General features: G+C 38.0%; 225 protein-coding genes, 4 tRNA genes, 2 other RNA genes, 1 pseudogene and 4 other annotated features (2 of these 236 running past the window's edge). Of the genes and pseudogenes, 44 read left to right on the forward strand and 188 right to left on the reverse strand.

Translation table 11 applies throughout. The annotated features are described in order from the left end of the window. The 32 genes from ADU73_RS02785 to ezrA form a co-directional block, all read right to left on the reverse strand. Positions 1-390, reverse strand: partial view of a DHH family phosphoesterase gene (locus ADU73_RS02785; protein WP_046872062.1) — the start only. The gene continues 573 nt to the left of window position 1, outside the view; only the first 390 of its 963 coding nucleotides appear in the window; the start codon lies at positions 388-390; its stop codon lies off the left edge, out of view. Between the two features lie 364 nt (positions 391-754). After that, positions 755-2,110, reverse strand: coding sequence for an ISLre2 family transposase (locus ADU73_RS02790; RefSeq protein WP_062913156.1), 1,356 nt, complete (start codon positions 2,108-2,110; stop codon positions 755-757). A 113-nt stretch (positions 2,111-2,223) separates the two neighbouring features. Further along, positions 2,224-3,282, reverse strand: coding sequence for a DNA polymerase IV (gene dinB, locus ADU73_RS02795; protein ID WP_237028906.1), 1,059 nt, complete (start codon positions 3,280-3,282; stop codon positions 2,224-2,226). Between the two features lie 255 nt (positions 3,283-3,537). Continuing rightward, positions 3,538-5,031, reverse strand: a complete 1,494-nt coding sequence (zwf, locus tag ADU73_RS02800; RefSeq protein ID WP_062913158.1) for a glucose-6-phosphate dehydrogenase — start codon at positions 5,029-5,031, stop codon at positions 3,538-3,540. Between the two features lie 129 nt (positions 5,032-5,160). Then, the gene (gene yajC / locus ADU73_RS02805; protein ID WP_046870914.1) at positions 5,161-5,583 is read right to left on the reverse strand and encodes a preprotein translocase subunit YajC; all 423 of its coding nucleotides are present in this window, start codon (positions 5,581-5,583) and stop codon (positions 5,161-5,163) included. A gap of 125 nt (positions 5,584-5,708) precedes the next feature. Further along, positions 5,709-7,076 (reverse strand): ISLre2 family transposase, encoded by a 1,368-nt coding sequence (locus ADU73_RS02810; protein WP_046872291.1) that lies wholly within the window; start codon positions 7,074-7,076, stop codon positions 5,709-5,711. A 124-nt stretch (positions 7,077-7,200) separates the two neighbouring features. After that, positions 7,201-8,343 carry a tRNA guanosine(34) transglycosylase Tgt gene (gene tgt / locus ADU73_RS02815; RefSeq protein ID WP_046870911.1) on the reverse strand — a complete coding sequence of 381 codons (1,143 nt, stop codon included), beginning with the start codon at positions 8,341-8,343 and terminating at the stop codon, positions 7,201-7,203. A 75-nt stretch (positions 8,344-8,418) separates the two neighbouring features. Further along, positions 8,419-9,438 carry a Holliday junction branch migration DNA helicase RuvB gene (gene ruvB / locus ADU73_RS02820; RefSeq protein ID WP_062913159.1) on the reverse strand — a complete coding sequence of 340 codons (1,020 nt, stop codon included), beginning with the start codon at positions 9,436-9,438 and terminating at the stop codon, positions 8,419-8,421. A gap of 17 nt (positions 9,439-9,455) precedes the next feature. Continuing rightward, a complete protein-coding gene (gene ruvA, locus ADU73_RS02825) occupies positions 9,456-10,049 on the reverse strand; it encodes a Holliday junction branch migration protein RuvA (protein WP_062913160.1) in 594 nt (197 codons plus the stop codon). Between the two features lie 67 nt (positions 10,050-10,116). Further along, positions 10,117-12,072: a DNA mismatch repair endonuclease MutL gene (gene mutL, locus ADU73_RS02830; protein WP_062913161.1), complete on the reverse strand. Its 1,956-nt coding sequence runs from the start codon at positions 12,070-12,072 to the stop codon at positions 10,117-10,119. Positions 12,073-12,086: 14 nt separating this feature from the next. Then, positions 12,087-14,726 (reverse strand): DNA mismatch repair protein MutS, encoded by a 2,640-nt coding sequence (gene mutS, locus ADU73_RS02835; RefSeq protein WP_046870907.1) that lies wholly within the window; start codon positions 14,724-14,726, stop codon positions 12,087-12,089. Between the two features lie 157 nt (positions 14,727-14,883). Continuing rightward, positions 14,884-16,443, reverse strand: a complete 1,560-nt coding sequence (gene rny, locus ADU73_RS02840) for a ribonuclease Y (RefSeq protein WP_046870906.1) — start codon at positions 16,441-16,443, stop codon at positions 14,884-14,886. A gap of 184 nt (positions 16,444-16,627) precedes the next feature. After that, positions 16,628-17,995 carry an ISLre2 family transposase gene (locus tag ADU73_RS02845; protein ID WP_046872291.1) on the reverse strand — a complete coding sequence of 456 codons (1,368 nt, stop codon included), beginning with the start codon at positions 17,993-17,995 and terminating at the stop codon, positions 16,628-16,630. A gap of 227 nt (positions 17,996-18,222) precedes the next feature. Beyond that, entirely contained in the window at positions 18,223-19,347 is a 1,125-nt protein-coding gene (gene recA / locus ADU73_RS02850; protein ID WP_062913162.1) for a recombinase RecA, read from the reverse strand. An 89-nt stretch (positions 19,348-19,436) separates the two neighbouring features. Continuing rightward, positions 19,437-20,660 (reverse strand): competence/damage-inducible protein A, encoded by a 1,224-nt coding sequence (locus tag ADU73_RS02855; RefSeq protein ID WP_046870904.1) that lies wholly within the window; start codon positions 20,658-20,660, stop codon positions 19,437-19,439. 106 nt (positions 20,661-20,766) lie between these two features. Beyond that, positions 20,767-21,351 (reverse strand): CDP-diacylglycerol--glycerol-3-phosphate 3-phosphatidyltransferase, encoded by a 585-nt coding sequence (gene pgsA / locus ADU73_RS02860; protein WP_046870903.1) that lies wholly within the window; start codon positions 21,349-21,351, stop codon positions 20,767-20,769. Between the two features lie 14 nt (positions 21,352-21,365). Continuing rightward, a complete protein-coding gene (locus ADU73_RS02865; protein WP_046870902.1) occupies positions 21,366-22,244 on the reverse strand; it encodes a helix-turn-helix domain-containing protein in 879 nt (292 codons plus the stop codon). A 69-nt stretch (positions 22,245-22,313) separates the two neighbouring features. After that, positions 22,314-23,039: an elongation factor P 5-aminopentanone reductase gene (gene ymfI / locus ADU73_RS02870; protein ID WP_046870901.1), complete on the reverse strand. Its 726-nt coding sequence runs from the start codon at positions 23,037-23,039 to the stop codon at positions 22,314-22,316. Next, positions 23,036-24,340 carry an EF-P 5-aminopentanol modification-associated protein YfmH gene (gene yfmH, locus ADU73_RS02875; protein WP_062913163.1) on the reverse strand — a complete coding sequence of 435 codons (1,305 nt, stop codon included), beginning with the start codon at positions 24,338-24,340 and terminating at the stop codon, positions 23,036-23,038. The genes ymfI and yfmH overlap by 4 nt, the downstream gene beginning before the upstream one ends. Further along, on the reverse strand, positions 24,333-25,604 hold the full coding sequence (gene yfmF, locus ADU73_RS02880) for an EF-P 5-aminopentanol modification-associated protein YfmF (protein ID WP_046870899.1): 1,272 nt from the start codon (positions 25,602-25,604) through the stop codon (positions 24,333-24,335). Before yfmF ends, yfmH begins: the two co-directional genes overlap by 8 nt. A 172-nt stretch (positions 25,605-25,776) precedes the next feature. Continuing rightward, positions 25,777-26,628 carry an amino acid ABC transporter substrate-binding protein gene (locus ADU73_RS02885; protein WP_056986081.1) on the reverse strand — a complete coding sequence of 284 codons (852 nt, stop codon included), beginning with the start codon at positions 26,626-26,628 and terminating at the stop codon, positions 25,777-25,779. Positions 26,629-26,646: 18 nt separating this feature from the next. Continuing rightward, positions 26,647-27,282 (reverse strand): amino acid ABC transporter ATP-binding protein, encoded by a 636-nt coding sequence (locus ADU73_RS02890; RefSeq protein ID WP_046870897.1) that lies wholly within the window; start codon positions 27,280-27,282, stop codon positions 26,647-26,649. A 12-nt stretch (positions 27,283-27,294) separates the two neighbouring features. Continuing rightward, positions 27,295-27,945 (reverse strand): amino acid ABC transporter permease, encoded by a 651-nt coding sequence (locus ADU73_RS02895; protein ID WP_046870896.1) that lies wholly within the window; start codon positions 27,943-27,945, stop codon positions 27,295-27,297. A gap of 158 nt (positions 27,946-28,103) precedes the next feature. Next, positions 28,104-28,331 (reverse strand) — a binding site (T-box leader). A gap of 67 nt (positions 28,332-28,398) precedes the next feature. Then, positions 28,399-28,944, reverse strand: coding sequence for a rod shape-determining protein MreD (mreD, locus tag ADU73_RS02900; protein ID WP_046871370.1), 546 nt, complete (start codon positions 28,942-28,944; stop codon positions 28,399-28,401). Between the two features lie 24 nt (positions 28,945-28,968). Next, positions 28,969-29,814 carry a rod shape-determining protein MreC gene (gene mreC, locus ADU73_RS02905; protein WP_056986083.1) on the reverse strand — a complete coding sequence of 282 codons (846 nt, stop codon included), beginning with the start codon at positions 29,812-29,814 and terminating at the stop codon, positions 28,969-28,971. Between the two features lie 153 nt (positions 29,815-29,967). After that, positions 29,968-30,630, reverse strand: a complete 663-nt coding sequence (gene radC / locus ADU73_RS02910; RefSeq protein ID WP_052694493.1) for a RadC family protein — start codon at positions 30,628-30,630, stop codon at positions 29,968-29,970. A 41-nt stretch (positions 30,631-30,671) separates the two neighbouring features. Next, the gene (locus ADU73_RS02915) at positions 30,672-31,991 is read right to left on the reverse strand and encodes a bifunctional folylpolyglutamate synthase/dihydrofolate synthase (RefSeq protein ID WP_226996043.1); all 1,320 of its coding nucleotides are present in this window, start codon (positions 31,989-31,991) and stop codon (positions 30,672-30,674) included. 105 nt (positions 31,992-32,096) lie between these two features. Beyond that, positions 32,097-34,760 carry a valine--tRNA ligase gene (locus ADU73_RS02920; RefSeq protein ID WP_056986084.1) on the reverse strand — a complete coding sequence of 888 codons (2,664 nt, stop codon included), beginning with the start codon at positions 34,758-34,760 and terminating at the stop codon, positions 32,097-32,099. A 39-nt stretch (positions 34,761-34,799) separates the two neighbouring features. Further along, positions 34,800-35,007, reverse strand: a binding site (T-box leader). A gap of 26 nt (positions 35,008-35,033) precedes the next feature. Beyond that, entirely contained in the window at positions 35,034-35,540 is a 507-nt protein-coding gene (locus ADU73_RS02925) for a peroxiredoxin (RefSeq protein ID WP_062913164.1), read from the reverse strand. Positions 35,541-35,634: 94 nt separating this feature from the next. Then, positions 35,635-36,852, reverse strand: coding sequence for a tRNA uracil 4-sulfurtransferase ThiI (gene thiI, locus ADU73_RS02930; RefSeq protein WP_046871374.1), 1,218 nt, complete (start codon positions 36,850-36,852; stop codon positions 35,635-35,637). Between the two features lie 30 nt (positions 36,853-36,882). Then, on the reverse strand, positions 36,883-38,028 hold the full coding sequence (locus tag ADU73_RS02935; RefSeq protein ID WP_056986085.1) for a cysteine desulfurase family protein: 1,146 nt from the start codon (positions 38,026-38,028) through the stop codon (positions 36,883-36,885). 225 nt (positions 38,029-38,253) lie between these two features. After that, complete coding sequence (gene ezrA / locus ADU73_RS02940; RefSeq protein WP_046871376.1) at positions 38,254-39,963, reverse strand: septation ring formation regulator EzrA; 1,710 nt, start codon at positions 39,961-39,963, stop codon at positions 38,254-38,256. A 163-nt stretch (positions 39,964-40,126) separates the two neighbouring features. Between ezrA and ADU73_RS02945 the strand changes: the two genes are divergently transcribed. After that, the gene (locus ADU73_RS02945) at positions 40,127-40,597 is read left to right on the forward strand and encodes a GAF domain-containing protein (protein ID WP_046871377.1); all 471 of its coding nucleotides are present in this window, start codon (positions 40,127-40,129) and stop codon (positions 40,595-40,597) included. A 193-nt stretch (positions 40,598-40,790) separates the two neighbouring features. Further along, entirely contained in the window at positions 40,791-41,399 is a 609-nt protein-coding gene (gene rpsD, locus ADU73_RS02950) for a 30S ribosomal protein S4 (protein ID WP_046871378.1), read from the forward strand. A gap of 55 nt (positions 41,400-41,454) precedes the next feature. On the opposite strand, the gene ADU73_RS02955 is transcribed toward rpsD, so the two are convergent. Then, complete coding sequence (locus tag ADU73_RS02955; RefSeq protein ID WP_052694494.1) at positions 41,455-42,045, reverse strand: DUF1054 family protein; 591 nt, start codon at positions 42,043-42,045, stop codon at positions 41,455-41,457. Between the two features lie 103 nt (positions 42,046-42,148). On the opposite strand from ADU73_RS02955, the gene ADU73_RS02960 reads away from it, so the two are divergent. The 5 genes from ADU73_RS02960 to ADU73_RS02980 all read left to right on the forward strand — a co-directional run bounded on the left by ADU73_RS02960 (position 42,149) and on the right by ADU73_RS02980 (position 46,620). Further along, positions 42,149-42,613, forward strand: coding sequence for a YueI family protein (locus ADU73_RS02960; protein ID WP_046871379.1), 465 nt, complete (start codon positions 42,149-42,151; stop codon positions 42,611-42,613). Between the two features lie 9 nt (positions 42,614-42,622). Further along, complete coding sequence (locus tag ADU73_RS02965; RefSeq protein ID WP_046871380.1) at positions 42,623-43,897, forward strand: replication-associated recombination protein A; 1,275 nt, start codon at positions 42,623-42,625, stop codon at positions 43,895-43,897. Between the two features lie 135 nt (positions 43,898-44,032). Continuing rightward, positions 44,033-45,400 carry an ISLre2 family transposase gene (locus ADU73_RS02970; protein WP_062913107.1) on the forward strand — a complete coding sequence of 456 codons (1,368 nt, stop codon included), beginning with the start codon at positions 44,033-44,035 and terminating at the stop codon, positions 45,398-45,400. Between the two features lie 382 nt (positions 45,401-45,782). Continuing rightward, positions 45,783-46,064 (forward strand): hypothetical protein, encoded by a 282-nt coding sequence (locus tag ADU73_RS02975; protein ID WP_046871381.1) that lies wholly within the window; start codon positions 45,783-45,785, stop codon positions 46,062-46,064. An 82-nt stretch (positions 46,065-46,146) separates the two neighbouring features. After that, positions 46,147-46,620 carry a universal stress protein gene (locus ADU73_RS02980; RefSeq protein ID WP_062913165.1) on the forward strand — a complete coding sequence of 158 codons (474 nt, stop codon included), beginning with the start codon at positions 46,147-46,149 and terminating at the stop codon, positions 46,618-46,620. Positions 46,621-46,682: 62 nt separating this feature from the next. On the opposite strand, the gene ADU73_RS02985 is transcribed toward ADU73_RS02980, so the two are convergent. From ADU73_RS02985 to ADU73_RS03005, 5 genes are all read right to left on the reverse strand, one after another. After that, positions 46,683-47,240, reverse strand: coding sequence for a DNA-3-methyladenine glycosylase I (locus ADU73_RS02985; RefSeq protein ID WP_056986087.1), 558 nt, complete (start codon positions 47,238-47,240; stop codon positions 46,683-46,685). 39 nt (positions 47,241-47,279) lie between these two features. Then, positions 47,280-49,046, reverse strand: coding sequence for a glycerophosphodiester phosphodiesterase (locus ADU73_RS02990; protein ID WP_052694495.1), 1,767 nt, complete (start codon positions 49,044-49,046; stop codon positions 47,280-47,282). 108 nt (positions 49,047-49,154) lie between these two features. Then, positions 49,155-50,267, reverse strand: coding sequence for a D-alanine--D-alanine ligase family protein (locus tag ADU73_RS02995; protein WP_046871384.1), 1,113 nt, complete (start codon positions 50,265-50,267; stop codon positions 49,155-49,157). Between the two features lie 83 nt (positions 50,268-50,350). Then, positions 50,351-51,391, reverse strand: a complete 1,041-nt coding sequence (locus ADU73_RS03000) for a zinc-binding alcohol dehydrogenase family protein (protein ID WP_046871385.1) — start codon at positions 51,389-51,391, stop codon at positions 50,351-50,353. Positions 51,392-51,405: 14 nt separating this feature from the next. Then, a complete protein-coding gene (locus tag ADU73_RS03005) occupies positions 51,406-52,377 on the reverse strand; it encodes a DUF2785 domain-containing protein (protein ID WP_062913166.1) in 972 nt (323 codons plus the stop codon). A gap of 133 nt (positions 52,378-52,510) precedes the next feature. Here ADU73_RS03005 and ADU73_RS03010 point away from each other — a divergent pair, with 133 nt between their 5' ends. Beyond that, on the forward strand, positions 52,511-53,272 hold the full coding sequence (locus ADU73_RS03010) for a DUF975 family protein (RefSeq protein WP_062913167.1): 762 nt from the start codon (positions 52,511-52,513) through the stop codon (positions 53,270-53,272). Positions 53,273-53,343: 71 nt separating this feature from the next. Here the strand turns inward: ADU73_RS03010 and ADU73_RS03015 are convergent, their stop codons facing one another. The 28 genes from ADU73_RS03015 to ADU73_RS03150 form a co-directional block, all read right to left on the reverse strand. Then, the gene (locus ADU73_RS03015) at positions 53,344-54,117 is read right to left on the reverse strand and encodes a hypothetical protein (RefSeq protein ID WP_046871388.1); all 774 of its coding nucleotides are present in this window, start codon (positions 54,115-54,117) and stop codon (positions 53,344-53,346) included. Then, positions 54,114-54,980, reverse strand: a complete 867-nt coding sequence (locus ADU73_RS03020) for an ATP-binding cassette domain-containing protein (RefSeq protein WP_046871389.1) — start codon at positions 54,978-54,980, stop codon at positions 54,114-54,116. Before ADU73_RS03020 ends, ADU73_RS03015 begins: the two co-directional genes overlap by 4 nt. Continuing rightward, entirely contained in the window at positions 54,970-55,347 is a 378-nt protein-coding gene (locus ADU73_RS03025; protein WP_046871390.1) for a GntR family transcriptional regulator, read from the reverse strand. Before ADU73_RS03025 ends, ADU73_RS03020 begins: the two co-directional genes overlap by 11 nt. A gap of 13 nt (positions 55,348-55,360) precedes the next feature. Then, entirely contained in the window at positions 55,361-57,166 is a 1,806-nt protein-coding gene (locus ADU73_RS03030; RefSeq protein ID WP_046871391.1) for an FtsX-like permease family protein, read from the reverse strand. Next, positions 57,156-57,938 (reverse strand): ABC transporter ATP-binding protein, encoded by a 783-nt coding sequence (locus ADU73_RS03035; protein WP_062913168.1) that lies wholly within the window; start codon positions 57,936-57,938, stop codon positions 57,156-57,158. Before ADU73_RS03035 ends, ADU73_RS03030 begins: the two co-directional genes overlap by 11 nt. A 153-nt stretch (positions 57,939-58,091) precedes the next feature. Beyond that, positions 58,092-59,006 (reverse strand): L-lactate dehydrogenase, encoded by a 915-nt coding sequence (locus ADU73_RS03040; RefSeq protein ID WP_046871393.1) that lies wholly within the window; start codon positions 59,004-59,006, stop codon positions 58,092-58,094. A gap of 127 nt (positions 59,007-59,133) precedes the next feature. Further along, positions 59,134-59,964, reverse strand: coding sequence for a MetQ/NlpA family ABC transporter substrate-binding protein (locus ADU73_RS03045; protein WP_046871394.1), 831 nt, complete (start codon positions 59,962-59,964; stop codon positions 59,134-59,136). 272 nt (positions 59,965-60,236) lie between these two features. After that, positions 60,237-60,923, reverse strand: coding sequence for a methionine ABC transporter permease (locus ADU73_RS03050; protein WP_046871395.1), 687 nt, complete (start codon positions 60,921-60,923; stop codon positions 60,237-60,239). Further along, positions 60,913-61,950: a methionine ABC transporter ATP-binding protein gene (locus ADU73_RS03055; RefSeq protein WP_046871396.1), complete on the reverse strand. Its 1,038-nt coding sequence runs from the start codon at positions 61,948-61,950 to the stop codon at positions 60,913-60,915. The genes ADU73_RS03050 and ADU73_RS03055 overlap by 11 nt, the downstream gene beginning before the upstream one ends. A gap of 362 nt (positions 61,951-62,312) precedes the next feature. Continuing rightward, positions 62,313-63,515: an FtsW/RodA/SpoVE family cell cycle protein gene (locus tag ADU73_RS03060; protein WP_062913169.1), complete on the reverse strand. Its 1,203-nt coding sequence runs from the start codon at positions 63,513-63,515 to the stop codon at positions 62,313-62,315. 31 nt (positions 63,516-63,546) lie between these two features. Continuing rightward, positions 63,547-63,765 carry a DUF2969 domain-containing protein gene (locus ADU73_RS03065; RefSeq protein ID WP_046871398.1) on the reverse strand — a complete coding sequence of 73 codons (219 nt, stop codon included), beginning with the start codon at positions 63,763-63,765 and terminating at the stop codon, positions 63,547-63,549. A gap of 17 nt (positions 63,766-63,782) precedes the next feature. Further along, the gene (yidD, locus tag ADU73_RS03070) at positions 63,783-64,043 is read right to left on the reverse strand and encodes a membrane protein insertion efficiency factor YidD (RefSeq protein ID WP_046871399.1); all 261 of its coding nucleotides are present in this window, start codon (positions 64,041-64,043) and stop codon (positions 63,783-63,785) included. Between the two features lie 165 nt (positions 64,044-64,208). Next, complete coding sequence (murA, locus tag ADU73_RS03075; RefSeq protein WP_046871400.1) at positions 64,209-65,498, reverse strand: UDP-N-acetylglucosamine 1-carboxyvinyltransferase; 1,290 nt, start codon at positions 65,496-65,498, stop codon at positions 64,209-64,211. 14 nt (positions 65,499-65,512) lie between these two features. Then, positions 65,513-65,746: a DUF1146 family protein gene (locus ADU73_RS03080; protein WP_046871401.1), complete on the reverse strand. Its 234-nt coding sequence runs from the start codon at positions 65,744-65,746 to the stop codon at positions 65,513-65,515. Positions 65,747-65,880: 134 nt separating this feature from the next. Beyond that, complete coding sequence (locus tag ADU73_RS03085) at positions 65,881-66,303, reverse strand: F0F1 ATP synthase subunit epsilon (RefSeq protein ID WP_062913170.1); 423 nt, start codon at positions 66,301-66,303, stop codon at positions 65,881-65,883. Between the two features lie 13 nt (positions 66,304-66,316). Beyond that, positions 66,317-67,729, reverse strand: a complete 1,413-nt coding sequence (gene atpD, locus ADU73_RS03090) for a F0F1 ATP synthase subunit beta (RefSeq protein WP_046872494.1) — start codon at positions 67,727-67,729, stop codon at positions 66,317-66,319. Positions 67,730-67,755: 26 nt separating this feature from the next. Further along, positions 67,756-68,703, reverse strand: coding sequence for a F0F1 ATP synthase subunit gamma (locus ADU73_RS03095; RefSeq protein ID WP_046872493.1), 948 nt, complete (start codon positions 68,701-68,703; stop codon positions 67,756-67,758). Positions 68,704-68,741: 38 nt separating this feature from the next. Next, positions 68,742-70,274: a F0F1 ATP synthase subunit alpha gene (gene atpA / locus ADU73_RS03100; RefSeq protein WP_046872492.1), complete on the reverse strand. Its 1,533-nt coding sequence runs from the start codon at positions 70,272-70,274 to the stop codon at positions 68,742-68,744. A gap of 29 nt (positions 70,275-70,303) precedes the next feature. Then, complete coding sequence (gene atpH / locus ADU73_RS03105; RefSeq protein ID WP_046872491.1) at positions 70,304-70,846, reverse strand: ATP synthase F1 subunit delta; 543 nt, start codon at positions 70,844-70,846, stop codon at positions 70,304-70,306. Next, positions 70,833-71,357, reverse strand: a complete 525-nt coding sequence (gene atpF / locus ADU73_RS03110; RefSeq protein ID WP_062913171.1) for a F0F1 ATP synthase subunit B — start codon at positions 71,355-71,357, stop codon at positions 70,833-70,835. Before atpF ends, atpH begins: the two co-directional genes overlap by 14 nt. Before the next feature lie 50 nt (positions 71,358-71,407). Then, positions 71,408-71,620 carry a F0F1 ATP synthase subunit C gene (atpE, locus tag ADU73_RS03115; RefSeq protein ID WP_046872489.1) on the reverse strand — a complete coding sequence of 71 codons (213 nt, stop codon included), beginning with the start codon at positions 71,618-71,620 and terminating at the stop codon, positions 71,408-71,410. A gap of 26 nt (positions 71,621-71,646) precedes the next feature. Continuing rightward, a complete protein-coding gene (gene atpB / locus ADU73_RS03120) occupies positions 71,647-72,366 on the reverse strand; it encodes a F0F1 ATP synthase subunit A (protein WP_046872488.1) in 720 nt (239 codons plus the stop codon). Positions 72,367-72,743: 377 nt separating this feature from the next. After that, positions 72,744-73,373 carry a uracil phosphoribosyltransferase gene (gene upp / locus ADU73_RS03125; protein ID WP_062913172.1) on the reverse strand — a complete coding sequence of 210 codons (630 nt, stop codon included), beginning with the start codon at positions 73,371-73,373 and terminating at the stop codon, positions 72,744-72,746. A 72-nt stretch (positions 73,374-73,445) separates the two neighbouring features. Beyond that, positions 73,446-74,684: a serine hydroxymethyltransferase gene (gene glyA, locus ADU73_RS03130; RefSeq protein ID WP_046872234.1), complete on the reverse strand. Its 1,239-nt coding sequence runs from the start codon at positions 74,682-74,684 to the stop codon at positions 73,446-73,448. Between the two features lie 12 nt (positions 74,685-74,696). Continuing rightward, entirely contained in the window at positions 74,697-75,719 is a 1,023-nt protein-coding gene (locus ADU73_RS03135; RefSeq protein WP_062913173.1) for an L-threonylcarbamoyladenylate synthase, read from the reverse strand. Continuing rightward, a complete protein-coding gene (prmC, locus tag ADU73_RS03140) occupies positions 75,709-76,587 on the reverse strand; it encodes a peptide chain release factor N(5)-glutamine methyltransferase (RefSeq protein WP_046872232.1) in 879 nt (292 codons plus the stop codon). The genes ADU73_RS03135 and prmC overlap by 11 nt, the downstream gene beginning before the upstream one ends. After that, positions 76,580-77,662 (reverse strand): peptide chain release factor 1, encoded by a 1,083-nt coding sequence (prfA, locus tag ADU73_RS03145; protein ID WP_046872231.1) that lies wholly within the window; start codon positions 77,660-77,662, stop codon positions 76,580-76,582. Before prfA ends, prmC begins: the two co-directional genes overlap by 8 nt. Next, positions 77,662-78,252: a thymidine kinase gene (locus ADU73_RS03150; protein WP_046872230.1), complete on the reverse strand. Its 591-nt coding sequence runs from the start codon at positions 78,250-78,252 to the stop codon at positions 77,662-77,664. Before ADU73_RS03150 ends, prfA begins: the two co-directional genes overlap by 1 nt. Positions 78,253-78,468: 216 nt before the next feature. Between ADU73_RS03150 and ADU73_RS03155 the strand changes: the two genes are divergently transcribed. Continuing rightward, positions 78,469-79,815 carry a Mur ligase family protein gene (locus ADU73_RS03155; RefSeq protein WP_046872229.1) on the forward strand — a complete coding sequence of 449 codons (1,347 nt, stop codon included), beginning with the start codon at positions 78,469-78,471 and terminating at the stop codon, positions 79,813-79,815. Then, positions 79,816-80,520, forward strand: coding sequence for a type 1 glutamine amidotransferase (locus ADU73_RS03160; protein ID WP_046872228.1), 705 nt, complete (start codon positions 79,816-79,818; stop codon positions 80,518-80,520). It abuts the gene before it with no gap. A 60-nt stretch (positions 80,521-80,580) separates the two neighbouring features. On the opposite strand, the gene manA is transcribed toward ADU73_RS03160, so the two are convergent. The 11 genes from manA to ADU73_RS03215 all read right to left on the reverse strand — a co-directional run bounded on the left by manA (position 80,581) and on the right by ADU73_RS03215 (position 91,953). Then, positions 80,581-81,552 (reverse strand): mannose-6-phosphate isomerase, class I, encoded by a 972-nt coding sequence (manA, locus tag ADU73_RS03165; protein WP_046872227.1) that lies wholly within the window; start codon positions 81,550-81,552, stop codon positions 80,581-80,583. A 105-nt stretch (positions 81,553-81,657) separates the two neighbouring features. Continuing rightward, a complete protein-coding gene (locus ADU73_RS03170) occupies positions 81,658-82,671 on the reverse strand; it encodes a serine hydrolase domain-containing protein (protein WP_046872226.1) in 1,014 nt (337 codons plus the stop codon). 118 nt (positions 82,672-82,789) lie between these two features. Next, entirely contained in the window at positions 82,790-84,673 is a 1,884-nt protein-coding gene (locus ADU73_RS03175) for an ABC transporter ATP-binding protein (RefSeq protein WP_046872225.1), read from the reverse strand. Next, a complete protein-coding gene (locus tag ADU73_RS03180) occupies positions 84,666-86,408 on the reverse strand; it encodes an ABC transporter ATP-binding protein (RefSeq protein ID WP_062903792.1) in 1,743 nt (580 codons plus the stop codon). Before ADU73_RS03180 ends, ADU73_RS03175 begins: the two co-directional genes overlap by 8 nt. After that, on the reverse strand, positions 86,409-87,071 hold the full coding sequence (locus tag ADU73_RS03185; protein WP_046870796.1) for a TetR/AcrR family transcriptional regulator: 663 nt from the start codon (positions 87,069-87,071) through the stop codon (positions 86,409-86,411). Positions 87,072-87,262: 191 nt separating this feature from the next. Further along, positions 87,263-87,916 carry an ATP-binding cassette domain-containing protein gene (locus tag ADU73_RS03190; RefSeq protein WP_046870797.1) on the reverse strand — a complete coding sequence of 218 codons (654 nt, stop codon included), beginning with the start codon at positions 87,914-87,916 and terminating at the stop codon, positions 87,263-87,265. A gap of 413 nt (positions 87,917-88,329) precedes the next feature. Further along, a complete protein-coding gene (locus tag ADU73_RS03195) occupies positions 88,330-89,502 on the reverse strand; it encodes an IS256 family transposase (RefSeq protein WP_010620873.1) in 1,173 nt (390 codons plus the stop codon). A gap of 84 nt (positions 89,503-89,586) precedes the next feature. Continuing rightward, the gene (locus tag ADU73_RS03200; protein ID WP_062913174.1) at positions 89,587-89,955 is read right to left on the reverse strand and encodes a hypothetical protein; all 369 of its coding nucleotides are present in this window, start codon (positions 89,953-89,955) and stop codon (positions 89,587-89,589) included. Next, positions 89,939-90,589 (reverse strand): hypothetical protein, encoded by a 651-nt coding sequence (locus ADU73_RS03205; RefSeq protein WP_062903793.1) that lies wholly within the window; start codon positions 90,587-90,589, stop codon positions 89,939-89,941. The genes ADU73_RS03200 and ADU73_RS03205 overlap by 17 nt, the downstream gene beginning before the upstream one ends. 61 nt (positions 90,590-90,650) lie before the next feature. After that, positions 90,651-91,451 carry a hypothetical protein gene (locus ADU73_RS03210; RefSeq protein ID WP_046870800.1) on the reverse strand — a complete coding sequence of 267 codons (801 nt, stop codon included), beginning with the start codon at positions 91,449-91,451 and terminating at the stop codon, positions 90,651-90,653. A gap of 73 nt (positions 91,452-91,524) precedes the next feature. Next, entirely contained in the window at positions 91,525-91,953 is a 429-nt protein-coding gene (locus ADU73_RS03215) for a DUF2712 domain-containing protein (RefSeq protein WP_062913175.1), read from the reverse strand. 437 nt (positions 91,954-92,390) lie between these two features. On the opposite strand from ADU73_RS03215, the gene ADU73_RS03220 reads away from it, so the two are divergent. After that, the gene (locus ADU73_RS03220; protein ID WP_046870802.1) at positions 92,391-92,726 is read left to right on the forward strand and encodes a bacteriocin immunity family protein; all 336 of its coding nucleotides are present in this window, start codon (positions 92,391-92,393) and stop codon (positions 92,724-92,726) included. Between the two features lie 60 nt (positions 92,727-92,786). Here ADU73_RS03220 and ADU73_RS03225 read toward each other — a convergent pair. Further along, positions 92,787-92,858 (reverse strand) — tRNA-Gln (locus ADU73_RS03225). A 147-nt stretch (positions 92,859-93,005) separates the two neighbouring features. Here ADU73_RS03225 and ADU73_RS03230 point away from each other — a divergent pair. From ADU73_RS03230 to ADU73_RS03240, 3 genes are all read left to right on the forward strand, one after another. Further along, positions 93,006-93,335 (forward strand): hypothetical protein, encoded by a 330-nt coding sequence (locus ADU73_RS03230; RefSeq protein ID WP_046870803.1) that lies wholly within the window; start codon positions 93,006-93,008, stop codon positions 93,333-93,335. Next, complete coding sequence (locus ADU73_RS03235; RefSeq protein ID WP_046870804.1) at positions 93,328-93,537, forward strand: hypothetical protein; 210 nt, start codon at positions 93,328-93,330, stop codon at positions 93,535-93,537. Before ADU73_RS03230 ends, ADU73_RS03235 begins: the two co-directional genes overlap by 8 nt. Positions 93,538-93,600: 63 nt before the next feature. Continuing rightward, positions 93,601-93,673, forward strand: a tRNA-Glu gene (locus ADU73_RS03240). A gap of 149 nt (positions 93,674-93,822) precedes the next feature. Here ADU73_RS03240 and ADU73_RS03245 read toward each other — a convergent pair. The 5 genes from ADU73_RS03245 to ADU73_RS03265 all read right to left on the reverse strand — a co-directional run bounded on the left by ADU73_RS03245 (position 93,823) and on the right by ADU73_RS03265 (position 98,810). After that, the gene (locus ADU73_RS03245) at positions 93,823-94,656 is read right to left on the reverse strand and encodes an SPFH domain-containing protein (RefSeq protein WP_046870833.1); all 834 of its coding nucleotides are present in this window, start codon (positions 94,654-94,656) and stop codon (positions 93,823-93,825) included. Positions 94,657-94,914: 258 nt separating this feature from the next. After that, complete coding sequence (locus tag ADU73_RS03250) at positions 94,915-95,247, reverse strand: toxin-antitoxin system HicB family antitoxin (RefSeq protein ID WP_046870805.1); 333 nt, start codon at positions 95,245-95,247, stop codon at positions 94,915-94,917. A 135-nt stretch (positions 95,248-95,382) separates the two neighbouring features. Next, positions 95,383-96,225 (reverse strand): hypothetical protein, encoded by an 843-nt coding sequence (locus ADU73_RS03255; RefSeq protein ID WP_046870806.1) that lies wholly within the window; start codon positions 96,223-96,225, stop codon positions 95,383-95,385. 199 nt (positions 96,226-96,424) lie between these two features. Then, entirely contained in the window at positions 96,425-97,780 is a 1,356-nt protein-coding gene (locus ADU73_RS03260) for a glucose-6-phosphate isomerase (RefSeq protein WP_046870807.1), read from the reverse strand. Positions 97,781-97,940: 160 nt separating this feature from the next. Then, complete coding sequence (locus ADU73_RS03265) at positions 97,941-98,810, reverse strand: GRP family sugar transporter (RefSeq protein ID WP_046870808.1); 870 nt, start codon at positions 98,808-98,810, stop codon at positions 97,941-97,943. 380 nt (positions 98,811-99,190) lie between these two features. On the opposite strand from ADU73_RS03265, the gene ADU73_RS03270 reads away from it, so the two are divergent. Continuing rightward, positions 99,191-100,558 (forward strand): ISLre2 family transposase, encoded by a 1,368-nt coding sequence (locus ADU73_RS03270; protein WP_046872291.1) that lies wholly within the window; start codon positions 99,191-99,193, stop codon positions 100,556-100,558. Positions 100,559-100,722: 164 nt separating this feature from the next. Next, positions 100,723-101,589, forward strand: a complete 867-nt coding sequence (locus ADU73_RS03275; RefSeq protein WP_046870809.1) for a class II fructose-bisphosphate aldolase — start codon at positions 100,723-100,725, stop codon at positions 101,587-101,589. A 59-nt stretch (positions 101,590-101,648) separates the two neighbouring features. On the opposite strand, the gene ADU73_RS03280 is transcribed toward ADU73_RS03275, so the two are convergent. After that, the gene (locus ADU73_RS03280) at positions 101,649-103,094 is read right to left on the reverse strand and encodes a sensor histidine kinase (protein ID WP_062913451.1); all 1,446 of its coding nucleotides are present in this window, start codon (positions 103,092-103,094) and stop codon (positions 101,649-101,651) included. A gap of 8 nt (positions 103,095-103,102) precedes the next feature. Next, positions 103,103-103,828 (reverse strand): response regulator transcription factor, encoded by a 726-nt coding sequence (locus tag ADU73_RS03285; RefSeq protein ID WP_046870810.1) that lies wholly within the window; start codon positions 103,826-103,828, stop codon positions 103,103-103,105. 216 nt (positions 103,829-104,044) lie between these two features. Here ADU73_RS03285 and ADU73_RS03290 point away from each other — a divergent pair, with 216 nt between their 5' ends. Both ADU73_RS03290 and ADU73_RS10475 read left to right on the forward strand, forming a co-directional pair. Further along, on the forward strand, positions 104,045-104,233 hold the full coding sequence (locus ADU73_RS03290; protein WP_046870811.1) for a hypothetical protein: 189 nt from the start codon (positions 104,045-104,047) through the stop codon (positions 104,231-104,233). Positions 104,234-104,271: 38 nt separating this feature from the next. Continuing rightward, positions 104,272-104,439 (forward strand): hypothetical protein, encoded by a 168-nt coding sequence (locus tag ADU73_RS10475; protein WP_155386934.1) that lies wholly within the window; start codon positions 104,272-104,274, stop codon positions 104,437-104,439. A 252-nt stretch (positions 104,440-104,691) separates the two neighbouring features. Here the strand turns inward: ADU73_RS10475 and ADU73_RS03295 are convergent, their stop codons facing one another. Together ADU73_RS03295 and ADU73_RS03300 are read right to left on the reverse strand one after the other, a co-directional pair. After that, positions 104,692-106,386, reverse strand: coding sequence for an oleate hydratase (locus ADU73_RS03295; RefSeq protein ID WP_046870812.1), 1,695 nt, complete (start codon positions 106,384-106,386; stop codon positions 104,692-104,694). A gap of 148 nt (positions 106,387-106,534) precedes the next feature. After that, the gene (locus tag ADU73_RS03300; protein WP_062903809.1) at positions 106,535-106,663 is read right to left on the reverse strand and encodes a hypothetical protein; all 129 of its coding nucleotides are present in this window, start codon (positions 106,661-106,663) and stop codon (positions 106,535-106,537) included. 335 nt (positions 106,664-106,998) lie between these two features. On the opposite strand from ADU73_RS03300, the gene ADU73_RS03305 reads away from it, so the two are divergent. The 3 genes from ADU73_RS03305 to ADU73_RS03315 all read left to right on the forward strand — a co-directional run bounded on the left by ADU73_RS03305 (position 106,999) and on the right by ADU73_RS03315 (position 108,260). Next, positions 106,999-107,271 carry a hypothetical protein gene (locus ADU73_RS03305; protein WP_046870814.1) on the forward strand — a complete coding sequence of 91 codons (273 nt, stop codon included), beginning with the start codon at positions 106,999-107,001 and terminating at the stop codon, positions 107,269-107,271. A 47-nt stretch (positions 107,272-107,318) separates the two neighbouring features. After that, positions 107,319-107,681 (forward strand): hypothetical protein, encoded by a 363-nt coding sequence (locus ADU73_RS03310; RefSeq protein ID WP_046870815.1) that lies wholly within the window; start codon positions 107,319-107,321, stop codon positions 107,679-107,681. Positions 107,682-107,993: 312 nt separating this feature from the next. After that, positions 107,994-108,260: a SemiSWEET family transporter gene (locus ADU73_RS03315; protein ID WP_046870816.1), complete on the forward strand. Its 267-nt coding sequence runs from the start codon at positions 107,994-107,996 to the stop codon at positions 108,258-108,260. Between the two features lie 129 nt (positions 108,261-108,389). On the opposite strand, the gene ssrA is transcribed toward ADU73_RS03315, so the two are convergent. Both ssrA and ADU73_RS10565 read right to left on the reverse strand, forming a co-directional pair. Next, positions 108,390-108,760: a transfer-messenger RNA gene (gene ssrA / locus ADU73_RS03320) on the reverse strand. A 41-nt stretch (positions 108,761-108,801) separates the two neighbouring features. Continuing rightward, the gene (locus ADU73_RS10565) at positions 108,802-108,951 is read right to left on the reverse strand and encodes a hypothetical protein (protein WP_162841290.1); all 150 of its coding nucleotides are present in this window, start codon (positions 108,949-108,951) and stop codon (positions 108,802-108,804) included. A gap of 212 nt (positions 108,952-109,163) precedes the next feature. On the opposite strand from ADU73_RS10565, the gene ADU73_RS10570 reads away from it, so the two are divergent. After that, positions 109,164-109,328: a hypothetical protein gene (locus tag ADU73_RS10570; protein WP_100078369.1), complete on the forward strand. Its 165-nt coding sequence runs from the start codon at positions 109,164-109,166 to the stop codon at positions 109,326-109,328. 67 nt (positions 109,329-109,395) lie between these two features. Beyond that, on the forward strand, positions 109,396-110,208 hold the full coding sequence (locus ADU73_RS03325; RefSeq protein ID WP_046870817.1) for a LicD family protein: 813 nt from the start codon (positions 109,396-109,398) through the stop codon (positions 110,206-110,208). Between the two features lie 53 nt (positions 110,209-110,261). On the opposite strand, the gene ADU73_RS03330 is transcribed toward ADU73_RS03325, so the two are convergent. The 4 genes from ADU73_RS03330 to ADU73_RS03345 form a co-directional block, all read right to left on the reverse strand. Continuing rightward, positions 110,262-111,938, reverse strand: a complete 1,677-nt coding sequence (locus ADU73_RS03330; RefSeq protein ID WP_046870818.1) for an oleate hydratase — start codon at positions 111,936-111,938, stop codon at positions 110,262-110,264. Between the two features lie 77 nt (positions 111,939-112,015). Further along, on the reverse strand, positions 112,016-112,333 hold the full coding sequence (locus ADU73_RS03335; RefSeq protein WP_100078164.1) for an ArsR/SmtB family transcription factor: 318 nt from the start codon (positions 112,331-112,333) through the stop codon (positions 112,016-112,018). A 153-nt stretch (positions 112,334-112,486) separates the two neighbouring features. Then, entirely contained in the window at positions 112,487-113,386 is a 900-nt protein-coding gene (locus tag ADU73_RS03340) for a DUF368 domain-containing protein (protein WP_062913176.1), read from the reverse strand. 43 nt (positions 113,387-113,429) lie between these two features. Further along, the gene (locus tag ADU73_RS03345; protein WP_062913177.1) at positions 113,430-114,047 is read right to left on the reverse strand and encodes a sugar O-acetyltransferase; all 618 of its coding nucleotides are present in this window, start codon (positions 114,045-114,047) and stop codon (positions 113,430-113,432) included. A gap of 237 nt (positions 114,048-114,284) precedes the next feature. Between ADU73_RS03345 and ADU73_RS03350 the strand changes: the two genes are divergently transcribed. Together ADU73_RS03350 and ADU73_RS03355 are read left to right on the forward strand one after the other, a co-directional pair. Continuing rightward, complete coding sequence (locus ADU73_RS03350) at positions 114,285-115,097, forward strand: Cof-type HAD-IIB family hydrolase (protein ID WP_046870822.1); 813 nt, start codon at positions 114,285-114,287, stop codon at positions 115,095-115,097. Between the two features lie 202 nt (positions 115,098-115,299). Beyond that, a complete protein-coding gene (locus tag ADU73_RS03355; protein ID WP_046870823.1) occupies positions 115,300-115,980 on the forward strand; it encodes a YxeA family protein in 681 nt (226 codons plus the stop codon). Positions 115,981-115,992: 12 nt separating this feature from the next. Here the strand turns inward: ADU73_RS03355 and ADU73_RS03360 are convergent, their stop codons facing one another. The 10 genes from ADU73_RS03360 to cdaA form a co-directional block, all read right to left on the reverse strand. Further along, positions 115,993-116,694, reverse strand: coding sequence for a matrixin family metalloprotease (locus ADU73_RS03360; protein WP_046870824.1), 702 nt, complete (start codon positions 116,692-116,694; stop codon positions 115,993-115,995). Between the two features lie 274 nt (positions 116,695-116,968). After that, on the reverse strand, positions 116,969-118,345 hold the full coding sequence (locus ADU73_RS03365; RefSeq protein WP_056986073.1) for an FAD-dependent oxidoreductase: 1,377 nt from the start codon (positions 118,343-118,345) through the stop codon (positions 116,969-116,971). Positions 118,346-118,579: 234 nt separating this feature from the next. Then, positions 118,580-118,651: transfer RNA gene (locus tag ADU73_RS03370), tRNA-Asn, on the reverse strand. A gap of 83 nt (positions 118,652-118,734) precedes the next feature. Next, entirely contained in the window at positions 118,735-119,040 is a 306-nt protein-coding gene (locus ADU73_RS03375; RefSeq protein WP_062913178.1) for a hypothetical protein, read from the reverse strand. Positions 119,041-119,454: 414 nt separating this feature from the next. After that, positions 119,455-119,553: a hypothetical protein gene (locus ADU73_RS10685; protein ID WP_237028341.1), complete on the reverse strand. Its 99-nt coding sequence runs from the start codon at positions 119,551-119,553 to the stop codon at positions 119,455-119,457. A 49-nt stretch (positions 119,554-119,602) separates the two neighbouring features. Beyond that, positions 119,603-120,739, reverse strand: a complete 1,137-nt coding sequence (locus tag ADU73_RS03380; RefSeq protein WP_062913179.1) for a glucosaminidase domain-containing protein — start codon at positions 120,737-120,739, stop codon at positions 119,603-119,605. Positions 120,740-120,984: 245 nt separating this feature from the next. Continuing rightward, positions 120,985-122,805, reverse strand: coding sequence for a glutamine--fructose-6-phosphate transaminase (isomerizing) (gene glmS, locus ADU73_RS03385; RefSeq protein ID WP_046870827.1), 1,821 nt, complete (start codon positions 122,803-122,805; stop codon positions 120,985-120,987). Positions 122,806-123,030: 225 nt separating this feature from the next. Further along, positions 123,031-124,395: a phosphoglucosamine mutase gene (gene glmM / locus ADU73_RS03390; protein ID WP_046870828.1), complete on the reverse strand. Its 1,365-nt coding sequence runs from the start codon at positions 124,393-124,395 to the stop codon at positions 123,031-123,033. Between the two features lie 24 nt (positions 124,396-124,419). Continuing rightward, on the reverse strand, positions 124,420-125,277 hold the full coding sequence (locus tag ADU73_RS03395; RefSeq protein ID WP_062913180.1) for a CdaR family protein: 858 nt from the start codon (positions 125,275-125,277) through the stop codon (positions 124,420-124,422). Then, positions 125,274-126,125, reverse strand: coding sequence for a diadenylate cyclase CdaA (gene cdaA / locus ADU73_RS03400; protein ID WP_062913181.1), 852 nt, complete (start codon positions 126,123-126,125; stop codon positions 125,274-125,276). The genes ADU73_RS03395 and cdaA overlap by 4 nt, the downstream gene beginning before the upstream one ends. A gap of 318 nt (positions 126,126-126,443) precedes the next feature. On the opposite strand from cdaA, the gene ADU73_RS03405 reads away from it, so the two are divergent. Then, on the forward strand, positions 126,444-127,088 hold the full coding sequence (locus tag ADU73_RS03405; protein ID WP_056986070.1) for a DUF1361 domain-containing protein: 645 nt from the start codon (positions 126,444-126,446) through the stop codon (positions 127,086-127,088). Between the two features lie 46 nt (positions 127,089-127,134). Here the strand turns inward: ADU73_RS03405 and murB are convergent, their stop codons facing one another. Both murB and ADU73_RS03415 read right to left on the reverse strand, forming a co-directional pair. Next, the gene (gene murB, locus ADU73_RS03410) at positions 127,135-127,989 is read right to left on the reverse strand and encodes a UDP-N-acetylmuramate dehydrogenase (protein ID WP_371861599.1); all 855 of its coding nucleotides are present in this window, start codon (positions 127,987-127,989) and stop codon (positions 127,135-127,137) included. A gap of 177 nt (positions 127,990-128,166) precedes the next feature. Further along, positions 128,167-129,081, reverse strand: a complete 915-nt coding sequence (locus ADU73_RS03415; protein ID WP_046871553.1) for a Gfo/Idh/MocA family protein — start codon at positions 129,079-129,081, stop codon at positions 128,167-128,169. Between the two features lie 104 nt (positions 129,082-129,185). On the opposite strand from ADU73_RS03415, the gene ADU73_RS03420 reads away from it, so the two are divergent. Then, positions 129,186-129,722 carry a 3'-5' exonuclease gene (locus tag ADU73_RS03420; protein WP_046871554.1) on the forward strand — a complete coding sequence of 179 codons (537 nt, stop codon included), beginning with the start codon at positions 129,186-129,188 and terminating at the stop codon, positions 129,720-129,722. On the opposite strand, the gene ADU73_RS03425 is transcribed toward ADU73_RS03420, so the two are convergent. From ADU73_RS03425 to ADU73_RS03435, 3 genes are read right to left on the reverse strand one after another with little or no spacing between them, the layout of a single operon-like run. Then, positions 129,715-130,224 (reverse strand): GNAT family N-acetyltransferase, encoded by a 510-nt coding sequence (locus ADU73_RS03425; RefSeq protein ID WP_046871555.1) that lies wholly within the window; start codon positions 130,222-130,224, stop codon positions 129,715-129,717. The genes ADU73_RS03420 and ADU73_RS03425 overlap by 8 nt on opposite strands. Beyond that, positions 130,221-130,691, reverse strand: a complete 471-nt coding sequence (gene tsaE / locus ADU73_RS03430) for a tRNA (adenosine(37)-N6)-threonylcarbamoyltransferase complex ATPase subunit type 1 TsaE (protein WP_046871556.1) — start codon at positions 130,689-130,691, stop codon at positions 130,221-130,223. Before tsaE ends, ADU73_RS03425 begins: the two co-directional genes overlap by 4 nt. A gap of 3 nt (positions 130,692-130,694) precedes the next feature. Next, positions 130,695-131,417 carry a uracil-DNA glycosylase gene (locus ADU73_RS03435; RefSeq protein ID WP_046871557.1) on the reverse strand — a complete coding sequence of 241 codons (723 nt, stop codon included), beginning with the start codon at positions 131,415-131,417 and terminating at the stop codon, positions 130,695-130,697. Between the two features lie 134 nt (positions 131,418-131,551). Between ADU73_RS03435 and ADU73_RS03440 the strand changes: the two genes are divergently transcribed. The 4 genes from ADU73_RS03440 to ADU73_RS03455 all read left to right on the forward strand — a co-directional run bounded on the left by ADU73_RS03440 (position 131,552) and on the right by ADU73_RS03455 (position 135,163). Next, positions 131,552-132,424, forward strand: a complete 873-nt coding sequence (locus ADU73_RS03440; RefSeq protein WP_046871558.1) for a Cof-type HAD-IIB family hydrolase — start codon at positions 131,552-131,554, stop codon at positions 132,422-132,424. A 29-nt stretch (positions 132,425-132,453) separates the two neighbouring features. After that, the gene (locus tag ADU73_RS03445; RefSeq protein WP_046871559.1) at positions 132,454-133,026 is read left to right on the forward strand and encodes an LURP-one-related/scramblase family protein; all 573 of its coding nucleotides are present in this window, start codon (positions 132,454-132,456) and stop codon (positions 133,024-133,026) included. A 12-nt stretch (positions 133,027-133,038) separates the two neighbouring features. Further along, on the forward strand, positions 133,039-133,605 hold the full coding sequence (locus ADU73_RS03450; RefSeq protein WP_046871560.1) for a GNAT family N-acetyltransferase: 567 nt from the start codon (positions 133,039-133,041) through the stop codon (positions 133,603-133,605). Between the two features lie 130 nt (positions 133,606-133,735). Further along, complete coding sequence (locus ADU73_RS03455; RefSeq protein ID WP_062913182.1) at positions 133,736-135,163, forward strand: APC family permease; 1,428 nt, start codon at positions 133,736-133,738, stop codon at positions 135,161-135,163. 63 nt (positions 135,164-135,226) lie between these two features. On the opposite strand, the gene smpB is transcribed toward ADU73_RS03455, so the two are convergent. From smpB to rpoN, 11 genes are all read right to left on the reverse strand, one after another. Then, entirely contained in the window at positions 135,227-135,700 is a 474-nt protein-coding gene (gene smpB, locus ADU73_RS03460) for an SsrA-binding protein SmpB (protein WP_046871562.1), read from the reverse strand. 13 nt (positions 135,701-135,713) lie between these two features. Further along, complete coding sequence (gene rnr / locus ADU73_RS03465; protein ID WP_046871563.1) at positions 135,714-138,086, reverse strand: ribonuclease R; 2,373 nt, start codon at positions 138,084-138,086, stop codon at positions 135,714-135,716. A 72-nt stretch (positions 138,087-138,158) separates the two neighbouring features. After that, positions 138,159-138,395, reverse strand: a complete 237-nt coding sequence (gene secG, locus ADU73_RS03470) for a preprotein translocase subunit SecG (protein WP_046871564.1) — start codon at positions 138,393-138,395, stop codon at positions 138,159-138,161. A 114-nt stretch (positions 138,396-138,509) separates the two neighbouring features. Then, positions 138,510-140,075 (reverse strand): ClC family H(+)/Cl(-) exchange transporter, encoded by a 1,566-nt coding sequence (locus tag ADU73_RS03475; protein ID WP_046871565.1) that lies wholly within the window; start codon positions 140,073-140,075, stop codon positions 138,510-138,512. A gap of 124 nt (positions 140,076-140,199) precedes the next feature. Continuing rightward, complete coding sequence (gene glpK / locus ADU73_RS03480) at positions 140,200-141,714, reverse strand: glycerol kinase GlpK (protein ID WP_046871566.1); 1,515 nt, start codon at positions 141,712-141,714, stop codon at positions 140,200-140,202. A gap of 361 nt (positions 141,715-142,075) precedes the next feature. After that, the gene (gene eno, locus ADU73_RS03485) at positions 142,076-143,395 is read right to left on the reverse strand and encodes a phosphopyruvate hydratase (protein WP_046871567.1); all 1,320 of its coding nucleotides are present in this window, start codon (positions 143,393-143,395) and stop codon (positions 142,076-142,078) included. Between the two features lie 71 nt (positions 143,396-143,466). Next, on the reverse strand, positions 143,467-144,222 hold the full coding sequence (tpiA, locus tag ADU73_RS03490; protein WP_046871568.1) for a triose-phosphate isomerase: 756 nt from the start codon (positions 144,220-144,222) through the stop codon (positions 143,467-143,469). A gap of 82 nt (positions 144,223-144,304) precedes the next feature. Then, positions 144,305-145,507, reverse strand: a complete 1,203-nt coding sequence (locus tag ADU73_RS03495) for a phosphoglycerate kinase (protein ID WP_046871569.1) — start codon at positions 145,505-145,507, stop codon at positions 144,305-144,307. A 125-nt stretch (positions 145,508-145,632) separates the two neighbouring features. After that, positions 145,633-146,655: a type I glyceraldehyde-3-phosphate dehydrogenase gene (gap, locus tag ADU73_RS03500; RefSeq protein WP_046871570.1), complete on the reverse strand. Its 1,023-nt coding sequence runs from the start codon at positions 146,653-146,655 to the stop codon at positions 145,633-145,635. A gap of 66 nt (positions 146,656-146,721) precedes the next feature. Further along, the gene (locus ADU73_RS03505; RefSeq protein WP_056986068.1) at positions 146,722-147,750 is read right to left on the reverse strand and encodes a sugar-binding transcriptional regulator; all 1,029 of its coding nucleotides are present in this window, start codon (positions 147,748-147,750) and stop codon (positions 146,722-146,724) included. Positions 147,751-147,952: 202 nt separating this feature from the next. Then, complete coding sequence (gene rpoN, locus ADU73_RS03510) at positions 147,953-149,287, reverse strand: RNA polymerase factor sigma-54 (RefSeq protein ID WP_062913183.1); 1,335 nt, start codon at positions 149,285-149,287, stop codon at positions 147,953-147,955. A 66-nt stretch (positions 149,288-149,353) separates the two neighbouring features. Between rpoN and ADU73_RS03515 the strand changes: the two genes are divergently transcribed. Further along, positions 149,354-149,425: transfer RNA gene (locus ADU73_RS03515), tRNA-Arg, on the forward strand. 441 nt (positions 149,426-149,866) lie between these two features. After that, a complete protein-coding gene (locus ADU73_RS03520; protein WP_046871572.1) occupies positions 149,867-150,463 on the forward strand; it encodes an ATP-dependent Clp protease proteolytic subunit in 597 nt (198 codons plus the stop codon). A 61-nt stretch (positions 150,464-150,524) separates the two neighbouring features. Here the strand turns inward: ADU73_RS03520 and whiA are convergent, their stop codons facing one another. The 27 genes from whiA to ADU73_RS03655 all read right to left on the reverse strand — a co-directional run bounded on the left by whiA (position 150,525) and on the right by ADU73_RS03655 (position 181,202). Continuing rightward, positions 150,525-151,454 (reverse strand): DNA-binding protein WhiA, encoded by a 930-nt coding sequence (whiA, locus tag ADU73_RS03525; protein WP_046871920.1) that lies wholly within the window; start codon positions 151,452-151,454, stop codon positions 150,525-150,527. A 37-nt stretch (positions 151,455-151,491) separates the two neighbouring features. After that, entirely contained in the window at positions 151,492-152,502 is a 1,011-nt protein-coding gene (locus tag ADU73_RS03530) for a gluconeogenesis factor YvcK family protein (RefSeq protein WP_046871919.1), read from the reverse strand. Further along, a complete protein-coding gene (rapZ, locus tag ADU73_RS03535; RefSeq protein ID WP_046871918.1) occupies positions 152,499-153,392 on the reverse strand; it encodes an RNase adapter RapZ in 894 nt (297 codons plus the stop codon). Before rapZ ends, ADU73_RS03530 begins: the two co-directional genes overlap by 4 nt. 186 nt (positions 153,393-153,578) lie before the next feature. Then, positions 153,579-156,446, reverse strand: coding sequence for an excinuclease ABC subunit UvrA (gene uvrA / locus ADU73_RS03540; RefSeq protein WP_046871917.1), 2,868 nt, complete (start codon positions 156,444-156,446; stop codon positions 153,579-153,581). Between the two features lie 11 nt (positions 156,447-156,457). After that, complete coding sequence (uvrB, locus tag ADU73_RS03545; protein ID WP_046871916.1) at positions 156,458-158,461, reverse strand: excinuclease ABC subunit UvrB; 2,004 nt, start codon at positions 158,459-158,461, stop codon at positions 156,458-156,460. A 197-nt stretch (positions 158,462-158,658) separates the two neighbouring features. Further along, complete coding sequence (locus ADU73_RS03550; protein WP_046871915.1) at positions 158,659-159,288, reverse strand: YfbR-like 5'-deoxynucleotidase; 630 nt, start codon at positions 159,286-159,288, stop codon at positions 158,659-158,661. Between the two features lie 24 nt (positions 159,289-159,312). Continuing rightward, positions 159,313-161,040 (reverse strand): phospho-sugar mutase, encoded by a 1,728-nt coding sequence (locus ADU73_RS03555; protein ID WP_046871914.1) that lies wholly within the window; start codon positions 161,038-161,040, stop codon positions 159,313-159,315. 224 nt (positions 161,041-161,264) lie between these two features. After that, complete coding sequence (gene trxB / locus ADU73_RS03560; protein ID WP_046871913.1) at positions 161,265-162,206, reverse strand: thioredoxin-disulfide reductase; 942 nt, start codon at positions 162,204-162,206, stop codon at positions 161,265-161,267. A gap of 163 nt (positions 162,207-162,369) precedes the next feature. Beyond that, the gene (gene galU / locus ADU73_RS03565; RefSeq protein WP_046871912.1) at positions 162,370-163,278 is read right to left on the reverse strand and encodes a UTP--glucose-1-phosphate uridylyltransferase GalU; all 909 of its coding nucleotides are present in this window, start codon (positions 163,276-163,278) and stop codon (positions 162,370-162,372) included. Positions 163,279-163,334: 56 nt separating this feature from the next. Continuing rightward, positions 163,335-164,351, reverse strand: coding sequence for an NAD(P)H-dependent glycerol-3-phosphate dehydrogenase (locus ADU73_RS03570; RefSeq protein WP_062913184.1), 1,017 nt, complete (start codon positions 164,349-164,351; stop codon positions 163,335-163,337). 69 nt (positions 164,352-164,420) lie between these two features. Beyond that, positions 164,421-165,263: a prolipoprotein diacylglyceryl transferase gene (gene lgt, locus ADU73_RS03575; protein WP_046871910.1), complete on the reverse strand. Its 843-nt coding sequence runs from the start codon at positions 165,261-165,263 to the stop codon at positions 164,421-164,423. A gap of 15 nt (positions 165,264-165,278) precedes the next feature. Continuing rightward, complete coding sequence (hprK, locus tag ADU73_RS03580) at positions 165,279-166,220, reverse strand: HPr(Ser) kinase/phosphatase (RefSeq protein ID WP_046871909.1); 942 nt, start codon at positions 166,218-166,220, stop codon at positions 165,279-165,281. Between the two features lie 30 nt (positions 166,221-166,250). Next, positions 166,251-166,613, reverse strand: coding sequence for a phage holin family protein (locus ADU73_RS03585; protein WP_046871908.1), 363 nt, complete (start codon positions 166,611-166,613; stop codon positions 166,251-166,253). Between the two features lie 104 nt (positions 166,614-166,717). After that, positions 166,718-167,059, reverse strand: coding sequence for a PspC domain-containing protein (locus ADU73_RS03590; RefSeq protein ID WP_056986246.1), 342 nt, complete (start codon positions 167,057-167,059; stop codon positions 166,718-166,720). Between the two features lie 246 nt (positions 167,060-167,305). After that, on the reverse strand, positions 167,306-167,983 hold the full coding sequence (gene phoU / locus ADU73_RS03595) for a phosphate signaling complex protein PhoU (protein WP_046871906.1): 678 nt from the start codon (positions 167,981-167,983) through the stop codon (positions 167,306-167,308). A gap of 18 nt (positions 167,984-168,001) precedes the next feature. Beyond that, positions 168,002-168,757 carry a phosphate ABC transporter ATP-binding protein PstB gene (gene pstB / locus ADU73_RS03600; protein WP_046871905.1) on the reverse strand — a complete coding sequence of 252 codons (756 nt, stop codon included), beginning with the start codon at positions 168,755-168,757 and terminating at the stop codon, positions 168,002-168,004. Positions 168,758-168,824: 67 nt separating this feature from the next. After that, positions 168,825-169,628, reverse strand: coding sequence for a phosphate ABC transporter ATP-binding protein PstB (gene pstB, locus ADU73_RS03605; RefSeq protein WP_046871904.1), 804 nt, complete (start codon positions 169,626-169,628; stop codon positions 168,825-168,827). Positions 169,629-169,643: 15 nt separating this feature from the next. Continuing rightward, on the reverse strand, positions 169,644-170,531 hold the full coding sequence (pstA, locus tag ADU73_RS03610) for a phosphate ABC transporter permease PstA (RefSeq protein ID WP_046871903.1): 888 nt from the start codon (positions 170,529-170,531) through the stop codon (positions 169,644-169,646). Then, positions 170,528-171,451: a phosphate ABC transporter permease subunit PstC gene (gene pstC, locus ADU73_RS03615; RefSeq protein ID WP_062913185.1), complete on the reverse strand. Its 924-nt coding sequence runs from the start codon at positions 171,449-171,451 to the stop codon at positions 170,528-170,530. The genes pstA and pstC overlap by 4 nt, the downstream gene beginning before the upstream one ends. A 5-nt stretch (positions 171,452-171,456) precedes the next feature. Next, the gene (locus ADU73_RS03620; RefSeq protein WP_046871901.1) at positions 171,457-172,323 is read right to left on the reverse strand and encodes a phosphate ABC transporter substrate-binding protein PstS family protein; all 867 of its coding nucleotides are present in this window, start codon (positions 172,321-172,323) and stop codon (positions 171,457-171,459) included. A 179-nt stretch (positions 172,324-172,502) separates the two neighbouring features. Further along, positions 172,503-173,858 carry an ATP-binding protein gene (locus tag ADU73_RS03625; protein WP_158509293.1) on the reverse strand — a complete coding sequence of 452 codons (1,356 nt, stop codon included), beginning with the start codon at positions 173,856-173,858 and terminating at the stop codon, positions 172,503-172,505. A 43-nt stretch (positions 173,859-173,901) separates the two neighbouring features. Further along, positions 173,902-174,621, reverse strand: coding sequence for a response regulator transcription factor (locus ADU73_RS03630; protein WP_056986387.1), 720 nt, complete (start codon positions 174,619-174,621; stop codon positions 173,902-173,904). A 32-nt stretch (positions 174,622-174,653) separates the two neighbouring features. After that, a protein-coding gene (prfB, locus tag ADU73_RS03635; RefSeq protein ID WP_192868910.1) for a peptide chain release factor 2 occupies positions 174,654-175,770 on the reverse strand; the annotation gives its coding sequence in 2 pieces (ribosomal slippage) (positions 174,654-175,697 and positions 175,699-175,770; 1,116 coding nt in all). Between the two features lie 93 nt (positions 175,771-175,863). Then, entirely contained in the window at positions 175,864-178,230 is a 2,367-nt protein-coding gene (gene secA, locus ADU73_RS03640; protein WP_062913186.1) for a preprotein translocase subunit SecA, read from the reverse strand. A 258-nt stretch (positions 178,231-178,488) separates the two neighbouring features. Next, positions 178,489-179,055 (reverse strand): ribosome hibernation-promoting factor, HPF/YfiA family, encoded by a 567-nt coding sequence (gene hpf / locus ADU73_RS03645; RefSeq protein ID WP_046871896.1) that lies wholly within the window; start codon positions 179,053-179,055, stop codon positions 178,489-178,491. Positions 179,056-179,197: 142 nt separating this feature from the next. Beyond that, a complete protein-coding gene (locus ADU73_RS03650) occupies positions 179,198-179,863 on the reverse strand; it encodes a ComF family protein (RefSeq protein ID WP_158510931.1) in 666 nt (221 codons plus the stop codon). Between the two features lies 1 nt (position 179,864). Continuing rightward, the gene (locus ADU73_RS03655) at positions 179,865-181,202 is read right to left on the reverse strand and encodes an ATP-dependent helicase ComFA (protein ID WP_062913187.1); all 1,338 of its coding nucleotides are present in this window, start codon (positions 181,200-181,202) and stop codon (positions 179,865-179,867) included. A gap of 48 nt (positions 181,203-181,250) precedes the next feature. Here ADU73_RS03655 and ADU73_RS03660 point away from each other — a divergent pair, with 48 nt between their 5' ends. Continuing rightward, a complete protein-coding gene (locus ADU73_RS03660) occupies positions 181,251-181,889 on the forward strand; it encodes a YigZ family protein (RefSeq protein WP_046871894.1) in 639 nt (212 codons plus the stop codon). A gap of 564 nt (positions 181,890-182,453) precedes the next feature. Here the strand turns inward: ADU73_RS03660 and ADU73_RS03665 are convergent. From ADU73_RS03665 to groES, 4 genes are all read right to left on the reverse strand, one after another. Next, positions 182,454-183,677 carry a glycosyltransferase family 4 protein gene (locus ADU73_RS03665; RefSeq protein ID WP_081113851.1) on the reverse strand — a complete coding sequence of 408 codons (1,224 nt, stop codon included), beginning with the start codon at positions 183,675-183,677 and terminating at the stop codon, positions 182,454-182,456. 260 nt (positions 183,678-183,937) lie between these two features. Continuing rightward, entirely contained in the window at positions 183,938-185,773 is a 1,836-nt protein-coding gene (locus tag ADU73_RS03670) for an APC family permease (RefSeq protein ID WP_062909592.1), read from the reverse strand. A gap of 299 nt (positions 185,774-186,072) precedes the next feature. Next, positions 186,073-187,713, reverse strand: coding sequence for a chaperonin GroEL (gene groL / locus ADU73_RS03675; RefSeq protein ID WP_046872398.1), 1,641 nt, complete (start codon positions 187,711-187,713; stop codon positions 186,073-186,075). A gap of 32 nt (positions 187,714-187,745) precedes the next feature. Next, on the reverse strand, positions 187,746-188,030 hold the full coding sequence (gene groES, locus ADU73_RS03680) for a co-chaperone GroES (RefSeq protein WP_046872397.1): 285 nt from the start codon (positions 188,028-188,030) through the stop codon (positions 187,746-187,748). 185 nt (positions 188,031-188,215) lie between these two features. On the opposite strand from groES, the gene ADU73_RS03685 reads away from it, so the two are divergent. Next, positions 188,216-188,872, forward strand: a complete 657-nt coding sequence (locus ADU73_RS03685) for a CPBP family intramembrane glutamic endopeptidase (protein WP_046872396.1) — start codon at positions 188,216-188,218, stop codon at positions 188,870-188,872. A gap of 1 nt (position 188,873) precedes the next feature. Here ADU73_RS03685 and ADU73_RS03690 read toward each other — a convergent pair whose 3' ends face one another. Continuing rightward, a complete protein-coding gene (locus ADU73_RS03690) occupies positions 188,874-189,497 on the reverse strand; it encodes a redox-sensing transcriptional repressor Rex (protein ID WP_046872395.1) in 624 nt (207 codons plus the stop codon). A gap of 122 nt (positions 189,498-189,619) precedes the next feature. On the opposite strand from ADU73_RS03690, the gene ADU73_RS03695 reads away from it, so the two are divergent. Then, positions 189,620-191,560, forward strand: coding sequence for an ABC-F family ATP-binding cassette domain-containing protein (locus ADU73_RS03695; RefSeq protein WP_062913452.1), 1,941 nt, complete (start codon positions 189,620-189,622; stop codon positions 191,558-191,560). A gap of 67 nt (positions 191,561-191,627) precedes the next feature. Here the strand turns inward: ADU73_RS03695 and ADU73_RS03700 are convergent, their stop codons facing one another. The 17 genes from ADU73_RS03700 to ADU73_RS03780 form a co-directional block, all read right to left on the reverse strand. After that, positions 191,628-192,623: a serine hydrolase domain-containing protein gene (locus ADU73_RS03700; protein ID WP_056986265.1), complete on the reverse strand. Its 996-nt coding sequence runs from the start codon at positions 192,621-192,623 to the stop codon at positions 191,628-191,630. 20 nt (positions 192,624-192,643) lie between these two features. Next, positions 192,644-193,681, reverse strand: a complete 1,038-nt coding sequence (gene tsaD / locus ADU73_RS03705) for a tRNA (adenosine(37)-N6)-threonylcarbamoyltransferase complex transferase subunit TsaD (protein WP_046871067.1) — start codon at positions 193,679-193,681, stop codon at positions 192,644-192,646. Positions 193,682-193,688: 7 nt separating this feature from the next. Continuing rightward, positions 193,689-194,264, reverse strand: a complete 576-nt coding sequence (gene rimI, locus ADU73_RS03710) for a ribosomal protein S18-alanine N-acetyltransferase (RefSeq protein ID WP_046871066.1) — start codon at positions 194,262-194,264, stop codon at positions 193,689-193,691. Continuing rightward, positions 194,248-194,973: a tRNA (adenosine(37)-N6)-threonylcarbamoyltransferase complex dimerization subunit type 1 TsaB gene (tsaB, locus tag ADU73_RS03715; RefSeq protein WP_046871065.1), complete on the reverse strand. Its 726-nt coding sequence runs from the start codon at positions 194,971-194,973 to the stop codon at positions 194,248-194,250. The genes rimI and tsaB overlap by 17 nt, the downstream gene beginning before the upstream one ends. A gap of 115 nt (positions 194,974-195,088) precedes the next feature. Then, on the reverse strand, positions 195,089-196,084 hold the full coding sequence (gene galE, locus ADU73_RS03720) for a UDP-glucose 4-epimerase GalE (protein ID WP_062913188.1): 996 nt from the start codon (positions 196,082-196,084) through the stop codon (positions 195,089-195,091). Positions 196,085-196,147: 63 nt separating this feature from the next. Then, positions 196,148-196,906: an acyl-[acyl-carrier-protein] thioesterase gene (locus ADU73_RS03725; protein ID WP_046871063.1), complete on the reverse strand. Its 759-nt coding sequence runs from the start codon at positions 196,904-196,906 to the stop codon at positions 196,148-196,150. 154 nt (positions 196,907-197,060) lie between these two features. After that, positions 197,061-197,951, reverse strand: a complete 891-nt coding sequence (gene rsmI, locus ADU73_RS03730; protein WP_046871062.1) for a 16S rRNA (cytidine(1402)-2'-O)-methyltransferase — start codon at positions 197,949-197,951, stop codon at positions 197,061-197,063. Between the two features lie 13 nt (positions 197,952-197,964). Then, entirely contained in the window at positions 197,965-198,309 is a 345-nt protein-coding gene (locus ADU73_RS03735) for a DNA replication initiation control protein YabA (RefSeq protein WP_046871061.1), read from the reverse strand. Between the two features lie 38 nt (positions 198,310-198,347). Further along, the gene (gene holB / locus ADU73_RS03740; protein ID WP_046871060.1) at positions 198,348-199,355 is read right to left on the reverse strand and encodes a DNA polymerase III subunit delta'; all 1,008 of its coding nucleotides are present in this window, start codon (positions 199,353-199,355) and stop codon (positions 198,348-198,350) included. A 23-nt stretch (positions 199,356-199,378) separates the two neighbouring features. Then, positions 199,379-199,708, reverse strand: a complete 330-nt coding sequence (locus ADU73_RS03745; RefSeq protein WP_062903832.1) for a cyclic-di-AMP receptor — start codon at positions 199,706-199,708, stop codon at positions 199,379-199,381. Positions 199,709-199,713: 5 nt separating this feature from the next. Continuing rightward, a complete protein-coding gene (gene tmk / locus ADU73_RS03750; protein ID WP_046871059.1) occupies positions 199,714-200,367 on the reverse strand; it encodes a dTMP kinase in 654 nt (217 codons plus the stop codon). Positions 200,368-200,431: 64 nt separating this feature from the next. Next, the gene (gene recR / locus ADU73_RS03755; RefSeq protein WP_046871058.1) at positions 200,432-201,031 is read right to left on the reverse strand and encodes a recombination mediator RecR; all 600 of its coding nucleotides are present in this window, start codon (positions 201,029-201,031) and stop codon (positions 200,432-200,434) included. Positions 201,032-201,046: 15 nt separating this feature from the next. Beyond that, positions 201,047-201,361 (reverse strand): YbaB/EbfC family nucleoid-associated protein, encoded by a 315-nt coding sequence (locus ADU73_RS03760; RefSeq protein ID WP_046871057.1) that lies wholly within the window; start codon positions 201,359-201,361, stop codon positions 201,047-201,049. A gap of 19 nt (positions 201,362-201,380) precedes the next feature. Further along, positions 201,381-203,168 carry a DNA polymerase III subunit gamma/tau gene (gene dnaX, locus ADU73_RS03765; protein ID WP_062913189.1) on the reverse strand — a complete coding sequence of 596 codons (1,788 nt, stop codon included), beginning with the start codon at positions 203,166-203,168 and terminating at the stop codon, positions 201,381-201,383. Between the two features lie 75 nt (positions 203,169-203,243). Further along, positions 203,244-203,330, reverse strand: an RNA gene (gene ffs / locus ADU73_RS03770) — signal recognition particle sRNA small type. Between the two features lie 28 nt (positions 203,331-203,358). Beyond that, positions 203,359-203,877, reverse strand: a complete 519-nt coding sequence (tadA, locus tag ADU73_RS03775; protein ID WP_046871055.1) for a tRNA adenosine(34) deaminase TadA — start codon at positions 203,875-203,877, stop codon at positions 203,359-203,361. Beyond that, positions 203,867-204,490: a class I SAM-dependent methyltransferase gene (locus tag ADU73_RS03780; protein WP_056986262.1), complete on the reverse strand. Its 624-nt coding sequence runs from the start codon at positions 204,488-204,490 to the stop codon at positions 203,867-203,869. The genes tadA and ADU73_RS03780 overlap by 11 nt, the downstream gene beginning before the upstream one ends. A gap of 300 nt (positions 204,491-204,790) precedes the next feature. Here ADU73_RS03780 and ADU73_RS03785 point away from each other — a divergent pair, with 300 nt between their 5' ends. The 4 genes from ADU73_RS03785 to ADU73_RS03800 all read left to right on the forward strand — a co-directional run bounded on the left by ADU73_RS03785 (position 204,791) and on the right by ADU73_RS03800 (position 208,983). Then, positions 204,791-205,021: a redoxin NrdH gene (locus ADU73_RS03785; RefSeq protein WP_046871054.1), complete on the forward strand. Its 231-nt coding sequence runs from the start codon at positions 204,791-204,793 to the stop codon at positions 205,019-205,021. A gap of 109 nt (positions 205,022-205,130) precedes the next feature. Beyond that, positions 205,131-207,296: a class 1b ribonucleoside-diphosphate reductase subunit alpha gene (gene nrdE / locus ADU73_RS03790; protein WP_046871053.1), complete on the forward strand. Its 2,166-nt coding sequence runs from the start codon at positions 205,131-205,133 to the stop codon at positions 207,294-207,296. 25 nt (positions 207,297-207,321) lie between these two features. After that, positions 207,322-208,341, forward strand: coding sequence for a class 1b ribonucleoside-diphosphate reductase subunit beta (nrdF, locus tag ADU73_RS03795; protein WP_046871069.1), 1,020 nt, complete (start codon positions 207,322-207,324; stop codon positions 208,339-208,341). A 63-nt stretch (positions 208,342-208,404) separates the two neighbouring features. Further along, positions 208,405-208,983 (forward strand): LOG family protein, encoded by a 579-nt coding sequence (locus ADU73_RS03800; RefSeq protein ID WP_052694474.1) that lies wholly within the window; start codon positions 208,405-208,407, stop codon positions 208,981-208,983. 61 nt (positions 208,984-209,044) lie between these two features. Here ADU73_RS03800 and ADU73_RS03805 read toward each other — a convergent pair whose 3' ends face one another. From ADU73_RS03805 to ADU73_RS03845, 10 genes are all read right to left on the reverse strand, one after another. Continuing rightward, entirely contained in the window at positions 209,045-210,292 is a 1,248-nt protein-coding gene (locus tag ADU73_RS03805) for a homoserine dehydrogenase (protein WP_046871051.1), read from the reverse strand. Positions 210,293-210,402: 110 nt separating this feature from the next. Then, positions 210,403-211,245: a homoserine O-acetyltransferase/O-succinyltransferase family protein gene (locus ADU73_RS03810; protein ID WP_046871050.1), complete on the reverse strand. Its 843-nt coding sequence runs from the start codon at positions 211,243-211,245 to the stop codon at positions 210,403-210,405. A gap of 59 nt (positions 211,246-211,304) precedes the next feature. Continuing rightward, positions 211,305-211,558: a binding site (T-box leader), on the reverse strand. Positions 211,559-211,823: 265 nt separating this feature from the next. Further along, positions 211,824-212,192 carry a 50S ribosomal protein L7/L12 gene (rplL, locus tag ADU73_RS03815; RefSeq protein ID WP_046871049.1) on the reverse strand — a complete coding sequence of 123 codons (369 nt, stop codon included), beginning with the start codon at positions 212,190-212,192 and terminating at the stop codon, positions 211,824-211,826. 36 nt (positions 212,193-212,228) lie between these two features. Beyond that, positions 212,229-212,735 carry a 50S ribosomal protein L10 gene (gene rplJ, locus ADU73_RS03820; RefSeq protein WP_046871048.1) on the reverse strand — a complete coding sequence of 169 codons (507 nt, stop codon included), beginning with the start codon at positions 212,733-212,735 and terminating at the stop codon, positions 212,229-212,231. Between the two features lie 25 nt (positions 212,736-212,760). After that, positions 212,761-212,883, reverse strand: a sequence feature (ribosomal protein L10 leader region). A gap of 50 nt (positions 212,884-212,933) precedes the next feature. Next, entirely contained in the window at positions 212,934-213,623 is a 690-nt protein-coding gene (gene rplA / locus ADU73_RS03825) for a 50S ribosomal protein L1 (protein ID WP_046871047.1), read from the reverse strand. A gap of 88 nt (positions 213,624-213,711) precedes the next feature. Continuing rightward, entirely contained in the window at positions 213,712-214,137 is a 426-nt protein-coding gene (gene rplK / locus ADU73_RS03830; RefSeq protein WP_046871046.1) for a 50S ribosomal protein L11, read from the reverse strand. A 156-nt stretch (positions 214,138-214,293) separates the two neighbouring features. Continuing rightward, positions 214,294-214,842 carry a transcription termination/antitermination protein NusG gene (gene nusG / locus ADU73_RS03835; RefSeq protein WP_046871045.1) on the reverse strand — a complete coding sequence of 183 codons (549 nt, stop codon included), beginning with the start codon at positions 214,840-214,842 and terminating at the stop codon, positions 214,294-214,296. Between the two features lie 143 nt (positions 214,843-214,985). Further along, entirely contained in the window at positions 214,986-215,153 is a 168-nt protein-coding gene (gene secE / locus ADU73_RS03840; RefSeq protein WP_046871044.1) for a preprotein translocase subunit SecE, read from the reverse strand. Between the two features lie 13 nt (positions 215,154-215,166). Further along, positions 215,167-215,316 carry a 50S ribosomal protein L33 gene (rpmG, locus tag ADU73_RS10320; RefSeq protein WP_080945499.1) on the reverse strand — a complete coding sequence of 50 codons (150 nt, stop codon included), beginning with the start codon at positions 215,314-215,316 and terminating at the stop codon, positions 215,167-215,169. Positions 215,317-215,439: 123 nt separating this feature from the next. After that, positions 215,440-216,036: a sigma-70 family RNA polymerase sigma factor gene (locus ADU73_RS03845; RefSeq protein ID WP_046872025.1), complete on the reverse strand. Its 597-nt coding sequence runs from the start codon at positions 216,034-216,036 to the stop codon at positions 215,440-215,442. Positions 216,037-216,291: 255 nt separating this feature from the next. Here ADU73_RS03845 and ADU73_RS03850 point away from each other — a divergent pair, with 255 nt between their 5' ends. After that, positions 216,292-217,533, forward strand: coding sequence for an ISL3 family transposase (locus tag ADU73_RS03850; protein ID WP_063697918.1), 1,242 nt, complete (start codon positions 216,292-216,294; stop codon positions 217,531-217,533). Positions 217,534-217,641: 108 nt separating this feature from the next. Here ADU73_RS03850 and rlmB read toward each other — a convergent pair whose 3' ends face one another. The 7 genes from rlmB to ADU73_RS03885 form a co-directional block, all read right to left on the reverse strand. After that, a complete protein-coding gene (rlmB, locus tag ADU73_RS03855) occupies positions 217,642-218,430 on the reverse strand; it encodes a 23S rRNA (guanosine(2251)-2'-O)-methyltransferase RlmB (RefSeq protein ID WP_046872024.1) in 789 nt (262 codons plus the stop codon). Further along, positions 218,417-218,836, reverse strand: coding sequence for a Mini-ribonuclease 3 (locus tag ADU73_RS03860; protein ID WP_046872023.1), 420 nt, complete (start codon positions 218,834-218,836; stop codon positions 218,417-218,419). Before ADU73_RS03860 ends, rlmB begins: the two co-directional genes overlap by 14 nt. Before the next feature lie 3 nt (positions 218,837-218,839). Beyond that, positions 218,840-220,246 carry a cysteine--tRNA ligase gene (cysS, locus tag ADU73_RS03865; RefSeq protein ID WP_046872022.1) on the reverse strand — a complete coding sequence of 469 codons (1,407 nt, stop codon included), beginning with the start codon at positions 220,244-220,246 and terminating at the stop codon, positions 218,840-218,842. Between the two features lie 159 nt (positions 220,247-220,405). After that, positions 220,406-221,893 carry a glutamate--tRNA ligase gene (gene gltX, locus ADU73_RS03870; RefSeq protein ID WP_046872021.1) on the reverse strand — a complete coding sequence of 496 codons (1,488 nt, stop codon included), beginning with the start codon at positions 221,891-221,893 and terminating at the stop codon, positions 220,406-220,408. Positions 221,894-222,015: 122 nt separating this feature from the next. Beyond that, positions 222,016-223,158, reverse strand: coding sequence for a PIN/TRAM domain-containing protein (locus ADU73_RS03875; protein WP_056986242.1), 1,143 nt, complete (start codon positions 223,156-223,158; stop codon positions 222,016-222,018). Positions 223,159-223,502: 344 nt separating this feature from the next. After that, entirely contained in the window at positions 223,503-224,873 is a 1,371-nt protein-coding gene (gene radA, locus ADU73_RS03880) for a DNA repair protein RadA (protein ID WP_046872019.1), read from the reverse strand. Between the two features lie 86 nt (positions 224,874-224,959). Next, on the reverse strand, positions 224,960-225,496 hold the full coding sequence (locus ADU73_RS03885; protein ID WP_062913190.1) for a dCTP deaminase/dUTPase family protein: 537 nt from the start codon (positions 225,494-225,496) through the stop codon (positions 224,960-224,962). 191 nt (positions 225,497-225,687) lie between these two features. Here ADU73_RS03885 and ADU73_RS03890 point away from each other — a divergent pair, with 191 nt between their 5' ends. From ADU73_RS03890 to ADU73_RS03900, 3 genes are read left to right on the forward strand one after another with little or no spacing between them, the layout of a single operon-like run. Beyond that, positions 225,688-226,032, forward strand: a complete 345-nt coding sequence (locus ADU73_RS03890; RefSeq protein ID WP_052694540.1) for a GNAT family N-acetyltransferase — start codon at positions 225,688-225,690, stop codon at positions 226,030-226,032. Further along, positions 226,019-226,705, forward strand: a complete 687-nt coding sequence (gene rpiA / locus ADU73_RS03895; protein ID WP_046872017.1) for a ribose-5-phosphate isomerase RpiA — start codon at positions 226,019-226,021, stop codon at positions 226,703-226,705. The genes ADU73_RS03890 and rpiA overlap by 14 nt, the downstream gene beginning before the upstream one ends. Positions 226,706-226,758: 53 nt before the next feature. After that, positions 226,759-228,141 (forward strand): C1 family peptidase, encoded by a 1,383-nt coding sequence (locus ADU73_RS03900; protein WP_046872016.1) that lies wholly within the window; start codon positions 226,759-226,761, stop codon positions 228,139-228,141. A gap of 630 nt (positions 228,142-228,771) precedes the next feature. On the opposite strand, the gene ADU73_RS03905 is transcribed toward ADU73_RS03900, so the two are convergent. The 3 genes and pseudogenes from ADU73_RS03905 to ADU73_RS03915 form a co-directional block, all read right to left on the reverse strand. Next, positions 228,772-229,443 carry a 2,3-bisphosphoglycerate-dependent phosphoglycerate mutase gene (locus ADU73_RS03905; RefSeq protein ID WP_046872015.1) on the reverse strand — a complete coding sequence of 224 codons (672 nt, stop codon included), beginning with the start codon at positions 229,441-229,443 and terminating at the stop codon, positions 228,772-228,774. Positions 229,444-229,445: 2 nt separating this feature from the next. Further along, positions 229,446-230,353, reverse strand: a pseudogene (locus ADU73_RS03910) (DMT family transporter). A gap of 89 nt (positions 230,354-230,442) precedes the next feature. Continuing rightward, a protein-coding gene (locus ADU73_RS03915; protein ID WP_062913191.1) for an AEC family transporter crosses the window boundary here: on the reverse strand, positions 230,443-230,686 show its final stretch. The gene runs 710 nt beyond the window's last position; 244 of the gene's 954 nt are visible here — the last part of the coding sequence; its start codon lies off the right edge, out of view; its stop codon occupies positions 230,443-230,445.

Here is a 230,686-nt window from a genome sequence, read left to right on the forward strand (position 1 = left end):
AAAAATCATTTCCGAACTACTTGATGCACTTGGAACTACCCAAGCCAAATCGCCATATGGGTCATCATCAGGATGATGATCAATTTTAATTAATTCTTGACCATTGGTATAACGATTATCGTCAACCCGTGGTGGGTTAGCAGTATCTGTGACAATTACGAGAGCATCATCATAATCATCATCATCAGCCGTGTCCATTTCGCCAATCCATGATAAACCACCAATCTGCTTACCAACCGCGAGAACGGTTTTCATTGGAAAAGAAGCACGAATAATTTCTGCTAATCCGATTTGAGAGCCGATTGCATCTGGATCTGGGCGTTGATGGCGATGAATAATAATTCGTTGATGTTTTTTTATTTGTTCAAAGATTTCTTGTTGCAGTGTCATAATTTCTTCTTTCTATCATTGGTTGGTTTTAAAAGATTGCCAAGTTTTCGCTTCTTCCCAGTATACTAGCTTTTAAGGTCAAACACAAAGCCGAAAATTAATCGTATGTGTCAAGTTTTAGTAGGTTGTACTTCTAATTAGATTTTATTTAAGCTTTTACCTGCTTTTTGTTCCGTTCCGGCGCTGATGTGGGGCCGTGTGGGTCGCTTGCGAGCTAACTTCTGTCCCTCATCAGGCCAGAAGTGGATCTCTCCAGTCTTCCCATGTCTCTAAGCGATAAATCGCCAAGTGACATCGACACACTCTTTCATCAACGCCTCCACTACACCTATTATTCAGGTTTTACGAAATAATCTTCACCAAATTACCCATAGCACTTACTGGTTGCTGCATCTAGGTGAAGACTACCATGCTTGATTCCTTGATGTTGCGTAAAGGGTTGCTTAAGAAAATGACTTGCAGATATGTTAACTGGTTTGACGTTTATTGGTGAGGCGGCGGGGACATTTAACATTGCCGCTTCCAGTTGACCATTAATTTCACTCGTAATCACATTGACCATTGCTTTTAAGCCAGGTATACTCCAAGAACGACCTTGATGCTTTAATCGGTACGTAAAACGACGATGGTTACTTTCACAACCACCCAAGCACACATTTTCAGCCGTTAAGCTGCGCTCAACAGCTGGTTTTAAGTAATTCCAATTACGCTTCAAATAACGCCGTAAAAGTTGAATTGACTCAAGACTATCTGTATCGCTAGCTATTGATTCACAAGTATCAAGAATAACCTGAATTTGGTCACTATCCCAATTATGAACAGCCTGAAATAACATATTTTGTAGTTTCTTAGGCATCATGCTTAATCGCTTACGAATTTTTCGATTCAAGTGATAACAATCTAAAAAATGTTCATGTTTTTTTGCCCCAATTGCTAATTCATCAAAGCAGGATGGTTCATAACCACTGCCATTATCGCTACCGGTGATCACCGTAGTGTGTTGTAAATCATAGTTTTGACTTAAATAATCTTGTGCTTGCTTAAAAACTACTCGGCGGTTTAATCCTGTAAACACATGCCGGTTTAGCGTCTGTCGGCGCTGGCCATTTTGGGTAATGCCTTCCGTTAATTGAAGTCGGTGCACGAAGATATTCTTATGGTGGTGTTTAGCCTTTATGGCGACACAAAAGGCATCACCTTCTAGATATAAATAAGGAACTTGACGTTTCTTTGCTACAGTTACTAACGTGGTTTCTTCACGCTGCTTTTCACATTGCGTACCTGCTGTTTGATAAAGTTGACCAACTTTCTGATGACTGATAGAAAGTGGGGTTAAAAGGTTAACAGCCAAAGCTGTTGTCCGTAAAACACTATGTGAAGCTAGCTTGGCAACCTTTTCGACCATTAAGGGTGAAAATCTACTTCGTGGAATTAACTGCAAATAACGATCTAAAGGAAATACATATTTTTTATCAGTTAGTTTCACTAACCGGCGTTTGAAAGTCACGGCCCCACACATAAAATTCAAAGTTCTTTCGCGCTTGCCCACAATTTCTTGGTATTCTGTTTCGCCAATTAGAAGATCATCAAGATCTTCTAACGCCTGGCCTAAGGCAGTGGCAATCAACGTCTGACACTGCATCATTAAATTCTGTTCCGCATCAAATAAATTATTACTATCCTTTAAAACTGTCATGATTTCTGTTAATATTTGAGACATGAAGACCGTTACCTCCTAATTTTTGGCTGCTATACCTAATTAGAAGATTAACGGTCTTCTCTTGTTTTGAAAAGACTTTTTTTCACTTTCCTACTAAAACTTTACACTAACAATTAATCTGATTTAAATAACGGTAACGTAATGTTTTCAAAGTTAATACTAGCCAGATTTGTCATTGTAATTCCTAATAATCTGATTCCCCGCTTACTATCACCAAATTCATCAAAAAGTTGTTGTGCATAAAAAAGATAAGCTTCCTCGCTATTCTCAATAAATTCAGTTAAAGTTTGTCTTTTGGTAATCGTTTCAAAATCTGCATATCTCACCTTGAGAACTAAAGTTTTACCATGCTTTTGTCTTTGTTTCATAGCAAGCGCCACATTTTTTGCTAATATGGTCAGCGCCTGTTCTGCCTCAGAATCCGTTGTTAAATTAGGATTATAAGTACTTTCTTTACCAATCGATTTTCGTTCTCGCAAATATTCAACGGGCCGATCATCTGCTCCACGCACATGATGATACAAGACATCTCCAAATCTTCCAAAATGATGAATCAAATACAGTTCACTTTTTTGATAGAGATCTGCTCCATTAAAAATCTTTAAATCGTACATTTTAGGAACGGTCTTTTTACCAACTCCGCGAAATTTTTCAATTGGTAATTTATCTAAAAATTCACGCACATCCTCAGGCAAAACAACGGCAACACCGATTGGCTTTTGATACTCAGAAGCCAACTTGGCCAAAAACTTATTGTAAGAGATGCCAGTAGAACAAGTTAAGTTAGTTTTTGCAAATATTTCACTTTGAATTTGATGGGCCACTTCCACCGCACTTTCAATATGTTTTTTATTGTCTGTAATATCCAGATATGCTTCATCAAACGCGACTGGTTCAATTTTTTCAGTATACTCATGAAAGATTTTATGGATTTGATCTGATACCGCTCGATATAACGTAAAATTTGGTGTCTGAAAGAAAGCCTTAGGACATAGTTCTAAAGCTTTTTGCGCACTCATTGCTGAATGAACACCCGACTGCCGTGCCATATAGTTTGCAGTAGCGACAACTCCTTTTCCACCCGTTCTACGTGGATCTTTCGCGATAATAAGGGGCTTTTTTTTGAGCCCTGGTCGTTCACGTTCTTCGATTGAAGCGTAAAAAGCATCCATATCAACATGAATGATCTTTCTTGATGTATTTATGTTAATAGGAAGAATATCTTCATTTTGAGCTTGGGACAACTTTATCACCTGGATTCATACCACTTCTAAAAATTACTTTTAATATCATTTTATAAAATTAAATGACGTAACGATTTCTTAATCTCTTTTCAGTTTAATCGAACGTATGTTTGAAAACAAGCAAAATAAATTCAAAAAGCGACTAATCAACAAATTGTCAATTAACCGCTCCAATTATTTCATTTAATGTTTGGTTGCCCCAAATACCCAATCACGATGATCACGGGTCAATAATTCTTGGGCAGCTTTAGGCCCCATTGTACCACTTACATAATTCGGGAAATCAGTCTTTTGACTATCCCAATTTTGTCTAACAACATCAACAATCCGCCAAGCTTGTGCTACTTCATGCCAATGGGCAAAGTTGGTTCGATTACCATCTAAGGCATCATGAATTAGTTTTTCATATGCTTCCGGAACTTTTGCTTTTTCAGCAGATGTCTTATGATATTCTAAATGAATTGGCATAATTCCATAGCCTTGACTACCATTTTTTACATTTAGATCTAATTGATACCCTTGATCTGGTTCAACATAAAGAGTTAGGACATTTTGTTCAAGTTTGGTATCCTGCTCACCTGTTGCTGTAAAAATATTATCCGTTGTATCCTTAAAAACTACATTAATTTGCGTAGATTTTCGGGCAAGCCGTTTTCCAGTTCTAATGTAAATAGGAACACCGGTTAAATTACCATTTGTAGTTTCCAATTTTCCGGCCACAAACGTTTCAATCTGTGAATGCTCATCGGTTCCCTCTTCATGTCGGTAATCCAATTGCTCATGTTCAGCATCTTCACCGTATTGACCGCGAACAAAGTTCTTTGAAGCTTCTTTGGCTGAATAAACTTTAATATTTTGAAGGGCCTCTACTTTGCGATCACGTAGTTCTTTTGCTGTGTATTCACTAGGCTTTTGCATGGTAAGTAATGACACAATTTGCAGAATATGGTTTTGCACCATGTCTCGCAACGCACCAGCCGTTTCGTAATAGCCAGCCCGCTCCTCGACACCTAATGATTCCGCTAAGGTAATTTGAATATTATCGATATGTTCCTTGTTCCAAAGCGATTCAATCACTTGGTTTCCAAACCTCAAAGCCGCAATACTTTGAATGGCTTCCTTCCCCAAATAATGATCAATTCGATAAATTTGATCTTCAGAAAAAGCGGCGGAAATATCATCATTAAGTTCTTTAGCAGTTTCAAAGTCACGGCCAAATGGTTTTTCAATAATTAACCGATTATAGCCATGATCAGTAATTAACTTTTCTGATTTTAAATGGCCAGCAATGGTTCCAAAGAATCTCGGTGCCATGGCCAAATAATAAATTCGGTTGCCATTAAGTTTATATTTTTCATCTAATTTATCAGCTAATTTTCGTAACGCCACATAGTGTTCCGTATCATTGACATTATGCGATTGATAACAGAAATGACTCGCAAATTTTCGTGTGATCTCACTATTTGTTCGATCGGACTCATGACCATCATCTGCAATGGCATTCATCACAACCTCATGATAATGATCGTTAGTCCAAGGACGACGTGCTGTTCCAATTACGGCAAAATCATCCTTTAAATAGCCTTTTTCATACAAACGAAATAATGAAGGATATAATTTGCGATAGGCCAAATCACCTGTTCCTCCAAAAATTATAAACAACGCTTGTTGTGTCATTTCATTTGCCTCTCTTTCACAATATAAGTCCGCTTTAATTATGAAACTTTCGTTTTGAATACACAACTTTTTAACCCTAAAAAAAAAGATTTGAAACAAAAAATGTCTCAATCCTTTAAATTTAACTGATTATTCCTTATTTTCTGGTTTGTCAGTTGATTCCTGAGCATCATCTGCATCAGGAGTTTCTTTGACATCTTTTGCTGCTGCTTCTGGTTCTGTGGCAGAAGTTTCCTCTTTTTCAGCTGGTTTAACAGCTTCCACATGATCCACTCGCATAATAGCAGTTCGATCAAAAACCAAGTAGATACCATCACAGTCTAAAGTAACTGTTTTTGCATCTTCATCAATTGAATCAACAACTCCATGTAAACGACCAATGGTAACGATCTTGTCACCAACTTGAAGTTTACTCATCATATCTTGATGCTTTTGTTGTTGTTTCTTTTGTGGACGGATCATCATAAAATACATCAATCCAAAAATTAAGATAATGAAGACAATTGTACCTGCGCCTCCACCTAAACCTGCGTTTGCTGCTAATAACAATATAAACACCTCATTTCCTTTATATTAACTGTATCAAATATTAACGTTTACTTCCAGTGTATTTAAAAATTGTATGTGTCAAGTTTTCCTAGGTGCCTTATAATCAACCAAATATTTATACACAATAATTAGTTTGAAAATATTTTTGCCATTGCTCCGATAGGGCTACTTGTTGGGGCATCAACTGGTATTTTACCTGAAAGAACTCCAATATGCTTAGAATGGTGCTTGTTGCTCAGCTGAGCTGAACTCAACGTCTTCAATGATTCCGTAGCGATCTCAATCGTTAGCTCTTGTAACTTTCTTAAACCACCACGTAAGTATTTATCTAGCTTACCGTTTACCCGAGCTTCAATTAATTTCAACATAGCCTCAAGGCCCTTTTCGGACCATACTTTGCCTTGCTTTTTCATTCGATACGTGTACGCTCTGTGTGAGCTTTCAACGGATCCCAATTTGCCGACCCTCATGAAGCCACGATCGTGTGGAGACTTTATAAACTGCCAATTTCTTGCCAAATATTGTCTTAGGACCCTTAGGCTCTCAAGTTCCTTATCAGTTTTAATTTGCGACTCAAATGTATCTAAAATAACGTTTAACTGATTCTGATCATACAGGCTAACGCTCTTAACGGCCTTATCAACCAATGGATTAAATAAACCAAAGGTTTGTTTAATCTTTTTGACAAAGTGATACCGATCGATAGTAAATTCAACTCTTTGAGCACTCGGAACTATTTCTCGCATACTTTTCGGGTTATACCCTGGGCCACCATCACTTGCTGTAAACACGGTCATTTCACTGATTTTATAATACTTCTCAATGTAGTCAGTTACTCGTTTTTGAACCTTTTTTTGATTGATACCAACAAACTCAACTTTGTTTGATCTTGTTCCATCTAATCCTGATTCAAAAACAATGTAATGGTGGACGTCTTGTCTTCGTCGATTAATTTTGTGTATCTCAAAGGCATCGCCTTCAACCACTAAGTTTTCAACTTTTCGTTTCTTAACTAGTTTCTCTTCGGACGATTTTTCTTCTGTCTTCACGGTATCTGCCATGTCTCTGATAATTCGGTCTACTGACCAGGCACTAATATCCGTCTGACTTGCCAGATTGATCATTGCGGCCGTATTTCTCATCGTTGTCGTTTGCCCAATTTTGGCAACGACACTTTTAAAATAAGGTGAAATTCTTTTTCTTTCTTCCAACTGAAGTTGTTCATCCAACGGGAAGTAATAACTTCCATTGGGTCGAAGATAACATCTTCTTTCAAAATTCACGGCGCCAAACATAAACTCAATTGTTCTGGCCTGTCGATTAATGAATGTATTTTCTGCCGGAATTGATGGAACGAGTGTTTCATCTAATTGCCTCAGATATTCAGCTACAACCAGCTGGAATGACTTCCTAAGATGAAGAATTACCTGCTCCTCTAAATCAAATAAACTGTCTAAATTTCCCAATGATTCAATAAAATCTGCTAAAATATACATGAAAGACCTGTATCCCTTCCTTTAATCTTCGTCGATTAAAAGGCTACAGGTCTTTTTCTATATATTCAACTCAAAATGAATATTCCTAGAATTTTATTGACCATCTAGGAAAACCTTACACTAACTAAAAATTCTTTGCATCTTCTTTATTATATCCATACTCTTCAAAGAAGTTTTCTCTAAATTCAAGCAAATTATCTTCAATAATTGCCTGATGCACCTGTTTCATTAGATGCACTAAAAAGTAAATATTATGAATACTCGTCAAACGAATTCCAAATGACTCATTAGTTTTAATTAAATGACGTACGTAAGCCCGCGTATAATTACGACAAGTATAACACTGACAATTATCATCTAAGGGTGTAAAATCACGCGCATACTTGGCATTTTTCACAACTAATCTTCCGTGTGACGTCATGCATGTCCCGTTGCGGGCAATTCGGGTGGGTAGCACACAATCAAACATATCAATTCCACGCATCACGCCATCAATTAAAGCATCAGGAGAGCCAACCCCCATTAAATAACGTGGCTTGTTTTCCGGCAGCATTGGTGTTGTGAAGCTTAGAACCCGATTCATTTCATCCTTCGATTCGCCCACAGACAGACCGCCGATGGAATACCCAGGGAAATCCATGCTAACAAGATCCTTAGCACTTTGTTCACGTAACGCTTTAAATCCAGCTCCCTGAACAATTCCAAACAATGCTTGCCAATCAGGATTTTGATGTGCTTTTAAACCTCGTTCTGCCCAGCGACTAGTTCGTTCCACTGAATGTTTTACATATTCATAACTCTCAAAAAACGGTGGGCATTCGTCGAAACTCATCATAATATCTGGCCCGAGATCATTTTCAATTTGAATTGCTTTTTCCGGGCTCAGAAACATTTTTGCACCACTAATTTCATTCCGAAAATGAACACCCTCTTCAGAAATGTCACGCAAGTTAGCAAGTGAAAAAACTTGAAAACCACCAGAATCAGTCAAAATTCCCTTTTTCCAATTCATAAATTTATGAAGGCCGCCAGCCTCTTTAATAATGTCTTCTCCCGGGCGAACCCATAAATGATACGTATTAGAAAGGATAATATCTGCACCAATATCTTCTAGTTCCTCTGGAGACATTGATTTAACCGTTGCTTGAGTTCCTACTGGCATAAAAATTGGGGTTGGAAACGTTCCATGCGGAGTTTCAATCTCGCCTAACCGAGCCCCAGTATGTTTTTCTGTTTTTATTAAATGATATTTGATTGCAGGTTCCACACAAATTCTCCATTTCTTAGTGCTCACTTATTTATTTCACTACAAATACAAGTTCTCAAAATTACATTTCTGGGCCTAATCACTTTGTGGTGCTGACAATCCAAGATGTTCATATCCTTTTTCGGTAACCACGCGACCACGAGGTGTTCGATTCAGATAACCAATTTGCATAAGGTAAGGCTCGTACATCTCAGCAATCGTATCCGATTCTTCACCGATATTAGCCGCAATGGTACCTAAGCCTACGGGACCACCATGATAATATTCAACCATTGTTTTCAAGATTTTATTATCAATTTCATCCAAACCTTCTTCATCAACACGCAAAAAGCGTAAGGATTTAGCAACAATTTCGTCATCAATTGCGTGTTTATCAGATACTTCCATAAAATCACGCACTCGCTTAAGCAACCGGTTGGCTATTCTTGGTGTGCCACGCGATCTTCTTGCAAGCTCATGGGCGCCTTTATCTGTAATTTTGGTATTAAAGATATCTGCAGACCGTTTCACAATTTCCGTAAGATCATCAATCGTGTAATAGCTCATATGTGCCACAATTCCAAATCGATCTCTTAATGGCGCTGACAGCAATCCGGCTCGGGTTGTTGCCCCAATCAATGTAAAAGGAGGCAATGGAAAATGAATAGGATGAGCAGTAGGTCCTTGACCAACAACGATATCTACAAAGAAATCCTCCATTGCTGAATAAAGCATCTCTTCAACAATCTTTGGCAAACGATGAATTTCATCAATAAACAAAATATCACCTGGTTGCAGTTCATTCAATAAAGCCACTAAGTCACCAGGTTTTTCAATGGCCGGACCACTTGTCGTCCGAATGTGCACTGCCATCTCGTTGGCAATTACCATCGCCAATGTAGTTTTTCCCAAACCAGGCGGACCATAAAGTAAAACATGATCTAATGATTCTTCACGTTGCTTGGTTGCTTGGATATAAACTGACAGTTCACGTTTAACGCGATCCTGGCCAATATACTGATCTAATGTAGCGGGACGTAAGGATTTTTCAATTGACGCTTCTTCATTATTTCCTGTTTCATTTGAAACAAGTCGTTCGTCATCAGAATCGTCCATTCATTTCACCTTCCCTCTTATTTCTTCATCAATAGCTTAAGCCCATAACTCAAGTAGTGATCTGTTGTCATAGATTCTTGATCTTCTAATTCCGGTTTGATTTTTGCAATGACTTTTGTTGAATATCCTAAAGCAGATAACGCATCCAAAGCGTCTGCTAAATTACGATTAGATGCCGGTTTAACTACCGGCTCCGTCGGGTTATCAGAAAATAAATTCATTTTCCCTTTCAAATCCAAAATAATCTGTTGCGCAGCTTTAGGCCCAATTTTAGGGAATTTTTTCAAATAAGCCACATCATCATGATTAATTGCGTCAACAAGGCCAGAATGATCTTCATTTGCAAGAATTGTTAAAGCACTTTTAGGACCAATTCCCTTTACTAAAATTAATTTTTCAAATAGTTCCTTATCTTCTGCATCATATAATCCATAAAGACTAATTTCTGTTTCTGAAACAGCTTCATGGACAAAAATCTTTACTAACTTTTTTTTATTAATTTCATAGCGATAAGGATTACCCACAAAAAGTTTGTACCCCACGCCTTGAACTTCTAACACCAAAAATTCTGGTGTGATTTGTGTGACATAACCAATTAAATATTCATACATTCAAATTTTCTCCATTATCCTAAAATAAACATACGTTTGCCTTTATTCATTGTACCATATTTATTTTTTATTCTTGCTCTTCTAAGGGACGATGAGGATCTTGAATACGTTTGAACATTTTTTTCATGTCTGAGTTGGAAAAATGAACCAGAACAGGACGGCCGTGGGGACAATTAAATGGATTCTCTGTTTTAGCCAAATCCTTAAGTAATTGACGCGCTTGCTGATCATCTAAGTGGTGATTGGCCTTAATTGCCCGCTTACAACTCATCATAATTGCTGTTTTCTCACGAAATTTAGCTACTGTCATTCGCGAATCATTAAGAACATAATCAATCATTTCACGAACCGTATCTTCTTCTTGACCAGCCTTAAACCAAGTTGGATGTTGTCGAACCACAAAACTGTTCGGTCCAAAAGATTCTAATTGGATTCCACAGCTTGCCAAAACATCCTGCTTTTCTTGGATTTTTAATATATCACTAGTCGAATAATCGAGCACAATTGGAACCAATAGGCTCTGAGAATCAGTTGAAACCTTTCCAATCTCTTTCCGATAATACTCGTAATTGATACGTTCCTGAGCGGCATGCTGATCCAAAATATATAATCCATCCTCTGATTCAGCAAATAAAAAAGTGCCATGCATTTGGCCTACATAATGCAAAGTAGGAAATCTCTTTTCTTTAGACTTTTCTTCAGATAAGTCTTCTGCAATTTCCGTCTCATTCGTCGTTGCATTCTCTTCAAAAGGAGATAGCTTTGGTTCTTCGGTATATTTCTTTTGAAAATTGGTTAAAGCAGCACTTTGCAATTCCGTTTCGTGTTTGATCACAATTGGTTGGGTTCCATTTTTGGGCAGTGCTTGAAACAACTCAGTTGACGGATCCGCCTGCTGTTCCGTCGAGTTAGTAGAATCACTTGCAGGTTTTGTGGATTCTGAATATTTTGCAGAAGCTTCATTTAGATTAAACTGTAATTGGTCTGTGTTAACTTTACGATTGGTACTAAGATTTTTAACCGCCGACGGAATCAAGTTTTCTTTAGATAACTCCTTATAAATTACTTTTGTAATTAGATCTTGCAACTGAGATTCTTGACTAATTCTAACCTCTTGCTTAGCTGGATGAACATTGACATCAACCAATAAGGGATCCATTTTTATATTTAAAACCGCCACCGGATAACGACCAACCATTAATTTTGACCCGTATCCTTCAATGATCGCTTTCGTTACTTGAAAATTTTTAACATAACGCCCGTTAATCAGAACGGAAATATATTGCCGTGAAGCTCGTGTGAATTCAGGTAAACTCGTGTACCCATAAATCTCAAAATCAACGTCTTCACCTTTGAACTTCACCATTTTACGGGCGTTTTGAACACCATAAATTCCTGCAATTACTTGGAGTAAATCTCCTCTGCCAGAGGTCCGAATAAGTTCTCTTCCTTCATGACTCAGCGTAAACGCAATTTGTGGATAACTTAAAGCCAGCCGATTTACAATATCACTAATATTTGCTAATTCGGTTTGTGGCGATTTTATATACTTCAGACGTGCTGGTGTGTTGAAAAAAAGATCCTTCACACTAATATCTGTTCCTTTTCTAACCGCTGATAACGACTGGCCAATCACCTGACCACCTTTGATATGCATTTGAGTCCCGGCCTCATCGCCAGTTGATGTCTCTAAGAGGACGTCTGCAACTGAAGCGATACTTGGTAAGGCTTCACCACGAAAACCCAGAGAGTGTACCTTAAATAGGTCCTCACGAGTGGTGATTTTACTTGTCGCATGCCGTTCAAAAGCCATTGACACATCTTCGGCTGCGATGCCATCCCCATTATCCACAACTTCAATTGATTTTAATCCTGCTTCTTCAACCAAAATATCAATTTGTGTACTGTTGGCATCGATGGCATTTTCAACTAACTCTTTTACAACTGAAGCTGGTCGTTCAACTACTTCGCCAGCAGCAATTTGGTCAGCAAGAACATCAGAAAGTTCATGAATTTTTGCCATATTATCTCAACCTTCTATTTATTTCCTAATTTTTTCTGCCACTTATATAATTGATTCATGACATCCATAGGGGTCATAGACATCAAATTAAGATTACGAATTTGGGCAACTACTTCTGCATTTTCAGGATCAACTGGCTCTGTTTTGAATAGCGCAAGTTGTTCATCAATTTCGCTTTTTTCTCCAGACTGACTAGTCCCCTTATCTTTTTTAGTTGGTTCTTCATTTGAATCGCCTTGAACCTCATTCGTAATCACTTGATCCGTATCCTTATTTTGAATTTCCAGTTGTTTCAAGATTTTATCGGCCCGGCTCAATAATTCTTTGGGCATGCCAGCTAACTTTGCAACGTGAATCCCATATGATTTATCGGCAGGCCCATCTTCCATTTTATGCAAAAAGACTAGATCGCCATCTTTTTCAACTGCCCCAACATGGACATTTTTTAATTTATTTAATGTTTTATCCAGGGCTGTCAACTCATGATAGTGGGTAGAAAAAAGCGTTTTGGCATGGACATGATTATGAACAAATTCAATAATTGCCTGAGCAATTGCCATTCCATCATAGGTAGCTGTTCCACGACCAATCTCGTCAAATAAAATCAAGCTCTGCGGAGTGGCATTTTGAATTGCTCGATTAGCTTCTTGCATCTCCACCATAAATGTACTTTGTCCGGCAATTAAATCATCTGCCGCACCAATCCTTGTGAAAATTTGATCAAAAATCGGTAACGTAGCCGAATCAGCCGGTACAAAACAACCCATTTGAGCAAGGACAACTGTTAGAGCCAATTGCCGCATATACGTACTTTTACCAGACATATTCGGCCCTGTAATTAAAAGAATATCAACATCTTCAGGCATTTTAACATCATTTGGTACATAACTTTGCCGACCCATAACTTTTTCAACGACAGGATGCCGTCCACCAACAATGTCAATGCTGTGATTTTTAATCAGCTTTGGTTTAACAAAATGATAATTTTCACTAACAACTGCAAAACTCTGAAGAACATCTAAGGTCGCAACTTGTTGAGCCAACTTCTGTAGCCGATCAATGACTTGCTTAATTTGTTCCCGAATCTTGCTAAATAGGTCATATTCAAGGGTTGTAGATTTTTCCTCTGCCTCTAGAATTAAGCTTTCTTTTTCTTTTAGCGCCGGCGTAATAAAACGTTCAGCATTTGTCAGCGTCTGTTTACGCTCATAACGTCCCTCTGGAACGGCGCTCAAATTAGATTTAGTGATTTCAATGTAATAACCAAAAACTTTATTGTAGCCAACTTTTAAATTTTTAATTCCTGTTGCTTTTCGTTCGGATGCTTGTAATTCAGCCATCCATTTTTTTCCATTTGTCATGGCATCCCGATAACTATCAAGTTGCTCGTTATAACCATCTTTAATCACATTTCCTTCGGTTACCGAAATGGGTGGCTCATCTACAATGGCCCGTTCAATCAAATCTGCAATATCTTCGACAGGATCCAGTTTGGCCAGCATTGAGCCGAAAACTTTATCATCTAATTCTCCCAAAACATGTTTGATTTTAGGAATCTGACGTAATGAGGTCTTCAACTGAATAAGATCTCTCCCATTAACGTTTCCAAATGCTACTCGGCCAGCCAGACGCTCTAAATCATAAACTTTTACTAATTCTTCCTGTAAACTACTCCGCTCAAAGTAATGATCTAGTAATTCTGCCACTTTGGTTTGCCGATCTTCAATTTCTTTTTTTCGAATCAATGGTCGATCTAACCAACGTTTCAGTAATCGACCTCCCATAGCTGTACGTGTTTCATCTAACAACCATAAAAGGGTTCCTTGCTTTTTCCCTGTCCGAATAGAGCGCGTAAGTTCCAAATTATATTTAGAATAGTGATCCATTCGTAAGTAATAAGACGGTTCATAGGCAACTGCTTTTTGTAAATGCGCTAAACTCCGCTTTTGAGTTACGGTGATATACGTCAGCAAAGTCTCGACAACAGTTTTCTCTGCTGGTTTAGTAAGTGCCTGCGTTAAATAACTCAATTCAGACTTCACTTCAATTTTGTCTTGATGGGAGACCATAATATTCAACTTTTTAAATTGTTCTTGTATGTCATCTGAAACAGATGGGTCCACCACAATTTCCTTAGATTGCAGATTCACAACTTCATTGATCACGGCCTCAGAAGATTCTAAACAACTAGTTTTTAGTTCTCCAGTTGATAGATCGGTATACGCAAAACCGAACTCATTATTTTTAGTCATTACCAATGCGGTCAAATAATTGTTTGATTTTGCTTCAGTAACATTGGAATCTGTCACTGTCCCGGGTGTAATTAATTGAATAACTTCCCGCTTCACCATTCCTTTGGCTAATCGTGGATCTTCCATTTGTTCACATATGGCAACTTTGTATCCTTTTTCAATTAAAATATCAATATAATTTTGAACTGCATGATGAGGCATCCCACACATTGGAATTGGATCAACCGCACTATGACTTCGAGAAGTCAGTGTCAATTCGAGAATCTGGGCGCCTTTAATCGCGTCATCATAAAAAAGTTCATAAAAATCACCAATTCGATAAAACAAAAAGGCATCCGGATATTCTTTTTTTATCGCCATATATTGTTGCATCATCGGCGTATCACTCGTTTTTTGTGGCAAACTCTCTCCTGCTTTCTACTTCTTTATCTAATTCAAATATTTAAAACTATCTGTTCTATTTTAACATTTAACTTTTAGAGTGCCTACTAACTAATTTGACCGATTAAAAACAAAAAAAGCCTGGCAACATATGTGCCAAACTTCTCTCACATTCTATTTATTTAGCATAATTTACAGCGCGAACTTCTCGAATTACCGTAACTTTAACTTTCCCAGAATATTCTAGTTGTTTTTCAATCGCCGTTCGAATATCGTGAGTCAAAGTTGTTGCCTGTAAATCGGAAATCTTTGAAGGCTTAACGATTACCCGAATCTCTCGACCGGCTTGAATCGCATAACTCTTCCTAACGCCTTTAAATCCATCAGCTAAATTCTCTAACTTTTCAAGTCTGTGAATATAATTCTCTAGAGAATCGCTACGGGCACCTGGTCGAGCAGCTGAAATTGAATCTGCTGCAGCAACCAATACTGAAGTTACATACTCTGCACCGACATCCCCATGATGGGAAGCAATAGCATTAATAACCACTGGACTTTCCTTATACTTCTTTGCAAATTCTACACCGATTGTCACATGAGATCCTTCAACCTCATGATCAACCGCTTTTCCAATATCGTGTAATAATCCTGCGCGTTTAGCTAAAGTAACATCCTCACCTAATTCGGCTGCCAAAATACCTGTTAATTTAGCAACTTCAATTGAATGATCCAAAACGTTTTGTCCATAACTAGTACGGAATTTAAGCCGACCAACTAACTTGATCAACTCTGGGTTCATTGAATGAATACCAAGATCAAAAATGGTTTGTTCCCCAACTTCACGGATTTTATCATCCATGTCCTTGCGGGCCTTCTCAACCATTTCCTCAATTCGAGCCGGATGGATTCGACCATCTTGAATTAATCGTTCAAGTGCCATTTTAGCAATCTCACGACGAACTGGATCAAATCCACTTAGCACAACCGCCTTTGGTGTATCATCAATGATTAAGTCGATACCAGTCAGAGTTTCAAGAGTTCTGATGTTTCGACCTTCACGACCAATAATTCGGCCTTTCATATCATCACTGGGGAGATCCACCACGGTAACAGTTGATTCTGTAGCCACATCGGCTGCACTTCTCTCGATAGCTTGAGCAATTAAATCTGTTGCCACTTTTTTAGCATCTGTTTGTGCTTTATCTTCACTTTCGCGAATCATTTTAGCACGCTCGTCTGCCAAGCCATCACGAACCTCGTTCAGAATCAAGGACTGTGCGTCGTCTTGCGACATTGCCGCAACCCGTTCCAACTCTTCTGTACGTTTTGTAACTAATGAGGATGCTGCTTGTTGTTGTTCGTCAATCCGCTTTTGTTCGGAACTCAATTTTTCTTCCTTGCGTTCTAAACTATCTTCACGTTTTTCGAAAGCATTATCTTTATGATCCAAAGCCTCTTCTCGTTGTAACAAACGTTCCTCTTGTTTTTGCGCATCTGCACGCCGTTTCTTAAGTTCGTTTTCTACTCGAGTTCGGTAGCGGTGACTTTCGTCTTTAGCTTCTAAAAGAGCTTCTCTTTTTTCAGTTGCCGCTTGTTTCTTGGCATTATCTAAAATACCACTAGCCGTGTCTTGAGCATCATGTACATTTCTCTCTTGAATGAGTTTATGCACATAATAACCAATGCCATAGCCAACAACAATAGCGATGATTGCGAGGATTATATTGAAAACAATCATGTTTCCACCTCCGAATCATCAATAGTTGGTTAACCTTCTAACCGAATTTTATGATGTTATTTTGATTATTCACACAATACTTAGTTTAGCATTCCTAAGGCAGTTTAATCAAGCTATCTCACTATTTGTATGTGTCAAGTTTTCCTAGGTGCCTTATAATCAACCAAATATTTATACACAATAATTAGTTTGAAAATATTTTTGCCATTGCTCCGATAGGGCTACTTGTTGGGGCATCAACTGGTATTTTACCTGAAAGAACTCCAATATGCTTAGAATGGTGCTTGTTGCTCAGCTGAGCTGAACTCAACGTCTTCAATGATTCCGTAGCGATCTCAATCGTTAGCTCTTGTAACTTTCTTAAACCACCACGTAAGTATTTATCTAGCTTACCGTTTACCCGAGCTTCAATTAATTTCAACATAGCCTCAAGGCCCTTTTCGGACCATACTTTGCCTTGCTTTTTCATTCGATACGTGTACGCTCTGTGTGAGCTTTCAACGGATCCCAATTTGCCGACCCTCATGAAGCCACGATCGTGTGGAGACTTTATAAACTGCCAATTTCTTGCCAAATATTGTCTTAGGACCCTTAGGCTCTCAAGTTCCTTATCAGTTTTAATTTGCGACTCAAATGTATCTAAAATAACGTTTAACTGATTCTGATCATACAGGCTAACGCTCTTAACGGCCTTATCAACCAATGGATTAAATAAACCAAAGGTTTGTTTAATCTTTTTGACAAAGTGATACCGATCGATAGTAAATTCAACTCTTTGAGCACTCGGAACTATTTCTCGCATACTTTTCGGGTTATACCCTGGGCCACCATCACTTGCTGTAAACACGGTCATTTCACTGATTTTATAATACTTCTCAATGTAGTCAGTTACTCGTTTTTGAACCTTTTTTTGATTGATACCAACAAACTCAACTTTGTTTGATCTTGTTCCATCTAATCCTGATTCAAAAACAATGTAATGGTGGACGTCTTGTCTTCGTCGATTAATTTTGTGTATCTCAAAGGCATCGCCTTCAACCACTAAGTTTTCAACTTTTCGTTTCTTAACTAGTTTCTCTTCGGACGATTTTTCTTCTGTCTTCACGGTATCTGCCATGTCTCTGATAATTCGGTCTACTGACCAGGCACTAATATCCGTCTGACTTGCCAGATTGATCATTGCGGCCGTATTTCTCATCGTTGTCGTTTGCCCAATTTTGGCAACGACACTTTTAAAATAAGGTGAAATTCTTTTTCTTTCTTCCAACTGAAGTTGTTCATCCAACGGGAAGTAATAACTTCCATTGGGTCGAAGATAACATCTTCTTTCAAAATTCACGGCGCCAAACATAAACTCAATTGTTCTGGCCTGTCGATTAATGAATGTATTTTCTGCCGGAATTGATGGAACGAGTGTTTCATCTAATTGCCTCAGATATTCAGCTACAACCAGCTGGAATGACTTCCTAAGATGAAGAATTACCTGCTCCTCTAAATCAAATAAACTGTCTAAATTTCCCAATGATTCAATAAAATCTGCTAAAATATACATGAAAGACCTGTATCCTTTCCTTTAATCTTCGTCGATTAAAAGGCTACAGGTCTTTTTCTATATATTCAACTCAAAATGAATATTCCTAGAATTTTATTGACCATCTAGGAAAACCTTACACTAACCACTATTTATATTATCAATTTTACGGATTTAATCCAAAAAATAAGTTAAATATTTCTTAAAAAAATAATCCACCATGTTTAAACAGTGAATTACTCTTTTTATTATTTATTTTTATCAGAAGGTTCAAGATCTAGCTTAGAAGGATCAGACTTTTCTTTCTTTGCTTTTCCTTTTGCCTTTTCCTTAGCCTTAGTTTTTTTCTGTTCTTCTTCCTCATCTTTTTCTTCAGCTGTTTCATCCATCCCATAGGCTGCACGAACTTTTTTGTAAATTTCTTCTCTTTTTTCAGGGTTATCTTCTAAATATTGCTTAGCATTTTCACGGCCCTGTCCAATTCGTTCATCACCATATGAATACCAAGAACCACTTTTATCAACGATATCTTTCTCAACAGCCATATCAATAATTTCTCCGGTTTGGGAAATTCCATGCCCGTACATGATATCGACCTCGGCACGTTTAAATGGAGGCGCAACCTTGTTTTTAACAACCTTGATTCGAACTCGATTTCCAATAATATTCGTACCATCTTTAATTTGTTCTGCACGACGAATCTCTAATCGAATTGTTGCATAGAATTTCAAAGCCCGTCCACCAGGTGTGACCTCAGGATTACCAAACATAACCCCAACTTTTTCACGAATTTGATTAATAAAAATGGCAATCGTCTTCGTTTTATTGATAGAACCAGAAAGCTTACGAAGAGCCTGTGACATGAGACGAGCTTGAAGGCCAACATGAGCATCACCCATTTCACCCTCAATTTCTGCACGAGGAACCAATGCCGCAACTGAATCAACAACAACCAAATCAACAGCACCACTAGATACTAATGCATCGGTGATTTCAAGACCTTCTTCACCTGTGTCCGGTTGAGATAACAGCAAGTCATCAATATTAACGCCTAAATGCTCTGCATAAACAGGATCTAACGCATTTTCTGCATCAATATAAGCTGCTGTGCCGCCTTCCTTTTGTACTTGAGCAACTGCATGCAATGCAACCGTTGTTTTTCCTGAACTTTCTGGTCCATAAACTTCAACGATTCTTCCACGCGGGTAGCCACCCACACCAAGTGCATTATCCAATGCTAATGAGCCAGTAGAAATGGTAGAAATCTGCGTTTGGGCAGAATCACCCATTCGCATAATAGACCCCTTACCAAAATTCTTTTCGATTTTTTTAAGCGCAGCATCTAATGCTGCTTTTCTTTGATCATCAGCCAATTTGTTTCCTCCTTAACGGGAATATCTAACAGTCATAATAATACTGATTTTTAACATGAATTGCAAGCAAAAACGAACAAAAGTTCGCATCACTTTAAAATTTGATTAATCATACTCAATGCATTCATAACAACTCGTTCTTTAACAAAAGGCCGAATCGTTGAGAATTTAAGCTTTTTACAATTCATTTGGTTTTTGTTGTCAACAATAGCTATCCAAATTGATCCAACCTGCTCACCATTAGCTACTTGGTCAAGTTGTGCTTGAGAAACGGCGATTCCCAAATTACTATTAGTATCCTGTTTAATTTGTTTAGCCAGCTGCTCCGTATCTTTTTTTGATTTAAGATCCGTCTGGAAGTCATTTTGATCAGTAACTAATGAAAGTGTTGTTAAAACCCGGCCACCTTTAGAAATTTGATTGTTGTCATCAGACTCCGTAAGTGCTGTCAACAATCGGCCATCGGTAAAACCTTCAACAGCGCTCACCGTCGATTGTGCTTTTTTTAATTGCTTAATTACGACCTTGGACAGTGAATTATGATCACCATACCCATAAAAGTAATCACCAACTAATTTTTGAATTTTGCTTTCACAGTTGTTTAAAGCACCATCAACTTCAGAAACAGTCTTTCCCCGAGCCGTAAGTCGTAACGTTACTTCATTTTGCTTAGCATACGGCGCAATTGTGGGATTTTTTTGCTTATCAATTAAATCACTTAATTGCGTTGTTAGTTCAGATTCACCAATTCCAAAGAAACGTAAAACCCTTGAATGTAAAATATGATCTCTAAAATAGTTTTTTGTTAATAACGGCAAAACTTGCTCCGAAACCATCGGCTCAAGCTCACTTGGCGGTCCCGGTAAAAGTAAAAAGTCTGGTCCGTTAGTTTCCTTAGCAAAAATTCCAACTGCAAAACCAGTTCGGTTACTAATCGGTTGTGCGTTGGCCAGATACATAGCCTGTATGCGATTATTTTCTGTCATTACCCGGCCCGTTTCCCTAAAATACCGTTCAATTTTGGCCATGGCAGGAGCATCGGTAACTAACTTTTGCTGCAAAAAATCAGCAACTGTTTGTTTTGTTAGGTCATCCTCTGTTGGCCCCAATCCTCCAGATAAGATAATGAGGTCACTACGTTGCGCCGCCAATTCAATGGTTGCCTTCAACCGTTCCGGATTATCTCCAACTGTTGATTGGAAATAAACATCAATCCCCAAGTTCGCTAATTTTTGTGCAATAAATGGTGTATTTGTGTCGGTAATCTGACCAAGTAATATTTCTGTCCCAACGGCAATTAGTTCTGCTTTCAAAATTCGACCTCCTATATAATCAAATACGCTTTTTTTTTAAAACAATTTATTTAAACAGATTAAAAAAAGAGTTTGGTAAGAACCTCACCAAAACTCAGTTGATCTTTCACTTGAAACCATCGGAAAAAACGTCCCGATTTTGAACAAAGTAGTCTATTCCGGAATAAATTGTGAAAAACAAGCAAATGTAAAGCATAATGTCGGCCATTGGAATTCCTAATGCTGCAAACAGAACATTATTTAGAATTAATAAAATAATTGCAATCATTTGTGAAGTTGTTTTTATTTTTCCCGGCATAGCAGCCGCCATAACTTGACCATTATTTTCAACAATCAGTAATCTTAATCCGGTAACTGCTAATTCACGACAAACAATAATTGCAGCCACCCACGCTGGTACTTTATCAAGCGAAACTAAAATGATAAAGGCTGACATGACTAACATTTTATCTGCCAGAGGATCGGCAAACTTTCCGAAATTTGTCACTAAATGTTTAGCACGGGCAATTTTGCCATCAGCTAAATCGGTTAGAGATGCCACTGCGAAGATTATTGCACCAATTATTTTTGTAACAGCAATTGATGTGCCGAACCAAGTGACTGTTCCCCATGTATAAGGGATAACCATAATTACAATAAAAACCGGAATTAAAATAATACGAAATACTGTTAATTTATTTGGTAAATTCAAAAGATGTCCTCCATTTAATCCTTAATATTTAAGGTAATTGTCTTAGTTTGGGTAGTATCATTTTGAGGATTGAAATTAAACTTCTTCCCGTTAACTGTAATGGTAGTTTGTGGGGCATTGCCCAAGCTTATTGAGACCTTAGAGACACCTTTAGCAACTTTCACCGTATGCGCCGCTCCCGTTTGCAAAGTCCCCATCCAGCTTTGTGTTCCGTCGCTTGAAACTGAGACCCATGCATTACTTGTCCCCGCTTTAATGTTCAAACTCGATCCATCAGAAGGGCCATCCTTTAAATCATATTCTGTCGTAGAACTCCCAACTTGAGTAATCTTTTGAGATTTTTCTTTAGATGATGAACTTGATGATTTACTTGAAGCTGATTGTTTCTTTTTTGAACTACTTGCATCATCAGTAACACTCACCTTACTACTAGTAAGATGTGGCTGAGCAGAATTTCCGGAATGGCTCATTCCCCAAATTGTTCCCAAAACCACAACAACAATGACCACTACGACTATCGTTGGTAAATAAGCTGCGTATTTGCCAAAGCGTCTAGAAAATTCACTTTCTTTTACAACTTGCTTATGCTGCGTTGTTCTAGAAGGTAATGGTCCCGTAGCTACAGGCGCGCTTTGCTTGCCATTATCGTTAGTTTCTTGCAATTCACCGGCCAATAATTTGTGAGAATCCAGTCCAACCACATTTGCATACTGGCTGACAAATGATTGCACGTAGTAATCACCTGGCAAATCATTCATTTGTCCGGCCTCAATTGCCATTAAATAGCGTTTTTGAATTTTGGTTTTTTCTTGAATATAATCAATCGATAATCCTTGATCCATTCTGGCTGCTTGAAGCCTTTTTCCAATCTCTTTATTTTGTCTCTCACTCATCACTTTTCACCCACTATTAAATTAGTCCGCTATTAGTATAGCATATTCAAATCAACTGAAATCTCATTCTTATTTTAACCAGCCACCATCTATATAAATAGTTTGTCCCGTCATGTATCCAGCTGCTTGATTCGTTAGCTGAACAATCCAATAAGCAATGTCAGCCGGAGTTGCAAATTTTCCAGCCGGGATATCTTCTGTAATTGATTGACGATCATCACTTGTTAAAAAATGATTCATATGTGTATCTACTGCACCAGGAGCCACCACATTTACCGTAATACCAAGGGATCCCACTTCTTTTGCATAAGCGTTAGCAAAAGCACTTTGCGCCCCTTTTACAGTACTATAACTGACCTCCATGGCACTTCCCACTGCTCCATAAACAGATCCAACAAATATGATTCGTCCATGTGAGGATCTAGCCAATTTATCTTGTAAGGCTTTAATCATTTCAATTGGAACCGCAACTTGCATATTCCATTGATGAAGAATTTCTTCACTCGTTGTCTCGGTTAATAATTTATACGATGTTGTTCCTTGTGCAAAAATAATGGTATCCAACTCAAAAATATTTCCAAGAAATTCATGCAAATGGTCAAGCGTACTCATATCAAACGAAACACCTAAAAAATCCTGAGTTGGAAACTGGGTGCTTAATTTCGTAATCAATTGTGTGATCTTTTCTTTTTGATGATTATAGTGTAAATATAATGACCAACCCTCGGCAGCCAATTGGGTAACGGTTGCAATCCCAATATCTCCCGAAGCACCTAAAACTAAAGCATGTTTCATGACTTCACTTCCATTGGCATAATTTCAAAGGTGCTCAAGCTTTCTGGTTTAAATAAGCTTGCAGCAACTTGCTCTAGGTCCGCTAATGTTAACTTTTCGTAAATCATTTCCTGATCAAAAATGGTCGCCTGGTCAAACAATTGGCCTTCATAACCGTTAGCAATTGACTCGATAGAATCCATTCGTGATAAAAGACGCCCCATCATTTCTTTTTTAGCAAGTTCGAATTGTGCTTTCAATTTAGGCAATATCTGTTGCGCATTAGCCAGTATTTTTTCGATTTGTTCATTAAATTGATCCGGATGATCCGTATCACTACTAAAGCTGACATAATGGAACGACCGAGCCAGATCAAATTCATATGAAAATGTATCGTCAACAACACCAGAATCGTACAAGTTTAAATATTCCTGTGAAGAGTCACCAAATAATAAGTAAAGTAACAAATTAACTTTCAGTTTATAAGCGAGTCCAGCTCGCCCATCAGGCACTTGATCTAGACCCTTAAGTCCAATAATACTTTTTGGACGATTTACAGCCATCTTAACCACTTGGCGTTTAATAATATCTTTTCCATTCGGATCTTCTGGCGGCAACTGAACCTTTGGCAATTCAAATTTAGGAAATGCTTTTTCGTTTTGATTCTGAATAACCCACTCCAACGTTTTATTTGGATCCACGTTTCCTACAATAAATAAATCCATATTTGCTGGATGATAAAACGTCTTGTGGGCCAGATACAAATCGTCAGCTGTAATTTTTGCAATGGAACTGACAGTCCCAGCAATATCAATATGCACAGGATGTTTAGGATAGAGGTTATTTAAAATTCCCATATACAATTTCCAATCAGGATCATCGTCATACATTTGAATTTCTTGACCAATAATTTCCTTCTCTTTTTCAACAGACTGCTTCGTAAAGTACGGTTCTTGCACAAAATTAAGTAAAATATCCAAGTTTTCCTTGATATTTTGCGTTGCAGAGAATAAATAACTTGTTCTAGTAAAACTAGTAAAAGCATTCGAATCAGCTCCATACTTACCAAACAAATCAAAAGCATCATACCCTTTTTTATCAAACATCTTATGTTCTAAAAAATGGGCAATCCCTCCAGGTTGGGTGACATGTGTTTGTTTCCCTTGAGGAATAAAGGTCCGATCAATCGATCCAAAATTAGTGGTAAAAATCGCATAGGTTTTACGGAACCCTTGTTTTGGCAAGATATTAACGGTTAAGCCATTATCTAGAGTTTCTGTGTAAAGACTCTCACCAAATTGTTTATACGTTTGTTTATGCATGTGTCTTCACCTCTGAACTCAAAAAATAAACAGCTTGTAACTCTACTTGTTTCGCAACTTTCATAATGCTCTCGCGTGAAACCTTCTGGATTTGGTCAATCCATTCTTCAGCAGAAATTTGACTACCAACTAAATCATTTGTGAGCTCACGACTGGCATAAACACGCTCTAAATCTAACGATGAGACGTAATTGGAAATTAATCCTTTTTTAATCTGAACAAGCTGTTCATCAGTAAAGTCACCGGCCTGCATATCTGTTAATTGTTTGGCAATGATAGTTAAAACTTGTTCTTTATCCTGTGAATTAATCCCTGCTTGAACAACCATCAATCCATTAAAAATATCCACACTACTGTTTGCATAATAAGCTAAACTCGCTCTTTCACGCACATTTATGAATAATTTTGATAAGGGGGAACCACCAAATAACGCATTAAAAACAATTCCAGCATAATAATTATCATTCCGAAAATCCGTTGGAAACTGGTAGGCCAAATCTAGCTTAGCCTGAACAACATCCTGATTTTCAGTACGTGCTTGGAATGATCTTTCTTTTTTTTCACTATTTGTTAGTTCTACCGAATTAGCTGACCGATCTACAAATGGCCATTGGTTAATTTCATTAACAACCTGATTTGCATTAACGTCACCTACCACATAGATCTCCACACGATCATGTGCCAAAACCAACTGATAATAATCAAACAAATCGTGATTTTTTATTTCGGCTAAACTTTTGGCATCCCCGAAGGCTGGCACGCTTTGAACCTCATCTTCGTTAAATACCAATTTTTGCAATTGCAGTGCTGCATAGGATTGCTTGTCATCCTGAAGTGCATTAATGTACGCAATTAAATTAGCCTGCTGGCGTTGAAAAGTCTGTTCATGAAAGCAGTCATCCTTAGCGAGCGGATTGAAAATCATCTCTTGTAAAAACTGAATCCCCTCGGATAATAAATCCTCTGAAGAATCCAAATAGTGATCATTTGGCAACGACAATGAAAAAGTAAGATCATGAATATTCTGTTTCCGCATGACTGTCGTACCAAAACCAGCCCCATACAATTGTGATAGTGCTCGCGAAACTAAAATTTGTGTCACATATTTTTTTGAACTAGTCTCCAAAATATTAGCTAGCAGTGAACGATAGCTTGTTTTCAGTTTTGATGCATTTTCTAAAAAGTGTACCGAAATTTGGGTATTTTTGAATTGGGATACCGGAATAACCGTTAACGCAACTCCCTGTTTAATTTGTATTCGCACTAAAAATTACCTCATTTTAAAAAGTTATTTACTAATTTCATTATACGCGACCTTTACTGCCTTTGAGTACCCTAAAAAATGCAATTTAAAAGGAAATTTAAGAGATAACAAAAATGTTGATTTAAATTGGCCTTGTCCGCGCCAATCTAGATCAACATTATCAACTATAAAATTAACTTTTGGGCTGTTTTTCAACTGGTGCAGTATTTCCAAACCATTTTTCGTTAATCTTTTTTAAAGTACCATTTTTGTATAGTACATATAACCCGTGATTGATTTTTTTGCGGAGCGTTACATCACCCTTACGAATTCCAACTGCAAATTGTTCCTTTGGAAAGCTACCCTGAATTTCTCGATAACTATTTGGATCATTTTCTTTTTTAATGTAATAACCTGCATAAACGTCATCAATCAATAGGCCCTGAATCCGATTAGCTCCCAGATCGATAAATGCATCATTAAAGGAGTCATAGAGAATAGGCGTTTTATTTTTGATCTTATTTTTTAGAAGCTGAGGTTGTTTATCAACATCCTCCGCACCTGAAGAACCGCTTTGAACACCCAGCGTTTTTCCAGTCATTTTTTGAAAGCTCGTAATATTTTGACTTCGTTTACTAACTAAAACCTGTTGATTAGCTAAATACGTGTGGCTAAAGCTAACTACTTTGGCGCGTGCGGGTGTCACCGTAAACCCATTCCAAATCAAATCGATCGTCCGATTACGCAGTTCTGTTGTATTCATGGACCAGTCAATACTTTGAAAATCGACTTTAATTCCATACAGTTTAAATACGGCTTTAGCTAGATCAATATCATAACCAGTCAATTTACCGTTTTTTTCACGAAAGCCCATTGGTACAAAACTATCATCTAATCCAACAACAACGGTTCCCCGTTTTTTAATTGTTTGCCAATAATCAGTTGTATTCGCCCGTTTCGTTGCATTTTCACAACCACTCAAACTAGGAAGTAGTACTAGACAAACTGCCATCATGAGAAAAATTAATCTTAACTTTTTTTTCATCTCATTACCTCCCATCCCTTATTTGATCGGTGAAACATGTAATTGCTTATCAGCAACGTCATTGGCAAAATCCATATCATGGGTAACCACAATTTGAGTCATACCATCTTGTTTTAAGCCTTTAATAATTTTGCTGACTTCTCCGCGCAATTCAGGATCCAACGCAGAGGTAGGCTCATCGTAACACAGAATTTGAGGATGCATTGCCAAAGCCCTGGCAATTGCAACCCGTTGCTTTTGACCACCAGACAATTGATAAGGATAAAGATCTTCCTTGCCATCCAGTTGCAATCTTGCAAAACTTTCTAACGCTTCTTTCTTTACAGTTGCCACATCCTTTTTCAAAACTAATTTAGGCGCCAACGTCACATTATCCATAACCGTTAAATTGGGAAATAGTTGAAAATCTTGAAAGACAACACCAATAACACTTTCATTACCACTGTTTTCATAAGGATCAAATTTTTGATCATTTATGTAAAACCCACCAGCATCTATCTTTTCAAGTCCACTTATGCAACGAAGCAAGGTCGTTTTACCGGCTCCAGAAGGCCCAACAATTGTTAAAATTTCACTATCCGGAACATCAAAAGATAATTTATCAATAATAACCCGTCCGCCAAACGTTTTCGTTAAATCCTTAATTTTTAACATATTTGAACCTCCTTAGCGCCAATAGGCAAAGTGTTTTTCAATTCGACGTAAAATATACGTACAGATCGCTGTTAAAAGTAAATAAATAATACCAACAAGTAGCAGTGGTACTAAGGTAACATCTCGAGATGAAGCCACATTTCCGGCCCGTAGCAAATCACCAATTCCAATGACGTAAACTAACGATGAATCCTTAACCAAATTAATAACTTCATTTCCAATCGATGGTAAGACAATTTTTGCTACCTGTGGAATAACAATTTTTCGAATGGTTTGCCAATAAGATAACCGCAATACTTTTGCTGCTTCATATTGACCACGATCAACGGATTGAAGCCCACCACGGAATATTTCGGCAAAATAAGCCGCATAATTAAGAATAAAAGCAAACAGGGCCGCATCATATCTTTGAAATACAATTCCAACAATTGGAAGACCGTAAAAAACAAAAATTAATTGTAATAGTAATGGTGTCCCTCGCATCAACCAAACATAAAAATTCAATATATATCGTATAGGACGAAATTTAGAAACAAGTCCAAGTCCAAAAATCATTCCGATTGGTAACGCACCGATCAATGTCCAACAAAAGATCTTCAATGTCATGGTTGTTCCAGATAATAGCGATGGCAAAATTTCTGATATATAGTGTAAAGAAAACATCTTATCCCCTCCAATTTTATGTATAAAAAAAGCCTCTTGAACTATAAATAATAATTCAAGAGGACGAGTAAGCGCGATTCCACCCCTGTTCGTAATTGCTTCACAACAATTACCTCAGCAAGTTAAACCTACAAAAAAATCCCCTTGGGTAAAATACCCAAGAGGACGCATCAACGTGGTTCCACCTCATGTTTCTGATAATCTCACAATTACCAGCTCAACAAGTTATAAGTTCAACTTTATGAGATAACGATCACCCGTACTTTCCTAATTAGCTCAGAAAGTAAACTCGCAGATGTGTTTCAAACAAGATACATGCTTTAATCTCACCATTTAAAGCTCTCTGAAATGATTTCTTGTTTTACTCTTCCGTTCATTGTTTTTTAATGTTGTATTGAATATAAAACTTTTTTTTGTTCGCGTCAAGGATTTTTAAAAAATACTTTTAGAATTTTATTCTATGCTTCTAAAGTTTGCCCCACGCGTGTGCCGAAAGAGACTTTTAATCGGTAAATACAAAATCACAAAGAAACATAAATTTAATGCCAATGTTGGTGCGAGATTATATGCCACAAAGGCTGATGAACTAATACTTGTGTAGTGAATCATTTCAAAAATAATGTAAAATGCACTTTCATAAAAGGTCAATGCCAAAAAGAAAGTTAATAAGATTGAAAGAAACGTTGGTTTAAAAAATACTTTGACCCACTGAATGATTAACACCATAACCGGCAGAATAAACATGTTTACTCCGAATACGCCAGTATAATACCAATCAAAAACAAGTCCCACAGCCGCAGCCCATGTTGCAATTGGTAAGTTAGTCTCCCCTTCAAAGAAGATTCCTAACACCAACCATAGGATAGTTAAATTGCTAACCATCGAATAGGGATAAGCAAAAAGGGATCCTGAAAAAATCAAATTAATCGAGCCATCTAAAAATAATGATAGGAAAAATCCAATTGGAAAAATATATTTTAATTTAGCGCTTTGTAACATTGAAGTATCCTCCATCCCAATTGATTAATTTAATTCTGCAACTGAGACCACATTAATACTACTCATATCTGCCGCAGGTTTAATGTACACTTCAGTAGCTAAACCACTGCTGTTCTTTTTAGTATCCACTACTTTCCCAACGTATAGGCCCTTAGGAGTTACCCCGCCTAAACCTGAAGTTGTCACTAAAGAACCCCTTTTGATCTTAGCTTTTGAAGTGACTTGTCCCATCACAATCTCATTTGTACCCCGATCAAAACTTGTAACGATTCCATTAACTGAACTTCCAGTTTCGTCTTGTACTTGAATTGCAAAACGGTTAGCTGAATCACTACTGTCACTGATTAGTTCCACCTTACTAGTTGAATAGCTGGCTTCAATCACTCGCCCGATTAAACCCTCTCCTGCAATCACTGATTGATTCTTTTTGATTCCTGACAACGTTCCTTTGTTGATCACAACAATATTTTGCCATGACGAAGGAGCTCGTGAAATTACTGTTGCCGTCACCAACTTATAATCTGTCATTGTTTTCTTTAAACTTACTTGTTGCTTTAACTGTTTATTTTCTTGTTCTAATGCTTGATCCCGTGAGCGAACTGCTTCTAGTTGATCCACTTTCCCTTTTAACCGCTCATTTTCTTGATAAGTGTTAATGATTGAATTTAGAGATCGTGAAGTATTGCTAATTGCATTCATTGGATAAGCAACTACACGATCAACTAACGCAACTGCATCGTTACCTACTTTTTGAACAATTGGTGTCGTAGACTTTTTTCGAGTCGTTACAGATAGGGTCACTAAACCAACCGCGATAATCACACAAATTACAGCGATTACTAACTTTCGATTCGAAAAAAACTTTTGCATGGGTAGACCCTCCGAAGATTATTTGTATCACATAGATACTTAACGACACCTAAACACAGTTTGTATTATACCACAGAAAAAATCACCATAGAATATCGTTCCACACCATTTAACACACCTTAAGAATTTAAGACAACATCAATTGTTAAGCTTCTAAATAAGGTGTTGTTCTGCAAAGCTATAGTAATTATCACTACCAGTAATAATATGATCCAAAACTTCAATTCCCATTAAAATGCCGCACTCTTTTAAACGTTTAGTAAATTTGATATCTTGTTCTGATGGATTAATTTCCCCACTTGGATGATTATGGGTAACCATAATTTTATTAGTTCCAACTCGCAAAGCCTCGAAAAAGATTTCCCGCGGATGAACCGTTGCTGAATTTAAACTGCCCTTAAAAATTACTTTTTGAAAAATAATTTTATTTTTCGTGTTTAAACATAGTAACGTCAGTCGTTCTTGACGATATCCTCGTTGAACGCAAATTAATTTTTCACCAATTTGACGACTGCCAAAAATTTCGCCAATTATCTTTTGCGGCGCTAATTCAATCCTTCTGCCCAATTCAACGGCAGCTAAAAATTGTCGATTTACTTCTGGCACCCCGGGAAAAATCATTTTCTTCTCTGAATTATATAATAACGAAAACAATGATAAATCAGGAACCACTTTCCAGAATTGTTCAATAGTTTCTGTAAGTTGTTCCATCCCAATTTGGTTTTGTAAAAATATTTGCAAAAATTCTTCATTCGTGAACTGATCCATCTCATCATAAGCTTTTCGTGATTCTTTAATCTGTTTTACATTTTCCACTGCTCTCACTCTCCCCTAAAAGAAAGTACGCACAGAATTGGTTAGGAAACGAATAACTTACGAACATCAGAAATAAAATACAGGGAACCCGTAATTAGGAGCAAGTCGTCACTCGACATTTCATGACTTGCCTGGTCAATGGCTAATTGCCAGTTTTCCTCAGTTTGAACTGAATTTGCCGTTTTGACACTAGTTTGTAACTCCGACAAACTTGCTGCTTTTCGTTTTCCGGGACCCGCAAATGTTGTTGCAATAATATGCACATTAGTTAAGCTTCCCAGTGTTTCAATCATTTTATGATATTGTTTATCTTCTAAAATCGCAATTACCACATAGACTTCCATCTGCTTAAAGTGCGTAGCTAACAAATTCGTCACTTCCTGCATGGCAGGTTCATTGTGAGCCCCATCTAAAACAACTAGTGGCTGATCATTTACACGCTCAAACCTACCGGCCCAAAAAGCATTTGCCAATCCCTGTTTCACGTTTTTTTCTGTGACCGAAATGTTTTGTTTTGCCATAAAAGTCAAGTATGCTTCCAAAGCAGTAGCCGCATTATTAATTTGATAGTCGCCTAACATTTGAATTTTTAATTTTTTAAATTGCACGGTGTCTGTTTCAAAATTGAACCGCTGTGACCACAAATCTTGATATTGACGTTTAGAAACACGATAATCACGATTAAAGCACAACAGTGGGCTGTGCTTTTCAGAAGCAACTTTTGTAATTGCTGTGAGCGACTCTTCATCCATCTGACCAATTACAGCCGGAATTCCATTTTTGATAATTCCAGCCTTTTGGGTCGCAATTTCGGTCAAGGTGTTTCCTAACAACTTCATGTGATCAAAACCAATATTGACAATCACTGAAACAGCTGGCGTTAAAACATTAGTAGAATCAAATAACCCGCCAATGCCGACTTCAACCAACACAATGTCGGCATGTCCTTCAGCAAAATAAGTAAACATCATAGCAGTGATAATTTCGAACTCGGTTGGGCCACCCTCCGGTAACTGCGCATCCAATTTTGCAATTACTGGATACAATTTTTGCACCAGTCGCAATATTTCTGCATCACTGATTGGTTGGCCATCGACACTAATTCGTTCGTTAAATCGCACTAAAAACGGGGAAGTAAACGTACCAACTTTGTAACCTGTCTCTTGTAGCATTCCTCGTAAAAAGGTCAGGGTTGATCCCTTTCCATTAGTTCCCGCAATGTGAATCATTGTAAGCTTATCTTGTGGATTCCCAAGAACTTCCATAAATTTTTTCATCCGTTTTAAAGTCGGAATCTTTTTAAATTTTGTCCGGCCATGAATAAATGCAACGGCCTCTTCATAAGTATTTATTTCTGCCACTTTACTAATCTCCTCAAACTGAAAAAAGAGACCGAACAAACGGTTAAGTTTTGATCGCATCTCTTTTTCATTTTTATCAAATTTCTTATTAGGCATTTCCCAAAGCTACTTTGCCTCTTGAACTGTCTTCAATCTTTCCTGTGTTGCCACTAATTTAGATTGATAATCAGCCTGTTTCTGACGTTCACTTTCGACAACTTCATCAGGAGCATTGGCTACAAAACGTTCATTTCCCAATTTCTTAACCGAACGTTTAACTTCATTTGTATATTTATCGACCTCTTTTTGAAGGCGAGCAGCCTCTTCTTTTAGATCAACCAACTCTGCTAATGGAATATAAACTTCAGCATCCGTAATAACTGCAGACATCGCTAGTTTTGGCACTTCTAGATTAGAACCAACCTCAAACTTAGCTGGATGACAGAAACGGTCGATGTAATCTTGATTACTCTCAAACAAGTTCTTCAGATTTTCATTATCCGTTTTTACAAGTAAATCAACAGAACTAGACATCGGCGCATTTGCATCTGCACGGATATTTCGAACTGCTTTGATCAAATCAATCAAATGACCCATATCGGCTTCAGCCTGAGGATTAGCCATTTCATCGTGAACAGTTGGATAAGCTGCCGTCACAATTGAATTGCCCTTATGTGGCATTGCTTGCCAAAGTTCTTCAGTTACAAATGGCATAATTGGATGTAATAGTCGTAAAGTTTGATCCAAAACATAAGCCAAAATATTTCTTGTGTTTGCTTTAGCCTCCTCATTGTCACCAGTTAAAATTTCTTTACTCATTTCAATATACCAGTCACAAAAGTCATCCCAGATAAAGGTGTAAAGAGCGCGACCGGCCTCACCAAATTCATAAGTATCAAAGAAATGGGTAACTTGTTGAACAGTGGTATTCAAACGACTCAGAATCCACTTATCAGTTAAATTCCATTCTTTTTGATCTGGTAAAACTGGTTTAGTCATTTCGCCAAGATTCATGATGACATAACGACTAGCATTCCAGATTTTATTAATAAAGTTCCAGGCCGCATCCATTTTGTCATAACTGAAACGAATATCCTGGCCAGCCGTTGAACCTTGTGATAAGAACCAACGTAGTGCATCAGCCCCGTATTTATCAATCACATCCATTGGGTCAATCCCGTTACCCAGAGATTTACTCATCTTGCGTCCTTGTTCATCACGAATTAGACCATGCAGCAAAACATCTTTAAACGGTGGTTTCCCAGTAAATTCAAGACTCTGGAAAATCATTCTAGAAACCCAGAAGAAGATGATATCATACCCAGTTACCAGCGTGCTGGTTGGGAAATAACGTTTATAATCTGGTGCATCTTCATCTGGCCAACCCATTGTTGAAAATGGCCATAGTGCACTAGAAAACCAGGTGTCCAAAACGTCTGGATCCTGTTCCCAGTTTTCGATATCTTTGGGAGCCGTCTCACCCACATAGGTTTCGCCGGTTTTCTTGTTGTACCAGGCAGGGATTTGATGTCCCCACCATAATTGACGTGAAATAACCCAGTCATGAGCATTTTCCATCCATTGCGTAAACGTGTGCTCAAATCTTTCCGGAATAAAATTAATTTTTTGATCCGTTTTTTGATTATCTAAAGCCAACTTAGATAAATCTTTCATCTTTACAAACCATTGTGTTGATAAACGCGCTTCAACCTGAACCCCAGTCCGTTCTGAATGGCCCACACTATGCACAATTGGATCAATCGATATTAAGTATCCTTGATCGTCTAAATCTTTCACCATTGCTTTACGAGCAGTGAAACGGTCCATTCCTTCATATTTACCGGCGTTACTATTCATTGTAGCGTCTTCATTCATGGTGTTAATTCGTGCCAAATCATGACGATTACCAACATTAAAATCATTAGGATCATGAGCTGGCGTAATTTTTACCATCCCAGTTCCAAACTCAGGATCTACATATTGGTCTGCAATAATTGGAATATGACGTCCCTGCAGTGGCAAGACAAGCTCCTTGCCGACAATATCTTTATACCGTTTATCACTTGGATTGACCGCCACCGCAGTATCACCCATCATGGTTTCAGGACGAGTTGTGGCAATTTCAATATAATGTTTACCATTAAATGTATCTTCAGGATTAAGAAATGGGTATTTCACATGATAAAAGGCACCCTTATCATCCTTATGAATAACTTCAATATCAGAAAGAGCCGTTCTAGCCTGTGGATCCCAGTTAATAATATACTCACCACGGTAGATTAGTCCCTTGTTATATAACGCAACAAAAACCTTACGCACTGCCTTAGAAAGACCATCATCAAGCGTAAACCGTTCACGTGCATAATCTAATGAAAGGCCAAGTTTTGCCCATTGTTTATGGATAACATCAGCGTATTCATCTTTCCATTCCCATACCTGTTTAACAAACTTTTCACGGCCAAGATCATACCGAGAAATTCCTTGTTCACGTAACTTAGCCTCAACTTTAGCTTGAGTAGCAATTCCAGCGTGGTCCATCCCTGGCAACCATAAAGTATCATAGCCTTGCATCCGTTTTTGACGAATCAACATATCTTGTAAAGTTGTATCCCATGCGTGACCCAGATGTAATTTTCCAGTTACGTTTGGCGGTGGAATAACAATTGAATACGGTTTAGCCTTTTTGTCACCACTTGGTTTAAATAATCCTTGATCTAACCATTGTTGGTATTTTCCCTGCTCAACTGCTTTAGGATCATACTTCGTTGGCATTTCTTTTTTTCCTGTCATTGTATCGTCCTTTCTATACAAAAAGCATATCCATCCTAAAAAAAGGACGAATATGCTTCGCGGTACCACCTAATTTGGGTTTTTAACCCCACTCAGTTTTTTCTTAACGGAATTTAAAAATTTCCGGCTATCCCTACTAGATAATTCAGAATAGCGGCTCACAATCTACAAGACGTCTTGATGAAAACTTTCAGCTATCATTTTCTCTCTTTTTACCCAAAACATCCCTATTGCTCATTGCCTGTATAAGCATTTTATAACAACAATTATAGATTAGTCAACATCGGTCGCATATTTTTTTATTGCGTCCAATGCTTCTACATAATTCGGTTCATCGTGAATTTCTGGCACAATCTGTCGATACACAATTTTGCCTTCAGCACCAATAATAAATATAGTTCGTGCTAAGAATCCGTCATTAGGAATATAAAGATTCATTTCATAACCTAAAGATAGCTCTTCATCTGATAAGATTTCTAAATTTTTAACGCCTTCTGCGGCACACCAAGCCTTTTGTTCTGCAATGGTATTATTTGAAACTGTCACAAAACGAACGGATGGATAATGATCAGCCTGTTGATTGAACTTCTTTGTTTCAAGTTTGCAAACTGGCGTATTTAGATCCGGAACTGTACTAATTAACGTTGGTTTGCCAATTAAATCCTTAGTCTTTACCTTTTGATTGTTAGCATCAAATAATTTAAACTTTGGTAATTGCTCGCCAACTTCTGGAGGGTTACCAACAAGGGCAACCTTTTCTCCACCACTTAAAACATCCACACTTATCACTCCTCAAATTCCGTAAATTTGGCTCTCGAAAGATTAAGTTAAACATAACCCATTCCACAACAACAATCAATTAAAAAAACTGTTTTTAAAGTAATTCCGCAAAAACGTCTTCATTTTGGTTCAAGAAATTTTGGCCTGCTTTTATTTCGCTAACCTGAACGCCATCAATGGCCTCTTTCATTAACCCTTCAACATCAATCCGCTTTTCATAATAACGGGTTCGTTCTGTATCAGGTTTTGTCTTTGGCGCTGGTGGTGCAAAAATAGTACAACAATCTTCAAATGGCAAAATTGATAAATCATAAGTCCCAATCTCTTTTGCTTTTTTAATAATTTCAGTTTTGTCTAAAGAGATCACTGGGCGCAAGATTGGCATATTAGTCACATCATTAATAGCTTCCATACTCTCCATCGTTTGGGAAGCAACTTGCCCCAGAGACTCACCATTAAAAATGGCCTTTCCTCCACGTTTCTTAGCAATTGCCACTGCAATCCTTAACATCATTCGACGTTGAACTGTCATTAAGTAACCCTCAGGAACCTTTTCTTTAATCTCTTCCTGAATTTTAGTAAAAGGTACCTGAATAAATTGCAAACTTCCGGCATAGGCTGCTAAGTGTGAAGTAAGCTCTTTAGCCTTAGCCAACGCCTGTTCACTGGTATATGGCGGACTAAAGAAGTGGATCATTTCCATGTCAACGCCACGTTTCATTCCCAGGTAACTAGCAACTGGTGAGTCAATTCCACCGGATAACATCATCATTCCTTTACCAGCAGTTCCCACTGGCAATCCACCAGCCCCTTGAATCGTTTCACTCGAAAGAAACACACCGTTATTTCTTACTTCAACTCGCAAAATAAGATCTGGATGATGCATTTTAACCACTGCTTCAGGAAAATGATCTAATACAAAACCGCCTAAATCGTCATTAAGCTCATTGGTATCCATTTCAAAGTTGTGATCTGATCGACGTGTATTGATCTTAAACGTCATTCCTGGCTTTAGCTGGTCAGTCATCATTTTCAAAACGCCCTCGTGAATGGCCTTCATGTTTCGATCAACTTTAAGAGATGGTGAAAAATTTTGAATCCCAAACACTTGTTTCAGCCGTTCAATAACAGCTTCTGAGTCTTCGCCATTCAATGTCACATGAGTCCGATCTCGTTTGGGATAAATCTCAAGTTTGGGAAAGTTATGAAGACTCTTACGGATGTTGCCACCCAAGCGGCTTACAAAATCGCGTTGATTTTTACCTTTTGTTGATAATTCGCCGTAACGAACCATAATCTCTGTATACTGCATATTGTGAGTAACTCCTTGTCTTTTCAACCGCTAATTTAATTTGGCAAATTCAGCGTATAATTTATCAAAAACTTGATTGAATTTTTCGGCTTCTGCCACTGTATTTTCTGCATCTAAACTAACTCGAATGGCACTCGTTGCGATGTCTTCCGGCGTTTTCATTGCAGCTAATGTACTTGACTCTACTTGTTTTTTTGAAGAGCAAGCACTAGTTGTTGATATAAAAATATCGTACTTCTCAAAAGCATGGACCACTGTTTCCCCGCGAACCCCTTTGATGGCAAAACAGAGAATGTGTGGTGCAAACCCCTCGTTTCGGTGACTGAACATCGTCACATTTTCAAATTTGCTAACATGGTCATAAATCGTTTCTTTGACTGATTGCTGCTGTTGCACGTTCTGCTTTTCGTTCTGTAAAAGCAACCGTAAAGCCTTTGCCATGCCAGCAATTGCAGGCAAATTTTCAGTTCCACTTCGTTGATTCTTTTCCTGACCGCCACCGGTCATCAATGGCGCGATTCTTCGGCCTTCACGAGCATAAATAAAGCCAATTCCTCTTGGCGCATGAAACTTGTGCCCTGAAAATGTAATGAAGTCAACCCGATCATTAAAAATCTGAGACTGAATTCCCTTACCAATTCCTTGTACAGCATCAATATGAAAATGAATTTTAGGATATTTTTTTAAAACCTCAGCGGCCTCTTTGATTGGTTGTAAGGTACCAATTTCATTATTCACAGCCATAATCGAAACTAAAATTGTGTCTGGCCGGATAGCATCTTTTAAATCTTGAATCGAAATTCTTCCCTCTTTATCAACGGGAAGGTAGGTAATCTCATAACCTAGTTGCTTTAACTGTTCCATACTGTTTGTAATTGCTGGATGCTCAACTGCCGTCGTAATGATATGTTTACCAAAAGTACGCTTTTCAATTGCCGTACCTTTTACTACCCAGTTATCTCCCTCAGTACCACCACTCGTAAAAAAGATCTCATGTGGTTTTACATTTAGAAGATCAGCAATTTGTTTTCTAGATTGTTCCAATAAATTAAATGCAAGTTCACCCATGTTGTGCAAACTTGAGGGATTTCCCCATATTTTTTCACTCACTGTTTGATAGGTCTTTAAAACCTCAGGAGCAACTTTTGTTGTTGCACTATTATCAAAATAAATCATTCTATTTCTCCCACCATTATTCGGCATAATCCTTGTTAAAAACCATTTCTAATTATAACAACCCATTCAATGTTGAACAAGGTCATTACAACAACCCTAACTATAATACTCAATAACTGTCTTAAACACAAAGTATTCATATTGAGTTCCAGTATGATGAATTAAAAAATAGCAGGAAGAATTCAAAATAAATTCTTCCTGCTATTTTTAATTTCTAGCGAATAATTAATACTGGGTATTTTTCTGATCTTGGTAACTTTGTGTTAACTTATCTACCATGCCTGGTTCAACAGCCTCCAAAGCACGACTAATCACACTCAAGCTCTGTGCGTAGTCATAATCTTCATCAAATAATTTTTGTGCTCGTTTGCTAGCATTATCAACCGCTTCATTGCTGTGGCGATAACGATTTGTATATTGAATGATTTGTTCACTCAATGCCGCATTGTCAGTAATTTCAGTCGTCTTTTTAGCTAATGTCTTCATATCCTTATCAATCATACCCAATTGCTGATCGATTTGTTTCATATCAATTTTAACTTGATTCATGTTCTCTGACAGCTTTTCAATTTCATCACTAACCACGAAAAAGTAATCCATATAGCTGGCCGGAATTCCCGGTAAATTAAGATTTTCGATATGTCGTTTGATTTCATGAATTTCAAGATCAAACTGATGCAGAGTTCTTCGTGAATCTTTTTCTTCCTCAATCAATTTTTGAATACTATCATTAATTGCTGTTTGTTTTGATTCAATATCATCTAACTGGTCATTTTCTTCATGCATCCGCTGTAAGATTTCTGAATAAACAACTGGTTGATTAGTAATAGCTTCTGCATCCTGATCATGTTCATTGCGAATGTCTTGTAAACGTGCCTCAAGATCATGTGCTTGGTCATCTTCTTTACCATTTAAAACATAACTTTGCCCAAGTCGATCAATTTCAATTAACAAAGTATGACTTTGCTTTTCAGCATGCTCAATATAGTCCGCAATCGTTTGAAAACTTCCATCAACCTCTGTTCGAGCATCAATTTCTGTTTGCATAGCGTCGTATAAACCATCAATCCGATTAGCAATTGTTTCGTTGTTTCCTTTGACTGCATCTAAACGTAAATTACTAAGCGTATCCAAGTTCTCAGTAACTTTCTGTGAAATATCATTAATATCATCAGGAATTCTTTCGTCCGTGAATGCATAATTATGATTAATCAATTGACTGTAAGCAGTCTTAATTTCATCTAACTGACCAGGAAAAGTTTCATTTAACTGAATGTACAAATCTGGAATTGCCTCTAAATTGCTTTCCAAATTTTTTGTATTACTTTGTAATTGTTGTAACTGTCCTTGAGCCTTCTTGTGATCACCACTCTCAACAGTTTGCGCAAAGTTTTCAAAAGCATTTTCTAAACGTTGAAGATTGTCATTTAACATATCAATGCTTGGCCCATAAGTCATATTTTTGGCCAAAAGCGTTTTTCTTAAATCTTGATATTTATGACGTAAAACCTTGACTTCATTTTGCTGATCTTCATTTTCTTGTTTAATTTGATCTAAAGCCGCTTGAATTCGATCAGATTCAGACTGAATAACTTGAATCGCGTCTTTAATTCCCGCAACATCTGAACGAGCATCAAAGATCTTCATATCATTTACATTTTGTTGACCCGTTTCTGCTAACTCATCAATTTCCGGAAACTTATTGTTTTTGACATTGCGGTAGTCATCTTGAAGATTTTGGTATTCCTCTAAGGAAGAACCCGCCAAATTTATGTTGCCAATTTCATCAAGATCGCTAGCAACGGGTAAATCCATCAAATCATTTTTCTTATTTACAAGATCCGTAATTTGTTTTAATAAATATCGCTGATAGAGAACAATTCCGATATATATTAGAATTGCCACCACGATTATACCAATTAATACACCCAACATGAGAACCCCATCCTTTTATGCCATTTTTTTCATTTAAAAATGAATTTTGTTGCTTTCTCGTTTTTTTCAATATAAAATGATATCCAAGTTAAATTATAGCATAGGATTTCGCTGTTTCACTATGTGATTTTTATATTTCTAATTCAATATGGAGGAATTTATCATGGCAAAAAAAACACTTTCACTGATGAATCAACAATTAGATGCACTTCTGCATGGTGAAACTAATTTAATCGCTAACATGTCCAACGCATCAGCGCTCTTAAAATCTAGCTATTCAGATATTAATTGGGCAGGTTTCTATCAGTACGATGCATCCGCTGATGAATTGGTTCTCGGACCTTTCCAAGGAAATGTTGCTTGCATGCACATTGCAAATGGAAGTGGTGTTTGTGGAACTGCCCTTTCTACGGAAAATGTTCAAAGGATTGCTAATGTTCATGAGTTTGCCGGGCACATTGCTTGTGATAGTGCCAGCAATTCAGAAATTGTTGTTCCACTAATTAAAAATGGTCACAAGCTAGGCGTTTTAGATATTGATTCACAATCACTTAATCGTTTTACTTCTGATAACCAAGAAGAATTAGAAAGTTTTGCTGCGGTTTTCTTGTCCCACGTTGACATGCCGGCTTAACTTGTTGTAAACTGAGCATTGTGTAAAATAATGCAGCGGCGAGTGGTAAGCTCGTCAACAGACTGGTGCCATTTCTTTGGTTCAATTAGTAACCTGCGGCTGCAAAAGGTGAAAATTGCAAAACATTCTGCACGAATACTAAACTCGCAATCGGATTATTTTACTCCAACAAAAATATTGGAGGATATACTTTATGTCTCGTTATACAGGTCCAAGTTGGAAAATTTCCCGCCGTTTAGGTATTTCATTAAGCGGTACTGGTAAAGAACTAGCTCGTCGCCCATATGCCCCTGGTGATCACGGCCAAAACAATCGTCGTAACATTTCAGAATATGGTCAACAACTTCGTGAAAAACAAAAGTTGCGTATGATGTACGGTTTAACTGAACGTCAATTCTCAAACTTATTCAAACGTGCTGGTAAGATCAATGAAGGTAAACATGGTGTTAACTTCATGATCATGCTCGAACGTCGTCTCGATAACGTTGTTTATCGTTTAGGTTTGGCAACAACTCGTCGTCAAGCACGTCAATTAGTTAACCATGGTCATATCACGGTTGATGGCAAACGTGTTGACATTCCTTCTTACGAAGTTGAAGTTGGACAAGTTGTTGGCGTTCGTGAAAAGTCAAAAGATTTGAAGATCATTGGCGAAGCTGTTGAAGCTGTTGTTGGTCGTCCTCAATTCGTTAAATTCGACGCTGATAAGTTGGAAGGTTCATTAACTCGTCTCCCAGAACGTGAAGAGTTAGAGGCCGATATCGATGAATCACTAATCGTTGAATACTATAACAAACTTTAATTTTTAATTATTGTTTGTTTCAAAAAAGCATTTGGGATTTCTTCCAAATGCTTTTTTATTTGTCCCAAATTTCTGCCAGTTGCTGAATCGTTCGTTCAATAAGTCGCATAACCTCCTGCTCATCTTTTAATTGTAACTCGTCGTCTAACCCACACCGACCAATCAAAAACTCTGCTTGCTTGTGTTTTTCATAATTAGATAACTGATTTTCATAATTTGTAGGTGTTAATGACACCTCACCTTTAATCATATGATTATTAGAAAGAACAAATGGCGCTCCTAGATCTAAAAAGTTTGTCTGTTTTTGTTTCAATTTTTTTATAACCGTTTCGCGTTCTTGGATATTTGTTTCTAAATCGAGCCAAATAAATAACCGATCATCCCAAATACCAACTTCATAATGTGGAATCATTTTATAACCACGCTTGTGCTCGCCAAATGCTACCCAGGTATTCATAGGTGGATTAACATGCCGGCGCGCGTGTTTTGCTATAAATGCTTGGTATTGATGATCATTCGTATTTAAAATAGGTAAAATTTGCTGACTAACTTCTTCAAAAAACGGATCAACTTGTTTCCGAATCAAAGCTAATCGTCCTTCAACATCAGGTTCTTTAAAAACTGAAAACAATCGATCACTGAACATCTTCTAGTTCCCCACTTTCTCGTGTGCGCTTAATCTTAAAACAAGATTGAACTCCCTCAAAATGCTATACTTATTATACTATCTAGAAAGGATTGTGAGCGCAATGGCTAATAATTCAAATGATGTTAATACCCGTTTACAGGATGCTGCTCTTGGCACTCCAAAGCTAAATCCAGATGAACAACGAAAATATCTGGGAACTTTTCGAGAACGAGTTGCCGTTACCATGTCAGTAAGTCAGTTAAAATCAAATCAGTACCAGGATACCTTCATTCAAGAATTAAAGAAACATCCTGATTATCAGCTCTTCATTAATGGTAATGTCGGACAAGAATTGATCGGTCCTTATATGAAAGCGGCTAGCCAAATTTCTCTAAAATTTACAATTAAAACTGATGATATTTATACCACTGCCGATCAGAGCCTAGCCTTAGTCTTGGCGTCTAAAGAATCAATCAATGTGCAGGATATCGATATTAGTCACTTTCAATCATCAAAGACACCGACTAGCAATCAAGAAAAGCCAAAATCTTTATTGGATAAATTGAAAAATAGTTTTTTGAAGTAGGAGTTTATCATGCAACAACCTTTAGCGTACCGAATGCGTCCCAAAAGAATTGAAGATGTCGTGGGTCAGCAACAATTAGTTGGCCCAGGCAAAATAATTTCACGAATGGTCAAAGCAAAATTGCTTTCTTCGATGATTTTATATGGTCCCCCGGGCACCGGAAAAACAAGTATTGCCAGTGCAATTGCTGGTTCCACCAAATATGCTTTTCGCAAGCTCAATGCAGCTACTGATTCAAAAAAGGATCTGCAAATTGTTGCGGAAGAAGCAAAAATGAGCGGCACAGTTATCTTGCTTCTCGATGAAATTCACCGATTGGACAAAACTAAACAAGATTTCTTACTCCCCCATTTGGAAAGTGGCCGCATCATTTTAATCGGAGCTACAACCGAGAATCCTTACATTTCAATCAATCCCGCCATAAGAAGTCGAACCCAGATTTTTGAGGTTCATCCGTTAGACGCGGATGATATAAAAAAAGCCATTAATCGGGCCCTAACTGATTCAGAAAATGGTCTTGGTAAACTTAATATTAACGTCACAATACCTGCAATGAATTTTTTGATTCATTCCACTAACGGTGATTTACGAAGTGCTTTAAATGGTCTAGAACTGGCTGTTATGTCAACTACCCCTGATGAAAAAGGAATTATAAAAATTTCTCTTGACGTAATTGAAGAATGCTTGCAAAAAAAGGCACTTACCCAAGATAAAAATGGCGATGCGCACTACGACGTTATTTCTGCATTCCAAAAATCCATTCGTGGTAGTGATGTCAATGCAGCACTTCACTATATGGCACGGCTTGTTGAAGCCGGTGATCTTCCAAGCATTACCCGTCGTTTAATGGTCATTGCCTATGAGGATGTTGGCCTCGCAAACCCGCCCGCCTGTGCACGAACTGTTACGGCTGTGCAAGCCGCCGAAAAGCTTGGATTTCCTGAGGCAAGAATTCCTTTAGCTGATGCTGTTATCGAACTTTGTTTGTCACCCAAGTCTAATTCAGGAATTTCAGCGATGGATGCTGCCCTAGATGAAGTAAAGACAGGTAATTATGGAGACATCCCAGCAGATTTAAAAGATGCTCATTATAAAGGCGCATCCAAACTGGGGCACGGCAATCATTACAAATACGCCCATGCCTACCCTAATGATTGGGTTAAACAACAGTACTTACCAGATAAAATAAAATCTGCGGAGTATTATGAGCCTAAACAAAATGGTAAATTTGAACAAGCATTGGGCGCTCAATATAAACGACTTCTTCACGCCCAACGAGACTAAAAGGGATAAGGTTAGTGTAAGGTTTTCCTAGATGGTCAATAAAATTCTAGGAATATTCATTTTGAGTTGAATATATAGAAAAAGACCTGTAGCCTTTTAATCGACGAAGATTAAAGGAAAGGATACAGGTCTTTCATGTATATTTTAGCAGATTTTATTGAATCATTGGGAAATTTAGACAGTTTATTTGATTTAGAGGAGCAGGTAATTCTTCATCTTAGGAAGTCATTCCAGCTGGTTGTAGCTGAATATCTGAGGCAATTAGATGAAACACTCGTTCCATCAATTCCGGCAGAAAATACATTCATTAATCGACAGGCCAGAACAATTGAGTTTATGTTTGGCGCCGTGAATTTTGAAAGAAGATGTTATCTTCGACCCAATGGAAGTTATTACTTCCCGTTGGATGAACAACTTCAGTTGGAAGAAAGAAAAAGAATTTCACCTTATTTTAAAAGTGTCGTTGCCAAAATTGGGCAAACGACAACGATGAGAAATACGGCCGCAATGATCAATCTGGCAAGTCAGACGGATATTAGTGCCTGGTCAGTAGACCGAATTATCAGAGACATGGCAGATACCGTGAAGACAGAAGAAAAATCGTCCGAAGAGAAACTAGTTAAGAAACGAAAAGTTGAAAACTTAGTGGTTGAAGGCGATGCCTTTGAGATACACAAAATTAATCGACGAAGACAAGACGTCCACCATTACATTGTTTTTGAATCAGGATTAGATGGAACAAGATCAAACAAAGTTGAGTTTGTTGGTATCAATCAAAAAAAGGTTCAAAAACGAGTAACTGACTACATTGAGAAGTATTATAAAATCAGTGAAATGACCGTGTTTACAGCAAGTGATGGTGGCCCAGGGTATAACCCGAAAAGTATGCGAGAAATAGTTCCGAGTGCTCAAAGAGTTGAATTTACTATCGATCGGTATCACTTTGTCAAAAAGATTAAACAAACCTTTGGTTTATTTAATCCATTGGTTGATAAGGCCGTTAAGAGCGTTAGCCTGTATGATCAGAATCAGTTAAACGTTATTTTAGATACATTTGAGTCGCAAATTAAAACTGATAAGGAACTTGAGAGCCTAAGGGTCCTAAGACAATATTTGGCAAGAAATTGGCAGTTTATAAAGTCTCCACACGATCGTGGCTTCATGAGGGTCGGCAAATTGGGATCCGTTGAAAGCTCACACAGAGCGTACACGTATCGAATGAAAAAGCAAGGCAAAGTATGGTCCGAAAAGGGCCTTGAGGCTATGTTGAAATTAATTGAAGCTCGGGTAAACGGTAAGCTAGATAAATACTTACGTGGTGGTTTAAGAAAGTTACAAGAGCTAACGATTGAGATCGCTACGGAATCATTGAAGACGTTGAGTCCAGCTCAGCTGAGCAACAAGCACCATTCTAAGCATATTGGAGTTCTTTCAGGTAAAATACCAGTTGATGCCCCAACAAGTAGCCCTATCGGAGCAATGGCAAAAATATTTTCAAACTAATTATTGTGTATAAATATTTGGTTGATTATAAGGCACCTAGGAAAACTTGACACATACGGGATAAGCAAAAAATTGAACTTTCTGCTTACTCATGCTAAAATGAACTTGAAATTTCTTTGGTGTACGCGTTGTTTCATTTATGTACTGCCGTTCAAATAATTTGTATAGGGACTGAGGGTATCTGGTGGCATGTAGGCCTTTAATTAGGAAACTTAAAGCCAGATCAATTGGTCCCACCGCTAAATATACTTGCGGGCTTTCACTGGGAAACGATTAACGGCACCACGAAGGGTTTCGGGATTAGGACATTACGTACTAATCCCTTTTTGTTTAGTTTAAATAAACTCAAAAAATAATAATTCTGTTGAATGGAGCGTCTCCCATGTTAATTTCAATCCTTATGGTTGTTTTTTCAATTTTATTAGGTACAATTGGTATCTATCTTTATCGACATCAACAACGTCCCTTTTTACTCTTTGATCCAACAAATCAACCTGCTCTCCAAGAGCTTTTACGTATCGGTGGGATCGCCCTTTGCCTAATGGCAGTCATTGCCTTTGTTATTGCCTGGACCCATGTCACGATCCTAATTTGTATTATCTTACTCCTTGGTTGCTTTACAACTACGGGTATCCTAATTGGATTAACTCATTTTATGCCCTAGAAAAAAAGAAAACGCTCTTTTTTCTTTTTATTTTGGCAATTTTAACGTAAAATGAAGTTATAAAGTTGGAGAGGTGATTTATATGACACAACAATATAAACATATTTTGGTTCCTGTAGATGGTTCGCAAGAAGCAGAATTAGCTTTCGAAAAGGCCGTGGCAGTTGCCAGACGAAATAAGGGTGCCGAATTACATTTGGTTCACATTGTTGACACTCGTGCTTTTCAAAACATTTCGAGTTTTGATACAGCTATGGTAGAACAATTGACAGAAACAGCGAAGACAACCCTTGATAAATATATTAAAGAAGCAAAGGACAAGGGCTTGGAAAACGTTGACTATTCAATTGAATATGGCGCACCAAAAGTTGTGATCGCAAACGACATGCCTAAACAATTGCATACTGATCTTATTATGATCGGTGCAACTGGATTAAATGCCGTGGAACGTCTCTTAATTGGATCGGTAACTGAGTATGTTACAAGAACTGCAAGTTGTGACGTCTTGGTTGTTCGGACTGATTTAGATAACCAACCCGTTAAGCTTAATAAATAATTTTTTCACAAGTAAACAAAAGTCGATCAACCCGGTAACGGAGTGATCGACTTTTTGTTTACTTATAAAACTGCCAAATCATGATAACGAAAACAAGCAACTTCATGATCGTTTATCAAACCAACTGCCTGAACAAATGCATATATATTTTTGCGTCCAATAAAAACAAAACCATCTTGTTTCATTTGCCGGACTATGCGTTTTGCTAATAACTCCTGAGCCTTGTTTGAATTGAATAAAATCTCTGGACAACGAATCGGTTTAAAATCCACGAAATGCCAGATATAGTCAGAAAAGGTCATTGGTAATTGTGTGACAACGTCCGCATTATGAAAAATAGCCTGAATCTTCCGTGCATTACGAATCACCGTTGGATCTTTAATCACTTGTTGAATTTCATCTGGTGAGTAGCTACTTAATCTCAGCGGATCGAATTCAGAAAAGGCTATTCTCAAGGCCTGCCTGCGTTGTAACACAGTTAACCAGTTTAGACCAGCTTGAAAGATTTCTAAGGCAAAGCATTCAAACAACCGATTTGATTCTAATATTGGAACCCCCCATTCCAAATCATGATATTGCATAAGTCGATCATTTTTAGTACTCCATGAGCAACGATTCATATTCTATCTCCTTCCCGAGTATGAATAAGATTCGCTGTTTTACCACAATTCAATTAAATTATTTAAAACTTCATATTGCATGAGTTCTTGTCGTGTTTGCGTCTTGAGAACATGCTGCAGCCTTCCCAAATGATTAGTAATGATTCCATCAACTCGAAGGGCCAGCATTCTTTTCATCGGTGAAGTCCCATCTGTTGGCCAAACAAAAACCTGTTTGTGTTTAGCCCAAGCCTGCTGCATGAATTGCCGATTAAGCGTATGAAACTCTAAGGAATAGAAATTAGCAGAATTATTAGGAATTTTGGCAATATTAAACGGCGTGATAATCCCTGTTTGTAATTTTGGATTTTTCTTTTTTAGCTGCCTCATAAACGTAGCATTAAGCGAGTGCACTTTGTCACCATGCTTTTGCAAGCTCGCACCGTAACGCTTATTAAACAGTTTTACTAAATTGGAAGAATCACCCTTACTAGGCTTAATCTCAACAATTAAACGTTGATGCAATTGATGAGCCGTCTTAAGATATTCAGAAAAGCTACTAATTTTGGCATGATAGCCATTCTCGTGCAATGTAATGTGGGTTAACTGATTTAAGGTAAGATTGCTTAGCATCACATTTTTACCGGCTAAATGGGCCAAATTTGAATCATGCATGACCACAAATTGGTTATCTTTTGTTTCACGCACATCCATCTCAATATAATCAGGATGAAGGCGATGTGTTTTCCTCAAAGCCATGGTAGTATTTTGAACTCCGTTTCCATCACTAACTCCCCGATGGGAAATTGTGAGCACTTTTAACGGATGATTATCATTCTTCTGAATTGAAAAATATGCATAGGACGGCGTTATTAATAATAAAAGTCCCAACAAAGATAGCCCCGTTTGCTTAATTTGCTTGAGATCCCATTTAGGGTAGGAATGCGAACTTTTTTTAAAAACTGGCACGCTCGTGAGTGGTAGATTCACATCTGTGACCCATTTATTTAATTCAGACAAAAATCCTGTCGAAAATAATAGAAACCAGACTACGTATAATAATTCTGCAAATGAAATTGCAAAAATCATTAAGATAAGGCCTACTTGTTCAGATCGAAGTAACTGATTCCACTTAGCCAATCCTAGCAATACTAGACCACCAAAAACAAATATCGGTATTGAAACCCGCACGACAGTTAATAAAATTTGCCACAGCATTTTTACCGTTCGACCCTTGGTCAACTGCCAGCTAGTTCGAATCCCCTCGGACAAAGAACATTCACGACTAACCATCGCTGGCAAGGCCAAAATCATGCGTAATGCCACCCAACATAATCCTATATACAGGACAACAAAAATGGAACCCATTACCCAGCGATTGGCAAAAACAAAATTTTGGAATCCAATTGTGGTCGGAATGTGTGCCAGAATCACCGTTGAAAATCCAAACCCCCCCAATGGAATTGTGATCACCGCGTAGAAGAAAAAATACGCCACTGTCATTACCCAGTTTTTCTCAAATAATCGTTGGATTAGATGGCGTAGCTGGCCAAAGTTAACCGGTCGTTTTGATTGGAATCCACTAATCATTAATAAAGTTGCTAATAATCCTGAAAAGAATCCCCAAATAATAACAATTGCAAAAACAATTTTCAAAGGAATCAATAAAAAATTCTCTGATAAAAAAAGTGCATGTTCAATTAAAATACTAGTGACTACACCAACTAGACCAGTCAAAACGGCATAATACAAGTTCTCGTCAGAATTAATCATGTAATTAACTAACTGTTTTAATCGTCGATAATCTTGAAAAAAGAATTGCTTCATTTTACACCTCTCCCCACTATTATAATCTTACCACCAGCGGTACACGAACTGAATAACTATCTGAAAAATCGGCAAAATAAAAAGCCGCCAAAAATGGCAGCCTTCCGATTATTCAGCATCAAGCGGCGTAAAATCGTAATGAATTTTAGAACGACGTTTAAATTCTGCAAACGCTAAATCAATCAATTGATCAATCAGTTTTTCATAACTAATTCCTGAAACTTCCCATAACTGAGGATATAAACTAATATTTGTAAAACCAGGCAAAGTATTAATTTCACTCAAATAAGGTACTTGATCATGATCCACTAAGAAGTCGATGCGGGCCAACCCACAACAGCCAAGCACTCGAAACGCATCTAGTGCCATTTGTTGAACTTCTTTAGCAAGTTCGGGGGTAATGCTGGCTGGCAATTCAAATTGAACACCACTAGCATCCACAAACTTGTTGTTATAATCGTAGAATGTATCTGATTTAGGAACCACAATTCGTCCCACTTTAGAAGCTTTAGGTGCCTCGTTTCCTAAGATTGAGACTTCAACTTCTTCTGGTTGTTCAATAGATTGCTCTACTAGAACCTTAAAATCATAACGAAAAGCGTCATCCAGACCAGCTTCAAATTCTTGGGCGTTTGTCGCCTTATGAATTCCTACTGAAGATCCCTGATTAGCTGGCTTTAAAAACATCAATTCGCCAAGTAAATCACGACAAATTTCATAAGAATATTCAGTGCGGTTCTCAGGTGTAACAACAACATACTTAGTATTTCGAATGCCATTATGAGTCAAAATTTGTTTTGTAACATCTTTATCAAAAGAAATTGCCGAAGCTAAAATACCACTACCTACATAAGGTTTTTGAAGTAGCCGTAATAGCCCCTGAATCGTGCCATCTTCCCCTAAATTACCATGGATAATTGGAAAATAAACGTCAATATCTCTCTGCTCGCCCATGTTTAAAATTGGCGATAATGGATTACCTTCATCAATCGTTTGAACAGCCTCTTTAACGACTTGCTCTTCTGGTTCGCCATCAAAAATTCTTCTTGATGAAGCATCACTTAATAAATAACCATCTTTGGTAAACATGAACAAACTGATTTCATAACGATCTTTATCCATTGCATCATAAATATTATGTGCAGACCGCTTTGAAACATCATGTTCAGATGAATTACCTCCAAATAGTAGTCCTACATGAATTTTTTTGTCCGTACTCATAAAATCTCATCCTAACGTATAGATTTTGTATTGAATCTAAATTGTACCACGGTTTTCTAGAGAAAAAAACTTTAACATCCAAATTACTTGGCGTTAAAATCACCAGTTATCACCAGTTTACCAATCATTTTATTACTCTCCACTAATTCATGTGCTCTTCGTAAATTTTGGGCATTAATGGTGTTCAACGTTAAGGTTAACGTTGACTGTAATTCTTTTTGATCCAAAAGATCTGCAACCTGACTCAAGATTTCACCTTGTGAAGCCATATCTTCGGTTTGATAAATACTCTTTGTAAACATAAACTCCCAGGCAAACGTGATACTTTTAGCTTTTAACAGCCCGCCCATTGGTAACGGTTTTTCATTTTCCACGATCGAAGTAATGTAGCCCTCAGGAGCAATCAATTTAGCTAACTTTGGTAAATACGCATCAGTTGATTGAAAGATTACTCCAAATTTAATGTTTTGAATTTTTTGTTCTTTTAATTGCGCTTCAAGTGAATGATGGTAATCGAGAACAACATCTGCCCCCATCTTTTTTACCCATTCCACAGTTTCTGGCCGTGAAGCGGTTGTAATTACCGTTAAACCGGCCCACTTTGCCAACTGAATCGCAATCGATCCTACCCCACCAGCACCATTAATAATTAAAATCTTTTGACCCGTATTAGCATCTTTTTTTGCCACCAATGGCATTCGTTCAAATAGTGATTCCCAGGCCGTTAAACTAGTCAAAGGCATTGCTGCAGCTTCTTCAATACTAATTTTTTTTGGTGCTTGGGCAACCAGCCGTGAGTCTACCAACTGATAGGCCTGATCACTTCCTGGTCGTTGATTGGTCCCAGCATAAAACACAGAATCACCAACTGAAAACCCTTTGACCAGGTCGCCAACTTCTTCTACTATGCCACAAGCATCAAACCCAAGAATAGTTGGGATCTCCGTTTCTGGGTGACTCTGCCGAGTTTTAGTATCAACCGGATTCACCGAAACAGCCTTAACTTTTATCAATAAATCGTAACCGGCTGCTGTCTGGCGAGCCACTTTTAAATCAATCAAACTACTTGCATCTTCAATTGGTAATCCTTTATAAAAACCAATTGCTTGTACCTGTTCATTCATCTTTTCTTTACTCCTTAAAATCGAAAATCGTCTTCTTCATTCAAATAAGTAGTTATTTCTTTTGGCATTTCTGGATTTAAAACCATCGCTTGTAGTAACCGTTGCCGATTGTATAAGCTTGTCCACATCTGTTCATTTTCTTGAGCTTGAATTGAGACAAGTTCATGCCGCCAATTTTTTAAAGCTAACAAGAGAAAATCACTATATAATTTATTTTGTTTTGTTAAATCAGCCATATACCCGGCCAAACGTTCTGGTTCTCCAAAAATTAAAGGTGTTGCGAGTCGTTTATAACGCGTAATCAACACAGCCAGTAATAACAATTTATCAGCACGTACTAAACTCTTATCAAAAGCTAATTCGTCTAAAACATTTCCAATATGCGTATACGCATGCGCCCAACCTTTTTCACCGGCATACCCCCGAGTATCCGTCTCCAACGCAATATAGGTTAGCATTTGATCGACTAACGTATTTTTACTCTCGTCATCAATGAAATTAGACTCCGCCCGATCAACATAAAGTAAAGTTGACAAAAACATCACACTGAATGACCGCTGAAAAACAGCATCATTTTGGGGCTCAGTAATATGTGGAAATAGGCTTTCGTCTTGAATTAAATGTTTAAAAATTAGCTTAAGCTGGTCTTTAGATGTAATTTGTTGCTGGATGATATCACTGAATAAAAAATAAACCCCTTTATCACGGATAAATAAATTGGTTGATCCAATATGTTGAAATAGTTGGGTTAAATCTGCATCACTAATTTCGTCTAGTTTATGCGCACTTAATTGCTCTCTAAGATTCTCAATCAAGTCTTTAATCCCATCTTGATCATCTGGCAAAACAACCTTAGTTGGTGCAGTAGGTTTAATTGCCTTAATCACATTATCCACTTCAGGAATTAGCGACTGATAAATCTCACCATTTTGTAGTTTTGCACGTAACTGCTGAAGTTGCGTACGGACTGATTCAACTTCTTTCATAACACTATTCTCCTCGTAAGTAATAATTTATTTTAACACGCCGCAAGTTCAAAGCCCTAATAAAGCTACCTTATGATTATTGTGAATTCCTTTGATAATGTTAAAATAGATAAAAAGAGGAGGAGCCTACCATATGTCAAACCATCGTATACGGCACCAATTAAAAAATGAAGTTAAACAAACTTTTAAGGGGCATTGGGGTCAAGCATCTCTAACCGCCCTTATCCCAATAATTATTCAAGCAGTTGCCGGATTTATTATTTCCATGGTAATCCTAATGTCAATTTACTTAATCAGTACCCATCCTGATATTTTCCACCCGAGTTATTGGTCCAATTTAACATTTGGTGATTCAACCAGTTCAGAATTTTATAAAGAAGTAACCAGCTCAAATAACCACAGTGAAGTCTGGAATTTCGTTCGTGGTGCACTGATGACTTTTATTGGTGTAGGTATTAATTATACTTTTCTCGATTGGTTACGAAATCCAGAGCTGAAATTTTCACCGGTTAAAGGTGCATTCCAGGTCTTCACCAAACGTTACTTTATTCCAGCATTAGCGATTTTTGTTTTACAATTTATCTTTCAATTCCTCTGGACTTTACTATTTATCATTCCAGGAATTATTAAATACTTTTCATACTCACAATCCTATTTAATTTACAAAGATCAGTTGGCTTCTGGGAATGCTGATCGCATTGAATACGTTGATTGTATTACCATGAGTCGTAAATTGATGATGGGCCATAAATTTGAATTTTTCACCTTGAAATTAAGTATGATTGGTTGGTATCTCTTGTGCTTAGTCAGTTTTGGAATTGGATTTATCTGGTATATTCCATATTCTCAAGGTGTTTATACTGCCTTTTACAAACATTTGGTAGAAGCTTCATAAAAATCCAAAAAAATAGCGTAGTTTTAAATGTTGAACAAAGACATTTAGAACTACGCTATTTTTTTGGATTTTTATTGATTTTTTAGCACCATTCGTTGTTGAAGCCAATAGGTAATGTCGGTCCCAACGATAATTCCAACGGCCATCACACCAATTGGATGAAACGGATTCCATCCACCAGTCTCATCAGTATAACCAACCATAAACTTGATAAAACCTTCAAAGCCTTCTAAGTTCATCCCCATATGAAATTGAGATAGGAATCGCAGTAAGACAATCAACGCAATTGGAATCGCAATCCATAAAATTCTCCGGGTCCGTTTTTTCATTAAAGCGGAAAAACTCCCAAAAAATGATCCTGCGACTCCCACTAACCAAAGTAACAACCACTCATAAAGAATCTGGGTAAAAATATTTCCGACACTTGTGGATCCCAGAAACTTTCCAAATGCATCATCATAAAATGTCGTAAATTCATTTCCAACGTTTGGCTGAACAATTAAATAAAAATAGCAATAATTGATTACACTCATCAATAAGCTGTTAACTCCAGTAACAATAAGGGTTGCTTGCCAAACAGTTCGTCGCGAAATTCCATTTTGAATGTAAAACTTAAATGGTTCATACACGCGGTGACCAATTACAAATAAAAACAGCATCGAAATAAATGGCAAAATATCATTTTGTAACAAGTTTTGAAATGAAACTCCATGCAAACTTCCTGTAAATAACAACGCAAAAATTACAGGGAGGACGAACACAGCAGCAAATGTCAAAACGTATGTATATCCCATCAACTTCAAATCACGTTTAAATAAGTTTCGCATAACTAATTTTGTTTTCATTTGGCCTGCCCCTCCTCACTAGTTAAGTGGATAAATAGTTTTTGCAAATCCATTCGTGAAATTTGAACTGTGTCCGGAATTTCTCTAGTGTCGTTCAATTTTCCAAACACATAGTTGCCCTTCAAGTTTCCCAAAGATTCAGAACCAATCACATTCAAGCCTTCTGTATAACTATCCACAGTTTCACCAGGTCCCGTAATTACATAGGCTTGAGCCAACATATGATCCACGTCGTCGTCCACCAAAATTTTCCCGTCTTCAATAACAAACACGTGCTCAATCATGTTAGCAACTTCTTCAATCATATGGGTCGAAATTACAAAGGTTCGCGGATGCTGACTGTAACTATCTAATAATTCTTTATAAAATAGCTCACGATGGTTGGCATCCAATCCCAAAATTGGCTCATCTAAAAACACGAAATCAACGGGTAAGCTTAATGCAATAATCAACTTAAAAATAGTTCGATAACCAGTTGATAATTGGCCAAATTTCAACTTAGGATTTAGCTCAAAGGCGTCACATAGGTGTTTTGCGTACGCATCATCAAATCCGCCATACATTAAACGAGAAGCCTGAAACAAATCTTGTAAACGCGCGCGTTTTTGATATAAATTAACTTCGCTCATCAAATACATTTTTCCAAGCAACTTATCATTTTCATGAACGGCCTCACCATCCATTGTTACTGAACCACCATTAGGAAATATCCGATCTGTCAGAATATTCAATAAGGTACTTTTCCCAGCCCCATTTCTACCCAACAATCCATAAATCCGGTTTGGCTCTAGCTCTAAGTTGATCTCTTTTAAAATTTGTTTGTGCCCAAATTGTTTTGAAACATCATCAACTTTAATCTTCATTTGACTGAAACCCCCTCTTAATCAGTTGAACAAGTTCAACCTCGGTTAACTTTAGATTCTTAGCTTCTAACACAATCTTTTTGACGTAATCTTCAAAAAAGGCGGCCTTCCTTTTTTCCAAGATCAAATTATAAGCCCCTTTGCAAACAAACATCCCCAGCCCACGTCGTTTTTCAACAAGTTTTTCGTTCACTAGTATGTTTATTCCTTTAAGAACTGTAGCTGGATTTATATGAAACTCTCGTGACATTTCAGTCGTCGAAGGGACCTGGGTTTCTTCTTTAAATGCCCCTGTAAAAATTCCCTCTTCAATTTGATTGGCTACTTGTAAATAAATTGGTTCTTGTCCACTAAAATCAAATTGCATCTTATTCACCACCTCAAAACTGCATTCTGACAGTTGGTACCACTAATTTTTCATAAATTAATACTGTTATTAAGTAATATATCAAATATAAACAGATAAAAATCGTAAATGGTGTGGCCAAATTGGTATACGGATTCCCCATCAATGGTACAAACATCTTAAGACCAAATAACACATGAACGACGCCTAAAACTCCTGGTAAGAAAAACAAGACCCCAATTTCTCGTCGAATCGATTTTCGAATGAGCTTTTGGCGTGTGCCTAACCGATTCAACATCTGATAACGCCGCTTATCTAACTGAGCCCCAGATAAGATTTTAAACATAAGGCAGCTTGCCAACATGGTTAAAAAAGCCATTCCAAGAAAAAATCCGACAAATTCAAGCCCACCAAACACAATATTTGCGGATTGATAAATCGGATAAGCACCGCCTAGTGAGTCGATTGTCACCTGTGGATTTTTTATTTCACTAACCTGATTTTTAGCAATCCGATTCAAGATCTTGGCGCTTTTTGCAAGACCAGTTGTTTTTATCAAAACTAATTTACTGGGTTTCGCTTGAATCGTTTGAAATTCTTTTTGTGAAACAAATTTAATTTGTCTTAACTCATAATAGTTAGTTTGCAAACTCAACAATTGTTCCTGACCACGACCGCTATGTTTCAATTGGTTCAAAGTTAGCCTATGATTAGAAACCTTTTCTTTGTTTACTTTTGCCATCTCAAAAGGCTGTTTTTGAAAATCATCTGTTACAAAATAAATCGTTGTTCCTTTAATCTTTTGCCGATACGTTTGCTTTTCTTGCAAATCAAGCTGGTGAACCAGCCTTGTTGCTTGGGGTGTTTGTTTGTACACAGCCAAGTCATAGGCAGTATTACTTTTTGCCATTACTGGAATAATCCGATGATAGCCCATTCCAACCGTGATTGCCCCTAACGCTAAAGCAAATAAAATACTGACAACCGATAACATTTTTGTATAATCACGAATTCTAAAATTAAGTTGACCCAATGTAAATCCGTTAAGACCTTTAAACGCTAAATTTGTGGTTTTAAGACCATAAATTAATAATTGAAAAAGGGCATTAAATAAAAAATAAGTTCCTAATACGATTGTTACTAACGCAATGGGAATGGCCATGAGTTGTAAAATTTCAATCTTGGCCATGGCCCAATAACCGACCGCTAAAAGACCAATTCCGATTACCCCTTCAATATATCGCCACACTGTTACCTTCATTGGCTTATCGGCCTCAGAATTTCCCTTTAATAATCTTAAAACGGGTCGATGAAGGATTTTATGCTGGTTAATGATAGATGCCACCAAAAATAGAATTACAAAAAATAAAATGGTACTTAAACAAGCTGTATTATTCAAAGCTGTAAATTTTGTGATTTGCACACCGAGTTGCGTCATGAGTAATTGGGATAGTCCTTGTGTCAAACCGATTCCCACCAATACACCAACACCAGTTGAAACTAATCCAATCAGTAAGGTCTCCGTAAAAATTAATAACCCTAATCGTGATTTTTTACCACCCAACATCATGAACAGCCCATAGTCATGTTCACGCATCGTCATTAAAAATGAATTAGCATAAACAATATAAACTAAGGTAATTATCCCAAGCAGTACCGAGCCAAATTGAAATACAATTACTGCCAGTTTAAACGAAATATTTGCTTGGATTAAAGCCTTATTCGTGGCAATTGCCTCAAACATATAAAAAATTGCAGCTGAAATTATTAAACCAAAAAACAAAACCAGATAGTCTCGCCAGCGATCCCGGACATTTACAAACGCTAATTTAAATAACATCGACATCCTCCCCTTGATCATTGAAGGTGCCCAACTTATTCAAAATCGTTTGGTAAAACTCGCTCCGCTTTTGATCACCAGCTTCCAACTGTTCACCAATTTTTCCATCTTTAATGAACAAAATTCGTTCACAGTAACTAGCTGAAAAAGGATCATGAGTCACCATTAAGACTGAGACTTGTTCTTCATCGTTTACTTGCTTTAATGTTTCCAACAGTTCACGAGCATTTCTTGAATCTAACGCACCTGTAGGTTCATCCGCAAACAAAATCTGTGGTCGTGAGATAAGTCCCCGTGCTGCCGCCACGCGTTGTTTCTGCCCACCTGAAATTTCAACCGGATATTTATCCAAGAGTTGATTAATTCCCAGTTGCCCGGCAACTTGATGAACGAGCTCATTTGTTTTTCGTTTCTTGGCACCCTGTAGTGTTAAAGGCAAGCCAATATTTTCTGCATTGGTTAAACTTTCCAGAAAATTAAAATCTTGAAAAATGAATCCAATCTGCTTCGCACGAAAATCAGAAACTTGATTGCCATCTAACTTCGTAATATCTTGATTGCCAACCAAAACTCGTCCTTCCGTTGGCTTATCCATCGTTGCCAAAATATTAAGCAACGTTGTTTTCCCGGAACCTGAGGCCCCCATAATCCCCACAAATTCTCCTTGACGTACTTTAAAATTGACGTCCTTTAAGGCTGTATATTGCTTTTCAGTCTTTTTTCCATATACCTTAGTTACATGTTGAACATCAATCACCGTATTCTGATTCATTTAGTTTCTCCCCCGTTGGTTAATTGCTTACGTAACTAACTATATATGAGGCCTACTTAACTGTCAAGCAAAAAAACAACTTTTAAGCTCAAAACGGATCCTGTTAGGATTTGTTTCGAGTTTAAAAGTTGTTTTATTTATAATTTATAAAATTTAATCTAATTTTGCAACACTATCGTGAATCATTTGTGCTGAGTGAGCAAACTTAGCCTGTTCTGCTGTATCTAAAGGTAAGGTCACCGTTGATTCAATTCCATTCTTACCTACAATGGCCGGAATGCCTACATACGTATCGTATAAGCTACTGTAACCAGATACAGGACAAACAATCCGTGCATCAGATAAAACAGCTTGACCGAGACTTACGGCACAAGTAGCAATAGCATCCGATGTAAAGCCTTTTCCAGAAGCAACTTCCCAAGCACCCTGTTTTGCAGCATCAGCTAAAGCGTCAAAATCAAAGTCTTTTGCTTCAGGTAACTCCTTAATTGCTTTGCCCTGGACCCGCACACTGGACCATGCAACAAATTGAGTATTGCCATGTTCACCTAAGACATAGCCTTCAACACTACGTGAATTAATGTTTAACTTCTCACCAACTACTCGCTGCATTCGAGCTGTATCGAGGAAAGTCCCGGTTCCAAATACGCGCTGTTTTGAGAAACCAGTTAATTTCTGCAAGTAGCTTGTAACTGCATCACATGGATTCATAATATCGATGATAATTCCGTGAAATCCTGAAGCTACAATCTTGGGAGCAATTTCTTTTACAACTGCTGAGGTAAGTTTGAATTCGTCAAATCGGTTACCACCATTTGTGGATATCGACACATCCCCCGCTGAAATATACAATACTTCAACATCTTTTAGGTCCTCGTAATCTTGAATTGATACCTGTGTGGTTGTTGATAACCTTGCCTGAGCATCTTGTAAATCTACCTGCTCAGCACGAGCTCTTTTTCGATCCTTGTCAATTAAGACCAATGAATCAGCAATCCCTTTTGTAACTAACGTATAAGCAACTGTCCGCCCAACGTTTCCTACACCAATGATTCCAAACTTTCGCATGTTAAACACCCTTTTCCTTTTAATAAGTTAATCGTACCATTTTACAGATTTTGGTCAATATGTAAAAGAAACCCACAAAATGGTTTGCGAGTTTCTTTGATTCTTTTCCAAATTTTCAATAACCAACTTATTTAGCTGGTAAAACGGCGCCCTTGTATTCTTTCTTAATCCAATCTTGGGTACTCTTAGATTGTAAAGCTTTAACTAACTTCTTAATAGCCTTATTGTTCTTTTCGTTTGGACGAATGGCAACAATATTTTTGTAAGGTGATGATGACTTTTCAATTGCAACTGACTGTTTAACAGGATCCAAGCCACCTTGAACAGCGTAGTTTGCATTAATTACAACAGCATCTCCTTGGTTATTTTTGTACAATTGAGGCATCAACTTTGGTTCGTAACTATGTTTGAACTGTAGATGCTTTGGATTGGATGCAATGTCATCAAAGTTTGCACTTGTAATGTCCACACCCTTTTTAATGGTAATTAATCCGGCATCTTTAAAGATGGTCAAGACACGCCCATAATCAGGCGTATTGCTACTTACAAGTACGGTTGCATTTTTAGGTAAATCCTTCAAATTCTTGTACTTTTTAGAGAAGACTGCGATCGGTTCCAAATGAACAGCGCCAGCATCAATTAGATTGCCTTTGTTCTTAGCATTCCATTGTTTTAAGAAGGGAATGTGCTGGAAGTAGTTGGCATCAATATCGCCACCTGCTAAAGCTTTGTTAGGAAGCACGTAGTCTTGGAACACTTTAATCTTTAAATTAACGCCTTCCTTTTTCAACTCCGGTTGCACATGTTTCAAAATCTGTGCATGGGGAACTGCAGAAGCTCCAACGGTAATGGTGGTTGTCTTTGAACTTGTACTTGAGTCTGATTTCTTACCACAAGAAACCAATAAGAATGCAGTTGCGACGACTGCTAATAAACCAAAAACCTTACTTTTTTTCATATCCAAACTCCTCCTGAAAATTAATGTCTATTTTGTTAACACAAAATCTTATTTACGGTACGGATGACCATCCTCTCTACATCGCTAAAGCGACTACTCGGACTGGCTCCTCCTGAAAATTAATGTCTATTTTGTTAACACAAAATCTTATTTACGGTACGGATGACCATCCTCTCTACATCGCTAAAGCGACTACTCGGACTGGCCCCTCATGAAAATTAATGTCTATTTTGTAAATTCTAAAACTTACTTACACCATTTGAATCTTCATTCTAAACAACTCGTTTATCAACTTTCTTAGTTGCAAAGTCTCCAACAAACTGGAATGCAAAAACAATTAAAACAATAATGACTGTGGAAACAAGTGTAACGGTATTGTTACTACTTTCAAAACCTTCTTGATAGGCCAAATTTCCTAGCCCTCCAGCACCAATCGCACCAGCCATTGCTGTATAGCCGATTAACGAAATCGCTGTTACTGTAATTCCTGAAATCAAAGCAGGTAAACTTTCCGGTAGCAATACTTTTGTAATGATTTGCCATTGACTTGCTCCCATTGCTTCAGAGGCTTCCAGAACACCACGATCAATTTCGTGAAACGCAAGTTCAACCATCCGACCGTAAAACGGGGCCGCAGAAATAATCAATGATGGTAACGCAGCAACCGGTCCGATAATCGTTCCAACAACTTGTTTTGTGAATGGCAATAACAAAACGATTAAGATAATGAAAGGAATTGATCGGAACACATTAACAAAAAGTGCCACTATCCAGTTAATTGCTCGAACAACAAAACTCTTACTCCCACTTGTTTCAAATAGTAGTAATCCAATAAAGTAACCTAAAATTGCAACAGCCACGATGGAAACTACCGTCATCCAGATGGTTTCCCAAGTGGCACTTCTCATTTGACCCCAATCTACATTTTTAAAATCAAAATAACTTGTACTACCGTCCATTTTCAATCACCTCGGTTTCAACCCGCATCGTCTTTAAGTAATCTAATGCGCCATCAATGTCCGTTGAATCACCTATCAATTGTAAAAATAGTGAACCAATTGCGCCTTCTTGCGTTTGATGGATATTTCCTTCAATAATGCTAATGCGTAGTTTAGGAAACTTATGAATAATTTCTGAGACAATCGGTAAATTAGCTTGATTCCCATGGAAAGTCAACTGAATAATTTTTCCATTCGGATACTCTTTAAGCAGTTGTTCCACAACAACATGTGTATCTTCCGGAGAAGGCGCTGCTTCCGAATAAACGAATCGTTTGGTAATTGCCTGCTGGGGATGCTTAAACACCTCCATAACCTGACCTGACTCAATGATCCCACCACCATCTAGAACAGCCACATGGTCACAAATTTTACGAATCACATGCATTTCATGGGTGATCAACACAATCGTGATTCCCAATCGCTTATTAATGTCTCGCAGCAGATCCAAAACTTCATCAGTTGTTTGCGGATCTAAAGCGCTGGTTGCTTCATCAGAAAGGAGAATTTCTGGATCATTTGCCAAGGCCCTCGCCACACCAACTCGTTGCTTTTGTCCACCAGACAACTCAGAAGGATAAGCATCTTCCTTACCTTCCAACCCGACTAACTTAATTAACTCGTTAGCCTTCTTATGGCGTTCACTCTTTGAAACCTTTGCAATCTCTAAGGGAAATTCAATATTTTTTTGAACTGTTCGTGACCAAAGTAAGTTAAAATGCTGGAAGATCATTCCAATTTTATGCCGTTTCTTACGTAAGGCACCTCTGTTTAAACTTGAAATTTCTGTCCCATTTACTGTAACCGAACCGGTCGTCGGAGTTTCTAAGCCATTGAGCATCCGGATTAAAGTCGTTTTGCCAGCGCCAGAATAACCCACGATCCCAAAAATTTCACCATCTTCAATTTTCATATTCACATCTTTAATTGCTGGAACGGTTCCCTTATCTGTGGTGAAGGTTTTAGAAACATCTTTAAACTCTATCAAATAATCAACCTCCTCTTTCTTTTAGCAAACAAAAAAGTCTTTCATCCCGCTGAAATAAATCAACAAGGACGAAAGACTTATCTTCCGTGATACCACCCAAATTTACTAACTTCTCTCAAAGCTAGCCTTAACGAGTCAAACAACTCTGACGCTATAATGGGCGCACCCAGTATTCACTCACAAACCGCTCGTAAATACCAATTCAATCAAGACCATCTTCCATTGAACTTGCTGTTCCTTCTCACCCTTGGGAACTCTCTTAAAGTAGTCTTCAACTTACTCATCTTGCTTTAATGTTTTGCTGTTAAATGAAGTATACTCACTCATTTTTAATCTGTCAACTGCTAATTTTAATTTTTAAATCAAAAATCCGTTCTCTGTAATCTGCTGTAGGAATTATGATGAAATCTCATCGACATGATCAACCCAATTCCAATCATATTTCCAATCAAGGCCGACCCCCCTTGACTGACGAATGGAAGCGGAATCCCAGTCAATGGTATCAATCCAATGTTCATGCCAATGTTTTCAAAAACATGGAATAAAATCATCATAATTGTGCCGGCAGCGATGTAAGCATAAAATGCATTTTTTGTATCAAAAGTTACTCGAATCATTTGATATATTAAAAGCATATATAACAAGATCAAAATGACACTACCGATAAACCCAAAATTTTCACCAATAACTGAAAAAATCATATCTGATTCTCTAACTGGTACGTAAACATTTGACACATTAAACCCTTTACCAAAAATCTGGCCAGAGCCAATCGCCTTAATGCTTTGCCACAGCTGGTATCCAGCATTTGTCGTATCCGTTGCAGGATGTAACCAAGTATCAATTCGATCAAACTGATAACTCTCGAATCCGACGTGCGATAAAATGCTTCGTCCCCAATCACTCACAACTAACATTAATGTACTGCTAGCCAGGATGGTGGCCGTTACAAATGCTGGTACTAAGATACGCCAAGTGATTCCGGACACGATAACTAATCCTGCAAAAATTGCAATGAACACCAACATTGTTCCAAAATCATGCTGTAAAATCAGCAAGATTGGAATTGGCAAAGTCCATAAAACCATTTGCCCAATTAGATGCCAATCCGAACGAACCGTATGGTGTTTATGTTTCGCATTAAAGTCCGTAATTATCTTTGACATCATAAGAATATACGCCGGCTTCATAACTTCAGAAGGCTGAAATGTAAAGGGACCGATTGCAAACCAACTTTTAGCTCCGGTACTTGCCGCGTACGATCTACTGTAAAACAGTAAAACCGCCACAAGGAGAAAAATACCGAACCAATACGCGTATGGTGCCAGTCGCCACAGTTGCCTTGAATCAAATTGCATAATAATCACAACTAGTGCGACACCCAAAGCATACCAGACTAGTTGCGACAGCACCTGACTTTTGACACTCACACCACTAGTATCATGAGTAGCTGCCACGTAAATAGAAGCCAAACCAATCAGAGCCAACATTAAAACGGAAAAAATAATACCATAATCAATTCGGGAATCGCCTTCCCGTCTTCTAACTCGTGAATCGTTATCCAAAACAAAGATCCTTCCTTAGCCAAACTTCAGTTTATTGATGCAAATTATATTCTTGTAACACCCATTCAACCGCATCGTCTAGTGATTTAGCAACAAAATCTCCCCCACCAATAAGATGAGTGGCAAATTCATTGTCTTTAGGTGTGATTTCACCAACTAAATTTTTAGCTATAAAAAGTTGTTGAATCGTTTGACCCCCAACTTCTTTTTCTTCTAATTGTACTTTAACGCTCTGTTCTTTTTTTGACATATTTTCCTCCACAATGACTAATTCAATATTTTTTTATCTGGATGCGGATTACGTTTTAAAGTAAAATAATCCGGAACTGGATCATAACCGCCCTTCACAAAGGGATTACATCGTAAAATGCGTGCTGTCCCCATCAAACTACCTTTTAAGGCACCTCGTTTTTGAATGGCCACAATCATGTAATTGGAACATGTTGGATAGTACCTACAACTTGGTGGTAAAAGTGGCGAAATTAATTTTTGGTACAATCTTACCAATATTAAAAAAACGCGTTTCACTTTGACCATCTCCTTTCAATCTACTCAACACAACTGCTAATTATAGCATATTCCAAACACCACTCAAAACCTTAATATTGGAGCCTAAATCCAAAAGTAACGGCCAATTAGCATGCAATTTTTGCATTCCTAATTGACCGTTGATTTAATATTTTAAATAAAAACTTAATTTTTAACCGTTACTGTCGTGTTTGCATCCGAAACCCGTTTAATCTGCGCACCCAAAGCACTTAATTTACCATGGAAATTGTAATAACCCCGATCTAAATACTTCAAATTCGTAACTTGTGTGTATCCTTTTGCCACTAGTCCTGCAATTACTAATGCGGCTCCCGCACGTAAATCAGTTGCAGCAACCTCTGCACCACTGAAATCCGTTGGCCCATGCATAATCACAGAAGATCCTTCAATTTTATATTGCGCATTCATCCGCCGAAGTTCTTCCAAATGCATGAATCGATTTTCAAAAACAGTTTCTGTTAACGTACTTGTACCCTGTGCTAATAGCTGAAGTACAGAGATCTGTGGCTGCATATCCGTTGGAAAACCCGGATGAGGAAGCGTCTTAATTGAAACTGGTTTCAGTTTTTCTGGGCCAATAACCCGAACACCATCGTCTTCATCAATTACCGTCACGCCCATCTCACGCATTTTGGAAATCAAAGGCTTATTGTGTTCAGAAATCGCATCCTGAACTAGAACATCACCTTTAGTTGCAGCCGCTGCCACCATAAAAGTACCAGCTTCAATTCGATCTTGCACAACCGCATGAGTGGTTCCATGAAGCTCTTGGACTCCCTCAATTCGAATTGATTCGGTACCTGCTCCGATAACATGAGCACCCATTTTATTTAAAACCATTGCCAAGTCCACAATTTCTGGCTCACAAGCAGCATTTTCGAGCGTCGTTGTCCCTTCCGCCAAAGTAGCTGCCATCATAATGTTTTGTGTTGCTCCGACACTTGGAAAATCTAAATAGATGTTAGTTCCGACTAATCTATCTGCACTAGCTTCTATGTATCCATCTTTTTGAGTAATATGCGCACCCAAAGCAGTTAGCCCTTTTAAATGAAGATCAATCGGTCGAGTTCCGATGGCACAACCACCAGGCATCGCTACCTTTGCATGTCCTGTTCTTGCAAGTAATGGCCCCATTACAACAATGGAAGCACGCATTTTAGAAACATATTCAAATGGTGCTTCTGTAGAAATCTGCTTAGTCGCATCCATTTTAATTTCATGTTGATTTTCTGAAAATTCCACGTCAATATTTAAAAAACGTAAAACATTGTTCATTGTGTAAACATCTGAAAGAATCGGTACGTTGCTTAACTCTAATTGGCCCTTGCTTGCTAAAATACTGGCCGCTAAAATTGGCAGGACCGCATTTTTTGCACCTTCAATTTTGACAGTACCTCTGAGTTGATTGCCGCCCTTAACAATAATCTTATCCACGACCGAAACCTCCACTATTTTAATAAGTAACCTAAATTTCTAATATTGTTAATTAACTCCAAGAAAAATGAACTGCTTAAATACCCTAATCCAATCGATAATAAGACAATCAGGACTTTATACTGATTTGGAGTTGAATAGTGCAAAAACCTCTCCAAATGAACTCCTTGAATTGCCCAAAAGGAAATAAGGGTAAAGAAAAAATAACAGATCAATGTTAGTAACGATTGAATACCAAATAAATTCATAATAGCCTCTTAAACTTACGATTTATTACAATAGTATCATATCCATACTAAAATTTCGCGTGAGAACCTCATTTTTTTAGATAATAAAAAAAGAGTTATACAACACGTATGGTTGTATAACTCTTTTGCTAATTTTAATGTTTTGAAACGTTAATTCGGTTAACTGCTCGACGCAAAGAAATCTGCGCACGACGCAATTGTGAATTATCATGAGCATCTTGAGCTTTTCGAATAGTTTTTTGAGCCCGTTGACGCGCACTTTCTGCACGAGCAACATCAATATCAGACTCATTTTCAGCAGTATCAGCTACAATAGTTGCAGTATTGTCAGAGAACTCGACAAAACCACCATTAACAGCAACTGCATCTTCTTTAGTAGTGTTTTCATGTTGAATCCGCACTTCATCAATTGCTAGCGACGCAATAATGGGAACATGGTTAGGCATGATTCCAAGCTGACCATCTTTAGTTTTGACAACCAGCATAGTGGAAGTCCCTTCATAAACTTGACCATCAGGAGTCACGATACTAACGGTTAATTTTGGTTTATCAGCCAATTAGAACTCCCCCTTATTTACTAGTGGCACTAGTTAATTGCTTAGCCTTCTCAACGACTTCATCAATATTACCAACACCATTAAAGGCATCTTCAGGTAAATCATCATATTTACCTTCAAGAATTCCCTTGAAGCCCTTTACTGTTTCTTCAACCGGAACATAAGATCCAGGTTTACCAGTAAACTGTTCAGCAACAGAGAAATTCTGTGACAAGAAGAACTGAATTCTACGAGCACGTCCAACGATTGTCTTCTCTTCATCAGACAATTCATCCATTCCTAAAATAGAAATGATATCTTGCAACTCACGGTAACGTTGCAAAACATGCTGAACATCAGTAGCTACTTTATAATGTTCCTCACCAACAACGGCAGGATCCAAAGCACTCGAAGTTGAAGCCAAAGGATCAACAGCAGGATAAATTCCTTGTTGAGTTAAGCTTCGTTCCAAGTTAGTTGTTGCATCCAAATGCGCGAATGTTGTTGCAGGAGCAGGATCAGTATAATCATCAGCAGGAACATACACAGCCTGAATAGAGGTAATTGACCCCTTCTTCGTTGATGTAATCCGTTCCTGAAGTTGACCCATTTCAGTAGCCAAAGTTGGTTGATAACCAACGGCTGATGGAATTCGGCCAAGTAATGCGGATACTTCAGAACCAGCTTGTGTAAATCGGAAAATGTTATCGATAAACAATAACACGTCTTGACCCTCAACATCACGGAAGTATTCCGCAATTGTTAAACCGGTTAAAGCAACCCGCATACGAGCACCAGGCGGCTCATTCATCTGACCATACACCATGGCGGTCTTTTCAAGAACACCCGATGCCTTCATTTCAAAGTACAAATCATTTCCTTCACGAGTTCGTTCACCAACACCCGTAAATACAGAAATACCATTGTGTTCCTGTGCAATATTATGAATTAATTCTTGAATTAGAACGGTTTTCCCAACACCGGCACCACCGAATAATCCGACTTTACCACCACGAATGTAAGGAGCCAGTAAATCAATAACTTTGATTCCTGTTTCCAAAATCTCCATGCTGGGATTTAGTTCGTCATACTTTGGTGGATCTCGATGAATAGGGTTCCGTTTTGCTTCTGGTCCAAATTCTTCACCATTATCAATTGTATCTCCAAGGACGTTGAAAACCCGACCTAATGTTTTATCACCAACAGGAACTGTAATTGAAGAACCAGTGTCCTCAACTTCTGCCCCTCGTTGTAAACCATCAGTACCATCCATAGCGATTGTTCGAACAACGCCATCACCAAGTTCAAGCGCAACTTCGGCAACTAAGATACTACCATCAAGTTTTTTGATGTTTAAAGCATTATTAATATCAGGTAAATTACCATCCAGAGGAAATTCAACGTCAATAACAGGTCCGATAACCTGAACAACTTTACCAGTACTCATTATTAGTTAATTCCTCCAATCTAAATTTATTCTAACGCAGCTTGACCACCGGTAATTTCAGTAATTTCGGTGGTAATCGCACTTTGTCTTGCACGATTATATTGCAATTGTAGTGACGATATCAAATCTTTAGCGTTATCAGAAGCAGTTTGCATAGCGGTTGAGCTTGACGCATGCTCAGCAGTTTTGCCATCAAGAATGGCACCATAAACTAGACTTTCAGCATATTGAGGCAAAATATCCTGCAATAAAACAGCCTCTGAAGGTTCTGTTTCATATTCCGGCATTATTTCTTTTTTGCCCTCTTCAGCCTTTTTGTCCTGACTCTTAACTAAAGCATCACTAATTGGCAACATCTTAATTGAATGAAATCTATTTGTCATGCGATTTACAAAATGATTATAACAAACATAAAGTTCATCAAACACCTGGTTCGAATACATCGAAGTAACAGTTTTGACGATCTCACGAACTTCATTAAAAGTTGGAACATCACTCACGCCTCGATATTCATAAGCAACGTTCATATCACGTCCCTTATAAAAATCGGCGCCAGTTCCACCAACAGCTAAGATCACACTATCCTCAGTAGAATGCCCAGTAGATTTAATAAAATCTTCAGTTTGTTTAAGAACTGAACTATTATAACTACCAACCAATCCACGATCAGATGTAATTACTAGGAAACCAACTTTTTTTACTGGTCGCTGTATTAACAAATCATCTGCTGAAATATTATCTTCTGAATCAGAATTTTTTGGTTCTCCAGTGGATGAATTAGCTTTAATTAAATGTGATTTAGCAAGATGGGCAACGATACTCTCAACTTTTTCTGCATAAACTTGATATCCAGAAGTATGTTTTTGTATCTGAGACAACTTTGCGGTTGAAACCATTTGCATCGCAGTGGTAATTTGTCTGGTCTTCTTAGTGGAGTCAATTCGTCTGAGAACATCTTGTTCTGAAACTGCCATTTTTTCTCACCACTTTCTGTCAATTAAAAGCATTTGTTTTACTTAGCAGCACTTTTGTCTGCTTCTTTTGTAGGTTGAAATTGATCTGCAAATTCTTGAATTGCAGCATCAAACTTATCAGTATCTGGTAAGTCCCCAGTTTTACGGATAACATCCAACAAATCGTTATGTGAACCATCGATATAATCAAATAGTTCATCTTGGAAACGTAAAACATCATCAACAGCAACTTTATCCAAGAAGCCATGTGTCAATGCATACAAAATTAATACTTGATGCTCAACCGCAAGTGGTTTGTGTAATGGTTGTTTCAAAACTTCTACAGTCCGACTACCACGTGCTAATTTAGCTTTTGTGGCATCATCCAAATCAGAACCAAATTGAGAAAATGATTCCAACTCACGATAAGAAGCAAGATCCAAACGTAAAGTACCAGCAACACGTTTCATAGCCTTAATCTGTGCATCTCCACCAACTCGAGATACAGAAGATCCAGCATCAATCGCTGGACGAGTTCCTGAATAGAATAAATCACTATCCAAGAAGATCTGTCCATCAGTGATAGAAATTACGTTGGTTGGAATATAAGCTGAAATATCTCCGGCTTTTGTTTCAACGAATGGCAAGGCTGTCATTGAACCAGCGCCAAGTTTATCGCTTAATTTAGCTGCTCGTTCTAGTAAACGAGAATGCGTATAGAAAATGTCACCAGGATAAGCTTCACGACCCGGCGGACGTCTCAAAATCAAGGAAAGCTCACGATAAGCATCCGCTTGTTTTGAAAGATCATCATACACAATCAAAACATGCTTGCCATTGAACATGAACTCCTCACCCATTGCTGCTCCGGCATAAGGCGCCAAATACAACATTGGAGCCGGTTCTGATGGTCCAGCACTTAAAACAATTGTGTAATCCATAGCGCCAAACTTTTCAAGGGCCTCAACTTGAGTACGTACAGTTGATTCCTTCTGGCCAATCGCTACGTAAATACAAATAATGTTTTGGTCTTTTTGATTCAAAATCGTATCAATAGCCAAAGATGTTTTACCAGTCTTACGGTCACCGATAATTAATTCACGTTGGCCACGGCCAATCGGAACTAAGGCATCGATGGCTTTGATTCCGGTTTGCAAAGGTTCGCTAACTGACTGACGCTCCATAACTCCTGGAGCTTTGTGTTCTACAGGTCGTGTATGATCTGTTTTAATCTCACCCTTGCCGTCGATTGGTTGTCCAAGTGTGTTCACAACTCGTCCGATCAAAGCATCGCCGACTGGAACTTCCATGATTCGTCCCGTTCTCTTAACTGTATCTCCTTCACGGATATCATCGTAGTTACCAAGGATAACAATTCCGACATCATTTGATTCAAGGTTCTGAACCATTCCGTAGACACCATTAGAAAACTCTAAAAGTTCACCAGCAAGTGCATTATCTAAGCCATGAGCACGGGCAATACCATCACCAACATATGTAACGGTACCTGTTTCTTCAACATTAAGCTCGTCTTGATAGCCTTCTAACTGTTGTTTAATTAGAGCACTGATTTCCTCAGATTTAATGCTCATAAAAGTTTCACCTCTTTACAAAATCTTATTTAATTAAGTAACATTTTTTTAATCTTAGCCATTTTAGTACTGATACTGCCATCATAAACTAAACCATTCGACTTCAGCACAGCCCCGCCAATAATACTTGGATCAATCTTACTATTTACAATTACTTTTTTGGCGCCAACATTTTTAGCAAATTGATCTGCTAACCGCTGTTTTTGATCTGAATCAATTTCAACCGCAGTAGATAAATCCGCATAAACAGTCTTATTATGCTCGTCATAAAGCTTGTTAAATTGCTCAATAATGTCACTAAAATTGCTTATGCGACCGTAATCATAAAGCATTTGAACCAAATTCTTGACGTAAGTTGATGCATCTTTCTTCAAATCATTAACGATAGCGGTTTTTTGTTCATTGCTTAAACGAACATCAACCAATACCTGGTCTAAATCCGGAACATCAATAAAAATTTGTTTGATTTGTTGCAAGTCATCATGAATTAAATCAAGTTGATTTTTTTCAACGGCTAAATCAAACAGGGCTTTTGAATAGCGTTTAGCAATCGTCATCTTATCTAGACTCATTTTGCTTCCCCAACCCTTCAATATAAGAATCAATCAACTGCTTTTGATCCTGTGCATTTAATTCTTTTTGAATGATCTTAGAAGCAATTTCAATAGATAAACTAGCCACATCATCTTGAGCACCCTTAAGTGCATCCTTACGCTCCTGTTCAATACTTGTTTGAGCATTTTGCTTGAGGGTTTGCACTTCTTCTTGAGCACTTGTGACAATTTGGTCACGCTGTTTATTCCCATTATCCTTCGCGTTACTTACAATCGTGGAGGCTTCAGCATGAGAATTTTTCAACGCTACTTCTCGTTGTTCAGCTAATTTTGCTGCATCTTCACGTGATTTCTTTGCAGAATCAATATCATTAGCGATCCGATCTGCACGTTCTTTCATCATCTTTGTAACTGGTCCCCATGCGAAAATTTTAATTAACCACATAAGAATGATAAAGACAATTGCATAAAACAACATATCACCAAGATACAGTGTATTTGAAGTACCCAACACTAACTGTGAGAGCATCTATTGACACCTCCTTCTACCTATTAATTATGTTCTTGCGTTCCATTAGACTACTTGTTCATTACTAACAATGCCACAACGAAAGCAATAATAGGCATAGCTTCAACAAGACCAACACCGATAAACATGGTAGTTCTTAATTGTCCAGATAATTCTGGTTGGCGTGCCATTCCTTCAAGTGTCTTTGAAATAACAATGGCATCACCGATACCACCACCGATAGCGGCTCCAAACATAATAATTCCTGCTGCAATAGCTCCCATAATTTTAAATCCTCCTAAAATATTAGTTATTCCTCAATTTGTACCTGCTGAGAAATATAAACCGACGTTAATGTGACAAACACGTATGCTTGAATACTGCCTAAAAATACTGAGAAGCCTTGCCAAATTAATGAAATTGGCACGGTTGCAATAGTCATTAGTGGTCCACCAGAGAACGCCATGCCCCCGATAATTTTCAATAACATTTCTCCTGAAAAGATAACTCCATAAATACGTAAACCTAACGTAAGGAAATCAATTAATTCAGTAAAAATACTAATCGGCAACCAGAACACAAACGGAGTTAAGTACGTATTTTTAAAATACCGCTTAAATCCAAGCTTCTCAACTCCAGAGAAATGTGCAAACATTATCGTCATCAATGACAACGTCAACGTTATGACAGGATCTGAAGTTGGGCTTCGTACATAAGTTACACCATTCCAACCAATTTGTAAGAACATTCCTAATTGGTTAGAGACGAAAATAAACAGGAACAAAGTAAATGCATACAAACCAAATTTTGGCGCATCACCATTTGTAACCGATCCGCGCACAATGTTATTCGTGAAATCTATCATCCACTCCAAAACATTTTGCTTTCCAGTAGGCTTCAATTGTATTTTTCTCGAAAGAACAAAAACTACGACAAAAACAATAGTTGCCGCCAATAACCCAGAAATAATGTTGGTTGTATTAAAAGTTAATCCCAAAAATTGGAAAGTAGAAACTGACTCTCCATTCACAGAAGATCACCTCTTTTCATGGCCTTAATGAATTATTGAGAATTCCCAGGTAAGCTGCCTTAAAACATCAACAATTATATATAAACAGACAGTAACGTCTATTCGAAATACAAATGAAATAATACCACCAATTCAAAAAAAATACAAAAAAATGAGCAATTACTTTACTTTAAAAAAACCTACCTCATCCCCTGACAAATCAGCAATCTTGTTAAAGCGCTTTCCATTTTAATGCAGAACCATACCAATTCTCATTTGTTTCAAATAAAGCAAATATGGGACAGAAAAAAGCAAAAAATCGACATCGTTTTCTTTCAAAAACTGGATGCCCATTTTTTGCTTTTTATCTGTTCAAACTTCAGTCATTGGTCACTAAATTACTTAGTTCCAAATAACCGATCACCTGCGTCACCTAAACCTGGAACAATGTAACCATCTTCATTTAGCTTTTCATCCAAAGCTGCTGTATAAATATCAACATCAGGATGAGCTTTTTGTAAAGCTTTAACTCCCTGTGGAGCAGCTACTAAACAAACTAAACGTAAATCTTTTGCACCACGCTTCTTCAAGGCATCCATTGCCATAATTGCTGAACCACCAGTAGCTAACATTGGATCAACAACAAAAATTTGTCGTTCACTAATGTCACTTGGTAATTTCACAAAATATTCAACTGGCTTAAGTGTCTCCTCATCCCGGTACATTCCAATATGGCCAACTTTAGCTGCTGGAATTAGCTCCAACATTCCATCAACCATACCTAAACCTGCCCGAAGGATTGGCACAATAGCTACCTTTTTACCCAAAAGTGTCTTTTTGGTTGTCCAACCAATTGGCGTCTCGACTTTAACATCCTCTAATGGCATATCTCGTGAAACTTCGTAAGCCATAAGCTCAGAGATTTCATTAACAACTTCTCTAAATACTTTGGTGCCACAATTCTTATCTCTAATAATTGTTAACTTGTGCTGAATCAATGGATGGTCAAGAACTTGGAACTTACCCATAAATTACACTCTCCCTTCAATATCTTTATCAATTGTAGCTAATTTAGCACAAAAAAACTAGGGGTAATTTAATTAATTTACCTCAATTGGATGTTTTGCTGTCAATGCAAACACTTGAGTTTTAAGTTCAGCTAGTTTATCCGCGGAATTATAATTTTTTAGAGCTTCTAAAATAATTTCGGCAACTTTTTGACAATCTTCTTCATTAAATCCACGAGTTGTAATTGCGGGCGTTCCAATTCGTAAACCGCTAGTTTTAAATGGACTCCGTTTTTCATTCGGAATTGCTTCCTTATTAGCTGTAATAAAAATGGAATCTAATAAGTCTTGTACTTGTTGTCCATTTAATTCTGTCTTTGTTAAATCTAACGTCATTAAATGATTATCAGTTCCCCCAGACACAACCCGGACAAGTTGAGAACTGTTAAAAGTCGTTGCCATTGCTGTGGCATTATCCTTCACTTGTTGCATATAAGTTTTAAATTCTGGTTTTAGAGCTTCACCAAACGCCACCGCCTTAGCAGCAATCACATGTTCTAAGGGACCACCCTGCGTTGTAGGAAAAACGGCCGAGTTTATTTTTTTGGCGTATTTTTCTTGAGAAAGAATCATTCCTCCTCGTGGTCCTCGCAAAGTTTTATGCGTTGTGGTGGTGACCACATCCGCAATTCCAACCGGCGATGGGTGTAATCCAGTAGCAACCAGTCCAGCAATATGTGCCATATCAACCATTAAATAAGCGCCAACTTCATCCGCAATGTCTCTAAAAGCCTGCCAATCAATAATACGGCTGTAAGCAGACGCTCCAGCAACGATAATTTGAGGTTTTTCTTTTTGGGCAATTTCTCGAATTGCTTCATAATCTAAGCGTTCAGTTTCTGAATTAATCCCATAACTCGCAGAATGGTAGAACTTACCACTAAAACTGACCTTAGCGCCATGGGTCAAATGCCCACCAGCGTTTAGATCCATTCCCAGAATTTTATCACCGGGCTTAATAAACGCTGCATAAGCTGCTGCATTGGCTTGAGAACCAGAATGTGGTTGGACATTCGCATATTCTGCGCCGAACAATTTTTTGGCCCGATCAATTGCCAGTTGCTCAACCTGATCAATGTACTGACAGCCACCATAATACCGTTTACCTGGATAACCTTCAGCATATTTATTGGTTAAAACAGTACCTTGTGCCGCTCTTACCGCTTTAGAAACAATGTTTTCTGAAGCAATCAATTCAATGTTGTGTTGTTGCCGATTTTGTTCACCGGCGATTGCATCCCATAATTCAGGGTCTTGCTTTTGATAATCCATAAAAAACGCCTCCTACTGTTTAGGTGTTTGAAAGTATTGTTGCCCTGCCGATTTTTCCAGACGATTCATGTAAGCCTCGCCTAGACCAAGTTTATCAAATTTTTGAGCCAAAATATAGGCAACGGAACTTTCTGTATCAAAGTGGCGCAATCCCGCAAACAAATTGTGACTTGCTGATTGAACATCATCACCCAAAGAAAACCACTCACCGTTAGCCGGAATTTCGTTTTGGCTGCTTACCTGCTTGGTAGTCATCACGCCAACCGGACTTGTTTGCTCTGCTGCCCACTTCAACGCTTCGGGCCATTGCTCATCAGCCACAATCAAAACTTGGGCATTTGGTGCGTAGTGTTTATATTTCATGCCGGGTGCTTTAGGAACTTCATTTTTCCCAACTTTGTGGTGATCAGAACGAACGGTTCCAATTACAGCCTCTAATTTTTCTTTGCTCACCCCACCGGGACGTAAAACTGTGGGCACATCGCCAGACATATCCAAAACTGTCGATTCTACACCGATCTGAGTTGGCCCATCATCTAAGATTCCCGCAATTTTACCATGCAAATCATGGTAAACATGCTTGGCTTCTGTCGGACTAGGTTTGCCTGATGTATTTGCTGATGGTCCCACAATTGGCACACCTGCTTCTCGGATCAAATCAAGCGTTGTTTGGTTTCGGGGATTCCTGAAGGCTGCCGTTGTTAATCCCCCAGTGACACTTTTCGAAAGTGCTCCTGGTTTCAGTTGCAAAATAATTGTTAAAGGTCCTGGCCAAAATGTTTTCATTAATAAGCGAGTTTTTTCCGACAAGGGTTGCGCATATTTTTCCACTGTTTCGACATTTGCTACATGCACAATAAGTGGATTATCGCTTGGGCGCCCTTTGGCTATGTAAACTTGTTTAACGGCTGTTTCGTTCGTCGCATCGGCTCCCAGCCCATAGACTGTCTCAGTGGGAAACGCAATTAATTGCCCCGCCTGAATCTGTTTAGCAGCTTCTTTAATCGTATCTGCATGATATATTTCAGTTTTCATCCTGTGACTTCCCTTCATTAGCAATCATTACCCGCATCATGCGATCATGATCCGTAATATCTTTTTTAAATTCCACCTGATACTTGGTTTGGCTCTCTTTAAATAACTTTTCTAGTGCCTTTTTTTGATGATAACCAAACTCACAATATAATTTGCCACCCTTATTAAGGTGTTCACCCACTTGCTCACTTAATTGATCATAAATTGCTAATCCTTGATTTTTTGCAAATAGCGCCTGTTGTGGCTCATGCTCGACCACGCTTGGATCCATAACCGCTTTTTCAGATTCAGCAATGTACGGCGGATTAGAGACAATAATATCAAACTTCTTTGCTGCCAGATTCTGAAACAAATCGCTTTGAACCAAAGAAACCATAATTCCCTGTGAATTCACATTTTGGTTAGCCACCTGCAAGGCAGCTTCAGAAATATCCGACCCCATCACCTGCCAATTAGCTCGCTGTTTTTTCAGGGCAATGGCAATTGCTCCTGATCCAGTGCCCAAATCCAGCACTGTGTGTGGTGTGTCAGCATTGTCATTTAAAACCCACTCAACCAACTCCTCAGTTTCAAAACGCGGAATTAAAACTCGTGAATCAACAAACAGCTTATTCCCATAAAATGTAGCCTGCTGGGTAATGTACTGAACAGGAACCCCCGCTGCATATTGGTGCACATTTTTTTGATATTGCTGCCAAACTGCGTCAGTTAACTGATCTCGATAATGTAAAACCAACTGGGTATTGTTCCACTGCATCATATTTGCCAACAATAACCGGACTCCATCATTATCAATACCAGGTTGATTAATTGGTTTTATATACAAAAAAGCCCACTTAAGGGCCCCTAGATAAGTAGGATTATTCATTCCGAAGATTCTCCATTTTCTTTGCTTGATCATCCAAGATCAACGCATCAATAATTTCATCTAACTCTCCGTTCATAATCCGATCTAATTTGTTCAAACTTAACCCAATCCGATGATCAGTTACCCGGTTTTGCGGATAATTATATGTTCGAATTCGTTCGGAACGATCACCCGTTCCAACCGCACTCTTCCGTTCTGCATCATAGGCATCTTGTTCTTGGGTTTGATAGTAATCATACACACGGGCTTTTAAAATCTGCATTGCTTTAACCCGGTTTTGCTGTTGAGAACGTTCATCTTGCATTGCGACAACGATTCCCGTTGGCAAATGAGTCATCCGAACCGCAGATGATGTCTTGTTAATATGTTGACCACCAGCCCCAGAAGAACGATAAACATCCGTCCGAATATCTTTGGGATCAATTTTAATATCGACATTCTCGGCTTCAGGCATGACGCCGACCGTTGCTGTCGAGGTATGCACTCGTCCTGCTGATTCAGTTGATGGGATCCGCTGAACACGATGCGCACCATTTTCATATTTAAGCTTCGAGTAAACACTACTACCGGAAATCATTAAAACAATTTCTTTAAAGCCACCTACTTCTGTAGCGTTCTCATCTACTACTTGCACTTTCCAATTTTGCCGTTCAGCGTAACGTGAATACATATTGAAAAGGTCAGCAGCAAATAAACTTGCTTCATCCCCACCAGCAGCACCATGAATTTCCATAATGATATTTTTTTCGTCATTAGGATCCGTTGGTAACATTAAAACTTTGATCTGATCTTCTAAATCCTTTTTTTGAGCCCGTTGCGTACTAAGCTCCGATTTTACTAACTCATCCATTTCAGAATCTAGTTTTTCGCGTTGTAACTCTTCATTGTCTGAGATCTGTTTAATTACTTTTTTGTATTCCCGAAACTTAGCCACCGTTTCACGAATACTTGCTTCCTCTTTAGATAGTTCTGTAAATTTCTGTGAGTCAGAAATCACGTCTGGATCAGCTAGAAGTTCGTTTAACTCATCATAGCGATCTTCAACCGATTGCAGTTTATCAACAAAATTGTTCATTACTTACTTTCCCTCATTTCATCCAAAGGCGGATTGAAATAATGACGACGACAAACTGGATAATACGCCTCATTACCACCAATCTGAACCTGTTCACCTTCATACACTGGTTTACCATTTGCAAAACGCAAGTTCATAATAGCCTTATGCTTACAGAACCAACAAATCGTCTTCATTTCTTCGATTTTATCCGCATAAATTAACAAATATTTAGAACCTTCAAATAGTTCATTACGAAAATCATTTTTCAATCCAAAGGTCATGACCGGAATGTTCAAATCATCCACCACTTTGGCCAGTTCTAAAATGTGGTGTTTTTTTAAGAATTGCGCCTCATCAATCAATAAACAGGCCGCATTGGGATTTAACTCTAAAACCCGCTTATAAATATCCGTATCATCAAAGATGGGCTCCGCTGTTCGATGCAAACCAATCCGACTGGCAATCTCGCCAACTTTTTTACGGGTATCGATTCCGCTAGTCATTAAAACAACCGACTTATGTTGTTCCTCGTAGTTATGAGCAACTTTTAAAATTTCGATCGATTTACCGCTATTCATTGCGCCATAGTGAAAAAATAACTGTGCCAAAGTAGTCTCTCCCTTTGTATTAACTTCCTATTTAGTATAGCCGATAACCAAGAAAATTTCATCTCCAATCAAAGCCAAAATTTTAGACATCGTTACTTCATGCTTATTTCTTAGACATCTTTTTCCAGATAGCTTTCTTTTTTTGATCATTGGGCTTAAAATTAACATTTAGTATTCATGGTATTAAGCCTTTTATCAATTTTATGGAGGAGTCATATGTCACTCAAAAGTTCACTTGCAATTGCCACGGGAAAATCCGCTTATTGGTTCTTGCATAAATTTCGCAACGGTGGAAGTTCACTCCCCGGAAAACTAACTACAAAAATCGATCCTGATATTTTAAAAGTTTTAGGTAAAAACTATGATGTGATTATCATTACTGGAACCAACGGAAAAACTTTAACCACTGCGCTCACTGTCAAAGTACTCGATCAAAAATTTGGTCAAGTGTTAACTAACCCCAGCGGTTCTAATATGGAGCAAGGAATTGTAACAACTTTTTTGACCGCAAAGAAATCTAAAAACGGTCGTCAAATTGCTGTTCTAGAAGTTGATGAAGCAAATGTGATTAAGGTCACGAAATACATTAAACCCCTCGCATTTGTATTCACTAACATTTTTCGTGATCAAATGGATCGCTATGGCGAAATCTATACAACCTATCAAAAGATTCTGGATGGGGTTGCCTTAGCTCCTGACGCAACGATTATTGCTAATGGTGATGCCTCAATTTTTAATTCTAAGCAACTACCAAATCCAATTCAGTATTATGGCTTTAATAACCAGTCTGATGGCGAAAGGCTTGCGGATGTCAACACGGATGGCATTTTATGTCCTGTTTGTCAGCATATTCTTCATTATAAATTCATTGTTTACAGTAATCTTGGTAAATATTATTGTCCACACTGTGGTTTTAAACGTCCGGATCTCAATTATCAGCTAACTAGTGTTGATCAACTCACCCCTGCGACTTCAGCATTCAAAATTGATGGCAACCAGTTTGATTTGCATATTGGTGGTTTGTACAACGTCTACAACGCGTTAGCGGCTTATTCAGTTGGAAAATTCATGGGTGTTTCTGATGTGGAAATTTCAAGGGCTTTAAACGATCCTGATGAACATGTTTTTGGTCGCCAGGAACAAATTCAAGTTGGCGACAAAGAAATCACAATTGTTTTAGTGAAAAATCCCGTCGGCCTCAATCAAGTGATCGACATGGTCGGTACGGAAACCCAGCCATTTTCATTAGTAACCTTATTAAACGCAAATTACGCGGATGGTTTGGATACCAGTTGGATTTGGGATGGTGAGTTTGAAAAGCTACCCAAAATGAACATTAAACAATTTATGACTGGTGGCGAACGCTACAAAGACGTCACCTTCCGTTTAAAAGTGGCTGGCGTTCCTGACGATCAGCTATGGGCTGAACATGATTTACAGGCCGCCGTTAATAAATTCAAAGAGTTACCCACAAAACGTGTTTATGTCTTTGCAACTTACACTGCGATGATCCAATTACGCAAACAGCTGGCCGATGAAGGCTATATTAAGGAGGGACTTTAATTGAACTATTCCTTAAACGTTGCCCATTTATATGGCAACCTCTTAAATACCTATGGTGATAATGGTAACTTGCTGGCCCTTAAATATTATGCCAAACAAATGAATACCGATCTTAACATCAAAGTAATTAGTCTGGATGATGAATTCAAAGCAGACAATTTTGATTTAGTTTTCTTTGGTGGCGGTCAGGATTATGAACAACTCATTGTCTCTAAAGATATTGCTTCCAAAAAAGATGAACTGACCAAATATATCGATGATGGTGGCCCTCTATTGGCAATTTGCGGTGGTTACCAACTCCTTGGTCATTATTATATTGGTGCAAACGGTGAAAAGATTCCCGGAATTGGGGCTTTAGACCATTACACACTCAGCCAAGATAACAATCGATTTATTGGCAATATCTTAATTAAAAACAAACGTACCCATGAAGAATATCATGGTTTTGAAAATCATAATGGGATGACCTTCCTGGGAAAAGGTGAAGAGCCGCTCGGAATCGTTGAAAGTGGTCATGGTAATAATGGTCAAGATAAAACTGAAGGTGTGATCTACAAGAACGTTTATGGGTCTTACTTTCATGGCCCAATTTTAACCCGCAATGGTAGTTTGGCAAAACACCTTCTAATCACAGCTTTGGAACGTAAATATCCACAGGCTGATTTAACCCAACAAAGGGCCTTAAAAATTTCAGAAACATTTTAAAACTATAAAAAAACGGTTAGTCATGAATTCAAATTCATAACTAACCGTTTTTTTCTAAAGCTATTCTTCTCCTGGTTCACTTGCAATAATCTGTAGATCTCCAGTTAATGTCCATTCTTTAACCTGGTAAGGCAAAATAAAATGCACACCCTTTTTAATATCGTAACTCTTACCATCAACTGTAATTTTACCTTCACCCTTTAATACAGAAACTAATGTATAAGGTGCAGCTTGACGTTTGAAAGTAGCCGTTCCGTTCTTTAATAACCATTGATAAACAGAAAAATGTGGTGAAACTGGTGGTTTGACGTATGTTGTAACTTCTGCATCCCCAACCGTTGTTTTTTCAATATTTAATTTTGGATCAACATGTGGCACTGTCGTTACATCAATCGACTGCTGCAAGTGCAGTTCACGTTTTTTACCAGTTGTTTTATCAACCCGATCAAAGTCATACAACCGATAAGTCGTATCACTACTTTGCTGGGTCTCTAAAACCATAATTCCTTTTCCTAAGGCATGAATTGTTCCACTGGGTACGTAGTAGAACTCACCTGGTTTAACCGGTACACGACGGAATAATTTATTCCATTCACCATGGTTAATCCAATCAGCAAGTTCTTCGCGACTCTTTGCATTATGCCCATAGTAAAGTTCTGCCCCAGGTTCTGCAGAAATAATATACCAGCACTCGGTCTTTCCTAATTCATGCTCGTGCTTAGCAGCATATGCATCATCTGGATGAACTTGTACCGATAAATCATCATTTGCATCCAAGATTTTAGTTAGTAGCGGAAAGACATCACCTTTAGCGTTCCCAAAAGCCTCGCGATGTTGATCCCAAACCTTATCCAAAGTTAGGCCTTTGTATGGCCCGTTAGTTACCGTTGCTGGACCATGAGGATGAGCAGAAATTGCCCAACATTCACCGGTTGTATCACTAGGAATCTTATATCCAAATTCAGTAGCTAATTTCTTGCCGCCCCAAATTTTTTCATGAAATACTGGAGCTAAAAATAATGGTTCACTCAAAACTATCTCTCCTTCGTCTTTGATGACTATTTTAAAGTACTTTTTACTATTACAATAACAGTTTACCATAAAACCATAGCGCTTTCAGGAAGCGCTTGATTATTTCTAACCTTCTTGTAAAAATGCATCAATTACTTGCTGGCGGTATTTAAAATACACTTGATTGTTCGCCGTTGGATGTACACGATTAGAAAGAAAAACTAGCCCCCGTTTTTGTTGACGATCGACTACCAACATGGTGCCTGTAAAACCGCTATGCTTTAATACCCAATGTTTCTGGTCATCTTCTCCTTGAGAAAGCAATCCCCAACCAAATGAACGCACTAGTTTTGGATTAGACGTTTCATTTTTAAAAAGTCGGTCCACACTTTGTGAAGATAACACTCCCGGAACTTTTTCTGGCGCTAATAGCCAATCGATAAAGCGGGTTAAATCTCCCAATGTAGAAAAAAGCCCTGCTGATCCACAATGGGCACCCAAAATTCTTCCTTTAGGATCATGCACAACTCCTTGGATTAAGCCTGTTTGTGGAGACCATTCTGTAGGCACGCAATTCAAAGGATCTGGATGGAATCCGGTTTGTTTTAACCCCAGCGGTTGGAGGACGCGCTTGGTAATGGCTGTCTGAACAGGCTGATGACAAAAACGCTCTGCAATTAAACCTAGAAAAATATAATTAAGATCTGAATAAACTACTTTTTTGTTAAAATCTGGTCCAATTTGCAGTGTAAATAGCGCCTGCAAAAGTGCCTCTTCACTCAATTCATTACGATGCGGAATGTAGCCGGTAATCCCTGATGTGTGCGTTAATAAATGACGGACAGTAACGCGTGAATCAAAAAAGTTAGGTAAATACGTACAAACCGGTTCATCATACGCAAGGAGTCCAGTTTCTGCCAGCTGGGCAATCAAAATTTCAGTTCCCACAACTTTGGTCAATGACGCGACATCATATTGCATCCCCGCTCGTAATTTTTTTCGTTTAGGAACTACTTCGGCGCTTCCCAAGATATGTTGAATGACTTGTTCATGATCCAGAATGGCATATGAAACACCAGGAATAATTTTGTCCTGAACCATTTTTGCAATTTGGATCTCTGTATTTTTGTAGACTAACATTAATTTTTAATCTCCTCGATTTGAATAGGCACAAAAAATCCATTACTCAGTTATTGTCTCATACTCAATTATGAAACAACTTACGAATAATGGATTTTTAATTTTTAAAATTTAACTTTTAAATAACTTCATTACCAGAGAACTGACTATTATACAAATCAGCATAGAAACCATTTTGTTCCATCAAGCTATCATGATTCCCTGTTTCAACAATTTGACCGTGATTTACAACCACGATATTTTGGGCATTCCGAATTGTTGAAAGCCGATGGGCAACCACAAAGCTTGTCCGGCCCTTAAGCAACTTGTTCATAGCATGCTGAATCAAAACTTCTGTTCGCGTATCAACCGAGCTAGTCGCTTCATCTAAAATAAGAATTTTAGGATCTGCCAAGAATGCTCGCGCAATTGTCAATAATTGCCGTTGCCCTTGTGAAATGTTCGATGCAGACTCGTTAAGAACTGTATCGTAACCGTTTGGCAACTCACGAATAAAGGTATCTGCATGAGCCGCTTTGGCAGATGCAACCATATCGTCATCGGTGGCATCTTCGCGACCATACTTGATATTTTCACGAATTGTTCCCGTAAACAGCCACGTATCCTGAAGAACCATGGCAAATTCGGAACGTAACTTAGGACGACTCAAGTTGCGGGTATCTACCCCATCTAACTTGATGGAGCCGTCTTTAATATCATAAAAACGTTCGAGCAAATTAATAATTGTCGTTTTTCCAGCTCCAGTTGGTCCAACAATGGCCACCATTTCACCAGAATTTACTTTCAGATTAAAGTCCTGAATTAAAGGTGTATCTTCCACGTATCGAAAATCAACATGGTCAAACGCAACTTCTGCATCTGGATTCTTAACATCTGGAATATCGACGTGCGTTTCTTCCATTTCAGGTTCATCAATTACAGCAAAAATTCGCTCTGCTGACGCAATCGTCAACTGAATGGTATTCGTCAAATTGGCGATTTGAGTAATTGGTTGTGAAAATTGTTGCGTATATTGCAAGAAAGCCTGCACATTACCTAACGTGATTTGACCATTAGCAACTTCAATTCCACCAAAAACAGCAACAAATACATAACCCAAGTTTTTGATAAAATTCATTAATGGCATGATTAAACCGGAAACGAATTGAGCCTTCCAAGAATAATTTAAATATTTATCGTTTTCTTTCTTGAAATCTTGAATTGCTTTATCTTCATGATTAAAGCTCTTCACAACTGTATGGCCTGCATAGGTCTCTTCAATTTGATCATTTAACAATCCTAAATGTTTTTGTTGACCAGTAAAGAACTTTTGTGACTTAGGAGCCACATATGCTACCACAATTAAGCTTAATGGTAACGTTAAAACAGCAATGATTGTCAATTTCCAACTAATTGTCAGCATCATATAAAGTACACCAACAAACTGGAAAACACTGGTAACTAACTGAGTCAAACTCTGCTGCAAAGTTCCGGAAATATTATCCATATCATTGGACATCCGACTCATAATATCACCATTAGAATGGGTATCATAATAAGAAACGGGAACGCGTTGCAATTTTGCCTTAAAATCTTTACGCATTTGGTAAACTGCCCGCTGTGATACCTGGGTCATAACAGCTTGTTGCGCGAAACTGAACAGCGCAGACAATCCATATAAAATTCCAACTGTCGCTAAAATATGAACAATCTTTGTAAAGTTAATAGGTAAGGTATGAATGGCAATTCCGGCCTTCATTTGAGCCTGCCCCTTCATAACCCCTTCAAAAATTTGCGTTGTAGCTTTTCCTAAAACTTTAGGTGCATTAATTTGCAGAACAACGGAAACACCAGCCATTATTAAAACAAGTACAACCATTACCATCCAAGGAGAGAGATATCGAAGTAAGCGTCCGGTCGTTTTCCAGAAATGTTGTGGTTTTTCGATTGGCCGACCCATTCCTGCGCCATGACCACCATGACCGCCAGTTCGTTGTGGTGCTTTTTCACTATTTTTAGCCATTTGCCTGATCTCCCTTCTTAATTTGTGAGTCAATAATTTCCCGATAAGTTTCATTATTGGCCTTGAGTTCTTGATGATTACCCTGGCCCACAATCTTGCCATCATCAATCACTAAGATAAGGTCGGCATCAGCAACGGTTGCAATTCGTTGGGCAACAATGACAACCACGCTCTTTTGAATCTGACTATCTTCGCGCAGTGAGTGACGAAGTTCAGCATCCGTTTTAAAATCAAGTGCTGAGAATGAATCATCAAACACATATACTGGTGCTTGTTTTACTAACGTCCGTGCAATCGTTAAACGTTGCTTTTGACCACCGGAGAAGTTATCCCCATTTTGTTCTACCCAAGCATCTAAACCATCTTCATCTTTATGGATGAATTCTGTTGCCTGAGCAATCTCCATTGCATGCCAAATCTCGTCATCCGTTGCATCCGGATTACCGAACTGCATATTTTCCCGAACAGTGCCTTGGAATAGGACCGATTTTTGTTGTGCTAAGGAAACTTTTGCATGAACATCCTTTTGGCTCATCGTTTTAATGTCAGTACCGTTAATTAAGATTTCACCCTTTTCAGGATCAAAGAAACGAGGAATTAAGCTTACCAACGTTGATTTACCTGAACCAGTGCCACCAATAATTGCAACAGTTTGACCCGCGGTGGCCTTGAAATTAGCACCATCAATTGCTAGTTCATCCATCCCTTTATAGCGGAAATCGACATTTTTAAATTCTAGTGAAGCTGTTTTTGTTTCTTCACTAACTGAGATTGGCTGTTCTGGATCTTTGACACTGTTCTTCATTTCCAAAACTTCATTAATTCGTTTGGCAGATGCTGATGCACGAGGGATCAAAACAAATACCATTGAAAGCATCATAAAACTCATCAAAATTTGAGCAGCATATGTCATAAATGCAACCAAGTTGCCTACTTGCATCGTTTGATTAGAAATTAATTTAGCTCCGTACCAGATAATTCCCATATTTGTACCACTCATAATGAGGGTCATGATTGGTAACATAAAGGAAACAATCGTAAATACTTTGATCGCTGTATGCGTATAATCTTTATTGGCTTCTCCAAAGCGATCCTGCTCAAATTTATCACGATTAAAAGCCCGAATGACCCGCACACCTGTTAAACCTTCACGGAAAACTAAGTTAATTCGATCGATCTTCTTTTGCATCCCTTGAAAAAGAGGCACTGCAAAGTACATAATAATTCCAACAAAAAAGACAAGTACCGGAATTGCAACCAAGAAAACTGCGGTTAGTGCTGGCTGTTTGTTATAAGCCATAATCCCAGCACCAATCAACATAATTGGTGATTGCAGCATCATCCGTAAAATCATAACCATAACGTTTTGAATTTGAATGACATCATTGGTTGTTCGTGTGATTAAAGATGCATCCCCAAAATGTTCGAATTCATGATTTGATAAAAAAGAAACTTTTTTAAAAAGATCTTCACGAATTTTACTACCCATTCTCTGAGATTGAGTCGCTGCAAAGTACACATTGACTGCTGCAGCGATCATACCAAGAAGTGAGATTGCCAACATTTTATAACCGGAATTCCAAATATACGAGATATTACTTTTAGCAACCCCGTTATTAATAATATCTGAAGTGATATTTGGTAACCATAAATCACATATTACTTGAACAATTAAAAATGCGGTTCCAATACCTACTGCCCACCAGGCAAGGTATTTTCGTGATAATTTAAGCATTTAACCAAGCTCCTTTTTTGATTTTAGTGCCCCATTTGCGATCCAATCTAAGGTCGTTGCAAATTCTGCCTTAGCATTAGCGATCGTTTCGGGTGAGTCTTCTTTTTGAGAACGAAAATAATGACCAATTGTATGCGCAAACACAGTGAAAAGTAATTGCTGTAAATTTTTTAACTCTTCATCATTTTCAATCCGCAATTTGGTTCGGTCAACAGATGTAGCAATTTTGTCTTCGATCGCCAACACCGCTTTAAAAAAGGGATGTTTGTGGTGATTTTTCCCAAAGTGCTTAGAGTTTTGACCATGCTGAAAATCATTTGTGCCAACATTTTTAAAAATATCGGCATTCGGTCCTTCAGTAATTTCTTCCACCGCAAAATTAAAGAAAAGCGTCATCGCTGCAAACAAGTCCCCATGTGTTTTCTTTAACATGTCAAAAAAATGTTGTTCAATATCCGTAACTATGTTTCCCAAAAAATAGTAATAAAGATCTTCTTTGTTTTCAAAGTACTGATAGAAGCTCCCCCGCGGAATCTCCGCATCTTTGACAATTGCACTGACTGATACATCCTCAAGCGGTGCTCGTGAAAATTCATGTTGTGCAGCTTGCATCAATCGAGCTTTTTTCTCCTCGTTTAGATTGAAATACGTTGCTTTTGGCATCTTTTCCTCCTCAAAATGACACACTGTCATAATTGATGATTATACGCTTAATCCATGCTTTTGCAATACAAAATTGTAGACTTTTTTTCTCATATTTTCAGTTAACAATCTTCTAAATTATTTATCAACAATCAAATTAAAAAACGCCGCTAAATACTTTAGCAGCGTTTTTTTAAAATGTATAAATAAATTTACCCAACGGATACTCGTTCCGTTGATTCTATCTTTCCTTCGACAATGTGCAGCTGAACATCCGCCAGCTTTTTCATATCTTCAGCCACGTGTGTTGCGACCACGATTAATTTTCCTTCATCTCTCAGCTTACGTAAAAGTTTGATGCATTTGCTAACACTATCAGTGTCTAACCCATTTGTTGGCTCATCTAAAAGAATGATTTTTTGATCTTCAAAAACTGCTTGGGCAATATTTAATTTCTGCCTCATTCCTAACGAAAAATCTTTCACAACTGGTTCATGAATGTTTGCTTCTAATCCAACTGCCTTTAAAGTATTTTCAATATCCGCATCATTTGCTACATGCTGAATTTTACCTAAAATTTTTAAGTTCTCAAAAGCTGAATATTGTGGTAACAGGCTCATATTTTCGATAAGAATACCCGTTTCTGGTGAGAAATCAATATCCTTATGCAAAATTTTATCGTTTACCAGTACCTCACCATTAGTCGCATGGATAAGACCAGCCATTGCTCTTAATAACATCGTTTTACCTGATCCATTAATTCCGTATAATCCATATATTGCCCCATCATTAAAAGTATAGCTAACATCGGTTAACACGGAACGTTTTTTTAAAGTTTTAGAGAAATGACGTAATTCAATTTTCATTTTAATCCCTCCGTAACCAATCAATTTGTCTAAGTCGTCCATAAATTAGCCCCTCAACGAGCATAAAAAGAACCAGTAGTATTACATACCACACTAGTAAATTTACATGAAGAATACTTAATCGTTGTTGACATATAAACTGTGGCCAGGCCAAGATTTGAAAAATCACTGATCCACCATTTACAAACAAGCTCTCGCCAACCATTAAAAAAAGACCCGCATAAACAAGTACAAGAAAATATCCCACTCGATCTGAAAAATATAGATTAAATAAGAATTGAGTTAACATATACAAGTTACAGATTAAAAAGTTAGTCAATAACATCGATAAAAGCGAAAAAGAAATCGACGAAGAAGCATGAAATGAGAGTGTCAAATTTTATGTGTAAATGAAAAAGCCTCTCACTTTTGAACTAAAACATTGATTCTAAAGTGTCTTGAACTAGGTTGAACCCTTTATGTGTTCGTCGCCCAAATTTGTCATTGTAATCAAGAATTACAGTCATTAAGGTTCTTTCCAAAGATTCTTCGTTGGGAAATTGTTCACGTTTCTTTGTTTGTCGCTTAAATTTTTTGTTAAATGATTCGATAAGATTGGTACTATAAATACTAGACCGGATAGCCGGTGGAAAATTAAAAAATACCAGTAATTTCTGGTTCTTTAATAAAGCTTGCGTAACTTTGGGATATCTTTTGCGCCAATGGTCAACAAAGTTGGCTAAGCTGTGCTCAGCCATTCGTTTATTGGTTGCTTGATGAATTAACTTAAAATCATTTAACACAGCTTTACGGTCATGAACCCGTACATGATGCGAAATATTACGACTTACATGAACTAGGCATTGCTGAATAACGGCGTTTGGATAATATTTACCAACGGCAGTTTCGAGGCCAACCAATCCATCGGCCACAAAAAGTAAGGTTTGTTGTACGCCACGATCCTTCAAATCAGCTAATACTTCAGACCACACAGAACTAGATTCTGTCGGAGCTATCTTGTAAGACAGCACTTCCTTATGACCATTAGGTTGAATGCCAATCGCAATATGAACTGCTTCTTTGGCAACTGTGTCACGTCGCAAGGGAAGATATGTGGCATCTAAATAAACGACAGCGTACCGTTCTGATAACGTTCGATTCTTGAAAGCTTCAACTTGTTCGTTAACTACCTTAGTTAGATTGGAAACTGTCTGTGGCGTGTAATAGGAACCATACATTTTTTCCATCAGATCGGCGATCTCATGAGTGGTAATTCCCTTTTGATAAAGCTGAATGATGGTTTGTTCTAACTGGTCTGTTCGTCGTTGATAGGCTGGTAATGTGTGGTTAACAAATTCTCCGTTTCGATCACGGGGAATCGTAAGATTCAATTCGCCATATTTTGTATTAAAGGTTCTCGTGTAGTGGCCATTACGAGAATTTCCTGAATTGAAGCCATTCCTATCATAGGGCTCATAACCTAAAAATGCAGAAAGTTCATTTTGTAATAGCTCATTAACGGCCGTTTCTAGTTGATCTTTGAAAATAATATCTAGATCCTGACGCTGCGCTAGTGCTGTGACGATTTCTTTGGTAAACTGATTCATGGGGAAGCCTCCTGTGATGTTTGTTTAGACGCTAACTATCATAAGGGAGAGGCTTCCCTTTTTCAATGAATCATTTACACATAATTATTTAAACACTCCATGAAATAACTCTGAAAAAACAAAAAATAGTATTATAAACATAATGTGAAACAAAACATTAAGTTTAAAGATAGTTTCATTCAAATTCTTAAAAGCATGACTAATTTTTTTGTAACGAATAAGCTGCAAAATTAACCAGTCAGAAAACCAAGATTGGAGAAGTGCAAAATTCAATGTAGCAATGGTAAAAAAGAAAAAGATAAATACCAGAGTTTGCATAGTGTTGGCACCGAAATCAACACCACGAAAAAGATTTTGGATGGTAAATTTACCAAATAAATAATTCTTAGCGAGTATTAGATAGAAAAGTAACAGGCCAATGCTTAAAAATGCCAATTTATTTTGCGATTTCAAGTAAATCTTCCTTCCTCAGCCTTTGAATATTCCAAATGGCTAATAATGCAATAATAATCACGATCTGTAACAAAGCTGTTAGAATTGTAAACCAGTCAAAATGTCCTTTCCATAGCCAATCAATTGTATTCATACTAGAAATAGGATGCGTATATTCAAAAGTTCGGCAAAATTTAAGAGTAATGACATTAATGAACGGAACAATAAAAATTGTTACCAAAGCATTTTTAGAATACTGCATAACTAAAAATAATAATGAACCTTGGATTATATAGTAACCCCAAAAAACTAAATAGCGTATACCCAACGCCAACAGTATTACGGGGTCAAATAAAAGCGAATGTTGAACTCTAATAAACAGCATAACCAGGTCCACACCTTCAAAAACAATCGTAAAAATCATTGCTTGGATACAAACAGATTTAATAAAGCGCCAATAATACTTTTGCGTATCGGAACGTATTAATTCACTCATATAAATGTTCAAATAACTTTTTAAAATAATTGTAGCAAAAATAAGCGAAAAAATGGTGGCCTGTCCCACATCATAATGATAATTTGCAACAGTATCTTCAATCGTATGAAAGCTTTGAAAACTCGTTATAATATTTGGTGCGAACCTATTTAACGACACCCAATAAGCTGCTAAAAATATAATTAGAAACAAATAGATAATCACTAATTTTTTTTTACTCTCAAAGAACATCTGCCTTCACCTGCCTAAAGTACCCAATCCCAATTACTATCAAACTAGAAGATAAATAAATAATTATAGCCGGAATAATGAACCTCAATCCATATTCAATAAAAGGTTGCATAAAGTAAGTGGAACTGTATGGTGACATGATTTGTACAATCCATAAAAGAAAAGCAAAAGGATAAGCAATGTAATAATTGGGGAACATGAACACAATGGCTTGTGTGACCATACCGAAAATGGCAACCGTTATTGTAAAAATAAAAATATAGATTACCATAGTGCCATATGGATGTTTCATTTGAAATACTAATAATTGGAAAGATTTAACAGCCTTAAGTTGTTGCAACTCATCCTCCATGCCAGAAAAATCTTTTCCACCATGCCAAACAAGTAGCGCTATAACGAAATTAAGCAATAAAGAAATAAATACTAGTAAGCCAGGAATAATGGCTGATAAAGCTAGTTTAGTTTGATAAACTTTTTTTCGGCTCTCTCTAATCAAAGTAGCATTTTGGTAACCATTTTTTATTTCTGACACGTGTTGATCCGTATATAAGTTTAATAAAATTACAGGTAGCAGCCAAATAAGAATCATCTGTCCGTAGTGTCCAATAGAATTACCGGCCAAAAAGCTTGCCATTGCTGGATTTGTTATATACGATGCAGTATCAAATCCTACCTCGAATTGATTTTTAAGTTGAATTAATAAATCCATTTCAGGAACAAGTATGATTAGGATAGCAAAGAAAATAAACCGTCGATTTTTTAAAAGTTTACTAATTTCAAATCTTAACATCAGAATTCCCCCTACCAATAAGAGTAATGGCCATCTACATAAATTAACATTAGATGACCACCATAGAACTTAGCTATTGAATTTTTCCGGTTTTTTCATCCCAATATCCCGAAACGTTATACTCATTACCTGAAATATTATTATTTTGAGCCGTTAACATCACAGTTTCCTTTCCAGGGAAAGATGCATTGACTCGCCTGTATGACGCAGCATTTCCGGCTGTCTTATTGACACTTGGGCTAACATTTGCTCCGCCTGATTTCTCTAGCCAGAATGTTGAAATGGTATGAGCGCCTTCACCAGATGTCTCTAATTTGACCTTCCAATTATTTTTATAATTAGTTGTTTGCCTGTACCAACCTGCCGAATGACTGTTTTGTTGGAAACCATAAACACGCATACTATAATTATGTTCATCATTACCAGCCAAAGCTGAAGTAGTAATAAAACCAAAACTTAAACATGCAATAAACAAGGCAGACATAATCTTTTTCGTTTTCATAATAAATCTTTCCTTAAATTTCTTGTATGCAACTGCATTTTTACTACGTCACTTCAAAAATAGTCTTTATTTTCTTTCATAGGCAGCTCTCCTTATTTATTGAGAAAGGCAACTATTACTTTTCTTATTATAAAGCGCTTTCATTAAAAAAAACAACTTATTATTTAATTGTTACATAATTTTTATATAAATCTTCAAATATTGTCAACGTATCCACATGTTTTGTTGTATAGGAAGCCTTTTTTATACAATAAATAATGCAATTTTGATTTTGGATTCAATTCAGGATAGACTCCAAAACCGTAATAATTTTCTTATCAAAATTAACATTATTAAAAATACGATATACCTGTATAACAAGCTACTTGTTATTTTACTCAAAAAGGCCCACAATAAATGCGTTTTAAAACAGTGTTTTAATCCATGGGGGGATAAATATGAATAAGAAGTATCAAGAACTCTATAATTTAATTGTTAAAACAATTAATAATCCTGAGGTTGAGACATTACCAAAAATGCAAAACGCACTTTCTAAAGCTGCAGAGCAGCTAAAAGCAGGCGAAGATTATACAAGAATTGCAGTTGGTGTATCACAAGCGATTAGTGATTCTTATTTGGCCAATCGCCAGATAATTCAATCTTTAAAAAACGTTTTTAAGTATGTAAAACCAGATGCAGATCCAGAAAAATTGGACTCTAAAACAAAGCGTGAAATGGGAATTATTACCGGTTATATTCGCTCACCTTTGAATAAAGATAATCTTTTTGATTAAACTAAAAGACCGTTATCGTCAACGAAATGTTGATATAACGGTCTTTATTTATCTATTTTATTGGGCATACTGGGATCGAACCAGTAAATTACGGATTCAGAGTCCGAGGCCTTACCATTTGGCGAATGCCCACTAAATTACCTCTATAATATTACCGTCTTTCTAGCAAACTGTCAATAAGTCTTCCCCCTATTTTGCCTATTTCCATCTAAAAGTTATAGAAATCTGACAACTACCGGGGTTTTTGCTACAATGGAGGTAGTTTTGTGAGGTGAAAATATGGCTACAAATTCTGATTCAATCTATAATGTTTTATCACAAGTTTACAACCATCCTGATCGTGCCGGTATAAGTACGTTGGGATATACAAACGTCGTGCAATTGAATATTAGTGATGATATGCAGGTTGCTAATCCGGAAATTTATTTTCCTGACGAAACGTTGCTTGTTGATCGGCTTTCTGATGCCTTTGTAGATAAATATCGCACACTGCTCGATTATTTTAATACCTATACTGGTAAACCAAAGAAAACTTATCGGGAAGTTTGGGTAACAACTGCTCACGTTTTAAAACAAAAAGCTTATATGCTCGAGTTAACCTATGAATAAGAAAGAAATTAAGGCAGCTCTGGCTGATACTAAAGAAAAATTGGTAATTTGGGCAGTGATTGCCATCCTTGGTTTAATTAGCGAAAGTTTATTGCCTTACGCATTTGTCCCTTACATTATCATTGCAATATTTGTTTATTGGGTCTACCTATTTATCAGTTTAATTTATCTAACTTTTTTAGCACGAAAAAAGGCTAATTAAGAGCTTGGGTATTGACTTTAGGTCCCAAATACGATAAATTAGAAAAGTACTAATTGACTAATTGCCCGCTGGTCAAATTGGTTTAAGACGTCGCCCTCTCAAGGCGGAGCTACGGGTTCGAACCCCGTGCGGGCTATCATTGAGAACTAAATAAGCCTCAAAGCATTGTTAATTCAGTGTTTTGAGGCTTATTTTTATTATGAAAAAATCTACTTTAAAATCGTTAAAAAACAAATAAAAAAGATCACCCAGATACACTCCGGATCATCTTCTCAATAGAATGATTTATAAAGTTGTTTTCTTATTATCCTTAGTTCCCAACAATTTGCCAACCACTGGCAATTTGCCAAACTCATCTGCACTATCTGAAGGGACCACAACCAGATTCGTATCAGATTTTGCCAAATCAGAAAATGCGTTGATTGACTGGTTCTGGAAATACTTGTCAGTAGCTTCTGTCAACCCAGCCTGGACAGTATCAATTCGATAACGCTCGGCGTCAGCTCGCGTCTTAGTTGCATCAGCTTCGGCCTTTGCAGTCGCCATTAACGCATCATTCTTTGCTTTAGTGGTCAATTCGATTGACTTAGCTTCTCCTTCAGCTTTCGCAATGGTGGCCACTCGTTCCCGATCAGCGGTCAATTGTTTATCCATTGCCTCTTGAATCGCATGTGAAGGGGTTAACTCATCTATATTGATTCGATCAACATTAATCCCATATGTGTTAGTCAAATCACCAATTGCCAATGTTAGTTCTTGATTAATCTTAGCAGTTGACCCCAATGCCTCATTCAGGTCCATTCGTCCAATAATATCACGCAAATGGCCACGCACAAGTTGTGCCATTGATTCAACAGAATCCGTGTTTTCATACTGATATTTAACAGGATCAGTGATATGAAAGTTTAACGTCAAACTAGCCGAAACATCCGCATTATCCTTGGTAATAATTGAATAATTCGGTAATGCTAAAGGCTCCATCGCTAAACTGACATTTTTAATCTTTTGAAAAAATGGGACATAAAAATGAAAACCTGGATCAACACTATGTTTATATTTTCCTAATGTTTCTACTAGTCCACGATTATTTTGTGGTACAATTCTTAATCCAAATGGCATATTTAGACTCCTCCGATTTTCTGGCATTCGTGCATGAACTGTTCTTTCTGGTTTATCATGATTGTCGCGCCGATCTCGTTTACTTCGCTTATTTCGCTTATCTGGTTTTGGCGTTGCATGTTGTCTGTTTTGAATAGCTTTTTGCTGAGCCTGCTGATACTGGTTCACATACTCGCCGTTCATTGCCGCTTGCATCTGCCCCCAAAAACCAGATTGCTGCTTTTGTTGATTTGCCATCTTTTATCTCCCCCAAAATGGCTAAATTTTTTGTAACGTTAAGATATTCCCGTTAGCTTCAATAACAGCATACTTCGCTGTCGTATCGACATTTCCATTATCATTAATTAAATAACGATAGTAGATCCCGGAAACAAAGGCAAGTCCATGGTCAACGTTTAGGTCTTTTCCCAAAACAGTCTGACCAATAATCTGTCGATTTTCAAAACTTTTCGTTCCATGATTGTTCGACAGTAAACTCACAATATACATATTGACGCTTTGGTTGGCTCGATTGGCTTCTTCAGCTAATCGATCGTAAAGCCCTTGGTCCAAACGCAATAAAAAACGTTTGTCCTTTTTCTCATTCGCCATGAACTGACCGTCTCCTTTCAATATCATTCTGATATCAATTCTATTGTAAGCGATTTATGTACCATAGTCAATAAAAAATAGCCTGTTTCAAATAAGATTCGAAACAAACTATAAATAAATTTATTGAGATTTTAATTACGCTCTTTGTTCGGCCTTTTGTAGCCATTCAAGTCGTTTCTTTTCGTTAGCTTTCCAAGTATTACTACGATCTACATTGCTTGATAATGGTTCCCCATTTTTTAGTAATTTTAATTGCGCTGCATCGTCAAGCTGTTCCAAATCATTTTGATGAGTTGTTTTAATAATTGTACTGAGCCGATTGCCAGTGTCTGCTGGCTTCCCATAATCATTAAACGTCCCACAAATTCTGAACACAGGTAACCTCTGGACAAGTTCTTTTGAAGTTATATCACGATCAAAATATTCTTTGACCATGGTCACAATCAAAGTATTCAAACCACGTTCATCATAGGAAACGTAATTTTCTTTATCCACAGTAAAAACATCTCGGTCATACGCAAACTCGGTAGATTGTTTTACCGCATTACTTTTAGCCTCAAGCGCTGGAAAACCGCTTTGCAAAATATAATAACAATTATTGTCTGAATCAATTGCCTCGGTCAACTGAACTGAATTTTCTGATGAACGATTACCTACGCCTTCTAGAAATTCGGCACCGATAGCTGTAATTTTAAACTGTTTTTTGAATAATTCCTCTAACCATTCTTTAGCTTGGGTCACATCCACCAAATACTTTGATTGATCCTTCCAGAATTGATCATTTGAATAGCTATCGCCAAGATTGAATTTTTTATATAATTTTGACCATGTTTGAATTGTGTCAATCGTCGGGACTAACGCAATTTTTGTATAGTTTGATGCTTGGATATTATTATCCAAAAAAGTCCCAGCAGCATAAACACCGCCAAATTTTAAATAATCAGTTCGGTTCTTACCAAAAATTTCACTATTTGCCATACGCTTTTTCCTTTCGACTTTTAAACAACTTTTGCTTTTACGTTACTAGAAAATTGAACCGATTACAAGTACATAAACCAGTTGAAATTATTTTCTAAGCCATAAAAATCTAAAAAAATAAGGCTAGTTTCGAATCAGTAAATTTACACTTGCTGGTTCTAACTAGCCTTATTCTTAATTTATCAAAACTCTAAAAGTCCTATTTACCAAGGCGTTCGTTGAGTTCTTTTGTTTGAGCTTCATAACCAGGACGGCCAAGAAGTGCAAACATATTATTCTTGTACGCTTCAACACCTGGTTGGTTGAATGGATTAATTCCGTTCAAGTAACCAGATACACCAACAGCAGCCTCAAAGAAGTAAATCAAGTAGCCCAATGTGTAAGCATCTTGTTGAGGGATGTTAACATTCATAACTGGCACACCACCATCATTATGAGCCAAGGTAACACCTTGATGAGCTTTCTTGTTAACTTCATCCATTGTCCGGCCTTCCAAGTACTTAAGACCATCCAAATTCTTATCTTCCTTAGGGATGTTCAAGTCATGGGTAGGTTTGTCAACATTGACAACTGTTTCCATGAGATTGCGACGACCCTCTTGAATGTATTGGCCAAGTGAATGCAAATCAGTTGAGAAATTAGCTGATGAAGGATAAATCCCCTTCTGATCTTTTCCTTCTGATTCACCCATTAATTGTTTCCACCATTCGCCAAAGTATTGTAACGTTGGTTCGAAGTTTTCTAACAATTCAGTTGTGTAACCTTTGCGATATAAAATGTTACGTAATGCAGCATATTTGTAAGCATCATTCTTAGTTACATCAGGATTCTTGTAAGCGTCACGCCCATCTGCAGCACCCTTCATTAATTGGTCAATGTCGCCACCAGCAACAGCAATTGGTAACAAACCAACAGCGGAAAGTACTGAGAAACGACCACCGATATCATCAGGCACAACGAATTCTTCGTAGCCTTCAGCATCAGATTCCACCTTTAAGGCACCCTTTGCTTTATCGGTTGTTGCAAAGATCCGTTCCTTAGCGCCAGCTTTACCATACTTAGCAATTAATTTTTCCTTCAAAACACGGAATGCAATTGAAGGCTCTGTAGTTGTTCCTGATTTTGAAATGACGTTAATAGAAAAGTCACGATCACCAATCAAGTTTACTAAATCTGTTAAATAAGTTGAGCTAATTGAGTTCCCAGCAAAGAACACTTGAGGGATACCACCGCGTTGCTCTTTAGGAAGCAAGTTGTAGAAAGTATTTCCAAGGAAGTCAATTGCTGCACGGGCACCCAAATATGAACCACCAATACCAATTGCAACAAAGACTTCAGAATTACCCTGAATTTTCTTTGCTGATGCTTTAATACGAGCAAATTCGTCTTTGTCATAGTTCACTGGTAAATCAATGAAGCCACGGAAATCTTTACCAGCGCCTGTTCCTTCGCGTAATTCTTTGTCTGCAGCTGTAACAAGTGGTTGCATCTCAGCAAGCTCATTATCATGAACAAACTCTGAAACTGCTGAACTGTCAAACGAAATATGTGCCATTATTTAATTACCTCACTTAATATTTTTGGTATTTCACTAACTCATTATACACCCGTTTCCTAAAATTTGAAGCGTGACCAAAGTTAACAATTTGATAAAAAGCAAACAAAAAACCGAAAGCTTTGTGCCATCGGTTTCTCCTACATATTAAAATTCAAATTTATTGCATCATTCCTAATATAGTGGAACCTACAATAATTAGAGCAGATCCAAAAACCACATATTGCATTTCGCGATGCGTTTTGTGTTCGCCCAAGAACCAGATACTCCCAAACGTCGAAATAACAATTCCGGCTTGTGCAAGTGAGTAACTAATTGCCAGACCAACTCGAGGAATTGCCAAGAACATGAAAATGTTTCCGACTCCCCAGATAATACCTGTAAGCATATTAGCCCATGTATGGCGATTCTTGAAAGCTGTAACAGCCGCCTTTGAAATAACAACAAAGATAACTGCTCCAATAAACATCCCAATGGCTTGTGGCAAAATAACCGCTTTAGCATTCACATTAGCAAAACGCACAATAACAGTATACCCAATGTACCCAATTGTGGAGATAATCAATGCCCGAATCCCTGCACCCATATCTTCATCTTTGTTGTGTTCTTTATCATTTTTATCACGCAACGAAGTAAATGTGGCTCCAACAATTAAGCAGATTACAGCAACTGTTCCCATTGTAATCATTTTTCCAGTTTTCCATTCATGCCAAATTAAAACACCGGCCAGTGCATTTCCTGCCAATTGTAATCCAGTTGACAATGGAACTGTCTTTGACACACCAATTTTTTTCATTGACGTAAATTGCATGCCTTGACCTACTGCCCAGAATAATCCAGACACAATACCTGCAACCCACACTTTAGATGTCAATGTTGGTTGATATAAGAACCAAGTAAATATGGCAAATACAATGGCTCCCATAGTCATCCCCAACGTTTGCTGAGGTGCCGTTCCACCTAAACGCCCAGATACAAGTCCAATACTGCCCCAAGCAATTGCTGGGATCAGTGCAATTATAATACCCATTATAAATTCTCCTTATTCTCTCTAAAATTAATGTCCATACCAAGACAAAAAGACATTTTAACAGTAACGTAATCGTTTTTACAAGTGATAAATTATTAAATTTAATTGATATACTATATTTTTGTATCCTTGAGGACCTGACACTTCAACAATTTAGCCACTTATTTTTTGTTCATAAAAACATTGGTCTAGCCCAAAACAAAAGCGGGATTTTTCCAACTTTTAGACTTTCTTCCATAAAATGGTCATATAAAAGTTAGTGTAAGGTTTTCCTAGATGGTCAATAAAATTCTAGGAATATTCATTTTGAGTTGAATATATAGAAAAAGACCTGTAGCCTTTTAATCGACGAAGATTAAAGGAAAGGATACAGGTCTTTCATGTATATTTTAGCAGATTTTATTGAATCATTGGGAAATTTAGACAGTTTATTTGATTTAGAGGAGCAGGTAATTCTTCATCTTAGGAAGTCATTCCAGCTGGTTGTAGCTGAATATCTGAGGCAATTAGATGAAACACTCGTTCCATCAATTCCGGCAGAAAATACATTCATTAATCGACAGGCCAGAACAATTGAGTTTATGTTTGGCGCCGTGAATTTTGAAAGAAGATGTTATCTTCGACCCAATGGAAGTTATTACTTCCCGTTGGATGAACAACTTCAGTTGGAAGAAAGAAAAAGAATTTCACCTTATTTTAAAAGTGTCGTTGCCAAAATTGGGCAAACGACAACGATGAGAAATACGGCCGCAATGATCAATCTGGCAAGTCAGACGGATATTAGTGCCTGGTCAGTAGACCGAATTATCAGAGACATGGCAGATACCGTGAAGACAGAAGAAAAATCGTCCGAAGAGAAACTAGTTAAGAAACGAAAAGTTGAAAACTTAGTGGTTGAAGGCGATGCCTTTGAGATACACAAAATTAATCGACGAAGACAAGACGTCCACCATTACATTGTTTTTGAATCAGGATTAGATGGAACAAGATCAAACAAAGTTGAGTTTGTTGGTATCAATCAAAAAAAGGTTCAAAAACGAGTAACTGACTACATTGAGAAGTATTATAAAATCAGTGAAATGACCGTGTTTACAGCAAGTGATGGTGGCCCAGGGTATAACCCGAAAAGTATGCGAGAAATAGTTCCGAGTGCTCAAAGAGTTGAATTTACTATCGATCGGTATCACTTTGTCAAAAAGATTAAACAAACCTTTGGTTTATTTAATCCATTGGTTGATAAGGCCGTTAAGAGCGTTAGCCTGTATGATCAGAATCAGTTAAACGTTATTTTAGATACATTTGAGTCGCAAATTAAAACTGATAAGGAACTTGAGAGCCTAAGGGTCCTAAGACAATATTTGGCAAGAAATTGGCAGTTTATAAAGTCTCCACACGATCGTGGCTTCATGAGGGTCGGCAAATTGGGATCCGTTGAAAGCTCACACAGAGCGTACACGTATCGAATGAAAAAGCAAGGCAAAGTATGGTCCGAAAAGGGCCTTGAGGCTATGTTGAAATTAATTGAAGCTCGGGTAAACGGTAAGCTAGATAAATACTTACGTGGTGGTTTAAGAAAGTTACAAGAGCTAACGATTGAGATCGCTACGGAATCATTGAAGACGTTGAGTTCAGCTCAGCTGAGCAACAAGCACCATTCTAAGCATATTGGAGTTCTTTCAGGTAAAATACCAGTTGATGCCCCAACAAGTAGCCCTATCGGAGCAATGGCAAAAATATTTTCAAACTAATTATTGTGTATAAATATTTGGTTGATTATAAGGCACCTAGGAAAACTTGACACATACATATAAAAATGGAACTGCATTTTCACAATTAAATGTGTTAAAATAGAAATGTTCGTTTAACGCAACTTTTTACACATCGTTGTAATATATTTTGGGAGGATTTATTTATGTCATTAGTTAATGGTAACGAAATCTTTGCTGAAGCTCGCAAAGGTCATTATGCAGTTGGTGCTTTTAACACTAACAACTTGGAATGGACTCGTGCTATTCTTGGCGCTGCACAAGAAAAGGGTACACCCGTTTTGATCCAAACTTCTATGGGAGCTGCTAAGTACATGGGCGGCTACGAACTTTGCTTAAACTTAGTTCAACAAACCATCAAGTCAATGAACATCACAGTTCCAGTTATCATGCATTTAGACCATGGTAACTACGAAGCTGCTAAAGAATGTATCGAAGTTGGTTACAACTCTGTTATGTTTGATGGTCACGATTTACCATTTGCAGAAAACTTAGAAAAAACTAAGGAAATCGTTAAGTTGGCACATGCTAAGGGCATGTCTGTTGAAGCCGAAGTTGGTTCAATTGGTGGAGAAGAAGACGGTGTCATTGGTGAAGGCGAATTAGCTAATGTTGAAGAAGCTAAACAGCTTAACGCAACTGGCGTTGACTACCTTGCTTGTGGAATTGGTAATATTCATGGCCAATACCCAGACAACTGGACAGGTTTGAAATTCGAACGTCTCCAAGAATTAGCTGATGCTATTTCTACACCACTTGTTTTACATGGTGGTTCAGGAATCCCTAAGGACCAAATTCAAAAAGCTATTTCAATGGGAATTGCAAAGGTTAACGTTAATACTGAATGCCAGATGGCATTTGCCAAAGCAACACGTAAGTACATTGAAGAAGGACATGACCAAAATGATATTAAAGGTTATGACCCTCGTAAATTACTTGCACCTGGTACAAAAGCTATTGAAGATATCGTTAAGAGTCGTATTGACTGGTTCGGTACTCCATCAGTTAAATAATTATTAATATAATTGAAAAGCAATCATTCAAATTTGAATGATTGCTTTTTTTGTTGCTCTTATTTACTTTTTTCTGGCGGCATCGTAACTGTAAAGGTGGTCCCCTTACCTAACTTACTATCGACAACAATTTCACCACCATGTGCTTTCACCAGTTGATGGACAATTGCCATTCCTAAACCTGATTCCCCATATTTAGTATTTTTCCGGGAAGGATCAGCCTTATAATACCGTTCCCAAATGTTTTTCATTTGTGTTTCTGACATGCCAATTCCAGTATCGCTAATTGTGATTACACAATTCTTAGTTTCATCATTATGAGCAGCAATTGTAATGGTTCCTCCAGTGGTAAACTGAATCGCATTTTGCATAATATTAAATATAATTTGAACAAAACGATCATAATCTGCATACACACGCACATCTTCTGCCACATGCACCACAAACTGATCTTTGGCCTCATTGGCTTTTTTCTGCAGTTGTTCAATTAAATTATTCACAACGTGATATACAGGAATATCGCCACGGTTTAAAATGATTTGATTAGTTCGAATCTTTTCATAATCTAAATTATCATTCACCAACCGAATCAATCGTTTTGTTTCATTACTCATTAATTGTAAACTTTCTTCACGGCTATCCTCAGGAATTGCATCATACGTTAAGCCTTCCAATAATCCATTAATTGTTGTAAGTGGTGTCCGCATTTCATGAGCCGCGTCTGCTAAAAATTCACGCCTTCGCTGTTCCTGTCGTTTAATTTCTTCATCAGATTCTTTCAACGACTTAGCCATATGGTTAAAATCCGTCGCCAATCCATCAATTTCATCATTGCCCTTAGTTTGGACTTTAACATCAAAATTTCCTTCACCAATTTTATGAGCAGCCTTTCGGATCCGATCAATTCTAGATACCGAATACTTGGCCAATCCATAAGCAATAACAATTGCGGCCAATCCGGAAATTAAAAATGCAGTCAACAAGTTATGCTGAATTCGCCGCATATTTGATTCAATGTTGGCCACTGGTGAGCCTACCGAAATTACTGCAATTAAATTACCACTTTGGTTTCGATAAGGCTTAATAATATCAGTGGTGGTATGCTTCCTTTGCCCACCAACCTGATTGAGATGACGATCCGATCTTGTCGTGATCATTTCACCCTTTTTTAATTTTTCCCATTGCTTAGAATTTATGGCCGGAGAATAGCTATTCTTAGGATAGGCAATTGTATTTTGTTTATTATAAATCGTGAAATGAACAGACTGATTGGCCAGCAACCGCTCGCTACTTTCTAACCCAGCTATTTGAATGCCTTCAAAATCACCACTAGTACTGACTACCACTGATTGTTGAAACACACTATCTGCATATCCTTCAAGTTGTTTCCAAGTATCTCGGTAAACCATTCGATTTGAGAATTGGATAAAAGCAATTCCAAAAACAATTACTGTTGTCAAAATAACGACAAAAAAACCCAGCATTTGTTGATACAGGAGTTTCAATTTCATACTTAATCCCCCGCCTTGCTATCATCAAATTTATAGCCAACTCCCCAGACCGTTTGAATCACTTGTGGGCCAACCTTCTCGATTTTTTGGCGGAGCTTTTTAATGTGGGCATCCACGGTGCGTTCATCCCCATAGAATTCATAATCCCAAACAAGTTGAAGCAATTGTTCACGTGAAAAAACTTGTTTGGGCTTTTGTGCAAGCGTCTTAAGTAGATCGAATTCTTTGGGAGTTAAATCGGGAATCAATTTATCATCCAAATAGGCTTCCCGTGTGGATGAACTTAGTTTGAAATTATTAGTTTTTACATCAAAGTTTTCAGTCTTATCATTTTCCTGGCTTTTATCATCGATTCCGCCCATTTGTGCTCGTCGATACAGAGCCTTAATCCGTGCAATTAAAGTAATTGGACTAAATGGCTTCGTAACATAATCATCGGCCCCCATTTCTAGGCCTAAAACCTGATCACTTTCCGAATCACGCGCAGTTAACATAATAATTGGCACTGTTTGAGATATTTGACGAATCTCCGAACTAACCGTCATTCCGTCTTTTCCAGGTAGATTCAAATCTAACGTAATCATATCCCAATCATCAGGAGATGCATTAAACATCTCCATTGCTTCATTTCCATCGTATGCAAAATGTGCATCCCATTGTTCCTTTTTAAAAAACATGCCCATCATTTCAGACACCGATTTATTATCTTCAATCATTAAAATTTTCATTTGGGTTCCTCTTCCCTACATTATCCATATCCCTAGTATAATTCAAACACCTCTGTAAACCTAGTAACCTTTTTTTAATTCACTAGTTAGAATAGCGTCTGAAGATTAATCTTAAGTAAAATCACCCTGATAAGCACGATAGTTATAATCTTTTATTCGGCATGTTAAAATCTTTTTATAGTTAACTATTTTGACAATTTGAGAGGAGCAATTTTAATGTTACTTAGAGTTCAAACTACCGATGATAAGGTGCTTTATGTCAACGAAAACCAAATCGCTTATGTTGAAAAGCTTGACACCAGTGTTTTAGATGAGGAAAGTAATTGGCAAGTTCATCTTACGGACGCAGAAACTAGTTTCACTGTCGCTCACTGTGAATTGAAACGACAAGAACAAGTTGTATAATACAACTATCCTTAACTCCTATATTAGGAAGCGATAGTTTGGAACATGATCTAAATGATATTAATTTTTCAGATGATAACCATGAAGTTGATTTTCAAGCGGCCAGCCTAATTAAAAGAAACCATCAACTTTTAATTTGTGAAACGTCTAGCTCAGGCGCCGATTTTGTGTTTGTTGGTGTCAGAACTAAATCTGGAAAACTCTGATCAGCTTCACAAAAAACTAAATCGTACTCAAAAATACTTTTCCCTTAAGAACTAAGGGAAAAGTATTTTTTCATTTAGTGTTTGTTGGACACTAGATAAATTATAGGCAGTCCCTCTGAATTATGAGCATTCTACTACCTAACCGCTTGTAAAAAAATAGTCTTCAGAATCCAAACCTTATGCGGTTTACTTTCTGAAAACTATTCATAAATATTGTCTGAAACTTCAAAAATATTTTTAGTTCATTTAAATCTAATCAAACATTTTCTTTGCTGCTTTAGCTAATGTCTTCAAATCTTTATCATAACGCGGTGTTTTGACCAAGTTGGCCATTGGAATTCCTGCAAAATGATACGCAGCGATTTCTCCGGACCGAACCGCACTTTGCTCTGTAAAGACCATTTGATAAGGCTGCTCAGCAAATTCGCCAGTGAAGGCCAAATTAGTAGCATGCTTTGGAATTACCTTTGGACGATCAGTTTTAGCTCGATTATTGAATAATGCTGATGCATATGGCATATAAACTGGAATACTGTTAATCACACTCGCCATAATTTGTTCAGATTTGTCGCGAATGTTACCTGGGCCAGGATCAACCTTTGATAATTGACCAATAAGTTCTTGAACCATTTCTTTTCCAGTCATTTCAATGTATGGTTTATCAACAAACTCTCCTCGACGTCGTGGATACAGGAAGTATCCCCAAATAACACTTTCATTGGGCTTTTGTGTTGTGAAATGGGGTTGATGATGCACAACAATCGACATATTGACATCCTTTTTGCCAAGCGCTGTAATTGGGCTTGTTGAAATAAATGAATTTAATGCGTTCCCAGGAACCTGCGTTGTAATTCGAGTAATTTCATTTAATAACAAATGATTTTTAGTTGTCAAAGTAAAGCTGACCCACTCACTAGCATCCCGGTCGGCAAAGAACTTATCTGGATTTCCTAAATCGTAAAAGCGCTCCGTTGCTTTCTTCCACAGACTAGCGGCAGCCCCATAGTCTGGGTTTTCCGGTGCGGGTGTATTGAAGTCACCCATCGTTGCGGAATCAGTAATTGAGCCGTTTGTAAAGATCACCGCTGTATCATCATCAATGGTTACGTGCTCATCCTTACCGGTGGTGGTGTTTTTCATAGTTAAACCAGTAACCGTGATTTCGTCTTGCATGGTCGTATCTTTAAACTCCCAATCGGTTACTAGTCGGTTCAAAACAATCTTGCAGCCTTGATCACGTAAATAATTGATCAACGGTAACATAATACTTTCATACTGATTATATCTGGTTCGATTTACACCTACTAAATGTTCAATTTGAGTAAATTCATAAATCATCTGGTGCATGTAACGCCGTAATTCTTGGGCAGAGCTTTGCAATCTGAAAGCAAATGTTGTTTCCCACATAAACCAAAAGTTCGTCCCAAAGAAATGAGGATCGTCACTAAAGTATTGAGCAATCGTGACGTTATCTAATTTTTCTTCTTCTGAATCAGGCATTGCAATTAGTTTAGTCAGATGCAGGCGGTCCTGATTAATCAAACCTAAGTGACTACCATTAATGATTCCTTTACCGCCTTCAAGCAACCGTGCCTTATCAAAAGTCCGATGTTTGGCATCAAAATCACGCGTATCTTCGGCTGCCGTCATATTCTTTTCTGTTGTAGATGGAATTCGATCCAACAAATCCATTAAATCAACATACGTCCGATAGTTAAGCATCCGACCACCACGGGCAACGTAGCCTTTACGATTTTCCATAGGATGATTCTTGTTCCAGTATTCATCGGTCACAGTATCCGTTGGTGCCCCATCATTGGAACCATGGTCATCTAGTGAATAAAAAGTAATTTGTTTTCCATTCCAGTGTCCTTCTTGAATCAGATAAACAGCAGCGGCCATATTGGATAAGCCGGCACCAATCAAAACAGCTTTATTCTTTTGCATAATAATTCCCCCAATTGTTATTTATCAAGTGTGTTTAAAAAGGTATCTATATCAATCCTACGAACAACGTCATCTTTATAGTAAACAAATATCGGCCTTTTTAGCTACATTACAAGATATTAATCAATCTTAAATTTTTTACAACAAACTAACGTGATTCAAATTCATCATACAAATGACGATCATCTTCAAAAAAAACAGTCTTTTTAGCAAGATACAAAACGCCCACCGTAAGTAAACCAGCGGTAATACCTAAACAAACTAATTTATCATTCATGCTGATGACTCCCTCCTTAAATTAGTGAAATGTCAGGTTATAAGCGTAATAATTTAAGCGCTTCCATTATCTACATTTCATGTCCATTATAAAGCTATCGTGAAAAAACGCAATAGCTGTTAGGAATAATTTTAGATTCGATTATAATCCTAAATCCTCATTTTTGAATCTAACTTATCCCCTCACCTTTAGCTTAGATTCAAGTGGCAAATTTTTTGCCAAAAACGGCCTTGCTAAACCTTCAGACAAAGAAATAAGCACAACATTTGCAACCGCTATCAGGAAACTTATATAGTGGTGATAGCCCCAAAAATTTAACTAAGGATGTGACCAATATGCATGATGATCAAATTAAAGATACTTTTAAACAAGAAGAAAAGCGCCGTGGTGCGCCTGACAGCAATATGAGTTACGACGAGCAAAATGATAATCCAATGGAACCTAATGAAGAATCACCTAAGAACACCCCAGATTCAGTTTTGAAACCAAAGGAAAACATTGTCCTAGAAGAAGATAATTTGGATCACATTTTGCATGCTGAACCCGAAGATATTATTAATGAAGAAGCTAATAAGGAAGCAGTTAACGAAGAGTTAGATCATGAATGAGATTATAAAAATCAGAACCAACAGAAGCCACATCAAGGAGAATTGACATGAAGACAACAAAGTTAGTAATTGGTATTCTTATGCTCGTCCTTGCCGTTTTTATTATATTTCAATCAATGGCCGCTGGAATGGCTAATGCTTTAGAGGGTAATATTCATACATCTGGTACAAATGGTGTTCTAGTCGCTTTCTTGTATATTATTATGGGAATTGTTTACCTTGCCACTAGAAATTCAAAAAAACTTGGCGCTGATATTACAAATCTTATCTTCTCAATTCTAATCTTAATAATTGGCCTGTCAGGTGCAGGAAATTATAGTGATTTACTAATTTGGTCTTGGCTTGGATTCATTATTGGCGCTGGATTTTTCATTTGGCATCTATCAATAAATCGAAAATTAGCTGTATAGTCTTTAGCCTTTAAATATACGTTAAGCGACCTGGCAAATTAAATTTAAACGTCCTCTGTCTGGAATTAGTGAATATCTAATTCCAGTTTTTATTTTGAATTTTTTTGATCGCCAAACATTAAAGCCAGCTTTAATATTTTTATCAAAATTATAAGTACAATGTTTTGTATTTTACTTAAATTTATTATAGAATACAACCACAAAAAATGAATTGCTCAATTTTAATGCTGGCAATTACGTTATTGCTAGCGTATCAGTAATTCTAATTTTTTATGATGGAAACTATAAATAGTGAGACTGGAGGAATATTTTATGAAAGAAGAAAGTAAGCTAATCCAAATTATCGGACGAATTGCGTCCGGATTATCTGTTTTAATGTACGTATCCTATATCCCCCAAATCATTGCAAACTTGAACGGAAATTATGGTAATCCTATTCAGCCTTTGGTTGCGGCCCTAAACTGTATCGTTTGGACTATCTATGGATACTTCAAACCTGCTAAGGATTGGCCGATTATCATTGCAAATGTCCCTGGAATTTTTCTTGGAATAATTACCTTTTGTACTGCATTACATTAGTTCCCAAATTGAACCTAAATTGATAACCACCAATTTTTATAAAAATTACCTCTACTTAAAAATCTATAAAACAAAAAGGTTGATACCAATAAGTGATATACACTTACCAGTATCAACCTTTTTGTTATTTAATGGAGTCGGCGGGGATCGAACCCGCGTCCAAGCATATTGCCACCCGGATATCTACGTTCATAGTCATACTATTTAAGTTTCACTAACCAAAACACCGTATGGCCAGGTTCTCTTGATTAGCTAATCTGATTAGTCTCTTCAACTCACTTCAGATGGGAGCAAGTTGCGTAAGTCCACTTAATTTAAGACCTGTATCTAACACATGGACGATGCCAGGCAGATCTACACTAAGCTGTAATTAAGCAGCTAAAGCGTAAGAATTGTTATTATTTTTTGCAGTTATAATTAAACTGAACGTTTTTACGTAGACGTAACCTACGAAACGCAATCCAGACTCAACCTATACCTGTCGAATCCATAACGACCCCATAACACTACCATCACTATACCACAGACAGCCTCGATACGTTTACTTCCGTGGTTGTGATGCTGAATTAGTTGCTGGAACCAAGGCAATTTGACCACGAGAAACCATTGTGACCAATAACTTATTAACAAGATCAGCATTCTGGACATTCTTAAGCAAATATTCTAACAACGCATTTTTGGTTTTTCTCATTGTAAAATCCTCCACGATTCTTCGCATTTAAAACCTAATCTAGATACCAATGATAAAGGTTGGCCCAAAAATTGTCAACCGAAAAACACCTGATTGAACCTACATATTTAGAAAAATTTATAAATTAGTTTGATCGTTTTCAATATCTTCTGGAAATTAGAATCATTTTAAACTAGAATAGATTTAAATACATTTACATAGGAGGTTCAATTATGACTGGTAATTCAAAATTAACAGCAGTTTTATTTTTTGTTTTCTATTTGATTTTAACTTATTTCGTTTTCGTACATCAAAACATGATTGCAATGTATATGATGGCCATCGGGATGCTATTAGAAGCCACCATCAATTTATGGCATATATTCACTCGTAAGTAAATCAAGTTGGCATACCGTCCTCTGACAGTGTAAACTTAAGGTATTAGGAAATCTGGGGGTATTTTGTATGTCGCAAATTAGCGAATTACATCGCATTGAACTAAATACTTTAAAAAAAGTGGCTGCTATTTGTGATGCTCACCACATTAATTATTTTTTAATTGGCGGCTCACTTTTAGGAGCAATCCGTCATAACGGCTTCATCCCTTGGGACGACGACGTTGATATTGGCATGCGTCGCGATGATTACGATAAGTTTGCTTCGCTCACGCCTGCGCTTCTTCAAAATACTCACTACTTCATGCAAACGGCGGATACAGATCCCAACTTCGCATTCAGCTATATGAAAATTCTTGATACTGATACTTATATTAAAGAACGAAACAATGTCAATGACGCGCGCAAAGGCGTGTTTGTAGATATTTTTCCCTTTGACAAAGTTCCTCGACAACCTGAAATTCGTCGCGCTGTTTATAATCGCTTCCGCTATTTTGACGCCCGAATTTTACTACGCCTGGGCTATAATATTATCCAAACACCTTTCCGCAAAGATCCTGAAACAAATGATCTTGATCATTACATGTCGGTTGCCAAGCTGAAAGAGAAACGCGAAAATATCATGCGTTTGTATAATAAAGAACCTTTTCATCATTATAAAAATTATGCGTCTCAATATGCCTACGATAAGGAAGTTTTAAATCAAGCCGAAATTTCTGAATTGGTTACCCATCAGTTTGAAAATATTCAGGTCAAGATTCCTGAAGCCTATGATCGAATTCTGACCCGTATGTACGATGATTACATGAAGTTACCGCCAGAACGTGATCAAAAAGAAAAACATGTGGACATCTTAATCGTAAATGGTAAACACATTAAATAAAGCAAAAAAGGTTATGACCTCTAAGATCATAACCTTTTTGCTTATCTAAACCTTTATCTAAACATTGTTTTAGTTGCTTTTGCTAAAACCTTTGGTTGCTTTTCATAATGATGCAATGGTGTCAATTCACTATCTGGAAGTCCCATAAAGTGATAGACAGCAATTTGTGCACATCTAAATGAATACTGCTCTGTGAAGACCATGTCAAATGGCATTTCTGCAAATTGACTGATAAACGCCAAGTTTTTCGAATTCTTGGGCACAACATCTGGACGATCACCCACAGCACGTCTGTTAAACAGAGCACTGGCATAAGGCATGTATGCAGGAATCACATTTACAACACTGTCCATAATCTCTTCAGTATGATCAGCAATGTTATCCCGAGCCGGATCAACTGCTGCTAAATGGCCTAAGAGTTCCTGCAACATCTCTTTTCCAGTCATCTCGATAAATGGCTTGTCTACATAGTCCCCATTACGTCGTGGATACATAGCATATCCCCAGAATACCGTTTCATTTTCTTTTTGGGCATGGAAATGAGGTTGATGATGGACAACAATTGATAATAGATTACTACTATCAATCCAAGTATTCAATGCATTACCTGGCTCCTGTTGTGTAATCCTTGAAATTTCATTCAACAAAAAATGGTTGTCAGTCGTAATTGTAAAACTCAACCACTCACTTTGCTTACGATCTGCAAAGAACTTATCTGGATTTCCTAAATTATAGAAATGCTCCGTAGCCTGTTTCCAAAGCGCTGCACTTGGCGCATACTCCATGTTTTCCTTAATTGGTGTATCTAGATCGCCAATAGAAGAACTGTCCGTAATGGAACCATTGGTATCAAAGACAAAGTCGTTCTCGCCGACTTCAATTTCACCAGCCTTATTATCATTATCTACTTCTTCATACTTCAGGCCAGTTACTACAATGTCATCGCGTAACGCGGTGTCTTTAAAAACAAATTCCGTAATTTTACGATTATCGATAAAGTTAACACCATGGTCCTTCAAATACTTACGCATTGGAACAATAATACTCTCATATTGGTTATAAGGGGTCCGCGTGACTCCTTCAAGTGTATTGATCCGACTAAACTCCAAAATCATACGGTTCATATAGCGACGTAATTCCATGGCCGAGCTTTCCTTCTTAAACGCAAAGGTAGTTTGCCACATGTGCCAGAAGTTAGTCGTAAAGATATGCGGACTCTTAGCAAACCATTGTTCAATGCTAACGTCGTTTAATTGCGACTCTTTTGATTCTGGCATCATCATCAGTTTGGTCAATAACATGCGGTCTTGATTATTAAACTGCATATGATTGTAATCTTTTTGATCACCCTTATTACGAATACCATCTAAACTATCCATCAAACGGGCAACATCATGGGTAGGATGAGCATGATCAAAGTTCAAAATATCATCTGTCACTGACTGTCCTGGATTGTCCAAAGAAGGAACTGATCGTAAAACATCCCACAGGTTCTCATAAGTTTCTTCGTTAAGCATCCGACCACCCTTTGCGAGATAGCCTTTACTATTTCCTAGTTTTGGATTGCCATATTCTTTTTCGTAATCTGTAACTTTAGCGCCATCGTTTGCCCCATGTTTTTCTAGCCCAAACATTGTGATTTGGTCGCCACTCCAGCCACCGTCACGAATTAAATAAATTCCTGCTGCTAAATTACCGATCCCAGTTCCAATCATATATGCTTTTGCCATTATATCGTCTCCTATTCACTGTTAATGTCTCGTCGCTAAACTCCTAACCCGGTTAGTTTAATGACTTCATTTATAAACTACGCATTTGATTCTCTAATTAATTTCACGATTCTTTCCAATCGATCCAAAGTATCATCCAACGTTAAAAAGTAGTTATTTTCCAGCCCATTTCGCGTTGAATCCACCATGTGAACTGAACGCAAAATTTTTAAATGATGCGATACGGCCGGTTGAGAAATATCCAGTTGTGAGGTCAACTCACTAACGGTCATGCCCTGTTTTAAACGAGATCCCAGCAAAATGATGATTCTTTGTCGATGTTTGTCAGCCAACGCATTTAAAATATCCAGATCATTAATGAATTCATCCAAAGCTGCCTTTTGTTTCGGTTCCATTGTTACCTCTCCCATAGGCTCACCTCTATCTATACATTTAAATATTTAAATCTATGAATAGAGTAACATGCTTTTTCAATCATAGCAAGCGCTTACAAGCAAATTTAAAAATAAAGCCGTTACCTATTTGGCCAACAGCTTTTAAATGCAGAATCATTCATCTGCCACCTCTTGTTTATCAAGAAACACAGTTGCTAACGTCCCAATCACAATAAAGATGACCAACGCTAAAATCACGCCAATCCATGATCCACTACTTTGGACACTGTTCGCTGCCCCTTTAATAGCGAGTTCCGCCAAAATCCAAATTCCGGCAACGATAATTCCTAACACCGCACAGTAAACTTGATGTGAGTAACGTTTTAGCAAATAATGGAGAGCTTTCGCCATCAGCATAACGCCCACAGCAGCTCCGATAATAAATGGCAGTAAAATCAATACGGAAGAAAAAGCCGATCTTGCTTGATCGAATTTACCGACCAATAGGAACATGAAAGTATCCAAAAGTTTGGCAACTGAATTATAAATCGTTCCATATTGATTCACCATCATGAGCATCACGGCCCCAGAAATACCAGGAACCATCATCATCGAAACTGCAAAAAATCCGGCAAATGCAATTGTTCCCCAATCTGACAAACTATTCAAATGTGTCAAAGCTATAAAATCACTCCCACTGTCAGTACCTTGATGGCTGACAAGCATAATGAAAGCAAACCCGAAAATAATAAGGGCAAAATCCAGCAAATTTAGATGTTGCTGACGGATTTTTTTGTAAACGAATGGCAGCACCCCAATGACCAAACCAATAAAGAATCCATAACTCATCACTGGAAATTGTTCACATAACCACAACACAAGTTTAGTCGATGCTAGCACACCGACTACCGCTCCTACCATAATGGGCAATAAAAATTTGATGTTTTTGCCCGTTTTTGCGCGAAATGTAGAAATTGCTTCAACCATTTTTTCGTATAAACCAACAACAACAGCGAACATACTGCCTGAGAGCCCGGGAATGACTAAAGCAATTCCAATTAGAAACCCCTTCATTGTGTTGATATAAGCTTTTGTTTTTATTTGCTTTACCTCTTTCCTATTCTGCGTTCATTTCTGTGATATATGCCTGTTTTTGTGTTTCCCATTTCTTTTTATCATCGTTATTAATTTCTCGTAGAATGTGACATGGATTTCCTACCGCAATCACGTTATCGGGAATATCGTGGGTCACAATTGATCCCGAACCGACAACCACATTATTTCCGATTGTTACCCCGGGATTAACAACGACATTTCCGCCAATCCACACGTTGTTACCAATTGTAATTGGATAACCGTACTCATAACCTTCAACTCGCACAGTCGCATCAATTGGGTGCCCCGCCGTGTATAAACCCACGCGAGGGCCAAACATTACGTTGTTACCAATTGTAATTTTCCCGACATCAATAAAAATACAATCATAATTGGCATAGAAGTTCTCTCCGATTGTCGTGTTCAATCCATAATCTGTGTGAAACGGAGGCTCAATATGAACATGCTCACCAACCTTGCCAAACAATTTTTTCAATAGTTCTTTTTGATAAGTCATCTGCTCTTCGGTTGTATTATTAAACAACCGCGTCAACACTCGACCATGTTTAAAGTCTTTTCGTAATTCGGGATCATTTGCCACATACAACTGGCTATTTAACATTCGTTCTTTATTGGTCATTAAATTTCCTCCGCATATTTAATTTGATTATATCGAACTTTGAAACCTGTGTCATTTGAAATACAGTTTAAGTTTTTCTAAACATAGTTAACTTGATTCTCAATACCAAACAAAATTTAAAAATAGTCTGTAAAAACAGCGATCCTAATTTAAACATGATACAATAATTGTAAGCGCTAAATTTTTAAAACTTGAAATACATAAATTTACGTTTCAAAAAATGAAAAGAGGTTACACATGTCAATTCGTTTAATAGCAATAGATGTTGATGATACGCTCCTAAACTCCAAGGGCGAAATCTTACCAAGTACAATTTCAGCGATAAAAGAAGCTGTCTCTCAGGGTATCAAAATCGTCCTCTGCACTGGCCGTCCCCTTGTTGGTATTTCTCATTTTCTTCAACAACTGGGGCTTTTCGGTGATGATCAATATGTGATCACTTATAATGGTGCTGTCATTGAAACTATAGCTGGCCGCGTCATTGCCAAACACCTGGTTGATAACGACCACTACAGGCAAATGACTAAATTCGGCCAACAACATAAAATTCCCTTTAACGTTTTAGATGAAGATGGCACAATTTATACTGCCGACCTTGACGTAAATGCCATTACAGTTGTACAGGCTTGGGAAAATAGTGCCGGTATTTTGATTCGAAAGCCGGACGAATTGCCAGCTGATTTTCAGATTACTAAGGGATTATTTGTTGGCAATGAAAAATTATTAGATGCTATTGAACCCCTAGTCAAGGAAAACTTTAGTCAAGATCTTTATGTAGTTCGGGCTGCTCGAAACTTCTTGGAATTAATGCACCCCGGTGTTAATAAAGGACAAGCTTTAAAAGATCTCGCTACCAATCTAAAATTCGATGCACATGAAGTCATGGCACTTGGTGATGAAGGCAACGATATTGCAATGTTTGATTATGCTGGCACCGCAATTTCGATGGGCAATGGCAGTGACCTTGCAAAAAAACATGCCGACTTTGTTACTGGCACCAATGATGAAGATGGATTGGCAGATGCCATCAAGAAGTATGTTTTAGAGTAAATTATCTCCGTAAGTGCATTTATCGAGAAAAACAGCCACGTCTCTTCAAAATTTGGAGAACGTGGCTTTTTACTATATATTTAATTAATTGAACTTCAATCTGACTAATATCCTGAAAAAAAGCAAATGTAACATGATAATTGCGTTACTTTTCCGATAGTTACACGTACGATTATAAATATAGAGGAGGAATATAGATATTATGAAGCTTTCTAGTCAGTTACGAGAAAAAAGAAAAGCGTTAAATTTAACTCAACAAGACTTGGCAGATCAACTACATGTGACTCGTCAAACGCTATCTCGTTGGGAAAACGACTTAAGTTATCCAAACTTAGATACATTGGTTCAACTCAGTCAAATTTTAGATCTATCTTTAGATAATTTACTCAAAGGAGAATCAAATCCAATGGTTACAAAAATCAGTTCCGATGTTCGCACTAAGAAAAAATACAAACGATCCTTAACAATAGTTGGATCCGTACTAATATTAATAGCTTTATTTTTAATACTTTTAGCCTACGGACGTGCTACCCAGAATTCAAACATTGATCGAGTTAATCCATTTTTAGAAACCCGATATGGTTATGCTATTCTTCCAACGCCTTCAACAAGCACTAGACCAGGTAAAATAGACACTTTCGTCTCGGACGACCCCTTTGGTCAAGGTAGTTGGCTAAAATTCCATACCGGCGAATACAATAAAAAAAATAGATGGGCATTAGTTAAACATAAAGGCTCTTATGTGGTTGCTATTCGTTTAGTAAACAAAAAACAAATTCCTTTATCTATGCGTGAACAAGCCGGTTCATTTTATACAAAGTATCATTCCAAAAATGATGGATCACGAACAGGAAAACAATTTTCTTGGTGGCCATTTGATTAATCTGATGCGCATTTATTTATAGATTGTCTTAAGTCCTGCAAGATCACCCTTAGATAAAGTCGTTCTCCCTTGATCGACTGGGTACATAACTGAATTTCTATTTCCGCTGTGCGCCAATCCGAGTGCATGCCCTAACTCATGAACGGCTACCGAAAGCCGAATTGACCCTATATATTGCATGTTCAAACTGGCACTGGCATGATTTACCGTATAAGCGTTCACTCCAGATTGCTGGATCACCTCAGGTCCACCAAGCCCTAATTCAATGGTGCCTCGTTGTGAAGAAGTCATTTTCTTATCATAAATTGAAAACTTAATTTGGTTTTGTTGCTGCGTACCAGCACCAGCAATTAATTTTACTAATCCTGTTTGGTTGTAAATATTAACTGCGGATAAAAACATCTTTCGCACATCCTGTGGCGTATTATCTGCAAAATGGTAATAATAAACGTTGGATAGTTTATGTCCATGAATGACATCTTCTGTGGGCGTTGTGCCGTTAGTATTTGCGTTCAAACTACTTGAAGAGTTACTTTGTGGATTGACACTTATTTCATTGGATGCTTGGCGTGCATTTATATTTGCAATCGCTTTGCTAATTTCTTGTTTACTATCAACATATAATTTTTTGGACGCCGTTTGAAAATCTGGCTTGGTTGCTAAAAATAAGACAACAGCAATCATAATTATCCATATTAAACCTTTATGTTTCACTGGTATCCCCCGTTTGATTTGAATTTTCACTCAGTTCAAAAATTATATCATGGATCCTTTTTTTAAACGTCTATTTCGGCTAACTTACTGAAATTCTAATTTCTAAACAACTGGAAAGTTATTATATGCACATCATAGCATTAAATAAATACTTCTATCTAAAATTAACATTGATTCTTTTCAATCAAATTTACAAAAAATGGGTACATAAAAAAGTGAACTTCATTATTTGAAATTCACTTTCTAAATGTATCCATTTTTTTGACACTAAATTCTAATTCTGAAAATCTTCTTCACCTAATGCATGTTGGGCCGCCAAATTCAATAAGCTCCATTGCCGATCAAACCCAGGTTGGAAGAAGAAGTCTGCATCCGCTAAGTCTTCGAGCCGTAATCCTTGCTGAATTGCCAATGCTAACACGTTTCCTTGTGCCGTTACATCATACGTGGACAAAACAGCTCCACCGAGCAGCTTGTGGGTTACTGGATGATAAAAGAGCTGAACGGCCACCTGTGGATTTCCTTTTTCCACTGGTACATAAGCTGGTCGCAGTGCAGTCTGGAAGAATGATTTAGCAATCTTCACGCCAGCCCCTTTTGCTGTGAAAGAATTTAAACCACTTTGAGTAAACTTATCATCAAAAACACTCAGAGCTGAAGATCCTACGATACCTTTGAAAGGTTCAGACGGAAGTTTCTCAAAGATATGTTTAACCACATAGCGCGCTTCACGCCGGGCAACGGTCGCCAAGGCTACTGGAATCTTTTTATCAGCTGGAATTGAATAAGCTAATGTAGCGTCACCAATTGCATAAACATTTGGCAAGTTGGTCCGCAAATATTCATCGGTTTTAATCCATCCCCGATTATCTAAATCAACAGTTCCCTTTAGCCAGTCTGTATTAGCCTGAACGCCTGCAGCCTGAATAACTAAATCACTTGGGTAACTGTTCGTCGTTGTCTTTACGGCCTGAACCGCCTTATCTCCGACAAATTCAGTAATATGGGCATTCATTTGTAAATTAATTCCTTGATCTTTTAGTTGTTTGGCAATAATATCCGTCATTTCAGAATCCAAATAGGTCCCTAACGGACGATCAATGACATCCAACAACGTCACATTTTTTCCTGCCTTACGACTAGCCTCAGCCGCCTCAATGCCAATATAGCCAGCACCAACAATCGTGACATTTTTAATATCATCACTGTTTAACTTTGACTTGATTTTGGTGGCCCAGTCATATCCACGCATTAGAAAAACATTCTCCAAGTTTACGCCGGGCACTGGTAAAGATTTTGGCGTCACACCAGAACTAATAATCAACTTATCGTATGGTTGATCAACGGTTTCTTGGGTCTCATTATTTGTAACACTAACTGTTTGCTTATCAACATTAATTTTATTAACTGTATGACTTTTCAAAATATGCACATTGGACTGCGGAAAATCACTTGGACGAAAGTTTCGAACATCATTAACATCTGTCACATTATTTTCCAGGTACAATTCCGTTCCACATGACATGAAAGAAATAAAATCACCTGCTTCATAAAGCGTAATATCAACATCATCGTAACGACTTAATAGTTCCAAAATCGATTGATGGCCACCATGTGAGGCACCAACAATTACAACTCGTTTTTTTGACATCTAAAATCCCTCCTACAGTTTATAATGGTTCTCAACTAGAGCTTAAGACTTATCACTAAATAATGCAACGAAATGACCACGACTTAATTAAAGGGCTTCTAAACTGGTTACATTAGCAAACTGTTTAAGAAAGCCAATCTCTATTTGATTGCAAGATTAGCGTTTATCTTGGTATACAAAAAAGTCCTCATATCAACGCTTTAACATTGTATGAAGACTTCAGAATGTTACAAACTGCTCCGGCTGGGATCGAACCAGCGACCTCTTGATTAACAGTCAATTATTCTACCGCTGAACTACGGAGCAATTACTTAATTACCATGTATATATTTATATCATGAAAACCACAGACTTGTCAACTAAATTTTAATAATTATCATTTAAATTTTTTAGGAGATGTGATTTTCTTTCAAAACCGCATTAAAATCAACCATGATTTTATTGTCTTTTTTCCATTCTTCCCAGTGATCCATGTCTTCTCCTGGGACTGAATAACGGGCATTAATATAATCTTCATAATTAATAACATGTGCTGAATGCGGGATATTCAACTGTAAAATACGGACTTCTGTAATAAAACCCCGATCTGCAGCTAACTCTGCTCGCCCATTCATAACCATGTTGGCAATTTCAGTATATTTAGTTCCGTCTTTTCTAGTAATTTCTTCAATTAATGTAAATACTTGCTGACCCATACTATCACCTTCCCTTTTCAGTATAAGGGCAACTTGCTTGTTGAAGCAAGTTGTTTTATTACAAAGAAAAAAATACCTCTAAGCATTATAGCCTAGAGGTACCTTTTTGGCATAAGAGAGAAAGAGAATTGATTAAAGGTAGAGGAGATGCACTACTACCTTTCGAAATAATCATACCTCTATATGTAAGCGGTGTCAATCCAAACTTTAAACTTTTTTATGAGAATAAAAAAAGAATCGGAAGATAATTTCCGATTCTCGCCATCTGATGTATACATCAACTAGAGATGTCCTCATCTGTGTTCATTTGGGGTAAACAGGAAGAGGAAGTAAGTAAATGGTACACTTAATATACCTCTTTTTCTCATCTTAGTCTACCTTATTTTAATTATTTATTCATAATTTTTTAATGAACTAGGCACTTAATGCACTACCATAAACCCAGCCAAGCAATTTACCGTTGTAATAGCAACGATAATAAGGGGTCTTCGTTCCTTCAATAACTCCCGTCATATCAACTTGAACGGTCTTACCCGCATATGACTTACCGTAATATCTACGACTATAGCCATAGTTGCTTTTGGGGATGCACAGCTTTCACTTTTCTAGTTAACGTTTGACTTGTATATGTCGTATTAAGATAACGGACATTCGTCAATGCGCCACCATAAACCCAACCAATGAGTTTACCATTTACATAGCAACGATAATAAGGGGTCTTCGTTCCCACTCGAACAGCCTGATTATCAATCGTTACGTTTTGGCCGCGATAAGTCGTGCCATAGTGTAAACGTTTTGTTGAATAAACACTGGAAGTTACATGATTGTAAAAATCATTTTTTGGCGTCGTACTCACTGACGCAACTTTATATGTCGACGTGTACTTTGTCACGTTCACAACAGCAGATGAATAAATCCAGCCAATCAATTTACCATTATAATAACAACGATAATATGGAGTTTTGGTTCCCTTTTTAACTCCTGAATTATCAATTGTAATGGTCTTACCCTTATAGGTTGAACCATAATGCGTACGTTTTGAACTATATGTGCTTCCTGGAATATGGTTATAAAAATCGTGCCCCGGACTCAATTTAACTTGCATTGATTTATTCTGCTTTGTATATTTAACCGAAACGCCATCTAAGAGACTATGCAAGTTGTACCCTTTAATTATGCTAATCAAGCTTTTAGCGTATGAAGGTGCCGTTGCGTATCGCCCTGTCAGGTAATTTGCTGCCGCCTCGGGTGTTGAAGCATTCTCTTTCCATGTTCCCTTATAAAAAGAAGAATTCCAAGCCGTCCCATTTCGTAAAACATTCCCGTTATCATTCAGCGAAGCCTTTACGTTAGGATATTTACGGAATGCCGCATTTGTATAGTACAGCTGACCACCTGCCGTATATTCCGCGGTTCGCATGGTTATGGACTTACCCTGATATGTACCTTTAATTCCGAAGTAATTATTACCCTTAATGGCCAATTGGCTTTGGCCCCATGCACTTTCACAAGCTGCCTGAGCCATCATCAAAGACCCATATAAATTATACTTTGTTGAAACACTTTGGACATCTGGTTTTAGTCGCGAAATAAAACTCTGTGGCGAATCTGCGTGAACCGTCTTTGAATTTGAACCCCAAACAGCAATTGTCGAAAGCAATATTAAAAATGAAACAAGTGGTACCCATCGTTTATGCATACTGTTTCCCCCGTATCGTAATGATCTTTAACTATTAGTATATAACTTATACGAGAAAATCTTAACTCATTTAACCATAATGAAATATACAGAATATCCACTCATTTCAAAAATCCCCATATAACGAGGCTGTTCAAGGTAATTTGATTGAATGTAACAAAAATTTAACAATTTAATTGGCTTAATATACAAAAATATCCCGCTGAAAGCTTCAACAGGATACGTTTTGTAAATTTTTATTTGCTTTATTCTACAGTTACACTTTTTGCAAGATTCCGCGGTTGATCAACATTATATCCCCGTTCTAAGCTTGCATAATAAGCCAGTAGTTGTGCTGGTACCACACTTACAAGTGGTAATAATAATTCAGAAATGGTAGGAATGACAATATCATCCCCAGGTTTAGCAAGATTTTCCGAGACAATCGTTAAGACTTGAGCACCACGTGACTTTACCTCTTGAATGTTACTCCTAGTGTGGCTCGCCGTGCGTTCCTGCGTCAAAATGGCAATGACTGGCGTTTTGTCTTCAATCAGGGCAATTGTCCCATGTTTCAACTCTCCCGAGGCAAACCCTTCTGCGTGAATGTAGGAAATTTCTTTTAACTTCAGGGCCGCCTCCAACGCAACGAAGTAATCTACACCACGTCCAATGTAAAAGGCATTCCGTGTTTTTGCTAAGTTGTGGTGGGCAATCTCTTTAATTGTTTGTTTTTCATCCACAATGGCTTGAATAGCATTGGCCGCTAAACTTAACTCATGATTCAAGTTGAAGTTCTTGGCTGTTGAAATGTGACGTGCCATGCCAAGCGCTTTAGCGACAACAGCCTCAACCGCAATTTGTGCTGTATAAGCTTTAGTTGAGGCAACTGCAATTTCCGGCCCCGCATTTAACAACAATTGGTACGTAGCCTCTCTATATAAAGTTGAATTTTCAGCATTCGTGATTGTTAAGCTGGGGGCCTGCCACTCATTATTAACACGAACTAGTACCTGCCGACTATCTGCAGTTTCTCCACTTTGCGTTAGAAAAATAAAGAATGGATGGTCAGACAGGATTGGGTTGTCATAGGCAAATTCTGACGCCAAAACCACTTCTGTAGGAATTTGCGTTAACTGTTCAAACAGCCGTTTTCCAACTAATCCTGCATGATAACTGGTTCCAGCACCAACGATGTATAGGCGATCGGCTTTTTGCATAGCTGCCAACAAATCAGCCGGTATTTTTAAACTGCCATCCTCAGCAAAGTAAGTCTTTTGAATGCGATGTAAAACTGCTGGCTGTTCATCAATTTCTTTGAGCATATAATAAGGATAAGCACCACGATCCGTTTCCTTGGGATCCAAATCTACGTGAAAAGGATCACGATGAACGCTCTCACCGTCCTGATTTGTAATCTCAATTTTTTTAGGTGTCACCACAACCATTTCACCATCATGTAACTCCAAAAAATCTTTGGTCACGTTTAACATTGCTAATGCATCACTACAAACTACATTAAAATCCGTTCCCACCCCAATCAGAAGAGGGCTCTTATTTTTAGCTACGTACAAAGTTTCTGGATCTTCATGGTCCATTAACAAAAATGCATAAGAGGAACCCTTTAAGAGACTTAGTGTCTTTTTAAAAGCCTGTTTCGTTGTTAACCCATCATGGATGACAAAATGATCCACTAATTGCACCACAACCTCGGTATCCGTTTGACTAGCAAAAGATACATCACTTAAATATTCTTGTTTTAGTTCTTCATAATTTTCAATGACCCCATTATGAACCAAATAAAACCGCTCATCTGTCGAAAATTGTGGATGTGCATTTTCGATACTTGGTACCCCATTTGTTGCCCATCTGGTATGGCCAATTCCTGTGCTACCCTGAATCTCGGGAATTAGCTTTTTTTTAAGATCCGCAATTTTCCCTCTAGATTTAACCAGATGTGCTTGTTTTTGATTATTATTCACATAAATACCTGCAGAATCATAGCCACGATATTCAAGCTTTTCTAGCCCAGACACTAAAATTTCAACTGAATCTTTTCTCCCTGTAACGCCGACAATTCCACACATATTCAACATCCTCTTTATTTTTATAATTGGTCTATACGATTTGATGATATTGGTCCATATATCGTATGTCTTAATTTATCTCATTATAAAAGGATTGTCAACCGTTTTATCATCTTTGGTCTTGTAATTATAGTCAATTGGTCTAACTTGCAAAAAGAATAAAAAACTGTTCGAATCAAGCCAGTAGGATATTTCAGCTTGATTCGAACAGTTACCCAATATATATTATTCAGTTACACCAACTTCGGCACGCACAACTTCAACAATGCGGTCTACATAGGCTGCAACTTCTTCTTTCGTTGTTGCTTCAGCCATAACTCGTAATAGATCCTCTGTTCCACTAGGACGGACTAACACGCGACCTTCGCCAGCCATTTCGTCCTCAACGGTTTTAATGATTGCCAAAACTTTTTCGTTTTTTAATGCCGTCTTTTTATCTTGAACCTTCACATTAACTAGTTTTTGCGGATATGTTTTTACTTCGTCAGCTAATTCAGATAGTTTTTTACCTGTCTGTTTTACAATGTTCATAAGTTGTAAAGCCGTCAACATTCCATCGCCAGTCGTATTAAAATCAAGAAAAACAACATGACCAGATTGCTCACCGCCGACGTTATAGCCATTCTTTAGCATCTCTTCGACCACGTAACGGTCACCAACCTGTGTTTGAACCGAATGGAGGCCATTTGCTTCAAGTGCCTTATACAAGCCTAAATTGCTCATAACTGTGGTGACAACCGTATCCTTCTTCAAACGTCCCCGTTTGCTAAGATACTTCCCACAGATGTACATAATTTTATCGCCATCAACGATATTGCCCTTTTCATCGACTGCAATGCATCGATCGCCATCACCATCAAAAGCAACCCCCAAATCAGCACCTTTTTCCACAACAAACTTTTGCAAGCCTTCTGGATGGGTTGAACCCACGTTGTCATTGATATTTAAACCATTAGGCGTCGTCGCCATTGTGTCAAAGTCAGCATTCAAATCAGCAAAAATTTGAGATACAAATCCGCTGGTTGCACCATTAGCAGAATCCACACAAACATGAAGGCCCTCTAAATCGTCCGGAATTGTTTGCTCCAAAAATTGGGTATACTTTAAAGCACCTTCTGGATAATCATTTTCCGTACCTAATCCGTCAGCGGATGGTCGTGGCAACTCATCAGTTTTTTTATCTAAGAGGACTTCAATTTCACCCTCTAGTTCATCAGATAGTTTATAGCCATCTGACCCAAAGAATTTAATTCCGTTATCTTGAACGGGATTATGAGATGCTGTAATCATAACTCCAGCATCAGCTTCTTGTTTTCGAACTAAATAAGCAACACCTGGGGTTGTCACAACTCCCATATCCAAAACTTCAATCCCTACAGAAAGTAATCCAGAAATTAAAGACGTTTCCAATAATTGTCCAGAGATTCGTGTATCTCGAGAAACTAAAACACGAGGACGTTCCTTCGTGTCTTCAGCATGTTCTGTTAAGACATATCCGCCAGTTCGTCCTAATTGGAAAGCCATTTCAGGAGTTAAACTTTCATTTGCGATTCCTCGCACGCCATCTGTTCCAAAATATTTTAAAGCCATAATTTTCCTCTTTCTATTCATAAATTAATTTGAACTGGAACTTGCCGATTTCGAACTTGAAGAGCTTGATGCAGAACTTGTACTACCAGTTTCGCTAGTTGAACCAGTCCGTTTGTTATCCGCTGGTTCACTAGATGATCCCTTCGTTGACTCGCTACTACTGTCGGTTGAATTCGATGATTTTTGAACAGGCACTGTCACACTTACAGCCTGTGGATCCAAAATCGCATTCACAGTATCGCCTTTATTATCCAAAGCTTGAAGAAGAACCTGCGTTGTGGAATTCTTTTTCGTGTTATTAGGTAAATTAATTCTCGCAACCACTTCAGTAATTCGATTGATCTCTGAAACCGATCCCGTTGCAGTAACTGTTTGGGAACGTAAAATTGCAGCCTTTGCCTCATAACCTTTGGCAATCACATCTTGATTAACCTCTGGTTGAATTGCAAACGTCTTTGTCTTCCGATTAGCTACCGTCACGTTGATCGATTGTGGTTCAAAACTATAGGCCAGCTCTTTATTCAAGCCTTCCTCTTTAATCTGTACACGATGCTTACCAACACCTAATTTTCGTAGTGAAACATAAGCCTTAAAATTCTGAGTATTAGTGGTAGTTGTCACCAAGGCACTCGGGCCCGTAATTTTAATTTTAACTTTTGATGGATACCCACTAATTAAATATTTACTGCTATTTACATCCAATTCCAAAGGGACAGTTAAAGTTTTCGATTTGTTGGCCATCAATGTGGCATCCCCAGAATTACCATTTGACCCAGCATTATTCGAATTTATCTCATCGGACTTCACATAAGTAAACAAAAGGACCGCCAAAATCAAAGCTAATATCCGATATACCCATCGTTGCTTCCAAAAGTTTCTCATTTTTTAGGACCCCCTTTGAAGAACGTTGTTATTCCTTCTATGAAGTCTTGAATAATGTTTTGGCTCTCTGGTTCATCTTCACTGATGAATTGAGCTCTAAAGTAACGAAGATAATCTTCTTGGGTCATATTGCGTAATAACTCATTATCCTTCGTAATCGAAACCTCACCAGTCTCTTCAGAAACGACTACCGTTACAGCATCTGTCACTTCACTAATTCCAACTGCCGCACGATGCCGTGTTCCTAATTCTTTTGGAATCATTGTACTTTGTGAGAGTGGCAAGTAGGCTGCCGCGACAGCGACTTTATTATTTTTTATAATAACCGCCCCATCATGTAAAGGCGTGTTTGGAATAAAAATATTGATCAGGAGTTCACCCGTGATATCAGCATCCAAAGCAATACCGGTTTCAATATATTCTTCCAACCCAGTATCCATTTGAATTGTGATCAAAGCTCCAATTCGGCGTTTAGACATATACTGAATGGCCTTGTCCAAAGCCATAATCATTCGCGTTTCAGCTTCGTTTTTAGTTTTATTTTTAACAAACATTGAGCCCCGGCCCAGATGTTCCAATCCACGGCGAATTTCAGGTTGAAAGATCACTACCATTGCGATGACCCCCCAATTAATCACCTGATCCACAATCCATGAAACTGTGCTTAATCCTAAAAGAACACTAATCACCTTGATTAAGATAATGACTATTATTCCTCGAAACAGTTGAACAGCCTTTGTTCCTCTTACTAACATGATTAATTCATATATCACAAACCAAACTACAAGAATATCAATTAAGTTCATGAAATTATGTAGTGTAATCAGTTGATCCCAAGCAAAATGCATTTGTTTTTCCCCCAAACCAATACAAAAATAATTATAGCACAGACCATGTTTCTTGCGGTCAGAACTTCGGCCACAAGAATGGTTAACGTCCGAAGCATAAAAGTTTTCGGAACGAAAACTACCTATTTCTGTGGAGTAGTACCATGTTTCTTGCGGTCAGAACTTCGGCCACAAGGAACATTAATTCACTTATTTTAATAACCGCTATACCCTTTTATACAACTCTCTATCAAGTATTCAAATCTAGCTTACCTTTGAACCAATTTGTAGAAAAAGCCACCTGTATTCTGCTACAATAAGGTCAACGAGGAAAACATGATGACAAAAAAAACGAAATGGATTATTCGGATTTGCTACGGTCTAGGGTTACTCTATATTGCCCTATTTGTTCATCAACCGTATCATTTCTTACTTCTCAACACTTTTTTAGCTTATATTCCCATCGAAATTGCGTTTCATATCAGCCCAAAGTATCCTAGAAACACACTTTTGTTTTGGTTAGGTATTGTGCTTTGGTTACTTTTTTATCCAAATGCGCCTTATCTATTAACTGATCTCTTTCATTTAAGCTTACTACACCCTTATGCAGACACTGGACTGATTCGACTTTCAGTTTCGATGTGGATCTACTTCATTTATATGTTATTAGCTGTCATTCCTAGCGTCTTACTTGCCATGTGGAGCATGATGCAAGTCACAAAATCAATTGTCAGACGTTACAATATGCACAAGCGATTTGCTGAAATTGGCATTGTATTGATCTTTACGACCCTGTCATCAATTGGAATCTTTATCGGTCGTTTTTTAAGACTTCATACAATCTATCTTTTAATTAGCCCTGAATGGGTGTTGAAACCAATCTTTAATATGTGGTCCTGGCAAATGTTAGCATTCGTTTGCTTAATGACTTTATTACAGGGCGTCATTTACGTGGTCTTACGTGTTATTAAAAACACAAACTAAACGAAAGGATTGAAGTCACTACTGGCTTCAATCCTTTTTATTATATTTATTTTTCACCAATGATTCTAACTTCCGTTTGTAAATGAACTCCAAACTTTTCAAAAACTGTGGCCTGTACATGATGAATAACATTCAAATAATCAGTGGCTGTAGCTCCACCGACGTTAATGATAAATCCAGCGTGTTTCTTTGATACCTGCGCGCCACCAATTTGAAAGCCCTGTAACCCGGATTCATGAATTAATTTTCCTGTAAAATACCCAGTTGGGCGTTTAAACACACTTCCACAAGAAGGATATTCTAGAGGTTGTTTAGAAGCCCGAAGCCGATTCAAATCATCCATTCGATCGCGAATTTTTTGCGCGTTTCCTGGCGTTAAATTAAACGTTGCAGACAAAACAATATCATCATAGTCTTGGATACTGCTGTGCCGATATGCAAAATCCAATTCATGATTTGTTAATGTACGAATTTCACCCTTGCGAGTTAAGATCTGTACTTCACTAACTACTTCACTGATCTCGCCACCATATGCTCCCGCATTCATAAATACGGCACCACCAACACTTCCAGGAATTCCCGCTGCAAATTCAATTCCACTTAAACTGGCCTGATAAGCAGCTTCAGTAGTTGCAATTAAGGCTGCTCCCGCTTGAGCAATTACTTGATTCCCTGAAACTTTAATTTCTTTCATCTGAGTTAAAATAACAGTTAAGCCACGAATGCCTCCATCCCGAACAATCAAGTTACTAGCATTTCCAACAACTGTTAATGGTAATTTTTGCTGATCTGCCCATGTTAACAATTCGCTAACTTGCTTCACTGTTTTAGGAAACGCTAGATAATCGGCTGGTCCACCCGTTTTCGTATTCGTGTACTTGGACAATGGTTCATGATTCATAATTTTAATATCTGGAAATGTTTCAATTATTGTTTGCAAGATTTTGGGGTTCCTTTCGGCTTTATTTTTAGAATGAATTCTAAAATTATACATTTTAAATTAACTTAAAAGCGTCCATAAAGTCATTAATTTTCACATTAATATCAATGTCAAATCAAAACTTTTTTAGGACACTCTCTAGTTTAACACTTCAAAAGAACGAACGGCATCCCGACAAACTCGGTGACTTTCTATCGCTGATTCTGCAGAAACGGGATTCGCCTGTTGGCCTTCAATAGCTGCCAAAAATTGGCGAATCAACGGATCAAAACCGCGGGTCACTAATGTTGGTTGCCAATCAGGTGTAGCGATTATTCGTTGGCCTTGCGTGCTTTTTTCAACGAATGTTTGACAATTTTCAACACTTGCAAGCCCATTTTTAGTTTCAATAGTTACTTCTTCCTGATTCACGCCGCCAACTAAATTGACCTCGGCAGATGCTAACGAATTAGCTGTTTCTAAGGTAATTACAGCTTGCTTTAAATTATGACCAGTTGTAAATAACTTAGTATGCTGAGATTGGATAGGTTCATCCAACAAGTAACATACTGTATCAACTACATGAATAAGCAAATCATAAATTGCAAACTTAGTTTCTTGTGTGGCATTTACTCGCAACTTGATTCCGCGAATAATTTGTTTGTTTGGTAAAGCTTTTAACTTTTGATTCAAGGGAACGAATCGTCGATTAAAACCGCAAGTTAAAATCAAATGCTTTTCATCAGCTAACCGATAAAGCTCTTCTACCTCATCGAAATTTTCTGAAACTGGCTTGTCAACGTACACATTAATGTCATGTGAAAGTAGTTTCTTTATAATCTGGTAATGGGTTGCGGTTGGTGTATGAACGAAGACCGCAACTGGGTTTTGTCCAATCAATTCATCAATATTTGCTTCACCATGTGTAACCCCATACTGAGTTTGTAATTTCTGACGTTTTTCATCATTACGCGTACAAAAATGCCATTCATACCGATCCTGCAAGCTTGCCATGACCGGTAAATAAGCCTTTTGGGCAATATTACCTAATCCCATAACTCCAATTTTTTTCATTTAATTTGCCTTCTCATGATTTGAATTTTGAAACTCTCTGCTATCTTTCTTGGCCTTTGCAGATTATAATAGGAACAATCAGAAAGCTAGAAAGGATTTTTTATATGAATTTTGTTGCAATGGATTTCGAAACTGCCTCACCAAAACGATACAGTGCATGTTCACTTGCCCTCACAATCGTACGTGATAACCAAGTAGCAGATGAATTTTATTCTCTCATCAAGCCCGATACTGAGTTTAGCTGGCGAAATGTCCAAATTCATGGGATCCACGAAGATGATGTGGCCGATGCACCAACGTTCCCTGAGATTTGGCCAGTTATTAATCCACTTTTTCAGTCTAACCAACTAGTTGTGGCCCACAACGCTCCGTTTGATAATGGTGTTTTAAAAAGCTGCCTTGAACACTACAGCTTGCAGCGCACCCACTATTTGACCCTTGATACCGTGCGTACAAGTCGCAAGTTGTTCCCAGATTTTGAAAACCATAAACTAGATACCGTTTGCCAACATTTGGGAATTGAACTTGATCACCATCATAATGCCTTAGATGATAGTTTGGCATGTGCAAACATTTTACTATATGAAGCCAACAACTTCGGCACCGAACAACTCAAACCAATGATTCGCATGGCTAATTAAAGGCTAATTTCATATCAATCGTTTCAAACAGGATCCCGCTTTTATCACGGAATCCTTTTTTATTGCGTTTAATCTCTTTAAATCCCAGTTTTGTATAAATATGAGCAGCAGTCACATTTCTAGCTTGCACTGTTAATACCAATCCTGAAAGCCAACTAAAAGTTTCTCCCCAAGTAAGGGTCTCTTCCATCAACGCAGTTCCTAAGCCTTGTCCCCAAAAATCAGATAAAACAGCCACACCTACTTCACCAAATTCATCAGTATCACTTTTCATGACTGTTGCCAATCCAATTGATTGCCCTTGGTACTTTGCCAGTAAAATAAGATTTTCGCGACTTGCTTGAATAATTTTTAGTTGCTGACTTTCCGTATCAACAGTTAAATTATCTAAATCATCTTCAACCGTAAAAGTTTCCGTTTCTTGATCCAATTGTTTCAACAAATCTAGTACCTGTTTTGCATCCCCAGCTTCAGCCTCTACAATTCTGACCTCATCACTCATTTTATATCCTTTTTAAAATCATTTAGAAGCGTTGCATAACGACTACCTTGCGCCTCAAATTTTAAAATCCGCTGATCATCACTTTCATCATTACGACTAATCGTAATTCTTAAATATTCATCTGGGAGATACTCTTCAATAAATTGGGACCACTCGATAACCGATACCCCATCACCATAAAAATATTCATCCCAACCGAGATCATCACCACCACCATCTTCAAGACGATAAACATCCATATGAAATAAAGGTAAGCGACCCTCTCGATATTCGTGAATAATGGTAAAAGTTGGACTTTTTACATAACGTTTAATCCCTAATCCCTTGGCTAATCCTTTTGTGAAGGTCGTTTTGCCAGCACCTAAATCGCCATCCAACAAAATAACATCATTAGGCTTCAAACTTGTAGCAAGTTGATCTCCAATCTTTTCGGTTTCATCTGCTTGATTTGTTTTGATTGTAAACATAATTTACCTCGTTTGCTGAGACTTATTCTCAGGTTCTTCAGCCACTTCAACATGTTCTGGTAATTGCCAGTCAATCGGAGTTTCTCCCAATGCTTCCAAGGCCGCATTTGTTTTTGAAAATGGATGGGAACCAAAAAAGCCATGATAGGCAGAAAATGGACTTGGATGTGCCGATTTGATTACAATATTTTTATCGGTATCGATCAATTCAATTTTAGCTTGGGCAGCCTTACCCCAAAGAATAAACACGACCGGCATTTCACGGGCAGACAACTTTTCAATTGCTACATCCGTTAATTGTTCCCAACCTTTTCCTTTATGTGAAAATGCTTGGCCGTTGCGAACTGTTAAAACAGTATTAAGCATTAAGACGCCTTGCTTAGCCCATTTTTCCAAATAACCATGCGAAACTGGTTTAATCCCCAAGTCATCTTGCAATTCTTTATAAATATTCTGTAGAGATGGTGGAATTCGCACCCCTGGTAACACTGAAAAACTCAATCCATGAGCCTGATTTGGTTCATGATAAGGATCTTGTCCTAAAATAACAACTTTAACTTCACTAAATGGCGTCCATTCAAATGCTTCAAAAATATGAAACATATCCGGATGAATTAATTGAGTTCTGTATTCAGTTTTTAAAAAATCATGTAATTTTTTATAATAAGCTTTTTCAAATTCTGGTCCCAAAACTTCTTGCCAGTCATTATGAATAAACGTTTTCATTTTTGCACCTCTCCTCACATTCTAGCATAGCTAAAATTGTTTTAATAACATTAAATGCCGTTATGTTATGACTAAAAAAAAACGAGGGTTCATGTTAAACTGAAGATATATAAATCTGATAAGGATGTGTAAATATGATTTCAATAATTGCTTCTGATATGGATGGCACTTTACTCAACGAAAAGATGGAAGTCTCTGAAGAAAATGCGGCTGCGATTAAACAAGCCCAAAATGAAGGTGTTCATTTTGTTGTGGCAACTGGTCGTCAACTTTCGGAAGCCAAACCGCTGATCGAAAAGTTTGGGATTCAAGCTCCCATGATTACATTGAATGGCGCTGCTGTTTATGATGTCGATGGAAAAGCACTGGATATGGTTCCTCTTCATCGCGCAGCCGTCACACAAATCATGCGCGAATTAAACTTAGCCCACTTATATTATGAAATTGTCACAATTGATGGCGTAGTTTCTAACAGTCGTTCAATGCATATCCAGAACCTTGCTGATTTACTTTCAAACACCAACCCTGATACCCCATTTAAGTTGGCCGTTACATTGGCTTCGGCTCGCGTTGAACTAATGGACATTTCTTACGTAGATGACTATCAAGAATTAATTGATGATAAAAACGTACGAATTTTAAAAATTATTGCTTTTTCAAACGACGGTCAGAAGAAATTACAACCTGTGGCTGATAAAATTAATAAAAAGGTCGAAGTAGCCATTACTTCATCCTCACAGTCTAATATTGAAATCAACAACGTGCGTGCACAAAAAGGAATCGCCTTACAACATTTTGCTGATGGTCTCAATATTCCCATGTCACAAGTTATGGCGATTGGCGATAATTTAAATGATGCTTCAATGCTAAAAATTGCTGATACCAGTTATGCAATGGAAAATGCGCATACTGAAATAAAAAAAATAGCCAATCATTTAACCGTTTCAAACAATGAAAATGGGGTTGGTAAGGCTATATTGGAACAACTTAAAACAAACCGTCAATAATAGGGTCACTGTTATAGGGGTGAAAATTTATGCGCAGGCTTTATGTAAAACATCAAGATGCAAAAAATAAGGGTGCCACCGTCATCTATGATGATTACAATAACCCTTGTTATTTAATGGTCGGTAAATGGGGGATCCGCCATGATGCGCTTTCTGTCTATAGCACAGATGGTGAGTTGTTGGCTGAAATCAAGCAAGTTGCAGTCGGCCTTTTCCCCAAGTTTGACATTTTCTTTAACGGTCAGAAAATCGGTTCAATTTCAAAGACATTTGGTTTAATACATGAATTCATGTATGTAAGCAAACTAAAATGGTTTATCACCGGTAATCTTCGAACAGGATTGCATCACGTTTATAGTGGTAGAAAACAGATCATGAAATTGATATGCGGAAACACTTATAACGAACTAACCATTACTTCTGAAGCAACCGAACCGGTTTGTATTTGTATTGCTGCAATTTTGGATCGTTGGTCTAAAAGAAACGGTAAATCAGGCGTTCAAAACCGATCCGCAATTCCAGGGTGGCGGCTACAAAATGGTGAAACAAGTTTTAATAATATTCATAAACATAAAAAAGATAAAAATAAACTGATTGAATAATGGAGGATTATTTTGGAAATAAAAAATGCTCAAATAAAAGATGTCCCTCAGGTTGTCACTTTAGTTAAAGTGATTCTAGAGGAAATGGAACTTCCAGCTCTTCACGAATTAAGCGATGACCAACTAACCCAGCTCTTTGAAAAGACTTTTGCTTCACCCGAATATCAAGGCGAAATGGCTAACCTCATTGTTGCTAAGGATCACGATAAAGTTCTTGGTATGATGTTTGGCTATGTTGGTAAATTTGAACAACAACTCTTTGACGTCTTCCCTCGTTATTATGCTGAATTAGCAATTCCTGAAAAAACAGTGATTTTTTCAGATCATGAAGCAGATGAGGATGAATGGTATCTAAACACACTTTGTGTAGACGCTAGCCATCGCGGTGAAGGAATTGGTACGCAGCTTTTAAACTACCTGCCAACAATTGCCAAACAAGTTCACACTAATGAAGTTGGCTTATTAGTTGATTTTGAAAATCCCCAGGCTGAAAAACTCTATAAGCGGATTGGCTTTAAAAAAGATCGGGTTCAAGTCGTGGCTAATCATAATTATGATCATCTAAAAATGACTGTTTAATTTTTAAAAATTAAATAAACGACCATCTTAAAAACTTGAAGTGAAAAGTTTCATTTTCGCTTCAAGTTTTTATAGCGTGCAGCCTTAAATCTATGCTAAAATTAAATGATTTTTAGATGGGAATTGGAATATGAAAAATACAAAGTATATTAGTTGGCCGGTCCTTGGACTTATGGCCTTTGTCAATGTCATTGGCTTTGATGACATTATTTATAATTTTAAAAACCAGGGTTTAGGCGTCATTACCACTTGGGTGATTTTATTTGCGCTATATGTTGTTCCCTATGGTTTAATGGTTGGCCAATTAGGCTCCACTTTCAGCAGTTCAGGTGGTGGTCTCAGCTCTTGGGTTCGAGAAACTAGTGGTGACACCCTTGGCTATTTCACGGCCTGGACGTACTGGGCAGCATCCATCCCCTACGTAGTTGATACTACCAATTCTGTCGTTGTTGCTTTTGGTTGGTTAATTAATGGCAATAACTCAATGGAAGAACATATGTCAAATGCAATGTTTGCGTTACTTACCTTTCTAGTTTTTGTTATTTTTATTCTGCTGCAGAACCACATCAAAAATTCTTTGCAGGTGCTCAATGTATTGGGCGGTGGTGCCATGTTTATTATGACTATCTTATTCGTTGTTTTAACGGTCATAAATCTAGCTCACGGCACTCACATTGCTTCTGCACCTTTACATTTATCAACTTTTACACCAAAGATTGATCTACACTTCTTCTCTACCCTTGGTTTGTTGATTTACGCCACAAGTGGTTCTGAATTAGTCGCCCCATACGTTACCCGGATGCGCAATCCAAAACGTGATTTTCCAAAATCAATCATGATGTTAACTATAATGGCTGGGTTTCTAACAATTTTTGGTTCATTTTCACTGGGCGTTTTCTTTAATGATCATCATCTTCCCGTTGATTTAAAAATGAATGGTAGTTATTATGCGTTTGATTACGTCGGCCGCCACATTGGGTTAGGCCACTCCATGTTGTTTTTATTTTCAATTGCTCAGCTTCTCTATATGTTTGCCCTACTAGCTTTATTGTTAGATTCCATGACCAGAATGCTAATTTTGGATACGGGCAAACGATTCATGCCACGGCAACTACTGAAACTTAATCGTAACGGTCGGCCAATTAATGGTTACATTCTCACTTCTGCTTTATGTGCTGGAATTCTTTTAATGGGCGTGTTTCTTCCTGACATGAATGAAATTTTCAATTGGCTATTAAACCTGAACGGCATTGTGTCACCTTATGTCACTTGTTGGATTTTCTTTGCCTTTATGCAACTTCGAAAAAATTCACAGAAATACAAATCAGCATATGTTTTTATTAAAAATGATCGGGCCGCCTACCTCGTGGCTCTATGGTGTTTTATGATTACATTTGTTGCGGCCACCTTTGGAATTCTTCCTCAGGATGTTCTACCAAGTTCCTTTACCTATTGGCAGGAACTGGCTATGAACATTGCCACGCCAGGATTTCTTTTGGCCTTGGGATGCGTTATGCCAGCAATTGCTCGAAGACAACATAAGAAACTTAATCAATAACAAAAAAGTGTGGATATCTAACTATCATATTGATAGTAGATATCCACACTTTTTATAAACAATTTAACGGTACCGTTTAACGACCTTAGCTATTTCACGTTCCTGATCACGACGCTTAAGGGTTTCACGTTTATCATACTCATGCTTACCCTTGGCCACGCCAATTAGAACCTTGGCAAAACCGTGCTTTAAGTAAACCTTTAAAGGTACGATGGTAATTCCTTTATTTTGGGTTTGCTCTGCCAATTCCGCAATTTGCTTTTTATGCAATAATAATTTACGGTTTCGTAAAGGATCATGATTAAACTGGTTACCCTCTGTGTACTCACTAATGTGAATATTCATCAGGATTGCCTCGCCATTACGAATTTGTACATAACCATCTTTCAGGTTGATCCGACTAGCGCGAACCGATTTAATTTCTGTTCCGGTCAGTACCATTCCAGCCTCAAAGGTTTGTGAAATTATATAATCATGGCGAGCTTTTTTATTTTGAGCTAAGGCCGGATCTCGATGCTTTGTTCTTGCCTTTGCCATTTAAACATCACTCCTACTTTTTCCGATCATAAGTTTTTGAAGATGATGGCTTACCATGTGAATTTGTTGAATGAGAGTTTCTAGCAGAATTATTCCGATAGTTATTTGAAGACTTTTTGTTAAAGTTCTTGTTGTGACTACCTTGATGATTACCACCCTTGTATTTTCCGCCATTACGGAATTGACGTGGTGGTAACTGAATTTCACTAGTTGGCGTATTTTCAGGATGCAAGAGATCAAAATCGACTTCTCGTTGATCCTTGTCCACACGAACTAATTTCACTTCAATCTCTTGACCAATTTGGTATGTGCGATGCGTATTTCGCCCCACCAATGCCATCTGGTTTTCGACATATTCATAGTAATCGTCCTTCATCTGACTAATGTGGACAAGTCCTTCAACAGTATTATCTAATTCCACAAACAAACCGAATTTCATTACAGAACTCACAACAGCCTTAAACTCTTCACCGACATGATCACCCATATACTCGGCTTTCTTCATGCCATCTACGTCACGTTCAGTATCAATTCCGCGACGTTCAAGTTTAGAAGTATGTGCTGCAACCTCAGGCACTTTTTCTACATATTGAGCTTGTGACTCTTCACTCGTTCCGTCTTCTGCATAATGACGAATCAAACGATGCACAAACATATCTGGATAACGCCGAATTGGTGAAGTGAAATGAGTATAATATTCAGCCGCAAGTCCAAAATGTCCCAAAGAATCTTCCGAATATTTTGCCTGTTTCATACTACGCAACATCATAATCGAAATCATGGGTTCTTCCTTACTTCCAGCAACCTGCTTCAGAACACTCTGGAGCATCTTTGGTTTAATATTCTTTGGACTACCCTTAACTGTATAGCCAAAATTGGTTAAGAATTCAAAGAATTTTAACATGCGATCACTGTCAGGTGTTTCATGAACTCGATACAGGAATGGAACTTTGAGTTCTGAATAATGTTGTGCAACTGTTTCGTTGGCTGCCAACATAAAGGATTCAATCATTCGTTCAGAAGTCCCACGAACGCGCAGTTTAATATCAATTGGATGACCAGTTTCATCGACAATAATTTCAGCTTCATTGTCATCAAACTCAATAGCGCCACGACGTTTCCGACGCTTTAGCAAAATCTTATGCAATTCGCCCATTGTTTCAAACATTGGTACCAAATCTGCATACCGTTCGCGTGTCTTTTCATCATGTGCTTCAAGAATCTTATTCACATTTGCATAAGTCATTCGAGCATCTGATTTAATCACACTTGGATAAATCTTGTGATTAACAACCTTACCGTTCTCATCGATTTCCATTTCACACGTCATTGTCAGGCGCTCCACCTCAGGATTCAAAGAACAAATTCCGTTTGAAAGCTTCCGTGGCAACATTGGAACTACTCGATCAGTTAAATAAACACTGGTACTGCGTCGATAAGCTTCATGATCCAGAGGAGAACCCTCTTTAACATAATGACTTACGTCAGCAATATTAACGCTTAAATGATAATGGCCATTGGACATCTTATATGCGCCAACCGCATCATCAAAATCTTTAGAATCATCCCCGTCAATCGTTACCACAGTCTCATCAGTTAGGTCTTTGCGACCTTCCTTTTCCTCATCGGTAACAAATTCTGGAATTGATTTGATTTCTTCTTTAACATCATCAGGAAATTCATATGGTAATTCATGTTGATAAATAACCTGAAGAATATCGACACCGGGATCATCCTTAAATCCGATTGTTTCCGTGGCAAGTCCTGCCATTAATTTAGGATGTTTTAAAGTTGGATACTGAGTTACTTCAGCTGTGACAACTGCTCCATCTTGGGGTTTAATTCCTGAAGCCAGAACATCGAAATGATAAGAAGCTAACTTCTTGTCTTTTAATTGAATTTCACCAATGACACCATTTTCAGGATCTGCACCAGATGACTGAAAAACACCAACTGCTTGCGTAAAATTACGTTCTGTTATTTTAGTTACGACCCCTTCAGGCCCCTTAGCGTCACCCGGTTTAGCCGCACGAGTAATCCGAACATCAACTTCATCTTGATTCAAAGCAAATGCTGTATGATCTTCACTAATGTATACGTCAGGAATTTCTGGATCAATGGCTACGAAACCAAAACCACGGTCATTAGCATGGAATACACCATGAACAATCTGTTGATCTTGTTGAATAGGCAAGGTAAACTTTCCCTGTTCCGTGATATGGACGCGTTTTGAACGCTCCATCACTGCAAGTTCTTTAACCAAAATGTTAAAAACACTTGCGCCCTCAAGATTCAGTTGCTGAAAAATTTCTTCAGCAGTGAAACTCTCTTTAGGATGTTGACTTAAAAAGCTACTTACTGCAGCTTGAATTTTATTTGTTTCCATCTTTTACCTCAAATTTTAATTTGTTCTTTGCCTTAATTAAAAGCCTCCTGCAAAACACAGGAGGCTTAATCATTAGTGAGAAGAAACATACATCATTGCAATCGCAACGGCAAAGAAAATAATTCCTAATACTAATGTGACTTTTTGCATAAACGCTTCGAATCCACGCGGTTTTGACTTGGCAAAAAGGTCATCTGCCCCACCAGAAAATGAAGACAATGCATTATCTGTCTTTGCTGGCTGCATCATTACCGAAATGATAATCAAAACTGAAACAATTAATAATGTTGTCATTAAAAAATTATACAAGTAGCGACCTCCTACCTAAAATCTTGTAGTATATATCCTCTATATTTTATCATAGTTTAGCTTTTTTTCCAGTCTTATGGATAATTTTCCCGATTATTAAAATTTTTCTGTCCCTCAACTATCAATCTGACTATATTGCAGCTTCTTTAGCTTGCGTAAAATATTTCCACGATTTTGATGCCCGGTTGTCACAATTAATGTATCACCAGCCTGCAACAATGTATCACCGTGGGGAATAATTTCGCGTTCACCACGACGAACAGCAATTAACAAGCTATTTTCTGGCCATTTAAAATCACGCACTTGATGATTTGCTAAATCCGATCCTGCAAAAATCGGGAACTCCACCCGATCAAGTTTACCACCTGTTTGCGCCATTTTTGGTTTCACAATTTTATGAAGCAACGATTCATAAATTGGCGCGCCGCCCATGAGATCGACCACCAAATAGGCAGTAATCGAAACAACAGCTAGTGGCATCAAATGATGGAGCGTGCCGACCATTTCCGTAATCAGTAAAATCGCAGTAAACGGTGCTTTCCCAATTCCAGCAAAATAGCCTGCCATTGCTATAATAATAAAGTTAACCAAATAAGCAGATGGCATCCAGCCTAACTGAATCATAACTTTCCCATAAATTGCCCCAAGGATTGCTCCTAATGACAGAATTGGCAAGAAAATCCCACCTGGCAATCCTGATCCATAAGAAATCATAGAAAATACAAATCTCAGAACAAATATGCCAACCAACACAATTAAAGCCGGTGAATGGGCGGCAATTGCTAGAATAATATTATTGCCACCACCCAACAAATTAGGAGTTAAAATTCCAATTGGAATAACCAAAACAAAAGGCACAATTCCAAACAGCCAACTTGGTAATTTCGTCAAATAAGCGTACCAATCACCCATTTTCAGTAGAACACGTTGGTAAACAAATCCCATCACACCGAGAAAAATACCTAATAATAGTAAGTGCGGATACATCGTCAGTGGCAACGTCCGGGCATAAACAATATGTAAAACAGGTGTTAATCCAAAAAAGACCGTAGAAACAAAATTTGAAGCAATCGCACTAGCCAAAGCTGTTGTCCATATCAGTGGCGAAAAATTGTGATAGACCTCTTCAAGCACAAATAATGTACTGGCAATTGGTGCATTGAATGCAGCTGATAATCCGGCTGCTGCCCCACTTGCAATCAGGACACGCCGTTTCAATTCCGTCTGATGCGTTACCTCTGCATAGCCTTGCGCAATCGTGGCTCCTAACTGAATTGATGGTCCTTCCCGACCTAAAAACAGACCGGAACCGATTGATAAGATTCCACCAATAAATTTACGCCATAACACTGGCCACCAGGCATATTCTAAATTTCCAGCCAGTTGTCCTTCCACTTGTGGGATTCCAGATCCTTTGATTTCCGGATACTGGCGTCCCATATAACCAACCACAACGGCGACAAGCAACATGAGAAGTAACCAGACTGGGATTAACTCAAGATGCACCGAAAGCTGCTTATAAACGACTGTCATTAGTTTCAAGCCGTTCACAATTGCCAAACGGAAAACACTGACTACTAACCCGGCAATGGCTCCTGTAAGGCATCCCTGTAGAATATAAGTTAACCGTGTGCGATCGGGAACTCTTTGTTTTTTGGTTGGCTGGGCTTGCCATTGCATATCATTTCACTTCTCATTTTTATAAATTTTAAAACATCACTGTTTAGTTTAGCACGAAAATACTTTAATTAAAAAAAGGTTAAGCCAATTAACTACGTATGTTTGGCTTAACTTTATTTATAATTTATTTTTTTCGATACGGCTGGTGTTTAAACATCCGAGCAGCTTGTACGGCCTCTTGCCAGCCAGAATACAAATTTTCACGCTCTTCTGAATTCATTTTCGGTAAAAAGCTCTGACCACTTTGATAAATAGTTTTAATATCCCCAATATCTTTCCAAAAACCAACGCCCAGACCCGCCAAAAACGCTGCACCCAATGAAGTAGTTTCAAGATCTGCCGCTCGATCAATCTCAATCCCTAAAATATCAGCCTGAAATTGCATCAGATAGTTGTTATGAGAAGCGCCTCCGTCCACTTTAAGCATCGGAATCTCAATCCCGGCATCTTGCTTCATTGTATCAACAACATCTCGTGATTGATAAGCCAATGACTGCAGCGTGGCTTTAATAAAATCATTTTTGGTTGTTCCTCTCGTGATTCCAAACACAGATCCTCTCGTGACAGAATCCCAATACGGCGCCCCCAGTCCAGTAAACGCCGGTACCACATAAATTTCGTTATGGTCCTTTGAATTAAGTGCGGCTTGCTCCGATTCTTCCGAAGTTTTTAATAATTGCATGCCGTCGCGCAACCATTGAATGGCCGATCCCGCAACAAAAATGCTCCCTTCCAATGCATAGTAAACTTGATTATTTATTCCGTAAGCAATTGTGGTCAGTAAATTATGATCAGATAACTGTGGTTTAGTGCCTGTATTCATCACAACAAAGGCCCCAGTCCCGTATGTATTTTTGACCATCCCTGGTTCAAAAGCCATTTGCCCAAACAAGGCAGCCTGCTGATCACCAGCCATTCCAGAAATAGGGACTTCACTTCCATAAAAGTGATAATCCCTTGTATAGCCATAAATACCAGAATTGGGTTTTACTTTCGGTAACATAGTTTTGGGGATATTTAAAAGCTGCAAAATGTCGGTATCCCATTTAAGGTCATAAATATTATATAGCATTGTTCGACTGGCATTGGAATAATCCGTAACATGCACAGCTCCGCCAGTAAGTTTCCAAACTAACCAGGTATCAATCGTTCCAAATAACAACTCGCCATTTTCTGCACGTTTTTGCGCATTGGGCACACGATCTAAAATCCAACGAATTTTCGTTGCAGAAAAATAAGCGTCCACAATTAAACCAGTTTTTTCATGAATCTCTTTTTGATATCCCGCCAAAATCAACTCATTAGCAATATCAGCCGTCTGTCGTGATTGCCAGACGATCGCATTATAAATTGGCAACCCAGTTTTCTTATCCCAGATTACAGTTGTTTCACGTTGATTTGTAATTCCAATTCCTTTAATTTGCGATGGTTGGATCCGTGATTTAATTAGCGCGTCCGCAATTGTTGATAACACGGCATCCCAAATTTCATTTGCATCATGTTCCACCCAGCCAGGATTAGGAAACTTTTGTGAAATTTCTTTCTGAGCCTCAACCACTTTTTGACCAGCATGATCAAAAATAATGGCTCGTGTACTTGTAGTCCCTTCATCAATGGCCAAAATATAACTTTTTGACATTTGTATAACCTCGTTTTTATTTTTAAATCGGCCCAGTAACTAATCAGATAGCAAATCCGATTTTTTGTTTATACACATCCAAAACGGACTTGAACCACCGTTACTACAAAATTTCTCCATTATGTGAAAATGAAACCACACTTTTTTATAAAAAGAGAAAATCCATCATGATCAATCATTAAAACTGCTTGTTGCCGATTATCAAAAACTAAACGGTGGCAAACCATTTGATGTATAAAAGCCCTAATCTTAAGTATTAATTACCATCATTTTACTCTTTTTTAAGATAACACGCAGCACAAAAAAGAGCCATCCGGAATAACCCGAATGACTCTTAACGAACTTATTTATAAACGTAAAATTACTTGTTTGTAATTGCGTTACGTGCTTGTTCGCTCAAGTTGTAGAATGATTTGATACCCTTGTAATCTGCAACTTCACCTAATTGATCTTCAATACGCATCAATTGGTTATATTTAGCAATTCGCTCTGTACGACTCATTGAACCAGTCTTAATTTGACCAGCATTTAAAGCAACAACTAAGTCAGCAATGGTTGTATCTTCTGTTTCACCAGAACGATGAGAAACGATTGCTGTATAGCCAGCTTCTTTTGCCATTTCGATAGCATTAACAGTTTCTGTTAATGTACCAATTTGGTTCAACTTGATCAAGATAGCATTACCAACGCCCATCTTGATACCTTTAGCAAGGTAGTCTGTGTTTGTAACGAATAAATCGTCACCAACGATTTGAACTTTCTTGCCAAGTTTGTCAGTAGCCATCTTCCAGTCTTCCCATTCGTTTTCATCCAAAGGATCTTCGATAGAAACAACTGGGTACTTTTCAACGATACCATCAAGTAAGTCAACAAATTCTGAAGCAGTATATGACTTGCCGTCACCCTTTAAGTCATACTTCTTTGTATCTGCATTGTAAAATTCAGATGCAGCACAATCAAAGGCAATTGCAATGTCCTTGCCTGGTTTGTAACCAGCACGCTTGATAGCTTCAACAAGGATTTCGAATGGTTCCTCATTGTTCTTCAAGTCAGGAGCAAATCCACCTTCATCACCAACAGCTGTTGAGTAGCCTTTTTCGTTCAAAAGGTTCTTCAAGTTATGGAATGTTTCTGAACACCAACGAATTGCTTCTGTAATTGTTGGAGCACCAACAGGCATAATCATGAATTCTTGGAAGTCAACATCATTGTTTGCATGTTTACCACCATTAATAACGTTCATCATTGGTGTTGGTAAAACATGAGCATTGAATCCACCCAAGTAATTGTACAAAGGAACCTGGAGTTCATCAGCAGCAGCACGAGCAGCAGCCAAAGAAACACCAAGAATTGCATTTGCACCTAACTTAGCTTTGTTAGGAGTACCATCAAGGTCGATCATAGCCTTGTCGATAGCTAATTGGTCAGTTACTTCATAACCAACGATCTTCTTAGCGATCAACTTGTTAACATTGTCAACAGCCTTGGTTACGCCTTGGCCCATGAACTTGCTCTTGTCGCCATCACGAAGCTCAACAGCTTCATGTTCACCAGTTGAAGCACCAGAAGGAACGATACCACGGCCGAAACCGCCATCTTCTGTATATAATTCAACTTCAACAGTTGGGTTACCACGTGAATCTAAAACCTGACGTGCATAAATATCAGTAATAAGTGACATATTGTAATTTCTCCTCACTAAATTTAATAAATTCTGTTACAACTCAATTGTATTACACTTCCGCCTAAAAATTAAGCGTTAAAGTTAACCAATTCCAAGAATGATTCAGGAACCATACTTGCACCACCGACTAAACCGCCATCGATGTCTTCTTTGCTCATTAATTCTTTAACGTTAGCAGGTTTAACACTGCCACCGTATTGAATACGAACTTTAGAAGCTGTTGTTTGGTCATATAACTTAGCAACAGTTTCACGAAGGACGTGAACGACTTCTTGAGCTTGATCACTTGAAGCTGTTTTACCAGTTCCAATTGCCCAGATTGGTTCGTAAGCAATTACAAGTGAAGCCACTTGATCTGCAGATAAACCTTTAAGTGCATTTGTGATTTGGCCTGAAACCCACTCATTGGTTTGACCAGCTTCACGTTGGTCTAAAGTTTCACCACAGCAAATGATTGGTAACATATTGTTAGCAAAAACTGCCTTAGCTTTTTTATTGATGTCTTCATCTGTTTCGCCAAAGTATTGACGACGTTCTGAATGACCAATAATAACATAATCAACGCCCATTTCAGAAAGCACTTTTGGTGAAGTTTCACCAGTAAAAGCACCTTCATCTTCAAAGTAGCAGTTTTCAGCAGCTACTTTAAGGTTTGTACCCTTAGCTGCATCTAACAAAGCTTGTAAATCAACGGCAGGAGCACCGATAACAGATTCTACTTTGCTACTTTCAGGAAGTTGATCCTTAACAGCATTAACAAATTCAGTTGTTTCTTTAGGGTTCTTGTTCATTTTCCAATTTCCAGCAATAATTGGTGTACGCAAAATAATACTTCCTTTCATTTATAACAAATTCTTTTCAGACAGCAGAAAAGAATTGAAATTCAATTCAATCCTGTTGTGAAGCTTATTTGTTTGAAATTGCAGCAATTCCTGGTAATTCCTTACCTTCGAGGTACTCAAGTGAAGCACCACCACCAGTAGAAATATGAGTTAACTTATCGCCAACGCCAAGTTGTTTAACAGCAGCAGTTGAATCACCACCACCAACAATTGTGGTTGCATCAGTTAATGTACCTAAGAACTTACCAATTTCAAGAGTTCCTTCAGCATAGTTGCTCATTTCGAATACACCCATTGGTCCATTCCAAACAACCGTCTTAGCATCTTTTAAAACATCTTCAAATTCTTTAATTGACTTAGGTCCGATATCAAGTGCCATATAGCCATCAGGAATATCTCCTTCAACTACTTTATGAGGAACATCGTTATCGAATTTTTCAGCAACAACACTGTCAGATGGTAACACAATCTTGTCACCAGCTTTGTCCAAGATTTCTTTTGCTAGTCCAACTTTGTCTTTTTCAACAAGTGAAGTACCAATCTTCATGCCTTTAGCAGCATAGAATGTATATGTCATACCACCACCGATAATAACTTTATCAGCTTTATCAAGTAAATGATCAATGACACCAATCTTATCAGAAACCTTAGCACCACCTAAGATAGCAACAAATGGGTGCTTTGGATTATCAACAGCATTTCCAAGGAATTTAATTTCCTTTTCCATCAAGAATCCGGCAGCAACAGGTTTGTTAGCTGCTTTCATAGCTGTAGCGATTCCCACGTTAGAAGCGTGTGAACGATGAGCAGTACCAAAAGCATCATTTACAAACTCGTCGCCAAGTGAAGCCCAATATTGGCCAAGTTCTTGGTCGTTGCCACTTTCTTTTTTGCCATCAAGATCTTCAAAACGAGTGTTTTCAAATAAGAGAACATCTCCGTCTTTCATATCAGCAATAGCATCTTCCAATTGTTTGCCACGGGTTGCAGGCACAAAAGTAACTGGCTTGCCTAAAAGATCAGACAAACGTTGAGCAACTGGACGCATTGTTAAAGCCTTTTTATCATCTTCCGTTTTAACACGGCCAAGATGTGAGAACAAGATTGCTTTACCATCATGTTCGATGATGTATTTGATTGTTGGTAATGCAGCAACGATTCGGTTGTCGTCACCAATCACACCATTTTTAACGGGAACATTAAAGTCCACACGCATTAAAACTTTTTTATCTTTAACATCTAAATCAGAAACTGTTAATTTAGCCAAAGTTATTCCTCCTAATTTAAGAAATTAATGTATTATCAATAAAAAAAGACGGAGGAAGTTTGCCTCCCTCCGCCTTAAACCGTTAGACGGTTTTGAAATCTGCAAACTTAAAGATTAATTTAATCCTAGAGAGTAGCAAACTTCAATAAAGTACGTACCATTTGGCAAGTGAAGCCATATTCGTTGTCGTACCAAGCAACAGTTTTAACTAATTGATTGTCTCCAGCGCTTGTAACTTCAGTTTGTGTTGGGTCAAAGATTGAACCGTATGTTGTGCCGATAACGTCACTAGATACGATTTCGTCTTCGTTGTAACCAAATGATTCGTTGTTTTCTGTATGTTTCTTCATTGCAGCATTAACTTCGTCAGCTGTAACATTCTTACCTAAGATTGCAACTAATTCTGTTAATGAACCATCAACAACACCGACACGTTGTGCATGTCCTTGTAATTTACCAACTAATTCTGGAATTACAAGACCAATAGCTTTAGCAGCACCAGTTGAATGAGGAATAGTGTTAACACCAGCAGCACGAGCAGCACGTAAGTTTCCACCACGAACTGGGCCATCAAGTAACATTTGTGTACTTGTGTAAGCATGGATTGTTGTCATTGTACCTACTTTAATACCAAATTCTTGGTTTAAGAAGTAAGCCATAGGTGCTAAACAGTTTGTTGTACATGAGCCAGCAGAAACAATCTTGTCATCTGCAGTTAAAACGTCATCATTAACGTTGTAAACAACAGTCTTAAGATCATTACCAGCAGGAGCAGAAATCAGAACACGTTTTGCGCCGGCATCCAAATGAGCTTGTGCCTTTGCTTTTGATGTATAGAAACCTGTACATTCAAGAACAAAATCAACACCATCAGCTTTAACCCATGGAATATCCTGTGCTTTAGGTTCTGCGTAAACACGGTATTTCTTGCCATCAACAATGATGGAGTCATCTGTCGCGCTAACCTCACCAGGGAAAGTGCCATGTGTTGAGTCATACTTCAATAAATGTGCCAACATTGCTGGACTTGTCAAATCATTGATAGCCACAACTTCAATATCATTTGACTTTGCGCCTAATTCATAGATCCGACGGAAAGCTAAACGACCGATACGTCCAAAACCATTAATACCAATCTTTACAGTCATACTAAGATTTCCTCCTTTAGGAATCAAAAAAAATATATTTTATTTTAAAAAGTGATGTTAAAAACATTACTTTTTTAAAATCAAGTTTGCAGCACCCTCATCAGTAACCAAATAGGTTTGTTGAGGTGCTAAATTCATGTAAGAGCGAATTGCTTGAGCTTTTGTATGCCCACCTGCAACTGCAAAAACATGATCGATTGAATTGATACGCTCAAATTGCAATCCAATTCGAGGTACCCGATAGACGATCTCACCTTGCTGATTATAGAAACAACCAAAAGCTTCACCAACTGCATTCTTATCTTTTAAAAGATGCAGAATCTTTGGATCTACTTCTCGGCGCTCAGCCATTTCATCGGCGCGACCAATCCCATGAATCACAACATTACTCTGCTTAATAAGTCCCAAAACTAATTGAACACTTGGCTCCTCTAATAATGGTTGATAGCTTTTCTGACTCAATTTTTCTGGCACATACATTGATTGGCTTTCACCATGTGTACGCTCTGCCATAATCGAGCAAACTGTATTCGCCTGCATTGCAAGCGACTGACCCATACCACCACGTCCAGGAACAAAAGTAAGTTGTCTTTTATTGGATAATTCTGGGGAAAATTCTTTAGCAACTTGTGCCATTGTATTTCCGCCCATCACTACTATTACATTATTACCCTCTGGTAACAATTTTGCAAGTGTATCGTTCAGAATTGTTCCCATTCCATCAAGAACTCGATCTTGGCGATCACTATCACCAGAAACGATAAAACAACGATCAATGTTTAGGATTTGTGCCAACTCTCGTTCGGACTGTTGTAATCCCAACATACTGTCAACCATGGCACTTAGTCCGGTCAAAGCAGCTTGTCCTTCGCTAGTCAACATCATCCCTGCCGGAGAACTTTGAATCATTCCCAGCTTTCTCAACATATCTGTATGCGTTCGTAAGACACGCTCACTCATATTAAGATGAGCAGCTAAAGCTCGTCGACCAATGGGAGCCATTAGTGCAACTGACCGCAGAACTGAAAAACGCTTTAAGAAAACGTCAACCATATCTGGTGCAATTGCTTCTAACCATTTTATCTCGTTTCGCATGATCTCTCTGCTTCCAATTGGGACGTAAGCCGTCCATATGTGTCACCGAACGACCCAACTAATTCAAAATAATTGGCATACACCTAATCAAATGACTTTTTCGGTTGTATACCACTCGCTTACATATTGAATTATATCAGGAGCTGTCCTTCAATGCAACTCAAACCACTAGACATTATCAAACGTTTCCATCTAGCTATAGTTAATTCGCTTCATACCGCTTTCTAGCTGAAGAAGACGGAATATTTAAACTTTCGCGATATTTTGCAACTGTCCTTCGTGAGACTTCAATCTTTCGAGCTGCTAATTGTTTAACGATTTTTGCATCCGATAATGGTTTTTGTTTATCTTCTTCATGAATAAATTTTTGGAGAAGTTGCTTTACCGTGTCTACCGATAATCCCTCTGGTGAAGCGTCTGTTTTGGCAACTGCACTACTAAAAAATGATTTCAGTTCAAAAGTGCCAAATCGCGTTTGCAAATACTTTCCATTGACAGCACGACTAATCGTTGATTCATGCAAGCCCAATTTTAGTGCAACATCTTGTAACAAGAATGGTCGCAATTCTTTTGTTTTTTCAAGAAAGAAATCCTGTTGATGTTCCACTAAGACTTTCCCAACACGCAAAATTGTGCTTTCCCTTTGTTCAAGGCTTCTAGAAATCCAATCGAACTCTTTCTTTTTATCTTTAACATATCGTGTTACTTCTTCGTCTTTACGTTGCAACATTTTTTGAAAATAGTGCTGTTGAAAATGAACGCTTGGTTTAGCTGATCGCGACATTCGAACAGTTAATTTTCCTGCATCATTTTCTACAATTAAATCGGGAAAAATATACTGAGGTCCCTCATCACTAAAACGAGCCCCTGGGTTGGGTGTTAGCGTACGGATATAGTCGAAAGCATCTTGAATTTCAGCCAAAGTCATCCCTTGCTGCTTAGCAATTAGTGTCCATTTTTTATTTGCTAATTCATTAAAATTATCTTTCAAAATGGTAATTGCATTTTCAGGCGCCCAGTCATCGTCCTCAGCCTGAAGAAGCAAGCTTTCCTGTAAATCCTTTGCTCCAACGCCCGGCGGATCTAATTGTTGAATTAAGGTAACCGCATCAATCACGTCCACCTTATTGCTACCTGTTTTTTCCATCGCATCTTCAGTTGATATTTCTAAATAACCGTCTTGATCAATATATTCCAGTAAAAATAAAACTAAATTACGTAACGGAGTGTCCCGCAGTGTGAGATGAATCTGGTCCAAAAGATATTCAAATAAGGACTGATGCGTATCATCTGGAATCTGATTCATATAATTTTCATCACTGGATTGAGTGGATGCTCTTGGCCGAGAATCAATTGGTAAGTCTTCGCGACTAGTTGACACGTCAATCAATGGGTTTTCCAGAGCCTTTTGATTTAAAAAATCTTGTAATTCTTCAACATTGTATTGAAAAATTTGAATTGATTGTTGCAAAGTCTGCGTCATTGCTAAACGTTGTGCCTGTTTTTGATGTTGATGAAGACCTTGTTGCAGAGCCAAGTTAACCACCTCTTTTTTAATAACTTGTTTTTTCAAAGCGAATACAGTAAAATTAAAAAGTAGTTTGCGCCGTTAGTGTAGTGGATCGCACGTGAGATTCCGGTTCTTGAGACGCGGGTTCGATTCCCGCATGGCGCATTTTTTTGTATCCTGATTTATTAGTAATAGTTTTAATGCTACTATAAGTGCTGTCACAGCCCTGTTGAAAGGGCGTTCACAGTCTTCTAATTATCAATCACTACCAATTAGATGTCAAACAATATCAATTCAAATCAATTTGTAATTTATAGATGCTGATTTTTGGATCCATCCCGATTATAAATTCTAATTTCAAGACTGCTTAACTACAGTCTTTTTATTTTGCTTTTTTACAAACACATGTACATTTGATGTATTATAAATTTGCTTGTCAATTCACTTCCGTAACCAATTATAAAGGGTCTTACGCAAATTCATAAAAAGATAATTCTCAACGTAAGCAAAATTGTTTGACCTTTTTTGACCTTGGAGTTAAGCTATTACTATATTAGTGATGAACTAATAAAATAAAAATTAATTTTAAAGGGAGGCTACTAAGTTATGAACTTAGTTCCAACAGTTATTGAACAATCATCACATGGTGAACGTGCCTATGATATCTATTCCCGTCTATTAAAGGATCGAATCATTATGCTTTCCGGTGCCATCGATGATGACGTTGCTAACTCAATTATTGCCCAGCTTTTATTTCTTGACGCCCAGGATTCTGATAAAGATATCTATCTTTACATTAATTCTCCTGGTGGTGTTGTAACTGCCGGCCTTGCTATTTACGATACGATGAACTTCATCAAATCTGACGTTCAAACAATCGTTATGGGAATGGCAGCATCTATGGCTAGTGTCTTGGCTTCTTCTGGTACAAAGGGCAAACGTTTTGCTTTACCTCATTCAGAAGTACTCATTCATCAGCCATCTGGTGGTGCTCAAGGTCAACAAACTGAAATTGAAATTGTCGCAACTGAAATTTTGAAGACACGTAAACAATTGAACCAAATTTTATCTGACAATTCTGGTCAGCCATTAAAAGTTATTAATCGCGATACTGATCGTGATCATTATTTAACGGCTCAAGAAGCAGTCGATTATGGTTTGATTGACGGAATTATGAAAAATAATGCCGATCTAAAGAAATAGCTTTAGCTACAAAAAAGGACAACGAGTTTAAACTCGTTGTCCTTTTTTTATATCCACAAGCTTAAGCTCGTAGTTTATCTGCATACTCATTTAATTTTCGTAATCGATGGTTTATTCCCGACTTGGAAATAACCCCACTGGGAATTAGTTCACCCAATTCTTTCAAACTAACTTCCTGATTATCCAGCCTCACTCGTGCCACTTCTTGCAATTTTGGTGGCAGTTTTCCAATTCCCACCGTTTCATCAATATATTTAATATTATTAATTTGTTTACTTGAAGCATCGGCTACTTTCGTCAAATTGGCATTCTCGCAATTTACCAAGCGATTAACAGAATTTCGCATATCACGCAGGATACGCACATCCTCAAATTTTAGCATGGAGTTTGTCGCTCCAATTAAAGATAAGAAATCGGCAATTCGTTCTGCTTCTTTTAGATAAACGATATATCCACTGCGGCGTTCCGTTGAGCGGGCATTCAAATTATAACGATTCATCCATTCCGTAAGCATTGCGTTATGTGTTTCATACAAAGAATAAATTTCTAGATGATAGCGACTGGTTTCGGGATTGTTAACTGAGCCTCCAGCTAAAAATGCCCCTCGTAAGTAAGAACGAACTTCACCCTCACTTGTTAACAGCCCATCTGGTACCTTTTCGTTAATTTGAAAATCATCTGTTAAAATCGATAAGTCTTCCAAAATAGCTTGGGCATTGGTCATCAATCGCACAATATACAAGTTATTTTTCTTCAATTTCATTTTACGACGAACAATCAGTTCACCTTCGACAGAATAAAAATCTTTTAATAAAGTATAAATTCGCCGCGCAATGGCAGGATTTTCGGTCTGCACACTTAAAACCAACTGATGATGCACTAAATTAATTGATCCATTCATTCGAATAAGAGCCATTAATTCAGCTTTAGCGTTTTTGGGATGAACTTTTATCCCGGTTAGCTCTTTTTTTACTTCACTTGCATAAGACACGAAAATCCCTTCCTTCTATACTTATTCTAATTATTGGCTAGTCACATGTTTTGGGGCTTCCAGCCACATTAAACAATTCTTCAGCAACCCGATCACCATCATGAAAGGCCCCATGATCTCTTAAACAAAGAAAATCATCAGAAACTACCCGACAGTTCTGAGCTCTTAACCCCTGAAAATCAGGTTGAACCTGAGTAGAATATTCATCATATCGTTCATAGTCCATATAATTATCTGGTACCTTAGCATTATTCACCAAAACAGTATCAACGAAGTTTTGGCCTAAATGGTCATTAAGAACTCGCACATGATCTGAATCAGTAAAGTTATCCGTTTCGCCTTTTTGAGTCATAATATTACAAATATAAACGACTTCTGCCTTTGTTTTTAAAACAGCATCACCAATATTAGAAATCATTAAATTAGGTAAAATGCTTGTAAACAAGCTTCCTGGCCCCAGAACAATTTCATCAGCAGCCAAAATGGCATCAATGGCCTCTTGAACTGCATGTGGTTTTTCGTTTGCATTCCAAGAAGTTGGCTCTACCCAAACGCGCTTTATCGTTTTATGAGCCGCAGTAATCTCTGACTCGCCGGCCAGTTGAGCACCATCAGTAAACTCGGCGTGTAACACAAGTGGTTCATCAGAAGCTGGATAAACATGCCCATCAATTTTCATCATTTCAGAAAGCTCTTGAACAGCAGCAAAAATTCCTGATTTCATTTCAGACAAAGCAGCAATAATTAAATTACCAATTGCATGTCCAGAAAGAAAACTATCATTGCTCTTAAAACGATACTGAAAAATATCCAGTTCTAGTTTAGGTAAATCAGAAAGTGCTACAAGGACATTACGAATGTCACCAGGCGGCACAACGTTAACATAATTTCGAATAATACCTGAAGAACCGCCATCATCGGCAACTGTCACAATCGCTGTGATATCAGCATTCTGTTTTTTTAGACTTTTTAAAATAACTGGTAACCCAGTTCCACCACCAATTACCACAAACTTAGGGCGATTTTTCGCTGAATATTTCTTTGTCATGATCGATTCACAGTTTCCTTCCGTTTGTTCATGTCACGATGTTGAATATGAACTGTATAGTCTTTATCTAGGTCCTCAGCAACACGCTTTGCAATGGCTACCGAACGATGTTGCCCACCTGTACAACCGATCGCAATCGTCACTGTTGATTTACCCTCTTTTTGATAACCTGGCATTACATATTTTAATAATGAAATAAAATGTTTATAGAATTTTTCAGTAACTGGCTGATCCATAACGTATTTGTATACCGCGTCGTCTAAGCCAGACTTATTTTTTAATTCGGGTACATAATATGGATTGGGTAAAAACCGGACATCCATGACAATATCGGCATCAATTGGCAGTCCATATTTAAATCCAAAGGAAACAACTTCGATATGAAATTTACCGGTTGCCCCATCAGTCCCAAAGCTTTCAAAAATTTGCTCTCGCAATTCACGTGGTGTCATGGTCGTTGTATCAATGACATATTCGGCATTCGTACGAATTGGCGCTAATAATTCCCGTTCTTTGCGGACCCCATCAACCACGCGCCCTTCCATTGCTAATGGATGTGAACGACGGGTTTCCTTATATCGTGAGATTAACTCTTTATCCGAGGTGTCCAGAAACAAAATTTGTGAGTCAATTGCAGCTGTCTCTGATTCTTCATCTGTAAGCATGTGCAAAATTTGGTCATAAAATGCACGTGATCGCAAGTCGACAACTAACGCCACCTTACTGATTTTCCCTGATTCTTTCACTAACTCCCAAAATTTAGGTAAAAGCGCTGGTGGCATATTATCTACACAAAAAAAGCCAAGATCTTCAAAGCTTTGCATAGCAACTGTTTTACCAGCACCACTCATTCCGGTTATAATGACTAGTTGCATTTTTTCATCTGCCATTTCAATATCCCCCGTTCATGATAACTAAGTATAACACACCGGGTGTGCCTTTTTAAACCAGCCGCTTTTTTTGTTAGCCATAGCCAATTTCAAACAAAATCGCGATCAGCCAAATAAAAATGGCTCTCCTCACACAAAAAAAGTCGAAGCACCTAATCTCGGTGTTTCGACTTTTTCAATAATAAACTATATTTTTTTCTCAGTTGCTGAAACCTCTGTAGTTCTTTTCTTATCACGTTCTAATACCGGTTTTAGGTATTGACCTGTATAACTTTCTTTAACCTCAGCCACATGTTCTGGTGTTCCAGTTGCAACAATTGAGCCACCCCCAGCACCGCCTTCTGGACCAAGATCAATTAAATAATCGGCCGTTTTAATCACATCTAAGTTGTGTTCAATAACTAAAACAGTATTGCCTTTATCAACAAGTCGCTGCAAAACTTGCAACAATCGCTTGATATCATCCGTGTGTAACCCAGTCGTAGGTTCATCCAGAATATAAAAGCTCTTGCCAGCAGACTGTTTATGCAATTCAGCAGCCAACTTCATGCGCTGAGCTTCACCACCAGATAACGTGGTTGCCGATTGTCCCATTTGTACGTACCCAAGACCAACGTCGACAATCGTTTGGAGTTTTCGTCGAATTTTAGGAATTGCTTCAAAGAAATCTAAAGCTTCTTCCACGGTCATTTCTAAGACATCCGCAATGCTTTTACCTTTGTATTTCACTTCAAGTGTTTCTGAGTTATATCTTTTTCCTTTGCAAACTTCACAAGGCACATAAACGTCCGGTAAAAAGTTCATTTCAATTTTAAGAATTCCATCGCCCTTGCATGCTTCACAACGACCACCCTTAACATTGAAACTAAATCGCCCTTTTTTATATCCACGCAATTTGGCTTCATTTGTTTGTGCAAATAAGCCACGAATGTCATCAAAGACACTGGTATAAGTTGCGGGATTACTTCGTGGCGTTCTCCCAATTGGACTTTGATCAATATTAATAATTTTTTCAATATTCTTTACGCCAGAGATTGATCGATATTTCCCAGGTTTCTCGGAATTATGGTTAAGTTTCTGAGCCAACGCCCGTTTTAAAATCGTATTAATAAGTGTCGACTTACCCGAACCAGACACGCCAGTCACGGCAATAAATTTGCCAAGTGGAAAATCAACGTTAATATTCTTTAAATTATTCTCAGCTGCACCTTTAATCGTAATTTTTTTACCATTACCTTTACGACGTTTTAAGGGAACCGGTACAAACTTTTTACCAGCTAAATATTGCCCAGTTAATGACGTGGGCACTTTTTCAACTTCTGCTGGCGTCCCGGCAGCCATAATCTCACCACCGTTGGCACCAGCCCCTGGCCCAACATCAATCAAATAGTCGGCGGCTCGCATCGTATCTTCATCATGCTCAACAATAATTAAGGTGTTCCCAAGATCACGCATCTTTTTTAAAGATCCAATTAATCGATCATTGTCTCGCTGATGAAGCCCAATTGAAGGCTCATCAAGAATATACAAAACGCCAGATAAATTAGAACCAATCTGCGTAGCTAATCGAATTCGTTGAGCTTCTCCCCCCGATAGGGTTCGTGAGGAACGACTTAAAGTTAAGTACTCTAGACCCACGTTTTTAAGAAAGGTCAAACGATCTCGGATTTCCTTCAAAATTGGTTTTGCGATGGTTGTTTCTTGCTCAGATAATTCAACATGATTAAAGAAATCCATTGCATCATTAATAGGCAATTCCGATACTTCTCCGATATGTTTACCCATAACTTTAACACTTAAGGCTTTGCGATTTAACCGATACCCATGGCAGGTTTGGCAAGTCAGTTCACGCATATAACCACGCATGACATCCCGGGTAAAATCACTGTTAGTCTCGCGATAGCGGCGATCCACATTATTAATTACACCTTCAAAAGCCGCGTCGACATCCCGAACACCACCAAAATCACTTTCATAATGAAAATGGAATTTTTTACCTTTTGATCCATAAAGGACAAAGTCTTGCTGATCCTTACTCAATTTTTCAAATGGCGTATCCATATCAATTTTGAATGCATCACAGGCCTGTTCCAACAAGCTCGGATAGTACTGAGAACTAATTGGATTCCATGGCGCCAATGCTCCTTCTCGTAAAGTCTTGCTTGGATCCGGCACAACTAAATCCAAATCAACCTCAAGCTTAACTCCTAACCCGTCACAATCCGGACAAGCTCCAAATGGCGCATTAAACGAAAACAATCGTGGCTCTAATTCACCAACTGTGAACCCACAAACTGGGCATGCATAATGTTCAGAAAATAAAATGGGCTCTCCATCAATAATGTCAGCCATTGCATACCCACCACTTAATCGTAGTGCAGCTTCAAATGAATCAAATAAACGTGATCGAATTCCTTCTTTAACCACAATTCTGTCGATCACAATTTCAATGGTATGCATTTTGTTCTTATTTAAATCAAGCTCTTCTTCAATATCATGAATCTCACCATCAACTCGTACACGAACAAAGCCTTCACGCTTTATTTTTTCAAAAATCTTTTTGTGTTGCCCTTTTTTTTGACGCACAATTGGCGACATAATTTGCAATTTGGTCCGCTCTGGCAATGCCAATACCTGATTAACCATCTGCTCAACAGATTGGCTCGTAATTGGCGTCCCATCGTTTGGACAAATTGGATGTCCTACTCGCGCCCACAAAAGTCGCAAGTAATCATTTATTTCTGTCACGGTTCCAACCGTAGAACGGGGATTTTTTGAAGTTGTTTTTTGATCAATTGAAATTGCCGGACTTAAGCCGTCAATTGAATCAACATCAGGTTTATCCATTTGACCCAAAAACTGTCGTGCATACGCCGACAAACTTTCAACGTACCGACGCTGTCCTTCAGCATATAGGGTGTCAAAGGCTAATGAACTTTTACCAGAACCAGATAAACCAGTGATCACAACCATTTTATTCTTTGGAATCGTTACATTAATATTCTTTAAATTGTGTGCACGCGCGCCATGGATGACAATTTTATCATTTGCCAAATTCGTTCCCCCTAGCCCATTTCGGTCTTTAATTCCATTATTGTATCACGTAATGTTGCCGCTTGTTCGAAGTCTAATTTTTTAGCTGCAGATCGCATTTGTTCAGTTAAATTGTTAATCATCTTTTTCTGGTCTGCAGTTGACATGTCATCAAAATCAGTTTCCAAGAAATCGTCTTTTTTACCCGTATCAGTAGTTTCTTTAGTTGGGGCAATTAAATCACGAATCGATTTTTTAATTGTATGTGGCGTAATATGATGCTTTGTATTGTACGCTTCTTGAATTTTACGGCGTCTATTTGTTTCATCAATCGTAGCCTGCATTGAATCCGTCATCTTATCGGCATACATAATTACCTGACCATGCTCATTACGAGCTGCCCGACCAGAAACTTGAATAAGCGATCTGGTATTCCGCAAGAATCCTTCCTTATCGGCATCCAAAATTGCCACCAGGGAAACTTCCGGAACATCAATCCCTTCACGGAGAAGATTAATTCCGACTAACACATCATATTTTCCGGTTCGTAAATCACGAAGAATTCTGGTTCGTTCAAGCGTCTTAATATCACTATGCAAATAAGCAACTTTAATACCTAATTCTTTTAAATAATCCGTTAAATCTTCGGCCATTTTTTTGGTCAAAGTTGTGACAAACACCCGTTCATTGCGTTCGGACCGTTTATTAATTTCACCAACTAAATCATCCATTTGGCCCATAATTGGTCGCACTTCAATTTTAGGATCTAGCAGCCCCGTTGGCCGAATGATTTGTTCAACCACATTATTGGTCTGCGCCTGTTCGTAAGGCCCTGGCGTTGCAGACATGTAAATAATTTGATTAATATGCTTTTCAAATTCTTGTAATGTTAACGGACGATTATCTAAAGCACTGGGCAAACGAAATCCATAATCAATCAATTGTTGTTTTCGCGAACGATCACCTTTGTACATACCACTAACTTGGGGCATGGTCACATGTGATTCATCCACAACCATGAGAAAATCCTTGGGAAAGAAATCTAGCAAAGTGTATGGTGGCTCCCCAGGTTTACGCCCATCCATAAATCGGGAATAATTTTCAACACCACTTGTATAACCCATTTCGCGAAGCATTTCCACATCGTAGGTTGTCCGTTGTTTCAAACGTTGTGCCTCCAACAATTTTCCTTCGCCTTCTAAAACTTTTAATCGATCCGTTAATTCGGCTTCAATTCCCTTAATGGCAACTTCCATTTGATCTTCATTCGTCATAAAATGCGTTGCAGGAAAGATAGCAACATGCTCACGATCACCAACAACCTCGCCAGTTAACGCATCCACTTCACGAATCCGATCAATTTCATCACCAAAGAATTCAATCCTCAAAGCTTTTTCATCATGTGAAGCTGGAAAAATTTCTACAACATCCCCATGCACACGAAAACGACCCCGTTGAAAGTCAATATCATTGCGTTCAAACTGGATATCTACTAATTTTCGTAATAAATCATTACGTTCAATCTGTTGTCCGACCCGCAAAGATACTGTATGATTTTTATACTCAGTTGGGTTTCCTAAACCAAAAATACTCGAAACTGAAGCAACTACAATCACATCATTTCGTTCCAATAAAGAACTCGTGGCAGAATGGCGTAGCTTATCAATTTCGTCATTAATGGAAGAATCCTTTTCAATATACGTGTCACTGGATGGCACATAGGCTTCGGGTTGATAATAATCATAGTAACTAACAAAATACTCAACTGCATTGTTAGGGAAAAATTGTTTAAATTCACCATAAAGTTGCCCTGCTAAGGTTTTATTATGCGACAAAATTAACGTGGGTTTGTTGACCTGTTGAATGACATTTGAAATTGTAAATGTTTTTCCTGTTCCAGTAGCCCCCAATAAAATTTGGGCTTTTTCACCAGCATCAACTCCGGAAACTAATTCTTTAATGGCCTTAGGCTGATCACCCGTGGGTTTATAGTCTGACACCAAATCAAATTTATTATTATCAACTCGATCAATCATTTGCGAAAGCCTCCATTTCGTTCACACAAAAAAAGGAAAGCTATTGCCTTCCTTTACAACAGTGTCTTTAATTTTAACATACCGAACATACTTTCGCTATAAACCTGTTTAATCAAAAATCAACTCAAACAATAACTGATTTCTATTCAACATTTTAAAAAAACATTCAGGCCAAATATCCACTTTTATAGTTACCCTTAGCCAACAATATGTTGAGTAATTTCTTCTAACTTTTCTTGATCCGAAAACTTTTCTCGAAGTAAATCTGGTAAAACCTCATTTAAAAAGTATTGGACAGAAGCCATGGATTTAAATTTTACAATTGTTGTTAGACTTTCTTTGTAAATTTCTTCGTAAGTTAATTCGGGATTTCCCTTTTGAATTTCTCCAAATGATTCGTACAACAAATCAATTTTATCTGCTACCGACAAAATTTTACCTTCTAAAGTTGAATCTTTTCCTTCAGATAGACGGCGGCGATAGGCAGTTCGAAACTCACTCGGAATTTCAGTATTTACAAAGCTTTCTGAAAGAGAATCCTCCACATCAGCCAACATTGCCCGTAATTTAGGTGTCGCATATTTCACCGGCGTTTTAATATCACCAATAAAACGCTCATTATAATCGTGATTTAGAGCTTTTTCATAAAGTGATTGCCAATTAATTGTTTGCCCACTGTTTTCTTCAACATCTCCAAGAAATTGCGCAATTTGAGCAACCTTAAAAGAATGCTCAGCTACAGAGTGTTTCTGATATTTAAAAATACCAGGGGCCCGGACCAATGTCTCTAAACTACTTAAACTTTTGATATACTGATGAATTCCCATGTGCAATCCCCCAATTAGTCTGTTTTAAGCCTCTATGAAATGATCAATTGCCTTTTCAAAATCAGCAACTTTTTGTTGAGCTGCTTTATTACTGTCTGCTGATGTCCCAATATAGAATTTAATTTTTGGTTCAGTTCCAGATGGTCGAATCGCAATCCATGTGCCATCCTTAAGTTGGTATTTAAGCACATTTGAAGTTGGTAATGCAATCTTTTTACTTGTTCCATCTGAATAAGTTGTTAACTGCTTTTCAAAATCTTCTAACGCAACAACTGGTTGATCCGCAAATTTAGCTGGCTTTTCTTCTCGGAATTTTGTCATTAAGGCACTCATCTGAGCTTTACCATCAACCCCAGGGAAATCTTTAGAAATGGTTTTTTCAGCATAATACCCATAAGTTTTAAACAGATCCTGCAAGCCATCATACAGCGTTTCTCCCTGTTTACGATAATAAGCCGCAATCTCTGCCAACATGACAATTCCTTGAATAGCATCCTTATCGCGAACAAACGGCTTGATTAAATAGCCATAGCTCTCTTCAAATCCGAACACAAAGGTATGGGCCTTAGTTGTCTCATAACTCTGAATTTGATCGGCAATAAATTTAAATCCGGTTAAAACGTTCACCATTTCAACGCCGTGGGCTTCAGCAATTTTAGTTGCCAATTCACTGGAAACAATTGATTTTACGGCAACCGCATTGTCAGGTAAGGTCCCGTTTTCTTGGCGGGCTGTTAAAATATAGTTCAACATTAAAGCTGCCATTTGATTCCCTGTAAGTAACTGATATTCACCATCAGGTTGACGAACTGCGGCACCCAACCGATCGGCATCAGGATCCGTAGCTACCAACAAATCAGCTTTCTGCTTTTTTCCAAGTTTAATTGCAAGATCAAACGTTTGCGCAAACTCTGGGTTAGGAAAAGGCGTCGTAATAAATTCAGGATCAGCAATAGCTTGTTCTGGCACAATTGTAAAATCACTAAACCCGGCATTTTGCAGTGCGCGGTTTCCCAAAACTTTTCCTGTTCCGTGCAAAGGAGTATAAATTAGTTTCATGTCAGCTCCATACTCGCTGATTAAATCTGGATTAATCGTAATTTGTTTGACTTCATTAAGGTAGGCCTGATCGACACCTTCACCAATTAAGGTTTCCATCCCGTTTTGCCGTAATTCATGTTCCTTAGCTACCGGAACATCAAATATATCGGTCACTTTTCGGATGTATTCTGTAATTTTATCAGATTCTTTAGGTGGCATTTGACCACCGTCAGGTCCATATATCTTGTAACCATTATATTGTTTAGGATTATGGCTAGCTGTAATCATAATTCCAGCGTAAGTTTTCAGATGACGAACCGTATAAGAAAGTTCAGGCGTTGGACGCATATCATCAAACACAAAACTAGGAATATGATGAGCTCCTAGAACATGCGCAGCTTCATGAGCAAATTCTTTTGAGTGATAACGGGAATCAAAACTAATTGCAACTCCTCGTTTTTTCGTTTTAGTATCCAACTCATCCATAAAGTTTGCGAGCCCCTCAGTAGCTTGGCGCACCGTGTAAATATTCATGCGATTAATTCCAGGTCCCATAACCCCACGCATTCCGGCCGTTCCAAACTCCATTGGTGCATAAAAAGCTTCTTCTAGTTTTGAATCCTGTCCTTCTAAATCATTTAACTCTTCTTTCAATCCTGGTTCTAAATCGTCACGCTTCAACCATGACTGATAGGTCTCTTTCCAACTCAAGTCGTTACCCCCAACTATTTGGCATATTTTTTGTTTTACAGCTTTAGTATACAACATTTACGATTGAAAATTGAAGCGTTTGCTTTGGTATAGACTAATCTTAAGGTTCCCACCCAATTTTAGTAAGTTGTGATTACCTCTGTAAGAGCCAAAAAAAAGCCTCAGGAAAAATCATTTCCCGAAACTCATCTTAAAATTAAAAATTAATAACCTAATTCATTTTTCTATTTAGCTGTTGCTTTAGCCTTTAAATCCTGGATATAAGAGAATACTTCCTGTCCTGCAATGCCACCCTCGCCAACTGCTGTTGCAATTTGACGTAAGTCTTTTTGACGCACATCACCAACTGCAAAAATTCCTGGTACTTTGGTACGCATGTGATCATCAGTTGGAATCCAACCATTTTCATCAAGAATTGGTAAGTTGTGTAGATTATCCGTCATTGCGTGATTGCCGACATAAATAAACACGCCAGAAGCCTCAATAAAACTATCCTCACCGGTTTTGTTATTATTAACCTTCACACCGGTTACTTTTTGATCATCGCCCACTACTTCGGTTACATTGCTGTCCCAGACAAACTCCATTTTAGGATTAGCAAATGCGCGTTCTTGTGTAATCTTTTGAGCACGTAATTCATTTCGACGATGAATAACGGTTACTTTTGAAGCCAATTGAGTGAGATAAATTCCCTCTTCAATTGCGGAATCACCACCACCAACAACAATCAGATGCATACCTTTAAAGAACGCACCATCACAGACTGCACAGTATGAAACGCCGCGGCCACTATAAGTATCTTCACCGGGAACTCCTAATTTTTTATATTCAGATCCAGTTCCAATCACAATTGCTTTGCCCGAAAATTCATCGGTATCTGTTTTGACTGTTTTTAAATCACCATGGTCCTCAATACTTTGAACACTGCCATAAGCATATTCGGCACCAAACTGAATTGAACTATCATACATATCTTTCGCTAAATCAGGTCCCAAAATTGATTTAAAACCCGTATAGTTTTCAATTGCTGCCGTATTATTCATCTGCCCACCATAAATGCCACGGTCTAACATTAAGACAGATAAATTGGCTCGTGAAGCATAAAGCGCGGTTGTCATCCCCGCTGGTCCTGCTCCAATAATAATGACATCATACTCTTTTGCCAAATGCTTGCACCTTCTCTTTCACGTTTTAACACAATATACTATTTTATTTTCTGAAAGTCTAGCGATTTGCTTACAAAAAGTTAGTTATATATCTACAGCATAAGCAAACTGGCAACATCAGAATTTTCTGATAATTGCCAGTTTGAATTACTTTTTTGTTTTTTTATTTAGATTTTTTTGTTGCTTTATCTTCTTCAGTTAATTCTGCACCCAATTGCTTAATATATGCTCGAAGTTCATCACGAACTTCTGGATGTTTCAAGCCATATTGAATGTTAGTTTTTAAGAACCCAAACTTATTTCCAACATCGTATCGTTTTCCAGTAAAGACATGGGCAAACACACGTTGAGTTTTATTGAGTTCATTAATTGCATCCGTCAACTGAACCTCATTACCCTTACCAGGTTTTTGATGTGCTAAAACATCAAATATTTCTGGTGTTAATAAGTAACGACCAATGATGGCATAGTCACTAGGTGCTTCTTCTGGACTTGGCTTTTCAACAAAGCTTTCAACATTAAATAAGTCAGATTTAATCTTGGCCTGAGGTTTAATTACCCCGTACTTTGAAACTTCCTTATGGGGAACCTGCATAACCGCCAAAGTTGATGCATGGGTTTCATCATAAGAATTCATCAATTGTTTGGTCAATGGAATTTTGTCTTCCATTAAGTCATCACCAAGCATAACTACAAAGGGTTCATCACCCACGAAATCCTTAGCCATCAACACAGCATCACCTAAACCACGGGGATGTGATTGACGAATGAAGTATAGATTAATATCCGTTGTTTCTTCAACCAATTTTAAAAGATTGTCTTTATGTTTAGCTTTTAAGTTATTTTCCAATTCAGGCACAGAATCAAAATGATCTTCAATAGCGCGCTTGCCCTTTCCGGTTACAATTAGAATATCTTCAATTCCTGCTTTTTTGGCTTCTTCAACAATGAATTGAATCGTTGGTTTATCAACAATCGGTAACATTTCTTTTGGTGAAGCCTTTGTTGCTGGCAAAAATCTTGTTCCTAATCCGGCTGCGGGAATAATAGCTTTTCTAACTCTTTCTGACATAAGTAAATCTCCTTTTATTTAAAAGCCTTTTAACTAGATGTTCTGTAAAAGTTGTCTTACTCCATTTCTGGTTTTCCTTCACGATCCATTAATTCATCAATCGCTGTTTTAACTTCTTTTCCGTTATACAAAACATCATAAATTGCGTTCGTAATTGGCATATCAATGTGGTTTTGGACAGCTAACTCGTATGCAGCTTGGGTTGAAGGAATTCCTTCAATAACCATTCCCATTGTATCAATAACCTCTTTTAAAGGCATTCCTTGACCAAGTTCATTGCCTGCACGCCAGTTCCGTGAATGGACACTTGTAGCTGTAACAATCAAATCACCCACACCGGATAAACCGATGAATGTTAATGGCTTTGCACCCATTGCGACACCAAGACGACTAATTTCAGCCAATCCACGGGTCATAAGGGCTGCTTTTGCATCATCACCATAACCTAATCCGTGTAAAGCTCCAGCTCCGATTGCAATTATATTTTTAAGTGCTGCGCCAGTTTCAACACCAATCACATCATCATTTGTGTAAACTCGGAAATATTTATTCATAAACAAATTTTGAACTTTTTTGGCAGCATCTTCATTTGAACTAGCTGCAGTAACCAAAGTGATATCCTTTTTAGCTACCTCTTCAGCATGACTTGGTCCTGAAAGCACAACGATTGCTTTGCGATTACGTTCTGGAATTTCTTCTTCCAAAACTTGAGAAAGACGTTTGTGTGTCCCCTGTTCGAGGCCTTTACTTGCATGCACAATAATTGGTTTGTTACCATTTTTTTCCAAAACCTCAACCATTTCATTGGCAACCAAACGCATAACCTTGGTTGGAACTACAAATAATACTACGGCAACGCCGTCAAGAGCTGCTTCAAGATCATCATAAGCAACTAACTTATCCGAATATTTAAATCCCGGAACATAATGTTCATTAGTGTGCTTCTCGTTTAATTCTTTAACTTGGTCGGATGCGTTTGACCAAACTCGAACGTCATTTCCGTTCTCTGTTAACAAATTGGCCAAAATACTACCCCATGAACCAGCACCTAATACCGCAATTTTCTCAGACATTAATATAACTCCTTATAATTAATCATTTCTTAGTTTACTTTTCTATTATCCAACATTCTCAGATATTACTCAACTTTTCTGAGGATTTAATTCGTTTCCATCCAAATACCAAGGGTTATCTGGCATTCTTTTTCGTCTAACTGCCCAAAGCACAATCCCGCCGAAAAACAAAATAGCTGATAAGAGTTGTGACACCCGAATGAAATTGCCAATCATCAAACTATCCGTTCGCATACCTTCGATGAAGAAACGACCGAATGAGTACCATATGACATAACTTAAGAAAACCTCTCCTTGTTTGAAGAGCCCCTTACGATGCCGGAAGCTTATAAGCAAGATAAATCCGAGAATGTCCCAAATTGACTCATACAAGAACGTCGGTTGCCGATAAGCACCATCAATAAACATTTGTTGCACGATAAAATTAGGAATATGTAAATTTTGTAAAAATTGAAGCGAAGTTATTCTTCCAAACGCTTCTTGGTTCATGAAATTACCCCAACGACCAATTCCTTGCGCCATTAAAACAACTGGACCTGCCACATCTAGCATCAACCAAACGGGGATCCATTTTGCTCGACAGAAGAAGAAAACGACCAATCCAGCACCAATTAAGGATCCGTATATCGCAATTCCACCATCCCAAATGGCAATAATCTGATCTAAATGTTTGGAATAATATGACCACTCAAAAATCACATAATAGGCCCGTGCAAATATTAACGCAAAGGGTAAGGCCCACAAAATCATATCATAAATATCATCCGAATCAATTCGCCGTTTATTGCCTTCCTGTACAGCTAAAAAAGTAGCAAGTACAACGGCACTGGCAATTATAATTCCGTACCAGTGAACTTCAATTGGTCCCAATTTTAATGCAATTGGGTTCAAAGCGCCTACTAATAAATTCACACCGCCATCTCCTGCTTAATTCTTTTTTGAATTATCTTTAATGAGCTCATTTAAGTTTTCATCAAAGACTTTGGTTGCATCGTATCCCATATTTTTAGCTCTGAAGTTCATCGCAGCTGACTCAATAATAACCGCTAAATTTCGACCAGTACGGACGGGGATAGTAATTCTAGGAATTTCAACATCGAAGAATTTACGTGTTTCCTGCCCATTTCCAAGCCGATCAAACTTTTTATCATCGCTCCAGTTTTCAAGATGCACAATCAGATTAATATCCGTTTCCGTTCTAACTGCACCAGCACCAAACAGATTCATGACATCAATAATACCAACTCCACGAATCTCTAACAAATGCCGTAAGATCTTTGGTGATTCACCAACCAAGGTTTGTTCATCTTGCTGATAAACGTCAACACGATCATCTGCAATCAACCGATGCCCCCTTTTAACCAATTCAAGCGCCGTTTCACTCTTACCAACACCAGAATCTCCAGTAATCAATACTCCAAGTCCATATATATCCACAAGTTCACCGTGGACAGACTGACGTTCAGCTAACTTTCCCTCAAGAAAGTTGGTCATATTACTCAACAATCGTGAAGTTGGCAAAGCGGAACCCAGAACTGGAATATTTTTTGCTTTCGCCGCCACTGTTAGTTCCTGTGGAATTGGTAGGCCTCGGGAAATCACGAACGCTGGCGTATCTTCATGCGCCATTCGTTGATAGATATCAAGGCGCTCATCACTCGTCATGCTACCTTTTGCATATGAAATTTCAGTTCGACCAAATAGTTGCACCCGTTCATGAGGATAAAAATTAAAATACCCGGTTAGTTCCAAACCGGGACGCGAGATATCACTTACAACAATATCTTTTTTATCTAAAAACTCTTTACCTGAATAAACATCAAGTCGGATCGATTTCACAAGCTCTGAAACCTTTACGCTATCTGCCAAAAGCATTGCCCCCTATCATTTTATAAAAAGTTATTTAGCACTTCTAATAAAGTAATTTGAAATAATCGCATTTAAAATAGACATTAGTATTGCAATCCACATAGTCATCCCGAACGATGAAAAATAGAAATTAGCGGGGCCAACCAACACTGAAGTTAGTTGCAAGATTAACGCATTGATTACAATGCTAAATAGTCCCAGTGTTAAGATCGTAATCGGTAAAGATATAAGCTGTAGAAAAGGTTTTATCGAAGCATTTAAAAATGCCAAAACTAAGCTAGCTCCAAGCGCTACCCAGACATTGGAGACTACAAAACTACCACTGTTTCGATAAAATCCTGCCAATGCAATAAATAAAATTGCATCAACTAGTACTCTTTGCCAAAACCTCATTTTAAAAACTACCTCCTCTAAATGTGTTATGCACCAAAAAGGCGATTTTTTGCTTTGCTACATAATGCATCATAGCTACACAACTCGCCTTTAAACCGCTCTCATTAATCCCGATGCTTAGTTGATGGATCGTCTTCTTCTTGCACATTTTTGATAACTTTTCGTTTTCGAGGCTTAGATTGTGCCCCTGGCTGGGTCTGGCCAAAACCTGAAAAGAAGTTTTCTGTAAATCCACTTGGCCGTTGCTCCTGGCTTTCAGGCATTAACCATGCAAGAAGCGCATAAATAATGACCCCGGGAATAAAATGGGTAACCATCGTAATTAGTACGAACACAAGCCGTACAATTGAAGCATCAATAGAAAAATAATCAGCAATCCCACCTAAAACACCGGATATCATGCGACTATTAGATTTTGTAAATTTTCGTTTTGAATTTGATTTCATGACTTATTCACCTCATGTTATTAATTAGTTATATTCTACTGCTTATGAAGCTTAATTGGCAAACTTAACCTCTACATATTAATTGGCAAGTCCTCTTCTATTATATACCTGCTAACCACATTAAGAGACTAAAACGCTACAATCTGCTTAATTGAAATTATACACAGACTTTTACACATATGCTATAAAAACTAAAAAACTTGATAGATTCTTAAATTCGCCTCCATCAAGCTATGTTTCATTAAATTATTTTACTTCCGGATGCTGGTCTGTTGTTAATTCCGTGATATGTCCTGTTTTGTTGTAAACAACCCACTCTGCAATATTACCAACGTGATCTCCAATTCGTTCTAAATAACTAGCAACCATTAAATAGCTTGTGCTGCCAGTAATTACTTTGGCATCCTCTTTCATGGATTGCACCGTTTTCTCGCGAACTCTCGCGTATTCGTCATCCACCTTTTGATTGTCCTTAGCAATTCTTTTTGCTTTAGTTGCATCCTCTTTTACATATGCATCCAATACTTCTTCCAACATTGAACGTACAGTATTAGTCATTTCTGCAATCTCGGTTTCAATTGATTTAACCCGATGCTCCCCCTTTAGCTCAATAGATTCCTTAGCAATTCCAACTGCATGATCACCAATTCGTTCCAACTCAGAACTAGCCTTCAATACAATGATAATTCTTCGGAAATCTGTTGCTACTGGTTGTTGGAGTGCAATTAGCATCAAAGCTTGATCTTCCAAATCAACTTCTTCTTCATTAATTTGTTCATCATGTTCAATAACTTGCTGGGCAAGAGCCTTGTCATGATCGATAAATGATTTTGAAGCTCGATAAATGGCCTCACTTACATTAATACCCATTTCCGTGAATTTTCCATGTAATTTTTTTAATTCATCTTCAAAAATTCCGCGCATATGAATAGCCTCCTTGTATTATCCAAATTTTCCGTTGAGATAGTCACTCGTAGATTCTTGCTTCGGTGCAATAAATAATTGCTTTGTTAAACCCGTTTCAACCAGTTTACCATCCAAGAAAAACGCAGTTCGATCTGATATTCGCGATGCCTGTTGCATATTATGTGTGACAATTGCAATGGTAAATTTATCCTGAATATCAAGCAACAAATCTTCAATCTTCCCTGCTGAAACTGGATCCAAAGCGCTTGTAGGTTCATCCATCAAAATGATTTCCGGCTGCACTGCTAAAACCCTGGCAATACAGATTCGTTGCTGTTGACCACCCGAAAAGGACAACGCATTATCATTCAATTTATCTTTCACTTCGTCCCAAACAGCCGCCTGTTTTAAACTTGTTTCGACTCTTTCTTGAATTAGTTTTCGATCTCGAATTCCAGCTAGCCTTAAGCCAAAGGCGACATTTTCAAAAACTGAAAAGGGAAATGGATTGGGTTGTTGAAATACCATCCCTACTTTTTTCCGTAACTCAACCACATCCGTTTTCGGACTATAGATATCTTTGCCATCCAGTTTAAAGCTCCCCGTAATCGTCACTCCCGGAGTCAGGTCATTCATGCGGTTCAAGCAACGTAAAAAGGTAGATTTTCCACTTCCTGAAGGCCCAATTAATGCCGTAATTTTTTGTTTTGGAAAATCCAGATCGATGCCGTGTAATGCTTCTTTGTCACCATAATATAAACGAACATTATGTGTGGTAATTACATTTACCATGCTTTTCTCTCCTTTGCAGGGACTTTATAAAACACTCTTTTTCCCCCAAAACATCTTCAAAACTACTTCATCCAAAATTTCCCGAAATATAATCTTCCGTAGCTTGAATTCGTGGTCTCGTAAAAATCCGTTCCGTTCGATCAAACTCCAAAATGTGACCCATGTGAAAGAACGCCGTATAGTCACTAATCCGGGAAGCTTGTTGCATGCTGTGAGTCACCATAATGATGGTATAGTTTTTTTGTAACTCTTGAAGTGCCTGCTCTAATTTTCCAGTTGAAATTGGATCTAACGCACTGGCAGGCTCGTCTAATAGCAAGACATCTGGGTTCATGGCTAAGGTACGGGCAATACAAAGTCGTTGCTGCTGACCACCGGAAAGATCCAAGGCACTCCGATTCAAATCATCCTTCACTTCATCCCAGAGTGCCGCTTGTCGCAAACTTTTTTCAACCCGCTGAGCAATATCCTGCTTATTTTTGATGCCAGATTTTCGAAGCGGATATGAAATGTTTTTAAAAATCGACTTGGCAAACGGATTGGGTCTTTGGAAAACCATTCCGACGTGCTTACGCATTTCATAAACATTAATTTCTGGTGTATTGATATCGATATCTTGATACATAATTTTCCCTTGCACAGTTGCAATGTCATCGTTCATTCGATTCAAGCATCGTAAAAAGGTAGACTTTCCGGATCCAGATGCACCAATCATTGCGGTAATTGCATTCTTCCGAAATTGTAACGTACCATCAAAAATCGCATGATTATCGCCATAAAATACCTGAAGATTTTCTGTTGATAATCCAATTTCTGTTTTTGTTGGATCAAATTTATGCACATAGTTGTCTGTTAGTGAATAAGTTTTCATCTGAAACACCTCATTTTATTTTGATGCCGTCACTTTCCGATAAATCCGATTGCCTAACCAGCGAGCAGAAAAATTAAAAATCAGGACTGCCAAAATTAAGACTGCGGATGCACCTGCGGAAACGGCACTGGCATCTGGCATGATTCCTTCAGAATTAATCTTCCAAATATGGACTGCTAAAGTTTCGGCCGGCCGCATGGGATTTAAAGGACTTGTTGGACTCAACGGGTTCCAGTTGGAAAAGTTTAAAATTGGAGCACTTTGTCCAGCTGTATAAATTAATGCAGCTGCTTCTCCGAAAATTCGGCCAGCGCTTAAAATAATGGCCGTTAATATTCCGGGTAATGCTTCCGGAAAAATAACTCCCAATACCGTTTGCCATCTGGAGAATCCTAACGCCAGTCCAGCTTCCCTTTGTAATTTTGGTACAGATGCTAATGAGTTTTCCACACTTCTCGTTAACAACGGAAGATTGAAGAAAGTTAATGCAATCGCACCTGATAAGATTGAAAATCCTAGTTTAAACTCAATCACAAACAATAAGAAACCAAAAAGTCCCACAACTACGGAAGGTAACGAGCTTAAAACTTCAATAGCAACCCGAATGGTACTTGTCACCCAATTTTGTGGTGCATATTCAAATAAATAGATCCCGGCGCCAAGTGCAATTGGAAAAGAAATCAAAAGGGTTAATACCAACAAATATAATGAATTAAATAGCTGATCACCAATCCCACCGCCCTTTAAAAAAGATTGTGAAGGTGATGTCAAAAAATGCCATGACACATGTGGCAGGCCAGTAACCAAGATATACCCAATTAGGGCGACCAAGATTAAGACAACCACACCAACTAAGAAACCAATAATTGCGGTGGCCAATTTATCAATTTTTTTAGCATTCATTTGGCCATCCTCCCTTTCTTCCCAATGTAACGAACAATCAAATTAAAGCATAGCGACATCAATAACAGAATGAGAGCTAGCGACCAAAGCGCATTGTTTGGTAACGTACCCATAACTGTATTTTCCATTCCCGTTGTCAGTACACTTGTTAATGTAGAGGCCGGTGAAATAAGATTGTGTGGCAGTAATGACGCGTTTCCAATAACCATTTGAACGGCAAGAGCCTCTCCAAAAGCTCGTGCCATCCCGAAGATAATCGCCGTTAATAAGCCTGGTATCGATGCCCGTAAAACAACTTTGTAAATTGTTTGCCAGCGAGTTGCCCCCAATGCCAATGAAGCCTCACGGTAAAAACGGGGAACTGCTCGTAAACTGTCCACATACATTGACGTAATTGTTGGAAGGACCATCACGAATAAAACCAATGTTCCTGAAAGGATTCCAAAACCAGTTCCACCGAATACCGTTCTAACTACTGGCACCACAATTGTGAGTCCCACAAAACCATAGACAACTGAAGGAATTCCGACTAATAATTCAATAACTGGCTGAAGAAATTTAGTTCCTCGGCGAGGTTCAATTTCTGTCATAAATAGCGCCATTGCAATCGCAAATGGTGTTGCCAAAACAGCCGAAAAAATTGTTACAGAAAACGAACCAACAATCATGGGAAGGGCACCAACCAATGGTGAGCCATTCTTATCAACTTGGCTAGGATTCCAATTTTGCTTCGTCAAAAAATCCCAGACGGACACGTGATCCTTGAAGAAAGTTGCTAACCCCCGCGAAGCTACTAAGTACAAGATTGATACCACTAACAAACCAATTAAAAATGTACAAAAGAAAGCAATTGCTTTGCCATAACGATCTTGCTTAGTTGCTTTAGAAGAATGTGTCAACTGCCGTTTAATATCTTCCAAATTGATTACGCCCCTTTCTTCAAATCATGAACTTTGCCGTGACGATCACGGGTGACTTTCATATCATGCGTAGAAATATACCCTAAATTAGTAATTAACTCTTTTTGATTTTTTGGTGATTGAATATAATCTAAAAATTGTTGAGTGGGTCGATTAGGTTTTCCTTTTGTGTACATATGCTCGTAAGACCAAATTGACCAGCGATTATCGATCACATTTTTAGCCTTAGGTGCCACATGATTAAGATTCAACGCTCTGACCTGATCGTTTACGTAGGAAAACGAAGTGTAACTAATTGCACCTGGGGTTGCCGCCACAATTTTTTGAACCGTTCCGTTTGAGTCTTGTTCTTGAGAACGCACGGCCTTCTTGTTACCAAGCACACTTGTCTCAAACGCGCTTCGAATTCCGCTTCCTTGAGCACGGTTAATTACGGTTATTTTTTGGTTTTTACCACCAACTTGCCGCCAATTTGTCACCTTACCACTAAAAATTTGTGTAAGCTGCTGCATACTTAAGTTTTGAACCGATACTTTTTTATTGACGATCGGTGTAATTCCCACCACCGCCACCTTATGATCAACCAGTGCATACGATTTGATTCCAGTCTGATTTTCTGCAAAAACATCTGAATTTCCGATGGTGACTGCGCCGGCCTGAACTTGACTTAGTCCCGTCCCAGAACCACCACCTTGAACTGTAATATTAATTTTGGGATTAGCCATTTGAAAACTGCTCCCCGCTCGTTCAACTAGGGGTTGTAATGCAGTGGATCCTACAACTGTAATGGATTGATTATTCTTTGCTCCACATCCTGCCAGTCCAATCAAACCAACTAACAAAGCAAAAGCCAGCCCTGCAACTCGTTTCATCATCTCAACTCCTCTCAACACCTCAATCACAAGTTTATCAACCATGTGTTTAGCTATCGTGTTGTTCGTGTAAAGATTGTGTAAAGATACAAAAAAATCCACATTCAGAATTTTGTTCTTCCAAATATGGATACAATTATTTAATTTCAATTTCAAGCTGCTGTCATTTGAATCTAGCTCTATAGCTCTGTATGTGGTTGCAAAACCTTGGGAAACGATAGAATAAATTGAGATCCCTTCCCAGGTTCGGAATTAAGATGAATTTCTCCACCTAAATTTTTGACACTTTCTGCAACAATAGGTAGTCCTAAGCCGGTTCCACTAATCATTTCACCAGGCTTATCGGCAGTCACCCTATAAAAACGTTCAAAAACTTTGTGCTGATTTTCTGGAGCAATTCCAATTCCGTTATCCTGCACAATTAGTTCCCATCGATTCTTTTTTTCTGTATACGAAAGTGTCACGTTACCTTGGGGACGATTGTACCGAATTCCGTTGGCCACAAGATTTTTAATAATTTGACCTAATTGTTCTTTATTCGTTTGCACTTTGGTTCCTTTAGGAATTTGATTGGAAACCTGCACTTGATGCAGTCGCATTCCTCTGTGTAACACATCAATTTCTTCTTGACCCAAGGTTGCCAAGTCACACTCTTCAACCTCTAAGGATCTTTGCCCATCCCATTGGGTTTGCGAAATTGATAAAATATCTTCACTTAGATGAACGAGCTTACGACTTTCTTTTTGAATAATTTTCAAGAATTCATCCAATTTGTCGGGATCATTTTTAGCACCATTCATTAATGTCTCTGCGAATCCCGATATTGCCGTAATTGGAGTTCGCAACTCGTGGCTGGCATTGCTAACAAAGTTTAGCTGCATTTGTTCAACTGTCCACGCCTCAGTAATATCATAAAGCAAAACAACAACTTCAAAACGGTGATGGACTTGTTTATTATAAACAACCATCGCCTCAACAACTTTTTCACTCGGTTCACGTTTTAAATGAATTGTTTGATGCTGGTCCTTTTTAGTTTCAAAGGTGCGTTCAATCAAATCTTGAAGATCAGCTTGTTTGATATCCATTTTATAAGGATGCGGATCAGTCTTGATTTGTAATTGTAGTAAATCGACCGTAGCCGGATTTGCCAACTGAACCTCCCGGTGACGATTAATAACTAAAATTCCCACTGGTAAATTATTCACAATCGCTTTTAATTCGTTCCCCTGGTTAGTTAAGTTGTGAATTTGGTGCCGATCATGAGATTCAATTTTATTAACGGTCATCGTTAATTCATAAAACGGATCATCTTTTGGCAAAACAATTTGACTAGCCTTTTTACCCTTTAAAACTTCTTGCAACTTCTCGTTCAAGGCATCTTGACGTAACTGAGATTGGCGTAAATTGCTGTAATAAACAACAACTTCAATCGAGGTTACAAATATTGTGATGGCAAACAATAAAACATAGTTAATTTCATTTGCACTAAAACTATGTTGTCCCTTTTGAACCGCTTTTAATACTAAAAACGCCATCAAAAGATTTCCTATCAAACTCGTTAAAGAAAAACGTACGGTTCTATTCAGCATTCTTTTTTGTGTTGAACTCATAGCCAAAGCCTCTCACTGTTAAAATTAATTTTGGATTTTTCGGATCATCTTCAATTTTATCACGTAAATGACTCACGTGAATGTCAACCATGCGTGTTTGTCCTGCATAGTCGTAACCCCAAACCGCATTTAAAATCGTATCCCGATTTAGAACATGATTTGCATGCTCCCATAGGTAGTCAAGTAGTTTAAATTCATTTGGTGTTAAAGCAACTTTCTTATGGCCCTTAAACACTTCATAACGCTCTTGATCAAGAACTAATTGTCCAACTGTTTTGCGTTTTGTTTCTACCTTTGTTGAAATATCTTTATGGTGACTATTTTGTGTTCGCCGTAAAATAGCTTTAATTCGCGCCACTAATTCCCGCGGACTGAAAGGCTTGGTTAAATAATCATCCGCTCCAATTTCAAAACCAACTATTTTATCTAGCTCATTATTCTTAGCAGTTAGAATTAGGATTGGAATTTCTTTTTGCGTTGTTCGAATTCGTTTAATCGTTTCTAACCCATCAATCCCTGGCAACATTAAATCCATAATCACAAAATTCGCCTGATTTTTTTGTAACCAATCTAAAGCTTCAAGACCAGTAGAAACACTGGCCACTTCGAAACCAGCATCTTTTAGGTTATACGTAATTAGTTTCACAATTGAAGGCTCATCATCAACTATCAGAATTTTTTCATTCATTAATTTTGCCTCCATTTGTTTGTAAAACTAAACTATTGCGGATTTTCCTGTTGCAGTTTCCATTGTAAATAGGCATCGATAAATCCATCTAAATCACCGTCCATGACAGCTTGTACATTGGCCGTTTCGTAATTGGTTCGATGATCTTTAACCATTGAATATGGATGAAAAACGTAGGACCGAATTTGCGACCCCCACCCAATATCTAACTGTTTTCCTTCAATGGCAGCACGTTTCTCTGCTTTTTTCTGTTCTTCACGTTCATAAAGTTTGGCCCGTAACATAGACATTGCTGTCTGCCTATTTTGAAGTTGAGAACGTTGTGCTTGACTTGCAACTACAATTCCTGTTGGTAAATGAGTGATTCGAACCGCCGATGAAGTTTTATTGATATGCTGACCACCAGCACCACTAGATCTGTAAACATCCACACGCAAATCATCAGGATTAATGTTGATTTCCACAGAATCATCCAATTCCGGCATCACATCCACTGATGCAAATGATGTATGGCGCCGACCAGCAGAGTCAAATGGGGAAATTCGAACTAATCGGTGAACACCTTTTTCAGAAAGTAAGTAACCATATGCGTTGTGTCCACTAATCACGACACTAACACTATTAAGCCCAGCAACATCGCCTGCCTGATAGTCTTCAATTGACACAGTAAACTGATGTTTTTCAGCCCAACGTGTGTACATGCGTAACAACATGGCACCCCAGTCCTGAGATTCAGTCCCACCGGCACCTGGATGAATTTCTAGAATTGCATTATTAGCATCGTACTTTCCATTAAGCAATAAGCCTAATCGATATTGTCGTAAAGCTTTCTGGGTGCTCTCAAAGTTTTTTTCAAATTCTTGCTGCATATCTGAATCAGCTTCCGCTTCAAGCAATTCTTCTGCTACAGCTAAATCTTCTACCTGTGATTTCAGGCTATGAAATTGATCATATTTTTGTTTTAAAATATTGGTCTCATCAATAAGCTTTTGCGCTTTTTTTTGATCATTCCAAAAATCAGGCTCTCCCATTTTTGATTCATTAATCGATATATTTTCACTTAATTTATCGAAGTCAAAGTGACCTCCTAAAGTCATCGACTTCTTCTTGCATTTGTTTAATTTGTTTTTTTGCTTCGCTTAATTCCATTTTGTTAAACCCCTTAAATATTTCTGCAAAAAAGGATTGGAATCAAAACACTATGTTTTGGCCAATCCTCCTCTGTGACGTATTTTACTTAATTTATCTTTGAATGTTCTGACGAATCTCAGACTTCAAGAATAATCGAGTTGCATCGTACTCAATATCTGATACCATCTCTTCAAACATCCGATAACCATCTTGCTGATATTCAACCAATGGATTTAGTTGCCCATAGCCACGAAGGCCAATTGATTGACGCAACTGGTCCATCGCATCAATATGTTCTGTCCAATGAGAATCAACCACTCGTAAGATTACAACTTTTTCAAATTCCAGCATTTGAGCAGGATCATAAAGTTGCTTTTCTTTCTGGGTATAAATTTCTTTGGCTCGACCTAATAAATAGCTCTTGACTTCATCAGGTGTCTTACCTGTTAAATCATCTAATGAAATCGTATCCTCATTGACCATGTTAGATTTTGCAAAATCTAAAATTGTTTCTAAATCCCACTTATCTTTTTCTGTGCCTTGCATGTGAACATCCACAACTTGGTCAACGGTCCGCTGAATCATTGGAACCATTACATCCTTTAATGAAGTCTTGGCCAAGATAACTTCTTGACGTTCACCATAAATGACCTCACGTTGAGCCCGCATTACATCATCATACTGCAAAACGTTTTTACGTGAATCATAGTTATTTCCTTCTACTCGTTTTTGAGCAGATTCTACTTGTTTGGTAATCATGCGACTTTGAATAACAGCATCATCATCAGAAACCTTCATACGATGTAATAAGTTTTTGATTCGTTCTGAACCAAAACGAATCATCAAATCATCTTCCAATGACAAGTAAAACTGTGACATACCAGGATCACCTTGACGACCAGAACGGCCACGCAACTGATTATCAATCCGTCGTGACTCATGACGTTCAGTTCCGATTACAGCCAATCCACCCAAATCTGTAACACCAGGTCCTAATTTAATATCAGTCCCTCGACCAGCCATATTAGTCGCAATTGTAACTGCGCCCTTTTGGCCCGCATTGGTAATGATTTCAGCTTCTTTGGCATGATTTTTCGCATTTAAAACAACATGGGGAATTTTTTCTTCATCCAATAGATGGGAAAGATGCTCAGAAGTTTCGACCGCAACCGTACCAATTAACATCGGTTGACCCTTGGCATGCAATTGTTTGATTTCCTTTATAACTGCTCCAAACTTACTTTCCAATGTTGGATAGAGCAAGTCAGGACGATCATCACGGATCATTGGCCGATTGGTTGGAATTGAAATAACTTCCATATTATAAATTTCTCGGAATTCATCTTGTTCCGTTTTGGCAGTACCAGTCATCCCGGCTAATTTATGATACATCCGGAACAAGTTCTGATAAGTGATGTTAGCCATAGTTTTAGTTTCTTCTTGAATCTCAACATTTTCCTTAGCTTCAATCGCTTGATGTAAGCCATCAGAAAAACGCCGGCCTTCCATAACTCGTCCAGTAAACTTGTCAACGATAAGTGCTTCGCCATCTTGGACAACGTAATCCTTATCTTTTAACATAATATAATTAGCGCGTAATGCCTGATCAAGATGATGGGTCAATGAAGCATTATCAACATCATATAAGTTCTTTAAGTTGAAATATTTTTCGGCTTTTTCAATACCCTTATCAGTTAGAGAAATTGATTTAGATTCCCAATCAATTTTATAATCTTTATCAACTGTTAATGTCTTTGCAAAACGGTCTGCCCGCTTATACATATGAGTACCGTTTTCGGATTGTCCAGAAATAATTAATGGTGTTCGCGCTTCATCGATTAAAATGGAATCCACTTCATCAATAATGGCATAACTGAGAGGCCGTTGAACCATATCCTCTTTGTAGACCACCATATTATCTCGCAAATAATCAAACCCAATTTCACTATTGGTTGAATAGGTAATATCAGCAGCATATGCAGCCCGTTTTTCTTCAGGTGATTTTTCGGCTACATTCAATCCAACACTTAAACCTAACCAGTTATACAACTCACCCATTTCCGTCGCATCACGACCAGATAAGTATTCATTAACTGTTACAACGTGGACTCCTTTACCAGCAAGGGCATTCAAATAAACCGGCATGGTTGCTGTCAAAGTTTTACCTTCACCAGTTTTCATTTCGGCAATGTCACCTTCATGTAAAACAATTCCACCCATGATTTGAACATGGAATGGAAACAAACCAAGGACTCGCTTTGCTCCCTCACGAGCAACCGCAAATGCCTCAGGTAAAATATCGTCAAGCGTTTCCCCATCTTTTAAACGTGCCTTAAAAGCTGGCGTCTTGGCCTGTAAGTCAGCATCTGATAACTGACTGTATTCATCTTTGTATGCTTCAACTTTATCTGCTAAACGATCCAAACGCTTTTGCACACGTTTGTCACTTTCAACCCATTTCTTTAATAGATTAGCCATTCAATAGTTCCTCTCTTAAATCTAGACTATTTTTATTTTTAAATTACATATTTATTATTCCAAACTCTTGTAGACCATATAGTATTTTAACATTATTAAGACCATTTTTAAACAAAATAGTTAAGAGTCCAGACAGGTATTGAATAAGTGACTAATTTTATGTACCAAAAAAGAACTGAAACAGGTCTAAGTAAACTTGGACTCTCTCCAAATTCAGCTTTAAATCTGTTCAGCTCTTTGTTTTATTCGTTTATATAATTAGTCGTCTGATTCAATCAAACCATACCGACCATCATTGCGTCGATAAACAATGTTAACTTCATCAGTTTCTGCATCTTGATAAATAAAGAAGTCATGGTTTAACATATCCATTTGTAAAACAGCTTCTTCACTATCCATTGGTTTGAGTGAAACACGTTTGGTACGAACAATATCAAACTTCGAATCCTTTGAATCAGATTCGTCACTATCATCCACATCAAGATCGGCACCTGGAACCTCAACGCCTTTATAACCTTTTTCACGGGATTTACGATTAATTTTTGTCTTGTATTTGCGGATTTGGCGTTCCAACTTATCAGTTACCAAATCAACACTTGCATACAGATCAGGTGATGTTTCTTCAGCTCTCAGTACTAAATATGGAAGTGGGATCGTAACCTCAACCTTAGCTGTCTTATCCGGATGAACCTTGAGGTTTACATGCGCCTTAGCATTCAAACTATTATCAAAATATTTTTCTAGTTTGCTAATGCGTTTTTCCACATAATTTCTAATTGCTTCTGTCACTTCAATATTTTCGCCACGTACATTAAAATCAAGCATAAATTTTCTCTCCCTTCAGTAGCAAGCATTTGTGCTCGCCCAAACACGATATCGAAAGGACCACTCTTCTAATATCTTGCTTAGTTCCATTATAAATGAAACCGCTCTTTTAAACAAATAAAAAACAAAATTTTTTTAATTGTTATCGACAAAGGGTTACACTCTCTACCCGATCGGATCCTTGCCTATACAAAGTTTCGGCCGCATGGCGAAGCGTTCTCCCTGTCGTATAAACATCATCAATTAAAAGAATCTTTTTGTTTTCTATCTGTTGCCGACATTCTACATCAACATAAAAATGATTACCAGTTTGCAAACGTTCGTTTCGTTTCTTCTGAGATTGCCGTTTTTCATCTCGGTCCCTTTTCATGTAAAGAACCTCATTATTTGATAAGTCTCCCATCAATCCTAGTACCTGATTGAACCCCCGCGTAGTCCACGTAGTTTTATCAATCGGTAGTGCCACAATTAAATCAAAAACAGCAAATTTTTTAATAAATTGCGAAAATTTGGTATCAAATACATGCCTTAATTGATAATCTCCTTGAAATTTGTAAGCATGCATATAAGCCTTCATCGCTTCATCATACTGATACAAGGCATGATTTATATAGTAATATGAACCATTTGCCTGCCACTTTTGGCAATCTTTACACACGTTTTGTGATTCCTGTTGTCTTCCACACTTTGGGCATGCAGAGGCTTCGTCGATTTCATGAAATGTTTTCTGACACGCCATACAGATAGTTTCGGTTTTTGATCTTTGCGGCATCATTAAATAACTCAGCGTCCATGACAACCGAATCATGCTATGACAGATTAGACACTGCATATGCGTCCTCCTTTGCTTTATGATTCACAAATTTGATTTGCCGTTGGGCCTGTTTAATTGAACGGGAAATACCGTTACAAATAAATAAAACCGTCCCGGTTGGCCGTTTAGGATTTCGGCCAACTCTCCCAGCAATTTGGACTAATGCAGACGAAGAAAAAGTCCCATCATCGGCGCCCAAAACACATACGTCAATTTTAGGAAAAGTTACGCCCCGTTCTAAAATTGTTGTGGTTATGAGCCCCGCAATCCTGCCATCCCGCATCAATTGCACCTTCTCTAGTCGGTGCTCATCTGCGGAAAAAACGGTTGTCAGTTTTAAATCAGGAAACTCTTTATTAATTGCCTTTAGCACTACCGCTAGTTGATTAATATGAGGTACAAATACCAAAAATTGGCGCTTGGCTTGTTGGCAATTAGTAAGAAAAGTTTTAAGTGCCTTTGGTAATCTTTTGTTTTTAACTTTTTTCCACCAATTAAAAACTAACTTTGTTTTAATTTCAGGTAAGGGAAAGCCATGAAAGCGTTGTGGCAAGTAGCTTACACCCAATTGCTTTTGCCTAACTTTTTTCAATAAAATATCACCAGGCGTAGCTGTTAGATATAAACACATTCCGGTTTGTTTCTTAGCCTGTTTGGTTGCATACAACAATTGGGCATTTTGTGCATATGGAAAAGCATCCACTTCGTCAATGATCAAAACATCAAATGCGTGGTAAAATCTTAGTAGTTGATGGGTTGTGGCAATTGTGAGCTGCGCATAATGATAAGGATCAGTTTGATGTCCGTGTAATAAAGCAATGTCGACATCCTGAAATGCGGCTTGTAAGCGCGGAAATAATTCCAAACACACATCCACTCGTGGAGACGCTAAACAAACCCGTTTTCCAGTTTGAAGTGCATCATTAATCCCGGGAAACAACATTTCTGTCTTTCCGGCTCCAGTCACGGCCCACAACAGATGATCTTGACTAAGATTAAAGGCACGCAAAACCTCTTCTGAGCATCTTTTCTGACTTGGTGTGAGTTCTCCTTGCCACGTTAAATAAGTATCTAAAATTTCAAATTGATTGGGCTCTTCCAGAGTCACAAAATTTTCTAATGTTGAAACTCGTCCCAACTGAATACAAGCTGAACAATAAAATTCATTTTGTGGAAGCGCCGCCACCTGTTTATCATGCCATGTATGACATCGCAAACAGCGAACCCGCGTCTCGGCAATTTGCATAGTTGGCAATTTTTTAAAACTAGTTTCCAAGTTTGTCCAATCACGTGGCATTAAGACCAGCCGTCCAAAAAATTCTGATTTATCCATTTATTCTCCTCAGGTTTAAAATACGCAAAAGAAAGGAATTATTTTTTTATGGACAAACATTTAATTACAATTGCTCAAAATGGTAGTCATGAACTTGATATCAAAAAATCACGTTTCATTGCCAATGCATTTCGCATTCAAACTGAAGAAGAAGCCCAAAAATTTATTCAGGAAATCAAAACTCAACATCATAAAGCCAATCACCATTGTTTTGCCTATCTGTTGGGAAATGATGACCATATTCAAAGAGCTAGTGATGATGGCGAGCCTTCGGGAACTGCGGGCGTTCCTATTTTAGAAGTTTTACAAAAAAATAATGTGCATAATACGTTGGTTGTGGTAACTCGATATTTTGGTGGAATCAAGCTTGGTGCCGGTGGTTTAATTCGGGCATACAGCAATTCGACTTCCCAGGTACTCACAGAAATTGGCTTGGTGGAACTCGTTTCACAAATCAAACTAAGTTTAACCATTGAATATGCTCAGCATGATTCTTTAGTCCACTGGCTCGACGCTAACCATTTTAAAGTAAGCGATAGTCAATATGGTGAAAAAGTGACGGTTCAGGTTCCCGTAGCAGAACCCAAGATTACTGAATTTGAAACTACTCTCACAAACCTTTTCAGCGGTAACATTGCCTTTCAAAAATTAGGCACCCAATTTAATGAAGTTCCTTTAAAAAAATAATCTAAAGTTTGAAAGCACAAAATTCTCCCTAATTAATTGCCACAAAAGAGTTAGCAACAATTAAATTAGTTTAAATGTCGTCTTCCAGCAAAATTGGGCTGGAACGTAGCGGGCACGACTTAGAGCCGAAATACACGTCTCTAAGCTCGGCCTTTATCTAAGCAATAAATTGCTAAGACAAACGACACTACTGAGCCCATTTGCTTCCAGACTGTTTCGAGTTGTAAACCTTATTATATTTAATACAAAGATTGTTTTGGCAACTTTTATGCGAACTACTTAAAAGCAACGACTTTCCCAGTTTAGAGGCGTTTGGGCCTCAGGGGTGAAATTATCTTAGTGGCTTGCTGCTTAGATAATGGTCGAGTTTGAAGACAAGTGAACTGCTTGGCTTCAAATCATGCCACCCCGTTCCAGGCCAAGTGAGTCGGAGAACGGCAATTAACCTAATTTCAGTTGACTAAGCTACTTAATAGCAGTAACTGAAGTCATTTTGAACCTGCAACCTTTAGAAAATAATCGTAAAAAAACCGTTCAGCTTCTAAACTGAACGGTTCACAACGATTATTTTTTTGATTGTTTTTTTTCTTTACCAGCGTCAGCCGGATCATTTTTTTCTGCCTTATCAGTTTGTTTTTGATCTGCTTTTATTTTTTCAACACGCTTCTTTTCTTCTCGTTCACTTTCCAAACGATTACTTGTATCTTTGGAAGTGGTGGATGTTACAATTTTTTGAATCCAGTTTAATAATGGTCGTCGATTTTGACCGGCTAACCCGATTGCTTCAACAAAGAGCTCCAAACCGATTAGAATTCCGATTGTTAACAAAATCGAACCCCAAATTGGAGAAATTGGATAAAGTAATGCAATAAACGAAAAAATCAACGAAATTCCATAAATAACAAAAACTGTTTGGCGATGCGTTAATCCCATTTGCATCAGTCGATGATGCAAATGACGTTTATCAGCATGGGCAATGGATTCCTTATTCAGAATTCGTCGAAGCATTGCAAAAACAGTATCGGTAATGGGAACTCCTAAAATCATAACAGGAATGATAACTGAAATAAAAGTTGCATTTTTCAATCCCGATAGCGAGAAAACTGAAATCATAAACCCAATAAATAACGCGCCAGTATCCCCTAAATAAATTTGCGCGGGGAAAAAATTATATGGTAGAAATCCAATTTCTGCAGCAACTAGTGTAAAGATCATAATTACAACATACATATTGGTTGTCGGCAAAAAGAATAATCCAGTAATTCCAGTTGTAAAAAGTGCAATGATCGATACTCCGGTGGCCAGACCATCCAAGCCGTCAATTAGGTTGATTGCATTTGTAATTCCAGCAATCCATAAATATGTAATTGGGAAACTAAGCCACCCTAGCCCAACGGTTCCTATAAAAGGAATCGTCAGTGTTGTCATTCGGACATTAGCAAACACAAAAACTTCAATGGCTGCTAAGGAAATTCCAATCATTTTCTGATACGGTTTAAGCACAAAAATATCATCAATCACACCGGTCAATATGATAATACATTCTCCTCCGAAAATTCCCCATAACTGTTTTGTAGGAATCTGGGCTCGCAAAAGGAAAAAAGTGGAAAAATTAAAGGCAAGAAAAATAGCTAAACCGCCCATTGTTGGCATTGGAACTTTATTTACCCGTCTTGCTGAAGGCTCGTCAACCGCCCCCACCTTAAAGGCGAGTCGTCTAACAAACGGAGTTAGAACAGCAGAGATAATCGCTGTCGCAAATAAACTGACAATAATTTCAAATCGCATGCTAGACCTCTTTTCTAGGAAATATCTAAAGGCTATTTTAGAACAAAATCCCTCCAGACACATTTCAGCTAGATTAATTAATAAACCACTAAAAATATTAAGCGTTTAATCTAGTTACTATAATTATTATACAAATCCCCTCGCCGTAACACAAGCGTAACTAATGATACCACTTACACATTAAATCAAACAAAAACTGGTAGTGTTAAAATTCACAACACTACCAGCTCTATTAAAGTTTATAAATTAATGATCGATTATTACTCGTTTAAATGATAATTATAGGTTGAAACAATGATATTCTCTCGTGAGTTCAAAGCTGCTCTTAAACGCAAACCAGTTTGGTTATGCAGAACATTTTGCCAAGGTTTACGAGGAACAAACTGTGGCACAAGCACTGTTGTCGTATAATTGCGTTCCGAAGCTCGCCGCGCAATCACATCACAGAAACGCAAAGTTGGATTGGCAATTGAACGATATGAGGAATGGATATCAACGAAGCGAACATCTGGATATTCTGCCTTAAATTCCACAGCCGTTTTATGTTCTTTTTTAGGATTGGAATCAAACGAAACATGCATCGCAATTACGTAGTCCCCCATTGAACGGGCATAGTTAATTGCCCCAGAGGTTACACGCGTCACATTGCTGACTAACACAATGACGGTTGACCCATCGTAATCATGTAACTGAACCTTACCCTTGGCTGCAATTCGCAACTGTTCAGCAACTTTTACGTAGTGCTGATGAATCTTGTAAAACAATCTGAGTAGCAACGGCATAATAATTAAGTAAGGCCAAACGTTTGCAAAGTGTAAGAAGAATAAACAAACGACTAACCCAAATGATAATGCTGCTCCTAATAAGTTTGCAGACGATTTAAGCAACCAGTGTCCTGTTCGTTCACGGAACCAGTGAATGATCATCCCTGACTGAGAAAGCGTAAAGGGAACAAACACACCAACCGCATAAAGGGGAATAAGTAGACTAGTTTGACCATGAAAAATCAAGATCAATACAATCGCGCCAACTGCTAACGAAATAATTCCATTTGAATAACCTAGACGATCGCCACGATCCATATACGCATGAGGCATAAATTTATCTTTGGCCAAATTGTAGGCTAGCGTCGGAAAGGCGGAAAATCCTGTATTAGCGGCCACTGCTAAAATAAGTGCGGTCGATAATTGCAATAAATAGAACAGTAGCCCATGACCAAACACAGTTTCACCAACTTGTGCAAGAACTGTTTGATGACCATTGGGTAAAATACCACCAAAATAACTTAAAACTGTAATTCCGGCAAAGAAAATAGCCAAAATAGTTGCCATAATTGTTAACGTTGCGGCAGCATTTTTTCGTCTTGGTCGTTTGAAGTTGGGTACAGCATTACTAATAGCTTCGACTCCAGTTAAGGAAGAAGATCCTGCAGATAGTGCCCTTAAGAATAGCACCATTGTCATTCCAGGAACCGCTGTCCCCACCTTGGTTACTGCATGGGTTACAACACGCCCGGTAATAATGTTAAAGAATCCAATTCCGATCATAATCGTAATGATGACAATAAACAAATACACTGGAAAAGTTAAAAACGAAGCGGAATCACGTAAACCACGTAAATTCAAAGCCATAATTCCAAGCACGATTACAATTGCAAGCGGAATTGCATATGCCTGTACACTGGGAATAGCCGAAGTGATCGCTTCGGTTGCAGAAGTTACACTAACAGCGACTGTCAACATATAATCAACCAGTAACGACCCACCAGCAACTAATCCAGCTGATTGTCCCCAGTTTGTGCTAGCAACCACGTAGGCGCCACCACCTGAAGGATAAGCTTGAATAATTTGACGATAAGATATCGTAATCGCAAACAACAGAACTAAAACAATTCCTGCAACAGGCAAAGCATACCACGTTGCTGCAGCTGAAAGAACCAGCAAAACTGAAAGAATTTGTTCCGTCCCATACGCAACAGATGATAAAGCATCAGAAGACAACAACGCTAAAGCCTTAAACTTAGTTAACGCCTGTCCGCCTTCATCTAAAGTTTTAAGCGGTTTACCAATTAACAGTCTTTTTAGATAATGCCGCATGTCATAATACTCCTCTACAAAAATAAATTAACCCGAGTCAATAACTCGGGCAATACAAATCAAAAGTAAGTTTACTACAAATGAGCACGTTAAGCTATATCAATTTTCATAATTTCAGTAACCTGCTCGCTGTCCATTCAAACACATATGCGAATGAAGTGCAACCTTTAAATTCATGGTTTTATCCACGCTTGTTTCAAAAATTTTCAGAAAACAAAAAAACTTTCAGAACTAGGTTTTCACCCAATCCAGAAAGTTTCCTAACTATATTAGTTATTTTTATTTATTTAAATCTGAGCTTACATCATACCGCCCATGCCACCTGCTTGTGGTTGAGCACCTGTGGCAGCAGCACCGCCATCATCTTTTGGTTCTGGTTTGTCAGCAACAACAGCTTCAGTTGTTAATAGCAAAGCTGAAACACTGGCTGCATTTTGGAGAGCAGAACGAACAACTTTAGTAGGATCAACAATTCCTGCATCGACCATATTCTCCCACTTGCCAGTAGCAGCGTTATAACCAACCCCTGGCTTTTGTTTCTTCAAGTTTTCTACAATTACAGAACCCTCTGCACCAGCGTTCTTGGCAATTTGACGAACTGGCTCTTCAAGAGCACGTCTAACAATATTAATACCAGTATTTTCGTCGCCTTCTGCCTTAAGGTTAGCAATAGCAGGAAGTACATTTACTAATGCTGTACCACCACCGGATACAAAGCCTTCTTCAACAGCTGCACGAGTTGCATTCAAAGCATCTTCGATTCGATATTTCTTTTCTTTTAATTCAGTTTCTGTTGCAGCACCAACTCTAACAACGGCAACACCGCCAGCTAATTTAGCTAAACGTTCTTGTAGTTTTTCTTTGTCAAAGTCTGAAGTTGTATCAGTAATTTGTTGTCTGATAGTAGCTACACGTTCTGCAATTTTATCTTTATCGCCGGCACCTTCAACGATTGTTGTGTCGTCTTTTGTAACTGTAACCTTGTTAGCTTGACCTAATTGATCAATTGTTGCATCTTTTAAGTTTAAGCCTAAATCATCCGTGATTACAGTTCCACCTGTTAATGTAGCGATATCTTCAAGTTGAGCCTTACGACGGTCACCAAAGCCAGGAGCCTTAACAGCTACAACATTGAATGTACCACGCATCTTGTTCAAAACAAGAGTTGGTAAGGCCTCACCTGTAATATCATCAGCAATGATTAACAGAGAACGACTTTGTTCAACAACTGATTGAAGGAGTGGCAAAATATCTTGAATATTGCTGATCTTCTTATCAGTAATCAAAATATATGGATTATCTAAATCAGCTTCCATCTTATCATTGTCAGTAACCATGTATTGTGACATGTAGCCACGATCAAACTGCATACCTTCAACAACATCAAGGGTTGTATCTACACCACGTGATTCTTCAATTGTAATGACACCATCGTGACCAACCTTTTCCATTGCATCGGCAATCAATTTACCAACTTCTGAGTTAGCAGCTGAAATGGAAGCAACTTGGGCAATATCATCTTTTGATTTAACTTCATGAGACATCTTATGAAGTTCATCAACAGCTGCCTTTGTTGCACGTTCAATCCCACGACGAATGCCAACTGGATTGGCACCAGCAGTGACGTTCTTCATACCTTCGTTTACAATTGCTTGTGTCAAAACAGTAGCAGTTGTTGTCCCATCACCAGCAATATCATTAGTCTTTGAAGCAACTTCAGAAACTAACTTAGCACCCATATTTTCAAAATGGTCTTCAAGATCAATTGACTTAGCAATTGTTACACCATCATTTGTAATTGTAGGTGAACCGTATGATTGTTCCAAAACTACGTTACGACCCTTTGGACCAATTGTTGATTTAACAGTATCAGCTAATTTGTCGACACCTTTTAACATCTTTGTTCGTGCATCTTCAGAAAATTTGATTTCTTTTGCCATAAAAATTTCACCTCATTAAATTTATTTTTTAGTTAATCAATGATTGCAACGATATCTTTTTCGTGCAATACCAAATATTTTTTATCTTCATATGAAACTTCGGTACCCGCATACTTGTCAAAAATAACGGTATCACCTGTTTTAACAGATGGTGCAACTTTTTCACCGTTATCTAACACGTGTCCTTCACCCACAGCAACAACTTTACCGCTTTGTGACTTTTCCTTAGCATTACTTGCAAGGACAATTCCACCAACGGTTTGTTCTTCTTCTTCCTGTGCTTCTAATATCACGCGATCTCCTAATGGTTTTAACAATATGAATCCCTCCATTTATTTATACTTTTACTATTTTTAGCACTCTCAACGTCTAAGTGCTAACAACAGTATTTACTATATCATTCTCATCACAGAATGCAAGCATTTCACTGACCTTTTTTGACAAACAACTTCAAGACCCCGGCAAACATGCTATACTATAGGAACAATTATGAGGTGAACACATGAAATTAGAAAAGAAATCTATCTATATATTAATTACGTATTTAATCGTTTATCTTTTGCCAAGCATTCTAAATAGCTTCTTTAAATTAACGCATCCCGAAATCTTTAACATTCAAATTGTTGATTACTTAGCTGGTGCTTGCATTTTATGCTACTTGGCATTTCATGACATGCCAACTAATCTTCCAGAAAAAAGACGCCGTTCTGTTGGACAAAACCTCATTTGGGGAATTTTAGGTTTTATTTTCGTAATTGTCTTGCAAACCATTATTTTACGGTTAACAGTTCAATCAGGTGGTAATGCAAGTTCGCAAAATACAACCGATCTGCTATCAATTGTGAAGAATTATCCCATCTATGCCCTTATCATCATCATAGGAGCTCCTATCATGGAAGAAATTGTTTTCCGTAAAGTTCTTTTTGGTAATCTCGCCAATTTGTTAAGCTTTATTAATCCTAAAGTTGCACAAATCCTTACAGCTCTTATTTCCAGTGGCTTATTTGCCTTAGCTCACTCTGATGGTCATTTCATTTTGTATGGCGCAATTGGATTGTGGTTTTGTTGGCTTTACCACCATACAGGACGCATCCAAACATCAATGATGGCGCATATCTTAATGAACTCTTTGGTTGTATTACCAATTCTCGGACTGTAACTCAGTCGTGATTAATCGCGTAAATTAAGGTTTGCAATTCATTAGTCAGATCAATATTTTGAATATGTACTGTTTGGGGCACTGAAACACGAACCGTTGTAAAATTCATAATTCCTTTAATGCCGGCCTGCACTAACTTATCCGTGACTTCTTGCGCAATCGCTGCTGGAATTGTAATAATGGCAATCTCAATTTGTTGATCTTGCAGTTGTTCTTGCAACTGTGTCATGCCATAAACGGGGACATTGCTTTGAATAGAGCCAATTATGGTCGGATTAATATCAAATGCCGCGCTAATGCGGACATTACTATTTTTATGGAAATTAAAGTTTAAAAGCGCATGTCCCAAATTTCCTACACCAATTAGGGCTACGTTTGTAAGTGTATCCTGATCAAGGATTTTCTTAAAAAAATCAATTAGTTTGTGCACATCATACCCATATCCACGCTTTCCTAACGTTCCAAAATAGGAAAAATCGCGTCGAATTGTCGCCGCATCAACTTGAATGGCCTCGGCTAATTCTGTTGAAGAAACTCGCAATTTGTTTGCACTCAATAAATTATTTAAATAACGATAGTATAAGGGTAACCGTTTTGCAGTTGCCTCCGGAATTTTGGTTTCCATTTTAAAGAACCTCCAAATGAACTTTGTGAATAATTAACAAAGTTAGTTTACCACTTTCCCAATAGGAACCAAAACTTAAAAACAAACGCTTTATAAACCAATTAATGAAAGGACACATGATTGTGATTTTACTACAAGCCCAAAATGTCAGTCGAGAATTTAGTGGAGAACAACTATTTTCACAGATCACCTTTGATATCCAAGAACAGGATCGAATCGGTCTTGTTGGCAGAAATGGTGCAGGAAAAACTACCCTTCTAAAAATGCTAATCGGTCAAACTCAACCAGATGAAGGCCAAATTATTACCAAAAAAGGATTATCAATCGGCTATCTTGCCCAAAATCAAGGCCTAAATACAGATAATACAATCTGGAATGAACTTCTAACCGTATTTTCCGAAGTAATTGCTTTAGAACAAGAAATTCACAAGCTTGAAGCCCAATTAGGCGATCCCAAAATCATCGCAAACCCTGAGAAATTTAAATCCTTGTCTAATTTGTATGATCAAAAGCAACAAACCTTTAAAGCTAAAAACGGGTTCGGCTATCAAGCAGAAATTCGTGGCGTTCTAAATGGTTTTAGTTTTGGTAAGGAATTCTATGACCGCTCAGTTAATTCGCTCTCTGGTGGTCAAAAAACCAAATTAGCTTTGGCAAAATTGCTGTTAGAACAACACGATTTATTAGTTTTGGATGAACCAACAAACCATTTGGACATGGATACTCTTGCCTGGCTTGAAAAGTACATTAAGTCTTACGACGGAGCCCTATTAATCGTGTCACATGACCGTTATTTTCTCGATCATGTTGTAACCCGAGTCCTCGACTTAGACCAGCAAACCTTGTTTTCTTATACCGGAAATTATTCAGATTATATTGATAAAAAGGCTGCCCGTCTCAAGAGCGAATGGAAAACTTACGAAAAACAACAAACCAAAATTGATAAGTTACAAGATTTCGTCAATAAAAATATTGTTTGTGCCTCAACAACCAAACGGGCTCAAAGTCGACGAAAACAATTGGAAAAAATGACAGTGCTTGAACGTCCCAATTCCGATGATGCCGAAATGCATTTTCACTTTGCAGCGAAGCACCCTAGTGGCAACGTTGTTCTCACTGTAAAAGATGCTGCAATTGGTTATGAAGCAGATCACGTTTTATCCGCACCCATCAATATTGATTTAACCAAGCATCATGTCCTGGGAATTGTTGGGCCAAACGGAGTCGGTAAATCAACTCTATTAAAAAGTATTCTTGGACTGATTCCGTTTCTTAGCGGCACCCAAAAACTGGGAACTGGTGTAGAGATTGGTTATTATGATCAAGAACAACATAATTTAGACGATCGTAAAACAGTTTTGAACGAGCTTTGGGATGAACATCCATTAGTTCCTGAAAAAGATATTCGTTCATTATTAGGCAGCTTCTTGTTTTCAGGTGATGACGTCTCAAAACTAGTTAAAAATTTAAGTGGCGGCGAACGTGCTCGCCTGCTTCTAACCAAGTTAACAATGCAAGCCGATAACTTCCTGATTTTGGACGAACCAACTAATCATTTAGACATCGATAGTCGTGAAGTCCTTGAAAATGCCTTAAATGAGTTTGATGGAACAGTTCTCTTCGTTTCGCATGATCGGTATTTTATTAACCGGGTAGCTACAGAGATTCTTGAAATATCACCTAATGGTAGTCAATTATTCCTGGGTGATTACGATTACTATGTAGCAAAAAAAGAAGCTCTAAATACAAAGACAGATTCTAATGATGGGGCCAGCAAAGCAGAAAGCAACGCGACCTCAAAAAAACAAACCTATCAAGCTTCAAAAGATGCTCAAAAGGCACAGCGAAAATTACAACGTGAAATTGAAAAGCTTGAAAAGCAACTCGATACTTTGTCAGAAGCGGAAGCTCAGATTCAAACAAAAATGGCGGAACCACAAAATTTTAATGACCATCTAAAACTTGAAGAACTTCAAACAAATTTAGACAAAACTCAGGCCCAAATTACTCAAACTGAAAATGAGTGGACGTCTAAAAGCGAACAACTTGAATCTCAAAATTAAAACATCATCGACTAAAAGAAGGTACAAACTCACTTGACTGAGTTTGTACCTTCTTTTGTAGAAACAATTAATTTTCAAAAAACATTTTCAATAAACGATCGCGATCTTGGTTCCAACGTTTATCATCACGCGTTGGATAAATTCGATTTGTCAAACATACAAATCCTTGCTTTTTAACTGGATCAAACGCCAAAATAGTGCCGGTGTACCCAGTTTGTACGTACTGTTCCTTATGGTTAAGTCGACGCCATCCCAATGTTCGCCCGTTTTCGTCATAACTAGCCATTAAATCAAATAAATTCGGGTCTAAAATTTCTTTTTTCTGATACTTCCCACGATTAATCATCATTTCGGTAAACACAGTTAAATCACTAAGTGTTGAAAATAGGCCAGAATGTCCACTTTCACCGTTTAATAATAACGCCTTATAATCGTGAACTTGCCCTTGAATTTGGCCACGCTGAGGATCGACTTCAGTAGGAACAAATCGTGACTTTGGTCGATTTAAATTATATCCTGTATTTGTCATGGCAAGCGGATACCAAATATGGTCCTGAACACTTCGGTCAATAGAACCATTTAATGTCCGAATAATTAACCCTAATAAAATAAAACCTAAATCAGAATAAATTGTTTTTTCACCTGGCTTACTAACTAGTGGATCTTCATAAATCTTTTTTACAAGTTCTACACCCGTTAGGCTATGCAAATTGTCCACATCAGCCGGTAATCCACTGTTGTGTAATAATAAGTTTTCGATGGTCACTTCAGGATGCAAAAATCCCGGCAAATAAGCAGTAACAGAATCTTTCAGACCCAACTCATGAACAGCTAACAGCTGAAAAACACGAGTCGTTGTGGCAACCACTTTCGTTAAAGAGGAGACATCATAGATCATCGATGGATCTAAACGTTCTGCAAAAATATCTTTTCCTTGAAATCCATGATAAAAACTATCAATTTTAGTTTCATTAATAAAACTAAACGAAGCGCCATAAACATCGCCGCGATCAATAATTGCATCAATTTCATTTTTCATTTTTGTAAATTTATTTTCTGTCATACTTTTGTCCCCGCTTCATCTTATTTGATGGCATCTGGCACCCAATCAAATTCCAAACTTGGCTCCGCATTTAAACTTGCATCGGCAAAAACATTGTGTTTCATTGCTACATAACCGGCAGCGCCAATCATTGCCGCATTATCACCACAATATTTTAAGGGTGCTTTGACAAAATCCAAATCTGGCTGTTTTTCACTAAGCTTTTTCGACAATGTTTCTCTGAGCCCCTGATTAGCAGCAACCCCACCTGCCAAAACAAGTTGTTTAATCGAGAACTTTTCACAAGCCACCAAAGTTTTTTTAACGATAACATCTACCACACTCTGTTGAAAACTGGCTGCCAAATCTGCCCGATTTAACGTTTCATTTACTTGATCAGCATGATGAACTGTATTAATAAAAGCACTCTTCAATCCGCTGAAACTAAAATCAAAATTATCGTCATGAACCATCGCCCGTGGAAAGTGAAAAGTATCCTTTCCTTGGTGGGCTAACTCATCAATTGGCTTGCCTGCAGGATAAGTTATTCCTAAAACTCGTCCAATTTTATCATAGGCTTCTCCAGCTGCATCATCACGCGTTTCGCCAATAATTTGAAATTCATTTTCATACGGCATATAAACAAGTTCTGTATGTCCACCAGAAACTAACAGTGCCATGGAAGGAAAAACAATTGGTTTCACAAATCGCGCTGCATAAATATGGCCAGCCATATGATTTACTGGAACCAGTGGTAAATCATTCGCGTACGCAAATGATTTAGCTGCTGATACGCCAACCAATAATGCACCAACCAATCCGGGCCCATATGTAACGGCCACCGCAGTCAAATCACTCGTTTTGACGTGTGCTTTTTGCAGTGCCTCGTCAATACAAATGGTAATTTGCTCAATATGATGGCGACTAGCAACTTCCGGTACCACACCACCAAAACGTTTGTGGCTATTAATTTGTGTTGCAACAATATTTGACAATATCTTTTCGCCGTTTTCAATAACAGCCACGCTTGTCTCATCACAACTCGATTCAAATGCTAAAATTAAGTTCTTTTTAGTCATAATTCTCCTAATCCTTTTGGCCCAATGTTAAAGTCATATCAATTGCATCTTCATGGTCACCGAAATAATAATGTGCTTTAACTCCATTTTTTTCAAATCCCATTTTTAAATAAAGTGCCTGTGCCCGCACATTGCTTTTTCTGACTTCAAGGGTGATTTTCTTATATCCAATATATTCAGCCTTGCCGATCATCGTTTTCAATAAATATGCACCAATTCCATGATTCTGTTTATCTGGTACCACAGCGATATTCGTAATGTGGGCCGTGGCCGTTCGATCATCAAAAGAAGCACCAATGAATCCGAGCATCCGATCATGATAACGGATAACCAAATAAAGCCGATCAAATTTACGGCGAAGTTCGGTAGAAAATGCGACTCGATCCCATGGTGTCTGCCCTTCATAGACGGAACGTTCCACATTTAAAATCTCAGGAATATCCGTAATCATTGCTTTGGCAATAAAATACGTATCTGCTTCGATTTTAACTACATGATCATGGATTTCAAAAGCCTGTTCTCTCAACCGTTTTGTACGATTAAAAAGGCGATTTTTTATTAATTCTTTAATTTCTTTCAACATATGGTTTCGTGTCCTCTTGTGGATGACGTTTCTTCCACTCAACTTCCGCTTCGGTCAGCCGTAAATATCGTGGCACAAAATTAAATGGATGAGCCACTGGTTCGGCATGCAATCCGAGGTTTCCGAGAGCAAAAGCGTTAGGAAGATTTAATGCATCCGATACTTGATGAAAATTAGAACCCAATTGATCTTGCACAAACGCGGCATAGGTGGCCACATCCTGACCCACAAACCAGACAGGCTTTTGCATGCCTAATAATTGGGCGGCCAATTCTTTAATAGACAAATGTTGATCATCCATAACAGATACTAGCCCATCACTAGTTCGTTCATAGATCCCGGCAAAGACATTTTCTCTTCGTGCATCAAATAAGGGCACAATGAGGCGATTTTCATCGATCACGTTTGCGGCTAAAGCCCGTAAGCTAGAAATTGCCACGAGGTCAATATTCAAAGTATAGGCTAGTGTTTTGGCAGTCGTCGTTGCAATCCGAAGCCCAGTATATGATCCCGGTCCATCCGCTACCACAATCCGATCCAAATCTTGCACCGTTATGCCAGCCTGTTTCACCAAAGCTTCAATAATTGGTAGCAACTGAATACTATGATTCTTACGAATATTTGTGGTTGTCATTGCCAGTAATTGTCCATCATCCAAAACCGCTACACTTAACGGCCGATTTGAAGTATCTAACGCCAATAATTTCATAACAAATTTCCTTTTCTCGTTCTATTCTTTAAATATCTTATCACAATTTTTCCGAAGAATGAGCATTGATAAAAAAGAACTCGCAAATCATCACCGATTGTCGAGTTCTCTGCATTTATTTTTGATCCTCAAAACCATTTGGATGCTTTTGCGTCCAATTCCAAGCGGTTTTAATGATTTCGTGAATATCATCATACTGTGGTTGCCAGTGTAAGACCTTTCGTGCTTTGTCACTTTTAGCAACTAACGTATCAGGATCTCCACCACGACGAGCTGCAATTTTGGCTGGAATTTCTTTGCCAGTTGCAACTCGTGCAGCTTCTAGAATTTGTTTTACAGAGAATCCTGTGGAAGAGCCTAAATTAAATGCATCACTATCATTACCAGTCTGAAGATACTTCATCGCTAAAATATGAGCATCGGCCAGATCAGTTACATGCACATAATCACGGATATTTGTACCATCTGGTGTTTTGTAGTCGTCTCCAAATATTTGCAACTCATCGCGTTTTCCAGAAGCCACCTGCAAAACAATCGGAATGAGATGGGTTTCAGGGTTATGATCCTCACCAATTGTGCCATCCGCAGCAGCTCCTGCAACATTAAAGTAGCGAAGAGCTACAAATTTAATGCCATAGGAAACATCTGCCCAATGCATAATTTTTTCCATCATAAGTTTGCTTTCACCATAAGGATTAATTGGATTCTGTGGATCTGTTTCTTTAATCGTATCATTTTTAGGATTACCATATGTGGCCGCAGTGGAAGAAAATACGATTCGGTTGACATGATGCGCATGCATAGCTTCCAGTAAATTAATCATGCCACCTGTATTGTTATCAAAATACTTTAGCGAGTCTTTCATTGATTCAGGAACCACTGAAAAAGCCGCAAAATGAATAACCGTATCGATATTTTCTTTGGTAAAGACCTGATCTAAGAATTCTCGGTCTCTAACGTCCCCTTGATAAAAACGCGCTTGCTTTGAAATTGCTTGTTGATGTCCCGTTACCAAGTTATCAATAACAACCACATCTTCATTTTGCTCAATCAATCGTTTGACCATATGTGAACCAATATAGCCTGCACCACCAAGTACTAAAATTGCCATTTATGTCACTCCGTTTCCATAGACTTTGCCACAATTATAACATATAAGTAGGCTTTTTGGTCGTTAGTTGGCTATCGATGTCCAACTACAATCCGCTTCACAATAGATTTCACCGTTCACCGACATTCTATGTAAAGTTACCATTTCATCATTTTCACCAGTTGTTTTTGCTACTTCACTCACGACAGTATGTCCATATTGAATTTCTTTATGATATTGAATATTTAAATGCGTCGGCATATGCGTTTGTAAAAAGTCAGCCGGCAAAACATCCAGCAACCATTCAAAGTAATGCGAATTATTCACATGGCCATTGGTATCCAAGTCGAAATAGCGAACCGCATACTGTTTTTTTAAAACTTTTTGACCATCAGGAATTTTTTGGACGCGCGGTAACCGCGTTAATCGTTTCACTTCATCGCTACCATATGGATCAATCAACTCAGGAATGAGTTTCCCCATCCGTCGTGTTTTATGATTCATCTGAACAAAATTGCTGTTGGCCTCCAATAGTGGCTTTCCAGATTCGTCCTCAATTCCAAAGTGACGTTCGCAAAAGAATTTGTTATGAGCAGTAGCTTCGGTAGACAAATGAATCGTTGTCCCGATTTTAGGCAAAGTATTGATTTCGATGGAATACTGGGTAACCACCCAACCTACACCATATTTTAAAACTTCTGGCGTGCCCACTCCTAATTCTTCACTTTGATCCTCTGAAGCTAACACCATTAAATTTATCAGCATTGGAATTGAAGCTCGCGAGGTTCGATCGCCATCATAATAAACCAATCTATGTGTTTCACTAAATTTTTTCCCTGCCATGTCAATCTCCTCTTGAATTAGTGGTTTAAAACAATCTAGTTTACGCTAGATTCAAAACGCGGAATAGCCACGATTTATACCACAAAAATATAACTCTAAACAACTGTCTATCTGTTGTTTAAACACATTTAAAAAAATTAAAAATTCAAAACTCTTAATCAGGCTGATCTTTATCATTTAAATGATGATACAGTGCATAAACATCCTGCTTTTTTAACCCCCGCAATTTAGCAACTTTTTTAATTGCAGCAGTTGGCTTCTCGCCGGCACTAATCAAATTATTAATCTGATCCTCGATGGGAATTTCCGGTAATTGTTCACCGGGTTGAACAGCATGACTATTGCCCTCCACAATTACTACAAATTCACCGCGAATCTCATTGTCATTAGCCCATTCTAACAGCTCCGCCAAGGTTCCGCGTAAAAACTCTTCGAATTTCTTTGTGAGCTCACGACACAACACCGCTGATCGATCTTTGCCCAATATGCTGCTCATATTGGTTAAAGTCTTTTTCAACCGATGGGGTGCCTCATAAAAAATGAGGGTTTCTTCTTTATTAACTAACTTTTCTAATTGACGCTTTTGCTCCACAGGTTTTCGATTAAGAAACCCGAAAAAATAAAACGGCTGGGGTTCCAAACCAGAAGCAATCAAGGCAGTTAGTCCTGCATTTGCTCCTGGCAACGGAACAACCGTAATACCCTGTTTAATACATGCCACAACCAAATCATGTCCGGGGTCACTAATTGAGGGCATTCCGGCATCACTGACCTGGGCAATGGTCTCACCATTTTTCAAACGTTCAACCAACTCCGGAACCCGCTCATGAGTATTGTATTCATGAAAACTGATTTGTTTGGTTTCAATTTCGAAATGATTGAGTAGTTTTTGCGTGTTTCGGGTATCTTCTGAGGCAATAATATCAACCTCTTTTAATATCTCAACGGCTCTAAATGTCATGTCACCAAGATTACCAATTGGCGTTGGCACTAAATACAATGTCCCACTAGCTTGATCTTTTGCAAAACTTTTTTGTGATTGCACTTTTTCAGTCTCCTTACCGATCACCATAAATGACATCAAGACAAAAGGCACATGGTTCGTCATTTTCACGATGCTTGCCAAACCATTCATTGCAAACATGATAGCCACGACCATATAACTTTTCTAAGTTTTTACGAGATTTAGAAAGACCATGTTTAGTACTTTTGGAAGTCTCTCTTTTTGATGGTTGCTCATATTTACCTAATTGCTCACGTAAATGCTCGTTTTCGATAACCAGCTCCGCATTTTCTTCAAGAATTTCAGTCAGTCCATTTTGCAATTCTTCAATTTGATCTGACATTTTTTTTGATTCTTCTTGAAGACCATCAAAGCTTTCGTACATCTCTCGTTTATTCACAGTTTCACCTCATTCACAGTCTTTAATCTTAGAATGACTCAATAAACACGACATAGTTTGATGGTTAACGCCTCTAAAACGTTTTGAAAACTCACATTACGATTTAACAAATTTTTAGCTTGCAATGCTTGTTCTGTGGCCGCCATCAAACTGTTTTCTGATTTTTGTGTAAGTCCTTTTTCAATTTGTGCATCCTGATTTGGAAAACTTAATCGCGAATTTTTTGGATTCACTTTTAAAATCAAGGCTTCACGGCAATACAACATGACAATATCCAAAATTAATTGTTGATTTTCTTTAGTTTTTGCCAAACCTGTAATTTTAGCCTGAACTTCAACGAATGCTCGCATATCTTTTTGGAAAACTAATAAAAACCAACGACTAACCGCAGATTGGACTAGTGTTAACCAGTCATCCGCCAACCAATTTTCGACTTCTACGGCACTATTAGTTAGGTTCATAGTCATCGCAATTAAACTAGGCGTAATTCCTTTTCCTTGTAATTGAGCCTTAAACTGGGCCGGTACCAATGGCTTCAATTCTACTACTTCAGTTCTAGAGATGATGGTTGGTAACATCAAATTCTTATTAGTTGTTAGCAGAAACGCAGTCACATTAGGACTTGGTTCTTCAATAAATTTTAAAAGACTGTTTGCAGCTCCAGACGTCATTTTATCCGCATCAGAAATAATAAATATCTTTTGATTTCCCTCAACCGCACTCTTAGTAAACTCAGATTTTAGAAATCTAACCTGGTCAACCTTAATACTTTGTCCATCAGGTTTAACAACAATCACATCTGGATGCTGATTTGTACTGATTCTTCGACATTCTTGGCATTTTCCACAAGGCATATCATTTTGAACATTTAAACAAAAAAGACGCATCGCAATCCAGGTTGCCAATTCGTCTTTTCCAATCCCTGATTCACCAGCAAACAAATAGGCATGGGCCAATTTATGCGCCGCGATGACCTTTGCAAAATGTTCAACTAATTCTGGTTGCTTTTCTTTAACTGTACTTTGGATTCCAACTTCTTCAGTCATCTGCTACTCCTCTACTGACTGCTTCAGAATTGTTTGAATTTCTCAATTGGGAGGACAAACACTGTTGCACCACCAACCTGGACTTTAACTGGATAAGCTGTTGTACCTTCCATGCTAGCATCCAAGTTTACAGGTGGGGTCATAAACTCTTCACGACTATGTGAAGATTCCTTAACCATTGTTAAAACTTCATCAACTCGTTTTTCGTCAATACCGATCATGTAAGTCGTATTTCCAGCTTTTAAAAAGCCACCAGTCGTAGACAATTTTGTTGCCCGAATATTGGCATCAATAAACTGCTCACTTAATTGACTTGCATCCTTATCTTGAACAATCGCAATAATTAATTTCATATTTGTCACTCTCCTGATTCATTAAAGAATTCTGAATTGGTTTTCCGAATAATCGTCTCAACATCTGAAACAACTTTACCTTTGCTTTGAGTTGCATCGACCAATTTGATCCGTTTCGGATTTTCCTTAGCGAGCTTTAAATAAGAAGCTCGAACACGCTTGTGAAACGATAATTGCTCAACATCTAAACGGTTAATCTCATCAGTTCGATGCGTCATGATTCGTTGTAACCCAATTTCAGAGGGGACATCAAAGTAAATGGTTAAGTCCGGCAATAAACCGGCCGTGGCAAAAAGATTCATTTGATAAACCTCTTGCTCGCCAATTTCACGTCCGGCTCCCTGATAAGCAACTGAGCTGTCAATATAACGATCACATAACACTAGTTTATTAGCTTTTAATGCCGGTTCAATCGTCTCCACAATGTGTTGTCGACGGGCAGCTGCATAAAGCAGGGCCTCGGTCCGATCATCCATCTCTGTATTTTGACGATCTAAGATAATATCTCGAATTGCTTCAGAAATCCGATTACCACCTGGTTCACGCGTTACAATTAACTGTTTTTTCAATTGGGGCTTTAGATCAGCCACGATGGTATTTAAGGCCGTTGTCTTCCCTGCACCATCCGGTCCCTCAAACGAAATAAATTTTCCTGTCAAAATGCCATCTCACTTTTTGATTAATTACATACTTGAAAGTATGTCATGCATGTTTCGGCACACTTTACATCTCTGTACGACCTTCAACTGCTTTAAATAAAGTCATTTGATCCGCATACTCGATATCACTACCAACTGATAATCCATGTGCTAATCGGGTTACTTTAATTCCCGCTGGCTTAATGAGTCGTGACAAATACATTGCCGTGGCTTCACCTTCTGGAGTTGCATTTGTGGCTACAATAACTTCTTTAACAGATTGATTTTTTTGCAATCGTTTAAGCAAACTAGAAATATTTAAATCTTCAGGGCCCTTTCCTTCCATTGGCGAAAGGACACCTTGTAGCACATGATAAAGACCATGATATTCTTTCATTTCTTCCATTGACATCACGTCTTTAGGATCCTCAACAACCAGAATAGTTCCCTGATCACGCGATTTGTCTCGACAAATCTCACAAGGATCATCTTCGGTAATGTTTCCACAAATACTACAAAAATGAAGATCACGCTTTGCAGATACCAATGCCTTAGCAAACTCCGTCACATCATCCTGATCCATATTAATCGTGAAAAATGCTAACCGGGTTGCACTCTTTTCTCCAATTCCTGGTAATTTCATATAACTATCAATTAATTTCGCAATTGGCTCTGGATATTGCATTATAGCCCCTCACTCTTACATTTTTGGCAAACCTTTTGTGTATTTGCCCATTGTTTTGTTTGTCTCATCAGTAATTTTTTTCATAGCATCATTGACTGCTGCCACAATCAAATCCTGTAACATATCGACATCATCTGGATCAACTGCTTCAGGCTTAATAGCAATATCCTTCATAGTTTTGTCACCTGTAAAAGTTACCTTTACCATGTCATCCGGTGCCGTTCCTGTAAATTCTGTTGTATCAAGACCTTCTTGTTCTTCAGTGACCTTTTTTTGCATCTTTTGCATTTGACGCATCATACCTTGCATATTTCCCATTCCACCGCGCATATTAACTCCGCCTTTCTAACTAATCATCTTTAACTTCTACCGTTTCTGAACCAAATAGCGTCTCTGCTTGCGTAACTACTGGATCTTGTTCAGTTTGAGAAGCAGTCTCACTTTTTGATGTTTCTTCATCATTTGTTTCATCTGACTCAGACTCGTTACTTTGCAAATCATCTTTGTGCTGCTGAATATAACTTTTACGAATTTCTGGCCATTGCTCTGCATCTACATAAGCAATTTTTAAATCATGACCCACTAATTTGTCAATGTCTTCGCTCAACAACTGACGCAAATCACCATCATCAGCTGCCTTTTCATATAAGAACGCATAATCAAAAGCAATTACAGCACCTGACTCGCTAGCTGCTACTGGCTGAGCTACGTGCATCAATGCCCGCTGTGTCACGTCCAACATTGCAATTAGATCTGGCCAAATCTCCTTTAATTGTACCAAATTTTGTTTCGTTGCGTTGGCCAAAACTGGATAAATCTTTGTTAAATTTGGTTTCACGCCTTGTTTACGTTTGCTTGTATTACTACGTACTGTCTTGTTCTGACCAGCCGGTTTTGAAGTTGTCTGGCTTTGCCCTTCTAACTTCTTAACCTGATTCGTTAATTCTTTTACCTGATCTTTTAGTTGTCCAAGTTCACCCTCAGTTGCTGCTACTGGTGCTTGATCCGCACCTGCCGTAACTGTCTGCAAATTAGTTTCAGACTTAGCTACCTTAGTTGGTTCAGCCAATTTAATCGTTAAAACTTCCATATATACATCTGGATGAGTGGTAAACCGCATTTGCTGTTGGGTGTCATTTAAATGATCAATCATCTGGTAAATTCGTTCTGCATTCAACGTAGCTGCAAATGATTTGAACTGCTCATCCACATCGCCCAACTCTTGATCCACAATAAGTGAGGGATCTTGTTGATACAACAACAGATTTCGACAGAAATTAATCAAATCTTCAATAAAACGGTTGGCATCTTTTCCTTCCGCTAACACTTTTTCCAGTGTGTTCAACGCAGATGTGACTTTTTGATCAGAGACATCTTTAACGTAAGTGTTCAACAGATCATGGCCAACGCTCCCGGTAACTTGAAGTGCGTTTTTTAATGTAATCTCATTATCACCAAACGAAAGGGTTTGATCCAAGATACTAAGTGCATCTCGCATCCCCCCTTCAGCTGCCTTGGCAATCGTCAATAAGGCTTTTTTATCAAATGTAATTTGTTTTTGTTGCAAAATGCAAGCCATTCGGTCATAGCTATCTTTGATTGAAATTCTTCGAAAATCGAATCGCTGCGTTCTGGAAATGATCGTCAAAGGAATCTTTTGGGGTTCAGTGGTTGCTAAGATAAAAACCACATTAGCTGGTGGTTCTTCCAATGTTTTTAATAAAGCATTAAATGCCCCTGTAGATAACATATGAACTTCATCAATAATATAAACTTTGTAATCTGCTTCCGTCGGCGCATACTTTGCCTTATCCCGAATATCACGAATTTCCTCAACACCATTATTCGAAGCGGCATCGATCTCAATCACATCATTTAATCGACCTTGGGTAATTGCTTTACAAGTTGCACATTCATTACAAGGTTCTCCGTCCTTTAAATGACGACAATTAATTGCCTTGGCAAATATCTTAGCGGCTGATGTTTTTCCGGTTCCCCGTGGCCCTGTGAACAAATAAGCATGACTAGTTTGATCGGTTATTAAGGCATTTTTTAATGTTTGGGTAATCACTTGCTGGCCCACGATTTCATCAAATCGTTGTGGTCGCCAAACGCGATATAAAGCCTGATAGCTCATTTTTAAATTCCTCTCAGTTGGTAACCTATATAAAAAACTCTTAGCCATGTTGACTAAGAGTTTTACCAATTTCCTAATAACTTAAGGCACAAGACAGAGCAGACTTAGTGCTGCTTCCTTCCGGATCTGACACAATTCGTGAGTCCATCCTTGCCTTAAGGCCTCTCGGCACTATTAATAATACTCGAAATCACTCAAAATTTCTACTAATTTGTTTACTTTTTTTGAACTTCTTTCTCCGATCCCGAATTTCACGAAAAAAGTCCTGCATAATTTGACTAGATTCTTTTTGGAAAAGTCCCTCAGAAACGCGTACCTGGTGGTTTAGACGCTGATCATTCAAAAGTTGATACAAGCTTTGAACCATCCCTGCTTTAGGATCGCGTGTACCAAAATAAATTTCTGGGAGTTGTGAATTAATAATGGCACCACTACACATCATGCATGGCTCCACTGTGACAAATAATTGACAGTCCCATAGGCGCCAACTATTTAAAGTTCGACAAGCTGCCTGAATCGCTAACACTTCTGCATGGGCAGTCGCGTCTTGATTTTTTTCTCGCAAATTATGACCGCGACCAATAATCTGATTGTTATGAACAACAACTGCTCCAATTGGCACTTCACCCATAAGTTTGGCTTTTTTTGCCTCTTCGAATGCTAAACTCATAAAATAAAGCTCTCGATTTGGTGACAATTCATTTTGCATCGACTACCTTCTCTTTCACACTTTTAATAATGTAATAGCCTTTTTGTTTTAAAATAATTTCTGCATTGCCAAAAGTTTGCGTCATTGTTTTTTTTGCGGAGGGTGCACCTTGCTTTTTTTGTAAAACAATTAGTAATGACCCACCAACCTGTAAATGATCAAATGCACCCGTTAAAATTTTTGTGACAACTGGTTTGCCAGCCCGAACCGGTGGATTAGATAAAATTGTATGATAATTCTTTTTTGAAACTGCTTCATAAGTGTCTGATTCCCAAATTTCAATATTTTGAATGCCATTTTGCGCTGCATTTTGTTTACATAAATCTAACGCCCTTAAATTTACATCCACAAGGTCAACGTGAACATCGTCAATGGCCTTCGCAATTGCCAGTCCAATCGGTCCATAACCACAACCAACATCTAATACATCACCTTGCTTCAAATCCTCCAAATCAACCGCATCTAACAAAGTGCGCGTACCAAAGTCAATTGTTCGTTTTGAAAAAACACCATTGTCAGAATTAAAAGTCAAATTATGCGAAAGTAATTTAAATTGCCATTGTGTTTTCTCATGTAAAACATCTGGATTTTGTGTATAATAATATTCAGTCATTTAATTTCTTCCTTTATTTGTTTTTCATCGGAATCATATTCTGATTTCTATTATAAAGGATTATCTAAATGAATTCACACCTAACTTAGCGTTAGGCCGAGTCCAAATGATCTTCCGAGTTATTTTTAATAAACCAAGCAAAAAAAATTTCTTTGAAACCTTATTAGACCACCATATTTAGTGTACGTAACATAAATGACACTAAATATGGTGGTCTTTTCATTGAATTTTACATAGGATGCTGTATACTGAAGGTATTCCAAAAAACACAAAAGTACCGAGAAATTGAGGGTGAGCAACATGAGTGAAGTAACAATTTATACAAAAAACAACTGTATGCAATGTAAGATGACAAAACGTTTCTTAAGTGAACACAATATTCCTTTTAAAGAACGAAATATTAACACTAATCCTGACTACATTGATTATTTAAAATCTCGCGGATTCCAGGCTGTTCCTGTGGTTGAATCTAATGGTAACGAACCAATTGCTGGATTCCGGCCAGACGTTTTAAAACAACTTGCCATCTAACAGATCGACATATTTGTTAGACCATTAAAAAGCACCGTGCTGCTTGTCACAGCTAGGCGTTTTTTTATTTATTCCATTTTTAGACAGGATCCCAGAAAGGCGTGAAATTATGAGTCTTAAGAACCTTAAAGATGTCACATACTACGATTTAAATAATGAAATTAACATTCCAGTTAACAATCAGATTCCTCTAAACAAGGATCATGAGGCCCTAGCCGCCTTCTTAAAAGAAAACGTAAATCCTAACACAATGAAATTCGATTCCTTACAAGATCGACTTGATTATCTCATTAAAAATGATTACATCGAGGAAGAATCCATTAAGAAGTATTCTCCTGAATTTTTACAAAAACTGTATGATTTTTTAAACAAGCAAGATTTCCATTTTAAATCATTTATGGCTGCCTATAAATTTTATGCGCAATATGCTTTAAAAACTAACGACAACAGCTACTACTTGGAACATTTTGTTGATCGCGTTTTTATGAATGCGACCTATTTTGCTGATGGTGACGAAGATCTTGCCATGTCCATTGCCGATGAAATTATTCATCAACGCTACCAACCGGCAACGCCTAGCTTCTTAAATGCGGGCAGAAAACAACGCGGTGAGCTTGTCTCTTGTTTCTTAATTCAAGCAACTGATGATATGAATGCAATTGGACGAACCATTAATTCTGCCCTCCAGCTTTCAAAATTAGGCGGTGGCGTTGGGATTAACTTGAGCAACTTGCGGGAGGCTGGTGCGCCTATTAAAGGAATCCAAGGTGCCGCTAGTGGCGTTGTCCCTGTCATGAAATTGTTAGAGGATAGTTTTTCCTATGCTAACCAACTAGGTCAACGTCAAGGTGCTGGTGTGGTCTATCTCAATATTTTCCATCCGGACATTATTTCGTTCTTATCCGCAAAAAAGGAAAATGCCGATGAAAAAATCCGAGTTAAAACACTTTCTCTAGGCGTGGTTATTCCAGATAAATTTTACGACTTAGCCCGGCATGATGAAGATATGTATTTGTTTAGTCCTTACTCAGTTGAAAAAGTTTACGGCAAACCCTTCTCTTATGTCGACATTACTGCTGAGTATGACAATATGGTCGCTAATCCTAATATCACAAAAACGAAACTCAAAGCTCGTGATCTCGAAAATGAGCTTTCTAAATTACAACAAGAATCCGGCTATCCTTATGTTGTCAACGTTGATACAGCAAACCGGGATAATCCAATCTACGGTAAAATTGTGATGAGCAATTTGTGTTCTGAAATCATGCAAGTTCAGACTCCTTCTGAAATTAATGACAAACAAGAATACACAACAATGGGAACTGACATTAGCTGTAATCTTGGCTCAACCAACATTGTCAATATGATGAATACACCTAATTTTGGCCACTCTGTTGAAACAATGGTTCGTGCTTTAACCTTTGTAACTGATCATTCTAATATCAGTGTGGTACCTTCCATTCAAAACGGAAATGCGCTGGCACACACAATTGGTTTAGGTGCAATGGGATTACATGGTTATCTAGCCAAGAACCACATGTTTTATGGAAATGCCGATTCACTTGATTTCACAAGTGTTTATTTCATGTTGCTAAACTATTGGACTTTAAAAGCTTCTAATAAAATTGCACGTGAACGTCACACAACATTCCACAATTTCGAAAAAAGTAAGTATGCGGATGGAAGCTACTTCGATAAATACGTTTCGAAAGATTGGGGTCCAAAAACTGAAAAAGTGCAGTCACTCTTCAAAACGATTGATATTCCAACTCAAGCTGATTGGCAAGCATTAAAAGAAGCCGTTATGAAAGATGGCCTTTATCATCAAAATCGAATGGCTGTTGCCCCAACGGGTTCCATTTCTTACATTAATGATGCAACCGCTAGTTTACAACCAATCGTTAATCGCGTCGAAGAACGTCAGGAAAAGAAAATTGGCAAAATTTACTTCCCAGCTCCATATCTTGACAACAGTACTTTGAAATATTATCAGTCTGCCTATGATATTGATATGCGTAAAGTTGTTGATATCTATGCAGCCGCTCAGCAACATGTCGATCAAGGGATGAGTATGACTTTCTTCATGCGATCAACAATCCCAGAAGGCATGTACGAATGGAAAGATGGCCGAACAAATAAGATGACCACAAGGGATTTGAACATTCTGCGTAACTATGCTTATAATAAGGGAATTAAATCTATTTATTATATTCGAACATTCACCGATAATGACGGTGAAGTTGGCGTCAATCAATGTGAAAGTTGTTCAATTTAATTTAGTTCAGAAAGGAACAAAAATAATGGCAGATTCTTTTGCAGATTTAAATCCAATCAAATGGAACAAAGATGGTAATTATAAAGCAATAAATTGGAATCAAGTTTCCGATGAAATTGATAAGGCAACATGGGAAAAGTTAACAGAACAATTTTGGCTTGATACTAGAATTCCCATTTCTAACGATCTTGATGACTGGCGTACATTAGACGAGGATCATAAATGGGTAGTTGGCCATGTTTTTGGTGGTCTCACCTTACTTGATACGCTTCAATCTCAAGACGGGATGGCGGCTTTAAGAAAAGACGTTCGAACGCCTCACGAAACTGCTGTATTAAACAACATTCAATTTATGGAATCTGTTCATTCAAAGAGTTACTCATCAATTTTTGAGACTCTTAATACGCCAGACGAAATTGATGAAATCTTCTCATGGAGTGACAGTGAAGAATTTCTTCAGAATAAAACAAAGAAAATTTACACCCTTTACCATGATGATGGTGATCCACTAAAGAAAAAGATTTCGAGTGTCTTTTTGGAAACTTTCTTATTTTATTCTGGTTTCTTTACACCCCTTTATTACCTTGGCCACAATAAGTTAACTAACGTTGCAGAAATCATTAAGTTAATCCTTCGTGATGAATCTGTCCATGGAACTTACATTGGTTATAAATTTCAGTTAGCTATGAAAGAATTATCAGAAAGTAAACAACAAGAGCTTAAAGACTGGATGTTTAACTTCTTGTATGAACTTTATGATAATGAAGAAAAATATGTCCATGTTTTATATGACCAAGTTGGCTGGACAGATCAAGTATTGACCTTTACCCGTTACAACGCAAACAAGGCCTTGATGAACTTAGGACAAAATCCTCTCTTCCCTGATACCGAAGCTGATGTAAATCCAATTGTAATGAACGGAATCTCTACAGGAACTGCTAATCATGATTTCTTCTCACAGGTTGGTAATGGCTATCGATTAGGAAAACTTGAAACCATGTCTGATAAAGACTATGACATTGGCGAACCAAAAGATAAGAAATAAACCTAAAAAAACGTCACTAGTTTACTAACTAAGTGACGTTTTTTTTAGAATGGAGCTATCAATATGAAATCAATCCAATCAATTTGTGTATTTTGTGGATCTAATACTGGCTATGATGATAATTATAAGAAGGGTACCATTGAACTTGCAGATTATATTGCCCTTCACCATCAACGACTTGTGTATGGTGGTGGCCGTTTGGGACTCATGGGAGTACTTGGAAATGAAGTTTTAAATAAGGGCGGAGACATTCTTGGCGTGATCCCTAAAATACTTGTAAACGAAAAACTGACCCGAATTCCAGATGATAAAATCATTACAACTGCTGATATCTCCGAACGAAAACAATACATGTTAGATGCATCTGATGCTTTTATTGCATTACCAGGCGGCTTTGGGACGTTCGAAGAATTTTTAACACTGTTATCTTGGAGCCAAATCAATCTTCACCAAAAACCCCTTGCATTACTAAATATAGATGGCTTTTATGATCCACTAATTCAATTATTAACCAATGCTTGTGAAGCGGGATTCGCGCCTAAAGAAAATTTAAATTTGTTTGTTACTGCTCATCATGTTCCAGATTTATTTGAGCGACTGGCAAGATTTCAACATACCCAACCAAATAAATGGACGAATTGACATATCCAGTAAACCAAAAGCCACCGATGTAAGTCTCAACAAGAGATGTGCATCGGTGGCTTTACTTCAAAAGAGGGTAAAAACGACTACCTTTTGTTTCTTTATTAAAAAAGGCCACTAATTCTGCTTTCTTTCCTTTCACTAAACTAGAAGTAATAAGAAAATAAGAATGATTAATTCTAACCACGTTTTCAATATATTCAGAATGATTTATAAAAGATTCAAGTTTATCTACAGTCGTTTCATTTATTGCAACAAAATATTTTAAAGGAAGATCCAGTAAAGAATGTTCCTTAATGTGATTAACAGGTATATTAAAACTTGTACCACTCTCATCTAACAACAAGTGATGGGTAACCGTCAATAAATCGCTCATTACACTATTTGCCGTCGGCTCAGAGCCAGCTCCAGGCCCCGTATAAGATGTCGTACCCAATGCGGTACTAGTGACTAAGATACTATTTTCAACGCCATTGACGGTCGCTAGTGGGTACTGTCTAGAAACTGCAACCGGCCCCACTAACGTATACAATTCGTGATGTTTTTCTCGTGCGATTACAATTGGCTTGATGGTCAATCCCAAACGAGAGGCCCCCTTAATATCCTCAGTAGTAATTTGTCCAATTCCTTTTCGATTTAACTGTTTTAAATTAATTGTTTGTCCAAATGCTAACTGGCTTAAAATCGCTAGTTTGTAGGCGGCATCAAAACCTTCAATATCATTAACAGGATTGGTTTCTGCGTATCCGAGCTCTTGGGCCTGTTTTAAACTTTCTTCATAACTATTATGATCGTTTTTCATAGCACTCAAAACGTAATTAGAAGTTCCATTGACAATGCCAGTTAATCCCGTAATTTGGTCAGTAATTAAACTATCACTTAAAACACGAAGAATTGGAATCCCACCGCCAACACTAGCTTCGTAATATAAATCAACATGCTTTTCATGAGCAAGCCTAGTCAATTGTGGTCCTTTTAAAGCAATTAATTCCTTATTAGCAGTGATAACAGACTTTCCGTTGCTAATTGCCTGATAAATTGCATCATAGGCCTCGTTAAGTGTTCCCATAACTTCAATAATAATTTGAATTGAAGGATCATTTATAACATTTTCAATTTGACCGGTAAACTGCATATTTTCTGTTAACTCAGTGTCTCTTTTTTTGTCAGGATGCTTAACTGCAATTTTTTTAACTTTAAAATGCACATTCAACGATTCAGCAATTTGTTTAGCCCCACGTTTTAAAAGCGTCAATACCCCTGTTCCAACTGTTCCACAACCAAGCATACCAACTGAAATATCTGTCATATCCAGGCCTCCTATAAATTCAAAATTTTATTGTTGTTTGATTAGACTTGCTAATTAAATTTTTTCTATGTCATTGTCCGTTGGCATAAACTGTACTTTTTAAAAAATTATTAGTTTTTTCGATGGATCAAGTTAAGCCAATTTTGATAGATCAGATGACTACTCCTTTTCCACGTATAGCGAATTCTGTTCTGATCATCAAAATAATTTGTAGGAATCTGGATTCGCTGCTTTTTCCCCAAATCTCGTTCATATTCAATTTTTAGTGTATCTGCCTCATATTCCGGATGACCGGTCAAATAAGTTTGGTTTATTTGCGGTGCATAAAGAATCATTGGTCCAATCTTGTCATTGCTTGCAATAACCTCTACACCATGCGTCTGTTCAATATTAGTGTGCCGAGATTGGGGCATCCTTAACTGATTTTCAACACCAAATCCTTTAACAAGGGGACTTTTTAAATTAATTTGCGTTGCTGAATAAATTCCAAATGTTTTTTCAAGTAAATCTCTTTTCTTAACATTAAATTCAACTTTCAACGCAGCTTGGCAGGCCCAACACTCAAATAAGGTCTGCTTCACATGCTCATGAGACCAACCTATAATTTGTTTGAACTCCTGCCAATAATCAACCTGCTCAAAGTTCAAAGTTTCAACAGGTGCTCCAGTAATAATTAAAGCATCGTAATCTTTTTGCGCGGCATCGCTAAATTTGAGATATGAACTAGCCATTGCCGTGCGTGACGTGCCCTTAAAAGAATGGCTTTCTGGATAAGCAAAGGTAAACCTAACATCTTGTTTCATGTGATTAAAAGATTCTAAAAACTGACGCTCTGTTGCCTGTTTAGTCGGCATTAAATTTAGAACAAGGACACTTAAGGGATTATTCAACTCTGCCGCATTTTGCCACTTTTGATTAAAATTCAAAAATCCGTTTATCGCGTTTGCTGTCATGCTATTGGCCTTCTTTTGTACAAAATAAAAAAGTCTTCATCTCATAATCTTATAAAAGATTATGGGACGAAGACTTTCGCGGTGCCACCCAATTTTTAATACATAATATTATCATGTTAAACTCAGTAAGCACTCCAAAGTTAAAAACCAGGAATGCTCCGTAATGTATCGGTTACTACCGGGAAATCAGCCAAACAGTGACCGATCACCAACTCCGAGCTCATTTTCAGATTTTTAAACAACACCTCGTTACACCAATTGAGGCTCTCTTTAAGAAGTTTTCCAATCTTACTCTTCTCATCAACGTTTAATGCTTTTAACGTTAACTTAATTTAGCATTTGCTCATATCAAAGTCAATAACGAATTTCAAAATTCGATCATATTCTAAATTTCAAAGCATTGAAATCTAATCTACCTTTTCCCACAAAAAAATCTATTAAAGCAATTTACAGGAAGGGAAAAAATTATTCTCATTTTCAACGATCGCTCAACACTAACAAAACCAGTATTTCTAGTTTGTTAGTATTCAAAAAAAAGAGGAATCCACAAATGTAGATTCCTCTTAGCTATGCTCAAATTACTTAACAGTAACTGTAGCACCAGCTTCTTCAAGTTTAGCTTTAACATCATTTGCTTCGTCTTCTGAAACATCTGATTTGATAGCTGAAGGTGCCTTGTCAACAAGGTCCTTAGCATCTTTCAAGCCAAGTCCAGTAATTTCACGAACAGCCTTGATTGCTTTAACCTTAGCTGAACCTGCTTCTGTTAATTCAACAGTGAATGTTGTCTTTGCAGCAGCACCATCGCCACCATCAGCGCCTGCAGCAGCAACTGGTGCAGATGCTGAAACACCGAATTCGTCTTCGATAGCTTTAACTAAATCGTTTAAGTCTGTAATTGAAGCACCTTTTAAGTCTTCAATAAATTGGTCTTTATCTAATGCCATTGTTTGTATCCTCCATTTTTGTTTGTCTAATTTAAATTAAGCAGCGTCTTCTTCAGACTTCTTGTCTGAAACAGCCTTAACAGCGTATGCAACATTGCGTACAGGTGCCTGTAATACATTAGCAAGCATGCTGAGCAAGTCTTCACGGCTAGGCATTGAAGCGTAAACTCCAATTTCTTCGATTGAAGCTACCTTACCTTCGATCATGCCACCCTTAAGTTCAAGAGCATCATGTTCATCAGCGAACTTCTTCAAAATCTTAGCAGGTGCAACTGGATCTTCATCAGAAAATGCAACCGCACTTGGTCCAACAAAGACATCGTTTAAATCGGAATAACCTGCTTTGTCAGCAGCACGAGTCAAGATCTTGTTCTTGATCACATGCATCGTAACACCAGCATCACGTAACTCTTTACGTAACTCTGTATCCTCAGCAACAGTTAATCCACGAGAATTAACAACGATTGCAGAAGCAGCATTACTGAAATACTCAGCAGCTTTATCGACAACAACAGCTTTTTTAGCAATTGCTTCTTTACTCATTAATTTTCACCTCCAGCAAGTTTTTAAAAACTATAAAAAATCCGCACCCAGACTTCGGATGCGGAAATATACATTTCTACGTTCCTCGGCAGGTAAAATTAAGACGAACCAACGTCACCTGAGTCTTAGGCAAATTCAATTATAATTACTAGTCCAAGTTACCATAGAAACAACTTCCATGTCAACATTCAATTCAATTTAGAATTGTGAAAGATCAACATGAACGCCAGGCCCAAATGTTGAAGTAACAGAAACGTTGCTTACATAAGTTCCTTTAACAGATGCTGGACGTGCATGAACAATTGTTTCTTCAATGACATCTAAGTTGCCTAACAACTTGTCAGCATCAAATGATACCTTACCAATTGGCACATGAACGTTACCATCACGGTCAGTTCTGTAAGTCACCTTACCAGCTTTAGATTCTTCAACGGCCTTCTTAACATCCATTGTGACAGTCCCTGTCTTAGGGTTAGGCATTAAACCTTTAGGTCCAAGTACACGACCCAAACGTCCAACTTGTGCCATCATATCAGGTGTTGCAACGGCAACGTCAAAATCAAGCCAGCCACCCTGAATCCGTTGTACTAAGTCGTCATCACCAACAACATCAGCACCAGCAGCTTCAGCATCTTTAGCTTTTTCACCCTTAGCAAAAACGATAACTGTTTGTTCTTTACCAGTTCCGTTTGGCAAAACAACGGCGCCACGCAATTGTTGGTCAGCCTGTTTTGTATCTACATTTAATTTAAATACTGTTTCAACGGTTGCATCAAACTTAGCAAAGTCAATTTTCTTAACTAATTCCAAAGCTTCCTTTGGTGCATATGCTTTTGTAATATCAACCTGCTTTAAAGCATCTTGATACTTTTTACCTCTTTTTGCCATCTGTGTTTTCCTCCTTGCAAATGTGGTTTTATCGGATTTTCCTCCCACTTGATACATCCATTTTAACGGAGTATCCGACTACAACAACTTAGTCTTTAACATCAAAGCCCATGCTGCGTGCAGTACCTTCGACCATGCGCATTGCAGACTCAACGTTTGCGGCGTTTAGATCTTGCATTTTTGTTTCGGCGATTTCCTTAACTTGATCCTTGGTTACAGTTGCAACCTTGTTCGTGTTAGGTTCACCAGAACCATGTTCAACACCGGCAGCTTTCTTCAAGAGAACAGAAGCAGGTGGAGTCTTTGTAACGAAATCGAATGAACGATCTTCATAAACAGTGATTACAACAGGAATAAGCATCCCAGCCTGATCAGCTGTACGTGCATTAAATTCCTTTGTAAATCCCATAATATTGATACCTGCTTGACCTAATGCAGGACCAACTGGTGGAGCTGGGGTTGCTTTTCCAGCAGGAATTTGTAATTTAACTAAATTTGCGACTTTTTTTGCCACGAGACATACCTCCTTATAAGTCCGTGTGTGGTTATGATGAGGATTTAAATTTCCTCTCCCACGCGTGTCTATATGCAAAGCATACTTTTAAAGTATACCATGCAAGAATCAAAAGAACAATCTTGAATTCACTATAACTTAAACCATTTTTCTGATTTATGAATCAAGTTTATCAACTTGTTCCATATCAAGTTCAGTACTTGTTTCACGACCAAACATATTAATATTAACCTTAAGCGTCATATTTTTATTGTCAACTTCAGTAATCTTACCTGTTAAACCAGAGAATGCGCCATCAACGATCTTAACTGTTTCTCCAACTTCGACGTCAATGGTAGCGTGACGAACGGACATTCCCAAATGACGAAGAATACGCTCTGCTTCATCTGGTAACAGTGGTGATGGTTTGCTTCCAGATCCATGCGAGCCAACAAATCCAGTTACACCGGGTGTGTTTCGAACAATATACCAAGCCTGATCAGACATAACCATTTCCACTAAAACATAACCTGGAAACTCCTTTTTCATTGTTACTTTGTCTTTACCATTTTTAGTTTCGTGTTCTTCTTCTTCAGGAACAACGACGCGAAAAATATTATTCTCCATTCCCATAGAAAGTGAACGGGACTCCAAGTTAGCCTTCACTTTATTTTCGTAACCTGAATAAGTATGTAAAACGTACCAATTTTTCTCAGTTGTTTCCAATTTTATTTCTCCTCTTCAAAATTTATGACTAGTTTTTTTACCACAAACTCTTATTTTCAATATCTAAACAAAATAAAAAAACTCCGTCTACACGAAGTTCCAACACACTCATTGTACCAAAAAAACATAACTAACGCTATTGCTTACTTTAATGAGCTCAATAATAGCTGAATTAGCCAATCTACTAAGGCAAAGAAAGCAACGAAGAATACCGATAGTCCAATGACAGAAGAAGAATCCTTACGAAGTTGACGTGCATTGGGCCACGTGACCTCATGCATCTCTTGGATAACACTTTTAATAAATTTCATTGAACTTTTCCTCCTAGCGTGTTTCTCGATGTATAGTATGCTTATTACAGTGTTTACAATATTTTTTAACTTCTAACCTTGTTGTTCGGTTGGGATTAGCAGCCACTGTGTAGTTTCGTGATCCACAAACTGAACAAGCTAACGCAATTTGTTTTTGTGACATAGTTTATCTCCCTAATTAATCAGACTTAACTTTATCATTTGCAACCCTCTATGTCAATTTCAACGTGATATATATTTCCTTAAACGCAAAAAAATAGAGCTCACACTCTATTTTTTAAATCATTCACTTTGAAACCCGTTTGGCAAATTTATTGCGACAACGACTAACTGCATTCGACACTCGAGGAACCTCACAATGTAATAAACTTGCGATCTCCACTGAATGTTTGCCCTGATAATAATATTTAAAAACTTGGGCCTCAAATCTTGAGAGATCAGAATAATATCGTTCACAATTTTCCTTCAGCACCACCAATTCATCAGGGCCACCATGTTTTGTCATAAAAAGGCGCTCGTATTCTCCGCTTTCAGTTTTCATTGTTTCTAACGAGTTACAGAATAAATCTGAGCGCCGTTTAACCGCCATTTCTCGACGAATTAAACTATAAACTCGGTTCTGAAAGTTAGCCTGAAAATATTTTCCTAAGGTAATATGCCGCTTCGTATCGTAATTTGCAAGAGTATTAAAGAATATAATTCGCCCTTCTTGCAACCAATCGTCCAAATCATATGTGCGTAAAAAGTACTTATCCTTAATATGAATCACAATTGGACAATATTGCCGAAACAGGATTTCAAAACTAGCTGAGTCACCCATCTTGCTGTTTTTAATTAATTCAGCTTCACGGTCTTCATCAACTTGCCGGTTAAAGTTTGACATTAATTACTCCTAACCAGCCTCCTCAAAAAATAATATATCAAAGATACACCTTACCGACAAGCGAACGTGCGTTTAAACTTTTTCGTAAAAAAATAACAATTACCGATGATTTCAATGGGTCTGCACTTTCTGGTATTGGTGAATAACTAATACCGGTTTTTTGTCTGTTTTGAAAATCAGAAAAATAAAAAAGGACATCTGTCCTCTTTGTGCTACGATTTAATCGCCAAAACAAATCGAAAAGAGGAAATTCAGATGTCCCTAACTAATTCTATCTTATGCTTATTCGAAATAACAGACCCAAACTTAATTGTCACTGGTATTTCTAAAGAACGGTGTTCCACAAACCAACGTATTCATGTCGTCCATGCAACTTTGTCTTATCAACTTTTAAAGTGCCCACATTGTGGCCATAAAAGCTTAATTAAAAACGGAACTCACATGAGTCACCTGCGTTTAGGAACCTTATCCGGTGGTCGTTACGAAATGCATTTAAAACGTCAAAGATACCAATGTAAAGATTGTTCAAAAACCTGTGGTGCTAAAACTAAGTTGGTTAATCGTAACGAAACTTTCACACATAATATCAAACATCAAGTGATCGTTTTGGCACGCGATATGTTGACGAGTAAAGAAATTGCTAAACTTTGTGGAATTTCGCCAAGCAGTGTTCAACGAATCCTAAATGCCAATATTCACTTAGCCTATCGTGTTAAACATCTCCCAGAGAATCTTTGCTTTGATGAATTTCGTTCCTGTAATCACTGGATGTCCTTTAATTGTTGCGATGCCGTTAGTCATCGCCGAATTGTTACTTTAAAAGATCGGCTAAGTAAAGATATCATTGACTACTTTGAAGCTCGTTTTTCGGTTCAAGAACGTGCCCAAGTTCAATCAGTGACGATTGACATGAATGCTGAATATGGCAGCTTCATTCATCGCTTATTTCCTAATGCGGCCACGATTATCGATCGTTTCCATATTATTCAACTGGCTGGGCGTGCCTTAGATAATGAACGCACGCAGACCATTCGTACTATCCAAGATAAGCATTCACGAATTTATCATATTTTAAAATCTCAATGGCGTTTATTTCATCTTGATGAAATAAAAGTTAATGATTCTAAGGCTGTTTATTTACGCGGAATTAACGAGTATATGACGCAACAAAACGCCATTGATTTAGCTCTAGACGCTTTTCCCAGATTTAGATCTGTGTATCAAACCTATCAAGGTATCTTAAGTGCCATACACCAAAAGGATGCTAATGCGTTCCAATCCTTACTTACTAACTACCAACCCACTAGTAATCAAATGGACATAACGATCAACACGTTTATCAAAAATGGTTCAGCCCTTCTAAACAGTTGTCGTTATCCATTTTCCAACGGTCCAATTGAAGGACTTAATCGTAAAATCAAGGCATTAAAACGTAACTGTTTTGGTTTTCGAAATATTGACAACTTCTTTATCCGGATTAGTTTAATTCATGAGTAAACAAAAAGCACATTCACCGAAGTGAATGTGCCGTTCAAAATCTCCACCAATACGATTTGACAGAGACCCATTTTAATTCACATAATCGATAATTGCTACTTTTTTATTTTATAGTGGATGCCGTGTAGAAAAGCCTTGGTAAATCAATAAACTAGCTGCGACACTTGCATTTAAGCTTTGAACTTGCCCAACCATTGGAATCGTAAGTGTTTCATCAACCTGTTTTTTCAACAATGGTGAAATTCCTTTGCCTTCATTCCCAATAATTAAACCAATTGAACCTTTAGCATCCCATTTTCGATAATCGGTTCCATCCATGTCCGTGCCAAAAATCCACATACCTCGTTTTTTTAATTCTTTAACCGTATTCACAAGGTTAACTACGCGGACAACAGGTACATGTTCGATGGCTCCTGCAGAGGTTTTTGCAACCGTACTGGTCAAACCAACCGCGCGATGTTTCGGAATGATTACGCCATGAACACCCGCTGCATCAGCCGTTCTCAAAATTGAGCCCAAGTTGTGGGGATCTTCAATGTTATCCAAAATCAAGATAAAGGGTGACTCATCTTGATCTTTAGCTTTCTGGAAAACATCATCAATTGTGGCGTACTCAAAAGCCGCAATGGCTAACACAACACCCTGATGATTTTCGCCATCTGCTAAATGATCTAACTTCCGTTTGGGCACGATTGAAACGATTAATTTCCGTTTCTCTGCCAATTTCACAATGTCATGAATGGCATCTGATTTTAAGTTTTCTTGGATAAAAACTTTGTTGATTGTTTGCTGTGACTTTAAAGCTGCAACAGCCGGATGACGACCAATGATAAAATCGCCTTGGCCCTCGTTTGTATCTGTACTTGATTGATCTTGATTATAATTATTTTGTGGCATGGGTTATTTTTCCTTCCTCAACTTGCGTGATACACCAATTAGCGAGCCAATCCAAACGTTCTTGCTGGCCACTCAAAGAAAGGTAGCCCATCAACGCCTCAAATCCAGTAGAAATCCGATAGGTTAAGACGGAAGTATTCTTTGCAGAAGTATGACTCTTAGAATTACGTCCCCGTTTAAAATAGTCCTGCTCGGTTTCCGTTAGAATGTCTTGCTCTTTCATTACATCAATCAGAGCTGCTTGGGCCTTCGCTGAAACAAAATTAGTGGCCGTGTGATGTAACTTTGTAGGTTTGGTCAGCCCCTTATTAATAAGATGTCTTCTAATATAAACTTCGTAAACCGCATCCCCTAGATAAGCGAGCGCAATTCCGTTCAATTGTTTGTACGTGTCATTTTCTGTCATTCTTTAGGCCCTTTTCCACCGAGTTCCTTGGGGAGTATCCTCCAAGTTAATACCCTGTTCTTTTAATTGATCTCGAATTTCATCGCTCCGTTTAAAATCCTTGTTATCTCTTGCAGCATCGCGTTCCACAATCAGTTGTTTAATTGTTTCGTCCTCTAATTGTCCTTCTTCTAATTTAATTCCGAAGATGCTAACCAGCTGGACAAAAGTAGTTTTCAATAACTCTAACGTTTCTTTTTTCACGGTTGCTTGCTCACTATAAACATTCAAAACTTTAGCTAATTCATAAACTACAGCAATACCATTCTGCACGTTAAAATCATCATCCATTGCAGTAGTAAATTGCTCGACAAGTTCTTTAACTCGCTTATCAGTCCCTGCATCTGCACCAGATTCAGAATTTTGAAAACGATAATTTAAATTGGCAAACGCATTTTGTAATTTTGCCAGGTTGTTACCAGCTTCTTCCAAATTTTCTCGCGTATATTGAATTGGCCGACGATACTGAGTCGTTGCCATAAACAAGCGCAAAATTTGGGGATCCATTTCATTAATAATATCGTGGACCGTAACAAAATTACCAAGCGATTTACTCATTTTTTCGTTTTCATCGCCAACCGTGACAAAACCATTATGCATCCAATAATTGGCAAACTTCTTCCCAGTCTTGGCTTCACTTTGAGCAATTTCATTTTCATGGTGAGGAAATTCCAGATCTTCGCCACCCGCATGAATGTCAATTGTATCACCTAGATATTTGGTAGCCATCACCGAACATTCAATATGCCAGCCGGGCCGACCTTTTCCCCAAGGGGCATCCCAGGAAATTTCATCGGCTTTAGCACCTTTCCACAACGCAAAATCAATCGGATCTTCCTTACGAGCAGTCTCCTCGTCATTAATATGCTCGCTGGCCCCTTGCTCAAGTTCATCAATATTTTGACCAGATAATTTGCCGTAATTAGCAAACTTACGCGTCCGGTAATAAACATCTCCATCTGAAGCATAAGCGTACCCTTTATCAATTAATACCTGAATAAAGTCCACAATTTCGGGAACATTTTGCGTAGCTCGCGGATTCACTGTGGCTGGTTCAACATTAATAGCTTTGCTGTCCTGCATAAACGCTTGAATGAATTTCTCTGCTAGTTTTGGGACAGTCGTTCCCTCTTTCTTAGCAGTATTAATCATTTTATCATCAACATCAGTAAAATTAGAAACAAAATTCACCTTAAAACCGCGATATTCAAAATAACGACGAACGGTATCAAAAGCAATGATACTCCGCGCATTACCGATATGAATGTAATTATATACAGTGGGACCACAGACATACATATTCACTACCCCAGGCGTAATCGGCTGAAACGGCTCTTTTTTGCGTGTCATTGTATTATAAAGATTAATCATTCAAACGGCCTCTTTTCCTTTTTTTCTATCTGGTTTGATTTTATCACATATCCCGATTTCAACCCAGAAAACCCAAAAATTACTTAACTATCAAAAAAATGACACGTAATTTTTGAAAATTACATGTCATCTAATATTTCAATTTAAAGTAAAATTATCTTAATCCATTTCATCGATCATTGCTTTTAGGTGAGACATTGATGTCTTTTGACCTAACAATTCAATCGTTTCTGGTAATTCTGGTCCGTGCATTTCATGCGTAATTGCAATCCGAATTGGCATCCATAAAGCCCGGCCTTTAACACCCGTTTCTTTTTGAACAGCTTTAATCGAAGCTAAAATTTCAACGGTATCAAAGATTTCCATCTTCTCAAATTTGGCATAAATTGCTTTTAGAACTGGCAAAGCAGTATCTGCAGCCATTTCTTGTTTAGCTTCTTCGTCAATTTCATCAGGACCATTAAAGAATAAATCAGCCATATCATTGATTTGCGCTGTATAACTCATTTGACGTTTATACAAATTAATCAACTTCCGCGCCCATTCAATGCGTTCTGGCGAAGCACCTTTTTCAATGTTTCCAGCCTTAATCAATTGCTTCAATGCAGAATCCATCACGCGGTCCTCATCAGCAGCTTTAACGTATTGGTTGTTAATCCACTCCAACTTCTTACCGTCAAATGCAGCTGGTGATTTACTCAAACGTTTTTCATCATACATTTTGATTAATTCACGTTGGTTAAAGATTTCACTTTCACCAACTGGTGACCAACCGAGCAATACGATAAAATTCATCATGGCATCTGGTAGATAACCTAATGAACGATATTGTTCGATAAATTGAAGAACGCTTTCGTCACGTTTACTCAATTTCTTACCAGTTTCACTGTTAATGATTAAGCTCATGTGACCAAACTTAGGTGGTTCCCAGCCGAATGCTTCGTAAATCATTAATTGTTTTGGTGTATTTGCAACATGATCATCCCCACGGAAAACGTGTGAAATTTCCATCTTGTGATCATCAACAACAACCGCAAAGTTATAAGTTGGCATTCCATCACGTTTTTGAATGACGAAATCACCACCAATAGTACTTGAATCAAACGAAATTTTGCCTTTAACAATATCATCCCAAGCATATGTTTTATGTTCAGGAACGCGGAAACGAATAACTGGTTCCAAACCAGCAGCCTTAGATTCAGCAATCTTAGCTTGTTTCTCGTCTTCCGTCATACCAGCATATTCATATTCATAATGTGGCATCTCACCACGAGCTTTTTGAGCCTCACGTTGGGCTTGGAGTTCTTCTTCAGTTTCATAGGATTCATAAGCCAAGTCTTTATCAATCAATTCCTGAATCAATGGCAAGTAAATTGCCTTTCGTTCTGATTGACGATAAGGACCATAATCGCCAGGCTTGTCTGGACCTTCATCCCAGTCCAAACCTAGCCATTTGAGGTTTTCAAGCTGACTACGTTCACCATCTTTGATGTTACGACTGGTATCAGTATCCTCAATTCGAATAATAAACTTGCCTTTGTAATGACGAGCAAACAAATAGTTAAATAATGCTGTTCGCGCATTACCAATATGCAGATGACCAGTAGGACTTGGTGCATAACGAACACGAATCTTACTTTTTGCCAAAATTAACGCCTCTTTCTAAGTTTTTCACATTTTATTGCTTAATCAATTGTACAATTGCCGCTTAAATAAATAAAGGCACAATCCAGTAAGCAACTAAAAAAGCTTCTTTACATTTGTTTCTATTACTTTCCAGATTTCTTTTTATCTGGCTTTTGATCCGGTTTTTTATCGGCAATGCCACGTGTTGAATGTAATGGTTTCGCAAAAATCATCCGGCCAGCATCGGTTTGAAGGGCACTCGTCACAACGACATCAAGCTCTTGATTGATAAAGTATTTACCTTCTTCAACCACAACCATGGTCCCATCATCTAAATAAGCAACCCCTTGCTGCCGTTCAGTTCCATTTTTCACAACCATAACATGCATATTTTCACCTGGAATTACCCGTGGTTTCAGTGCGTTAGCCAGCGCATTGATATTAAGAACCTGAACATTTTGAAACTGACTAACTTTGTTTAAATTATAATCATTGGTCACAATAACTGCATCTTTGTCCTTAGCCAACTGAATCAGTTTACTATCGACTTCATCAATCTCGTCATAGTCGCCCTCATACATCTCAACCGGCATCACATGTTCATTCTGCAATTTGTTTAAAATATCTAAGCCACGACGACCTCGTACTCGCTTAATACTATCAGAAGAGTCTGCAATATATTGCAGTTCATATAGGACAAAGTTGGGTACCAGTAACGTTCCCTCGATAAATCCAGTTTTGATTAGATCATAGATCCGTCCATCAATCAAAATATTAGTATCCAGAATTTTGTAATGATGAAAATTATCATCCACTTTTCGCTCTAAAACATTCTTGGCGTTTTCGGGTTCTTTCCGCCATGTAAACAATTTCCGCCATTCGTCAGCTTGCGTTGTCCCAATTCGAAAACCCAAATACCCAAATGTTAGCATCAAAATAATTGGAATAACTGTATTTAAGAAAAAGGTTTGTTGACGATAAAACAAAGTTGAAATCAAAATGGCCAGCACCAAGCCCACAACTGTTGATAAACTACCATAGAACAATCGAACGGGTGGAATTGCTGCAATATGTCGTTCTAATCTTTTGACTAACTTTTCAATATAACCGGCTAAAAACAGTGAAATAATAAAGAAAATAATTGCTCCAACTAAGAAATTTGTTACTGAATTATTTAGCCACCAATACTTGTTTAACGACACTAATACCCACAGTGGTGGTAAAAGAATGACTCCAATGCCACCACCTGCTAGTGCGAAAACAGCTTTAATAATATTCTTTTTCAAAGTATCCCTCCTTTTCGTAATCTAATGTCTATTTTGCTTTCGCAAAATCTTATCCTCATGCGGATGTCCATCCGTTCTAACCGCTAAAGCGCTAAGTCGGACTGGCTCCTTTTCGTAATCTATTGTCTATTTTGCTTTCGCAAAATCTTATCCTCATTACGGATGTCCATCCGTTCTAACCGCTAAAGCGCTAAGTCGGACTGGCTCCTCTTCGTAATCTATTGTCTATTTTGCCTTCGCAAAATCTTATCCTCACTACGGATGTCCATCCTCCTAACCGCTAAAGCGCTAAGTCGGACTGGCCTTTTTCGTAATCAATGTCTATTGATTTCGCATCACCCGTCTTAATGAAAGACACGCTTCAAGGCATCACTTAAAGTTGCCACCCCAACAACCTTGATTCCAGTTGGCGGCGTCCACCCCTGTAAATTATTCTTTGGTATATAAATTCGTTTGAACCCTAATTTTTGAGCTTCAGCTACCCGCTGCTCAATTCGACTTACCCGACGCACTTCTCCAGTTAATCCAATTTCACCGACAAACGCATCCATTGGGTCAGTCCCGATATTTCGATAACTAGACGCAATGCTGATGGCAATAGCCAAATCAATCGCCGGCTCATCCAACTTAACTCCACCTGCCGCTTTTAGATAAGCATCTTGATTTTGCAACAAAAAGTTTGCGCGCTTTTCCAAAACTGCCATAATCAACGATACCCGATTATGGTCTAATCCAGTGGCCGTTCGTTTAGCATTCCCATAGGTCGTTGGCGTCATCAGAGCTTGAATCTCCACTAGAATTGGTCGTGTTCCTTCCATTGAAACCACAATTGCCGAACCAGTTGCATCTTTCAATCGCTCTTCCAAGAAGATTTCTGAAGGATTGGCTACCTCTCGCAAGCCAGATTCACGCATTTCAAAAATTCCAAGCTCATTCGTAGATCCAAACCGGTTTTTAGCGGCACGAAGAATTCGATAAGTATGATGTAAATCACCTTCAAAATACAGCACGGTATCAACCATATGTTCAAGAATCTTGGGCCCAGCAATTGCGCCACCTTTTGTTACATGTCCCACAATAAAAATCGTAATGTTATTGGTTTTAGCAATTTGCATCAATTCGGCTGTAACTTCGCGAACCTGCGCCACGCTTCCAACCGCCGATTGAATATCTGGTTCTTGCATCGTTTGAATTGAATCAATAATTACAAAGCTAGGCTTAACTTCTTTGATGGCATCCTGAATGTTAGTCATATCTGTTTCTGGAAACAAGTAAAAGTTTTCACTTGCTACATGAAGCCGTTCTGCCCGCATCTTAATTTGAGCAGCACTTTCTTCACCAGAAACATACAATACTCGCCGTTTTGTTTCACTTAGTTGCCCGGAAATTTGGAGCATCAAGGTAGACTTTCCAATTCCAGGATCTCCTCCGATCAAGACCAGTGACCCAGGAACAATTCCGCCACCCAAGACACGATTAAATTCCTTTAAACCAGTTTTAATTCGCGGTGCCTCAGACATATCAACTTCGCTTAAAATTTGTGGTTTAGCACGTTTACCTTCAAAACTAACGCGAGCCTTATGATTTTCTTTCTCAGCGCCCACGCGTTCTTCAACCAAAGTATTCCATTGACCGCAGCCTGGACAACGGCCCAAGAAACGTGGTGAAACATACCCGCAGTTTTGACAAACAAACTGAGTTTTTGCTTTTGCCATGGTAGTATTAGCTCCCTTCAATTTTAGCATATTCCTTTAAAAACAATTGACCACAAAATAATTTTACTAATCCTTAAGCTTCGATGCTACATGCCAGACGAACCAAATCCACCCTTACGAACTTGGGCACGTTCATCCTTGCCATCAACTTGTAAATATGGCATAAAAATTCCTTGACCAATTCGTTCACCCTTTTTAATGGTAATATCGCGCAATCCCATATTAATCAGTTGAAAATAAATTTCGCCCTCGTTGCTTTCATTATTATAATAATCAGCATCGATAATTCCTACTCCATTCGGCAAAATTACATTCCACTTCAACGGGCTACTTGACCGGTTTGCAAGTAGTAAATATTCATCATTTTGCATGTAGGCCTTAATTCCGGTTGGCACTAAAAAAGGTTTTAAATCTTTACTTCCACTTATTAAGTCTGCTTCAGTAACTATTTTATTGTGATGTAATAGCCAAATAACTTTCAAAAAATTAGCCTTCCAAATTGATGGTAAAACAAAATCCTTTGATGCTTCAAAATCATATCCGGCCGCATTAGTGGTGGAACGGTATGGCAAATTTAGAGCCTGTTCTTTATCCTTTGATACAACTTCAAATCCACGTTTCATATTTAATAATTCCTCTCTGATTCGTCTAACAAGTAAGTTCGCAGTAAAAGAGACAATCTTTGTACATTATCCGTTTGTAATCACGTTTTGTAAACTAATTCAATTGATAATTTATGTTTCTAATTGACTTTACAAAAATAGCAAGGGACAATTAGTGAGAAAGCGTTTATTCTATATAAGGAAGTGGCTGCATGAAATTTACAAACGATGGCAAACAAATTAAATTTATGCACGAAGATAAACTTGGTGGAGATGTTACTTATTTTTCCATTCGCGATGATCAAACATTAGTTATTGAACAGGTTTTTGTTGATCCTAGTCTTAGAGGACAGGGAATTGCTCAACAGTTAATGGTTGAAATGCTGACTTATGCAAAAAATCAGAATAAAAAGATCTACCCGCTGTGCCCTTATGCACAAGTTTATTTAACCAAGCACCCGGAATATCAGTTTCTGATTGATCCCCAGATTCCAGTTGATGACCAAACCAAAAATAGCTTACAAGAAATGGAGCAAAATAATAATGGAACAAAATGAATTAAAAAAATTAGTCGGCCAAGAAGCAGTTAAGTTTATTAAAGATAACATGGTAGTGGGACTTGGGACTGGCTCAACCGTAAAATTCATGGTTGATGCCCTAGGTGAACGCGTAAAAAACGAAAATCTTCATATTACTGGCGTTCCCACTTCCAATCGGACAGCCGAACAAGCAAAATCATTAGGTATTTCGGTCAAATCAGTTGATGAAGTCGATCACATTGATTTGACAATTGATGGCGCCGATGAAATTAGTGCTGATTACCAAGGAATTAAAGGAGGCGGTGCCGCTCACCTCTTCGAAAAAATTGTTGCAACTAATTCCACAAAAGTGATGTGGATCGTAGACGAATCAAAAATGGTTTCTACCCTTGGCAAGTTCCCACTGCCTTTAGAAGTCATCCCCTATGGTAGCAAACAAGTTTTCAAAAAGCTTGATGCTAAAGGATTACATCCCAAATTTCGTTTAGATGACAGTGGCAACCATGTTTTAACCGATTCAAAAAACTACGTCATTGATTTACATCTTGGTGAAATTAAACATCCGCACGAACTAGCTGACTACTTAATCAAACAAGTAGGAATTGTTGAACAAGGTCTCTTCCTCGACATGGTCAATACTGTTATCGTCGGCCGCCAAAATGGTCCTGAAGTTATTCAGGCCCGTCCCTAAGTTATTTTTTAATCAAGATTTAAGCATTTACTAATCATTCTTTTTCGGCTACAATGTTTATATATCAAAGGTTAGGAGTGAATATATTGAGTAATAATAGTATTTCTAAAGATCAAGTTGCTCGTTACGCAAAAAATTATAACGAACAAAACAAATCCAAGGTGCTTGAACGTGCAGTAACCAAGAATGGTATTTTAGCTGCTAGTGAAGGCCTTCGTGGTGGTGCTGATTTCAGTCCCGTTTTCTCAATTGATTTAGAGACAGGTGCCGTTGCTAACCAAAAGCAAAGTGGCCGTTGTTGGATGTTCGCCGCATTAAATACAATGCGTCATCATTTATCAGAAGAATTCAAAATTAAAGATTTTGAACTTTCACAAAACTATACTTTCTTCTGGGATAAGTTTGAAAAGTCAAACTGGTTCTACGAAAATGTGATTGCAACTGCTGATAAACCAACTTCAGATCGCAAAGTTTCATGGTTAATGAACGAACCTCAAGGCGATGGTGGTCAGTGGGACATGTTATGTGCCATCATTGATAAGTATGGCATTGTTCCTGAATCTGTTTATCCAGAAACCTACAACAGTAACAAATCAAACGAATTCAACACCCTCTTAAACGAAAAGCTTCGTAAAGATGCTGTTGAACTTCGCGAACTTGTAAATGATGATAAGACTTCAGATGAACAAGTTCAATCACGTAAAGAAAAAATGTTAGAGGAAGTTTACCGGATGGCTTCTTATAGTTTCGGCGAACCACCTACATCATTTGACTGGGAATATCGTGATGATGACAAAAACTTCCATCGTGAAGCTGGTTTAACACCTAAGTCATTCTACGAAAAATTCGTTGGCTGGGATCTTAAAGATTACGTCTCAATCATCAATGCTCCTACAGATGACAAACCATTCAACCATACTTACTCAATTGAAATGTTAGGTAACGTGGTTGGTGGCCGTCAAGTTAAGCATTTAAACTTAACCATGCATGACTTCAAGCAAGCTGCTATTAATCAACTTAAGGCTGGTCATAGTGTTTGGTTTGGTTGTGATGTGGGTCAGCATTCGGAACCAAGAAAACGCGGTTTATTAGACCTTGGTGTTTACGACGAAGAATCCCTCTTTGATATTGATTTATCAATGTCTAAAGCAGAACGCTTAGATTACAGTGAAAGCTTAATGACACATGCAATGGTTATTACAGGTGTTGATTTAGTTGACGGCGAACCTAAGAAGTGGAAAGTCGAAAACAGCTGGGGCGACAAGGTTGGAACAAAGGGTTACATGGTCATGACAGACGACTGGATGAGCGAATATTGCTACCAAGTTGTTGTGGACAAGCAATTCTTAACTGAAGACCAACGTAAAGCACAAGCTGAGGAACCAACACAATTATTACCATGGGATCCAATGGGTGCTTTGGCATATAAAGATTAGTGAACGGATTGAAACGCTTAACTTTTAAAATGTAAGGGTGCTGGATGCGAATTCTTGCGGCTGTTTTGTGCCACAAGAATCGACAGCGTACAGAGGATAAAAGATTTTCAGAATGAAAATTTTCTGATGTAATGAAGTAGCGCGGGATCGTAATCCCGCGGGAAGCACACTTAGATTTTTAAAGTTGTTTCAAGGAGTTGTCCTCAGATTAGTGAACGGAACAAATTGTTAGTCCAAGAAAAATAAGCGAGGCGAAAGTCAGGAGAATTCCTGGCTAGGAGCCTTGCTTATTTTTGTTGGACTGATTTGTGAAGTTGTCCTGATTAGTGAACGGATTGAAACGGTTAACTTTAAAAATGTAAGGGTACCGGAGATGGGATCATAATCCCACGAAAGGTGCACTTAGATTTTAAAAGTTGTTTCAAGGAGTTGTCCTCAAATTAGTGAACGGAACATTAAGGTCTAAACAAATAGAGCACCTACAGCAGAAATCAACTTTCGCTGTAGGTGCTCCCATTTGTACAAGTTTGTGTTATGCAATTGTCCACAAATCAGTAAACCCAAAATAACAGACTAAAAAAAGAATCATCAAAAACCTGAACAACAATCAGGCTTTTGATGACTCTCTTTTTAATCTAAAAACTTTTTATTAATAATTTTCAATTGGTCATCAAACTGGTACACAATTGGTTCGCCATTTGCCACTTCTACCCCATCGATTCCCTCATCACTAATTTCTTCCAAATATTTAATGAGCGCACGTAATGTACTGCCATGAGCCACAACTAACTGATTGTGCCCATCTAACAGACGAGGAGCAACTTCGTTCGTCCAATATGGTAACAGACGATTATAGGCCATTTCAAGGCTCTCTCCACGAGGCTCGATGTCACCCAGCTCAACGTACCGTCGATCTGATTCCGTCGCCTTCAGCAAAGGCGGAATGGCCTTAAAGCTTCGTCGCCATAGTGCCACTTGATGGGCACCATAAACTTTTCGAGTTTCATCCTTATTTTGACCACGCAAAGCTCCGTAATGTCGCTCATTTAAACGCCAAGTCTTATGGATTGGTAACCAGTCCTGTTGGATTTGGTCCATAACAATATCAGCTGTCGTAATTGCCCGTTTTAACAACGAAGTATGCACATCGGTAAACTGAATTTGTGTTTGCTGAATCAATTTACCAGCCCGTTTAGCTTCAGCTCTTCCTTGCGCAGTAAGTGGCACATCGCTCCAACCGGTATACACATTGTCACGATTAGCTTCACTTTGACCATGTCGTAATAAGACTAAGTAAGTCATTTTTAATCCTCATCTTCAAAATTTGAATTCAAACCTTTAACTTTATCTACTAAAGAATCATCAGTTTCTGACTGCTCTTTTTCAGGGTAAACAGGTTTTCCCATTTCTGATCGAACTGATTTGGAACGGTTTCCCATAAATGTAACGACCGATCCCAACAGGATAATCACGATTCCCACAATTGTTGGTACTGTAATTGTTTCACCTAAAATTAAAGCTGCTAGAATTGGTGCCAACGCTGGTTTGATGAAGAACACCAGTGAAGCCGTCGAAACATCGGAAGTTTCCATTGCCAAAAAGTAAAATGCAAATCCACCACCGGTAACACAAACGCCAATGAAGAATAATAGTGGCACATATTGCCAGCTGATGTTGTGAATAACCGGAATATTAACAAATTGCTTCAGAAAGCTAACTTGTCCCATTGCCCGTCCAATCGCTGGAACGTGCGTTAACATAACAATAACGAACAATTCAACCGTTCCTGTTAAGAACGTAAAACAAGTCATTACAATTCCATTTAAATCTCGTTTTTGTGAACCGTATCGAGAAATAATACTGTAAAGACCGAAAGTTAATGCCGAGGTAACTGCTAGTGTTAGTCCAACAACGTTTTTAATATGGGTTGGATTGACGATAACCAACAATCCAATCACTGATACAATGTCATACTGATAATGACACAAACAAATCCAGTCAATCCAAACAGCCTTAAATCTTGCCAGTTTAACCGGCGATGCTGTTTTTTTAATGCTCTCAAAGCGATTGGTAATAATACCAATCCACCAATCGCAAAACGAATGAGGTTTAATTGAATTGGATCAAAGGCCCCACCCGCTAATTTAAGTGCAATTTCCATCAAACTAAACATTAAAGTTGCAAAACTAATATAACCAACTGTTTTTCTCAATTTCCCTATTATCTCCCAATCTTGACAAACTTAACTTCTAAATTCAAGCAAAAACGCTACTTACTACAATCAATCTGTTGCACCACGCATTACGTAATTAATCCTGATTTAACAAACATCATTAACAATGGAATAATGATTAAACTCAATAACGTCGTTTCGGTTACCATAATTGCCGCATATTGTTCGTCCGCATGATACAATTTCGCTACTACAGGCGCATTAGTCATAACTGGCATTGCGGATTGCAAAATAAATACTTGCTTCATTAACAATGGAACCGGCATTGGTAGGACCAAAAGTGTCATTAATAGTGGTGCGAATATAAATCGA

Origin of the sequence: Pediococcus damnosus (assembly GCF_001611155.1) — a bacterium.
Classification (GTDB): Bacteria; Bacillota; Bacilli; order Lactobacillales; family Lactobacillaceae; genus Pediococcus; species Pediococcus damnosus.

Bases quoted from the DNA above. Each gene is read 5' to 3' on its own strand.
- ADU73_RS02790 (WP_062913156.1), bottom strand. From the start codon at position 2,110: ATGTCTCAAATATTAACAGAAATCATGACAGTTTTAAAGGATAGTAAT.
- dinB (WP_237028906.1), bottom strand. From the start codon at position 3,282: ATGGATGCTTTTTACGCTTCAATCGAAGAACGTGAACGACCAGGGCTC.
- zwf (WP_062913158.1), bottom strand. From the start codon at position 5,031: ATGACACAACAAGCGTTGTTTATAATTTTTGGAGGAACAGGTGATTTG.
- ADU73_RS02810 (WP_046872291.1), bottom strand. From the start codon at position 7,076: ATGTATATTTTAGCAGATTTTATTGAATCATTGGGAAATTTAGACAGT.
- ruvB (WP_062913159.1), bottom strand. From the start codon at position 9,438: ATGGACGATTCTGATGACGAACGACTTGTTTCAAATGAAACAGGAAAT.
- ruvA (WP_062913160.1), bottom strand. From the start codon at position 10,049: ATGTATGAATATTTAATTGGTTATGTCACACAAATCACACCAGAATTT.
- mutL (WP_062913161.1), bottom strand. From the start codon at position 12,072: ATGGCAAAAATTCATGAACTTTCTGATGTTCTTGCTGACCAAATTGCT.
- rny (WP_046870906.1), bottom strand. From the start codon at position 16,443: ATGATTGTTTTCAATATAATCCTCGCAATCATCGCTATTGTTGTTGGC.
- ADU73_RS02845 (WP_046872291.1), bottom strand. From the start codon at position 17,995: ATGTATATTTTAGCAGATTTTATTGAATCATTGGGAAATTTAGACAGT.
- ADU73_RS02865 (WP_046870902.1), bottom strand. From the start codon at position 22,244: ATGAGTGAGAGACAAAATAAAGAGATTGGAAAAAGGCTTCAAGCAGCC.
- ymfI (WP_046870901.1), bottom strand. From the start codon at position 23,039: ATGAAACATGCTTTAGTTTTAGGTGCTTCGGGAGATATTGGGATTGCA.
- yfmH (WP_062913163.1), bottom strand. From the start codon at position 24,340: ATGCATAAACAAACGTATAAACAATTTGGTGAGAGTCTTTACACAGAA.
- ADU73_RS02885 (WP_056986081.1), bottom strand. From the start codon at position 26,628: ATGAAAAAAAAGTTAAGATTAATTTTTCTCATGATGGCAGTTTGTCTA.
- ADU73_RS02890 (WP_046870897.1), bottom strand. From the start codon at position 27,282: ATGTTAAAAATTAAGGATTTAACGAAAACGTTTGGCGGACGGGTTATT.
- ADU73_RS02895 (WP_046870896.1), bottom strand. From the start codon at position 27,945: ATGTTTTCTTTACACTATATATCAGAAATTTTGCCATCGCTATTATCT.
- mreD (WP_046871370.1), bottom strand. From the start codon at position 28,944: ATGTTACAAAGCGCTAAATTAAAATATATTTTTCCAATTGGATTTTTC.
- mreC (WP_056986083.1), bottom strand. From the start codon at position 29,814: ATGCAAAAGTTTTTTTCGAATCGAAAGTTAGTAATCGCTGTAATTTGT.
- ADU73_RS02920 (WP_056986084.1), bottom strand. From the start codon at position 34,760: ATGACAGGAAAAAAAGAAATGCCAACGAAGTATGATCCTAAAGCAGTT.
- thiI (WP_046871374.1), bottom strand. From the start codon at position 36,852: ATGCAGTATACAGAGATTATGGTTCGTTACGGCGAATTATCAACAAAA.
- ADU73_RS02935 (WP_056986085.1), bottom strand. From the start codon at position 38,028: ATGATTTATTTTGATAATAGTGCAACAACAAAAGTTGCTCCTGAGGTT.
- ezrA (WP_046871376.1), bottom strand. From the start codon at position 39,963: ATGTTGGGTGTATTAATTGGTATAATCGTGGTGGCAATTCTAATATAT.
- ADU73_RS02945 (WP_046871377.1), top strand. From the start codon at position 40,127: ATGGCAAAAAAAACACTTTCACTGATGAATCAACAATTAGATGCACTT.
- rpsD (WP_046871378.1), top strand. From the start codon at position 40,791: ATGTCTCGTTATACAGGTCCAAGTTGGAAAATTTCCCGCCGTTTAGGT.
- ADU73_RS02955 (WP_052694494.1), bottom strand. From the start codon at position 42,045: ATGTTCAGTGATCGATTGTTTTCAGTTTTTAAAGAACCTGATGTTGAA.
- ADU73_RS02960 (WP_046871379.1), top strand. From the start codon at position 42,149: ATGGCTAATAATTCAAATGATGTTAATACCCGTTTACAGGATGCTGCT.
- ADU73_RS02965 (WP_046871380.1), top strand. From the start codon at position 42,623: ATGCAACAACCTTTAGCGTACCGAATGCGTCCCAAAAGAATTGAAGAT.
- ADU73_RS02970 (WP_062913107.1), top strand. From the start codon at position 44,033: ATGTATATTTTAGCAGATTTTATTGAATCATTGGGAAATTTAGACAGT.
- ADU73_RS02975 (WP_046871381.1), top strand. From the start codon at position 45,783: ATGTTAATTTCAATCCTTATGGTTGTTTTTTCAATTTTATTAGGTACA.
- ADU73_RS02980 (WP_062913165.1), top strand. From the start codon at position 46,147: ATGACACAACAATATAAACATATTTTGGTTCCTGTAGATGGTTCGCAA.
- ADU73_RS02985 (WP_056986087.1), bottom strand. From the start codon at position 47,240: ATGAATCGTTGCTCATGGAGTACTAAAAATGATCGACTTATGCAATAT.
- ADU73_RS02990 (WP_052694495.1), bottom strand. From the start codon at position 49,046: ATGAAGCAATTCTTTTTTCAAGATTATCGACGATTAAAACAGTTAGTT.
- ADU73_RS02995 (WP_046871384.1), bottom strand. From the start codon at position 50,267: ATGAGTACGGACAAAAAAATTCATGTAGGACTACTATTTGGAGGTAAT.
- ADU73_RS03000 (WP_046871385.1), bottom strand. From the start codon at position 51,391: ATGAATGAACAGGTACAAGCAATTGGTTTTTATAAAGGATTACCAATT.
- ADU73_RS03005 (WP_062913166.1), bottom strand. From the start codon at position 52,377: ATGAAAGAAGTTGAATCAGTCCGTACGCAACTTCAGCAGTTACGTGCA.
- ADU73_RS03010 (WP_062913167.1), top strand. From the start codon at position 52,511: ATGTCAAACCATCGTATACGGCACCAATTAAAAAATGAAGTTAAACAA.
- ADU73_RS03015 (WP_046871388.1), bottom strand. From the start codon at position 54,117: ATGAAAACAAAATTAGTTATGCGAAACTTATTTAAACGTGATTTGAAG.
- ADU73_RS03020 (WP_046871389.1), bottom strand. From the start codon at position 54,980: ATGAAGATTAAAGTTGATGATGTTTCAAAACAATTTGGGCACAAACAA.
- ADU73_RS03025 (WP_046871390.1), bottom strand. From the start codon at position 55,347: ATGCAATTTGATTTTAGTGGACAAGAACCAATTTATTTACAAGTAGCC.
- ADU73_RS03030 (WP_046871391.1), bottom strand. From the start codon at position 57,166: ATGTTATTTAAATTAGCGTTTGTAAATGTCCGGGATCGCTGGCGAGAC.
- ADU73_RS03035 (WP_062913168.1), bottom strand. From the start codon at position 57,938: ATGAATCAGAATACGGTGATTGATGTTCAACATGTAACTAAGGTATAT.
- ADU73_RS03040 (WP_046871393.1), bottom strand. From the start codon at position 59,006: ATGCGAAAGTTTGGAATCATTGGTGTAGGAAACGTTGGGCGGACAGTT.
- ADU73_RS03045 (WP_046871394.1), bottom strand. From the start codon at position 59,964: ATGAAAAAAAGTAAGGTTTTTGGTTTATTAGCAGTCGTCGCAACTGCA.
- ADU73_RS03050 (WP_046871395.1), bottom strand. From the start codon at position 60,923: ATGGACGGTAGTACAAGTTATTTTGATTTTAAAAATGTAGATTGGGGT.
- ADU73_RS03065 (WP_046871398.1), bottom strand. From the start codon at position 63,765: ATGTCAAAAAAAGAACAGAGCGTTAAAGTACAATTAGAAGAAAAAGAA.
- ADU73_RS03080 (WP_046871401.1), bottom strand. From the start codon at position 65,746: ATGAATTTATTTGGTATTCAATCGTTACTAACATTGATCTGTTATTTT.
- atpD (WP_046872494.1), bottom strand. From the start codon at position 67,729: ATGAGTACTGGTAAAGTTGTTCAGGTTATCGGACCTGTTATTGACGTT.
- ADU73_RS03095 (WP_046872493.1), bottom strand. From the start codon at position 68,703: ATGGCAGTTTCAGAACAAGATGTTCTCAGACGAATTGACTCCACTAAG.
- atpA (WP_046872492.1), bottom strand. From the start codon at position 70,274: ATGAGCATTAAATCTGAGGAAATCAGTGCTCTAATTAAACAACAGTTA.
- atpH (WP_046872491.1), bottom strand. From the start codon at position 70,846: ATGAGTCTAGATAAGATGACGATTGCTAAACGCTATTCAAAAGCCCTG.
- atpF (WP_062913171.1), bottom strand. From the start codon at position 71,357: ATGCTCTCACAGTTAGTGTTGGGTACTTCAAATACACTGTATCTTGGT.
- atpE (WP_046872489.1), bottom strand. From the start codon at position 71,620: ATGGGAGCTATTGCAGCAGGAATTATTATGTTTGGAGCCGCTATCGGT.
- upp (WP_062913172.1), bottom strand. From the start codon at position 73,373: ATGGGTAAGTTCCAAGTTCTTGACCATCCATTGATTCAGCACAAGTTA.
- glyA (WP_046872234.1), bottom strand. From the start codon at position 74,684: ATGGATTATCAAAAGCAAGACCCTGAATTATGGGATGCAATCGCCGGT.
- ADU73_RS03135 (WP_062913173.1), bottom strand. From the start codon at position 75,719: ATGAAAACTGAAATATATCATGCAGATACGATTAAAGAAGCTGCTAAA.
- prmC (WP_046872232.1), bottom strand. From the start codon at position 76,587: ATGAATAATCCTACTTATCTAGGGGCCCTTAAGTGGGCTTTTTTGTAT.
- prfA (WP_046872231.1), bottom strand. From the start codon at position 77,662: ATGAACAATTTTGTTGATAAACTGCAATCGGTTGAAGATCGCTATGAT.
- ADU73_RS03155 (WP_046872229.1), top strand. From the start codon at position 78,469: ATGTCACTCAAAAGTTCACTTGCAATTGCCACGGGAAAATCCGCTTAT.
- ADU73_RS03170 (WP_046872226.1), bottom strand. From the start codon at position 82,671: ATGTTAGTCTACAAAAATACAGAGATCCAAATTGCAAAAATGGTTCAG.
- ADU73_RS03175 (WP_046872225.1), bottom strand. From the start codon at position 84,673: ATGGCTAAAAATAGTGAAAAAGCACCACAACGAACTGGCGGTCATGGT.
- ADU73_RS03180 (WP_062903792.1), bottom strand. From the start codon at position 86,408: ATGCTTAAATTATCACGAAAATACCTTGCCTGGTGGGCAGTAGGTATT.
- ADU73_RS03185 (WP_046870796.1), bottom strand. From the start codon at position 87,071: ATGCCAAAAGCAACGTATTTCAATCTAAACGAGGAGAAAAAAGCTCGA.
- ADU73_RS03190 (WP_046870797.1), bottom strand. From the start codon at position 87,916: ATGAAAATTGAATTACGTCATTTCTCTAAAACTTTAAAAAAACGTTCC.
- ADU73_RS03195 (WP_010620873.1), bottom strand. From the start codon at position 89,502: ATGAATCAGTTTACCAAAGAAATCGTCACAGCACTAGCGCAGCGTCAG.
- ADU73_RS03210 (WP_046870800.1), bottom strand. From the start codon at position 91,451: ATGTTAAGATTTGAAATTAGTAAACTTTTAAAAAATCGACGGTTTATT.
- ADU73_RS03215 (WP_062913175.1), bottom strand. From the start codon at position 91,953: ATGAAAACGAAAAAGATTATGTCTGCCTTGTTTATTGCATGTTTAAGT.
- ADU73_RS03220 (WP_046870802.1), top strand. From the start codon at position 92,391: ATGAATAAGAAGTATCAAGAACTCTATAATTTAATTGTTAAAACAATT.
- ADU73_RS03230 (WP_046870803.1), top strand. From the start codon at position 93,006: ATGGCTACAAATTCTGATTCAATCTATAATGTTTTATCACAAGTTTAC.
- ADU73_RS03235 (WP_046870804.1), top strand. From the start codon at position 93,328: ATGAATAAGAAAGAAATTAAGGCAGCTCTGGCTGATACTAAAGAAAAA.
- ADU73_RS03245 (WP_046870833.1), bottom strand. From the start codon at position 94,656: ATGCCATTTGGATTAAGAATTGTACCACAAAATAATCGTGGACTAGTA.
- ADU73_RS03250 (WP_046870805.1), bottom strand. From the start codon at position 95,247: ATGGCGAATGAGAAAAAGGACAAACGTTTTTTATTGCGTTTGGACCAA.
- ADU73_RS03255 (WP_046870806.1), bottom strand. From the start codon at position 96,225: ATGGCAAATAGTGAAATTTTTGGTAAGAACCGAACTGATTATTTAAAA.
- ADU73_RS03260 (WP_046870807.1), bottom strand. From the start codon at position 97,780: ATGGCACATATTTCGTTTGACAGTTCAGCAGTTTCAGAGTTTGTTCAT.
- ADU73_RS03265 (WP_046870808.1), bottom strand. From the start codon at position 98,810: ATGGGTATTATAATTGCACTGATCCCAGCAATTGCTTGGGGCAGTATT.
- ADU73_RS03270 (WP_046872291.1), top strand. From the start codon at position 99,191: ATGTATATTTTAGCAGATTTTATTGAATCATTGGGAAATTTAGACAGT.
- ADU73_RS03275 (WP_046870809.1), top strand. From the start codon at position 100,723: ATGTCATTAGTTAATGGTAACGAAATCTTTGCTGAAGCTCGCAAAGGT.
- ADU73_RS03285 (WP_046870810.1), bottom strand. From the start codon at position 103,828: ATGAAAATTTTAATGATTGAAGATAATAAATCGGTGTCTGAAATGATG.
- ADU73_RS03290 (WP_046870811.1), top strand. From the start codon at position 104,045: ATGTTACTTAGAGTTCAAACTACCGATGATAAGGTGCTTTATGTCAAC.
- ADU73_RS03295 (WP_046870812.1), bottom strand. From the start codon at position 106,386: ATGCAAAAGAATAAAGCTGTTTTGATTGGTGCCGGCTTATCCAATATG.
- ADU73_RS03300 (WP_062903809.1), bottom strand. From the start codon at position 106,663: ATGAATGATAAATTAGTTTGTTTAGGTATTACCGCTGGTTTACTTACG.
- ADU73_RS03305 (WP_046870814.1), top strand. From the start codon at position 106,999: ATGCATGATGATCAAATTAAAGATACTTTTAAACAAGAAGAAAAGCGC.
- ADU73_RS03310 (WP_046870815.1), top strand. From the start codon at position 107,319: ATGAAGACAACAAAGTTAGTAATTGGTATTCTTATGCTCGTCCTTGCC.
- ADU73_RS03315 (WP_046870816.1), top strand. From the start codon at position 107,994: ATGAAAGAAGAAAGTAAGCTAATCCAAATTATCGGACGAATTGCGTCC.
- ADU73_RS10565 (WP_162841290.1), bottom strand. From the start codon at position 108,951: ATGAGAAAAACCAAAAATGCGTTGTTAGAATATTTGCTTAAGAATGTC.
- ADU73_RS10570 (WP_100078369.1), top strand. From the start codon at position 109,164: ATGACTGGTAATTCAAAATTAACAGCAGTTTTATTTTTTGTTTTCTAT.
- ADU73_RS03325 (WP_046870817.1), top strand. From the start codon at position 109,396: ATGTCGCAAATTAGCGAATTACATCGCATTGAACTAAATACTTTAAAA.
- ADU73_RS03330 (WP_046870818.1), bottom strand. From the start codon at position 111,938: ATGGCAAAAGCATATATGATTGGAACTGGGATCGGTAATTTAGCAGCA.
- ADU73_RS03335 (WP_100078164.1), bottom strand. From the start codon at position 112,333: ATGGAACCGAAACAAAAGGCAGCTTTGGATGAATTCATTAATGATCTG.
- ADU73_RS03340 (WP_062913176.1), bottom strand. From the start codon at position 113,386: ATGAAGGGGTTTCTAATTGGAATTGCTTTAGTCATTCCCGGGCTCTCA.
- ADU73_RS03345 (WP_062913177.1), bottom strand. From the start codon at position 114,047: ATGACCAATAAAGAACGAATGTTAAATAGCCAGTTGTATGTGGCAAAT.
- ADU73_RS03350 (WP_046870822.1), top strand. From the start codon at position 114,285: ATGTCAATTCGTTTAATAGCAATAGATGTTGATGATACGCTCCTAAAC.
- ADU73_RS03355 (WP_046870823.1), top strand. From the start codon at position 115,300: ATGAAGCTTTCTAGTCAGTTACGAGAAAAAAGAAAAGCGTTAAATTTA.
- ADU73_RS03365 (WP_056986073.1), bottom strand. From the start codon at position 118,345: ATGTCAAAAAAACGAGTTGTAATTGTTGGTGCCTCACATGGTGGCCAT.
- ADU73_RS03375 (WP_062913178.1), bottom strand. From the start codon at position 119,040: ATGGGTCAGCAAGTATTTACATTAATTGAAGAAATTACTAGAAAAGAC.
- ADU73_RS10685 (WP_237028341.1), bottom strand. From the start codon at position 119,553: ATGACGGGAGTTATTGAAGGAACGAAGACCCCTTATTATCGTTGCTAT.
- ADU73_RS03380 (WP_062913179.1), bottom strand. From the start codon at position 120,739: ATGCATAAACGATGGGTACCACTTGTTTCATTTTTAATATTGCTTTCG.
- glmS (WP_046870827.1), bottom strand. From the start codon at position 122,805: ATGTGTGGAATTGTCGGCGTTACAGGGAGAAAAGATTCAGTTGAAATT.
- glmM (WP_046870828.1), bottom strand. From the start codon at position 124,395: ATGGCTTTAAAATATTTTGGAACAGATGGCGTGCGAGGAATCGCAAAT.
- ADU73_RS03395 (WP_062913180.1), bottom strand. From the start codon at position 125,277: ATGAGAAACTTTTGGAAGCAACGATGGGTATATCGGATATTAGCTTTG.
- cdaA (WP_062913181.1), bottom strand. From the start codon at position 126,125: ATGCATTTTGCTTGGGATCAACTGATTACACTACATAATTTCATGAAC.
- ADU73_RS03405 (WP_056986070.1), top strand. From the start codon at position 126,444: ATGACAAAAAAAACGAAATGGATTATTCGGATTTGCTACGGTCTAGGG.
- murB (WP_371861599.1), bottom strand. From the start codon at position 127,989: ATGAATCATGAACCATTGTCCAAGTACACGAATACGAAAACGGGTGGA.
- ADU73_RS03415 (WP_046871553.1), bottom strand. From the start codon at position 129,081: ATGAAAAAAATTGGAGTTATGGGATTAGGTAATATTGCCCAAAAGGCT.
- ADU73_RS03420 (WP_046871554.1), top strand. From the start codon at position 129,186: ATGAATTTTGTTGCAATGGATTTCGAAACTGCCTCACCAAAACGATAC.
- ADU73_RS03425 (WP_046871555.1), bottom strand. From the start codon at position 130,224: ATGAGTGATGAGGTCAGAATTGTAGAGGCTGAAGCTGGGGATGCAAAA.
- tsaE (WP_046871556.1), bottom strand. From the start codon at position 130,691: ATGTTTACAATCAAAACAAATCAAGCAGATGAAACCGAAAAGATTGGA.
- ADU73_RS03435 (WP_046871557.1), bottom strand. From the start codon at position 131,417: ATGAAAACGTTTATTCATAATGACTGGCAAGAAGTTTTGGGACCAGAA.
- ADU73_RS03440 (WP_046871558.1), top strand. From the start codon at position 131,552: ATGATTTCAATAATTGCTTCTGATATGGATGGCACTTTACTCAACGAA.
- ADU73_RS03445 (WP_046871559.1), top strand. From the start codon at position 132,454: ATGCGCAGGCTTTATGTAAAACATCAAGATGCAAAAAATAAGGGTGCC.
- ADU73_RS03455 (WP_062913182.1), top strand. From the start codon at position 133,736: ATGAAAAATACAAAGTATATTAGTTGGCCGGTCCTTGGACTTATGGCC.
- smpB (WP_046871562.1), bottom strand. From the start codon at position 135,700: ATGGCAAAGGCAAGAACAAAGCATCGAGATCCGGCCTTAGCTCAAAAT.
- rnr (WP_046871563.1), bottom strand. From the start codon at position 138,086: ATGGAAACAAATAAAATTCAAGCTGCAGTAAGTAGCTTTTTAAGTCAA.
- ADU73_RS03475 (WP_046871565.1), bottom strand. From the start codon at position 140,075: ATGCAATGGCAAGCCCAGCCAACCAAAAAACAAAGAGTTCCCGATCGC.
- glpK (WP_046871566.1), bottom strand. From the start codon at position 141,714: ATGTCAAAAAGTTATATTTTGGCCATTGATGAAGGGACTACAAGTACA.
- eno (WP_046871567.1), bottom strand. From the start codon at position 143,395: ATGTCACTTATTACTGATATTTATGCACGTCAGGTTTTAGATTCACGT.
- gap (WP_046871570.1), bottom strand. From the start codon at position 146,655: ATGACTGTAAAGATTGGTATTAATGGTTTTGGACGTATCGGTCGTTTA.
- ADU73_RS03505 (WP_056986068.1), bottom strand. From the start codon at position 147,750: ATGCGAAACGAGATAAAATGGTTAGAAGCAATTGCACCAGATATGGTT.
- ADU73_RS03520 (WP_046871572.1), top strand. From the start codon at position 149,867: ATGAACTTAGTTCCAACAGTTATTGAACAATCATCACATGGTGAACGT.
- ADU73_RS03530 (WP_046871919.1), bottom strand. From the start codon at position 152,502: ATGACAAAGAAATATTCAGCGAAAAATCGCCCTAAGTTTGTGGTAATT.
- rapZ (WP_046871918.1), bottom strand. From the start codon at position 153,392: ATGGCAGATGAAAAAATGCAACTAGTCATTATAACCGGAATGAGTGGT.
- uvrB (WP_046871916.1), bottom strand. From the start codon at position 158,461: ATGATTGATCGAGTTGATAATAATAAATTTGATTTGGTGTCAGACTAT.
- ADU73_RS03550 (WP_046871915.1), bottom strand. From the start codon at position 159,288: ATGGGAATTCATCAGTATATCAAAAGTTTAAGTAGTTTAGAGACATTG.
- galU (WP_046871912.1), bottom strand. From the start codon at position 163,278: ATGTCAGAAAGAGTTAGAAAAGCTATTATTCCCGCAGCCGGATTAGGA.
- ADU73_RS03570 (WP_062913184.1), bottom strand. From the start codon at position 164,351: ATGTCTGAGAAAATTGCGGTATTAGGTGCTGGTTCATGGGGTAGTATT.
- ADU73_RS03585 (WP_046871908.1), bottom strand. From the start codon at position 166,613: ATGAGGTTTTGGCAAAGAGTACTAGTTGATGCAATTTTATTTATTGCA.
- ADU73_RS03590 (WP_056986246.1), bottom strand. From the start codon at position 167,059: ATGAAATCAAATTCAAAACGAAAATTTACAAAATCTAATAGTCGCATG.
- phoU (WP_046871906.1), bottom strand. From the start codon at position 167,983: ATGCGCGGAATTTTTGAAGATGAATTAAAAAAATTACATGGAAAATTC.
- pstB (WP_046871905.1), bottom strand. From the start codon at position 168,757: ATGGTAAATGTAATTACCACACATAATGTTCGTTTATATTATGGTGAC.
- pstB (WP_046871904.1), bottom strand. From the start codon at position 169,628: ATGAAAACTTATTCACTAACAGACAACTATGTGCATAAATTTGATCCA.
- pstA (WP_046871903.1), bottom strand. From the start codon at position 170,531: ATGAATGCTAAAAAAATTGATAAATTGGCCACCGCAATTATTGGTTTC.
- ADU73_RS03620 (WP_046871901.1), bottom strand. From the start codon at position 172,323: ATGAAACGAGTTGCAGGGCTGGCTTTTGCTTTGTTAGTTGGTTTGATT.
- ADU73_RS03625 (WP_158509293.1), bottom strand. From the start codon at position 173,858: ATGGCGTTTTTAGTATTAAAAGCGGTTCAAAAGGGACAACATAGTTTT.
- ADU73_RS03630 (WP_056986387.1), bottom strand. From the start codon at position 174,621: ATGAATGAAAAAATTCTGATAGTTGATGATGAGCCTTCAATTGTGAAA.
- secA (WP_062913186.1), bottom strand. From the start codon at position 178,230: ATGGCTAATCTATTAAAGAAATGGGTTGAAAGTGACAAACGTGTGCAA.
- hpf (WP_046871896.1), bottom strand. From the start codon at position 179,055: ATGCTTGATTTTAATGTACGTGGCGAAAATATTGAAGTGACAGAAGCA.
- ADU73_RS03650 (WP_158510931.1), bottom strand. From the start codon at position 179,863: ATGATTCGGTTGTCATGGACGCTGAGTTATTTAATGATGCCGCAAAGA.
- ADU73_RS03655 (WP_062913187.1), bottom strand. From the start codon at position 181,202: ATGGATAAATCAGAATTTTTTGGACGGCTGGTCTTAATGCCACGTGAT.
- ADU73_RS03660 (WP_046871894.1), top strand. From the start codon at position 181,251: ATGGACAAACATTTAATTACAATTGCTCAAAATGGTAGTCATGAACTT.
- ADU73_RS03665 (WP_081113851.1), bottom strand. From the start codon at position 183,677: ATGCGATTTGAAATTATTGTCAGTTTATTTGCGACAGCGATTATCTCT.
- ADU73_RS03670 (WP_062909592.1), bottom strand. From the start codon at position 185,773: ATGCGGCATTATCTAAAAAGACTGTTAATTGGTAAACCGCTTAAAACT.
- groL (WP_046872398.1), bottom strand. From the start codon at position 187,713: ATGGCAAAAGAAATCAAATTTTCTGAAGATGCACGAACAAAGATGTTA.
- ADU73_RS03685 (WP_046872396.1), top strand. From the start codon at position 188,216: ATGAAATTAGAAAAGAAATCTATCTATATATTAATTACGTATTTAATC.
- ADU73_RS03690 (WP_046872395.1), bottom strand. From the start codon at position 189,497: ATGGAAACCAAAATTCCGGAGGCAACTGCAAAACGGTTACCCTTATAC.
- ADU73_RS03700 (WP_056986265.1), bottom strand. From the start codon at position 192,623: ATGACAGAAAATAAATTTACAAAAATGAAAAATGAAATTGATGCAATT.
- tsaD (WP_046871067.1), bottom strand. From the start codon at position 193,681: ATGACTAAAAAGAACTTAATTTTAGCATTTGAATCGAGTTGTGATGAG.
- rimI (WP_046871066.1), bottom strand. From the start codon at position 194,264: ATGTTGAAAGAAATTAAAGAATTAATAAAAAATCGCCTTTTTAATCGT.
- tsaB (WP_046871065.1), bottom strand. From the start codon at position 194,973: ATGAAATTATTGGCGTTAGATACTTCAAATCGGCCGTTAAGTGTAGCG.
- galE (WP_062913188.1), bottom strand. From the start codon at position 196,084: ATGGCAATTTTAGTACTTGGTGGTGCAGGCTATATTGGTTCACATATG.
- ADU73_RS03725 (WP_046871063.1), bottom strand. From the start codon at position 196,906: ATGGCAGGGAAAAAATTTAGTGAAACACATAGATTGGTTTATTATGAT.
- holB (WP_046871060.1), bottom strand. From the start codon at position 199,355: ATGACTGAAGAAGTTGGAATCCAAAGTACAGTTAAAGAAAAGCAACCA.
- ADU73_RS03745 (WP_062903832.1), bottom strand. From the start codon at position 199,708: ATGAAATTAATTATTGCGATTGTTCAAGATAAGGATGCAAGTCAATTA.
- recR (WP_046871058.1), bottom strand. From the start codon at position 201,031: ATGCAATATCCAGAGCCAATTGCGAAATTAATTGATAGTTATATGAAA.
- ADU73_RS03760 (WP_046871057.1), bottom strand. From the start codon at position 201,361: ATGCGCGGTGGAATGGGAAATATGCAAGGTATGATGCGTCAAATGCAA.
- dnaX (WP_062913189.1), bottom strand. From the start codon at position 203,168: ATGAGCTATCAGGCTTTATATCGCGTTTGGCGACCACAACGATTTGAT.
- tadA (WP_046871055.1), bottom strand. From the start codon at position 203,877: ATGCAAAATGAATTGTCACCAAATCGAGAGCTTTATTTTATGAGTTTA.
- ADU73_RS03780 (WP_056986262.1), bottom strand. From the start codon at position 204,490: ATGACTGAATATTATTATACACAAAATCCAGATGTTTTACATGAGAAA.
- ADU73_RS03785 (WP_046871054.1), top strand. From the start codon at position 204,791: ATGAGTGAAGTAACAATTTATACAAAAAACAACTGTATGCAATGTAAG.
- nrdE (WP_046871053.1), top strand. From the start codon at position 205,131: ATGAGTCTTAAGAACCTTAAAGATGTCACATACTACGATTTAAATAAT.
- nrdF (WP_046871069.1), top strand. From the start codon at position 207,322: ATGGCAGATTCTTTTGCAGATTTAAATCCAATCAAATGGAACAAAGAT.
- ADU73_RS03800 (WP_052694474.1), top strand. From the start codon at position 208,405: ATGAAATCAATCCAATCAATTTGTGTATTTTGTGGATCTAATACTGGC.
- ADU73_RS03805 (WP_046871051.1), bottom strand. From the start codon at position 210,292: ATGACAGATATTTCAGTTGGTATGCTTGGTTGTGGAACAGTTGGAACA.
- ADU73_RS03810 (WP_046871050.1), bottom strand. From the start codon at position 211,245: ATGACAGCAAACGCGATAAACGGATTTTTGAATTTTAATCAAAAGTGG.
- rplL (WP_046871049.1), bottom strand. From the start codon at position 212,192: ATGGCATTAGATAAAGACCAATTTATTGAAGACTTAAAAGGTGCTTCA.
- rplJ (WP_046871048.1), bottom strand. From the start codon at position 212,735: ATGAGTAAAGAAGCAATTGCTAAAAAAGCTGTTGTTGTCGATAAAGCT.
- rplA (WP_046871047.1), bottom strand. From the start codon at position 213,623: ATGGCAAAAAGAGGTAAAAAGTATCAAGATGCTTTAAAGCAGGTTGAT.
- secE (WP_046871044.1), bottom strand. From the start codon at position 215,153: ATGAAATTTATTAAAAGTGTTATCCAAGAGATGCATGAGGTCACGTGG.
- rpmG (WP_080945499.1), bottom strand. From the start codon at position 215,316: ATGTCACAAAAACAAATTGCGTTAGCTTGTTCAGTTTGTGGATCACGA.
- ADU73_RS03845 (WP_046872025.1), bottom strand. From the start codon at position 216,036: ATGTCAAACTTTAACCGGCAAGTTGATGAAGACCGTGAAGCTGAATTA.
- ADU73_RS03850 (WP_063697918.1), top strand. From the start codon at position 216,292: ATGTCCCTAACTAATTCTATCTTATGCTTATTCGAAATAACAGACCCA.
- rlmB (WP_046872024.1), bottom strand. From the start codon at position 218,430: ATGCCACAAAATAATTATAATCAAGATCAATCAAGTACAGATACAAAC.
- ADU73_RS03860 (WP_046872023.1), bottom strand. From the start codon at position 218,836: ATGACAGAAAATGACACGTACAAACAATTGAACGGAATTGCGCTCGCT.
- cysS (WP_046872022.1), bottom strand. From the start codon at position 220,246: ATGATTAATCTTTATAATACAATGACACGCAAAAAAGAGCCGTTTCAG.
- radA (WP_046872019.1), bottom strand. From the start codon at position 224,873: ATGGCAAAAGCAAAAACTCAGTTTGTTTGTCAAAACTGCGGGTATGTT.
- ADU73_RS03885 (WP_062913190.1), bottom strand. From the start codon at position 225,496: ATGAAACGTGGATTTGAAGTTGTATCAAAGGATAAAGAACAGGCTCTA.
- ADU73_RS03890 (WP_052694540.1), top strand. From the start codon at position 225,688: ATGAAATTTACAAACGATGGCAAACAAATTAAATTTATGCACGAAGAT.
- rpiA (WP_046872017.1), top strand. From the start codon at position 226,019: ATGGAACAAAATGAATTAAAAAAATTAGTCGGCCAAGAAGCAGTTAAG.
- ADU73_RS03900 (WP_046872016.1), top strand. From the start codon at position 226,759: ATGTTTATATATCAAAGGTTAGGAGTGAATATATTGAGTAATAATAGT.
- ADU73_RS03905 (WP_046872015.1), bottom strand. From the start codon at position 229,443: ATGACTTACTTAGTCTTATTACGACATGGTCAAAGTGAAGCTAATCGT.